The sequence below is a fragment of the Streptomyces sp. DSM 15324 genome, assembly GCF_001514285.1.
Classification (GTDB): Bacteria; Actinomycetota; Actinomycetes; order Streptomycetales; family Streptomycetaceae; genus Streptomyces.
In genome coordinates this window covers 178174-408859 of record NZ_KQ949030.1, presented here as the reverse complement: position 1 = coordinate 408859, position 230686 = coordinate 178174, and the positions used below count along the sequence as shown (strand labels likewise).

Here is a 230686-nt window from a genome sequence, read left to right as displayed (position 1 = left end):
ACCGGGACGGCCAGTGGGTGGTAGTCGACCTTGCGCGGCACGAAGTTGCAGATCACGAAGTTGTGGCCCTCGAAGACCTGGTGCGCCGGCGGCGGCTGGTGGACCCGGCCCGTGATCGGCTCGAAGTCACGGATGTTGAACACGTACGGATAGAGGCAGCCGTCCCAGCCGACCACGTCGAAGGGGTGGTTCGGGAGGGTGTGGACGGTCCCCGCGACGCCACCCGGGCCGCGGTGCTTGATGTACACCTCGACCTTCTCGCCCTCGGCGGGCTTCGGCCCGTCCGGGAGGCGGAGGTCGCGCTCGCAGTACGGCGCGTGCTCAAGGAGCTGACCGTTCCGGGACAGGTAGCGGCGCGCGGGTCCGATGTGCGAGTTCGCCTCAACGGCATACATCCGTACGACCCCGTCCGGCACGATCCGGTATGTGGTCGCCCGGGGGATGATCACATAGTCCCCGTCGCCGACCTCCAGGTCACCGAAGACCGTCTCCACGCGCGCCCGCCCGTCCTCGACGTAGAGGCACTCGTCACCGATCGCGTTGCGGTAGTAGGGGCTGACCGTGTCGGCCACGACATACGCCAGGCGGACGTCGTCGTTGCCCAGCAGCAGCCTGCGGCCGGTCACCGCGTCGATGCCGGACTCGCCTTCCGTGAACAGCTTGTGCGTGGAGAGGTGACGGGGGATCAGGGGGTGGTTGGGCACCAGGGACTGGTCCCCGAGGTCCCACACCCGGTACTCCCGCACCGCCGACGGAATGTGCCGGTGATAGAGCAGCGAGGAGTCGGAGGAGAAGCCCTCCTCGCCCATCAGTTCCTCGTAGTAGAGATTCCCGTCCGGGTCCCGGTACTGGGTGTGACGTTTCGGCGGAACCGCGCCCGCCCGGTGGTAGTACGGCAAGTCCCTCTCCTCGGGAATCGGAGTCGCGGTGCCGCGCTTGAGGACATGTGCGCTCAGCGCACATTTTTGTGCGGTGAAAGCAATATGGCATCAGCTGGTCCTCGCCCACTCGCAACTAGGCAGATTGTATATATGGGGGGCGGTTGCATGGGGCAAACTGAGCAGCTTGAACAGCCTGGAAGGCGACTCTTGTGCAGGTGAGGAGTCCCGGTGTGTTCTACCGCCACGCGTTGGAGACACGCACACCGAAAGGGATGACGTATGAGCATCGAGCAGACCCTCACGAGCCAGGAGCGCCTCGCGGAGCTCGATCTGCAGCAGCTCCGGCAGCTGGTCGGGCTCGTGGAGTACGACGCCGACGGGGATCCCTTCCCGGTGACCGGGTGGGACGCGGTGGTCTGGGCGGTGGGCAACGCGACGCAGGCCGCGCTGTACTTCCAGGTGGTCTTCGGTATGGAGCTGGTCGCCTACTCCGGTCCGGAGACCGGCAACCGCGACCACCACGCGTACGTGCTCCGCTCCGGCGCCATCCGCTTCGTGGTCAAGGGCGGCGTCGACCCGCACAGCCCGCTGCACGACCACCACCGCCGCCACGGCGACGGCGTCATCGACATCGCCCTCGAGGTGCCCGACGTCGACAAGTGCGTCGAGCACGCCCGTGCGCAGGGCGCGACCGTGCTGCAGGAGCCGCAGGACGTCACCGACGAGCATGGCACCGTCCGGATCGGCGCCATCGCCACGTACGGCGACACCCGCCACACCCTGGTCGACCGCTCCCGCTACACCGGCCCCTACCTGCCCGGCTATGTCGCCCGCACCTCCGGCTACGTGAAGCCCGCGGGCGAGCCCAAGCGCGTCTTCCAGGCCCTCGACCACGTCGTGGGCAACGTGGAACTCGGGCACATGGACGAGTGGGTCGACTTCTACAACCGTGTCATGGGCTTCACCAACATGGCCGAGTTCATCGGCGACGACATCGCCACCGAGTACTCGGCGCTGATGAGCAAGGTCGTCGCCAGCGGCAACCACCGGGTGAAGTTCCCGCTCAACGAGCCGGCGGCCGGGAAGAAGCGTTCGCAGATCGACGAGTACCTCGACTTCTACCGCGGCCCGGGCGCCCAGCACCTCGCCCTGGCCACCAACGACATCATCAGGACCGTCGACGTGCTGCGGTCCAAGGGTGTCGAGTTCCTCGACACGCCGGAGAGCTACTACACCGACCCCGACCTGCGTGCCCGGATCGGCGAGGTCCGCGTGCCGATCGAGGAGCTGGCCGCGCGCGGCATCCTCGTCGACCGCGACGAGGACGGCTATCTGCTGCAGATCTTCACCAAGCCGATCGGCGACCGGCCCACGGTGTTCTTCGAGTTCATCGAGCGCCACGGCTCACTCGGCTTCGGCAAGGGCAACTTCCAGGCCCTGTTCGAGGCGATCGAGCGCGAGCAGGCCAAGCGCGGCAACTTCTAGGTCCGCCCAGGTCGTCCAGGGGGCGCCCGGCTCGTGCTGACGGGCCGGGGCGCAGGCCGCGCGACGTGCCCAACGCGCCACGCCTGACGGGGCACGTCAACCGGTTCGGCGTCCGCTCCACCCATGAGAGAGGGGTCACCCCGGACGACTACGACACCCACCTCCCCGTCGACTTCAGCGTGTTGGAGGACGAACAGGTCCCAGCGGCATGACCCCCGTACTCAGCGAGACAAGGTGACGAGCCCCATCTCATAGGCGGTGATGACGAGCTGGACCCGGTCCCGGGCGCCCAGTTTGGTGAGCAGCCGTGACACGTGCGACTTGGCGGTGGCCACCGTGATGAAGAGGTCTTCGGCGATTTCGGTGTTCGACCGGCCGCGTCCGACCAGGGTCAGCACTTCCCGTTCCCGCTCGGTGATGCCCTCGACCGGCCGGGGGAAGCGCTCCGGGACAGCCGCGGGGCGCCCGATGAAGTCCGCGATCAGACGGCGCGTCACACCCGGCGCGATCAGTGCGTCGCCGGCGGCGACCACGCGGATCGCCGCGAGGATGTCGTCCAGCGCCATGTCCTTGACCACGAAGCCGCTCGCCCCGGCCCGGAGCGCGCCGTAGACGTGGTCGTCCTCGTCGAAGGTGGTCAGGACGAGGACGCGTGTGCTTGCCGGACCGGCCGTGATCAGGCGGGTGGCCTCGATCCCGTCCATCCCGGGCATCCGGATGTCCATGACCACGACGTCGGGACTGGTGTCGCTCACCAGTTGGACGGCCTCGGCACCGGTGGCAGCTTCACCGACGACCTCCAGGTCGCTGTGATCGGCCATGAGCACGCGCAGACCGGACCGCGCCAGGGGCTGGTCGTCGGCGAGCACCACCCGGACGGTCACTGTGCCTCCACCGGAACTCCGACGTGTGCGGGCAGCGGCAGCCGGGCCGCCACCCGGAAGCCGCCCTCGGGGCGCGGTCCGGCGCTGAGGTGGCCGCCCAGCAGACCAGCCCGCTCCCGCATCCCGATGATGCCGAAGCCGTGGGCCGAGCCGTTCCCGATGGAGCCGCGCCCGTTGTCGACGACCTCCACGGACAGTTCCCCGTCTCCGTAGTCGATGGCCACCCGGCACCGCCCGGTGTCCGCATGTCGTACCACGTTGGTCAGTGCCTCCTGCACGATGCGGTAGGCGGACAGGTCGATGTCGGCCGGCACGGGACGCCGCTCCCCGGTGCAGCGCACGTCGACGCGTACCCCCGCGCCCGCGGTCGCTGCCGCCAACCGTTCGATGTCCGCCAGCCCCGGCGTGGGTGCGAGCGGTGACTGTTCCGATGCGGTCGCGCCTCGGTCGGCCCGACGGAGCGACACCAGCGTGCGCCGAAGTCCCGACAGGGTCTCTCTGCTGGTGGCCTCGATGGCGCGCAGGGCCTCGCGCGCCTCGGCCGGCTGGGTCTGGATGACCCGGCTGCCCACACCGGCCTGGATCGCGATGATGCCGATGCTGTGCGCGACCATGTCGTGCAACTCCCGTGCAATCCGCAGCCGTTCGGCGGTCACCGCCTCGCCCACCTCCTGTGCCCGCAGCGCCGCTGCGTGCTCGCGGCGCTCGCGGCTCAGCAGACCGGCCATGCAGGATGCGGCCAACGCCAGGAGGGCGATCACCACGTTGACGGCCAGGCCGTCTCCATGTGTGGACAGGCCGATCACCAGGAGTTGCACGGTGAAAGACACGGCCACGGCAACAGCCGAAGCGCGCCGTGCACAAGTGGCGACGATGAAGCCCAGCACGAGGTCCACCGCCAGATACGACAGGAACTGGCCCTGGGACGACGCCGCCCGGCTCTCCTGTGCGGAACTCGGAGGGCCCAGCACCACAACGGTGGATCCGAAGAGCGCCATGACCAGGGCCAGCAGCGGCATCCGTCGCACCACACCGGCGAGCAGGCTCACAGCCAGCAGCGCCCCGACACCGTGGACCGTGCCCGACGCCCGCGGTGCGGCCCCCACCAGCAGACTCACCACGAGGAGGTAGGAGGCACCCCCTGCCCAGGCCACGGCCTTGGTTCTCGTCATCGGCGGTGTCCCCTCCCGGGAACAAGGACGAGGTGCGCGACGCGCGCAGGCAACGAAATCGTCGTCATGGGGTTCACGCCGCGAGCCTAACCGGACATCAGCAGCTCGGCGTCAGCCCGGGGACGTACGCCCACGGTTCAATCAGGCCGCACGATTGCCGCCCACGGCCCCATGCCCGGACGGGGCTCCTCTCGGCAGTGTGGGTGCCGTGATCGAAGTCAGCGAACTCACCAAGCGCTACGGCGGCAAGACGGCCGTCGACCATCTGTCCTTCACCGTGCTGCCGGGCCAGGTCACCGGATTCCTCGGCCCCAACGGAGCCGGCAAGTCCACCACCCTGCGGATGATCCTCGGTCTGGACGCGCCCACCACCGGCGCCGCCACCGTCAGCGGCGTCCCCTTCCACCGCCACCCGCGCGGACTGCGGCACGTCGGTGCCCTCCTCGACGCCGGACAGGTTCACGGCGGACGCAGCGCTGCGGCCCACCTGTCCGCTCTGGCCCGCAGCAACGGCATCCCGCGGCGCCGGGTGGGCGAGGTGCTTCACGAGGTGGGGCTGGCTGAGGTGGCAAACCGCCACATCGGCGGATTCTCCCTCGGTATGAAGCAGCGTCTCGGCATCGCCACCGCCTTGCTCGGCGACCCGCCCGTGCTCATGTTCGACGAGCCGATCAACGGCATGGATCCGGAGGGTGTGCTCTGGGTACGCAGGCTCTTCCGGCGCCTGGCCGCCGAGGGGCGCACGGTCTTCCTCTCCAGCCACCTGATGTCGGAGATGGAGAACACCGCCGACCATTTGGTCGTCATCGGCCGGGGCCGCCTCATAGCCGCCGATACGGTACGGGACTTCGCGGCCCGCAGCACCCGGAGCAGCGTGGTGGTGGGGACACCGCAGGCCGCCGAGCTGGCAGCCGTGCTGACCGCGGCGGGCGCCTCGGTCGAGCCGGAGGGCTCGACCGGCGTGGAGAAACTCGCCGTGACCGGGCTCCCGGCCGACCGGATCGGGGCGCTCGCCTTCGACAACGGTATCCAGCTGAACGAGCTGACCACCCGCACCGCCTCACTGGAGGCGGCCTTCATGGAACTCACCGCCGACAGCACCGAATACCAGGCAGGACAGCCTCGATGACCACGCTCACCTCCGCCCCCCGGACCACCCCCGTCACCGCGCCGCCCGCCCGCTTCCGCGACCTGCTCGCCGCCGAGTGGATCAAGACACGGTCCCTGCGGTCCACACCGTGGACGATCGCACTCACCCTCCTGTTCGTCATCGGGTCCACCGCCGTGGCCACGCTGGCGGACAAGGCCCCGCCCTCCGGCCCCGCTGACTTCCGGCCCTACGACGCCTATCCGCCGGCCGGCTACTGGACGCTGATCCTTGTCGCCAGCAGCATGGGCGCCCTCACGGTCGTGAGCGAGTACACCACCGGGCTGATCCGCACCACCACCGTGGCCGTCCCGGCCCGCGGCTCGATCGTGCTGGCCAAGGCAGCCGTCACCGCCGCACTGTGGACCGCGGTCGGCACGACCGCCTCCACCGGTTCCTTCCTGATCTCCCAGGCCATCCTGAACGGGCACCATGCCGACCTTCCGATCACCCACCCCGGGGTGCTCCGGGCGCTGGTCGCCTCCGCGCTGCTGGCTCCGGTCTGCGCCCTGGTCGGTCTGGGTCTCGGTGTTCTGCTCCGGCATACCGCCGGGACCATGGTCACCAGCATCTTCACCCTGGTGATGCTGCCCCCCATGTTCTCGGACAGCAGCCGCTGGTCGGCGGACATCAAACACGCGCTGGTGTCGGCCGCCTGGAACCGCCTGATCCAAACCTGGGGGCCGGAGCCCGGATCCCTGGGCTACACCGCCACAGTCTCCGGCTCCTGGCTCGTGTACACGCTCTGGCCGCTGATCACGGTCGCACTCGCCGTTCTCGTCGTGAGGCGCCGCGACGTGTGAGTGTCCTCCCAGGAGCGAGGTCCGGGTGGCTCGCGGCAGCCTCGCCGGGGGTCTCTCATAGACGGACCACCCATGAGAGTTCTGCGACAGTGACCGACGCGACTCTGTTTCCGCAGGTCGCCGTTCGCGAAAGCCAGGGCTTCACTCAGCTTGGGCCGCGACACGGGCCCGGCAGACCGCAGCCCCTCGGCGCCGGTGTCGTGCCAGGCCCGGCGCCGGCGCTGCACCGAGCGCACACCACCCGTAAGTCCTTGGCGACCTCGGGGTGGGAGGCACCCGCAGCGAATCGCTCCGCGGCCTCCGGCCGGATCCGCTCGCGCAACGCCTGCCGTTCAGGCGTCAGTAGCGGCTGTACCAAGGTTCCCCGCAGCCGGAGCCCCGTGCGCATGCGTGCGTATGACGGCTCTACGTCACGCTACCGAAGCCCTCACCGGCCGAGATCATCCCGTGGCGGCTTTTGGGCTCTCACCTTGGATGCACCCCCTCCCCGGCCTCGGCATCCGAGCCCTCCCGGCGTCGACCGCCGCGTGAGCAGTCGCAGGGCGTCGGCCCCGGCGGGCCCCAGCCGCAGCGGGAGGAACAGCAGCGGGCTCCGGCGACTGGACCGCGGCCGGACGCCGGTTGCGGGGCTGCCGGGTCCGCAGCCACAGCGTGAAGCCGGACGGCTTGTACGTGAGCGCCTCGTCGACATGCAGCCGGTAGTCGCTCGGGGCGGAGACAGCGAACCTTCGCAGGATGAGCGCGAGGGCGAGCCGGGCCTCGGTCAGCGCGAACTGCCGCCCGATGCAGGCACGTTCACCTGTGCCGAAGGGGCGGTAGGCGTACGGGTGGTGCTGGGCCCTGTTCTCGGGCAGCCACCGGTCGATGTCGAACCGGACGCTCTGCTGGTACGCCCGATGCTCCTCGAGTCGCAGCCGTGTGACCAGCGGTATGTGACGGGTGCGGTTCATCACCTGTGTCAGGGTCCGCAACATCGCCTGGAGGAAGGGGCCCGGCTCCTCGCTGCGGAAGGACTCGAACCGGTGCCCGACCCCGCACAGTCCGATGGTGTCCGGAGTCAGCCGGGTCATGCCGTCGGACACGTAGCGCACCCGGTTTGTGTGGGGTTCCGGTCGAACCGAATCGCTACGGCGCCCACGCCCGCAGCGCCGCATCCACCACCGCGTCCACCATGTCGTGACCGAGCCGGGCGCCCACGAGGAACCGCTGATAGACGAGCGGCCCGACGATCGTCATGGCGAACGTCTCGGCCGTCAGGTCGTCTCGCAGGCGCCCACGGGCGACGGCAGCGGTGACGGCAGGGCGCAGGGAGTCGACGATCTGGGTCAGGACAGTCTGACGGAGGCGCTGCATCCCGTCGTCGTACTGTGCCCCGCCCAGTACGGCGGCGAGAACAGCCCCGGCGTGGGCGTCGTCGAGCCGCTCGCCGAGCTGGCGCAGGTAATGGACCAGCTCGGCGCGCGGCTCGGCACCGGACGCCGCCCGCACGTCCTCGGGCGCCGGTGACAGGGGCGGCATGCCTGCCTCCAGAGCCGCCAGACGGAGACCGAGCAGGTCGGCCCAGTGACGGTAGACCGTGGCCCGGCCGACTCCGGCGTGGGCGGCAACCGCCTGGTGCGTGACGGCCTCCAGGCCGCCCTCGGTGAGCAGCGCGGTGGCTGCGGTCACCATGGCCGCGCGGCTGCGCACCTGGCGTGGATCGGCTCGCTGCTCCGGCATGCGGCACCCTTCGTGTGAGCCAAGTTGCCTCACATGCTAGTCGCAGGGTGTCGCGGTCCAAAGGCGTCATGGGCGAGTCCCCGGCTTGCCTCGCGGGCGCGCTTGACCAGGGCGTACGTGTGGCTGGTCTGGCGCACGACCAGGCTCTGAAGGGCGAGTGGGAGCCCTCTGTCGACATCGCCTCAGGCCATGAGCCAGAAGTCGGCGGTGTTATCGGCGTACGCCTCCGGGTGACGTGCGACCAGCACCTCCCCGTCATGGGGTCCGGCGGGTTCGGGTTGGGGGCCATGAGCTACGGGAAGTCGTGGGTGGCCGGCCGGGTGGCCCGGTCGACGCCGTCGCTGATGCGCGGGCCGTCGACGCCGTTGACCAGGAGTGTGTAGAGGGTGTCCACGATGTCGTCGTTGGGCGCACGGCCGCCGCAGGTCGCGTGGGGGCGTCCGGCGAGCAGCGCGGTCCCGATCTCGAAGCAGCTGTCCTCGGCGAACGGCTTGGAGATGTCGACGACAAGGAAGTCGGCCAGAGGAGTTCCGTCAGGGGGTGGGTGCCCTGGTCGTCCGGCGGCCGGACGAGTTCTCCAGACGGTCGAAGAAGGCCAGGTTGGCGTTGAACCGTGCACGGTAGGCCTCGACGTATTCCGGTCGCAGAGCGAAGGCATTCTCCTCGTTGTAGAGGTCTCGGATCTCCAGATCGCTGTTGACGAGGTCGTGGCTCTTGCTCGCCAGGACGACATACTTGATCTCGGGGCGGCCCATGCGTTCCAGCCGGACCGGGCGCCCGCCGGAGGTCACGGTCTCGCCGACGACGCCGAGCAGGGGGCCGCAGTCCAGGCCGAACACCACTTCGGGGTCCACCTCGACGAGGATGCTCAGCACGTTCATCCCTTGGAGGACGTTGTCCGCGCCGGGACGGAAGGCCGGCTTCTGGGTGGCGTCGGCGGCCGGAACGCCCGCGAGGTCGATGAAGAACGGGTCGAGCCGTGGTCCGGCGAAGATCCTCAGCCCTTCGGCCTCGGCGTGCTTGTCGCCGCCGACCAGGAACACGACCTCCTCACCGCTGGACGTCGTGCAGGTGCCGATCTGAAGAGGGTCGTCGCCGCCAGGGAGCCGACCGGGCGTGGCGAAGGTGAAATCGAGGCCGTACTCGGTGTCGCCGACAGTGAACGCGGCGCGAGCTGCCGCCGGGGCGACCGGCCGGACCCGGAAGCGGTAGGTGATCGCGTCGGAGAACAGCGCGGTGGGAGCTGCGGCCGGAAACACATCGAGGACGAGTACCAGGCAGCCGGGGCGGTCGGGGCTGGGAAAGGAGAAGACGTGAGCGACGGCGGACGCGGGGTCGCAGAGGATGCGCGGTCCGGAGAAGTGATCCGCCACCGGGAACTCCTTCGAGTGATGGGTGGGTCGAGGTGCGCAATCTTTGAGACACAATGACTCACAGAGATGCTGTGGGTCAATCTGTCTCATAGTCCTGTGCGTCATGTCGACTGCTGGCGCGTGGTGCGTTGACAAGCCGGCGCGGTGAACTGATGATGTAATCAGTTATGCGGAGATGGTCAGAAGCGGGTTTCGTCCCGCTTGCCCACCACCCTGCAATGGCCTATTTGTGGCGGTATTGAAGCGTTGCCGCCCACGCCCAAGGAGAGGCGCCATGAGCGAGAACGACCTGCACGCGAAGTTCCAGCAGTTCCCCGATGCGGTCCGCGAGAAGGTCGAGACCGCACTGTCGGACGCCAAGATCGCCCTCAAGCTCAAGGCCGCCGAGATCCTCGCCGACAAGGAGGAGCTGGCCGAACACGCCGTCACCACCGCCGGCCGGATCGGCGCCAAGAGCGGGGAGGTGTCCGAGCTGACGACGATCCTGCCGCTGAAGCCGAACGGCGCAGAGCGGCTGCGGAAATTCTTCGGCCTGCTCGGCGGGAACCTGGCCGGCGCCGGTCAGGTCGGCACCCTGCACAACATGCGGTTCGTCTTCCTCGACAACGACACGAAGCTGCTGTTCGCGACCGCCTTCGACGGCGAGTGGGACCCCTACATCGACGACTTCGCCACCAAGATCCCCGAGATGATGGACTTCCTGTTCGCCAACGTCGAGGGCTGGCCCGGCATCACCTCGCCGGACGTGAAGGACTTCATCGTCAAGTACCAGATCCCGGCGGAGGCGTGGTTCGTCGCCCATCCCAACCTCACCGTCGCTGAAGGCCACCGGCTCAAGCGGCAGGAGGCCGCCGTGCAGCGTTTCCTGTCGGACCTCAACTGAGGGCAAGGACACCATGCCTTCCCCGCTGTTCCGGCGGCTGCGCCGCCCGCCCACCCTGGACCTCGACGACATCCAGGCGACCCTGCTGCGGGCCCGGCCCGAGCCCTACTTCGGCACCCACGCGATCCTGGAGATCACCGAACCGGCCGCGGGCAGGGAACTGCTGCGCCGCCTGGCGCCGAGGGTGACCTCAGCGGCGCGCTGGGACGAACCGCAGCCGTCCTGGCTGGCCCTCGCCCTCAGCTACCAGGGGCTGGTCGCACTGGGGCTCCCGAAGACGTCACTGGCCTCGTTCCCGGCCAACTTCCGCGCCGGAATGGCCGCCCGCGCCGAGCGGCTGCGGGACACCGGCGTGAACGCGCCGGACCGCTGGGAGTTCCCCTTCGGCACGCCGCGGGTACATGTCGCCGTCACGGTGTTTGCCGCGAGCGAGGACGACTGGCGGGCCGAAGTCGTGGCGTACGAAAAGGAACTGGGCGAGGTACCGGGCGTACGGCTGCTGTCGCACCAGGACTTCGCGGCCGACGGGTTCAACGTCTTCGGCTACCGGGACGGCTTCAGCCAGCCGGTGGTCGAGGGCAGTGGTGCCGAACCCCTGCGCGGCGACGGACGGCCCATCAAGGCCGGTGAGTTCGTCCTCGGCTACCCGAGCGAGACCGGTGTGCCGCTGCCCGTGCCGGCTCCGGACGTCCTGGGCCGCAACGGCACGTACGTCGTCTTCCGCAAGTACCACTCCCACGTCGCGGCCTTCAACAAATGGCTGCACGACAACGCCTCTACCGAGGCCGAACGCGAGCTGCTGGCCGCGAAGTTGGTCGGCCGCTGGCGCAGCGGCGCCCCTCTCGCCCTCTCGCCCGACCGCGACACCCCCGCCATCGGCGAAGACCCGAACCGGATCAACGACTTCGACTACTCCGCCGACCCGCGCGGACTGCGCACCCCGCTCGGCTCCCACATCCGCCGGATGAACCCGCGCGACACCAAGCTGACGGTCCTCACCGACGTCAACATCCGCCGCATCATCCGGCGCGGCACCTCCTACGGCACCCCGCTCCCCCCGGATCGCCTCAGGGACGACGGCACACCGCGAGGCCTGGACTTCATCGCCCTCGGCGCCCGAGCCATCGACAACGTCGAGTTCCTCCAGAGCGAATGGGTCGGCTCCGGCAACTTCATGGGCCTGGGCAAGGAGAAGGACCCGATGATCTCGCTCCAGGACAAGGGCGCCTACTTCACCGTGCCCGGGACCCCGCCGCGCCGGGTGCAGAACATCCAGTCCTTCAACACCCTCCTCGGCGGCGAGTACTTCTTCCTGCCGAGCTTGTCCGCCATCCGCTGGCTCAGCGGCAACTGACCCCCATCCTGCGCGAAGGCACTGCCCATGACCTCGTACGTCCGCTACAGCCCCGACCTCGAACAACCCTTTCCGAACGAGGACGAACTCGTCCGCCAGGTCGTCGCGGCCATGGGCAAGGCCAACCAGCAGGTCGCCGACAAACACCGTCACGGCCTGCGCGACGCCCACGCCAAGAGCCACGGCGTCCTCGCCGGTGAGCTGCGCATCCAGCCCGACCTGCCCGCCCACCTCGCCCAGGGTCTCTTCGCCGCAGCGGCCACCTACCCGGTGATCGTCCGCTTCTCCTCCGCCCCCGGCGACCTACGCTCCGACCAGGTACCCGTCCAGCGCGGCCTCGCGATGAAGGTGATCGGCGCCCCCGGGCCCCGCGCCCTCGACGACAGCTTCACCACCCAGGACTTCCTCCTCGTCAACCACCCCACCCTGCCCTTCGGCAACATCGCCGAATACGCCAGACTCCAGGACCTCCTGGAGAAACAGCCCCGCCAGAGCGACCAGCAGCTCCAGCTCACCGGCGCGGCCGCCCGAGTGGCCGCCAAGGCCCTCACGCGCGTCGGACGTCCGCTTCCGCCCGCCGTCGAGACCCTGGCGGCCGCCAACGACCACATCCTCGGCGAGACCTTCCACTCCATGGCCGCGCTGCGCTACGGCGACCATGTGGCGAAGATGTCCGCCGCGCCCCGCTCGGCGAACGTCAAGGCCCTCACCGGCAGCCACGTCGACAAAAAGGCCGGCGAGTCCGCCCTGCGCGACCTCGTCATCGACTTCTTCGCACACAACAGCGCCGAGTACGACATCCGCGCCCAGCTGTGCACTGACATCGACCGGATGCCGGTGGAGGACGCCTCGGTCCCGTGGCCCGAGGACCTGTCACCGCACCAGACCGTGGCCGTGCTGCATCTGCCCGCCCAGGACGCCTACAGCGACGCCCGCCGCCGCTACGCCGACGACGTCCTTTCCTTCAGCCCCTGGCACGCCCTGGAGGCCCACCGCCCGCTGGGCTCGATCATGCGCTCCCGCCGCGCCGCATACCCCGCGTCCAGCGACTTCCGGCACCGCTTCAACGGCATCGAGCCGCAGGAGCCGGCCACCATCCAGGAACTGCCCGCCTGACCAGATCCCGACCGACCCCGGATGCGGCCGGGGTCGGTCGGGACTCGCGTGCCAGAATGGAGAAGTCCATTCTCCTGGCTACTTCGAGGTTCCCCTCGTGTCCCAGCCCGTCGGCCGTGTGCCCCAGCGACGCAACGCCCGGTCCAACCGGGCCCGCATCCTCGCCACCGCCCGCCAGGAGCTCGGCCGGAACCCCGACATCACCCAGGAGGAACTCGCCCGCGCCGCTGGCGTTGTACGGCGCACTCTGTTCGGGCACTTCCCCGGGCGGACGGCACTGCTGGACGCGCTGGCCGAGGAGGCCGCGGAGACGCTCCAGGCCGCCGTTGCGATCGGAGCGGGCACAACGGTACCCGCCGATCGGGCGCTCGCACACTTCACGCTGTCGCTGTGGCCCGTGGGCGATCGCTACCGGATGCTCCTGGCGCTGGCCCGACGGGACCTCGGCACGGACCGGGTCGCCGGGATCCTGGAGCCCGCCCGGGTCAGAGCCACGGCCATCGTGGAGCAGGGACAGCGGGACGGTGTCTTCCACTCCCACCTACCGGCCTCGGTGCTGAGCGCCGGTCTTGAAGCGATGACGGTCGCCCTGCTGGAAGAGGTCAACACCGGGGCGCTGGAGGACGACGGCACCCGGGTGGCCGTCACCACGCTCATCGCGGCCGGTGTGCCGGAGAAGCGTGCGCGGATCGTCGTCGACGAGGTGGCCGCCGCCGAGGGGTGAGGTCGCCCCCACAGTTCGAGTGACCCCGGTGCGATGCACCGGGGACTTTCCCTGTCCGCCTCCGCTTCTTTAGTTACCCCTGAATGTGCAACTATCTTCAGGATGAGCCGCAGGCCCGTGGGTCCGCTGAACGCCACCCCGGCCACCCGGGACGGACAGCAAAAAAGGGGACGGTGCCGGGTGTCCCCTCCCGGCACCGTCCCGGGGCTGTGCGCCGCTCAGGCACAGCCCGTCCTGGGGGTGGAGGAGGCCGGAATCGGGGTTCCGGCCTCCGGTGTACGGGGCTCAGGCGCCCACGGTCGCGGTCTGCTCCTCGGTAGCCGGCGCCGCATCTTCCTCACCGTGCTCGGCGGTGTGCTTGCGGCCGGGCAGGACGGCGATGACGATCAGGGTTCCGGCGGCCATGATGATGCCGCCGATGACGCTGGTGTGGGCGATGGCGTGAGCGAAGGACTCGTGGACCGCTCCCAGCAGGGTGTGGGCCTGCTGGGCGCCGCCCTGGGGGTTCTTGGCGACCTGTTCGGCGACCGCGATGCCGCCGCCGACGGAGTCCTTGGCGGTGTCCATGGCCTCGGCCGGGAGGTGGCCGCCCACCAGGTCGGTCAGCTTGTCCTTGTACGACGTGGCGAGCAGCGAGCCGAGGATGGCGATGCCCAGCGAGGCGCCGAGTTCCAGGGCGGTGTCGTTGGCGCCGCCGCCGACGCCCAGCTCCGACTCGGGGAAGGAGCCCATGATGGTGTCGGTGGCCGGGGACAGGCTCAGGCCGATGGCGAAGCCGAGCAGCAGCAGCGGGGTCACGAAGTCGGTGTAGGTGGAGCCGGAGTCGATGCGGCTGAGTAGGAAGACGCCCACGGTGCCGATCGCCATGCCGGTGCCGACCACCAGCTTCACGCCGAGCTTCGGAGCCAGCTTGCCGGTGACGGCGGCGCCGACGAACACGGATCCGGCCAGCGGCAGCAGGCGGATGCCGGTCTCCAGGGCGTTGTAGCCGAGGACGAACTGCAGGAACTGGGTGGAGTAGTAGATCGAACCGAAGGTGCCGAAGAAGAAGAACAGCACAGCCATCATCGAGCCGCTGAAGGGACGCTCGGTGAACTTGCGCACGTCCAGCATGGGGTTGGGGTGCTTCAACTCCCAGGCCACGAAGGCCAGCAGGCCCACGCCGGCAACGACGGCCGCGGTGATCGGGCCGGCGCCCCAGCCGAAGTGCGGGCCCTCGATGGTCGCGTAGACCAGGGAGCCGACCGACACGATCGACAGCAGACCGCCGACGTAGTCGATGCGGCCCATGCCCTCCGCCTTCGACGGCGGCACGAGCAGCAGCGCGCCGACGACGCCGAGGACGGCGATGGGGACGTTCATCAGGAACGTGGAGCCCCAGGCGTGGTTCTCCAACAGCCAGCCGGCGGCCAGCGGACCGGCGGCGATGGCGAGACCGGAGGTCGCGGACCAGGCGGTGATCGCCTTGGCGCGCTCGGCGCGAGGGAACATCGCGACCAGCAGCGACAGTGTGGCCGGCATGACGACGGCGGCACCGACACCCATGATCGCGCGGGCTGTGATGACCAGGTTCGTCTCGTCGACCAGGCCGCCCATCACCGCACCTCCGGCGAAGATCAGCAGGCCGAGGACGAGGGCACCGCGGCGGCTGTACTTGTCGCCGATCGCGCCCAGCACGAGCATCAGGGCGGCGTAGGGGACGGTGTAGCCGTCGATGACCCACTGCAGGTCACTGCTGCTCAGCCCCAGGTCCTTGGTCATGTCGGGGGCGGCCACGATCAGTGATGTGTTCGCCATGACGACGATCAGCAGGCTCAGGCACAGGACCAGCAGGGCCCACCAGCGCCGGTGGTAGGGCTCCGTCATCTTCTCGACGGGTGTGTTCGGAGAGAGCGGCATGATCAGGCTCCTCGGCAGGAGGGGAAGCGGAGGCTTCGGGGGTGCGGAATCGACGGAAGCGGTGCGGGCGCGGCCAAGAGGGGCCCGACGTGAGGGGCAGCTAATTGCCCGCTGATGTGCAGACTAGTTTGTTGCTCGCTGATGTGCAACTATCGAGTCGCCCTCCCCGTCAATCGGAGGTCCGACATGATCCACGCACCCGTGACAGCCGCCTCGGAACACAGCCGAACCCTGCTCGCGCGCGCCCGCATCCTCGAAGCGGCCCGGCAGGAACTCGGCCGCGACCCCGACAGCGGCCTCGGTGACATCGCCGAGGCCGCAGGGGTGGTGCGCCGCACGGTCCATGGCCACTTCAACGGCCGGGCCGCACTGGTGGAGGGGCTGGTGTCTGGCCCGTCGGAGATCGCTACCGCATCCTGCTCCGCCTCGCTCTCCAGGACCTCGGGGCCGATCGGTTCACCGAAGTCCTGGCCCCCGCGCGGGACATGGCGGAGGCGATCACCGGCCGGGGGCAACGGCACGGCGCCTTCCAGGTCGGCGTCCCCCCCGGTCGTCCTGACCCGGGCGCTGGAGGGGCACCTGCTAGGGCTTCTCGACTGCGTGAACAGCGGGGTCCGGAGCGATGACGGCACCGGCGCCGCGGCCGCCGCCCTGATCGCGATGGGCGTGGCCGGAGACAGCGCTGCGGCCTGCGCCCCATGCTTGTCCGGCCCGAGGGCGACGCCGCGTGGGCGTATTTCCAAGCACCACTTGAAGAGGAGAACGATGTATCAGTCCCACCGCGACGAGGAGCCCCGCTCCGGCGACGGCGACGGCGCCGTGTACGTGAGCCCCCCGACCCGGACCGGACGGCGCCTGATCATCGCCGCCGCGTCCCTGCTGGCCCTGCTGGTCGGCGGACTCTCGGCCGACCGGATCGCCGCAGCTCGCGCGGAGAGCCGTACGGCCAAGGCGTTCCAGGACGGCATGGGAACCGCCGATCGGCCGTCGGTGCACGTCAGGGGTTTTCCTGTACTGAACCAACTGGCTGCGGGCAGCCTGGACCATGTCGACTTGACCGCCCACGACATTCCGGCCGACGGCACCACCCGGCCGCTCCCGGTGACGAGGCTGACGGTCGGGATGGACGGGCTGAAGACCTCGGGGAGCGCCGACGAGGCTCACGCGGACGGCGTCACGGCGACCGCGTTCCTGTCGTCCGCGGACGTGTCGAGCGCGCTCGGCGTGCAGGTGTCCCAGGGGGACGAGCCCGGCCGGGTCGACGCGACCGCGAGTCTGCCGCTCGTCGGCGACGTGACCGTGAGCGCGGCCGTCTCGGCGGCCGGCGGCAACCGCATCGCCTTCACGGACGTACGCGCGGAGCGGGGTGAAGTGCTCCCTCCGCTGACAACACTGCTCGACAAGGCCCTGGACGAGCCCATACCACTGCAGAACGTGCCCGGAGGGCTCCGGCTGAGGTCGGTCACCACCACCGAGGACGGAATCGACGCCCGCTTCACAGGCCGCTCGGTCACGTTCCGCCCGGACTCGTCGTCCGCGTGAGGTCAGGCGGCGTCAGGCAAGGGGCGTCGGGCGACCTCGTGGGCGTCGTCCGCGGGCAGGCCCAGCATCCGTAGGACCATCTCGGCGAGGTTGACCGCGGCCTCGTCGCCGTCCACCTCGGGGCGGGCGAACCGCAGCTCCACCAGGGACAGCAGGGTGCCGCCCAGCGCGGACAGGGCGACCACGGGGTCGAGGGTCGTGAAGCGGCCGGAGGCGATGCCGACCTGGAGATCACGCAGGGCGCGTCGGGCCAGTCCGTTGTCCGAGTGGATGTGCCCGAGGCCGCGGCGGCGCAGGACCTGCATCAGCTCCGGGTGGGAGTCGGCCATGCGGGCACTGAGCCGGAAGCCGGCCGCGAGCAGCTCCGCCGGGTCGTCGATCCCCTTCAGGCGCTCGTCGAAAGCCTGCCCGAACTCCTCGAGGGCGTCGACCACTGCCGTCTCGAACAACTCCGCCTTGGAGTCGAAGTGGTTGTAGAAGGAGCCGAAGCCCACGTCCGCGCGCTCGGCGATCGCCTGGATGCTCGCGCTGGTGTCGCCGCTCTCGGCGAGTATCTGCCGGGCCGCTCGCACAAGAGCCCCACGGGTCTCTGCGCGACGTCGCTCGAACCGGTTGCTGGGCAGGGCTGACGTAGACATGCGCAAAGCCTACCCGTCGGGACGATAGGGATCGCAGTCCTGATGGATTCATCATTTCCTGCGGCGGACGTCTTGACGACAGAACTGTCACAGTTGATGATTTCCTCATTACGGCAATGTTGCTCGGAGGGCACGATGTCTGAAACACACGTCGACGGGGACGTCATCACGGCCCACCAGGACCTCCACAGTGAGCAGGGCGCCCTGCGCGGCGAACACCCCGGCCGCTCCCGGAATCCCGTGATCAAGGTGGCGGACCTGGCCTGGCTGGAGTTCGAGAAGCCCGACCTGGACCGTGCGGAGGTCTTCGCCCGCGACTTCGGCTTCGGCGTCGCCGCCCGCACCGCGAGCGAGCTGTGGCTGCGGGGCACCTTCGCTGGCTCGCCCTGCATGGTGATCCGGCGCGGCCGCACGTCCCGCTTCATCGGTCCCGCGTTTCGCGCCGCCGAGCGGGGCGATCTCGACCGGCTGGCCCGCGCCACCGGATCGTCCGTACGGGACTCCGACGTGCCCGGCGGCGGCAAGGTGGTCGACCTGCTCGACCCGTCCGGCTTCCCGGTCCGAGTCGTGCAGTGCGGCGAACGGCTCCCCGCACTGCCGGAACAGCAACCGCTGCTCCTCAATTCCGGCACGGATCACCGTCGCACCAACGCCACCCAGCGGCCGCCGCGCGAGCCGTCCCGCATCCAGCGGCTCGGCCACGTGGTGCTGGAGACGCGGGTGTTCGGCCGGGCCCTGGACTGGTACCTGGACACCCTCGGGATGATCGTGTCCGACTTCCTGTTCCTGGACGGGCAGCGCGGGCGCGGGCCGACGATGGCGTTCATCCGCTGCGACCTGGGCGGTGTGCCGGCCGACCACCACACCCTCGCGATGCACCTGGGGCCGGGGACGGGGTACGTCCACTCCGCCTACCAGGTCACCGACCTCGACTCCATCGCCGCCGGCGGGGAATACCTCAAGGAGCGCGGATACAAGCGCAGTTGGGGCATCGGCCGGCACATCCAGGGCAGCCAGCTCTTCGACTACTGGCGCGACCCCGACCACTTCATGCTGGAGCACTTCGCCGACGGCGACCTGTTCTCCTGCGACGTGGAACCCGGCTGGGCGCCGATGTCGACCAGCGGCCTCGCCCAGTGGGGCCCGCCGGCCACCCGCGACTTCCTCGGCGCGAGCCCCTCCCCGCAGCGGGTCCGCGATGTCATCGAGGCCCTGCGCGGCGACAACGAGATGGACCCGGCACGACTGTTCGGCCTGCTCAAGGCCGCCAACTCCTGACCCCCGCAAGCGAATCCCCCTCACAAAGGCACTGACATGAGCACCAATGTCCTGCGCACCGCTGACGGCTGGTGGGTCGTCCTCGGCGAACGCGCCGTCCCGGTCGACACCAAGGCCGCCACCACCGCCGAACTGCTCGCCGACCGCGACGTCGTCCGAGAGGCGGCCCTCTCAGGTGAGGCGGGCACACCCGTCGCCGACCTGGCCGCCCTCTCGCCGGTCACCACCCCCTGCCGGGTGGTCGCCCAGATGGTCAACTACCGCAGCCATGCCCGAGATTCGGGTTTCAAGGGCGACATCCCGCCCGCGTTCTTCCGCAAGGCGTCCGGCTCGGTCAGCGGCCCCGGCGACGCCGTCGTCCGCCCCTCCCACGTGAAGTTCCTCGACTACGAGATCGAACTCGGGCTCGTCATGGGCGCGCCCCTGCCCGTCGGCACCGTGGTCGAGGAGCGGGACCTGCCGTCGTACGTCGCCGGACTGGTGATCACCAACGATGTCAGCGCCCGTGAGGTGCAGCTGACCAAGACGCAGTTCTACGAGAGCAAGTCGTACCCCACCTTCACGCCGACCGGTCCGTACCTGTCGTTGCTGGAGCCGGAGGACTTCGCCCATCTCCTGGACCTGCGGCTGAAGTTGAGTGTCAACGGCGAGCTGCGCCAGGACCGCACCCTCGCCGACATGATCGTCCGCCCGGCCCAGGCGCTCACCCTGCTGGCCCGTTTCCAGACCCTGGACGCCGGCGACCTGCTGCTCACCGGCACCCCCGGCGGCACGGCCCTGAAGGCCCCGCCGAAGGCCGTCGAGAAGATCGGCGCGCTGCTGCCGCCCGCCGTGAAATGGAAGGCCTTCTTCAAGAGCCAGGCGAGGAACCCGCACTACCTGAACCCGGGCGACGTGATCACGGCGACGATCGCGACCCCCGACGGCCGTATCGACCTCGGCGAGCAGCGCACGCCCGTCGCGGCCGCGAACTGATACCCGAGGTGAGCCGCACATGACCGTCGATGAAGCCGCACGTGTGCCCGTCGTGATCGTCGGGGCCGGGCCGGTGGGTGTGACCGCCGCCCTTCTCCTGGCCCGGCGCGGAGTCCGCAGTGTCGTCCTCGAACGCCACCGGGACGTCTACCCGTTGCCGCGCGCCGTCGCAGCCGACGACGAGATCCACCGCATCCTTCAGGCTGCGGGCGTCGGTGAGGAGTTCACCGCGATCGCCCGCCCGGCGAAGGGGCTGCGGCTGCTGGACGCCCGGCACCGGGTGATGGCCGAGTTCCGGCGCACCGAGCACGGCCACCACGGCTATCCGCAGACCAGCATGTTCGACCAACCCGAGCTGGAACGCGTACTGCGAGACGCCCTGGCCCGGCGCCCCGAGTGCGAACTGCGCGGTGGCGTGGAGGTCACCGGCGTCGGTCCGGCCTCCACCGGCCCTGTCCGTGTCACCTACCGCGACGACACCGGCTATCACGAGCTGTGGGCCGACGCGGTCCTCGGCTGCGACGGCGCGGGCAGCCGCACCCGCGAAGCCATCGGCGGCGCCTGGGAGGACCTGCGCTTCGAGGAAAGCTGGAAGGTCATCGACGTCGACACGACGGGCGCCGTCCGCTGCTGGGAAGGCGTCGACCAGATCTGCGACCCGGCCCGGCCTGCCACCTTCATGCGCGTGAGCGAGAACCGCTACCGCTGGGAGTTCCGGCTCGGGGAGGGACAAGAGACGGTCCGCGAGCTGGTCGCCCCGTGGCTGACACCCTCGTACGACGGGGACTTCGAGGTGGTCCGCGAGACGCAGTACACCTTCCGGGCCCGCGTCGCCGACCGCTGGCGCAGCGGACGGGTCTTCCTGCTCGGCGACGCCGCCCACCTCACCCCGCCGTTCATCGGACAGGGCCTGTGCTCGGGGCTCCGGGACGCCTACAACCTCACCTGGAAACTCGCCCGTGTCCTCCAGCAGGGCGGCGACGAACGGCTGTTGGACACCTACGAGGGCGAACGCAGGCCGCATGCACGGCATGTGGTCCGCCTCGCGGTCGCCATGGGCTGGGCCATGACCGGCGGCCAGGACCGCGCCGCCGCGATCCGCCGCCGAGCGCTTGCCGCGGCCTGCCGCATACCCGGCCTGACCGAGCTGGCCGGCCGCGACCTCAGCCCGCCCCTGACCGCCGGACCGCTCGTGCGGCGCGGGGTCCGCCGACGCCTGGCGGGCACACACTGCCCCCAGCCATGGGTGAGCGTCGGTGGACGGCACACCCGGCTCGACGAGGCGCTCGGCGACTCCTTCGCCGTACTGACCGCCACCGAGCCCGGCCCTTCCCTGACCGCGCTTGCCCACAGTCTCGGCGTTTCCGCCGTCCCGGTGGCCGACCTCGGCGACGACGGCACCCTCGCCGCCTGGCTGCGTGCCGGACGCGCAGACGCGGTTCTGCTGAGGCCCGACCGGGTCGTCATGGACATCGTCCCGGCAGGCGGCCGCGACTTCACGTCGACCGCCGCCTGGGCAACCCTCCTGCACACCACACGAAGCCCTGTCCCTTCCGAACGGACGGCCCCGAAAAGCCTGTTGAGGAGTACGACGCGATGAGCACGCCCTTCTTCACACCCGATCCGGAGACGGCGGCCGCCAGTCGCATCGCGGACTTCGCCCGGCGTCAGGGCATCGCTCCCGACGACTACGCCGCCCTGCACCGCTGGTCGGTCACCGACCTGGAGGGCTTCTGGGGCGCGGTGTGGGAGTACTTCGACATCGACGCCGACACCCCCTACGAGCAGGTGCTGGCCGAGGAGCGGATGCCGGGCGCCCGCTGGTTCCCCGGCGCCACCCTCAATTACGCCCACCATGCCCTGCGTAACCTGGCCGACGACGACGTGGCGATCACTGCCCTCGACGAGACCGGTGCCGGATACGAGGTGACCGGCGCCCGGCTGCGTGCCCTGGTGGCGTCCGTGGCCGCCACCCTGCGCGAGCTCGGCGTCGGCAAGGGCGACCGGGTCGTCGGCTATCTGCCCAACACCCCGCACGCCATCGTCACGTTCCTCGCCGCCGCGAGCCTGGGCGCCGTGTGGTCGGTGTGCGGTCAGGACTACGCCCCCAAGGCCGCCGCCGACCGCTTCGCCCAGCTCGAACCCACCGTGCTGATCGCCGCCGACGGCTACCTGTTCAACGGCACCACCCACGACCGCCGCGAAGCCGTCCTCGAACTCGCCCACGCCCTCCCCACCTTGAAGGCGACCCTGCTGGTGGACCACATGGGCCTGCCCTGGTCGTCGCAGGCGTACCCGTCGCTGGTGGTCCCCTGGGAGGATGCCGCCACCCGTACCGAGGCACTCGCCCGTGTACCGGTCCCGTTCGACCATCCGCTGTGGGTCGTGTTCTCCTCCGGCACCACCGGCCTGCCCAAGGGCATCGTCCACGGCCACGGCGGCGTGCTCCTGGAGCATCTCAAAACCCTGGGGCTGCACTCGGACTTGGGGCCCGGCGACCGTCTCCTCTGGTTCACCACCACCCACTGGATGATGTGGAACCTGGTCGCCTCCACCCTCCTCACCGGCGCCACTACCTGCACCTACGACGGCAGCCCGGCCCCCTTCGCCAAGCCCGACCGCCTATGGGAACTGGCCGCCCGCCACCGGGTCACCGTCTTCGGCACCAGCCCCCAATACCTGCTGGGCATGGCCAAGTTCGGCATCGACCCGTCCGTCTACGACCTCTCCTCGATCCGCGTCGTCGGCTGCACGGGCTCGGCCCTGCCCGCCTCCGCCTACCCCTGGGTCCGCGAGCACGTCGGCGACCACATTCTCCTGGCCTCCATCAGCGGCGGCACCGACATAGTCTCCGGCTTCGCGGGCAGCGCCCCCAACACTCCGGTCTGGGCGGGGGAGTTGTCCGCGCCACACCTGGGCGTGGCGCTGGCTGCGTACGACGCCGAGGGCTTCCCCGTCATCGACCAGGTCGGCGAACTGGTCGTCACCCGCCCCATGCCCTCGATGCCGCTGTACTTCTGGAACGACCCGGAGGGCACCCGCTACCGCGACGCCTACTTCTCGGCATACCCCGGAGTGTGGCGACACGGCGACTGGATCACGGTCACGGGGCACGGCTCGGTGATCATCCACGGCCGATCCGACTCGACGCTCAACCGCAACGGTGTACGGCTCGGCAGCGCCGACATCCATGACGTCGTCGAACGTCTCCCCGAGATCGCCGAGGCCCTGGTCATCGGCGCGGAGGAGCCGGACGGCGGCTACTGGATGCCGCTGTTCGTGGTCCCGGCGGCCGGGGTGACCCTGGACGACACCCTGCGCGACAAGATCTGCGACGCCGTCCGCACCGGCGCCTCACCCCGCCACGTACCCGACGAGATCCTCGAAGTGCCGGGCATCCCGCACACCCGCACCGGCAAGAAGCTGGAGGTCCCGATCAAGCGACTGCTCCAGGGCGCCGCAGTGGAGCAGGTCGTCAATCCGGCCACTGTGGACAGCCCCGAACTCATCGACCACTACGCCCGGTTGGGCAAGGAGCGCCGTAAGGGCAGGTCCGCCTCATGACCACCGTGCTCGCCGTCGCCCTGTCCCTGGTCTTCCTTCCGCTGGGGCTGGCGAAGCTGGCCGCGGCGCCGTTCATGCGCCAGGCGGCGGCCCATCTCGGCATGTCGGTACGGCTCTATCGCGTCGTCGGCGCGCTGGAGGTGGCCGGGGTTGCCGGTCTGCTGACGGGGCTGACCTGGATGCCGCTGGGCGTGGCCGCCGCGACAGGCCTCGCCCTGCTGATGGCCGCGGCGGCAGTGGTCCACCTGCGCCACGGCGACCCGCCGGTCCGGGCCGTCCCGGCCGCCGTACTGGCCCTCATCGCTGTGACGCACGCGGCGGCGGCCATCGGCTGACGGGTGTCCCGTGCGAGCGGGTCACCATCGCACACCGGCCTCCCCTTTCCCCCTGGGGGCCGAGGTGGCCCGCGCCGGTGTCCGGGGCCTGCGAGACGCTGGTCCCCGCCCGGCGCTGGAGGGCATTCCGGTCTCAACGGCGACGCCTGCGGCCGCTCCTGCGTCCGCTCGCGCAGCTCGGCGGCCACGGGGCCTGGGCACGCCCCGCGGGACGGCGGCGATCGCCGGCAGTCACACCGGGGACGCCTGTCTATGAACACAGCGTCCCGGCCGTCTCGATGAACAGTTCCGCGATGGCCTTGGCTGACGGTGTCGGTGGATTGTCGCGCAGCCGGGTGAGCAGGATGCGGCGAACCGGGGCCGCGGGGCCCAGATCGATGGTGGTGACGTCATCCCGCAGGCCGGCCAGGGCGAACCTGGGGGCGAGCGTGATGCCCAGGCCGACCGCCGCCATGGCCTGGGCCTCCTGGTAGTCGTGTGCCCGGTAGGCGATCTTCGGCTCGAAGCCGGCGGCACGGCAGCTACGGGTGAGCAGCTCGGCGACCGGGTGATCGCCCCGGACGATCCAGTTCTCCTCGGCCAGCTCATCAAAACCGGCGGAGTGCCGGGCGGCGAGCGGGTGGCTGGTGGCGACGACCAGGCAGGTGTGGTCGTCCAGCAGATGGATGACATCGAGGTTGGTCTCGTCCAGGCGCCGCCACGGGTAGTCCCACATCAAGGACAGCTCGATCTCCCGGCTCTCCAGGATGTCCATCAGGCCGGCGTTGCGGGCGCTGTGCACGGCCAGCTCAACCTGCGGGTACCGGGTGCGAAAGGCGCGCACGACGCGGGGCAGCAGGGATGCGGCGATGGTGGGGAAGGTACCGATGTGCAAGGTCCCGCTGTGCAGGCCCGCGATGTCATCGAGGGATCGGCGTGCGGCCCGCAACTGGCGATCGATCCGTGCAGCATGCTCGACCAGAGTGCGGCCGGCCTCGGTGAGCGTGACGCCCCGGGGGTGCCGCACGATCAGCGGCTGCCCGGCCTCCGCTTCCAGCCTGCTGATCTGCTGGGACACCGCCGAGGGCGTATAGCTCAGGGCGATCGAGGCCGCCGTGATGGAGCCCCGGCGAGCCACCTCGGCCAGCACCAGCATGCGGCGTACGTCGAAGCTCATCCTCACCGCCTTAAGTATTCATGAAAGCACCCTCAATTTCTTTCGATTGTACTGATGGCACTGCTGGCGCATCGTCGTGTTGACCTGCAGGCGGGCCGCGCAGCCTTCGCCCCGCTCACCAGGCCCTGGTGAAAGACATCCACGCTGCGGTCGCGTACGCAGCCCCGAACCCATGGGAGTACACATGAGCGAGCAGTGGGACGTCGTCGTGGTCGGCGGCGGGAACGCCGGCTTCAGCGCGGCTCAGTCCGCCCGACAGCAGGGAGCACGGGTGCTGCTGCTGGAGAAGGCCCCCCGCCCATGGGCCGGAGGCAACTCCTACTTCACAGCCGGGGCGATGCGCACCAGCCACGGCGGGCTCACCGACCTCACCTCGCTGGTCGAGCCGCTTCCCGCGGACCGCGCAGGACGCGTCGACCTCGCCCCCTACACCGACGACGACTTCCTCGCCGACCTGTCCCGGGTAACCCAGGGAAGGACCGACCCCGAACTCGCCGGGATCCTGGTCGGTGAATCCCGCGAGACGATGACCTGGCTGCGCAGCCTCGGCCTGCGATTCGAGCTCATGTTCCACCGCCAGGCTTACCAGGTGGACGGGCGCTACCGGTTCTGGGGCGGACTGGCCGTCGGCGTGGTCGGCGGGGGCAAAGGAATGATCGACCAGCACCTTGCCGCCGCCGATCGCAGCGGCATCGACATCCGCTTCGACAGCCCCGTCAGCGGCCTGGCCACCGGACCCGACGGCTCCGTCCGCGGCGTGATGCTCGCCGACGGGCAGCGCATCCAGGCCGACGGCGTGGTACTCACCAGCGGCGGCTTCGAGGCCAACCCGCAGATGCGGGCCGCCTACCTGGGCGCGGGCTGGGACCTGGCCCTGGTGCGCGGAACCCCGTACAACACCGGCGACGGCATCCGCATGGCCCTGGCGGCCGGCGCGCAACCCTACGGCCACTGGAGCGGCTGCCACGCGGTGGCCTGGGACAGCCAGGCACGAGCGACCGGCGACCGGGAGCTGACCAACCAACTCACTCGCGGCGGCTACCCGTTCGGCATCGTAGTCAACACCGAGGGCCGCCGGTTCGTCGACGAGGGAGCGGACTTCCGCAACTACACCTACGCCAAGTACGGTGCCGAGATCCTCAAGCAACCGGCAGGCGTCGCCTACCAGCTCTTCGACGCGACGTCCGCGCCGCTGCTGCGCCCCGAGGAGTACGCCTCGGCGGGCATCACCAGGGTGGAGTCCGCCACCGTGGAGGGCCTGGCCAAGCAACTCGGCATGGACGAGGGCCGGCTGGCGGAGACGGTTGAGCGGTTCAACGCCGCCGTTGTCCCCGGTCGCTTCGACCCGACGGTCAAGGACGGCTGCCGGACCGAGGGCATCACTCCTCCCAAGTCCAACTGGGCCCAGCCGCTGACCACTCCTCCGTACGTCGCCTTCCCGGTGACCTGCGGCATCACCTTCACCTTCGGCGGGCTGCGGATCGACGCCGACGCGCGCGTGCTGGACCTGAGCGGTCGCCCCGTCCCTGGGCTGTACGCGGCCGGCGAACTCGTCGGCGGGCTCTTCTGGTTCAACTACCCCGGTGGCTCCGGCCTCACCGCCGGTTCGGTGCTCGGCAGGCGCGCCGGGCGCTCAGCAGCCGCCGACACGTGTTGAGGGCGACACCGCAACGGGTTGGATCACACGCGTGTGAAGACTGTCACGTGGAGTGGTCGGTTCCCGCCATTGTGATCGCCGACGGAGAGGTGTGGCACCGGCAGCCCCGCGGCAGATGGGACCGGCTGCCGGGTTGGGAACCGTCCTTGCTCAGGTTGTGCTTTATCCCCCGGCCCGTGAGCGTTCTTTGATGCTCTCGGACCGTTTGGCGATGCGGGCGGAGGTTCCTGCACCCCTGGCGGACGCGGGCCGGGGTCAGCCGACCGGGCTCAGCGGGTCGTTCCCAGGGGTGGCGGAGATCAGCGGCAGTCTCACGGAGGAGACGACGTTGGGTGTGGGCAGTGATGATCAGCCAGGTCCAGCGGTCGGCTGCCTCGGGGGTGCGGAGCTTGGGGCGGGTCCAGCCCAGTGTCTGTTTGGCTATCCGGAAGGTGTGTTCCAGGTCGAAGCGGCGGAGGAACGCCTGCCAGCGGATGTCGGTGTCGTCGCCGGTCAGGCCGGTGGCCGAGGACCACAGCCAGAGCGGGAGGGGATCGTTCCCGCCGGGCAGCCGGTCGACCTGGAGGCGGATCTGGGTTCCTTCGATGACGGGGAGTTCGGTGGTGTGGTCGATCCAGGTGGAGCGGGTGGTCAGGCGCGGGTGGATGCGGTCCCAGGCCATCGTGCGGGCGGTGCCGTAGCGGTCGGTTACCTGCACGGTTGCCGCGTCCGCAGTGCCCCAGGTCTCCGGTGTGGCGAAGCGGAACTCCCCGCCGTGCTTCTCCAGCGCGGCTACGAACGAGTAGGGCCAGCCCGGCACGAACTGGTCCGAGGACCGGCCACCGCGGCCGTAGACGTGACAGAACAGACGGTCCGGACGCAGGATCAGCCGAAGGCCGTGTCCACGTCAGGCGAACACCCTACCGAGTGTCCGCGTAGAGAGATTGGTTCACTCCAAATCGCCCCAGTCCCACGAAAGGGCGGCACGCCCGTCAGGTTCGCGGCCAAGTCTGAACTGGGGTGCATTGCCTTGGAGCCTGATGAAATGATGGAAACTCCCTGTGGCGGGGAGCCGCTCGGCCAAGACCTTGGCCTGATCGTCGGCCCCAACCTTCCGCAGGCTGTCCACCAACTTGGTGACGGCGTTTGGGTCGTTGAGGGGTACGTGTGCGGCAGGGTTACGGGCTAATAACACAGTCACCTGGTCGACTGCCCCTGCCTCCCGGAATTTGTACAGCAACCCGGCTACCCCCTCTGGGTCGTCGAAGGGTACGTGGATGGCAGGGTTACGGGCCAGCAGTGCAGCCACCTGCTCCACGGCGCCGGCCTTCTGCAGGCGATTCAGCAATCCGGTCACTCCGCGCGGGTCGTCGAGGGATACGTGCGCGGCGTGGTCACGGGCCAGCAGTGCAGCCACCTGCTCCACGGCCCCGGCCTCTTGTAACTCGCCCAGCAGCGCAGCCACCGCCGCCGGGTCGTTGATAGTCACGTGTGCGGCAGGGTCACGGGCCAACAACGCGTTGGCTTGGTCGACGGCGCCAGCCCACCGCAACTCGTACAGCAGCCGGGACACCCCGTACGGGTCGTCGAAGGTCGCGTGTGCGGCGGGGTCACGAGCCAGCAGCGCAGCGATTTGCTCGTCCGCGCAGACCACTCGCAGGCCGCTCAGCAGCGCAGCCACCGCCGCCGGGTCGTTGATGGTCACGTGTGCGGCGGGGTCACGGGCCAGCAACGCGACGGCCTGCTCGACGCATTCGTTCTCCCGCAGATGCCATAGCAGCCCGGCCAGCTCATTTGAGTCGGTGATGTCTACGTGCGCTGCAAATCGTGTTGCCAGGGCGTCGGCCTGCTCGCCGCCCCCGGCCATCCGCAGAATCCGCAGCAGATTGTCCACCCAGTATGCGGAGCTGACGGCCACGTGTGCGGCGGGGTCACGGGACAGCAGCGCAGCCACCTGGGCAACGGCCCCGGCCTCCCGTAGCTGGTAAAGAAGATGGGCTACCGCGCCCGGGTCGTCGAGGGCCACCTGTGCGGCGGGGTCACGGGACAGCAGCGCAGCCACCTGGGCAACGGCCCCGGCCTCCCGTAGCTGGTAAAGAAGATGGGCTACCGCGCCCGGGTCGTCGAGGGCTACGTGTGCCGCGGGGTCACGGGCCAGCAGCGCAGCCACCTGATCGTCTGCATAGACCACCCGCAACTGTTGCAGCACATGGGCCACCTCCTTCGGGCGGTCGAGGGCCACATGCGCGGCGGCACGTTTGGCCAGGACCATGGCTTGCTCGACAGCCCCGGCCCGTCGCAGGTCGTCCAAAAGCCGGGTCACTTCGCCCGGGTCGTCCAGGGCCATGTGTGTGGCAGCGCGTGTGGCCAGGGTCGTGGCCTGCTCGATGGCCCCGTCCCGTCGCAGCCTGGCCAGCAACCCAAGCACCGTACCCGGGTCGTCGAGGGCCACATGCGCGGCGGCACGTTTGGCAAGGACCATGGCCTGCTCCACGGCCCCGTGCGTCAGGTAGTCGAACAGAAGGGATACCGCACCTGGGTGGTCGATGGCCGCGTGCGCGGCAGCCCAATGGGCAGGGCGGGGGTCGGTGGGATGCAGGTCTCGAAAGTGACTGACGAGGCTTTGCGGGGCGTTGGGATCACCGTGGGCAGTGGCGTTCTTGTGGAGCTGGGCAGCGTCGCGGTATAGGCCGCGACTCCAGGCGGCCTCACCAAGGATGCACAAGTCGGCGGGGCGGGCGCGTTGGGCGGCTGCAGTCCAGAAGTCAATGGGCGGAATGGTCTCGGCTCGGTGTTGGCGGCCGTGCTGGTCGAGGTAATCGGCCAGCAGGTAGTGCGGCCCCTGCGGACTGGGCGTGGGCTCACGGCGGGTGCGCTGGTTGCGGGGGCCGCTGTTGGTGACCAGAGTGAGGATGCCGGGGATGCCGTTGCAGGACGTGGTGACGTAGTCGAGGGCCCGGGTCAGCCAATTGCGGTCGAGAGTGCGGTATTCGTCGTCGTCGAGGTAGCCGGGGGCGGCATCGGCGAGCCAGGCCAGCGGGAGGTGAAGGCCAGCGCCCAGGCGACGGGCGTCCATCGCCGCGTGGATGAAGGCCAGGGTTGCTCGCCGGGCTGCGCCATAGCGGTCCATCAGGTACGGCACGCCGGCCAGGTACTGGGTGACCTGCGCACTCTTTGCGTCCTGCGCGGCCTGCGCAAGCCGGGGGTCGGTGGCATCGAGTGCGGCCAGGTCGGCCGGTGTGAAGGCATCCGGCACGTCTATCTTGTGCCCGCCGAGCAGTTCGCGGGCGCCGGCGTGCCGGTCGCGGGTGGTCAAGGTGTCCCAGTGCTGGGGCCACAGGGTGCCCAGGACCAGCACTGGGCCCCGGGACGGATCGTTCAGCAGCTCCCGCAGGCCCGCCGCGACCTGCTCACCGAGCGGGGTCGGGGTCAGGTAATGCTGGGCCTCGTTGAGCCACACCACGGTCTTCGGGGCGATGTCCGGCAGTGAAGCCAGAACCGCATCAGGCGCGGTGGGGCTCAGGGGATGCCACAGCCTCCAGCTGTCCGGCAACTCGCCGACGGCCTCCCACAAAGCGCGGGTCTTGCCCGTGGACGAACCCCCGACCAGGACCGCGATGCCGCTGTGCCCGGCTTTCGCCGCATCGACCACCGCCTTCACGTGCGCGTCGTGGTCCCGCGGGACGTAGGCGGGCAGGGCCCCGAACCGCTCGCGGGCGCCATCGGTGTCCAGCGCCGGGTGGACCCCTAGACCTCCGTCCAGAACGAGCCGAACATCGCCGCGAAGGTCGCTGATCGGGCGCCCCGCCCCCTGCGCCGTCCCCGCCTGCACCCACAGTTCGCGCACCCGCCCCGCCAGATCCGGTGCATCCCAGCGGGCCCGGCGGGCCAGCACCGTGGCCACGGCCACCACATCGGCCTGCTGGCCGGGCCGTTCGTTGTCGGTGATGAGGCGGTGGACCGTATCCGGACCTGGCGACCCGGGCAGGCCGTCGTCGTCGGCGATGTCCCTGACGATCTCGTCCAGGCTGGGGGCATCCGCTGCCAGATGCACCTCGTACAGCAGCTCCTTGAGCTTGCGCAGCGCGGGCGGCCATCCCACCCGCGCCCGTTTCAGCGGCCGCGGCCGCTTCGGGCCACTCGGGTCCAGTCGGCCGCCCCCCGTGTCGCCACTCATCGCACCATCGTCTCCCCTCCCGCCCCCCGACAGGACGCGAACAGCGCAAATGACCAAATTTGTTGAGGGCACATCGCAACTCGGAGCCGAGTCCTTCGGGGGCCTCGACGTGGACAGCAAGCCGGCCGGCTGCCCCACCTGCCCACCGCCCTTCCTGTGGAGGACTCCATGTCCCGCAAGCGTTTGACCGCCCCGAACGCCTCGCCCACCCTGGACGGTGTTGCGTTTCTTGTACTGCTCCTCGTCGAAGCCGGGTGGCCGCCCGCCGCGTAAGCCTTTGCGCAGGCGGGCGGCCTGGCTGCCGGTCTTCTCCGGGATCGCCGCGACGCTGTCGGGCTTCTTGCGAGGCCTGCCCGGCCCCGACTTCGGGACTCGGATCTTCTCCAGAACCGGTTGGAACTGGGTGCAGTCCGCTCGCTGACCCGGTGTGACGATCAGGGACAGCGGGCGGCAATGACCGTCCGCGCTCAGGTGGAGCTTGGTCGTGAAGCCGCCGCGCGAGCGGCCCAGGCCCTCACCTCCCGCACCACCTCCACCAGGCGGGCGTGCAGGCTCTGCCACGGAGTTTCGTCCTGATGTTCTGACCCTTCGGCCCCCTTTGAAGCGGGCGCCGGCGGCGGGTCGGTGCGGGCACCCGCCGCATGCTGATGCGCCCGCACGATGGTGGAGTCGACCGAGACAGCCCAGTCCTCGCCTACGGCATCCGCCGCGGCCTGGACCTGCTGGAGCAGACGCTCCCACGTCCCGTCGGCCAACCACAGGCGGTGCCGTTCGTAGACCGCCTTCCATGCCCCGAACCGTTCGGGCAGGTCACGCCCCTGCACGCCGGTCCGCACCCGGTGCAGAATCCCGTCGATCACCTGCCGGTGATCCCGCCAACGGCCACAACGCCTACTGCTGACCGGCAGGAACGGCCGCAGCCGTACCCACTCCGCATTCTCGGATAGCCCGGCCTTATGGCCATAGCAACGGTCTCGCCACGCGGCAGTCACACGGTCGACCACGCAAGCCCTAGCCGGACGGTCGGATCGCAGCGAACCGCGCACTCATGGCGGGACCAAGGTGATCAACAAGGCCGTATCCGGGCTGGTCCGGCCATGGCAGATTGAAGAGGAACGAAGTGCTGACCACCTGGCTCACTTCGGGGAGATCAAGTCGAAGCTGCTCTTCCAGGAACCGCAGCGTGACGCGCCAGGTCCCGTCTTCTCCAAGGAACGACGCGACGGTCTCCTGAACGACATCCCAGAAGAACACATGGGGCAGGACACTGCCCTCGTTGAAGACATGCGCGTCAAGTAGGTCCTGGAAGCCAGGCGCGACCGCGATCAAGTCCCGCACCAGCTGAACATCTCGTTCCACGGCACCCCCTCCCCAGGCCCTCACGATAGATCCACACCCGCGTCGGCCTGGAAAGCCGTCCTCGACCGCACCAGGGCGGCAGCACTCTACCCAAGCAGTACGCCAATCCCTCGTCCATGATCGACCGGCAATTCCTGGGTGGAGTCGCTCCTGTCTGCTCCATGCCCGCTGGGAGTTGATCGGTCCCACACTCGTCGCCTGGCGGGCTGAGCGCAGAGGCAAAGGCCTGGAGATCGGCCGCCCGCCCGAGCACGACCTGCGCCGCATCTGGACGCCATCCTCTACGTCGACCGCACCGGGATCCCCTGGCGCTACTTGCCCCACGACTTCGCGCCGTGGGAGACCGTCTACGGCTACTTCGCCGCCTGGCAGAAAGAGGGCATCTTCGACCAGCTCAACGGCGCGCTGCGACGCCTTGTGCGCGAGGCCGAAGGCCGCGACGCCGAGCCGAGCGCAGCGTACTGGACGCCCAGAGCGTCAAGACCTCCGCCAACGTTCCCTCATCCAGCCAAGGAATCGACGCGGGCAAGAAAATCGCAGGTCGCAAGCGTCAGATCGGCGTCGACACCCTCGGCCTGCTTCTGGCCGTCTGGGTGACCGCGGCGAGCGTCTCCGTCAACGCCGGCGGCATCCATCTGCTCTCCCAGATCTCTGCCGCGACCCCTCGCGTGACCAGGGCGTGGGCCGACACCGGCCATTGCACGAAGGCCATCGACCACGGGGCCCGCCTGGGAATCGACGTCGAAGTCGTCCAGCGCGACCCGGGAGTCAAAGGATTCAAGGTGATCCCTCGGCGTTGGGTTGTCGAGCGCACCTTCGGCTGGTTCATGCAACACCGTCGCGACTACGAGACCCACTCCCACCGCTCCGAGGCGGTCAGCAGCACGGTGGCCGAGACGCCCGCGACGGGCTGGCAGCCGAGCAGCAGATGCACGGCCCGCCGGTCGGTCCGCCACACCAGCCGGGGGATTCGGCCCAGGACGGCAGGGATCTGTCCGCACGTCCGCCGGAAAGACGCCTCGGCGAGCGGATTGACGAAGTGCTGACCCCTGTGGGTGATCTCCGTCGGCGGCGGGGGAGGAGGCGCCGGGCGCAGGGGTCTGCTGTGCGTTCGTAGCGGCAGAGGCCAACGTGGATTCCGTTGCAGTCGTTCAGCATGGGCCTGAGCTCAACGACTCGACCGGGATATCGAAAGCCCGTGGTGTGTTGGCCTGCACCGGCTCGCGCCCGACGCCCGAGCGGTGGAGTGAGAACAACTTCGTACGCCACGGACCTTCGCCGGACCTGACGGCGCGGGTGCTCGCCGCCCGTCCCCGAGCGGTCGATTGCTGCGGCTTCGCTCACGTGCCGCCCCCGACCGGCGCGCCATCGTGTGGTTGCCCTCTTGCGCACCGGACGTGAACCCGTAGAGGGCGTCTGGAGCGAGGTCATGCCCGCCGATGCGTTCGCGGCCCTGCCGTCACGCTGTGCCGTCTCTCCGCCGTGTCGGGTGCCGTGTGGACCGGCGAGGGATCAGCGTCGGCTGCACGAGTCGTCGCCGGTCCACGCCGCTGCGGGCGTTGATCAGAGCGATCAGCAGGTCGACCGCTTCGGTGCCCACCCGGTCGGGGCGGAGGCTGAGCGTGGTGACGGGCGGGGTCGTCATCGCGTACTCCGGATCTTCGCTGATGCACGCGACCAGCAGATCCCGCGGAACTCGAAGCCCGTGGCGCCGGGCGGCGGCGAGGATGTTGTGGCCGGAGTCGGAGTAGACACCGATGACGGCGTCCGGCCGTGGTTCGCCCTCGAGGAGCCGGCCGGCGGCGTCCTGTTCGGTAGCGAAGTAGTCGGGCAGCGAGGCGTACTCCTCGACGAGGACGGGCAGGTGGCGTTCGTCGCACCATGACCGGTACGCGTGTGCGATCAGGTGCGGGTACGTGTCGTCGTGAACGGGCAGGCAGAGCCCGATCCGCCGGGCGCCGGACTCCTCGAGGTGGTCGAGCAGGAGGCGCAGGCCCGCTTCGTAGTCGGTGTCGACCCACGTGTCGCACCAGTGCGGCTGGGGCGGCCGGCCGTCGTAGACCATGGGGATGCCCCGCTCGCGCAGGAGGGAACGCACCGGGTCATCGGCGCGCGGATCGACGTGGATGACGCCGTCCATCGGCGTGTTGAGCCACATCAGTGGTGACAGGGAACTCGGCATCACCGTGAGCAGATAGCCGCGCTCGTGCGCCACCGCCATGGCACTCAGCGTCAGCTGCGCGTAGTAGGGGATCTGGGTGTACGGGACGGGAAGGTCGCCGTACGTCGTCATGGTCAGGCCGAGCACTCCGGTGCCGCCGTGGGCCACGGCACGGGCCCCGCTGGCCTGGGAGTGCCCGAGTTCGCGTGCGGCGGCGAGTACGCGCTGCCTGGTCGCCTCGGACAGCCGTCCGGTGCCGTTGAGTGCGTTGGACACCGTGGCCGTGGACACCCCGGCCCGTGCGGCGACTGCGCCGAGTGTGGGACGCCGCCAGACAGGCGAGCTCGTCATCTGCACCCCAACGGCTTTGCGGCGGCTTGTGGTTACGACGTTGAGCACACACCGTACCGGGCGTCGGCGGCCGGTGCGTCCGCCGGGTGAGGAGTGATCAGATGTCAGACGTTCTCGACGGCCCCTCCGCGGGGTCCGCGGGTGGCCCGCTGCTGCGGCGGACGTTCCTGGCCGCGGCCGGGGCGGGCGCTCTCGCGGCGGCCGGTGCCGGTACGGCCGCCCGGGCCGCGACCGGCCGGCCCCCGGTGCGGGTGGCCACCGTCGTCCTGAACGGGCGGGTGTTCACCGGAATCACCGGCGGCGCGCGCGCAGGCGGTGGCCGTCGGCACCGACGGAAAGGTACTCGCGGTCGGCAGCAACGCGGACATACGCCGGCGCATCGGCCCCCGTACCGTCGTCATCGATGCCGACGGCGGTACGGTCATGCCGGGCATCCAGGACGGGCACATGCACCCGCTGGGGGCGGCCGCGCAGTCCCTGAACCCGTCCTTGGGCAACGCGAGCACGACGGTTGCGCAGTTCCGCGCGAGGATCCAGGAGATGCTTGGACGCCACGGCAGCGCAGGAACCGGACGGCTGGCTCCAGGTGACCGACTGGAACCCCGTCGGCCTGCTGCCCGCGGGCACCGTGGCGGACAAGTCGCTGCTCGACTCGTTGAACACCAGACGCCCGATCTACCTGCAGGGTTCCGACTTCCACAACAGCCTCGCCAACACCAGGGCGCTCGCCCTCGCGGGAGTGGACCGCACCACCCCCGACCCGCCGGGCGGGAAGATCGTCCGCGGCGCCGACGGGGAGCCGACCGGTCGGCTGACGGACGACGCCCAAGGGCTCGTCAGCCAGGTGACCCCTCCGCCGAGTCCGGACCTGGTCCTCGCCGCCCAGAAGAAGATGGCCGGCGCGCTCCTGGCCGCGGGCATCACGTCGATCCCCGAGCGGGGGTCGGGGCGCGGCCGGGTTCATACCAGTCACCCTGGTCGCGTCGGCGCCGGTAGTGGGCGTTGGCTCCGGGCGAGGCCTGGAGGGCTGGGAAGGCGGTGTTCGGCCTCGGTGTCTAAGGGCCGGGTGCGCCCGCTGCGTTCGGGCGGCTCGGAGCTGGGCGAGGGTGAGCCGGGCGGCCCTTGCCTGGGTCGAGGCAGGGTGAGGATCACTCGGCCCGGGCATCACATGATCGAACCACACGGATCACCTGAACGAGCCTCTGCGGCTCGATTGCCGGTCGATTGCCGGTTTCCTCACTCCGCCTTGCCGGTCACGATGTGCCACCTCCCTCAATGAGCGGCGTTTTGGCAGGTCAGCAGCTATAGGCAGACCGGTCCGACGGATCCAGAACGGCTCCAGCTTTTTCTGTGGGGCCGCTTCCTAGGCTCTGATCCCGAAAGCGGCCGACCGACGGGGCTTCGGGAGAAGCCCAGAAGAAATCGGCCCGACTCACACGCCGATCACATGCACAGGAGAGCCATGCGTATCCGCACCGTCCTGCCCGTCGCCCTTCTGGCCGTCTCCGGCCTCCTCGCCGGGGCGGGAACCACCTTCGCCGCCGGCACTGACGAAGAGTTCCCGGAGGGCGGCGGTTACCCGGCCTACCAGTGTTTCAAGACGGACCGCGCCGAGTACTGCAGTGACACGAATGTCGAGAATGATGCCGCAGGGGCCGCGTGGATCGGGACCTGTCCCATCGACGTCCAGAAGGGCCTCACCGACAAGCCGTACCTCCGCGACCTTCGCCCGGAGGGCGCCCTCAGCTGCTCTGGTGAAGATACCCCGGAGAGCAGCGGTTACCCGGCCTTCCAGTGCTTCAAGACCGCGGACCGCGTCGAGTACTGCAGTGACAAGAAGGTCAAGAACCATGACGCAGGGGCCGCGTGGATCGCGACCTGTCCGTCCAACGTCCTGAAGGGTCTCACCGGCAAGCCGTACCTCCGCGACCCCCGCCCGAAGGGCGCCTCCAGCTGCTGATGCACAAGACCACGAAGGGGCCGCATCCCGGTGCGGCCCCTTTCGCCATGCCCAACCGACGAACGCCGCCTGGGGCCGTACACCAGGGCCACGTCGTTCAGGTGTGGTGTCTTGGTCCATCCCGTGATGCCGAGGGTGATCAGTGGTCGGTCGGCGTCGCGGGTGTGGTGGCGGAGTCCGGCGGCGGTGTTCGGCCGAACGGTGAGTCTCGGAGAGCGCCGACGGCCAGGTTGCGCAGGGATGCCATGGCACATGGAGCAGTACGGGTGGGGCGCGCAGCATGCCACCGTTCCGTGAGCTTGGCGAGCCAGATGGCATCCAGCTTGTCGGTCTTCGGCCGGCCGGGACGTTCTTCGCTCGAGTTACCCGGTTCGCTGTCGGCGCGGGATCAGATACAGCGAGCGTGCGTACGCGCCGAAGAACCGGAGCGCGGACTGTCCGCGGCGGAGACTTGGGGCCGGTTGAATGCCGGCTGGTCAACTGCCTCAGTGAGTCACGCGTTTCCGGTTACCGGCAAGGAACTGCCGGTGCCGCTGCCTGTGTTCGCGCCGCCGGGTGTGTTTTCGCAGGTCAGGGGGCTGGTGGGTGGTCCAGAATCGGTCCAGCGTTCTGTTGCCCCCGCTTTTCTAGAGTCGAGGAGCGGAGACGCCGCAGCCGATGGATGCGGGCTCCGTGTCATGTGGAAGCCGATGCAGGAAGAGACGAGGAATCATGCGCAAGAGCCAGGGACGTCGGGTCGTGGGGGCGCGGGCGGTGGCGCTCACGGTGGCTGTGGGTGTGGCGGCGGCGACGGGTATCGCGAGTACGTCGTGGGCGTCAGCGGCGCAGCCGACGCACGCGGAGCAGGTGGCCAAGGCGGAGCAGAAGTGCTCGGGATACTCAGCGGCGGAGATCATCCTGGGGTTCATGGGTCAGGGGGTCGTGGCCAAGCAGTATCCGGACCTGGCCCTGGTGCAGGGGAAGGTTGTCGGTGCGACCCCCAGAGATGTGGAGGTCTTTCTGGCGCTGGCCTCGCTGCGGAAGGCGGGGTTCGCCGAGAAGTTCCGCGCGGATGTCACCTCGGGTGACCCGTTCCGAGTCCGTGACGCGCTGGAGCGGCTGGACGCCATGGGCGTGGCCGTCCACAAGGACGGCCTCGAGGGGCCCGTGGACTCGGGCAACGGCGACGATTCAACCGTGGTCTTGATCAACTTCAATGCGGACAAGAAAGCCACCGACGTGCCCGTGGACTCGGGCAAGGGCGACCGTTCAACCGTGATCTTGGTCTCCTTCAATGCGGACTTCGAGGTTGGCAAGAGCGGTCTGACGACCGAGAAGGCCGTATCGATCGTGACCAAGCTGCTGGCCGGCAAGTAGGTCTTCGAAAGGGCGGCTCCGCTGCGTGCGGCGGAGCCGCCTTGGGGGTGAAGAGACATGTCTCGCATAGCTTTCTTCGGCGGAGCCGTTCTGTGGGGAACGGTCGGTGTGACGTCGCTGCTGGTGGCCCTGCCGAGTTCGGCGGTCACTTCGCCGGGAGTCGTCGAATCGCGTCAGTACGTCAGCAAGGTGTGGCCCCAGGGCTGGTCGTTCTTCACGAAGAGCCCGCGGAGCCCGTCGAACGGTGCTTACAGGATTTCGTCCGACGGGCAGCCACGGAGCTTGCTCATCGGACCCAACGCCAGTCCGTCCAACGCGTTCGGGGCCAGCAGAAGAGCGCGGGCGCAGGGCCCGGAGCTGGCAACCCTGATGTATGCCACACCGGGGCGGGCCTGGAAGAAATGTAAGGGGAACACGGTCTCCGACTGCGGCGTCGGCGATTTCGGTAAGGCTCCGAAGATCCGCAACGATTCTCCGATCCCGACGCTGTGCGGGAAGACCGTGCTCACCCTTGAGGAACCGATTCCATGGGCCTGGCGGAAGCTGACAGAAGGCCAGCACCGGGTCACGAAGGCCGCGGAGGTGAACATCCAGTGCTGAGACTCAGGATCCCGGCGGTGCCCGAAGCCGCCGAACGGTTCGACCCGCGCACCAATGTGTACGGTCTGATGCGCACGCTGATGGCCGTGGGCATGTTCGCCACACTGTTCCTCACCCCGGCCGCGGCCCTGTTCCATCCTGTCATCGGCATGAAGGACGCCCCGTACTGCGACGGGCTGTCCGCGATCTCGGGATTCTGCGTCGGCGGGGACGCGCTGAGTCCGGACGCGCGCCGCTATCTGCTGGCAGCCGTTCTGATCCCCGTGATGATCGGTTGGCGGCCGAGGTTCTGGGTGATACCGCACTGGTGGGTCGCGTTCAGCATCGCCTCCTCGCTCAGTCTTCCCGAGGGCGGAGACATGGTGGGTCTGATTCTCACGCTGGCCATTGTTCCCTTCGGGCTGGTGGACGACAGAAGGTGGCACTGGAGCACCGAGGGCGGCTCGAAGCAACTCGGCGGTTCCGCCGCCGCCTTCTGCTACGTCACTCACTGGGCCATCCGGATCCAGGTGGCCGGCATCTATTTCCAGTCCTCCGTGGCGAAGTTCGGCGTGGCGGAGTGGGCCGACGGTACCGCTCTCGCCTACTGGCTCAACGATCCGTCCTTCGGGCTCCTGCCGTTCTGGCAGCCCGTGATGCAGCCCCTGCTGGAGAACGCGTACACGGTCGCCGCCCTCACCTGGGGAGTCCTCGTCATGGAACTCTCCCTGGCGTTCTCGCTCTTCTGGAAGGCCGAGGTGCGCCGCAGGACGCTCTGGCTGGGGATCGCTCTCCACGCGGGGATAGCGCTCTTCATGGGCCTCTTCAGCTTCGCGTTCATGATGTTCGGCGCCCTGGTCATCGCCTACCGGGTTCCGAGCACGAACATCGCCCTTCCCCGGTTCGCGGCGCTACGAGCGCGGCGCGCGGCCCGTGACGACGAGGCGGCCGACACATCACTGCGGGACACGACTCTCGTTCCTGGCTGAGGGACGCTTCGGCGGCCCGAACATGCCGTGGGGCACCGCCCCCTTACGTGCATCGCCCCCGGTCGGTCGTCTCTGGGCGGGGGCGCTCCATGCCGTGTGGAAACCGAATTCGACAAGATATGGGAACTCATCATGCGTAAGAGCCGAGGTCGTCTGGTTGTGGGGGCGCGCGCGGTGGCGCTCGCGGTGGCTGTGGGCGTGGTGGCGTCGACGGGTACGGCGGGTGTGTCGGGGGCGTCGGTGCAGTCGAAGAACGTGGATGAGCAGTGTGCGCGGTACACGGCGGCGGAGATCATCCTGGGGTTCATGGGCAAGGGGGTGGTGGCCGAGCAGTATCCGGATCTGGCGCTGGTGGCCGGGAAGGTCGTCGGTGCGACCCCCAGGGAGGTGGAGGTCTTTCTGGCGCTGGCCACGCTGAAGGAGTCGGGGTTCGCCGAAACGTTCCGCGCGGATGTCACGTCGGGTGACCCGTACCGGGTCCGTGACGGGCTGGAGCGGCTGGACACCATGGCCGCGACTCTCCGCAAGGAAGTCACTGAAACGGGCACCGGTTCCGGTGCGGTGTTCGGGACCGGCAAGAACACCGACGCCGGCGTGGGCGCGGGCACGATCAGTTTCGTGACGACCAACAAGGTCGCGGTCGTGAACGTGGCCGTTGTGGCGAATCTGGCCGTGGCCGTGACGAAGCTGCTGTTCAGGGCGGACTCCGAAGAAGGCGAGAGCGGTCTGACGACCGAAAAGGCCGTAGCGATCGTGACCAAGCTGCTGGCCGGCAAGTAAGTCCTCGAAAGGGCGGCTCCGTCGTGTGCGGCGGAGCCGCCTTGCCGCCCTCGTTCCGGGCAGAGGGGGGCTTCGTCCGCCCAACCGTCCGAATGGGGCAGCGGTCGTCTCGTGCACTGCCCCCGCCCGGCGGCTTCGGACGGGGACAGCGCTGCATTCCCTGCGCAAGGTGCCTGCATATAAAGGAAATTGACGTGATGTTGGCTCAATTCTGCCTGAGACCTTTCAGCCAGTGGTTGGCGGAGAAGGATCTCTCCACGCGACGCTCGCGCACGTACTGTCATCTTCCTGTGGCGGGAGGTTCCGCCTGGTGAGGCCGCCGCCGGTGCCGGGCGGCGGGGATGCGGGGAGAAGCAGGGGTGCATGGCTGAGCAGTTGGGGCCCTGGCTCCGTGGCCGTCGGGCGCAGCTGGGTTTGAGTCAGCCGCAGCTCGCCGAACTCGCCGGGGTCAGCACCCGCACCATCCGCGAGATCGAGCGAGGCCGGGCGCGGTCACCGCACAGCCCGTCGGTGCTCAGGCTCATGGAGGTCCTCGGACCGGACAGCGCGCCGGAACCCGTCGACGAACGGCAGCTCCGGCTCGACGTCCTAGGTCCCCTCCTGTTCCAGGTGGCGGGCCGGCCCGCCGAACCCGGCGCGGCGAAACAGAGCGCGCTGCTGGCCCTGCTCGGTCTGCACCCGGGCACCGCCGTGTCGCAGGACGAGATCGTCGACACTCTGTGGGACGGTCGGCCCCCGGCCAGCGCCCCCAACATGATCCACACCTACGTGGCCCGGCTGCGCCGGCTGCTCACCCCGGCTACACACTCGGAGGACCCGCCCGGCGGCCTACTGCGCCGGACCCGGACCGGCTACGTCATGGACCTGGACGAACAGGACTCGGACGCGGCGCGGTTCACCGCCCTGGCCTCGCGCGCCCTGCCCTCCCTCGCCGACGACGGGGGCGAGCCCACCGACCGGGCCGAGGCGTACGCGCAGGCCGAGGCGGCGCTGCGGCTGTGGCGCGGCCCCGTGCTCCAGGGCATGCCGCCGGGGTTGCGTGAGCACCCCTCCGCCGTGGGCCTGACCCGGCTGCGCCTGTCCCTGGTCCAGGCGTACGCGGACAGCGCACTCGCCGCGGGCACACAGGAGAACGCCGTCCACGAACTGCGCCGGACCGCCGACCTGGAGCCGCTGCACGAAGGGGTCCACGCCCGGCTGATGCTGGCACTCGCCGCCTCGGGCGAGCAGGCCGCCGCCCTGAGCCTGTACACGGCGTTGCGGGACCGGCTGGACGACCAGCTCGGCGTCCGCCCGGGTCCGGAGCTGACCGACGCCCATCGACGGGTCCTGCGCATGGACGTACCGCGCGCCGCCACCTCCCGGCCGTCGGCGGAGGCACCGGCACCGGCCCCCGCCGCCCCGCCGATCGCCCCCGCCCTGCTGCCCTACGACGCCGCGTTCTTCACCGGACGCGACGATCACCTGGCCCGGCTGGACGCCCTGCTGCCCGCCCCCGGGGAGAGACCCGCCGGTGGGAGCGCGGTCTGTGCCCTGACGGGTCCCGGAGGCGCGGGCAAGACCGCCCTCGCCGTGCACTGGGCGCACCGGGTGCGTGACCGCTTCCCCGACGGTCAGCTCTTCGTGGACCTGCGCGGCCACTCACCGGAGGGCCCGGTGCGCCCCGTGGAGGCGCTGACCCGGTTCCTGCTGGCGTTGGGGGTGGCCGCGGAAGTCATTCCGGGGACGCCGGAGACCGCCGCCGACCTGTACCGGACCCTGGCCGCCGAGCGGCGGATGCTGGTCGTCCTGGACAACGCAGCGGACGCGGAGCAGGTCCGGCCGCTGCTGCCCGGAGGGCCCGGCTGTCTGGTGCTGGTCACCAGCCGCGACCGGCTGGCCGGACTCGCCGCCCGCGACGGCGCCCGGCGGATCGGGGTGGACGTGCTCAGCCCCGCCGAATCCCGGCTCCTGCTGCATCGAACCCTCGGCGCGGCGCGAGTCGACGCCGACCCGAGGGCGGCGGCCGAACTGGCCCACGCCTGCGGGCACCTTCCCCTGGCGCTGCGGATCGCCGCCGCCAACCTCGACCACACCCCCTGGCGCACACTGGAGGAACAGGCCGCCGAACTGCGCGACGGCGACCGGCTGACCGCCCTGTCCGTCACCGGCGACGAGACCACCGCCGTACGCGGTGCCTTCGACCTCTCGTACCACGCCCTCGACGCTCCGGCCCGGCGGATGTTCCGTCTGCTGGCCCTGGTGCCCGGCCCGGAGACCGGTCTCGGCGCCGCCGCGGTCGTCGCGGGCCTCGCCCCCGCGGAGGCCGCCGCACTCCTGGAACGACTCACCGCCGCCCATCTGCTGCGGGAACACCGGGTCGGCCGGTACCGCCGCCACGACCTGGTCGCGCTGTACGCGGCCGAGCGACTGCGCCTGGAGGAGACCGCCGAGGACCGCCACGCGGCCTCCGACGCCCTGTACACCTGGCTGCTGAACGCCACGGGCCACTGCGCCCAACTGCTGTACCCCGGCCAGGCCCCCCTGCCCCCCACCGGCACCAGCGGCCCGGACGCCGGCACTCACGGCGACGGCGGCGCCTGCCGCGCCATCGCCGTGCCCCCGCCTCGTATCCCCGACGCCGCCGCGGCGATCCGCTGGCTGGACGACGAACTGCCCAACCTCGCCGCGGCCGTCCAGCAGGCCGCCGCCGAGTGCCACCCTGCCTCCTGGCGGCTCGCGTACACCCTTGTCGGCCACTCCTGGACCCGAAAGAACGCCGTGGACTGGGCGGCCCTCGGCCGGGCCGCCCTGGACGCCGCCCGTGCCGCCGACGAGCCCGTGGCCCAGGCCGCCATGCACAACCTGCTCGGCGCCGCGCACCTTCACCAGAGCCTCCCCTATGCGGCGATCCCTCACTTCGAGCAGACGCTCGAGCTCGCCGAGGCAGGCGGCTGGTTGGAGGGTACGGCTGTGGCGCTCACCAACCTCGCCAGTGTGAACTGGCTCGTCGGCCGGCTGACACGCGGCGCGGAGTACCTGGAACGGGCCACGGAGGTCGACCGGCGCAACGGCATGCCGGACGGTCACCCGGTCGTCCTGCTCACGCTCGGGATCACGCTGCGCGACCTGGGCCGCCTGACCGATTCACTGGACCGTCTGCGGCGGGCCGAGCGTGCTCCGCGCAACCTCGATTCCCAGCACAACCGGATCCTGACCCACGCGAACCTGGGACGCACCCTGTACCTCCTCGGGGATTCCGCGCGGGCGGCGCACCACCTGACGACCGCCCTGACGATGGTCCGGGAGAGCGGCGAACAAGGCAGCGAGGCGTACGTGCTGCGGTTCCAGTCCTCCGTCCACCGCGACGCCGGTGATCTCACCACCGCCCTGGACATGGCGACGACCGCCACCCGTCTCTTCGACCAGGACGGCGAGGAGTACTACCGCGCGGACGCCCGCATCGCCCTCGGCAGCGTCCTGCTCGCCCTCGGCCGCCCCGGCGAGGCGGATTTCGTCTACCGGGAAGCGCTCAAGCTGGCCGAGGAACGCGGCGCGGACGAACTGCGGGCACGTGCCCTGCTCGGCCTGGCCGCCGTGACCGATCCTCCCGACCGGGAGCAGATCTCCCGGGCGCTGGACATCGCCCGGGGCACGGATCACCTGATGGTGCAGGGCGAGGTCCTCACCGCCCTGGCCCGTGCCGAACTGCTGCACGGCGAGGCGGCCACCGCCGCCGCCCGCGCCCGCGAGGCCCTCGCTGTGCACCGCGGCACCGGCTGGCGCAGGTCCCTGGCCGAGGCCCTCGACATCCTCGGCCGCGCCGTCGCCACGACCGGCGAGGAGGACCCGGCCCCGTATCGGAGGGAGGCCCAGGACATCTTCCGCGCCCTGGGCATGACATCTCATCAGGGGCCGGAGTCCCCCCGAACAGTTCTGGATTCGGCCTCGTCAACCTCGCCGGTTCGGTGATCGGCCCGGGGGCCCTCAAGGTGACTCCGGTCTCAGGGGACGGACCCGCCCGGCGCCGCCCTGCAGAACGATCTCGACCGGATCGTTCGAGCCGTCAGCGGTCAGGAGCGCCATGGCAACATGAGACCTCCACGGATTTCGACCGGACCGACAACAAGGTGGAGCAGGTTCACTGGGAGAACGTCCCTCCGGGGATTGTCGACATCATCGTGCGCCCACCGGATCACCCGCTTCCGCAGTCGTACGCCTGCGTCTGGCGGATCTCCTGACCCGGTGGCTGCTTGACCGCGTACAGAAAAACATCGATGCCGACAGAGACACCAGGAAGAAGAACGGGACGGACTACCGGAAGATCTACCGGAACAAACCAAGAGCGCGGGACAGAGCCTCACACCCTCAGTGCGACGCCACCGACACCGCCGAGGATGAGGCATTCGGCGCCGACGGGCCTGTTGGTGGGCGGGACGACGGCGGAGTCGACCGACCCGGTCCAGCCGATGTCATCGACGGCATCGGCTGGGCGAGGACGCGGCGAAGATCTTCTCCCGCGTGCCGTCGACGGCCCACCGGATGAGCGGATGGTGAGCGGTCCGGAACGAGCCGAGCTCGTCCGGGAGGTCCCGCCGGGGCGAGTCGGTGCGGTTCTCCCACGCGATGGCTTCGAGCGTGCGGCGGTGATCGGCCCAGGCCGCCGGCGAACCGGATCGGCCGGCATCGGCGGCGTGATCCGGGCCCCCATCGCATCAGGGATCACTGATCGGACAGACCTGCCCGATCAGCCGACGAGCCCACCCACGACACACGCTCCAGCTCCGACCTGTTGGCCGCCCCCAGTTTCCGGCCTGCCTGCTCGATCAGTCCGATCACGTCGAGCGGGGTCAGGAGCAGGGCCTGGGCGATCTGACGGTCACTGTGACCTGCGCGGACCATCTCGACCAGCCGGTGTTCGGTCAGGGAGAGACTCGGGGGCGCCGGCGGTGCCGGTTTCGGGCGCACTCCCGCCGCGGTGAGCGCTCCGCGTACTCGGCAGGCCAGCAGGAGGCTGCCGCAGGCGTCCGCGAGGTGGAGCGCCCGGGTGAGGGCCCGGCGGGCCTGGTCGGCCTCGCCGGTGCGCATGAGGGCGGTACCCAGCTCGTAGTAGGCGCGGGCCAGTTCCAGTCTGGCAGGAGACCGCTTCAGCAGGGCCACGGCCTCGCGCAGGAGCACCTGTCCTCTGGGGCCGCCGAGGATCACGCCCAGGCAGCGTGAAGCCACCCCGATCGCTCGCTCGGTGCCCCACTGGTGGGCCAGTTCCAGTTCCTCGGTGGCCAGCTGGAGAGCGTCCGTCCGCTGTCCGAGCGTGAAGTGCAGCAAGGCCGCCTGCGACCGCCAGGGCGCCAGGGCCAGGGCCGTGACCTGTGCGCGGTTCTCCTGCGCGCCGTACTCGTGCAGGACGGCGAGGGCGGCGGCCGGGTTGCCCCGCGCCGCGTGCAGACGACTGCGTGCGAGGAACGCCGGGCCTTGCCAGGTCCAGCCCACCCGGTCGAATTCGGCGTCCGCGGTGAGCGCTGCCGTCGCCGAGGTCAGGTCGCACCGCTCGATCAGTGATTCGCCCACGTGGGTCATCAGCGCCAGCCTGATCCGGGGCTCCAGGCCCTGGTCGGCCGTCGTGACGGGGTGTCCGAAGTCAGCGGTGAGCGGGAGCTGCCTGCCGCGGCGGGACTGCACGAGCAGCTGCCAGGTCATCGCGGACGAGACGAGCAGGAAGGAGCCCCATCGGCCGCCCGTGTCGGCGATGCGGTCGAATCGCGCGGCCGCGTCGTCGAGACGGTCGGTGGCCACGAAGGCCAGCCCGGCGAGGGTCACGAGCATCTGGGATGCGTCCGCTGCGACCAGGCCGCCTCGCAGGGCCCGGTCGAGGAGGTCGTTGGTGACCTGGGCGCTGGCCTCCCCGGTGGTGGCCGAGGCGGACAGCGCGGCCAGGACCATGCACTCACCAGGGGTGTCACCGGCCAGCTTGTGGTCCCACAGTCGTCGCGCGTGCCGCCGGGCCGTGGTGAGGGTGGACAGTTGGTCATAGCCGATCAACAGCATCTGCGCCTGCAGGAACCACGACACCTCCCGGGCAAGGCCGGTACCGTCGTCGCTCCGCCGCAGGTCCTCCACCGCACGGGCGAGGACGTCGACGGCGCGCTCGTGCTCATGGCTGAGGAACAGCGCGCTGCCGAGCATGGCGGCCGCCTCGGCCAGCGCATACGGGTCGGTCAACGTCGCCGAGGCCTGCGTCAGATGGTGCCTGGCCGCGCCCACATCGATCTGCATCTCGTCCTTGCCCAACTCCAGCAGCAACGGACCACGCTCTTCGGCAGACACCGGCTCGCGCAGAGCCCGGCGCAGATAGGCCACGGTGATCTCCGGGGCCCCGCGGCCACGAGTCGACCGCGCCGCCTGTCTCAGGGCGTCCACCCACCAGCTCTCACCGCCCGGCTCGGCCAGCAGCAGGTGTGCTGCCACCAGATCATCGGCTGCGCCGTCGTGTCGCAGCAGTTCGGCTGCCCGCGCGTGACCGGCGGCCAGTTCCACCGGCCCCAGGACGGCTTCGGCGACAGCGGCGCGGACCAGGGCATGACCGAACCGTGCCGGCTCACCGGACGCCAGCACACCGATCCGCCGCAGCCGGCCGCCGAGCTCCCGTGCCGTCGACTCGCCCAGTCCTGCCAGCTCGGCCGTGATCCTCCAGGGAGCCCCGTCCCCCAGCACCACCAGGGCCCGCGCCAGACGGAGAACCGGCTCCGGCTCCTCGACCAGCCGCTTGGCCACGGTGCCGGCCAGGATCCGGCCGCGGAACTCCTCCACCAGATGGGCCTGCTCGTCGGAGGCGCTGACCTGGCTGTCGGCCAGGGTCCGCAGCAATGCGCGCAGCAGCAACGGGTTACCCTCGGTAGCCGCGGTGCATGCGGCGACGAACCGCGGTTCGCCGGGCCCCAGGCTCACCCGCACCAGGCGGGTCACGCTGTCGACGTCCAGCCCGGGCAGGCCGACCAGCCGACAGTACGGCTGTCCGGCGATCCGCTCCAGCAGCGGCTCGACCCCGGCCCCGCTGTCCGGCCGCCCCGCCAGCACCAGCAGCAAGGGCAGGCCCCGCACACGCCGGGCCAGGTACTCCAACCACCGTACCGACGGGACATCCGCCCAGTGCACGTCATCAACCACCAAGGCGACCGGTTCCTCGTCGGTGACATGCACCATCAGCCAGTACAGACTGTGCAACAGGCTCAGCGACACCTCGGGCGACAACTCACCGGTCCCCTCCACACGCAGAGCGTGCGACGCCAACTGCGCCGGACCCGACAACAGCCGCGCCCGCCCCGCGTCACCGGCTCGGGCCAGCAACGGCTCGACCAGCTGCCGCAGCACCGCGAAGGCGAAGCCCTGCTCCAGCTCCGCCCCGCTCGCGGACACCACCTGGATCTCCCGCGGGTCCTGGAGGGCCGCCCACGCATGCAGCAGCGCGGTCTTCCCCATCCCCGCGTCCGCCCGGACCAGCACCACGCCGCCCCGGCCCGCCCGGGCCTCACCGGCCGCACGCTCCAGCATCATCAGCTGGTCCTGACGATCGAGCAGGCCGGACTCCGCCGCGTCGTCGTCGACGGGAGGGCTCACCTGCTGGCCGCCCCGGCCCGCCGCGTGCAACGCGGCGGCCTCGGCGTCATTCAGCCCCAGCGCCGACACCAGCATCTGCACCGTGCGGCGTTGCGGCCGCGCCCGCCTGCCCCGCTCCAGATCCCGGATGGACCGGGCCGCCAACCCGGCAGCCTCGGCCAGCTCCTCCTGTGTCAGCTTCGATGCCTGGCGCAAATCCAACAGCATCGCGCCGAACGTCGCCAACTCGCCCCCCACAAACACACCGCCCCGGCCTCAGGGCGCGATCCCGCACTGTTGATCGGATGTTAGCGGGGTGCCTTTGCGGTGCATCGGCTTTCGATCTTGCGGTGTGGCGAGTCTGCCGTCGTGGTGCGGAGCGGCATGTCTCGACCGTGCTGACGCGAACATCCAGATCGCGGCGTCGGCCGACGGGGGCGACCGGCGTGAGGCCGCCGCCCGTTCCGCTGTCAGGAACCGTTCCACAGCCTCCCGGGCGCGGCGGTCATGAACGACTGCTCCACGCCTTGCCGCCCGTATTCGTGATCAACGAGGGCACAGAGGTCTGCGCCTGGCTGGAGGTGGATGCCGCCGACGCCGCGGAGATGATGGCGGGCACGGTGAGCTGCTCGATCGGTGCGGGGTCGGCGTTGAGTGCCTCCACCTCAACGTCGAAACCGGGGTAGGCGGGCGCCAGGACGCGGAAGCCCTTGTTTCACCGGTGGGCCTTTGAGCGGGTCGCGAGGTAGGCGGCCTTGATGACGTCGGCGGCGGCATGCGGGTGGGAGATCATGACGACGTGCGAGGAGCGGACCTCGGTCACCGTGCTGCCGGCGCGGCCGGCCATGAACCGTTGCGCTGCGGGCGGGATGACCCTGTCCTCGGTCGGGATCAGGTACCAGGACGGAATCGTCCTCCAGGCCGGTGTTCCGCTCGGGCCGCCGAGACCCTCGACCGACCCGGGCCGCTGCGTGGCCGCCATCAGACGCGTCTCGGAGGCGGGCAGGTCCGCGGCGAACACCGCCCGGAACTTTTCCGGGTCGATGTAGCCGTCGGTTCCTTGCGCGCCGCCGGGCAACGGGTAGGGGCGCGCGAGGAGAGCGGAACCCAGTTCGCTGCCGGGGAAGCGCTGCGCCAGTTGCAGCGCGCTCTCTCCTTCATCGGGGGCGAACGCCCCGAGGTACACCAGCGCCTTGACGCCCGTGTGTCCGCGTGCGGCATTGGTGATGACGACGCCGCCGTAGGAATGGGCGGCCAGGATCACCGGTCCGGTGATGGTGTCCAGCACGCTGGAGAGGTAGGCGGCGTCGCCCGCGGCGTCCCGCAGTGGGTTGGCCGGGGCGATCACCGGGAAGCCGGCCTTGTGCAGCAGGGTGATGGTGCCGTTGAAGCCGGAGGCGTCGGCGAACGCGCCGTGCACGAGCACGACGGTCGGTTTTCTCCCGTCGAGGTCGGCCGGGCGGGCGGACGCCGCCTCCGCGGGGGCACCGACGAGAGCCGTGGCGCCGGCCGCGAGCACCCCGGCGAGGACGCTCCGGCGCGGATGCTGATCGGGGTTCATCGTGTGACTCCTTCGGATGAGGGCAGGGCGGGCCGGCACGCGAGCGTGCGGGGAACGCGTGCCGGAGCACTCCTCGGCGTGGGCTCAGGAGTTGAGGAACTCGAGCAGGTCGGCGCCGAGTTGCTCCTTGTGGGTGTCGGTGATGCCGTGCGGGGCTCCCGGGTAGACCTTCAGCGCCGCGTTCTTGATGCGGGCGGCCGACGCCTTGCCGCCGACGTCGAACGGCACGACCTGGTCGTCGTCGCCGTGGATGACCAGCGTGGGCACGTCGATGGCGTCCAGGTCGGCGCGGAAGTCGGTCGCGGAGAACGCTTCGATGCACTCGTAGGCGTTCCGGTGCCCGGCCTGCAGACCCTGCCGCCAGAACGCATCCCGGATGCCCTGGGAGACGTCGGCCCCGGGCCGGTTGCTGCCGAAGAACGGCCCGTCAGCCAGGTCGCGGTACAGCTGCGAGCGGTCGGCGAGCGATCCGGCACGGATGGCGTCGAAGGTCTCGACCGGGAGGCCGCCGGGGTTGTCGTCGGTCCTCAGCATGAACGGAGGCACTGCGGAGACGAGTACGACCTGGGCGAGGCGGGCGGTGCCGTGGCGGCCGACGTAGCGGGCGACCTCGCCTCCGCCGGTGGAGAAGCCGACCAGGGTGGCCTCGCGCAGGTCGAGGTGGTCGAGCAGGGCTGCGAGGTCGTCGGCGTAGGTGTTCATCTCGTTGCCGTGCCACGTCTGGGTGGAGCGGCCGTGGCCGCGCCGGTCGTGGGCGATGACGCGGTAGCCGTGGGAGGCCAGGAACAGTTGCTGGGACTCCCAGCTGTCGGAGTTCAGCGGCCAGCCGTGGCTGAGGACGACGGGACGGCCCGTTCCCCAGTCCTTGTAGTGGATGTGGGCGCCGTCGGATGCGGTGACGTAAGGCATGTGCTTCTCCCGACCGAGGGGGTGACTGCGACCGTCCGATGGTCCCCCGACCCGTGGGCCGCCGCATCACGTGCGGCACTTGGGGGGGCGAGGTCATCCTCGTAGGGCCTGGGCGAGCCGGCGCCGGGAGGGAACGTCGAGCTTCCGGAACACCTTGCGCAGGTGATAGTCGACCGTGTTGGCACTGATCGTCATCCGGGAGGCGATCTCGGCGTTGGTGGCGCCCTCCGCCGCGAGGCGGGCGATCTCCCGTTCCTGGGCGGTCAGCTGATCGCGGGCACCCGCGGAAGCAGGGGAAACGTGCTCGCCGGTGGCGGCCAGTTCCCGCGCCGCACGCGTGGCGAAGGCGTCGGCCCGCATCGCGTGGAACATGGCCAGGGACGTCCGCAGCGGCGCCCGCGCGTCCTTGCGGCGCCTTCGTCTGCGCAGCCACTCGCCGTACAGCAGATGGGCGATGGCCAGGTCGGCCTCGGCACCCGTACGGCTCAGCAGCGCGACGGCCCGGCGGTACAGCGGCTCGGCGTCACCCGCCCCGGCCAACAGCGCCTGGGAGCGGGCCAGTACTCCCAGAGCCCATGGCGTACCCGAGGCGCTCGCACGGGCGAGCAACACGCGTAACGCCGTGGTCGCCAGACCGCGGTCCCCGCAGCGGACACCCACTTCCACGATGGAGGGCAGGTGCCGGGAGTGCAGGCCCAGGACATCCTGCCGGAGGAGCTCGTGTGCCACCGGGCGGGCCATGCCGTAGTCGCCGCTTCCAAGAGCCAGGACCAGCACCCCGCTGCTCGCGACGGACTCCCTCACACCGTTGCCGAGAGCCTGCGCAGTGGACCCATCGGGTGGGCGCACCCGAGTTCCATGCCCCGGTCGATGTCGTCCGGTCGTGCCGAGCCGGACTCGACCATCCGTACCGCGCTGAGCAGATAGGGCACGAGGAGGGCGTTGACGACGAAGCCGGAACGGTCGGGTGCCTCGATGGCCCGCTTGCCCAACTGCCCGGCCAAGCCGCGGGTACGCCTCAGGGTGTCCGCGCTCGTGGTGAGGGACGGGATGAGTTCGACCAGCCGCTGCACGGGCACGGGGTTGAAGAAGTGCATGCCGATGACCCGCGCCGGGCGCTCGGTGACGACGGCGAGATCGACGATGGGGATCGAGGAGGTGTTGGTGGCCAGGACCGCCGCCGGGTCCTCGACCGCCCGGTCCAGGGCGCGCAGGACATCGGTCTTGATGTCACGGTTCTCGGCGACTGCCTCGATGACGAACTGACGGTCGGCCATGTCACCGAGGTCCCCGGTGAAGGACAGTCTGGCGAGGGCCCGGTCCCGCTGCTCCTCGCTGAGCTTGTCACTTCGCAGACCTCGGTCGAGGGAAGCGAGGAGCCGGCTGCGGCCGGCCGCGATCGCGTCGGGCGTGGCCTCGGCCACACGGACGTCGATGCCGCTGCGGGCGGCGACCTCGGCGATGCCGGAGCCCATGAGGCCGCAGCCGACGACGCCGAGACGGGTGACGGGGCCGGAGTCCATCCGAGGTCCTCTCTGGTGATGTCTGGTGATGTCCGGTGATGCGCTGTCCGGCCGGAGGCGGCTGCCCTCAGAGATCGAGGACGAGACGAGGCCCGCACGAGCGGGAGACGCAGATGAGCATGGTGTCCCCTGCGGCCCGTTCGTCCTCGGACAGCAGCGAGTCGCGGTGGTCGGGCGTGCCGCCGAGCACGTCGGTCTCGCAGGTGCCGCAGGTTCCTTCCCGGCAGGAGAAGTCGACCGCGACGCCGGCCTCCTCCAGGGTTTCGAGCACCGAGCGGTCCGGCGGCACGCTGAGGGTGAGCCCGGAGCGGGCGAGCTCCAGCTCGAAGGCCTCTGCCGGGCCCGCCTCGGCCGTCGGCACCGGGGCGAAGCGTTCGACGCCCAGCGTGCCGGGCGGCCAGCCCGCGCACCGCTCCTGCACCGCCCGCAGCAGCGGTTCGGGACCGCAGGCGTGTACCAGGGTGCCCTCCTCGGGTGCCCCGAGGTACGCGGTGAGGTCCAGCAGGCCGTGCTCGTCCTGCGGGCGGACGAGCACCCGGTCCCCGTGCGCGGTGAGGCGGTCCAGGAACGCCATGGAGGTCCGGGTGCGGCCGCCGTACAGCAGACGCCAGTCGGCCCCGGCGGCCTCGGCGGCCTCGACCATGGGGAGTATGGGCGTGATACCGACGCCGCCGGCGATGAACAGATGGCGTGCGGCAGGCCGCAGGGGGAAGGTGTTCCGCGGCCCGCGGACCCGCACGGTGGCGCCTTCGCGCAGGTGCTCGTGGACGTACGCGGAACCGCCGCGGCCCGCCGGCTCGCGCAGCACGGCGATCTGCCAGGTGTCGCGTTCGGCCGGGTACCCGCACAGGGAGTACTGACGGACCAGTTCGCCGTCCCCGAGGGGCAGGAGTACGTCGATGTGGGCGCCCGGTGTCCAGGAGGGGAGCGCGCCGCCGTCGGGGTGGCGCAGGGTGAGGGCGACGACGCCGTCGGCGGCCCGGATGCGGGCCGTCACGGTGAGCAGCGCGCCGGCCGGGGGCAGTTGGTCGTTCATGGGGGTTCGGCTCCGGGTTCAGGCGTGGGTGGGCAGGTGCAGCAGCAGCGCGTCGCCCTGGCCGCCGCCCCCGCACAGGGCCGCGGCCCCGCTCGCGGCTCCGCGGCGCCGCAGTTCCGCCACGAGGGTCAGTACCAACCGGGCTCCGGTCATCCCGACCGGGTGCCCGAGCGCGATCGCTCCGCCGTTGACGTTCACCTTGTCCAGCGGGACGCCCAGCTCCCGTACGGACGCCAGGGCCACTCCGGCGAACGCCTCGTTGATCTCGAAAAGGTCCAGGTCGGCGGTTTTCAGCCGGCCGTCCCGGGACAGCGCGTCGCGGACGGCGCCGGCCGGCTGGACGAGCAGCGAGGGATCGGGGCCCGCGACCGTGCCGTAGGCGCCGATCTCGCCGAGCGGCGTCAGGCCCTCCCGCCGGGCGCGCTCGGCGCTCATCACGACGACGGCCGCCGCGCCGTCGGAGAGCTGCGAGGCGTTGCCCGCGGTGATCGTGCCCTCCGGGGAGAAGACCGGCCGCAGGCGCCCCAGGCTCTCGCCGGTGGTCCCCGGCCGTACGCCCTCGTCGGTGTCGACGACCGTCCCGCCCGGCCGCCCGGCCACGGTGACCGGCGTGATCTCCGCGGACAACGCCCCCGACTCCTGTGCGCGGGCGGCCCTTTGGTGGGAGAGCGCGCTGTACTCGTCCTGCTCCTGACGGGTCAGGGCGAACGGCCGCTGGTAGCGCTCGGTCGCCGCGCCCATGGAGACGCCGTCGAAGGCGCAGAGGAGGGCGTCGCGGTCGAGGGCGTCCTCGGTCGCCGCCGAACCGTACCGCCAGCCGGCGCGCGCTCCGCGCAGCAGGTACGGGGCGCCCGACATGGACTCCATGCCGCCCGCGACGACCACCTCGTGACGGCCGGAGGCGACCATGAGGTCGGCCAGGGCGATGGCGTGCAGACCGGAAGGACAGAGTTTGTTGACGGTGCTCGCGGGGACGGAGAACGGGATGCCGGCCCGGATCGCGGCCTGCCGGGCGGGGTTGGGACCGGCTCCGGCCTGGACGACGTGGCCCATGACGACGGCTTCCACGGCTGCCGGCTCCAGAGCGACGGCGGCCAGGGCCGCGCGGACGGCGTGGGCACCGAGATCGACCGCGGACAGGGAGCTCAGGGCGCCCATCAGTTTGCCGATGGGCGTCCTGGCCCCGGCGACGATGACGGATCCGGGCATGACCGGGACCTCCTGGAATGGGGAACGCGAACGCATCAGTGATCCGGGGGACTGACGTCCTCGCCCTGCCGGCGTGCACCGCGGTGTCCTGCCGTACGGTCGCGATGTGCCTCCGCGCGGGGGGACCCGTCGGCACGACGCAGGGGGACGTTCGCATCAGGCGACCGCGGCGGCGTCCGCGGCACGTCCGGCGAGCAGGTGGGCCGTCTCGTTCACCGAGTGCGGCACGATGCGGCCGCCGGGCATCCGCCGCACCCGGCTGACGGACGTGTAGTCGGGGTGGAACCAGAACAGGGTGGGCAGGCCCAGCACGGTCGCCAGGTAGGTGTTGGTGATGCCGCCGTGGCACACGGCCGCGATCCGCCCGCCGGGATGGGCGTCGAGGAGGGTGTCCATGGCCCGTACGGCACGCGCCCGGAAGGCGTCCCGGTCCAGGTCGGGCACGAAGTCCTCGAAGCGTCCCTCGGCGAGCGCCGCCGCCCGGGGATCGTCGGCGCCGATCTGCTCGGGTGGCGTGTAGGGCTGGGACACGTCCGTGTCCCACTCGCGCAGGTCGTCGACGACGGTGGCGGTCATACCGGTGAGCCGTTCCAGGGGCGCCGCGGTCTCCCGGGCCCGCCGGTAGGGGCTGACGTACAGGGCGTCGAGGTCCTCGTGCGCGAGCCAGGCGGCGAGCCGTTCGGCCTGGGTGGTGCCCTCCGGGGACAGCCCCGGGTCGAACACGCCCGCCAGCGGGAGCCCGTGCCGGATGAGGAGGAGTTCGGTCATGGTGATCCTTCACAGGGGTGAGCGGGCTCAGCCGGCGATGGTCCGTTCCGAGGCCCAGTAGGGGCGGCGCATCGCGCGTTTGTCGAGCTTGCCCATCGCGTTGCGCAGCAGTCCGGGGACGAACTCGTACGACTTCGGGCACTTGTAGGCGGCGAGGCGCTCACGGCAGAAACGGTCCAGCTCGTCGGGCGACGGCTCGTCGCCCGCCACCACGACCAGCGCCCGCAGCGACTCGCCGAAGTCAGGGTCGGGCACGCCGACCACCGCGACCTCGGCGACGGCCGGGTGCTGGCGCAGTACGGCCTCGCTCTCGGCCGGGTAGAGGTTGACCCCGCCGGAGACCACGACGTCCGCGGCCCGGTCGGTGATGAAGATGTAGCCGCCGTCGTCGACGTAGCCGATGTCGCCGAGCGTGAAGACGCCGGGGGAGAGGTAGGCGGCCTGCGTCTTGTCCGGGTCCGCGTGGTAGCGGACGCCCCGGCCCTCTGGGGCCCGGAAGGCCAGCAGGCCGCGTTCCCCGGGCGGCAGCCGTCGGCCGTCGTCGTCGGTGACCAGGACCTCGAACGGGGGGTGGACCCGCCCGACCGAGCCCGGGTGCGCCAGCCACTCGGCGCTGCTGATCCGGGCCACGGTGCCCGCCTCGCTGGCGCCGTACGACTCGGTCAGCACCGGTCCGAACCAGTCGATCATGGCGCGCTTCACGTCCGGCGGGCACGCGGAGCCCGTGTGGGAGACCTGCCGCAGGCTGGAGACGTCGTAGCGGGCGCGGACCTCGTCCGGCAGGGCGAGCAGCCGTTGGAAGTGGGTGGGCACCATCACCGTCGAGGAGATCCGCCACTTCTGCACCCGGCTCAGGAACGTCTCCGCGTCGTATCTGCCCAGCACGACCACCGGCTGACCGCCCGCCAGGTGCCGCAACGAGGTCAGCGGCGCGTTGTGCTGGAGGGGACCGCACACCAGGTGCGGTCCCGGCGGGAATCCGGGCCGGGCGGACACCGCGGCGAGGTAGGCGGTGCTGTCGGCGACCGGGCCGCTCACCCAGCGCACCTCGGTGCCGCGTGCGCGTCCGGTGGTTCCGGAGGTGTAGACGAGCGGGGGCCGGGCGGGCCGGCCCGCCGGCAGGGGGCTCCCGGCGGGGGCCGCGGCCAGCCAGCGGTCCCAGTCGAAGGCGTGTCCGGTCGCCGGGGTTCCATGGGTGACGACCGGCAGACCGAGTTCCCGGGCCGCGTCGAGGGCGACGCCCGCGCCGACGGGTCCGGCGATGACCGCGGTCACGCCCGCGTCGGTGATCTGCTCGACGAGCTCGCCCGAGGTGAGGTTCCGGGACGTGGCCACGGTGCCGACTCCGGCGCGCAGGCCGGCCAGATGGGCCACGAGCGTCGGGATCGCGTTGTCGCCGAGGACGGCGACCCGGTCGTCGGGGCCGGGCGCGAATTCCAGCAGCCGGGCCGCCGCCCGCGTCACCTGGTCGGCGAGACCGGACCAGGACAGCACGCCCAGGTCGTCCGCCAGGGCGGGTTCGTCGGGTGTGTCCTGGGCGCGACGGTCGAGTGGCAGCAGCGACATGGCTCCTCCGGCGGCTCATCGGTCCTCTCCCGTTCCCGGGGAGAGGTGATGACGAGACTGTAGCGTTTATCAAGAAAGTGCGGAACACTCTGATCCTGAGCGGAGCCATTCCCGCATGTTTCAGCGGATGGGAGGGTCGCGAACCCGCCCTCCGTTACTGGACGCGTCGTCTCGTAAGTGCCCGAGGAGGAGCCATGTCCCAGCCCGATCCGGACACATGGCGCAGGCAGGTCGGACAGTGGCTGGCCACCGTGCTCGAACCGGCACGGGCACCGGACTCCGCCACCCGGGCCGACGACCTCGCCGTGTTCCACAACCTCCCCGAGGACGAGGAACGCCGGCTGCTGGAGCGCTGCCGCGCCTACCAGCGCGCCCGCTTCGACGCCGGCTACCAGGCGCTGACCCTTCCCGTGGACAAGGGCGGCGCGGGCCTGACCGCCGCCCATGCGGCGGTCTTCGCCGAGGAGGAATCGGCCTTCGAGGTGCCGCCGTCCACCGAGCTGATCAGCGTCACCGTGCGCCTGGTCGCGATGGCCGTCTCCCTGTTCGGGACGTCCGAGCGGCACCGCGACCTCGCCCGTGCCTTCCTGCGCACCGATCTGCTGGCCTGCCAGCTCTTCAGCGAACCCGGCGCCGGATCCGACCTCGCGGCCCTGCGCACCCGCGCCCGCCAGGACGGCGAGACGTGGGTGGTCGACGGGCAGAAGGTGTGGACCTCGGGCGCCCAGTTCGCCGACTACGGTCTGCTGCTCGCCCGCACCGACCCGGACGTCGTCAAACAGGCAGGCATCACCGCCTTCCTGGTACCGATGGACGCCGAGGGGGTTCAGGTGCGCCCCATCCGCCAGATGAGCGGCGGCGCCTCCTTCAACGAGGTCTTCCTCAGCGGCGTACGCGTCCCGGACCGGCTGCGCATCGGGCGACCGGGCCAGGGCTGGGAGGTCGCCACCACCACCCTCGCCTTCGAACGCACCGCCTCCGGCAGCGGCAACCGCCGCAAGGGCGGCACCTTCGCGGACGTCCTCGCGCTCGCCCGCTCCCTGGGCCGCACCGAGGACCCGCTGGTCCGCCAGCGCCTCGCCGACCTGTACGTCCGCGCCGCCCTGCGCACGGCCACCGTCGAGCGGGTCGCGCGCACGAGCGCCGCGGGCGGCCGACCGGGTCCGGAGGCGTCGTTGACCAAACTCATGGCCTCCGACCTGCTCACCCGCACCGGGCAGACCGCGGCCGAACTGATGGGGGCGCGGATCAGCGCCGACACCGGGGAACCGGGCACCTACGCCTGGACCCGGCATCTGCTCGGCGCCCCGGGCTACCGGCTGGCCGGAGGCACCGACCAGATCCAGCGCAACCTGATCGGCGAGCGGGTGCTGCACCTGCCGCCGGAGCCCCGGGCGGACCGCGCGCCCTTCTCACAGCTTCCGGGCAACTGAGGCCCTTCTTCACCGAGGAGTGACATCCATGGATCTGGGACTGACAGGCGCCAAGGCGCTGGTGACCGGTGCGAGCCGGGGCCTCGGCCGGGCGATCGCCGCGACGCTCGCGGCCGAGGGCTGTGCGCTCGCGCTGTGCGCCCGGGGCGAGGAAGGGCTGGCCAAGGCCGCCGCCGAACTGCGCGGCGAGGGGGCCACCGTGTTCGCGGAGCCGGTCGACGTCACCGACCCGGCCGCCCTCGCCGGCTTCGTCGAGCGGGCGGCGGGTGAACTCGGCGGGCTGGACCTGCTGGTGTCGAACGTGTCGGCGGGCAACGTGAAGGGCCCCGAGTCCTGGGAAGCCAGCCTGCGCGGCGACCTGATCCCGTTCGCCGGACTCGTCGAGGCGGCCCTGCCCCATCTGGAGGCCTCCGACCGGGCCGCCGTCGTGGCGATCGGCACCACCAACGCCTCCGACACGGCGCGCCCGGCCGGGGCGAACTCGTACTCCGCGCTCAAGGCGGCCGTCGTCCAGCACGCCTCGGCCCTCGCACACGCCCTCGCGCCGAAGGGCATCCGGGTCAACACCGTCTCCCCAGGCCCCATCGACTTCCCCGGAGGGGCCTGGGAGGCCGTCCGCGCCGGCCGGCCGGAGGTGTACGAGGAGGTGCTCGCCAAGCTGCCGATCGGCCGCTACGGCACGCCGGAGGACGTGGCCGCGGCGGTGGCCTTCCTGCTCGGACGGACGGGCTCCTTCTGCGTCGGGGTCAACCTCGTGGTGGACGGCGGGCTGCTCACCCGCGTCCAGTACTGAGCCGTGGCGGGCCCGGCCGGCCGCCTGGACGCCGTACTCGTCTGCGGCGGACGGTGGCACGACGTCGACTTCGCGCGGCTGCGGCTGCTGCACCTGCTCGCCGAACACCCGCGGGTGCGCACGACGGTGTACCAGGACTACGACTGCCTGGCCGCCCTCGACAAGGCCGACCTGCTGGTCACCTACACCTGTGATGTCCGGCCCCGCCCGGCGCAGCGGGCCGCACTCGCCCGGTTCGTCGAGCGGGGCGGGCGCTGGCTCGCGCTGCACGGCACCAACTCCGTGATCGAGGTGATCGAGCCGTCGGCGCGTGGGGGACCTCGGGTGTTCACGACCCCACGGCTCCTCGGTGACCTCGCGCAGGTGCTCGGCAGCCAGTTCCTGGCCCACCCGCCGATCGCTCCGTACGAGGTGAAGGTGACCCGGCCCGACCATCCGCTGGTCGCCGGGATCGGCCCGTTCACGGTCACCGACGAGCTGTACGTGTGCGAACTGCACGGCGAGCCGGAGGTGTTGCTGCACGCCGAGTACACGGGGCCGTGCCGGGGCTTCGCCGAGGGCGACACCGCGGCCTTCGACGACGCGCCCCGGCCGGTGCTGTACCTCAAGCGGCACGGCCACGGCGAGGTCTGCTACTTCACCCTCGGCCACTGCCGGGGCCGCCACGACATGCAGGACCTCGGCGTGGCCGACACCGGGCGCGTCGACGTGGGGCCCTGGGAGACACCGGAGTTCCTGACGGTGCTGCGGCGCTGTGTGGAGCGGGCGACGGGGACGCGGGAACGGGCCGGCGCCTGAACGAGGGGGCGCCGGCCCGTACGCAGGACGACTCAGCCGTGCGGCAGCACGACCGCGCGGCCGCCGATGTCACCGGCGTGCAGACGCTCGTAGGCCTCGGGGGCCTGCTCCAGCGTGAAGGTCTCCACATGGCAGGAGACGAGCCCCTGCCGGGCGAGGTCGAGGACCTCCATGAGCTCGGTGCGGCTGCCCCAGTAGGGGAAGCAGGCCGACACCTCGAACGGCAGCCCGCCGCCGAAGCCGACGGCCAGCGTGCCGCCGCCCAGGCCGACGACGGTGACGTCGCCCGCCACCGCCACCGCCACCGACGCGGCCGCGACGGCCAGGGTCGCCTCCGCTCCGACGAAGTCCAGGACGACCTCCGCTCCCGTACCGCCGGTGAGTCGCCGGATCCGTGCGGCCGCCCCGCCGTCGGAGAGCAGCGTCTCATGGGCGCCGACCTTGCCCGCCAGCTCCAGCTTCTCCTCGCTCGTGTCGAGGGCGACCACCCTGGCCGGGCTCAGCACACGCAGCAATTGCACCGCGAGGTGCCCCAGCCCGCCGACGCCGATCACCACCGCCGTGCTGCCGGGCAGCAGCTTCGGCAGCGACCTGCGGATCGCGTGGTACGGCGTCAGCCCGGCGTCGGTGAGCGGCGCGGCCAGCACCGGATCGAGTCCGTTCAGCGGCACCAGATGACGGGGCGAGTCCACCAGCACGTACTCCGCCAGAGCCCCGGCTGAGCCGAGCCCCGGCGGCATGACACCGAGTGCGGCGGCGTGCGGACAGCAGTTCTCCCTGCCCTCGGCACACGGGTGGCAGCGCCCGCAGCCCCACGGTCCGTACAGCGCCACCGCCTCGCCCTCCGCCACGGCGGTGACACCCGTGCCGACCGCCGCCACCGTCCCGACCCCCTCGTGGCCGAGCGTCAGGGGCAGAGGGTAGGGGAACTGCTCCGCGGGCCAGCCCATCACCGCCAGGTCGGAGTGGCACAGGCCCGCCGCGCTCACCTTCAACAGCACCTGCCCCGGTGCGGGTTCGGGCACGGGTACCTCGACGACCTCGGGGGCGTGCCCCACCCGACGGTACTGAACGGCCTTCATGCTCCGACCTCCTCGTCGGTGGTGGCAGCCGGCCCGGATCCCGTCCGGCGGCGCAGGACGGCGGGCAGCGAGATCCGGCCCCCCGTGAGGACCAGCGCCACGATGAGGACCGTGCCGGTGAACAGGCTCGCCGCCCACTGCGCGCTGGTGGCGAGTCCGAGTCCCGTGATGCCCGTCCCGAGCAGGAGGACGGCGAGCACGGTGCCCCAGGCGTTGAAGCGGCCCGCGCGCAGCTGGGTCGCCCCGACGAACGCGGCGGCGTAGGCCGACAGCAGGTAGGGGGTGCCCGCGGTCGGTGATCCGGAGCCGACCGAGGACGCGAAGACGACGCCGGCGAGACCGGAGAGCAGCGCGGAGGCCACCAGGGTCCCGAAGCGCAGCCGGTCCGTGCGCACACCCTGCAACCGGGCCGCGTCGGCGTTGAACCCGGTGGCGTACAACCGGCGTCCGGTCGCGGTGTGTTCCAGCACGAACCAGAGGGTGAGCGCGGCCACCATCAGGTACAGCACCGGCAGGGTGAGGCCGCCCGCGTCGAGTTGGGCGATGTCGGCGAACGGCTTGGCGAGCAGCTGCACACCGGTGAGGGAGCTGTCGTTGGTGACCATGGTGATCAGGGACTGGATCAGCGCGCCGGTGGCCAGGGTGGCGATGAACGAGTCGACGCGCAGGACCACGACCACGAGGGCGTTGACGACTCCGACCAGCAGCGCGGCGGTCATCGCGAGGGCGATCGCGGCGCCGGGACCGAACCCGGAGGAGACCAGGAAGTGGGCGGTCAGCACGCTGGTGAGCGACATCGTGTAGGCGACCGAGAGATCGAAGACGCGTGCGGCCAGGGGCGGCACGACGCTGAGTGCCACGAGGCCGGCCACGGCGTTGCCGTTGAGGACCTGCTTGACCGTGGTGGTGGTCGGGAAGGTGTCCGGTGCCCAGACGGAGAAGAGCGCGACGATGACCAGCCACACGTACACGGCGCCGATGTTGCGGAACGACAGTGCGGCAAACGCCCGCCGGCCCGGCGCGCCGGAGGGGAACACCGCGGACCTGCGTGGTGCGGACGGCGGTGGCTCCGCCGCCCGGGTCTGAACGGATGTCATGTCACTCGGTCCCTTCCATGGCGTGCACGAGGGCGCGCTCGGTGATGTCCCCGCCGCTGAGCTCCCGTGCGATGCGGCCGTCCCGTACCACCAGGACGCGGGTGCACAGCGCGAGCAGGTCCTGGGTGTCGGAGGAGCACACGATGACGCCCATGCCGTCGTCTGCCTGACGGGTTATCAGGTCGTACAGCTGCAGGCGGGTGGCGATGTCCACGCCCGCCGTGGGTTCGCACAGCGCCAGCACGGGCGGGCGTTGGGCCAGACAGCGGGCCATGACGACCTTCTGCTGGTTGCCGCCGCTCAGGGTGGTGATCCGGGCCCCCGGGCCGGCCGCGCGGACCCCGACCCGCCGGATCCAGTCCTGCGTCAGGACGGACTCGCGGCGCCGGTGCAGCCGCCCGGCCCGGGTGCGCAGCCGGCGCAGGAGCGGGAGGGTGAGGTTCTCACCGACCGAGAACTCGCCGATCACCCCCTCGGCCGCCCGGTCCCCGGGGACCAGGGGAAGGCCCAGGGCGTCGGCGTCCCGCGCCTCGGTCCACCGCGAGGAACGCCGGGGCAGCCGCAGTCGGCCGCTCACCGGTCCGGCGTGCGCCCCGCACACGGCGTACGGCACGATCTCGTGGCCCGAGCCGACCAGGCCGGTGATGCCTAGGCGCTCGCCCTCGGCCAGATCGAGTCCGATGCCGCGCAGGGGGCCGGCCCGCAGGTCGCGCACCTCCAGGACGGCGGCGGTGGGGCCGCCGGAGCGCGCCGGACGGTGGTCGGCTTCCGTTCTGGTGCCCGTCTCCTCGCCCGTCATCAGTTCCGCGAGCGAACGGGAGGTGAGTCCGGCGATCGGGCGCGTGGCGATCCGGCGTCCGCCGCGGATGACGGTGACCCGGTCGGCGAGCGCGAAGATCTCGTCCATCCGGTGCGAGACGTACAGGATGCCGGCGCCGAGGTCACGGACCTCCCGCACGATGTCGAAGAGACGGGCCACCTCGCCGGGCGGCAGCACGGCGGTGGGCTCGTCGAGCACCAGGACGCCGCGGCCGCCCTCCCAGCCCTGCAGCGCGGCGGCGATGGCCACCACCGCGCGCTGGACGGGGGACGCCTGCGTCAGCGGACGGTGCACGTCGATGCCGAGGCCGAACCGTTCGACGAGGGCGGTCGTGCGCCGTTCCATCTCGGGCCAGTGGATGTTGCCCAGGGCCGTACGGGCGAAGCCGTGCCGCAGGGCGAGGTTGTCGATGGCGCTCAACTCGTGCACCAGCCCCAGCTCCTGGTGGACGAAGCGGAGCCGGTCGTGGCGGGAGGTGGCGGCATGGCCGAGGTCGAAGGGCTCGCCGTCCAGCTCGGCCACGGCCCCCGGCTCCGCGTGGTGGTAGCCGGCGAGGATCTTGATGAGGGTGGACTTGCCGGAGCCGTTGGGTCCGATCAGGGCGTGGATCTCGCCGGGCGCGACCTCGAGGTCGACGTCGTCGAGTGCCCGGGTGCCGCCGAATCTCTTCGACAGGGCGGCGACCCGTAGCACCGGCCCGGTCAACTCAGCCCCCACAGCGCCTTGAACTGCGTCTGGTAGTCCTCCACGAGCGGGAAGTCGCCGAGGGTCTTCGGCAGGTTGTCCTTGGTGATCAGCATGTTCGGCAGCACCGCCTTCTGGTCCACGTCCATGGACTGGCCGGTGAAGTGGCGGGCCAGCGCGTCGACCTGGAGCCAGGCGGCCTCGTGCGAGTTCAGTGCCATCGCGGCGTCGCTGAGGCCGCTCTGGATGTACTGGTAGTTCTGCCCGTCACCGACGTTCACGGCGATGTGCCTGCCGGTGATGCCGGCGGTCTTCAACGCGGCCGGGACGCCCACGTTGAGCAGACCCAGGGAGAAGACGACATGGGTCACCTTCGGGTGCGAGCGGAGATACGACACCACCCGGTCGGGCATGTCCTTGCCGATCGCGGTGATCGGCACGTCGACGGTGTCCAGCCCGCAACCCGCGCACCACTGCCGGTACTTGGCGGCGAACGTGTCCTTGACGGGCTTGAGGATGGTGTAGGCGGGCAGGTCGAAGTAGACGGTGTCCGCGCGGGCGCCGCTGTCGGCCACCACCCACGCGGCGAGCATCTCGCCCTGGACCGCGACGTCCTTCGGCCCGTTCTTGAGCAGGGAGACCCCGTCGCCCACCACGTCGTCGGCGTTGGACTGGATGACCGCGATGCCCGCCGCCTTCAGCTGCGCGAGCTGCTTGGCGTACACCGCGCGCGGGAAGCCGGAGGCGACGACGGCGTCCGGCTTGTCGCGCAGCGCCTGGTCGTAGGCGGCCTGGACGGACTCCGGTGTCCCCTGGGTGGCGATCTGCTTGACCTGCCAGCCGACGGCGTCGGCGCCGGCGGTGAAGAAGTTGGCCAGGTCCTGGCAGGACTGCACGCCGCACAGGATGAAGTCGATCTTCTTGCCCGACGGGATCTTCTGTCCGACCGGCTGGGTGACCGGGATCCTGGCCGGATGCCGGGAGTACTTCGCCACGGCCGCCCGGGCGGCCTTCAGACCGGGGGAGTCCGCCGCCGCGGCCTTGGCGGAGTCGGCGGCCGGAGTCGTGCCGCTGCCGCACGCCGCCAGCGCGAGCAGGGCGGTGACGGGGACGGTCGCGGTGAGGGCGCGGCGGACCGCGCGACGGCGTCTGGAACTCATCGTCGAGTACTCCCGGGGTGTGGCCCGCGCTGCCGCCGCTCGCGTCGGTGTCGTGTCCGCGAGGGTCGGGCTCCGGTCGGGCGGATCGGTTCTGTGTCGCCCCGCGGCGGGCGGCCGCGGGGTGCGGGCCGGGACGGACCGAGATCGTCCCGGTGCGGAGAAACTTTTGAGGAACTACAGCCTCAAGTGGCTCGGAGTGTGACATGCCCCGAGGGCCTTGGGGAGAGGGGCGTCACAAGAATTTCCGGGATTCCCTTGTAAGAGCTGGGTGGCGCACGGGTGGTAGGGGTGTTCGTCGACGTGAGTGTTGCTCCCGGCCATAACCCGTAACTACACTCACTCTAAAGTTTCTGCCGGAGGAGAGATGATGGACGAAACGTCGGAGCTGGGTACCGCACGGTGCCCCGGGCCCAGCGTCCAGGACTACCTCGACCAGGACAGCCGCCCCGTTCCCCCCGCCCTGAGGTTCGAGCGCAACGACCACCTCGGCAGCGAGGACATCGACACCGCCCGCTTCACCTCCCGCGAGTGGGCCGAACGCGAGATGCGCCAGGTCTGGCGCCGCGTCTGGCAGTTCGCCTGCCTGGAGAGCGAGATTCCCGAGGTCGGCGACCACGAGGTCTACGAGATCGGTGACGACTCCCTCATCGTCGTCCGCACGGCCCCCGAGGAGATCCGCGCCTTCGTCAACGTCTGCCTGCACCGCGGACGCAAACTGCGCACCACCGGCGGCAACGTCGGCGAGTTCCGCTGCTCGTTCCACGGCTTCGCCTGGAACCTCGACGGCTCGATGCGGACGCCGCCCTGCGCCTGGGACTTCCCGCACGTCAGCCCGGAGAAGTTCGCCCTGCCCGAGGCCCAGGTGGCCACCTGGCGCGGCTTCGTCTTCGTCAACATGGACCCGTACGCCGAGTCCTTCGACCGCTATCGCGGCACCTTCGACGACTACTACATCTGGCCGCTGGAGACCCGCTACAAGTCGCTCCACATCGCCAAGGTGCTGCCCTGCAACTGGAAGGTCGCACAGGACGCGTTCATCGAGTCCTTCCATGTGATCGCCACCCACCCGCAGATGCTGCCGTGGCTCGCCGACGCCAACTCGCAGTACGACGTCATGGCGGACCAGCCGCACTGGAACCGGATGATCAACATCCAGGGCGCGCCCAGCCCGCACGTGGCGGACTCCGTCACGGAGGAGGACGTCCTGGAGACCTTCTACGACTCACGCGCCTTCTACGCCGCCGCGCAGGGCCGTGACCTGGTACGGCAGGAGGGCGACAACCTCCCGGCGATCCCGCCCGGCGGCACCGCCCGCCAGGTCCTCGCCGAGCGGATGCGCGCGCAGCTCGCGGTCACCTCGCACCAGGACTTCTCCGACACCCCGGACACCGAACTACTCGACGCCATCAACTACTTGCTGTTCCCCAACTTCAACCCCTGGGGCGGCGCCAAGTCGAACATCGTCTACCGATTCCGGCCCCACGGCCTCGACCCCGACTCCTGCATCGCCGAAATCATCTTCATGTCGTCCCCGAAGCGGCCCGGCGAGGTGCCGCCGCCGGCGAAGATCCGCTGGGTGCCGGAGGACATGCTCTTCGCCGACATCCCCGAACTCGGCGTCCTCGGACCGGTCTTCGACCAGGACTGCGAGAACCTGCCCTACGTCCAGCAGGGCCTGAAGGCGATGCGCAAGCCGGGCATCACGCTGGCCAACTACCAGGAGAGCCGTATCCGCCACTTCAACCGGACGCTCGACCGGTGGATGGAGAAGTGACCCATCGGGTGAGGGTCACCCCGTCGGGCGCCGAGCTCGACGTCCTCGACGGCGAGGACCTGTTCACCGCCGCCCAGCGGCTCGGCTACCGGTGGCCCACCGTCTGCGGGGGCCAGGGCACCTGCCGCATCTGCTTCGTCCAGGTGGAGGCGGGCGCCGAGAACTGCTCCCCGGTGGGCCCGCTGGAACGCGAGGGCATCGAGGCCCTGCGCAGGACGGCGGACGGCGTCGTCCGGCTCGCCTGCCGGCTCCGGGTCGAGGGCCCGGTGACCGTGACCAAGCGCGGCGTGCGCCGCCGAGTGCAGGAGTGAGACCCCATGTCCAAGCAAGTGATCCACCCCCTGACCGGGCACGTGTACCGGCTCACCGAGGACGGACTGGTCGAGGTGACCGACCCCGGCACGGGGGCCCGGGGCGTCTTCGACTTCCAGGCCCGGTGGCAGTACGGCGAACTGCGCCACGCCGACCTGCAGATGGCCGGCTGGGTCGGCCGCCTCGCCCGGCGGCGCGTCAGCGGTCAGTCCGGGGAGTGAACCCGGTGACGCCCCGAACCACCCCGGTGGTCTGCCTGGTGCGCCGACCCGACGGGGAACCGGTCCCCGGCGACTTCGCCGTGGAGGAACGCCCGCTGCCGCCCCTGGACGAGGGGCAACTGCTCGTGCGCAACCTCTACCTGAGCGTCGACCCGTCCATGCGCGGGCGCCTGGAGAACACCGAGAAGCACTACACCCACAACTTCACCCCCGGCTCACCGCTCGACGGACGTGCCCTCGGTGTCGTGGAGGAGAGCCGCGCTCCCTCGGTCCCGCCGGGCACGTACGTCCGTCACCAGCTCGGCTGGCGGGAGCGGGCCGTGCTCGACGAGGCGGCCGTCGACGGCGCCGGCCGCATCGACCCCGCACTCGCCCCGCTGCCCACCTGGCTGGGCCTGCTCGGCCAGACGGGCTTCACCGCGTACGTCGGCCTGACCCGGATCGCGGAGCTGCGCAAGGGCGACACGGTCCTCGTCTCGGCGGCCGCCGGCGCCGTCGGCACCGCCGCCGGCCAGTTCGCGCGGCTGCTCGGCGCGGACCGCGTCATCGGGACCGCCGGCGGCCCCGCCAAGTGCGCCCTGCTGGTGGAGGAGTTCGGCTACGACGCGGCCGCGGACTACCGTGCCGAGCCGGTGCGCGACGCGCTGGCCCGGCTGGCGCCCGACGGCATCGACGTGTACGTCGACAACGTCGGCGGCGCGCAGCTCGCCGCCGCGCTGCACGCGCTGCGCCCCGGCGGCCGGGTCGCCCTGTGCGGCATGATGTCGCAGTTCGGCGGCGACCGGCGGTCCTCGGACATCAACCAGCTGATCCAGGCGGTCCTCAAACGGCTCACGCTGCGCGGCTTCATCGTCCGCGACCACGACGACCTGCGGCCGGAGTTCGAACGGCGGGTCGCGGGCTGGCTCGCCGAGGGCCGGATCACCGCCCGCGAGACGGTCGTGGACGGTCTGGAGAACGCCGCGGGTGCGCTGCTGTCGCTGCTGGGCGGCGGCAACGTCGGCAAGATGCTGGTACGGCTGGACGGACCGGCCCCCTCCGCCGGTCGGTCCGCGCGGGGATCAGCGCAGCGCTCGTGACGAGGCCACGGTGTGGGCCGCCAGACTGACCCCGACCCGGGTGAGCCCCTCGACGGCGGCCCGGAAGTCCTTCATGTGGGGTGTGCCGAAGTGCGCGTCGAGGGCCTGCTGGGAGGCCCACCGCTCGTACACCCGGATCCGTCGTGCGTCGCCCGGGTCCGCGGTCATCGCGTAGTCCAGACAGCCCGGCTCCTCCGCGCGGGTCCGGTGTCCGAGGACGGCCAGGTGTTCCAGCATGCGGTCGCGTTCGCCGGGCGCGTAGTCCATCCAGCCGGCGACGATGACTTCCTCTGCCATGGTGTGTGTTCCCTTCGCGGTCATGACCGTGGGCCCGCCGCTCCCCCCGGGGCGGCGGGCCCACGCGTTTCTCACACGCCGGGCGCGGCCGGCACGCCGTCCACGGTGACCGTTCCCCGATCGCCGTCCACCGTGATCACCATGCCGTCCCGCAGCCGTCGCGTGCCGACCTCGACGGAGATCACCGCCGGGATGCCCAGCTCTCGGCAGACCACCACGGCGTGGCTGTTGAGCGCGCCCACGTCCACCACGGCCGCGCCGGCGACCAGGAACAGCGGAGTCCAGGCCGCGTCCGTGATCGGCGCGACCAGCACGTCACCGGGCTCCAGCGCCTCGCACGAGGCCGGGTCGGTGACCACGCGCACCCTGCCGGTGTAGGTGCCGTGACTGCCGGCCACACCCGCGAGCACGTCGCCCTCGACGGCCGCCGGGCTCCGCTCCCCGGCGCGTCGCGGCCAGCGGTCGATCTCGGTCTGCGCGTCGTCGGCCACGAAGAACGGCGGCTCCAGTTCGTGCAGTGCCGCGTACTCCCGGAGCCGCTGTGCGATCACCGGGGCGAAGGACCGCGGGGCGGCGACGTAGTCGTCGAGTTCGCTGTCCAGCAGCATCATCACGTCCTCGGGCCGGCCGAACAGCCCCGCGTCGACACCGCGGCGGCCGAGCTCCCGTACGGCCATGCGGATCTCGTTGACGACGGTGACGCAGTTCGCCTTGGTGCGCTCGCGGGCCGGGATCCACACCCGGGAGGCGTGCATGCCGGCGTCGAACATGGGCCGCGTCTCCTCGGGCAGCAGGGCCCGGATCTCCTGTGCCGTCCGCTCGCGCCCCTCCGTCAGCCGCTTGTTGCGGGCGGCGGGGGAGGCGTCGTCCGGGCTGTGCCGGATCCGGTCGACCAGGGCCAGCGCCTGGACGGGCGCCGCCTCCCAGGACAGCGCGTGGATGTCCCACTCGTTGGGGCCGCGGTCGCCGGACTCCGCCAGGAACTCCTCGAAGGAGTCACGGAACGCCTTCAGGTCCCCGGTCGCCTCGTCCAGTGCCTGTGCCACGGCGGCCGGCCCCCGGTCGAACAGCGCGCTCAGCTCCGCCGAGGCCGCCACCTGGCGCGACAGCGTCCACAGCCCGGTCGAGGGGGAGGCGGAATCGACGTCGCCGAGACCGCCGATCAGGTCGAGCATGGCGCCGGGGCGGTCCACGCTCGCGCACAGCGGGCCGAGGATGGCGGGCCCGACCGACGCGGGCAGCGACGACTCGACGTGCCGCCGGAAGGTCGTCTCCACCTCGTCCAGCAACGAGCGCGCGTGGGCCACCAACGCGGCCTCGGACAACCGCGTCAGGTCAGGGCGCGCGGCGCGCAGGGCGCGCAGCCGCTCCCGGTCGGCGTCGGCCTCGGGGAAACTGGTCTGGCCGAGCATCCGCTGAAGCGTCGCGCCCGCCTTGCCGGTCAGCTCCTCGTCCTCGTCGTCCGGATGCGCCACGTAGACAGGTGTGTCGGAACGCTGACCGACGAAGGCCGCGTCGATCTGGTCCGCCGTCTGCCCCATGCGGATGCCGAACAGCCGCATGTGCGACAGGTTGAGGTAGAAGTGGCCGCCGAACATGCCGACGAACGGCGGTCGCGGCCCGGCCACCTCCTCGTCGCGGTAGATGCCGAACCCGACGAAGCCCTGGCGCCAGCCCTGCAGACCGCGCCCCCAGACCAGGGTCCAGCCCAGCGGGCTGGCGGGGTCCGGCAGGGTCTCGCCCGCGTTGGCCCGGGTGTAGTGCGGCAGTCGCTCACTGCGCCGCCAGTCCGTGATCCAGCTCTTCATGACGGAGATCTCCCGCTGTCCGTACCGGTGCCTGCCGCTGCCCGTCCCGCGCCTACCACTGGGCCGTTCCGCCGTCGACGCTGATCAGCGCGCCGGTGATACCCGCTCCGGCGTCGCTCGCGAGCAGCGAGGCCACGGCCGCGATCTGTTCCACCGTGGTGATCTTCTTGGTGGCGGCATGCTCGGCGAAGCGGCCCAGCCACTCCTCGTAACTGATGCCCTCGGCCTCGGCGGCGGCCGGCCCCGCGGCCCGCATCAGGTCGGTGTCGACGGCGCCGGGGCAGATGGCGTTGCAGGTGACGCCCTGGGTGCCGTACTCGAAGGCGGTCGCCTTCGTCAGTCCGTGGATGGCGTGCTTGTTGGTGATGTAGTGACTGATCGCCGGCTTGTTGGCCTGCTTGCCCTCCACCGAGGAGATGTTGATGATCCGGCCCCAGCCGGCCTCGAGCATCTTCGGCAGCGCCCGGCGGGTGCCGTAGAAGTAGGCGTTGAGGTTGAAGGCCAGGGCGTGGTTCCAGGCCTCGTCGCTGAGCTCGTGCACGGGGGCGAAGCCCTGGGTGCCGCCCGCGTTGTTGACCCAGATGTCGAGCCGGCCGAAGCGCTCGGCGGCGAAGTCGGCGAGGCCCTCGATGTCCTCCTGGCTGCCCGCGTCGCAGGGGTGGAAGACGGCCCGGTCCCCGGCGTCCATCTCCTCCAGGGCCTGCTTGCCCTTGATCTCGCTGCGGCCGCTGACGACGACCGTGGCGCCGTCGGCCAGGAAGGCCTCGGCGATCGCGCGGCCGATGCTGCGCGTGCTGCCCGTGATCACCGCGACACGTCCGTCGAGGCTGCCCGTAGCCACCATGGTGTTCTCCCGCGAGTGTTGTCGGTACGTCACCTGGCGGCTTCGGAGGCCGCTGCGGCGCCTCTGTCCAGGTGCTGGTGAATGGTGCGGTGGAAGTGCTGGAGCCCGGGTTCGTTGCGTCCGAAGACGAAGTCGGTCCCGTCGAGGGCCTTCAGGCCCTGCTGGACTCCGTAGGTGGTCGCGTAGTCCTCGTCGCGGACCACCTCGTGGAACCACTGGCCGAACCGGTCGGCCTCCTGGCGTTCCTCCTCGGTGACGGCCGGTTCCCGCAGCAGGATGATCTGCTGGGTCACCGACTCGGTGGCCGTCCGGGGGAGCACCAGGGAGACGGCGATCTTCTGGCGCCAGCCGCCGGCGATCGCGAGGCCCGGGAAGAGCCAGTAGATGGGCCCGACGCAGTCCCCGGGGTCGCGCTGCTCCGGCGGCAGGTCGGCCGCCTGAGCGATGGGGCGCAGGGCGGGCGCGATGCGCTGGTGGGGGCCCCAGGTGTCGTGGGCCATCATGTTCGAGAGGTTCGTCTCGAACACCGTCTTCGGGTGCAGCGAGGCGAAGTGGTACGTCTCCAGATACCCGTCGAGGGTGACCTTCCAGTTGGGGCTGGTCAGCTCGCTGGTGGAGTAGTGGTGGCACTCCCCGAGCCGCAGGCCCGCCAGCAGCGGCTGCAGATCGCCCAGCCAGCCGTCCAGGTCCGGCTCGGCCGCCGGGTCCAGCGAGACGAAGACGATCCCCGCGCGCTCCCCGGCCGGGAGCCCGATCAGGCCGCGTCCCTCGCGCGGAACCTCGCCGAAGGTCTTCTCCGCGTACACGCCCCGCAACTCACCGGACAGGTCGTAGGACCAGGAGTGGTAGGGGCAGGTGAGCCGCCTGGACACGCCGCACCCGGGTTCGAGGAGCTTGGCGCCCCGGTGCCGGCAGGCGTTGATCATCGCGTGCACGGCGCCGTGCCGGTCGCGGGTGATCAGTACCGGGACGCCGAGCACGTCGATCGCCTTGTAGGTGTGCGGCCCGGGAAGCTCGCAGGACATCGCGAGCGGCAGCGGGACACTGCGGTGGACGGCGTCCGTCTCGCGCTGCCAGCGGTCGGCGTCGAGGTAGTGGGCGACGGGTTCCGTCCACTGGCCGTCCGCCTCGTGCGTCGTGTTGGCGCGGTAGTGCGCCACCACCCGCTCGACGAGTTCGGCCGCCTCCCGCCGCATCGTCTCGGACGCGGCGTCGGTGGACCGGTCCCGGCTGATCCACGACGAGTAGGCGGGGGTGGAGGGGGTGGAGGCCGGTGACCTGAGCGCGGCGGCTGCTTCCCGAATCTCCGGTGAACTGGTCTGGACCACGATGTCCTCACAATCCTCCCAGCCGCGAGCCGGCGACCGGCTCGGGAACGCGACAGCTGGGTTGTGTCCGAAACTGCAACAGGACTTAGTGTGGTCTGTCAATAGAAAGTGGCGAAGTTGCCGCCGGGTGTCCCGTGGGGGTGCGGGTGAGCGTCATGACGCGGCCGTTCGAGGTCGGTGTGGTGGTCCGGGACCTGGAGCTGATGGAGCGCTTCTACAGCGCGGTGATCGGCTGTCGAGCCGGGCACCGCTCGCGCGTGCCGGCCTCCGTCGGCGGACCGGCGGGGCTCGGCGGCGAGCTGGTGGTCGTCTGGCTGAAGGTGCCCTCCGGGGGGCGTCAAGCTGATCCTCCCCCGGTCGGCGCCGGTGTCGCCGGGCGCGGAGCCCGTGCTCGCCGGGCGGCCGGGGCTGTCGTACCTCACCTTCCCTGTCGACGACATGGACCCCTTGGTCGCGGTGCTGCCCGGCGCGGGCGCGCGGCCCCTGTCGGACCCGTGGGTCGTCCGGGCGCGCGGGCGGCGGATCAGCTTCTGGGCTGATCCGGAAGGCGATGCCGTGGAGTTGGCGGACCGGCGCGGCGACCGCCCGCGTCCGGGGCGTAGTAATTAGAGACGCCATTCAGTAAGGTGCCCCTGCTGGTTACTGTAGACCGGCACTAGTAAGTCCGATTGCTTGGCAACCTCCCTCGGGCGAAGGGGCGGACGATGGCTCAACGAGCGTCGACGGCATCGAAGAAATCCCCGCAGGTCAGCACCGCGACCATCAGAGACCTCCATGAACGCATGGTGCGCATCCGGCTGTTCGAGACGGAGGCGGGAAAACTGATGGAGGCGGGCAGGCTGCCCGGCTTCCTGCACCTGTATGTCGGCCAGGAAGCCGTCGCCGCCGGCGTGATGGCGGCCCTGCGCGACGACGACCAGATCACCTCCACGCACCGCGGCCACGGACACGCCGTGGCCAAGGGCGTCGGTTTCCGCGAGATGTACGCCGAGCTGTACGGCCGGGTCACCGGAGCCTGCCTCGGCCGGGGCGGAAGCATGCACATCAACGACCTCACCCGCGGCATGCTGGGGGCGAACGGCATCGTCGGGGCCGGTGTCCCGATCGCGGTGGGCGCCGCCTTCGCCGCCCGGTACAAGGGCGAGGACAGCGTCGCCGTGACCTTCTTCGGGGACGGCGCCACCAACATCGGCGCCTTCCACGAGGGCGCCAACATGGCCGCGATCCTCGGCCTGCCCGTGGTCTTCGTCTGCGAGAACAACGGCTACGCCGAGTTCACCCCGCAGTCCGGGCACATGCTGCTCACCGATGTCGCGGACCGGGCCGCCGCCTACGGCATGCCGAGCGTGATCGTCGACGGCATGGACGCGGTGGCCGTCCATCGCGCCGCCACCGAGGCCGTCGCGCGGGCCCGGTCCGGCGCGGGGCCGATGATGATCGAGGCCAAGACCTACCGCTACTTCGACCACCAGGGCGTCAAGGGCCTGCGGCATCCCTACCGCTCGGACGAGGAGGTCGCCGAGTGGAAGGCGCGCGACCCCATCGACCTGATCGAGGCGCTCGCGCTCGCCGACGGCACCGCGACCCGCGCGGAACTGGACGACGTATGGCAGCGCACGCGCGACGAGATCGCCGACGCCATCGCGTACGCCGAGGCGAGCCCGCCGCCCGACCCCGCCGACCTGCTGCTCAACGTCTACTCGGGATGACCGCCATGACCACCACCGCCGAAGCACCGGCCGTCGCCACGCGCAAACTCACCTACGTCAAGGCCTTCAACGAGGGTCTCGCGCAAGCCATGCGCGAGGACGACAACGTCTTCGTCGCCGGGGAGGACGTGGCCGGATACGGCGGCGTGTTCCGCATGTTCGACAACCTGCTGGAGGAGTTCGGCCCCCGCCGAATGATCGACACCCCGATCTCCGAAGCCGCCCTCGTCGGCCTCGGAGTGGGGGCCGCCGCCCGGGGGCTGCGCCCCGTCGTCGACCTGATGTTCATGGACTTCATCGGCGTCTGCCTCGACCAGATCGTCAACCAGGCGGCGAAGATGAAGTACATGTTCGGCGGCGCGCTGTCCGTGCCGCTCACCATCACCACCGCCTCCGGGGCGGGCCTCGGAGCCGCGGCCCAGCACAGCCAGAGCCTGGAGGCCTGGCTCGCCCATGTGCCCGGCCTCAAGGTGGTGATGCCGTGCGACGCGTACACCGCCAAGGGCCTGACCGTCTCCGCCATCCGGGACGACAACCCGGTCGTCGTCATGCTCAACAAGGTCCTGCTGGGCAGCGCCGGCGAGGTGCCCGAGGAGATCTACGGCATCCCGCTGGGACAGGCGCACACCGCACGGCACGGCTCCGACGTCACCGTGATCGCCCTCGGCCGCATGGTGGGGGAGGCCCTCGCGGCGGCCGACGAACTCGCCGCCGAGGGCGTGGACGTCGAGGTGATCGACCCGCGCACCGTGCAGCCGCTGGACACCGAGACGATGTTCGCCTCCGTCCGCCGTACCAACCGGGCGCTCGTGGTGCACGAGGCCGTCACCTTCGGCGGACTCGGGGCGGAGATCGCCGCCCAGATCCAGGACACCGTCTTCGACCACCTGGACGCGCCGGTCCTGCGCATCGGCGCCCCCTTCTCCCCGGTGCCCTTCTCACCCGTCCTGGAGAAGGCGTACGTGCCCGACCGCGCCCGTATCGCCCAGGGCTGCCGGCGCCTCCTCGAAAGGTCGTGACCGACGTGGCGATCGAGGTTCTGCTGCCGAAGATCGGGCTGACCATGCAGGAAGGCACGATCGACGAATGGCTGGTGCCGGCCGGCACGGCGGTCGCCGAGGGTGAGCCCCTGCTCCGGCTGGCCACCGACAAGGTCGACGTGGACGTCGAGGCGGAGGCCGGGGGACTGTTCCACCCCGTGGTCGCGGCGGGGGCCACCGTGCCGGCGGGGGCCCTGATCGGCTGGCTGCTGGCGCAGGGCGAGCAGCCACCGGAGACCCTGGGCACGCCGGCACCCCCCGGGGCCGCGTCCGCCCCGGAAGCGGCCATCACGGCCGCACCGGGCGGCGGCGCGGGTACGGGCGCCCCGCCTGCCCCGGGTGGCGCCGAGCGTGCCGGGGAAGCCGCCGGGGCGCCCGCGCCCCCAGGCCCCACGGGCCGCCTTCTGTCGTCGCCGAACGCCCGGCGGGTCGCCGCGGCCGCCGGCGTCGACCTGACCGCCGTACACGGCACGGGTCCGGGCGGCCGGATCGTCTCCGAGGACGTGGAGGAGTTCCTCGTCGCGCACCCCGACGCCCCCGTCCCGCCCGGCGGCACGCCCACCTCGCCGCTGGTCCGCAAGCTCGCGAAGGAACGCGGCATCGACCTGTCGGAGGTGAACGGCACGGGTCCGGGCGGCCGGATACGCCGCTCCGACCTCGATGCGACCGCTGCGGCGCCCGCACGGCGGAACACGGACCCCCGGCCCGGGGACGTCCTCCCGCTCACCGGGATGCGCGGCACCATCGCCCGCCGGATGCACGCCAGCCTCCAGGAGATGGCCCAGCTGACGCACGGCTACGAGGTGCGGATGGACGCCGTGGTGTCCCTGCGGGACCGGCTCAAGGAGGAGTGGGCCGACGGCGAACTGCCGGTGCCCAGCCTGGGCGACTTCCTGCTGAAGGCGGCGGCCCTGGCCCTGCGCGAGCACCCCCTGCTCAACGCGACGGTCCGGGAGGACGGGATCCATCTGCTCGACGGCATCCACCTGGGATTCGCGGTGGCCGTGCCGGGCGGCCTCATGGTCCCCGTGATCGAGGACGCGGCGGCGCTGCCGCTGGCCGAGATCACGCGCCGGTCGAAAGCCCTGGCCCAGGCCGCCCGCGAAGGGCGGATCTCGCCCGCGCACCTGGAGGGCGCCACCTTCACCGTCACCTCGCTGGGCGGATACGGCGTCGACTTCTTCACCCCGGTGATCAACCCCGGCAACGTCGCGATCCTCGGGGTGGGCCGGCTCAGGGACGGTGTCGAGTGGGTGGACGACCGGCCGCTGCGGACGCGCGTGCTCACGCTGAGCCTCACCTTCGACCACCGTGCCGTCGACGGGGCGCCCGCCGCGGAGTACCTGCGCACGGTCGGCGGGCTGCTGAGCAGACCCCTGCGCCTGCTGGTGTGACCCGGCCGCCAGGGGCTGTGCCGGCGGATCAAGTCGCAGGAAAGCAGCGGTGACTCATCGGCCCAGGTGAGCGGGGTCTGGTGCGTTCAACTGCAAGGCGGAGGAGGGCGTCGACGCGAGGGGGGTCCCGCCCGCGCGAGCGAAGCCGAGCGTGGGGGAGTCGGCAACCGACGACAACGCCGCAGGTGGGCGTGCCAGACCCCGCGTCTGCGGCATGATCCGCCGGACAGCCCCTAACGGACGGGGCCGGCGATCCGCTCCGCGAGAGCGCCGACCTCGCGGCCGAAGGAGCGGTGCCCGAGCGACCGGTAGACGTCGTCGCTGCGGACCTGCGAGACCGCCGCGGTCTCCAGCAGCGCCAGCAGGCCGAGGCCGATCACCGCCGCCTCGGCGTCGGAGACCGACGCGCGGGCCTTGCGGATCAGTCGCACCAGTTCGTCCAGCACCTCCGTACGGCTCTGGTGGCGCAGCGACTCCGCCTCCTGGCTCATCCCGGCCGACGACACGAAGAACACCGTGGCGGCGGAGCGGTGTTCGCCCATCCAGGCCAGCAGGACGGTGACCGGCGCCCCGATGTCCGAGCCGGGCTCGTGGGCCTCGGTGAGCGCCTGCAGGCGCTCGCGCAGCGCGGCGGCGAACGCCCGCATGGCCTCCGCCAGGATCTGGTCCTTGGACGAGAAGTGGTAGTACACCGCGGCCGAGGTCATCTCCGCACGCGAGGCGATGTCGGCCACCGTCACCTCGTCCGGGGACTGGGTGGCGAACAACTCCGTGGCTGCCTCGATCACCCACTGCTTGCGTGAGGGACGGTGGGCTGCGCGGGGTCCGGATGTCGTCATGCTGTCAAGTATGCCGACGTCCGGGCGCCCCGGAGCCCAAGGTGCAGAAGGAATCGTGCGCACGGCCGGTCGGAGTTACTGGATAGACTGGTCAGTACCAGGGCCCCACGGGGGCCGGGGCCGACGGCAGCGGGCAGGGAGCATGATGGCCACCACGGAGAACGGCAAGCAGCCCGCCCACAGGCCCTCGCGGCGGCAGCACATCATCACCGCGGCCGTGCGGGTGTTCGGCCGCACCGGGTTCGCGGAGACCAGCATCCAGGACATCGCGGACGAGGCCCAGGTGGTCCCGACAGCCGTCTACTACCACTTCGACGGCAAGGAAGAGCTGCTCGAACTGGCCATGCGCCGGGTCTTCGACCAGCTGAACGCGGTCGTGGAGGCGGCCCGGCCGGACTCCGCGCCGGGTGACGCCGAGGGCCTGGTCCGCGTCATCGACGCCGTGTGGGCATGGGTGGAGCACAATCCCGACGAGGCCCGGCTCTACCAGGTCCAGATCGCCTCCGCCAACGGCAGCGTCAAGGCGCTGCGGGACGAGTTCGAGCAGCGGCACATCCAGCGCGGCTACGACTATCTGCCGGTGGGCACCACCCGCAGCCCCCGGGCGGCGAAGGCCCGGCACGCGGCGAACGCGCTCGCGGTCCGCACACTGATCAGTACGACGGTGCTCGTCACCGCGTTGCGGGCGGAAGGCGGACCGCTGGCCCAGCTGCCCTCCCGGGCCGTGCAGGAGGCGGTCAGGGAGCTGGCCCTGCGCATCGTCGCGGCCGAGCCGAAACCGGCGCGGTCGTAGCGACAAAGGCCGGGGCAGGGTCGCTCGGGGTCGCCGGACGACGGTCAGCGGTCGGCGGTGGGCGAGTCCAGGGGCGCCCCTTCACACCGTCAGGACCGCACACGCGCTGATCCCGGGCGCCCCGTACACGTGGGTGAAGCCCACCCGGGGGGCGCCCGGTACCTGCGGACCAGGGGCCCGGCCCTGCAACTGCCGTACGACCTCGTGGAACTGGCGCAGCCCGGAGGCGCCGACGGGCTCGCCGCCGGCCAGACACCCGCCATCGGTGTTGACCGGTATCCGGCCCGTGGGTTCGGTGCCCCCGGAGGCCAGCAACTCCTCCTGCTCGCCGTGGCCGCACAGCCCGGTCTCCGCCAGGTGGACCAGCTCCGAGCCGCTGTCCGTGTCCTGCAGCTGGGCCACCTGTACGTCCGCCGGCCGCAGCCCCGCCGTGCGGAAGGCCGCCTCGGCGGCATCGACGCTGGGGCTGTGGTGCGGTCCCGGCGGCAACCAGGGAGAGAACACCTCGAACGAACCGAACCGCCGGGTCCGGAAAGCCAACGACGCCAGTCTCACGGGTCGTTCGCACAGATCGAAGGCGCGGTCACCGAGCGCCAGCACCAGGGCCGCCGCGCCCTGACCCGGCGAGCAGAACATGTACTGGGTGAGCGGCGGACTGACCTCGGCGGAGTCGAGGATCTCCCGTTCCGTCAGCGGCGTGCGACGCCAGGCCAGCGGATGCCGGGCGCCGTTGCGGAAGGCCCGCGCCGCGACCATCGCCAGCGCCCGCTCGGAGAGGCCGTGCTCGTACAGGTACCGGCGGGTCTTCAGCGCGAAGAACTGGGTGGTCAGCATCAGGCCGGTCTCCGCGTACCAGTCGCCCAGGCCGTAGCGGGCCGCGGAGACGTGGAACGCGCCCCGCTCATGCTTGTCGAACCCCACCGCGAGGCCCAGCTCCGCCTCACCCGCACGGAGCGCGTTGGCCACCGCGAGCACGGTGGAGGCGCCGGTCGCGCAGCCGTTCTGCACGTTGACGAACGGCACCCCGGTCAGTCCCAGCCGGCCCACCAGGGTGTCGGGCTTGCCGGACACGTCGGAGCCGCCGGCCGCGTAGCCGATGTCCTGCCAGGCGACACCGGCGTCGGCCAGCGCCGAGCGCGCCGCCCGCTCGGCCATGTCCATGCCGGTGACGCTCTCGTCGCGGCCGAAGGGATGCATCCCGCAGCCGACCACGTACACGTCGTCGTGCCGGTTCATCGCTCCCCGTCCCGCTCCCCGTCCCGCTCCCCGTCCCGCTCCGCGCGGAACGCGAAGGTCACCACCTCGGTTCCGCCCTCCTCGCGATAGGCCGGCACCGTGGTCAGCCGAACCGGCAGGCCGATCCGGATCTCCTCGCGGGACACCGCCAGCAACGCTTCCACCAGCACCTCGTCCAGGTCCACATAGCCCACGTGGTACGGCCGGTGACCCTCGGAGGGCAGCCGGTACGGCGGTTTCGGCGCGAACGCCTGGCGCGTCCACGACCACACCCGCCCGCTCACCGGCAGCACCCGCTCCGCCATCGTCCCGTCCGGACACCGGGGGCACGAGTCCTGCCGGGGGAAGACGACGGTGCCGCAGCCGGAGCAGCGCGCGCCCACCAGACGAGGCGGTCCCCCGTCGGCGTACTCCCGGATCTCGAACAACGACTCGTCAATGAGCCTGCCGGTCATGTTCCCTCCCTTCGTCCACGTCTCATCCACGTCACCAGCCCAGCAGTGCGGCCAGCCGCTCCCGATGGTGCGCGGCGCCCCCCAGCAGCACCGCGTCGGACTGGGCGCGCCGGAAGTACAGGTGGGCGTCGTGCTCCCAGGTGAAGCCCATCCCGCCGTGCAGCTGCACGCACTCGGCGGCGACGGAGACGAACGCCTCGGCGCACCACGCCTGTGCCACCGCCGCCGCCTCGGCCAGCGCCCGGGGCGAGCCGTCCGCCCGGACCGCGCGCACCACGGCCGACCGGGCGGCCTCGACCTGGAGCAGCATGTCGGCACAGGCGTGCTTGACCGCCTGGAAGCCGCCGATCGCCCTGCCGAACTGGATACGGTCGCGTACGTGGGCCACCGTCATGTCCAAGGCGGCCTGAGCTCCGCCCAGTTGTTCGGCGGCCAGCGCCACCAGGGCCACGTCCAGCGCGCGGGACACGATCTCCGCCCCCTCGCCGCCGGCGGTCGACGCCCGGGCCCGGGCCCGGTGGAACGTGACCACCGCCTGGCCCCGGCTGAGGTCCAGCGTGGGCACCCGGCGCACCGTGACCCCCGGCGCGCGCGGATCGGCCAGGAAGAGGTCGACGCCGTCGGTCCCGGCCGCGGCCACCACCAGCGCCTCGGCGTCCGCGCCGTCGAGGACGAACGGCGCGGTGCCCTCCAGCAACGGGGCGCCGCCCTGCCAGGTGACGGTCACCGGCACGGCGTCGGGCCGCCACGTCCCGTCGGGCGCGACCGCCGCCAGGGCGTGGACGACGCCCTCCGCCAGCCGGGCCAGCGCCTTGTGGGCCGTGCCGCAGCCGGCCAGCACCTGCCCGGCCAGCACGGTGGAGGACAGCAGCGGAACCGGTGCCAGGGTCCTGCCCAGCTCCTCGCAGACGGCGGCGATCCCGGCGAGTCCGCCGACGCCTCCCGCCGACGCGGGCAGGCCGAGCGCCGCGAGGCCGACCTGCCGGCCCAGGGTGTCCCACAGTCCGGCGTCGATGCCCGGGGCCTCCTCGGACAGCCGGCGGACCGCGGTGGTGCCGCCGGCGTCCGCGCACACCGAGCGAACGGTCTCGCGCAGGTCCGCCAGCTCGGTGTCCGACAGGGCCGTGCCGTCGGCGTCGGCCACGGTGCTCGTCATCGGGTGCCCCCGCTCGTGTCGTCGCGTTCGTCCAGGGCGCTGTGCGCGGCCGCCATCCGGGCCACCGGCACCCGGTGCGCCGAACAGGAGACGTAGTCGAGGCCGAGGCGGTCGCAGAACGCGATCGACTCGGGGTCACCGCCGTGCTCACCGCACACGCCCAGTTTGATGCCGGGCCGTACCTCCCGGGCCCGCTCGGCCGCCAGGGCGACCAGGGCGCCCACCCCGTGCGGGTCCAGCCGGGCGAACGGGCTCGCGGTCAGGAACCCGCGTTCCTGGTACGGGGCGAGCACCTGGCGTTCGACGTCGTCCCGGGAGAACCCGTAGGTGAGCTGGGTGAGGTCGTTGGTGCCGAAGGAGAAGAACTCGGCGTGCTCGGCGAGTTCGCCGGCCAGCAGCGCGGCTCGCGGGGTCTCGATCATCGTGCCGAGCCGGTAGGGGACCTCCACCCCGGTGCGGGCGGCGACCGCGGCGGCGGCGTCACGTACGTACTCGGCCGCGGCGGCCAGTTCCTCCGGCAGGCTGACGAGCGGGATCATCACCTCCAGTTCCGGCCGCACCCCGGTGGCGGCGACATCGGCCCAGGCGGCGAAGAGTGCCTCGGCCTGTGCCGGGTAGAGCCGCTCGTGCAGCAGCGCCAGCCGCACCCCGCGCAGCCCGAGCATCGGGTTCGCCTCCCGCAGCGCGTCGGCCCGCAGCGCGTCGGCCGCGTCCAGGGCCTCGCCGGGGGCGGGCAGGAACTCGTGCAGCGGGGCGTCCAGCAGGCGCACGGTCACCGGCCGTCCGCCCACGGCGGCCAGCAGCGCCCGGAAGTCCTCGTACTGTGCGCGCTCCAGCGCCACCAGGGCCTCCGCACGCGCGGCCGGGTCGGCGGCGAGCAGCACCCGGCGGATCAGCGGCAGCCGCTCGCCGAGGAACTGGTGCTCCGTCCGGCACAGCCCGACACCCTCGGCGCCCAGGGCGAGGGCCGTCTCCACCTCGGCCGCCGTGTCGGCGTTGGCCCGCACGCCGAGTCGGCGCACCCCGTCCGCCCAGGCGAGCACGGTGGACAGTTCGGGCGGCGGGCCGGCCACGCCGACGTCGAGCCGTCCGGCGTAGACCGCGCCGGTGCGGCCGTCGAGTGAGACGGGGGCGCCCTCGCGCACCACGCGCTCCCCGAAGCGGACGGTCCCGGTGGCGAGGTCCACGCGCAGTCCCTCGGCGCCGCACACGGCGGGCTTGCCGGCGCCGCGCGCCACCACGGCGGCGTGCGAGGCGATTCCGCCGCTGCCGGTCAGCACGGCCGCGGAGGCCAGCATGCCGGGCACGTCGGCCGGCGTCGTCTCGGCGGCCACCAGGACGACCGGGGTGCCGTCCGCGGCCAGTTCGAGGGCCCGTTCACTGGAGAGCACCACCGCCCCGGACGCGGCACCCGGCGCCGCGGGCAGCCCCTTCACCAGGAGCTCCTCGCCACCGGTCAGCCGCAGTCGGGGGTGCAGCAGTTCCTGTACCTGCGCGGGGGTGATCCGCCGGACGGCCTCCTCCCGGCCGAGTGCCCCGTCCCGGGCCAGGTCCGCGGCCAGACACACCGACGCCCGCAGCGGTGGGCGGAGTTGGGCGGAGGCGGAGAGCAGGGAGATCTCGTCGTCGCGCAGCTCGAAGTCGACCGAGACCGGTGCGCCCAGATGGCGCTCCAGGGTGAGCAGGCAGTGCTCCAGCAGCGCGGTGCCGCCCGCGAGCCGGTCCAGCGGTTCACCGGTGTGCGGCGGCGGGGCGCTGCGGCGGACCCCGCGGAAGAAGGAGCCCTGCGGGCACAGGCGCCCGGTCTCGGGGTCACGGCTGACCGCCGTGCCGTAGCCCGAATGGTCCGCCGGGCCGATGCGCAGGGCCTGCACATGCAGGGCGACGGCCAGGTCGGCGGGGAGGCGCTGGGCCCGGCGGGACCTTCTCGCACGCGGCGAGTCCCATCGGGCGAGGAGGGCACGGGCGGCCAGCGCCACCTGCTGTGCCGGGTCGTCGGGGAAGGGCCGGGAGCCGTGCTCCGCCACCAGGGACAGCAGCACCTTCACCCGGGCCCGCGGCCCCGGGGTGTCCAGGAGGGCGTCGTCGAGCAGCGCACCGGGGACATCGAGGGCGTACTCGGCGATCACGCGCACGGTGGCGGCCCACACGTCGTACAGCGCGTCCTCGCTCCCGATGACGGCGCACAGGCCGTCGGCGCCGGCGGGGGTGACGCCGAGACAGGCGAGGTCGGGCGGCAGTCCCGCGATCCCGGTCGGCGCGCTCGCCGACAGGCGCAGCAGCAGCGGCCGGGCCAGGTCGGCGATCCGCCGCCCCGAGAGCTGCTCGACCAGAGCCACGGCGGCCTCGGCGGTGTCGGACTCCGCCAGGGACGCGGCGGCGCCCGCGGGCACGGTGAGCCCCGGCACGACCGGCAGGCCCAGGCTCACCAGCCGGTCCATCGCCGCGCCGTGCGCGCCCAGGTCGTCGGCGCCGAGGCCCCGGATCCGTCCCTGGCCGTACGGCACCAGGATCCGGCCGGGGGCCCCCGGCGGCGCGGTGGCGCCGGGGGGCACGCCGGGCGCCTCGGAGGGTGCGAGCGGGCCCGCCTCGCGGCCGGTGACGCTCATCCCCGGCCCCTGGTGACCAGCTCCTCTTCCCGGGCCTCGTCCTCGGCCCGGCTGATGCCCAGCACGAGCAGCAGCTCCTGGTGCAGCCGCATCCACACGGTGTGGTACGAGTCGCACAGGGGTGACGCCAGCCACTGCGGGGCGCCGTCGTCGAAGCGGTCGAGGGCGTTCTCCAGGGCCGTCAGATAGCGCCCGCTGCCCGCGAGCACCCGGTCCAGCCTGCGCAGGACGGGCTGGATGGCCTCGTGCACGTCCTCCAGCGACTCGCGTACCTCGGCGTCGTAGACCTCGTCGGAATGGTCGTTGGCGGTGCCGTCGGGGCGGCACTGCCATGCCGTGCACACGTCCCGGATCCTCCGGTTGACCGGCAGGAACGCCTCGTACGCCGCGGTGATCTTCTCCTCCTGCTCGGAGCCCGCGGCAACCCGCAGCAGCTGTGCGACGGCGGCCTTGGCCCGCTCGGTGGGCAGGACCACCGGACCCTTCACCGTCGCCAGCCCGGCGTCGGCCATCGGCCGGTACTCGGAATCCGGCCGACCGCGCCACATGCCACGCAGAACGAGGTCGACGACGGCTTCGGTGAGGGCCTCGTCCGAGGCGTCCGGAAGGTCCACGGCAGCTGCATGCATCGCCACACCTTTTGCTTGGTTCTGTGTTGCCCGGAGGTTACGCCTCGGCGGGCAGGTTAGTGAAGAGGGACTCAAGAAACACTTTTCGCGGAGAGGAACGACGCCATGCGCTCCTGGGCCTCCCGGCCGTCGGCGAGGGCGGCGATCGACCGAGCCTCGTCGGCGAGGTGGCGGCGCAGGTCGTCGCCCGTGCCGACGCGCAGCAGGCCCTTCGCGGCGCGGAGCGCGTCACCGGCGCCGGCGACCAGCGCGGCCGCGGTGCGCCGTGCCGTGTCGTCCAGCTCGCCGTCGTCCACCGACCGGGAGACGAGGCCCCACCGCTCGGCGTCGTCGCCGGTCAGGACCCGGTTGGTCAGGATCAGCTCCGCCGCCCTGCGGGGCCCCACCAGACGGGGCAGGAACCAGGACGCCCCGCAGTCCGGGGTGAGTCCGACCGCCGTGTACGCCAGCCGGAACCGCGCGGACCGCGCCGCGAGGACGATGTCGCCCACGAGGGCGAGGCCGATCCCGCCGCCCGCGGCCGCGCCGCGCACGGCGGTCACCAGGGGCACCGGCAGGTCGTACAGGGCCTGTACCGCGGTGTGCGCGGCACTCGCCACGGCGTGCACATAGGCGCCGGTCCCGGTGCCGCGGCCGGTGAAGGCCCGCAGGTCACCCCCCACGCAGAAGCTGCCGCCCGGCGCCCGCAGCAGGACCGCGCCGCCCGGATCGGCGGCCACCTCCAGGGCCGCGTCCCGCAGGGCCTCGGCCGTCTCGAGATCCAGCGAGTTCCCCCGGTCGGGAGCCGCCAGCCTCAGCTCCACGACCCCCTCGGGGTGGCGGACGGTCCGGACCGGGCCGGTACTCGTGCTCGTGTTCATGGGCGCTTCTCCTGTCGCCTTCCCGCCAGCGGGACTTCCAGGCAAGATACTGAAGACGCTATACAGTTTCTAGGAGGCGGCGGCCGCGATTGCCCGTCCGCCCGTAGGCCCCTCGGCGGGAGGTCCCGTGTCCATCCAGTTCGACGTCGAACCGAAGGTCGCCCAACTGGTCGCAGCCACCGGCGCATTCGTGCGCGAGGTGGTCGTCCCGGCCGAGCGCGCGTGCGGGGGCTCCGTCCACGACGCCCCCGAAGCGGTGCGCGAGACCCTCCAGAAGGCCGCCCGGGACGCGGGAGTGTTCGCCCCGCACGTACCGACCCGCTGGGGCGGACACGGGCTCGACCTGCGGGGCCAGGCGGCCGTGTTCGAAGCGGCGGGCTACTCGCTGCTCGGACCGCTGGCACTGAACTGCGCGGCCCCGGACGAGGGCAACATGCACCTCCTGGAGACGGTGGCCACCGAAGAGCAGAAGCAGACGTACCTGGGGCCGCTCGCCGCGGGCCGGATCCGCTCCTGCTTCGCCATGACCGAACCGGCCCCCGGAGCGGGTGCCGATCCCCGCTCCCTGCGGACCACCGCGATCCGGGTGCGGGGCGGCTGGCGCATCGACGGCCGCAAGTGGTTCATCACCGGTGCGCAGGGGGCCGGCTTCGCCATCGTCATGGCCCGCACCTCCGGCAGCCCCGGCGACCCCGGCGGCGCCACCATGTTCCTGGTCGACGCCGACACCCCCGGCATGCGCCTCGTCCGGACGATCGAGACCCTCGACGAGTCCCTCTTCGCCGGGCACAGCGAGATCGTCTTCGACGGGTGCGTGGTGGGGGAGGAGCAGGTGCTCGGCGAGGTGGACCGCGGTTTCGAGGGTGCCCAGGTCCGGTTGGGCCCCGCCCGGACGACCCACTGCATGCGCTGGCTGGGAGCAGCCCGTCGGGCCCAGGACATCGCGCTGGAGCGGGCCGGGAGCCGGATGGCGTTCGGCTCGGCGCTGGGAGACCTCGGCATGGTCCAGCAGATGCTGGCCGACTCCGAGATCGACATCGAGGCGAGCCGCGCGCTGATCCTGCGTACCGCCTGGGAGTTGGACACCGGCTCCGCCGCGGCCGCACAGCTCACGTCGGTGTCCAAGACCTTCGTGGCGGAGGCGGTGAACCGGGTGGTCGACCGGGCGGTGCAGATCTGCGGGGCCCTCGGTATCTCGGCCGCCGACGCCCCACTGGCCCGCCTCTACCGGGAGGTGCGGCCCTTCCGGATCTACGACGGCCCCTCGGAGACGCACCGGTTCGCCATCGCGCGGCGCGCCGTACGGCCCTACCGGCAGGCGCGCGCGGGTGCCGCCGACGGCTGACGACGCCTGAGGACCCGGCCGAGGTGCGCACGCGACGCGGGTGTCCGCGGCCCGCCCGACCCGCAGCCGGGGGCGGGGCGCGCGGCTTCCCGGGACGGCCCTCCCCGCCCTCCCCGCGGGGGAGCGTTCGCCCGGCGAGGGCCGTGGCCGGGCTATTTCAGGTACCACTTCTGGTTGGAGGTCCCCGCGCACTGCCACAGTTGAAGCCGTGTGCCGTCGGCGGTGCCCGAGTCGACGGCGTCGACGCACTTGCCGGTCCGGGTGTTGACCAGGTCGTGGGAGCCGTTGAGGTTGAACTGCTGCGCCCATCCGCCGTTGCAGGTGGCCAGCTGGACACGGGTGCCGTCCGCCGTGCCGGCGTTCGCGGCGTCCATGCACAGGCCCATCGACCGGACACTGCCGTCGGACTTGAACACCCACTTCTGCCACGAGTCGCCACCGCAGTTCCACAGCCGCAGCGGGGAGCCGTCGGTGCCGCCGCGCGAGGAGATCTCGATGCACCGCGAGGACGCGTAGCCGGCGATCATCCTGCCGGCGGGGGCCGCCGCGGCACTGGGCGCGGCGTCCGCCTTGGCGGTCGGCTTCGGGCCGGGGGAGCCTGTCGTCGACGCGGGTCCGGCGTTCTCGCCGCCCGAAGTGGTGGCTTTACCGGGCGACGACGTGGTGCCCGTGCCGGTGGCGGTGTTCGCCGCGCCGCCCCCGGCCTCGTCCGTCGCACTGCCCGGGGACCCTCCGTCGGCGCCCTGGGCGGGCCGGTGCGACGAGCCGTCCTTGCCGGCCCCATGGGCGCCACCGGGACTGTTCGTCGCACCCGGAGAGGGGTAGCGGACCGTCACGTCGGGGGGCACATCGCCCGCGGAGTCGCTGTGCTTCCCGCCCGACGTGCCGTCACCGGACGACACCAGCAACGGGACGGCGGCCAGGGCACAGACCAGGAGCACGCAACCGGCGACGACCGCTCCCGGCACCCGCGCGGCGGACTCCGTGCCGGATGATCCCGTAGGCGCCGACCCGGACCCCCGGGACGAGGGCGCGTGGTCCTCTTCGGAGGCGTCCCGTGCGGACGCGGCCAGCGCGCGCAGCGAGGCGAGCCGGTCGAGCAGCCGGGACCGCTGATCGCCTGGATCAGCCGGTGCCGGCTCGTCGGGGTCCGCGGCCTCCCCGGCGGGGACGTCGTCCTCCCCGGAGAACGGCGGGACGCCCGCGGTCCGCTCGGGACGGGTCGCGGTGTCGTCGTCGGACGCCCGCCCTGCGGCACCGGTCACTGCCGCCGCCGGTGCCGTCGTGGACGCGGGAAGGGGCTCCGGCCCGTCGGCGGGGCCCTGTTCCGCCTCCGAGGAGGTGGCCGGCCACGGCAGAGGCTGTTCCCAGACGGCCGCCTCGTCGTCGTGGGCATCGCGTTCGGGACGTTCACCGGCCCCGGCCCCGGCCGGGCCCTCGGGGGTCTGCCGTCGTGCTGGCGTCTGTTCCACGTGTTCCTACTTCGTCGTGTGTGCGGATGGTGCGGGTACGGCTGGTACGGCGCGGTGCTCAGGGCAGGGTGAACGGGGGGATGTCGATCTCGATCGTGGCGGTCCGCAGCCAGTCCGCCGGGTCGAACGGGAGGCTCCGCCGCGTCCCGCCCCTGGCCTCGATGTCGGTCGGGAACCTGTTGCCGCCGGTCGCCGTCCGCACGCCGATCTCCTCGGGCGTGATCCTGAGCCCGGGAGGCCGGTACCGCTGCAGATCGTCGAGCGCCTCCCCCAGGAACTGCTGGAACAGCCCGGCGGTGTAGGCCGCTCGTTCGTTGCCCGTGGCGTTCGCGAAATGAGTCCAGGAGTTGCTGCCGTAGCCGGTGATGGTCACGGTCGGCATCACGAGGCCGTGTTTGGCGCTCCACAGGGCGTTGCGGGCCGTTTTCACGGCCAAGTCCTTGATCTGGTTCCTGGCAGCCGTGTCGAGGGTCTTGGCCTTCTCCTCGAACCGCACCGCCGAGAACCGGTTCGGTGTGCGACCGCCGGTCACCACGGCGGTGAACGGCCGCTCCATCACCGCGGTGTCGGTAGCGGGCACCGGCTGCTCCACCGCCCGGTGGATCCCCTCATCAGACCCCCCGTAGATCCGGAAGTGCCACAGGTCCGCGTCGCGGGGCATGAGTCCGTGGTCGCGTGAGAGACGCTGGACCCCCGTGCGATCGGTGCCTTCGGGCTGACGGTTGTATGCGTTGATGGCCGCGGCCTCGTCGGCGACGCGCTGGGTCTCCCCTCTGCGGTTGCGGTTCTCCAGTGTCACGTGGGACGTTCCGTCCTCACTGGCCAGCACTGTCGTGGCGAAGTGGTAGCCGAAGGCGGACGTGGTGGAGAGGTGCAGACTGCCGTTCGGGTCCACATCGCCCGTCGACTGGATCAGGTACCCGTCACCCACACGCGCCAAGGCATGCTCGTTGACCCCGATCGTGCTGCTCAGCTCACGCCACCGGAGTGGCATGGGGGCCGAGGTGACGGACTGGTACAGGGCCCCGACTGCGAGTGGTCCGGCGCTCCTCTGTTCGTCCCGCTTCACGTTCCGGATGATGTCGTTCGCGACCGCCCGCGCATCGAACCAGTGCCCCTGCCGGACCCCGACGCTCATCGAGTGGACCAGTTCATGGGTGCTGGTGATCCGTTGTGATGCGATGTCCTTGGTCCTGACGGGGACGGTGGTGCCCTGCCCGTTCCGCAGCACGATGGCGTCGGGAAGGCCGCCGAGGACCTGGGCCGCGAAATTGTTGCACTCGGCCGGCATGGTCGCACCGGGGGGGAAGGACGGTACGACCCGGAGCAGAGGCTTTTCCTGGAGCGGGAGCTCTATCCGCACGTCCGGGTCGACAGCGAGCGTGACCTTGCTGCCGACCTCGGCGAGTTCGCGGTTGGCGCGGTCGACGGCGAGCTTCGTCGCGTAGACCTCCTGGACACCGGGTCCCGCCGCGTTGATCGCCAGGGTGCGGTCGCCGGAGACGCGGAGCGTGGGATTGCCCTGTTCGCGTACCCTCTCTCGCCCGATCAGGGCCAGCGGCCGTGCCCCGGGCTGCCGCGTGTCGACATGGACCACACTCAGCGGCGCGATCCGGTGGAACGGTACGGCCTCGGGGCTCCTGCGCCAGATGCGGTACTGCGTGACCTGCTCCAGTGGTGCATGACTGGTCTCCCACCGGTCGTCGCCCTCCGCCTCGCTCGTCGGGGTGTCGTGGCCGCCGTGCCCGTCCGGGGCTGCCTGGGCAGGGGCGAAGCCGGGGTTCTCGTGCCGGGTGTCGTCCGGCACACCGTCGGTGAGCCGCCGCGCGCTGTGGACGAAACGGGCGTCGACGCCCCCGGGGAAGAGGACCTCGTGCCGGTCCGGGAAGGGCGAGGCGATGTCGAGGGTGGCGTTGAGATCGATCCCGCCCGGCACCTCGAGGTCGTACCGCCACCGTGCGCCGGCGGACAGCGGGTGGTCGGTCCGCCGGGTGGCGGTGAGGTAGGAGCTGTCGGTGGGCGCGTCGGCTGCCTGCTTGAGCAGGTGCACCGGACGGTCGCCGCCCGGGAGCAGGCCGGTACGGAAGACCTCCTGCGGCGCCAGATCGCTGAAGACGTGCAGCGTGTCGTCGTCCAGCCGCCACCGGGCGCCCTCGGGGAGGGCAGCGGGGTCCGTGCGGCGGGCCGCGGTGACGGCGGGGTCGACCGGGGGACGCGGGCCCACCCGGTGCGGGATGTCCAGCGGGGCCGCGCGCCAGTGCGACGAGGCGACCGCTCCCTCGCCGGGCAGGTACCAGTTCCAGGCGGGAGCCGGTTCCCGGCCGTGCCGAGTGCTCCGGCCGGGGTCGGAGAACGGGCCGGCGTGGGGACGGTCGACGCCGTCGACGTGGGTGCCGCGCAGGCCCAGCGCCGGTATCTCGGCCACCAGGGCCTTGGCGTCCCCGTCGACCCCCCAGACCGTCCAGCGGTCCGTCGCCGCGTGAACGGGGAAGCTGCCGTCGGTCAGGGCGGCGAACTCGTCGTCGAAGCTGTCCGTGGTGGAGTACGGCTCCGGTCCACGGGCCGGCTCCGCCGCGGCCATCGACGGGGCGGTCCGCGACGGTGCGGGCAACGGGTGGTCGCGCAGGACGAGATGGGAGTCGGCGATGCTCTCGATCCGCTCCACGTACTCGTGCGGGAGGGTCCCCGGAACGAGGTCCCAGGTGGCGGTCATCACCCCCTCCTTACGGACGGCCGGCTGGTCCGGCGACTGCCGGAAGAGGGTGTCCGGGTCCACATAGGTGTCGGGCAGCCCCAGGTAGTGGAGCATCTCGTGCAGCTTCACCCCGTCGCTGTGCCGCAGATCCAGGGTCCGCTGACGTGCGCGGGGCAGGGGGGAGCCCCCGGGCGTGTCGGTGAGCGTGATGTGTTCGGCGTGGTCGGGGGCGTCGACCAGCCGGACGCCCACATGCAGCTGGTCGCCCGACTTCGGCAGCGCGTAGCCGGTGTTGACGTGGGTGTCCAGCAGCGCCTGGAGCCGCCCTTGCAGCGCGGTGAGGTCGGACGGGCCGATGGTGCCGGTCCGCCGCACCGGCAGGTTCAGGGTGAAGTCCCGTACCCAGGTGCCGTCCTCCGCCTGCACCCGGCGGGCGCTGTAGCGGATCAGGGTCCGGCTGCCCGCCAGCGTGCCCGCGCTTCGGGAGGCCGCGGCGGGGTCGCGGGCCGGGTCGAAGCGCTCGATGCTCAGGCGCGCCACGGGGGCGTCCGCCCGGCGGTGGGTCCATGCGGCCCGCGTCACGGGGCGTGCCACGGTCCGTGCCGTGCGGTGCCCCCCGCCCGGCACGTTCGGTACCGCCGAGGTCGCCGGTACCGTCGAGGCAGCCGACGGGGCCGACGCGGTGGTGTCGGCGGGCCTCGGCCCCGTGGCCATCCAGTGGTCGACGCCCGCCTCGGTCCGGTCCAGGCGGACCAGCACGACGGGCGCGCCGGGGCCGTCGCCGACCGGGTACGGGCTTCCGTGGCCGATCACCTGGGCGTTGAATCCGTAGATCCGGGTGGCCAGTCCCAGCGCCAGATCCCCGGCGGCCGAATCGTAGACCCCTGGTGTTCCCAAGTCGACCGCGATCCGGCGGAGTTCGTCGTCCGTGGGTCCGGTCGCGGCGAGCAGCAGGCGTTCCGCGTCGACGAACCGGTCGAACTCCGCGCGCCGTTCGGCTTCGGTCCGGGCCGGTCCCTTCGCCCGGTGCGCCGCCGCCTCGTCCTGGCGGCGGCGGGCCCGGTCCGCCGCCAGGCCCTCCCTGACCTGGCCGGCCATGCCGTCCCACAGGGTCCGGTCCGCCGCGGGCAGTTCCAGTTCCCGCAGGAGCTCGGTGGAGATCCGCTGTCGCATGCCCGTGGAGGTGGGGATGCTTCCGTCCGGCTCGACGATCCGGCCCGGAGCGGTGCGCAGCAGCGCGCTGAACAGGCAGTCGCCGTCGTGGGGTACGTCGACGGCTGTGCGGTTCAGCCCGTTCAGGACGTGGATCTGTCCCGGGGCCGGGATCGCGGAGCGGTGGGCAGGAGATCCGGTGGCCCGGTGTCCGCCGGTCGGCCCGGTGCCGCGGTCGGGTGCGGGACGGGAACCGGTGACGGCCGTCGGGCGGGAGGGCGCCTCCGGGGGTGCGGTCGCACGGTCCGGCGACTCCACCACGATCTCGCGCAGCGGGGCCGGTTCGGGGGCGGGTCGGCGGTTTCGCGATCCGGTGTCGGTGGCCGGCCGTCGGGGGGTGCGCGAGGTCAGGGACGCCACCGGCCGCTCGATCCGGCCCTCTCCGCTCGCCCGGCGAGCCTCCCGCAGGGCAGGCGTCGCATCGGCCAACGCCGCGAGCGCCAAGCGCTGTTCATCGGCCCGGCGCAGCTGCTCGCCGAGCGCGGCGATCTCTTCCGCATCGATGACGCGGAGGGCTCCGACCGCCTCGTCCCGGGCCTTCTCGCTCGCCGCCAGCGCCGTCTCGGCCGACCGCAGGTATGCGTCGGCCTGCGCCGATCGCTCCTCGGCCGTCGTCGAGCCGTCAAAGGGGTGCGCGGTCCGTTCGGCCGGGCCGGTGCCGAGCTCCGCGAGCTCCCGGTCGGTCGCCTCGGCGGTGCGGGTGAGCCGCTGTCGCGCGGCCCGCAGCGCCCGTTCGGCCCCGTTGACCTCGAGGGTGGCGGCCAGAGTGTCGCGCAGCGACGGCCGGTCCGCGGTCCCGGGCTCGTCGACGTGTGGTTCCCGTACGGTGTCCAGCGGGTCGGGGGCCCCGGCGGCGGACCCTTCGGCCCGCAGCGACGCCAGTCGCGCCCTGGCCCGTTCAAGGAGCAACTCCGCCGTCACGAGCTCGCGTTCGGCGATCCGCAGCTCCCGCAGGGCCCGGTCGCGGCGTACTGCGACGTCCGCCCGGACCTGCCGCACGGCGGCCTGGCCGCGCCGGTCCCCCCACGCCCGGTGCGCCTGTGCCTGCTCCGCGGCGGCCAGCGCGTGGCGCTCGGCATGACCGGCGAAGGTGTTCCAGGCGTCGACGGTGGCCGGGTCGCCGCTTCGGAGCCGGCCACTGCCGTCGAACGGCCAGTTCTGCGCCCCCTCGTCGGTGCGCAGGACGAGTTCCACGCTCCGTTCCGTCAGGGCCGCGGTCCGCGAGGCCGCGTACAGGGCCCGGCCGAGGAGCGGAACGCCGTCGGTGGCCGGTGGAGCCGCGATGTCGGCCGCCAGCCAGAGCTGTACGGGTCCGTTGCCGCCCTCGAGCCCCGCGGCCAGGGTCGCCGGGAGGTCGGTCAGCTGGTGCCGGGACCAGTCCCGTTGGTCCTCGTCCCTCTGGTCGCGGAGCATCGACCGCAGGTCGTGGACGCCGGGCTGGGGGTTCGGCCCGGTGACGCCGTGGCCGAGCAGATCCTGTTCGGCGAGCCGCACGGTGGTGCTCCCGGCCACATGGCGTTCGATGCCGGACGGAGCGGTCACCGTGATCACCACGTCGACCTCGGTCTCGTAGGTCCGCAGGCCGCCCTCGTCGGGCGCGGTGGTCGTGCCGGCCTTGAGCCATTCGCGGCGGGTGTGGGTCGAGCCGAGGGTCTGCCCCCGCTCGACGGGCTTCGGTGCCGTCAGCGAGGTGCCGAGGCCCACCATGTGGTTCTCGATGCGGCGGTCCGTCGTGAGGGTGGTGCTCAAGGACAGGTTGGGCAGGGTGGCGGTCGACGTCGAGGAGGTGACGGCGGTGGTGTTCTGCCGCAGCCGGTCCAGGATGACGTCACGGCTCTCGGTGACCGGGCGCGGGTGGTAGACCTTGGTGGTCACGGTCGTGGTGGACTGGCGGCCGCCCTCCTGGGGCCAGGCGCCCGGCATGACCTGGGAGTCGGGGCGCACGATGTCGACCCGTCCGAGCCGGATCAGTTCGCCGAGCCGGGTGGCCGCGTGCTCCTGCGAGTCGTCGTCGGGCAGGATGCCCTGTCCGCGCAGGGCCGGGTCCGCCAGCGCCAGGGCCTCACGGAGCTGCTGCCCGCCGTCGAAGTCGTAGACCACCACCGGTTCGCGCGGGGTGAGCGCGGGACCGGAGTACGCGCCGGTGGCGGTGGACCGGTCGGCCGCCGGGTCCTGGTCGTGGAAGGCGAACGGTACGGGCTCCGCGCGCCTTTCAGGCTCTGCCGGGGTCTCGCCCGCCACGAAGCGCAGGGTGTTGCGGACGGTGGTGCGCTCCTCGGTCGGCACCCCGTCGCCGAACGTGGCCGCCAGCCAGCTCGCCATGTCGGGGCTGTCGCCCCAGGAGACGATGCCGCCCCGCAGGTACGCGCCGAGCAGGTTGGGGGGCCACTCGCCGAGCGGTGCCGAGCGCACGGTGCTGGTGTAGTCGTAGTCGACCTCGAAGTCCGCCACGTGGTCGCTGCGGAGCCAGAAGCGGTCCTCCCAGGTCGTCGAGGTGGAGCTGCCCCGGCTCTGGCTGGTGCCGATGCCCAGCGACGGTCCGGTCCGGTCGGCGACCAGGGCGTCCCCGGCCCGGGGGTGGCGGGTGACCAGACCGAGCGAACCGTTGTTCTGCCGGGTGTGGGTCTCCCCGCTTGACGTGGTGGTCGGGGCGTGCGCGGGCGCGTTCTCGATGCCGGTGCCCGCGACCGTGGCCCGCCCCCTGACGGCGCGCAGACCGGCCGTGTCGGCGTGCGGCGTTGCGGTGAGCGCGACCTCCACCAGCCGTGCGCCGCCCGCGACGGTGTGCACGAAGTGGAACCGCTGGGCGTCCGCCGGACCACGCCCCGGCAGGGCGCGCATCGCGGACTGCGACGTGTGGTCGGCGATCCGGGACCGGACCCCCGGCACATACGCGGAGTGACCCGGGACGGTGGCGCCGGGCGCCTCGAGCTCCACCTGCCGCAGCAGTTTCTCGTACAGGGTGTTCCCGGCGGCCGGTACCACGGCGGGCCCGGCACCGGGCCTCCGGCTCGGCACCGCGGTCCCGGCCTCGCTGTCGGCGGACGGCACCGCGGTCCCGGCCTCGCTGCCGGCGGACGGCTCCACGGCGACCGGGCGCTCCGCCAGCGGGACGGAGTCCAGGACGACGCCGAGTCCGAGCCGGCCCGTGCGGGCGAACCGGTCGGGCAGGGCGGGCGGCGGGGCGTCGGCGCCGGGGTGCGGCGACCGCCGGACGGCGTCCAGCGCCGGGATGCCTTCGAAGCGCGACGGATTGCGTCTGACCTGTGCTTCCGTCACGAGAACATCCAGAGCCTGCGGCACGTCCAGCGCGAACGACGCGGTGGCGCCGGCGCCGATCCCGACCAGGTTGCCGAAGGCGTTGCGCCGACCGTGCCGCACCGTGACGACGAAGGTCACGTCCGAGCGCAGCCGGTGTTCCCGGTTGTCCTCGGTCGCGGTGCGGCCGGTGGCGGTCTTCGCACCCAGCGTCTCGGACCGCTCCGACGCCCGCCGGTGGCTCAGCGACAGCGCCGGCGCGACCATCGAGTTCTTGCTGGTGTCGCTGTTGTCCTTGACGTCGCGCCGTGCGCTCAGGCTGACCGCGGCCCGGGCACCCGAGGAGGTCTTCACCTGATGGGACGTCGAACTCGGCGCCGACACGCCGGTCTCCAGATACTGCTCCATGTCCCCGTGGTGTCCCGGGGTACTCGCGTACGCCCGTAGTTCCACCGAGAACTCGTGGTCGCTCGCCATGCCCGGCAGGGTCACCCCCTCGACGACATAGCCGCTGCCGAGGATCTGGTGGGCCCGTCCCAGCAGGTGGGCGGGGCTCAGGGCGGCGCGCAGCGCCTCCGCCGCCAGGGTCCGCTGGTCGTCGGCGGCGGGACCGCCGAGCTGGTCCGCGCCCCAGGTGCCCGCCGCGGACATCGATGCGGGCAGGACCGAGGCGAGGGTGTCCGTGAGCGACTGCCACGCGCCGCGCTGCGCGCCGTCCGCCGCCGGTGGGTCCGTTTTCGTGGGAGCCACGATGTCGCTGAAGGCGTCGATCAGGTCGCGCGAACCGGCGAACACGTCGACCACGGCGTCGCCCGGCACGCGGAACACCCCGCTGCCGACCGAGTCGTCCGCGCCGACCGCCAGCCGGTCCAGGTCGGTCTGCTCGACGGGGCGCTGGACGGCGGCCGGGATCCGCCGGGCGGCCGGGCCGCCCGGCCGGGGGCCCGCTTCGACGGTGCGGTGGTGCGGCACCGCGACCCGCAGTGTCCCGGAGGTGCCCCGGGGACGTCCCTCGGCGGGGGCCGGGTTCTCCACGTCGTGCCCGCTCGGGTCCTCCTCCGGTCCGGCGTCGGTGAACCGGGCCAGCGGGGTACGGGGATCGGCCCCGTACACGTCGAGGCCGAGACGGACCGGGACCTCGAAGACCTCGGCGGCCTGGCCGTGGTTGCTCAGCGTCAACTGGTCGTGGCTCAGACCCGACGCCGCCGACGACACATCGGTCCACCGGTGCTCGCCGATCAGGTCCGCGCCGCCGCCCAGCCAGGCCGGGGCCTTGGGGACGCCGCCGCTCCCGGTGACTCCGCCCCCGCCCGACAGGCTCCAGGCCGTCGACCTCTGCTGGTTGCCCGGTGCGTTCATCGACACCGCGTTGATCATCTGGATGTCGGGCAGTGTCCGGACGTGCCGCGACGGAAGGTCCGTGTCGCGTACGGCGGTCAGCCGTACCTGGACCCGGCCGGCCCCGGTGAGCGACGGCCGGTCGAGCCACAGGGCGTAGCCGCCGTCGACCATGGAGTCGATCGCGGCCCGCCGCCCCACCGACGACCGGGCCTGCTGGAAACGCCGCAGATTCGCGAGCCGGGCGTGGGCGTCGGCCTCCCCCAGCGCGTCGGGCAGCAGGCTCGACGCCGGATCGGCCGGTGGCAGATAGCCCTGCTCCCGCAGCCACGTCTCGGCCCGGGCGAACATCCCGTCGGCGCCGTCCACCCCCAGCGGGGTGGCCGACACACCGATGCTCCGCATCTGCTCCAGCGCCGGGGGCAGTCCCCGGACCTCGTCCGGGGCACGGCCGACGGCGGTCTCGGCCGTCGGCACCCGCAGTCGCAGCCCGTCCTGCCAGCGACCGAAGTCGTGCGACCGTGAACCGCCGCGGGCCCGGACGAACTCCACGGTGTACGTCACGTCCGCCGTGGTCAGCAGGTGGGCGGCCGTGGTCCGGACGGAGTGCTGGAGGGTCGCGCCGCCCCCGGAGCCCAGCGACCGGGACGTCTGGAACGACCCGCCCAACCGTCCCGTGGGGCCTCCGGTGCCGATCGGCGCCGTGCCCTGGTGCGGATGCTCCGACGTCATGGGGAAGGTGACCGAGCCGTCCACCGTGACACCACTGGTCACCTGGGTCGAGACGTCCACCGCCTGGGCGTGTGAGAGATGGCTCTCCAGGGTGAGCTTTCCGGGAACACTGCTGCGCAGGGGCGTGCCCGGCACGACCACGGCCGTGATCTTCAGCATGCCGACCGCGTTGCCCTGCGCGTCCACCAGGACCGGCGAGTACATCCCGTCGCGCAACAGCGTCATGGCGCCCCGGAGTTCGGACTCCGAGAGCATCGTGTCCACCGCCTGCGCGGACTCCGCGGACAGCGTGGAGAGGTCCTGGGAGAAGTGGTCGCGCACCTCGCGCGCCAGGCGCTCCGGATCGCTGAGGGAGTCGACACTCCACAGCGGCAGGTCGTCCAGGTCCGCCGGGCGCCGCTCGGGACCCGCGAGGTGGTCGTCGGAGGCGAGGTGCTGCGGGAACCAGACGTCGATGGTTCCGGCCCGCTCACCCTTCTTCCACCCCAGGTCCCGCAGGGGGACGTCCTCGCCGGTCGGGTCCGGGGCGCCGGGGGCCCGCGCCGGACCGTCACCGGTGTTCCCGGCGTCGTCACCGTCGTCGTCGACCCGCAGCAGCCACGACGTGTCGTAGGCGAACCGCTGTGACGGCTCGTTGCTGCGCTGCGAGGAGATCATCTGCACGGTGTCGGTGACGCTGGTGGTGCCCGACTGCTGATTGTGCGTGAGCGACAGCTGGACAGCGCCCCGGACGGCCGTCAGCGGCAGCCGCGTCACCGGGAAGGTGCCGCTCCAGCCCGCCGGAAGCACCCGGGAAGTGGCGGACCCGCCGGAGTCCGCCATGCTCTGCGACGCCATCGCACGCCGCTCCACACGGTGCTCGGGCGGGGGTGCGCCGTTCTCGCCGATCCGGTCGGAGCGGCCGGCGAAGTCCAGTGACAGCCGGACGTCCACCGTGCGCCGACGGCCGTCGACCGGCACGGTGATCCGGTGCCCGTGCTCGCTCAGCAGGGCGGGGAGGTGTTCCTCCAGCTGTTCCGGCGCCAACTGCCGGTCCAGTACGGCGGTGACCTCGGGGGCGCTGTCGGCGTCGCCCCGCAGGCCCAGGTCCGCGGTGATCCGGGCGCGCAGGTCGGCGATCGTCCCGGCGGGAATCGGCCCGATGCCCGCGAGCCCGGGCGCACCGTCGCGGGTGGAGCCGAACCCGCGCACATACGCACCCGGTTCGGGCTCTTCGAGGCGTGACGGCGCGGTCTTCCAGCGGTCGTCGGCATCGGCCGGGGGGAGCTCGTCGTGAGTCTCCGGCCGCGCGTCCCGCCCCGGGGCCGTGACCGCGGCGTCGGTCTCGCCCGTCGGTGCGCCGTGCAGGCCGGCGGCCTCGGCGGCACGTTGCGCCTCCCGTTCACGCAGCGGTGCCACCTGCTGCCGGATCAAGGTCTCCGCCTCCGCGCGCCGTGCTCTCCGAGCGTCGTCTCCGGCCTGCCGCGCGGCCGTCTCGACCTCCGCGGCGGGCACCACCCGCACGGTGTTGCGCAGCATCGCGTTGAACTCGCGGAGATTGCCGTGCCCGATGCCGATGTTGTGGTGGGTGGCCTGCTCCCGCACCAGGTCGACGTCCCGCTGCGTCCTGAAGTTGGCGGCCGGGCCGGTGCGCAACCGCTCCTGGTGGACCAGCGCGGAGGTGGCGATCCCGTACGCGCCCGCGAGCTGGTTCGGTGTTCCGAAGCGTTGGACGAAACGCCAGTAGTCCTTCCACGGGATCTCAAACTCCAGGACGACGTCGGAGTCCGAGGAGGCGTTCTCGTTGGTGAAGACGCTGGTGTGGGAGAGGGAGGTGGTGAAGTACTTGCGGTACTCGTCACTGCGGTTGTGGTTCATCGCGGCGGTCATCCCGGCCGCGGTGCTGTCCGCGCCGAGGATCTGTGCGGCTTCGGCGGGGGACATCTTCCGGTAGAGCCTGATCGGCTGGTCGCCCGTGTGGGGGATGGGGGTGGCCGCCGAGGAATGCCGGCCACTGAGTTCGGCCAGCTTTCCGTGCAGGATCTCGAGCTGTTTCGTCACCTTCTCGTGGGACGCCACGACGGGGTCCAGCGTCTGCTGGCCGGCGAGGAAGTCGAAGTAGGCGTTGTTGAAGTTGTCGTGCCTCTCCTGGCTGTCGAAGTGATCGAGGTACTCGGTGTAGAACCTCTCCATCGCGTCGGCGGTGATCCTCGTAGCCGGCTGTCGCGCCTCCGCGGGGCCGTGCAGGGGAGGCGCGTGGTTCTCCTCGCCGGCCTTCGCCGGTGCCGCCGGGGCCTTCCCCGTGCGGCGGTCGGCGGCGGGCGAGCCGTCCGCCGTCGACGCCGACGGCCGCGAGCTGTGGCCGGCCGCGGCGTCCGGTTCGATCCCGTCCACGAAGTCCGTGAAGTCGCGGAAGGCCTCGTACCTCGCGTTGTCGGCCGCGGTGGCGGTGACGGGGTTGGCGGGCGAACCGTGGACGGTGTCGGGTTCGGTGCCGTACAGCTTCTCCAGCAGCGGGCTGAGGTCGGGTTCGTGCTCGCGAACCCACGCGGCGCCGTTGTTGCGGGGACGGCCGGTCATGCCGTCCCTGCCGTGGTTGGTGCCGAGATAGGCGTTGGTGGCCTGGGCGAAGTACTCGTAGGCGTCGGTGGAGGAGTAGTTCTCCGCCGGGTCGCCGTCGAGGTCCTGGCGGACGCCGTCGGGCCACTGCGCGGCCGGTCCCCGGTCGAGCTTGTTCCGGTAGGCCCGGTCGATGACCTCGCGGTCGGCGTCGGTCAGCCCCTGCATGTGGATGAGGTGCGCGATCTCGTGCGTCGCGGAGGAGTAGCCGTCGGGCTGGTGGGCGGCCGGCCCGACCGGGGTGTCCTCGCCGAGGAGGTTCTCCTCCGGTATCGCCGCGGTCAGCGGGGTCGCCGCGCCGCGCAGGTCGTCGGCCGACCGGCCGAGGTGCTCGTCGGTGGCCCCGTGCAGGGCCGTGAACGAACTGACGTCGGTCAGCGGGACGTCCTGGGGCAGCACCACGACCGACGCGCCGGACAGCAGCAGCCGGGCCGTCACCTCCGGGTCCCCCAGCATCCGTGTCACCTGCGCGTGCGCCTCGTGCCGCGCGGAGACGGGCCGGGACGCCTCACCGGGCACCACGACCAGCAGACGGGCGGCGACCCCCGCGAACTCCGCCGGGGTCAGCGACGTCCGCAGTCCGTCCACGAACGGCTGGTGGGCGGCCAGCCAGCGCACGTGGTCCGGGCCCATCAGCGTCAGGGCGTCGCTCAGGTGACCGGCCGGCATGTCGAGCAGACCCGCGACCAGCTCGGCCGACGACGGCGGTTCGACGGCACCGGCGACCTGGACCGGGGCACCGGCAGGGAGGGCGGGGTCCGTCCCGAACGGGTCGCTGTCGGCGTCCGCCGCCGGATTCCGGGCCCCGGTCTCCGCATCGCCGCCCGGAGCGGCGTGCGGGCCTTTGGCCGCCTGCGCGGCCTTCTTGGCCGCTCGCGCCTCGGCCTCCTGCCGGATCTGCTCCGCGGCCCGGTCGGCCCGCTGCTGGACGGCCTGCGCGACCCGGGCAGCCCGGGTCGCGGCGGCCGTCGCGCGGGCGTCCCGCACGGACCGGTCGATCTCGGCCTGCCCGACGACCCGTACGGGTCCCAGGTGCCTGACGAACTCGGCCACGTTGCCGGGCGCGATACCGATGTTGTGGTGGGTCCTGTCGGTGTGGACCGCTTCGACCTGCTGACGGACCGTGAAGTTGGCGGCCGGGCCGACGACCAGCTGTTCCTGGTTGAGCAACGCGGAATCCGCCACGGTGTACGCGCCGGACTGCTGGTTGGGTGTGCCGTGCGCCTTCACGAAGTCCCAGTAGCTGTTCTCGGGGAGCTGGAACTCCAGCACGGTCTCGGTGTCCGTGGCCGCGTTGGCGTTGTGGAAGACGCTGGTGTGTGAGAGCGACGTGGTGAAGAACTTCCGGTGCTGCGGCGTGTCGTGGTACGCCATCGCCTTGACCAGCCCGACCTTCGGCTGGTTCCGGTCGAGGATCTGAGCGGCCTCGACCGTCGACATCTTGCGGTACAGCCGGATCGTCGCATCGTCCCTCGGCGGGATGGGCGTCGGCTGCGCGGCCTGGTCGGCGCGGATCTGCGCCAGGTCGGCGTGCAGATCCCTCGCCAGTGCCACGTAGGCCGGTTTCCACGCTTGTGTGCTGTCGAAGAACTCCTGGGCATCGAGGAAGTCGGCGTAGGCGCTGGTGAAGTCCGGCGGGGTGTCGTCGCGTTCGACGTGCGCGGCGAACGCGACGAGGAAGCCCTTGATCCTCTCGCGGGCGGACGTCGGGGCGCCCGGCGCGGCGGTGGGGTTCGACGACGTGGAGGCCGAAGCGGAGGCGGTACCCGTAGCGGAATGGGTACCCGAGGCGGAGGCGGTACCCGAACCGGACGCGGTGCTGCGGGACCCGGATGTGTGGGGTGCCGCGTGCCAGCCGGTTTCCCGGCCGGGGGGAGAGGACTCCGTCGGCCGGACGTCGGGGGAGGGAGTGGTCCGTGCCGTCGGCGCGGCGGGCGCGCCGGACTCCCACCCGTGCCGTCGTACGTCCGGCCCGGAGGCGGCGGGCTCCGCAGGGGTGACGCGGCCCGGGGAGACGGAGGCGGCTGCCGCCGCGATGCGCCCGGTGGCCGCGGCGGTGGGGGCGGACGCGGTGGTCCGAACGGCCGGTGTGCCGGGGTTCTCGGTCACCACGGACGGGCGGCCGGCAGGGCGTCCGCCGGTGGTGGCCTCCGTGCGCACCGGTGCGGCGGCCCGGGACGTACCACGGCCGCTCTGGGCGGAGTCGGCCCCGCCCGCAGGCGTCGCGGACCGGCCGGCGGAGGACGACGAGGCGTCCGACGCGCCGGGCTGTGCCTGCCGCGTACCGGAGGCCGTGGCGGAGCCGGAGCCCGCGCCCGGGCCGGTTCCGGTACCGGGGCCGGCGGACGTCGGCCCCGGTACCGGCGATGCCGTACGGGCCGACGGCGGCGGCATGGCGGAGTCCTGGCCGTCGGATCCGTCGACGCCTCGCCCGGACCCGGTGCCGGACTCGACGCCGGACTCGCCGCGCTGCGTCCCGGAGGCCGTGCCGGAACCCGTCGTGGCCGTGGTGCCGCCCGCCCGTGTCGCCCCGGCCGGGGGCTTGCCGGCCGAGCCGGCGTCGCCGGACGCGGACGTGCTCCTGGAGGAGCCGGCTGTCCCGGTCCGGTCGACGGACGACCCGCCGCGAGCTGGGGATGCCGCCGAGGCGGTGCCGCCCGCGACGCCGACGGCGGTGGCAACCGCCCCGGTCACGGCCCCGTCCCCCGTACCCGTCGAGCCCCGCGACGGCGCGGCGGGACTCGCACCGGCCGAGACGCCGGCGCGCCCGTACGACGACCCACCACCGTCCGGGGTGTCCGCATCCTTGGCCGGGGGACGGTCGGCCACGGCCGGGGCGGGGGCGTCCGCCGACTTGGCGGCGTCCTCCAGGCCGGCGAGGCCGCCTGCGAGACCGTCGAGTTCGGGTACGTCCACCTTCTGCGGACCCTCGCCGTCGGCGCCGCCGATCGCACCGCCGACGAACCCCGACACGAAGTTCATCCACGCTTCGGAGTCGTCGTTGAGGAGGGCGTTGGAGACACCGCCCTCGACCACACCCGTGACGCCCTCGATCATGCCCTGGCCGACGGCCGACTGGGTCGCCCGAGGGGTGAAACGTCCGGCCGCCCCCGCCACCAGGCCACCGACCGCACCGCCGATGACACCGCCCTTGACCGCGTCGAGCGTCATGTTCCTGTCCCACGACGTCCGGTCGCCGCGGAGGATCTGGATCGTCTGGGCGACCGCGTCGAGGCCGACCTCGGCCGCGACCTCGCCCAGGATGCTGAGGAACAGCCGCCGCATGATCTGACGTACGGTCACCCGACCGGCGGCCACGATGCCGGGCACGGCGGCGGGAGCCACGACGAGCCAGTGCGCGATCTCGATCGCCATCAGGATCATCTGCATGATGATCATGAGCTTGGCGTACTCGACCTGGAGCGCCGCGTCCTTGGCGGACTTCCCCAGTTGGTGCGAGGAGGAGGACATCTGCGGCAGCGTCGTCCGCAGCCGCCGCATGAAGCGGGTGAACTCCGAGGCCGCCGACCCCGACATGCTCTCCAGCACCTGGCCGATCACCGGACCCAGCTGGTTGGACAGCTGCGCCAGCCGGATACCGGCCTCCCGCTGCCGGGCGGCCACCTGGCGCATCTTGTCCTCGTCGGCCCTGGGCCAGTTCTCGCCCACCGTGATCTGGGCGAGCCAGTTGAGCCCCGGCGGCAGCATCAGGCTCATGCGGTGCGATGTCCTCCGGCGGACGGCGTGCCCGCGGAGAGGTCACCGTGCAGCCCGCGCAGGCTGTCGATGTTCTCGTCCTCGGTGGCGGTGAAGCCCTTGGCCATGGTCTCGATGCCGTCGGCGGCGCTCTCCAGCACCCGCGCCAGATCGCGGCCCGAGTCCAGCAGGTCGTTCTTCGAAGGCACCCACTGGCCGGCGAACCCCTGGCCGATCTTGTCGTCGCCCCACGGCTGGTGCTGGGCGTCCACGCCGCTGTCGAGCGTGGAGATGATCGACGCCAACTGCGCCGCGGCGGCCCGCAGTCCGGTCGCGCCCGCGCCGACACCGTCGGTGTCGATGGAGAGTCGTCTACTCATCGTGGCTGTCCTCCGCCCGTGCGGGCCGACCGGTCTCGACGTACGAGCGGACCGTGGCCGGCATGCGGGGATCCTCGGGCAGGATGCCCGTCAGATCGGCCTTCCCCCGCAGCAGTTCCTCGGCGTCCAGCCCTTCCGGCAGACCGCCGGCGACCATCGAGGCGACCTCGGCGATCGCCTCGTCACGGGCCTGGCCGAAGGTCGTCATCAGCACCTCGGCCAGTTCGGCCGGGGTCAACCTGCGGTACGCGCCCGTGGGGAACTCCACGGACAGCAGCTGCCCCTGCGGGCCGACCGTCACCCGGACGACCTGCCGGGAGGCCGTCACCGTCACCGCGACCTCGTTGATGCTCCGCTGGAGGTCGCCGAGCCGCGCCCGCTGGTCCTGGTAGTCGCGCAGGAGATCGTCGATCTCGTCGTCGTAGGGCGTGGTCACGGCGTGCTTCCTGATTCCTTCCGCGAGCGGTCGCAGCGGCCCGTCCTCCTGGGGGGCAGGAGGACGGGCCACGGGCCGATTGAATCCCGGCGCTTGCGGGGAACCGCCCGGTGAGCGGCCGGAAATGACCGTGCGTACACCCGCCTCTGCCCCGGCGGGGCACCCGGTGGCTCAGCCCAGCGACGACACGTCGTCCCGCCGGGCCCCCCACAGGTCGCCGTCCTCGATAAGGAGATCCGCCGACGTCCGCTCCGCCTGCCCGGCATCGTCGGGTTCCCCGGACTCCTCGGGTTCCGGCTCCGGCTCGGGCGGGGGCGTGTCGTCGCCGCCGCAGCGCAACGGTTCGTCCTCCGCCGGGGGCGGCTGCGGGCCGGGAGGAGACGTCCGGCGGGAGGCGGCCGGCTGCCGGACGGGGTACCCCGGGTCGGGATCCGCGCCCAGGGGCCCGAAGCTCTGCCCGGGGGGCGGCGAGCCGGGCCCGGGAGGCGTCCACGCCGTCTCCGCCGCCGAGCTGAGACGGTCCCGGTCGCGGTCGTCGGCGCCGTTGTCGCCCGCGAACGGCCAGAGCAGCGGCAGGAACGAGGCCGTGGCCACCTCCCACAGGCTGGTGTCCTCCGTGTCGTCCGCCCGGGGAACCAGCGCGATCCGCTCACTGTGCGCCGAGCCCGGCGCCGGCCCGTCCGTACCCTGCGTCGACCCGTCCGTACCCGTCACCGCCCCGGCCGTGGCCGTCCGGGCCCCGGAGTCCTCGGTGTTCCCCGCCGACGCGGAGGCTCCCGAGGGGGCTGCGGGTCCCGCCGGTTGCGTGGTCCCCTCCGAGGTGGCGGCCGCCGCCGACGCCGTGGCCTCCGCGGTCTGCTCGCGGCGCGGGGCAGGCGCCCCGGAACCCGGTGCCGCCCCCGGTGCCCCCGGTGCCCCACCGGGGGCAACGACGGGTACGACGGCGGGTACGACGGCGGGTGTCCCGGCGGCCGTGAGACCCGGCGGTGCCCCCTCGGGCGAGCCGATCTCCCCGTCCGTGCCGGCCGACGCCGGCCCGGACTCCCAGTCGGCGGCCTCACCACCGACCAGTCCGGCCGCGTCGGGGCGCTCCGGCGCGCCCGAGCCGCCGCCGGAACCGGCACCCGCCGCGCCGGGGAACATCGGCAGGGGCATGGCCGGTACGCCCCCGATACCGGCGGTGGACGTCGTGCCGGCGGACGGCACACCGGCCGGGGTCCCGGAGCCGATGTCGACGCCGTCGACCGGCGGCCCGGACTCCTCGGCATCCTGCCAGGGAGCGGCGTCGCTGCTCAGGAGTCCCGCGGCGTCAGGCCTCTCCGCGCCGTCCTTGGCGCCTGCGCCCCCGCCGGCACCCGGCATCATCGGCATCATGGGCATGCCGCCCAGACCGCTGCCGGAACTCTCGGTGGATCCGTCGCCCAGGACGTCGCCCAGGCCGGTCGCCTCCGACCCGGTGTAGTCGACGGGCAGGCCGAGACCCTCGTCGTCGGCGCCGGTGAGGCCGCTGAGGTCGGAGGCCGGGTCGGTCCACACGGACGGGTCGGCGAGTCCGGCCGTCGACGAGTCCCAGCCCTTCAGGCCGCCTCCGGAACCGAGCGGGGACGTGCCGAGACCGCCGGGGTACGAGCCGATCCCCCCGGTCGACACGTCGCCCAGGCCTCCGGACCCCAGGCCTCCGGACCCCAGGCCTCCGGACCCCAGGCCTCCGGTCCCCAGGTCACCGAGTCCACCGATGCCGGGCGAGTCGCCGTCGAGACCGGGAAACTCCGCGACGCCCCCGGCGCCCGGGTTGAGGACCGAGTCGAGACCGGAGGCGTCCAGGCCGCCGGAGGTGCCCAGATCACCCCCGAAGGGGTCGGGGGACCCGCCGACCGGACCGTCGGCGCCGAGCCCGTCCGTGCCGAGGCCGTCGATCCCGGAGCCGCCGGTGTCCGGCAGACCGGAGCCGCCCGTGTCCGGCAGGCCCGAGCCGCTGATGTCCGGCAGACCGTCACCGCCGCCACCGTCACCGTCGCCGCCCCCTCCGCCCCCGCCCTCCGGCAGGGGCTCGGGGACCGGCGTCTCGGCCGTCGGCGCGATGACGTTCTCGATCGTCATCTTGTACGTCTTCGCGAGGTTCCGGATGACGGTCCGCATGTCCCGGGTCATCAGCGCGACGACCTCGGGCTTCGAACTGACGACGATCAGACCGTTGGACGTCCGTCCGGCCCCGAGCCTGGCGGCCTCCGCCGCGTACCAGATGTCGATGTTGTGGATGGTGGCGCGGGCCCGGGCCAGGCTGTTGCCGTTGTGGACCAGCTGCTGGGGTATCGAGGCCATGCCGGCACCGCGGGACAGCACGGCCGCGTTCGCGCTCACCTGCCGGGAGAACTGCTTGGTCATCAGCAGGAACGCCTCGGCGGACGCGCCCTGCCAGCCACGGTCGTCACCGGCGAGCGCGGCCGACTGCTGCTGGAGGCTGGTCGCGATCATCTCCAGGGTCTTCTGCACGAAGTGGAACGCCCGCGCCGTGGTGCCGAAACTCGCCGGGCTCGAGATCTGCGCCATCTCGTTGGCGTGGTCGGAGCCGGGAGCGACCGTGGTGGCGCCGTTGATGGCCGCCGCGATCTGCTTCCAGCTCCAGGTCTCGTAGTCGTGCTCGTTGCCGCCGCCGTCCGGGTTGCCGAAGAGGGTGCCGTCGTTGTCCTGTGTCAGGCCCGCGGTGGGGTCGTTCTCCGCCATGCTGCTCCGGTTCTGCCTTCCTCGCTCTGTGCGGTCGTTGTGCCGGCGGCGGCCGGTGGGGCCCGTGATCCGCGCCCGGCACGCCGCGGGTCACCTGGACGGCACCGTAGGGGTCAGGTGGCGACGCTGCCGGTGTCCTGGACCGAGCGGTCGAAGTAGCCGGGCACGCTGGTGAGTGCCTCCCTGATGCGTGCGGCGTCGATCGTGTTGTCGGCCTCGGTGTTGTCGTAGAGCTGCGCGAGCGTGTCGATGCCCGTGGCGAGCGCGCTCAGGCCGTACTGAAGGTCCACGAGCACCTTGAGGAACGCGGGCTTGAGCCCCGCGCCGTCGGCGCCGGTGACGTCGAGGCGCATCTGGTGGGCTACGTAGAAGCCCCCGGGCGCCAGCGTCACCGGGTCCAGCGTGTCGTGCGCCGTGCTCGCGGCGGTCTGGAGGGTGCGGATGTTCTTGGCGAAGAGCCGCATGGCCGCCGTGTTGACCTGGGTCTCGCCGGCCTCCGCGTGGGACAGCGTGACAGGCGGCGCCGCGGGGCCGGTGACGGCGTACGTCACCTCGGCGTACGGGGGCGTCTCGTGGTTCCACTCGTGCACACCGTTGGTGGTCGAGGTGTTCGAGGTGGTCGAGTTGTCCTCGTCCGACGGGAGGTATCCCTCGCCGGTGTTCAGCTCGTCGGCGGGCGGATCGCCAGGATCGGTCGACACCGGGTCACACCTCCCACATCTGGCGGCCCTGCACCTCGCTGGTGCCGTAGTTGGCGTTGATGCCGCTCAGCGAGGTGTGCGCCCTGACCGCCTGGTTGACCATGGCGGTGGCGGCGTTGTCCCAGCTCAGCTTGCAGGTGTTGTACGCGTCGCGTGCCTCGCTGGTCCACTCGGCGAGGTTGACGGTGCTGTCCTGGGCCAGGCCGTCGAGCATGGCCTTGATGGTCGTGCTGATGGAGGACATCTCCTCCACCACGGTGTTCACGTTGGACATGTTCACGGAGTAGGTGGCCATGGGATGCCTCTCTTGCTGGTGCTGCTGCTTGCGGTGGTGGGGGAGACGCGGCGGGCGGGGGCTCAGAAGCCCGGGAGCCCGGTCAGGGCGGGCGGCTCGGCGAGTTCCGCCGCGAGGGAGGCGGCCTCCTCCTGGGTGATGTCGTGCGTCTGCGCGTACATCGCGGCGTTGCTGTCGAGGCTGGACTGCATGTTCTCCAGCGCCGTGATCACGGTACGGAAGTTGGCGAGCCAGCTCTCCAGCGCCTTCCCGTAGGTCGACGAGGCGTCACCGCTCCAGTTGGCCGCCAGGGTGGAGACCTGCTCGTACATCGCCGAGTAGGAGCGGATGGCCGTGTCCCGCGCCGCCTCGAAGGTGTTGCTGGCCTTGATCATGCCGTCGACCGATACGGACGTCTCGCCCGCCATGGGCACTCCTTCGTTGGTTCGGTGCCGGCGCGAACAGCGCGTGCGGCGCGTGTTCGGGCACCTGTCGCGTGGTGTTACCCGGCCATGCTGGCGGCCGGGGAAGGCACCCCCGATCCACCACCGGCCTTGTTGCCCCCGCCGCCGTCGTTCTCTGCCCCCGCAGGGCATCCCGGCGCAGGGCCACCGGGCGGGGCCGCCCGACGGATCACACCCTTACCGGGTCGGAAGCCCCTCCGGTGGGTACGGCGGCCACCGCCTCCGCCGGCACCTCACGGCGCCCGGCGGCCGACGACACCCGGTCCGCGAACAGATGGGCGCCGAACGCCCCCAGCGCCACGGGGAGTTCGGCGGCCCGCCTGCCCACCGCCTGCCTGGCCGCGGCATCGAGGACATGGCCCAACCGCAGCAGCCGGCGCGTGGCCAGTTCGGCGAGTTCCTCGGCGCCGTACGGGGTCAGCCGCAGGTACTCCGAGAAGCAGCCGGCCAGTGCGGTGCTCTCCTGCGTCAGCGTCCGCAGGTCGCCGTCCTCGCCGGAGAGCAGCACCACGACCTCGGGCGACCGCGCCACACAGCCGGGCAGCGCCTCCAGAACCGCTGTACGGCCGGCGGGGTGCCGTCCGGAGAAGGAGCGGTCCCACTCCAGCAGCAGGACCCCGCCCGCGGCCTCCTCGAAGAGCGACGACGCATGGGCGGCGGCCTGGCCGGGCCAGCCGTCGGGGACGGCCGACAACGGCACCGGGTGCAGGGACCCGGTCGGCAGCAGTCCCCGCTCGGCCAGCATGCGCGCGTAGAGCGCGGCGACCGCCCGGCGACCGCTGCCCCGGGGGCCCGCCAGCACCACATTGGCCAGTCCCGACGCCGGCTGTCCGTCGGCGCGCAGCCGGGCCAGTCCGGCCACCCGGGCGGGCAGCGACTCGCGGACGCCCTCCAGGCCGACGAGTGAGGAGAGCCTGCGCTCGGCGCTCCTGCCGGGCGCCGAGGCGGCTGCCCCGGACGGGCCGTCCTCGTCGTCACCCGGCGCGAGGTCGACGTCGTCCTCGGAGAGCCGGCTCAGCTCGGTGTCCCGGCTCGGCGGGTTCGCCGCCAGCCGGGACGCCTGCCTGCTGATCATCGACTCGAACACCTTGCGGGCGATCCGGCCGTTGCCGAACGTCGGCCCCTTCGGGACGCGTTCGAAGTACCGGGTCAGTGCCTCCAGCGCCCCGTCGCTCATCTCGTAGTAGTGCTTGTCGCACAACCCCCGCACAATGGTGACCAGTTCCTCCACGCTGTAGTTGGGGAAGGCGACCGTACGCGAGAACCGCGACGCCATACCGGGGTTGGACGACAGGAACTGCTCCATCTGCTCGGAGTAGCCCGCGACGATGACGACGATGGAGTCCCGGTGGTCCTCCATCAGCTTCATCAGCGTCTCGACGGCCTCCTGGCCGAAGTCCGGCCCGGTGCCCTTGTTCTGGTTGGTCAGCGTGTAGGCCTCGTCGATGAACAGCACCCCGCCGACGGCCTTGTTGAAGACCTCGGTGGTCTTGATCGCGGTGCCGCCGATGATCTGCGCCACCAGGTCGGCCCGGGACACCTCCACGATGTGGCCCTGGCTGAGGATGCCCAGCTCGGCGAGGACCGCGCCGTACAGCCGTGCCACGGTGGTCTTGCCGGTCCCCGGTGGACCGGCGAAGACGAGGTGCCGGCTCATGGGCGGCATCGGCAGCCCCATCTCCTGGCGGCGCTTGGCCATCTGGTTGAGGTTGATGAGGCCGGTGACCTCCTGCTTGACGCTTCCCAGCCCCACCAGCGCGTCCAGGTCGGCCAACGGCCCGCTCTCCAGGACCGGACGGCCCTCCGGCGCGGCGGCCGCCCCGCCCGCGTCCGTCCCGCCGTCCCGGGCCTCCTCCGAGACGGAGTGGTGCGGCTGTTGCGGGAACCGTTCGCGGGGGTGGGGCGCGGTACGCGGCGCGGTCGTCCCGTTGTCGCGGATGTCGCAGCCTCGGACGGTGACCCGGTCCTCCGGGTCGAAGCGAAGGCCCTCCCCGGTGTTGCCGGTCACCGTGCAGCCGTCCACCTCGGCACGTGCCGGGGCCCGCAGATCCATCCCGTGTCCGCCGCTGCCCGACACCCGGCAGTCGGACGCCGTGAGCGTGCCGCCCTCCAGCACCCGGATCCCGTCGGTGCCCGCGCCGGTGATGCGGGTACCCCGGATCCCGGCGCCTCCGCCGGTGCCGACCAGCACCCCGGAGCCCTCCAGGACCGCGGACTCCATGACCATCCGCGCCCCGCCGTCCACCGCGACCGCCGTACTGCCGCCGCCCGCCCCCGAGACCCGCAGCCCGGTGAACCGTCCGTCGGCACCGTCGGTGAGGGTGATGCCCGTACCGTCGTCGGCCACCTCGATCCGGCCGCCGTCCAGCACCACCGAGGACTCGCCGTCGGCGCGGACCGGACGGGCACCGCCACCGGAGACGGTGAGGCTGTCGAACGAGGCCGACGACTTCCCCGACACCAGCACCGCGTGCTGCGAGGCACCCCGTACGGTCAGGTTGCGGAACACCGGTGCGCTGCCCGAGTCGACCACCAGGCCCAGCGGCGCCCCGTCGATCTCGCAGTCCTCGATCCGCGGCCGGGCCCCACCGGTGACCTGCAACCCGTTGTGCGCCGCCGCGGTGAGCGCGCAGCCACGGAGAACCGGCCGCGAGCCGCCCGCGATCTGGACCGACTGGGCCGCCGACCCCGCGAACGAGCAGTCGGTGAACTCCGTCGCCGCGGTACTGGTGAGATACGCGTCCAGCGAGGCGCTGCCGGTGACGGTGACCCTGCGGAAGGCCGCCCGGCCGTCCTGCTCGACCACCACGGCGGGCTTCGCGCTCCCGCTGACGGCGGTGTCCTCGACCACCGACTCGCCGCGGCCGTTGACACAGACGCCGTTGCCGCCCGACTCCTCCAGGGTGCAGCCACGGACCGTCAGCCGGCCGTTCTCCGCGACGACCACCGCGGACGACCCGACCCGGGAGACCCGTGACGCCTCCAGCGTGTTGCCCGCCGCGGACGTCACCACCACCCCCGCGCCCCCCGGGTTCCCGACCCGGCAGCCGCGGGCCACCAGCACCCCGGCCTGCCACGCCAGCACCGCCGTCCACCCCGCACCCGACACCGTGCAGCCGTCCAGCACCGCCTCGCCGCGCCGGACCTCGACGACCGGGGCATCGGTGTCCGTTCCGACGATCACGAGCCCGGACAACTGCACCGCCTCCGCGTCGACCACGACGGTGCTGCCGCTCGCCGCGACCACGGTCACGCTTCCCGGGTCGCCCTCGGCGCACAGCGTGACGGTCCGGCTCAGCAGCAGCGACTCCTCGTACCGGCCGGCGGTCACCGAGACCACCGCCCCGTCGACCGCGTGCCGTAGCGCCTCGGTGATCGAACGGTGTGCCCCTGGACGGTTCGGGGACACCACCAGCGTCTGCCTGGTCACTGTGCCGTGTCCTCTCCGGGCCCGTCGGGGCCGTCTGTACCGCTGATGACCAGACCGGGGGCATGACCGAGCGGTTTCCGCTCGGCGGCCTCCGCCGGGGGCCGGGTCCGTCCGGCCGTCTCCAGACTCGCCAGGGCGATCGTGTCGAGAGGCACCGGACGGGTACTGACCCGGCCGTCCTCCGAGATCTCCGAGGCGGACAACTCGCGCAGCAGGACGCTCGGCCGGTCGCCACCGGTGACCCGCAGCACCTTGAAACCGGTGCCGGGCAGGAAGACCACCCGGTCCGCCTCGTCCTGGACGATCAGCGCGGTGCGGCGCGCCGTCATCGACCAGACGAGGAAGTCCACTGGGCCGGGCCCCTGCGGCGGTTCGTCCGCCAGGGCCGGTGCGGCGGCATCCGTGCTCCCGGTCCCGGTGGCCCCGGCCGGCGGGGGATCGGCGTCACCGGAACAGAATCCCCACTCCACGATCAGGCGCCGGCTCCGGTACCACTCCCACTCGGCGGGCGTCAGGGGTGCGCGGAGCCGTACCGGCCCACGGTAGGACGGCAACCTGCGGAGACCGGCGGCCACACAGCGGGCCAGCGGCACGTGCGGACCGGGGAGGCCCGCGCTCACCCCCGCGTCGAGCGAGGGTGCCCCACCGGAGAGGTAGAGCTTGACGGCGACCAGGTCGCTCAGTGCCTCGCGGCCACCCCGGCCGGATTCCGGCCGCAGACCGGGCAACTCCGACATCGCTCGTGAGACGGACCCCGCGATGGCGTCGAAGGGTGCCCCGAGGGTGCGTTGCAGCCAGGCGCGTTCCTGGTCGATGCCGCGCTCCGGGGGCACCGCGCAGGCGGCTGCCGCCGGGACCGGCTGGACACGTACCCCGGACTCCGGCCCGTCGTCCGCGCCGGCCTCGGACACCCGGGGCGGGTCGGCGGCCGACAGCGCCTCCGGCGCGAGTGCGGCCGGGGCCGGGGGTACGGGTGCCGGGTTCTCCTGGGTGTGCACCGGGTCCGGCGGGGGTGGCGGGAGGTGCACGGTGGCAGGTGCCGGGGAGGACTCCAACCGGATCCGTGGCGCCGGCGTCGGCGTCTGCGCCACGGGCGCGGACGGGGACGGGGGAGCGGTCGGTGCCGAGGGGGAGGCGGCGGCCGCCGGTTCCGGGTCCTGCTTCGGCGGAGGAGGGGGCGCCCCCGGCGTGTGCGGGGCGGACTCGTCGGCCGTCCCGGCCGCCGGCTCCGCGTGGTCGAAACGGACCGCTGCCTCCGACCGGATGCCGGACACCGCTCTGGGGGCGGCGGGCGGGATGTCCCGGACGCCGGACGCGGTCGGCTGGGCGCCCGGAGAGGACGGGGTGTGGGGCGGGGTCGATGGGACGGCCGGGGAGTTGGGCGGGGTCGAGGGGACGGCCGGGCTGGCGGGCGGGCTTGAGGGGCCGGCCAGGGTGGCGGGCGCGGTCGGCGGGGCGAGCAGGACGTCCGGCGTGACCGGGACGTCACCCGTGACCCGCGGGTTCGGTACGGCGGTGGGGCCCGGGGCCGTCCGGCCGGTTCGCGGAGCGGGGCCTCCGACGGTCGGCAGGGGCGGGCGTCGGACGCTCGCCCCCGCGGCCGGTGCTCCGCTCGTCGAGGTGGGGGTGTCGGAGTCCGCCGCCCCGGCGCGCTGTGCGGTGGGGTCGGTCGGGCCGGGCGTGGCCATGCCAGGGAGGGACAGCGCCTCGCCGGGCGTGTCCGCCATGGTGGGCACGGGTGTGCCCGGTCCGGTGCGGTGGGCGTCCCGGAGCCCCCACGGCGACGCTTCCGCCCGCACGACCGCGGGAGCCGGTGCGGGCGGCACCGCCGGTACGTGTCGTTGTGCGGGCTCCGGAGCAGTGGCACGGGCCGGTTCCGCGTCGGGCGGGCCCGCGGTGAGGGAGGGTGTCCCGGCGCCGGTCAGCCGGTCGCGTTCCGCCGCGGCACAGGCGTCGGGCACGGAGACCGCCCGGCACATCCGGCTGGTCTCCGCGTCCAGCCGCCGCAGGACCTCCGTGGCGATCCGCCGCATCCGTGCCGCGTCGGGCCCGGCGTCGTGAAGGATCAGCCCGCCCTCCGGCTGGGGCGGGATGCCCCGTACGGCCTCCGCGTCCAGGGGGTCGTCGGCGCGCCGGACCCACAGCCCGCTCTGCACCACCTCCAGCACCGCGTCCTGCCCGTAGCGGAACAGGCCCGGGCCGATGGGCTCCAGTCCGTCCAGCGGCACCCGGTGGGCGAGCAGGACAGGGGGGTCGACCGGATCGCCGGCGTTCAGCCGGGGGCGGTGGCCCATCTCCTGGGCGAAGGGACGCCAGCCGGGAGAGGTCCCGTCGACGGGCACCCGGACGTCGTGCCCCGGGGTACCGGGTGCGCCCGCGCCGGGCAGACCGGTGAACATCGCCACCGGATAGCCCAACCGGTCGGCGAGCGCCTGCCCGACGGTCTCACCGGCGGGAACGGCCGGCTGCCCGAAGGGCGCGAAGCGGACCATGGCCCGGCTGGGGGCGGACAGCGCGTCCCAGAACCGGGCGATGTCGTCCAGCGGCAACCCCGGCATGCCCGGGTTGCCGAGGATCACCGTGAGGAGGTCCGGCCGTGCGGCGTGCACCCCGGCGGCGAGCTGGTGGCGCTGCGCCGCCAGCGTGCCCGGTTCCACGCCGGTGTGCCGCAGCCACACCCCGCCCGGCACGGGCTCCGCCGTACCGGTGTCGCTGGTGGCCCAGGCCCGGTCGGCGGCCGGGGCCTCCCAGGTGGGGCGGGGAAAGCGGCGGGAGTCCACGCGGGGTTCGCGCCCCGGGCGCAGCACGTACCAGCCGGTGCCCCGGTCGGGGGGCACGAAGAGGCCGCCGCCGGCGGCGGGCAGGACCGCCGCGTCGGGCGCGACCACGGTGCGGCCCAGCCGGTCGGCGAGCCACTGGGAGACCCGCATGGTCTCCTCGGGCGAGCCGCGTCCGACGACGATCCGGAGCCCGCCGCCGCTGTCTCCGGCGAGCAGGCCGGCCACCGCCTCCCACTCCGCGCGCGGGGCGGCCGCGTGCACGTCGACCACCACCAGGGTGTGTTCGCGGTCGGCGGCCAGGCCGGCGGCGAACTGCCGCGACCGCGGGTCGAGCCGTCCGGTGGGATGGACGAGCAGCGCGCCGCCTGCCCGCACGGCGTCCATGGACACCGTGCCGGTCCGGCGCCTCCTCGGCGCGAACCGCATCGTCACCGCCCCCCACCGCCTGCCGTACGCGTGGCGGTGAGGGTGTCCAGGACCGGGCCGTCCGGCAGCAGGGCGAGCACGTCCCGCGGGATGTGCCGCACCGTGGCGTCGGCGTAGCCGAGAGCGGAGAGCGCCTTGTCGTCGGCGACCCGGTAGCGCACCCCCTGATCGGTGATCAGGTACAGGTCGCCGCCGCCGTGGCCGGACGCCTGGGGGAGCGGCACCGCCAGCATGCCGCGGCCGCCCGGCACCGTGACGGCCTTCGGCGTGCCGTACGGCGCCGTGCCGGTGACCACGGTGGAGCTGACCGCGCTGCCGGAGGCCCGCTGGCGCAGGCACAGCGGCCGGCTGCCGGGGTCGTACGCGGTGCCGGAGGCCATCAGATCGGGCAGCCGGTCCAGCAGTGAGCGGTCCGTGGACGCCGGGGTGGCGGACACCTCGGCGGCGTCCAGCTCGCGGGGCGCCTCGCCGCCGGGTCTGGCGGCCAGCAGCGCGGCCTCGGTGACGCTGATCGGTGCCAGGCCGTCGGCGCGCAGCAGGTAGGTCTGTTCCACCCCGCCCGCGGCGGAGCGGAACAGGTCGCCTATCCGGCCGTCCCGGCCCCCCACCGAGGGGGCGGCGCCGCCCGCGCCCGGGACGTGGGCGGCGGACAGGGCGCTGCCGGTGGGGAGCTGGGCGAGCCACCGGTCGCCCACGGTGACGGCGGGCCGCACGTCCAGCCCGAGGGCGACGACGACGGACCGGTCGGACACCGGGTAGCGGGTGTTGTTCCACAGCACGTACTGCTTGCCGCCGGGCGCGGCCAGCAGCACCCGGGTGTTCGCGGGCAGCGGGGTGCCCGGGGCGTCGGGACCGAGGGTCAGCGCGCCGGCCGTGGTGTGCGTGGCGCACCAGGTCCAGCGGCCGGGCAGCAGGTCGTCGGCCTGGGGCAGGGAGTCGGGGGCCCCGGTGATACCCACCGGGGCTCCGTGCGGCACCCCGGTGAGCGAGTTGCGCGAGACGCTCACCACCGTCGCGCGGCCCTTGAGGGCGAGCAGGGCGGAGGCGTAGTTCGCGGGGGGACGCAGTGCGCCGCCCAGGAAGAGATACCGGGTGCCGGTCTCCTTCTCGACGACGATCGCGTCGGCCTTGCGCCAGGCGGAGTTGCCACCGGGCGAGATCAGCCCGAACACGGCGGCTCCGCCGCACAGCAGGCCGCCGACGACGACGCCGATGACCATGCCCAGCGAGGCCCGTCGCATCGGCGCCTCGCCGGTACCGGGGTCCCCGCCCACGAGGGCCGCGGACAGCCGGCCGGCGGCGAACCGGTACGCGTGCAGGTGGTCACGTGTGGTCTGCACGACGCCCCTCAGCCGGCCAGCGAGCGGAAGGAGGCGTACGCGCCCAGGAGCTGGAGCAGCAGCGGGACCAGTGCCAGGGCCGTCAGCGTCTCCAGGACGTCGGCGCCGTGGCCCCAGACGGGCAGCAGCCGCTGCTCCGGCATCCGCCGGGCGGCGACGGCCAGCAGTCCGAAGGCGGCCAGCAGGACGACCGCGCAGGCGGCCCGGGCCGGCGGATCGCCGGCCGACGCGGCCGTGAGCAGCGCCAGGCAGGGTCCGAGCGCCCCGCAGACCGCCAGCGCGGTCCGCTGCCGGACGCCGTTCATGCCGCGCGCCCGCAGCAGGAGCCCTGCCCCGAGGACACAGGGCAGAGTCCAGGACAGCCATCCGCTCTGCCGCACGAGCAGGACGCAGGCGACAGCGCCCAGCACCGCGGTGGCGGTGGTGAACACCGTCAGGATGTCGTCGGCGGACCGTACCCGGTGGGCGAGGCGTCCGCCGGGCTCGGGATCGATGTCCTGGCCGAGTTCGGCGGCGTTGTGCGGCAGGTGCGGGACGCGCAGCCGGGCGAGCCGTAGTGCCACCCGCTGGGCGACCGGGCCGAGGGCGAAGGCGGCGACCGCGAGGGTCGTCGCGGCCTCGGCCGCGTTCCAGCCCAGGACGGCACAGAGCACCGCACCGGCCTCGGCGCCGAGGGCCAGAGCGAGGAGGGTGCCGAAGAGCGCGACGGGCAGCCGGGCCGCGACGAGCAGCAGTCCCGTCACGACCGCGGCGGCGGCGGCCCCGGCCATGACCCCGTCGCGGTCGGGCGAGAGCAGCCCCAGGGCGCCGGTGGTGTGCGGGGCGGCGGACACGGCGGGGCCGGTGAGGACGGCGAACACCAGGCTGCCGAGCCCGGCGGCGACGGCGACGTCGCGGTCCGCGGCCGCGCCGCGTCCCGCCACCGTCGCTCCGACGGCCAGCAGCAGTGCGGTCGCCGCGCAGCCCAGCGCACCGGCGGCCCCCGGCCCGGCGGAGGTCACGGCCCCGGCGTACGCCGTGAGCGCCAGACAGGCCAGGCCCAGCAGGAGACGCCGGGTGTGCTCGGGGAGCCAGCGGCCGGGCCGGGAGGCCAGGGTCTGGGCCACGCCGTCGGGCACGTCGTCGAAATCGGGTTCCGGAACCGGGTCCTCGGCCGGACGCAGGTGCAGTACGTCGCCGTGGCGCAGGCGCAGCGTCTCCGGTGTCCCCTCCGGGTCGAGCGGGGCCTCGCCCAGGCGTTGCAGGACCCAGTGGGCGCCCTCCTGGTCCGGGGAGGCGGCGAGATGGCGCAACAGGACCGGCAGCAGCGCGGTCATCGTGGCGGTGACCGGCACGGCCAGGTCCGCTCGGCGGTCACGGCCGACGACGGTGATCCGGCACAGGGCGGCGCCCTCGGGGCCCGGGACGGCGGTCCGGCCGCGCCGGTCCGGTTCGGTACGGGCGGGGGGCAGGGGAGGTGCGGTGGTCACGGGATTCCTCGGCTGGGCCGCGGTGCACGGCGTTCGGGGACGTAAGGGGGCGAGGGGCGGCGCTGGTGCCCGGCGGCGGCCGCGGACTGCGCGAACGCGGCGTCACCGCCCCTCCACCAGCCCGGTCTGGACGAGCCTGATACCCCGTCGGGTGGCGAGTTGGGCGCGCCCGGCCTGGAGCGTCCTGGGTTTGGCCTCGCCGATGAACCGGCCCTCCTCCTTGGGATAGGAGAGCAGCAGCGCCGGGTTGCCCAGCTCCCACACACGGCGCAGCAGCGGGTCCATCATGGAGCGCATCGCGCCGGAGGTGCTCCGCGCGACGACGACGTGCATCGCGACATGGGCGCCCTGCGCCAGCAGCGGCACCAGCGGCGCGAGCGGGCCGGCCATCCCGGGAGAGGCCGCCAGCAGGTCGTAGTCGTCGACGAGGATGAACAGCCGCGGCCCCTGCCACCAGTCGCGCCCGGCGAGTTGCTCCGGGGTGACCTCGGCGCCGGGGAGCCGCTTGCCCATCGACACGGCGGTGCTGGTGGCGAGTTCGTTCAGCGCGTCCCCGCCGACCGCGTAGCCGACGCGGTACTCCGGCGGCACCGACGAGGCCAGGCCCCGGCCGGGGTCGCCGAGGATGATCCGCGCCTGGTCGGGACGGTACCGGGAGGTGACGGCACGGGCCACGAGCCGCAGCGCGTTGGTCTTCCCGGTCTCTCCGTCGCCGAAGACCAGCAGGTGGGGGGTGACGCGGAAGTCGTGCCAGACCGTGTTGAGCCGCTCCTCGTCCAGGCCCAGGCACATCCGCAGGTCGCCGTCGGGCGCGGGCAGCCGCTCGGCGGGCAGCCGGGTCGGCAGCAGCCGTACGACGGGCGCGGGCGGACCGGTCCAGAAGGCGGCCGACTCGGCGGCCGCCGCCCGGGTCGCCTCGGCCAGGCCGGTCACGTCGGACGAACTGTCCAGGCGGGGGAGCGCGGCCAGGAAGTGGTGGCCGGACGAGGTGATGCCGCGCCCCGGCTGGGACGGAACACCGGCGGCGATCCGCGACTTGACCTCGGACTCCATCGAGTCGCCCAGCCGCAGCTCCAGTTTGGTGCCCAGCAGGTCGCGCTGGCGCGGACGGATCTCCGACCAGCGCACCGCGGACGCCACCAGGTGGATGCCGAACGACAGTCCGCGGGCCGCCAGGTCGTTGACCCGGGTCTCCAGCTCCTCGAAGTCCTGCCGCAGGGTCCCCCAGTTGTCGACGACGAGGAACACGTCGCCGAACGGGTCCTCGACCTCGCCGCGGGCCCGCAGCGTCCGGTACGCCGCCATCGACTCCACGCCGAGGTCGGTGAACCGCTGCTCCCGCTGTTCGAGCAGCTGGGTCAGCTGGGCCACGGTCCGGATCACCCGGTCGCGGTCCAGACGCCCGGCCACCGAGCCGACGTGCGGCAGCCCGGAGACCGACGCGAGGCCGCCGCCGCCGAAGTCCAGGCAGTAGAACTGCACTTCGCGCGGAGTGTGGGTGAGCGACAGCGAGAGGACCAGGGTGCGCAGGAGCGTCGACTTGCCGCTCTGCGGGGCGCCGACCACCCCGAGGTGTCCGTCGGCCCCGGACAGGTCGGCCACCAGCATCTCGCGGAGCTGCTCGAAGGGGCGGTCCACCATCCCCAGCGGGATCCGCAGCCGTCCCAGGCCCGGGTGGTCGGCGGCGCTAAGGCCGCGTACCGGGTCCGGCACGATGCCGGGCAGCAGTTGGTCGAGGCTCGGAGCGACGTCCAGCGGCGGCAGCCACACCTGCCTGGCCGGCGGCCCGGCTCCGGCCAGCCGGTCGATCAGGACCTCCAGCAGGCTCTCCGCACCGTCGGGCTCCGCCCGGTCGTCGGCACCGCCGGGCGGCGTGCCGTCCGTCTCGGGTTCGGCGGTGGCCGGCGCAGCCGACCCGGGAGCGTGTCCGAGGGTGAACGGGGCGACCTCGCCGGCCACCCTGATCCGCTCGGCGTGCTCGTCGGGCGGGGCCGCTCCGGACGGGCAGGCACCCGAGACGTAGGCCGACTTGAACCGCACGAGCGTGGTGGTGTCGACCTTGAGGTAGCCGTGGCCGGGGCTGGAGGGCAGCTCGTAGGCGTGGGACGCCCCGATCACACTGCGCGACTCCATGGAGGAGAAGGTGCGCAGGGCGATCCGGTAGGACAGATGGCCCTCGACCCGATGGATGCGACTCTCGTCGAGCCGCTGGGAGGCCAGCAGCAGATGGACGCCGAGGCTCCGGCCGAGCCGCCCGATCGACACGAACAGGTCGACGAACTCCGGCTTGTTGGCGAGGAGTTCGGAGAACTCGTCCACGACGAGGAGGAGTGAGGGCAGCGGGGCCAGCCGGACGCCGGCGGTCCTGGCCTTCTCGTAGTCCAGCAGGGAGGCGTATCCGGCCTCACGGAGCAGTTCCTGACGGCGGATCATCTCGCCGTTGAGGGAGTCCCGCATGCGGTCGACCAGGGGGAGTTCGTCGGCCAGGTTGGTGATCACCGCGGAGGTGTGCGGCAGCCTGTCCATGCCGATGAAGGTCGCGCCTCCCTTGAAGTCCACGAGGACCAGGTTGAGCACCTCCGACGAATGGGTGGCGGCGAGCGCGGCCACCAGGGTCCGCAGCAGCTCGCTCTTGCCGGATCCGGTGGCGCCGATCAGCAGCCCGTGCGGGCCCATGCCGCCCTGGGCCGACTCCTTGAGGTCGAGTTCGACGATCTCGCCGTCCTCGGTGACGCCGACCGGCACCCTCAGCCGCGCCTCCAGAGCCGTCCGGGGCCGCCACTTGGCGGCCACGTCGAAGGTCCGCGCGTTCCGCAGACCGATCAGCGCGGTCAGGTCGAAGTCCGACTCCAGCGGCTTGTCGACGAGGTCGACGGTCCCGCTGGTGCGCAACGGCGCCAGCCGGCGCGCCAGGTCCTCGGCGGCGGTCCGGCCCAGCCCGTCGGCGCGGGCGGTACCGGTGGTCTCACCCGAGGGGAAGGTGACGTCGCCGTCGCCGAGCGTCAGCCGCAGAGTCCTGGGCCCCCCGGGCAGGGCGTCGGTCAGGTCGAGCAGTACGGTCCCGCGCAGCCCCGCACCGAGCAGCCGGCTGGACTCCGGCAGCCGTACCCGGTGGGCGACCACCACGGTGAACGGCTCGGCCGGGCCCGGCACGGACCCCGGGTCGTGGTCGGGCCGGTCGGTGAGCCCGGCGCCGAGCAGCTCCATCAGCTCGTCGTGGTCGCACGCGGCCAGCCGCAGCGGACCCGAGGCGTCCTCCCGCTGCGGGTGCGCGGTATGCGGCAGCCACTTGAGCCAGTCCCACTCCGCGAGCCCGGCCTCGTCGGTGAGCAGCGCGATCCGCAGGTCGTCGGGGGAGTGCAGCACCGCCAGCTGCCCGAGCACCGCCCGCGCCAGCCGCAGCGCCCGCTCCGGATCGCCGGTCAGCTCCACACTGGAGAACCGCCGCAGCCCGACCGGCAGCGGCATGCCCGGCACGTTCTGCACGGCCCGGGAGAAGCGCCGCAGCGAGATGGCCGACAGCGGCTCCAGATCCTCGATCGGTTTCGTCTTCGGCGGCAGGAACTCCAGGCCGGCGGCCCGCGCACCCAGACCGATCCGGACCCGGGCGAAGTCGTCGTGGCCCGGGCGGCGTTCCCACACGCGTGGTCCGCCCGCCAGCGACCACAGCCGTTCGGGGGACGGGTTGTCCCACAGCGCGGCGGTCCGCTGCGCCTCGGCGGCGGTCCGTGCCCTGCGCCGCAACTGGGCCAGATAGCGCAGGTAGTCGCGTCGCTCGGCCTGCATCTGCCGCTTGCGGTCCGCACCCGAGCGGCCCAGCTGCCCGAGGCTCATCCCGACCATCGACAGGCCCATCATGCCGGACATCAGATAGGTCGTCGGCGAGCCGTCGCGCAGCGAGAACATCATGACCATGGCCATGGTGCCCAGAGCCATCGGCAGATAGACGAGGACGGAGGAGAAGTCGGCGGTCGCCGGTTCGGGCAGGACCGGGGGCTCTGCCAGTTCGATCTGCTCGGACGGTTCCTCGGCCCCGTGGACGCGCGGTGCGCGCTTCACGATGACAGTGCTCATGTAAGGGTGTTCTCCACGGTTACGGCGCCCGTGCGCCGCGACAACGGTAGGAGCCGCAGCTCACGGGGCCGGGCGGGGCACTTCGACGTTGCCCTCGAGGACCACCGGCCGTTCCCCTGGGGGGAAGCGGGACGCCGTCCGGCGGTGAGCGGGCCGTGCGGCGGGCTCGTCCGGCGGTTCACAGGGCGCCGCTGCGCAGCGCGTGGGCCACGGCCTGGGTGCGGTTGCGCAGACCGAGCCGGGTCATCATGCCGCTGATGATGTTCTTGATCGTGCGTTCCGAGTAGCTGAGGTGCTCGGCTATCTCGGTGGTGTCCATGCCCTCGGCCAGCAGTCGCAGGACGGCCACCTCACGGGTGTCCAGGCCCGACGCGGTCATTCCCAGCGGTGCCAGCACATCGCGCTGGATCGTCTGGAGCCGGTCCACCAGCCACGCCTGGAGTTGCGGCGGCAGGTGCGCGCCGCCGGCCCCGACCTCGCGCACCGAGTCCACCACCGCGTCGAACCCGCAGACCTGGCGGGACAGCACACCGCGCACACCGCACTGGAGGGCCCGCAGCACATGGTGGTCGCGCAGCCGCTCGGTGACCAGCACGATACCCATGCCGGCATTGGACGAGCGGTCCGCGACCGTCTCCATCACCTGCATCGTGTTCTCGGTGACCTCGTCGGTCAGCATCAGGATCACGTCGGCGCCCGGCCGTTCGTCGGCCGACAGCAGCTTCAGCCCGCTGTAGGTCCGCAGACACGCGATCGTGCCCTCCCCGGTGATCGGGTCGTTGGCGATCACCGAGACGGCCACGGTCCGCGCCGCGACCCGCCGGCCCGCGGCGCTCGCCGCCGGACGCGTCTCGCGGTCGCCCACGGTGTAGTACTGCATGTCGCTTTCACTCCTGGGAGGGATCGGTGCCGGTGGGGTCCCGGGACCGGCCGAGGTCGCTGCCGCGCCACCGCGAAGCCGCGGCCGCCGCGGTTGCGGTGGCCGCCGCCGGCCGGGGGCGTGGGCCCGGCAGGCGGCGATGGCGGCGCGCCGGTCCGCCGGGTCCCCCCGGCGCGAGGCCGGAGGGCGCGACGGAATCCGCCGCACTTCACGCCGTCGGCGCGGCGATGCCCGGGTCCTGGGACGCCGGGCTCGGTGTGGTGCGTGCTCCAGAAAAGCTCACCGTTCGGCGTTCGGCTGTTCCGCCAGCGCACCGCTCAATGCCTGACAGTGCACTGAAAAAACTGTGCCCTGTCGGGCAGGTCTGGGTGTGCGCACGGGCAAGTCGCTCGACGTCGCTGTCCTGCATGCCGCCTTTCGTCGATCTGTGCGCGGGTGGCACTGCCGTCGGAGAACGCCGGGGACGTGCCGACACAGCCCGCGCCGCGTCGGCATCCCCGGGCCTGCGAGGCGGCGCGGCGCGGCGCCGGCCGGGGATGCCGATGATCAGAATCCTCGTCGAATGTCGGGAACCTGTTCCCTTCCTGTCGGGGTCCGATGGCCCTCGCCGACTGCCGCCGCCTGGGCGGGAATCAGCCGTCCGTCGTCCCTACGATGGCCCGCATGTGTGCTTACGTGGTGCTCGCCGACGACGACCCGAAACAGGCCGACCTCATCCGCCTGTACCTGGAGAGGGAAGGCCATTCGGTCGGCGTCGTCCACGACGGGCGCGCGGCGCTGGACGAGATCCGGCGGCGTATGCCGGATCTCGTGGTGCTGGACTGGATGATGCCCCGCGTGGACGGCCTCGACGTGTGCCGGGTGCTGCGCAGGGAGTCCGAAGTCCCCGTCCTGATGCTCACGGCCCGCGCGGAGGAGGACGACCTGTTGCTCGCCCTGGATCTGGGGGCCGACGACTACATGACCAAACCCTGTAGTCCGCGGGAACTCGTCGCCCGGGTGCGCACCCTGCTGCGACGCGCCGGCCAGGCGACGGCGCCCGGCGCAGGGGCCGGGGCCGTTGCCGGTTCCGGGTTCGGGGCGCGGACGGCCGATCCGGTGCACGTCGTCGGCTCGCTGGCGGTCGACCCCGGCCGGTTCGAGGTACGGGTGGAGGGACGGCTGGTCGACTGCACACCCGGTGAGTTCCGCGTGATCGAAGTGCTGGCCTCGGCTCCGGGCAGGGTGTTCACGAGGAAACAGATTCTGGAACACCTGCACGGCATCGACCGCTACGTCACCACGCGCACGGTCGACGGACACGTCATGAACCTGCGCCGCAAGATCGAACGGGACCCTTCGCGCCCGGAACGGCTGCTCACGGTCTACGGCGTCGGCTACAAGGCCGCCGAACCCCGTCCCGCGGCGGAGCCGGACGACACGGCCGGTCTCCGTGCGAGGTGACATATCCCCGCGCAGAAGCCTGCGTTCCCGGCTGCTGGCGGTGTCCGTCCTGGTGTCCCTCTGCTCGATCGTCGCCACCGCCTGGCTCGTCGTCAGTGTCACCGCGGTCGCCATCGGGCGTGAGCGCGGCCAGGCCATCACCGATGACGCCCGGGTGTACGACACACTCGTCGGCTACGCCGCCACCCACCCGGACTGGCGGGGGGTCGAGCCGACGATCCGGGCGCTGGCGCGCGAGACCGGCCGCCGCATCACCCTGACCGACGAGAACCGTCGCCTGCTGGCGGACTCGGGCGGGGGAGGCCGGACGCCGGCCCGGTCGCTGCCTGACACGCCGTCCGCGACCGTCGACGCGCTCGCCGTGGACACCACGCTCGTCCCCCGCCAGGGCAGCGGGCCGTACGCGGGCATCGATCCCCGCGCCGTCGGCCCCTTCCGGTTGCCCGACCGGGAGAAGGCGGCCCTTCAGGTCCTCGCGTCCCGGATCGCGAGCTGTTTCCGTGACGGACCCGTCCCCGCCGACGCCGTTGTCGTGGAGAGTCCGAGCGGCCGGCCCGAGATCCGGCTCGACGGCCGGGTCCTGAACGTGGGTGACCGGTGCGAGGTCGACGACCTGCTCGAGCGCACGCCCACGGAGAACCGGGCCCTCGCTCAGCTGGGCAGGCTCGTCAACAGCTGCCTCGTCGCCCGTCACGCCTCCCCGGTCCAGCTCGCCGACGACCTGACCTGGACCCCGTCCACCGCCGGCGGTGCTCCGAACAGCCGTGCGGTGACGGCCTGTCTCTCCGGGGCACTGCGCGACCAGCTCGACCCCTACGTGGCTCCGGCGGCCCTGCTGTTCGCCACCGCACCCGAGCGGAAGATCGCCACCTTCTTCGATCTGTCCGGCGCCAACCGCATGAGGATCGCGGGGGTCACCGTCGCGGTGCTGCTCACGACGGTGACGGTCACCTTCATCGCCGGCACCCGCATGGTCAGGCCGCTGCGCGCACTGACCGGTGCGGCCCAGCGGATGGCTGAAGGGGACGAGGACGCCCACGTCGAGGTGACCGGCGACGACGAGTTCGGCAGGCTCGCCGCGGCGTTCAACCTCATGTCGAGCCGACGGCGGGAACTGGAGCAACTGCGCCGGGCGCTGGTCAGCGATGTGGCCCATGAGCTGCGCACGCCGCTCAGCAACGTCCGGGGCTGGCTGGAGGCCGTCGAGGACGGTGTCGTCCCGGCGGACGGGAGTCTCATCTCCTCCCTGCTGGAGGAGGCGCTGCTGCTTCAGCACATCATCGACGATCTGCGAGACCTCGCGGCGGCGGACGCCGGTGCGCTCAGAGTGCACCCGGAGGACGTGGACGCCGCCGCCCTGCTGGCCCAGGTCGCGCGCGCCCATCAGGGCAACGCCGGCGCCGCGGGAGTGGAGCTGCGGGTGCGGTCCGAGGAGGTGCGGCCGTACCTGAGGGCGGATTCCGTACGACTGCGTCAGGCGATCGGGAACCTCGTCTCGAACGCCATTCGGCACACGCCCGCCGGCGGCACGGTCACCCTCTCCGTACGTCCCCTGGGCGACCAGGTGGTGTTCGGCGTCGAGGACACCGGCTCCGGTATCGCCGAGGAGGACCTGCCCAAGGTGTTCGACCGTTTCTGGCGGGCGGAGAAGTCGCGCAGCAGACAGGGCGGGGGAAGCGGGCTGGGCCTGTCCATCGTCCGCAAACTCGCCGAGGCGCACGGCGGTACCGTGCACGCGTCGAGTGTGCCCGGCAAGGGATCGGTGTTCACGCTCGGGCTGCCCGGTCCGTCGACCGGGCAGCCCGAGTCGTAGGACGTCCGGCCGCCCCCCCCGCACGGTTCGGGGTGGGTCAGCCCGTCGCCTTGGGCCGGGGAAGGCCCGCCGGGTACAGGTACCGGTCAGGAGGAACCTCTGTGCCGTGCGCCCAGGCGGTGAAGAAGCCCCCCAGATCGTGACGGGAGAGTTCGGCGGCCAGGGCCTCGAACTCGGGCCACGAGGCGTTGCCGTGGCGGTGCCGGGCGGGCCAGGCGCGCAGGAGGTCGAAGAACGCCTTGTCGCCGACCGTGCGTCGCAGCGCGTGCAGCATCAGCGGCCCTCGTGCGTAGAGCGCGCCGTCGAGCTGCCTGCCGGGCCCCGGGTCGTACAGCGGGACGCGCCAGAACGCCGGGTCGGCGCGGTGCTCCTGGACCGTGGCCAGGTAGTAGTCGCGGTCGAGGTCGTCCCCCTGGTGCTCGTACCACAGCCACTGGGCGTACGTGGCGACGCACTCGGCGACGCAGCCGTCACGCCAGTCGGTGAAGGACACGCTGTCGCCGTACCACTGGTGGGCGATCTCGTGCACCATCGCGACGTCGAAGAGTCCCGTGTCGTACGTCGGACGGCTCTGGGTCTCCAGGTCGACCGGGCCGGCACCGGACGGTCCGGTCAGCACGACGGCCCCGGCCGAGGAGAACGGGTACGGGCCGAGGCGGGAGGCCAGGAAGCCGAGGATGTCCTCCTGAAGCCTCTCGGCGTCGGGGTCGATCAGCGCGTCGGGACTGTAGGCGTTGACGACCGGGGTGCCGTCGGGCAGCGCGGAGGTGCGTACGGTGAACCGGTCGACGGCCACCATGCTCGTGTACGTGGTGAGGGGACGGTCCTCGTACCAGCGGAAGGTGCGGTGGCCCGCGCCGTCCCCGGTCACCGGGCCGGGACGACCGTTGCCGACGGCGGTCCACCCGTCGGGGACGGTGGCCGTGAGGCGGAAGGTGGCCTTGTCGGACGGGTGGTCGTTGGCCGGGTACCAGGAGGTGGCGGAGTGCGGCTCGCCGCTGACGGCGACGCCGCCGTCGGCGAGGGGGTGCCAGCCCTCGCCGACCGGCCTGCCCGAGTACCGCACCCGGACGGAGAAGTCGGCGCCTTCCCGCAGCTCGCGCTCCGGAGTGATCACGAGTTCATGCTCCCCCTCGCGTTCCACCGTGCGGGCCTCGCGGCCGTCGACCGTCACGGACGACACGTCGAACCCGGTGAGGTCCAGGTGGAACCGGCCCAGATCCGTCAGGGCCCGCGCGGTGATGGTGGTGTCCCCGGTCAGATGGCCGGGGCGCGCCGGGTCGTAGGCGATGCGGACGTCGTACCGGGCGACGTCGTACCCCGAGTTCCCGTCCGTGGGGAAGTACGGATCCGACAGGCCGGCGCCGCCGTCGGCCGCCGACGCGGGCGCCGGACCGGTGAGCACGCACAGGACGAGCGCCGCGAGCGGAGAGGCCACGAGCCGCCTCACCGGCGGTCCTTCGCCACGGCGAGCTGCCAGGTGACGTCGAGCACGGCGTCGGTGCTGGCGGTCTGCACGGCGGGGTCCACGTTGTCGATGTCGTCGCAGGCGCTGTGCACGCAGTCGGAGATGCCGGTGGTGAAACCGGCAATGGGAATGCCCGCGGCCGCGAAGGAACGGTCGTCCGAGCCCGTGTCGCCGATGTCGAAGGTCGGTATGGAGCGGGCGGCGAAGTGCCTCTCGAACGCCTCGGTCGACTCCACGGCGCCGTCGGAGCCGGAAGGATCGTGGGTGACCAGCCAGGTCGTGGTGTTCCGGGAGCCGGCCTGGTCGAAGTTGAGGTACGTGTGGAGGGAGGAACGCTCGGCGGGGGACAGGGCGTCGACGTAGTGCGCCGAGCCGAACAGACCGCCCTCCTCCGCGCCCCACCAGGCGAACCGCAGGTGCCGGCCGGTCTTCAGGTGGGCCTGGGCGACGGCGACCGCGGTCGCGAGGACGGCGGCCGAGCCGGAACCGTTGTCGTTGATGCCGGGACCGGCCAGGACGCTGTCGAGGTGCGCTCCGACCAGCACCGTGTCGCGTGTGTCCCCGCCCGGCCAGTCGGCGATGACGTTGTAGCCCGTGGCGCCGTCGTGCGTGAACGGCTGCAGGACCGTGCGGTAACCGGCCTCCTCCAGCACCCGTTTCACATACCTCACCGACTCCCGGTAGCCGGGGGTGCCGTGTGCCCGGTTGCCGCCGTTGCGGTCGGCGATCGACTGGAGGTCCTTCAGATACGGCATGACGCGCTGGGCCGTGACCACCGGTGGACCCGGGATCCGGGGGGTCGCGCCGACGGGTGCGGCGCCGAGCAGGCCGGCGCACAGGGCGCCGACGGCGGCGCAGCGCGGGAACGTGCGGGATGCCATGAGCTGGCTCTCCTGTCACTCGGGGAACGGACGGGGGACGACGGTAGGCAGCAGATGTCCCGTTCCCGTCGCCGGGTCGTCGGCGCCCCGTGGGCGTCCGGTGGCCGCACGAGCACCGAACGCGCAACGCTCCCGCACCGGTTGCCGACCGCTTCCCGACACACGGCCCGGACCATGAGGCGCATGGACCACTTCGACATCGCGGGCCGCCGCCGCGTACCCGGCGCCGTCGCCCTCGTCGCCGGCGCCCTCCTGCTCACCGGCTGCGCAGGTTCGGGCGACTCCGACGACGACAGTGCGACGCGGCAGGACGTGGCGTCCCTGCACAGCGACGCCCCCGACGGCAGCACCACCGCCGAGGCCACACCGTCCCCCGACGACGGCCGCCCCCAACTGCGGCTCGACAGCTCGGAGGAGGAGAAGAACCGCTACTGGCACATCTACGCCATGTGCCTCAAGGACCACGGGCACAAGATGCTCACGGCACGCGGCCCGGACTCCGTCGACGACTCCGACCACAGCGCCACGGCCAAGGCCGCCACCAAGGCCTGTGCGAACAGACTCCCCCTCCAGCCGCCGGAGTTGGACGAGGCGAAGAACCCGCACTACGACGACGACTACCGCGCCTACGTGAAGTGCCTGAACCGCGAAGGGCTCAAGGTCACCGCGCTGCCGGACAACTCCGGCTGGACCTACGACGGCAACACCACGATGAGCGCCGCCCAGCAGACGAAGGTGGACAAGAGCTGCACCCTGGAGGCGTTCAGTGCCACGACACGGTAAGGCGCTCGTCGCGGTGAGTGTCGTGCTGGTCGCCGGGGTCGCGGGCGCAGGCGCCCATGTGTGGCGCGACGTCCCTTCCGGACAGGGGACCAGGACCTCCGCCCCCGCCCGGGTGCGGACCGCCACCGTCACGAGAACCGACCTCTCCGACAGCCGCACCCTGCCCGGCACCCTCGGCTTCGGCACGCCGCACGCCCTCAAGGGCACCGGCCAGGGCGTCGTGACGCTGCTGCCCGAGCCCGGCGCCCGAGCGGTCAGGGGCAAGGCGCTGTACCGGATCGACGACCGGCCCGTCCCCGTCCTCTTCGGTGACACGCCGGTCTTCCGCACCCTCGCCAAGACGGGGGTGCGCGGCCACGACGTGAGCGTCCTCGCGGACAACCTGCGAGCGCTCGGCTACGAGACCGGTCCCGCGGTCGGCTCCAGGAACACCGGCGACGGGGGTGACGGCGAGGAGTTCACGCCCGCGCTCGCCGCCGCCCTCAAGCGGTGGCAGAGCGACACCGGGCAGACCGCCACCGGCACCCTCGCCCCCGGTCAGGCCGTGGTCCTGCCCGGCCCGGTGCGCGTCGACACGGTCCAGGCGCAACCGGGCGACCCGGCCGACGGCACGCTGCTCACCTACACCTTGGCCGCCAAGACCGTCACCGTCGCGCTGGAGGCGACCGAGGCGGGGACCGTCAAGGCCGGCGGCAGCGCGGCCGTCACCCTGCCGGACGGCAGGACGATCCGCGGCACCGTCAAGTCACTCGGCCGCACCATACAGGGCGGCTCCGCCGAGGAGTCCGCCCAGCAGACCGGACCGGCCACCATCGACGTCACCGTGGTCCCGGACCGGGCCACGGACGTGCGGAGCCTGGACGCTGCGGCGGTGCAGGTGCGGTTCGACACCACCACGCGCAAGGGCGTGCTCGCCGTGCCCGTGGGCGCTCTGGTCGCCCTGCGGGAGGGCGGGTACGCCCTGCAGCGCCCGGACGGCACGCTGATCGCGGTGACGACGGGCATGTTCGCGGGCGGCCTGGTCGAGGTGAGTGGCACGGGAGTGTCCGCCGGCGTCAAGGTCGTGACGGCATCATGAGCACCCCCTCCACACGATCGACCTCGACCTCGACCTCGACCTCGATCTCGACCTCGACCTCGGCCACCGGCACCGCGGCCCCCGTCCTCCTCGTCGACGAGGTCACCAAGACCCATCCCGGCGGTGTCACGGCGCTGGACCGTGTCTCGCTCCGCGTCGACGAGGGCGAACTCGTCGCCATCGTGGGCCCGTCCGGATCGGGCAAGTCGACGCTGCTGCACATCATGGGCACGCTGGACCGGCCGACGAAGGGCGGCGTCCGTATCGCGGGACACGACGTCCATGCGCTGGGCGACCGTCACCTCTCCGCGCTGCGGGCGCGTCTGCTGGGCTTCGTCTTCCAGCACTTCCACCTCACCGACGGGCTCGACGCCACCGAGAACGTCGCCACCGGCCTGCTCTACGCGGGCGTGCCCCGGCGCAGGCGAGGCCCCCTGGCACGGGAGGCGCTCGCCAGGGTGGGCCTCGAACACCGCCGCTCCCACCTCCCCCAGCAGCTGTCCGGTGGGGAACGCCAACGGGTGGCCATCGCACGCGCCCTGGTCAACGAGCCCGCGCTCGTGCTGGCCGACGAGCCCACGGGCGCGCTCGACGCCGCCACCGGGGAGGCCGTCCTGCGGCTGCTCGTCGAACTCAACACACAGGGCACGACCATCGCCCTCATCACCCACGACCGCGACATCGCGGCGCGCCTCCCGCGCCGGGTGGAACTGCGCGACGGCCGCATCACGGCCGATGTCAGCGCGGTGGGGGGTGCCGCGTGACGCGCCGCCTGAAGGACCCCGGGCCCCGCGCCGTACGACTGTCGTTCACGGACATCCTCCGGCTGGGGCTGCTCGGCATCCGCACCCGCGGTCCACGCGCCGCGCTGTCCGCGCTCGGCATCTCCCTCGGCATCGCGACCCTCGTCGTCGTGACCGCCGTGCCCGCCTCCAGCCAGCGGGCCCTGATGGACCGGCTGTCCGCCCTCGGCACCGACATGCTGCGCGTGGCCCCGCCGGCCACCAGCGATCCCCCGGTCCTCCTGCCCGCGACCGCGGACGCCATGGCCGCCCGCATCGGCCCGGTGACCAGCGCGAGCGCCGTGGCCAACACCCACAGGAGCGTGCTGCGTTCGGACCGCGCCGACCCGTCCGACGCCTCGGGCATCAGTGTCCTCGCCGCGCGGACCGACCTCCTCGCCTCGGTCCACGGGACAGTCCGCTCCGGTTCGTTCCTCACCCCCACGACCCAACGGTTCCCGACCGCGGTCCTGGGTTCCCGGGCCGCTGCCCGGCTCGGGTTCGACCGGGTCCGGCCGGGCCAGGAGACCGGACAGGTCTACATCGACGGTCACTGGTTCACCGTCATCGGCATCCTCGACCCCCTGCCGCTCGCCCCCGACCTCGACGCCTCCGTCCTGGTCGGCTGGGACGCGGCCCGCGCACAGCTCCGGTTCGACGGCCGTCCCACCGTCGTCTACGTCACGGCCCGCGAAGCGCGGATCGAGGCCGTCCGTGCCGTACTGCCCGCCACGGTCTCTCCACAGCTGCCGGGTCTGGTCCAGGTCAGCCGCCCGTCGGACGCCCTGGCCGCCAAGCGCGCCACCCAGCAGACCCTGTCGGTCCTGCTCCTCGGACTCGCGGGCGTGGCGCTCCTCGTCGGCGGCGTGGGCGTGGCCAACACCATGGTCGTCTCCGTGCTGGAGCGGCGCCGCGAGATCGGTCTGCGCCGGGCACTGGGCGCCAGTCGCGCCCAGATCAGAGGGCAGTTCATGGCGGAATCGATCGCCTTGTCCGCGCTGGGCGGCTGCGCGGGGACGATCCTCGGCGCGGCGGTGGCGGCGGGGTACGCCCTGTCGCAGTCCTGGCCCGTGGTGTTCCCCCACCTCGCGCTCGTCGCGGGCGTCCTGGGCGCGATCGTCGTCGGCATGGCCGCCGGCCTGTACCCCGCCGTACGCGCCTCCGCACTGCCCCCGACGGAGGCGCTGGCGGCGGCCTGAGGAAGGTGCGCCCGGGGAAAGGGGGACGCGTCCGGGACCGGTCACCGGACGGACTGCGCGGTCCAGGGCGGTGCACGGGTCGGAGCGCCACCGTGGACCGACGTCCGGTCGCCGAAACCGGCCCGCCGCTCGTGGAGGCCGGGACGGACGCCGCGGCGCTGCTTGACGCCGCCGACCAATGGGACCTCTCGCCGGCTCCCTTCCTGCCCCGCTGATCCCGTTGCTCGACGGTTCAGCGGGGCATGCCGACGGCGCGGGAGATGACGGAGTCGAAGGCACGGTCGGGCAGGATGCGGCGCAGGGCGATGAGAGGGCGGGCGCCGAAGCCGGTGGCGTAGCGGGTCTTCGGGCGGCGGGCGCTGACGGCCTTGCCGATGGCGTCGGCGATGACGGAGGGCGGGGAGTTGCGATCGGCGTTGGCCTCGGAGCGCAGGGATGAGGCCACGGCCTTGGCCTGCGCGGCGTAGGCGCCGTCGGCGGAGGACTTCTCCAGCTTGTCGGCGGCGATGCCGCCCCACTCGGTGGCGATGCCGCCGGGTTCGATCACCACGACGTCGACACCGAAGGGCTTGGCCTCCACCCGCAGGCAGTCGCTGAGGGCTTCCAGGGCGAACTTGGTGCCGTGGTACCAGCCGCCGAGGGGAGTGTAGATCTTGCCGCCCATCGAGGTGATGTTCACGACGGTGCCGGATCGCTGGGCGCGCATGCGGGGCAGGACGAGCTGGGTCAGGCGGATCGCGCCGAAGACGTTGACCTACGAACTGGTGGCGGGCCTCGTCCAACGGGACGTCTTCCAGGGCGCCGTAGGAGCCGTATCCGGCGTTGTTGACCAGGACGTCGACGCGACCGGTCTCGGTGACGATCGTCTCGATGCCGGCGCGCATCGACTCGTCGTCGGTGACGTCCATCACCAGCGGCCGGACGCCGTGGTCGGCCAGCTTCCGCAGCCGATCGGTGCGGCGGGCCGCGCCGTAGACGGTGTAGCCGAGCTCGTGGAGTTTGAGGGCGGTTTCCTCACCGATGCCGGAGGAGGCACCGGTGACGAGGGCGGTCTTGGTGGGCATGGCGGAGTCCTCACTCATAAGATGAACCGTGATTCACCCTCTATGCTGAACCCAGGTTCATGTTGATGCAAGTGGAAGGGCAGCCACCTCCCGTGACCCCAGCCAGGGCACCGCGCGCCGACGCGGTCCGCAACCGCAGGAAGATCCTTGCCGCCGCCGCCCAGCAGATCACCGCGCACGGCCCCGATGCGGGCATGGACGAGATCGCCGCCGCGGCGGGCGTGGCCGTGGGCACCCTGTACCGGCACTTCCCCACCAAGACCGATCTGGTCGCGGCTGTCGTCGCCGCCTCCGTGGCCCGCGTCGCCGACGACGCCGAGGCCGCGCTCGGACGCGTCGAGGCCGGTGCCCGTGCCGTGGGCGAGCTGACCGCCTTCCTCGGCCGGGTCGTCGAGGCGTCTGTGACCGATCGCGCCGTCAAGGCCGCTGCCCAGACCCTGGGCGCGGAACCCGGGCAGCGCACCGATGAGGACCGCGCCGGTGGTGCTGTCGCCGCCCTCATCCGAATCGGCCAGGCCGACGGCGACATCCACCGCGACGTCACCGTCGACGACATCTACCTGCTGTTCTCCACGGCCCCCACCGAGCAGCCACCGGCGGCCCGCGCCCGCTGGCTCGCCCTCGTCACGCCAGGCCTGACCACCCACGCCCGGCCGACGGAGGGCTGACGCGGGGGGAAGTGGGAGGAATCAGACCTGGGGCGTAAGACCGTGATCACGGCTGCTCGAAGATCGTCACCTCGCGGCAGTACAGGGCGAACGAGCGGGACGGGTCGTAGAAGCGGCCGGTTTCGGCGGACGGCTCGCGCAGCGACCGCTCGTACGCCGGGAAGTGGGTCAGCGCCTCGTCCGCGGAGTCGTAGTACAGGACGGTGACCACCTCGTACACCTGCTGGTCCGGACCGCCGAAGTGGCGCAGGGCCTGCTCGGCTCCCGGGACCCGTACGTGGTGGACGTGCGCGCGTACCGCCTTGGTGTGCGGCTCGTCCCGGGAGAGGGCGACCTGGTGGGCGGCAAGCGTCCGTGCGGTGAAGTCGTCCGGGCTCACGCCCTGCGCCCTGCTCGGGAAGTGCAGCACCTTGACCCGTCCGTCGTCCTCGGAGGGCGGTGGCGGTGTGGCCGCCGCGGGCCGGGCCAGCAGGGCCAGGGCGGAGGGCATGTCGTTGAAGTGGGCGCCGTCGGGGCCGATGACCTCGCGCGTGTACGGGTCGGACATCGTGGCGGCCAGTGCGTCCTCGTCGTCGAAGTGCAGCTCGGTGACGGCGTCCCGGCCGAACACGGTCAGGTGGGCCGGGTCGCCCTCGGCGCCGAAGGACGCGTCGAAGACGTGGTTCTGCACGTACCGCCGAACCCCGAGGGGCTTCGCGGCGGACAGGGGTCCGTGCACATGGTGCAGGTAGTGCAGGAACGCCTGCCGGGTCATGCCCGGCTTGCGGCGGACGGCGGCGATCAGGGTCAGCATCCTGTGGTCTCCGTGGGGGGCGAGGTGCGACCGGCATCGCGGGGATGTCCGCGATGCCGGTCTCGACGGGTGGGTGCGAGGTTCCTGGCGGCCGGGGCGTCTGCCGTGCCCCGGGGCCGCGGCGGATCAGCCCGCGATCTGCTGGACCGGTGCCGGGACTGCCCCCGCGCGACGGCGACGGGCGGCGAGGCCGAGTGCGACGCTCGCGACGGCCCCGGAGAGGGCCAGCACACCCATGGAGTTCGCGGTGGAGCCGACGGCGGAGGTCAGCGCGAGCACCACCAGCGGACAGAGGAACTGGCCGAGGAAGAAGGACCCCGTCCACAGGCCGGTCCCCCGGCCGCGGTCGGCGAAGTGCAGCCGGGACATGGCGAGGGTGAGCAGGCTCGGCAGCATGATGCCGCCGCCGAGGCAGTTGATCACGGCGCCCAGGGTGAGCACGAGGGGGTTGGCGGCGAGCCAGACCACGGCGAAGCCGACGGCGCACAGGCCGAACGCGCTGGGCAGCCACGACTGGGGAGTGCGGCCGGTCTTGGCGAAGAGGAGGGCGCCGGCCACGATCGCGGCACTGGAACCGGCGGAGGCCAGTCCGATGACGCCGGTGTCGGTCACGCCCATGTCGTCGAGGAGGAACGACATCTCGACCTGGACGGTGTAGAAGAGGAGGGCGCCGAACACGGTCAGTGCGCACGTGCCGAACAGCGGCCGCCAGGGGAAGGGCCGGTCCGCGGTGTCCGATGCGGTCGCCGGGACCTCGTCCGCGCCGTCCTCCTGACGGGGCTGGGGCAGGAAGGCGGCCACGGCGGGGGCGAGCAGCAGGCTCACGGCGTAGGCCCAGAACGGCGCGCGCCAGCCGGCCGAACCGATCGCGCCGCCCAGGATGAAGAAGGCCGTCGCCGAGATCGAGGCGCACATCGTCTGCATCGCCAGGTAGCGGTCCCGCTGCCGACCGGTGTAGTAGTCGCCGATCAGCGTGGTGGAGCAGGTCATGATGGCGGCTTCGGCGACGCCGACCAGGGCGCGGCTGGCCACGATGGCGCCGAGGGAGTTCAGCCAGAGGGGCGCGGTGCCGAACATCGCGTACACCACCGTCGAGACGATGAGCAGCCGTTTCCGGCCGAGCCGGTCGACGACGACGCCGGCGAACGGGGCCAGCAGCGCCAGCGAGAGAGCGGGGATCGTCAGGGCCATGGGGACGAGTGCGTCGACCCCCGCCACCTGGGCGAAGTGGTCGTGCATCTTCGGGAGGACCGGGGCGATGAGCACGGCGCCCAGGATGGGCAGGCAGGCACCGGCCATCAGCAGCGTGAGGCGAAGCCGGTGGCCCGGCCCGGACACGATCTGCTCGGACGGGGCGTCCGCCACGGCATCGGACGACAGGGGAGGCGGAGGCAGGGGTGCAGGCATGCGGGAACTCCACGTGGCGTGTCGGGAGGGTACGGGTGGTGCGGCCGTCGCGGTCGGGCCGTCCGGCACCCGTGCAGGACGTTCAGGGGACGCCGATGACTGCCGGGCGCCTGCGCGCTCCCGGCAGCGGGGGGATCGTGCGGCGGCGGCGCCGGGTTGAGACGACTATGGGCCCACGGGCGGGCTCTGCCTAGCCCTTGTCCGATCGAGATCAAAGATGTGGATCATCCGAGGCCTGGATACTGGGCGGCGGTACCCGTCCCTCAGATCGATGCCACTGCGGCAATCCGGCCGGGCTCCGACACGGCGAGCTCCGCGCCGACGCGCGCCGTGATCTCGCGCAGCCAGATGTGGGCCGCGTCATGGGTGTGCACCGGATGCCACCACAGTGCCTCCTGGAGCGGAATCGCCGCGTAGGGCGGTTCCAGGAGGCGTACGGGCGCCACACCGCTCAGCAGCTCGGCCAGGCGCTGCTGTACCAACGCGATCCGCCGGGTGCCGGCGACCAGGAAGGGCAGCGCCTGGAAGCTGTCCACGAAGATCTCCACACGGGGATCGACGCCGAGCATGCTGAGCTGCCGGGCGGCCGGGGCGTCGTAGGCGCGCTGGTAGACGACCCAGGGCAGCCGCGCCAGGTCGTCCATGGTCAGCCGGTCGCCGACCTCGTCGTTCGTCTCGGCCACCAGGAAGGCCCAGCGGTCGGTGAACAGGTCGACGGCGGGGAAGCCGCTGATGATGCCGCGCGGCATCAGGAGCCCGTCGGCCGTGCTGAGCAGGTTGGCCGTGTCCTCCGTGACGTCGGCGGGCGTGCGCTGGAAACGCAACCGTACCCCCGGGGCCTCGGCGTGCACGGTCCGGGCGAGCTCGGCGCCGAACACGGTCAGCGCGTAGTCGGACGTGAGTACGGTGAACTCGTACTCCTCGCTGCCCGGAGCGAAGTCGGCCCTGCTGCTGAAGACGCGTTCCAGCAGATCGCAGGCGGTCGAGGTGCGGTCCAGGAGAGCGCGGCCGAGGGCGGTCAGTTCGTACTGCCTGCCGACGCGGGAGAGCAGATCGTCGTCGAAGTGACGACGCAGGCGGGCCAGGGCCGCGCTCATCGCCGGCTGGCTGAGCCCGACACGCCGCCCGGCGCGGGTGACGTTGCGCTCCTCCAGGAGGGCTCGCAGGGACAGGACGAGATTGAGGTCGAGGCCGGAGAGGGACACGACGCCTCCAGAACGCGGCTGCTGATCGCGGCAGCATCAACAGGGTGGATGATCAACATCTAAAGAATCTATTTCCCAGATTACGAGATCGGCGCCACATTGTGGGGACCGCAATCTGGAGGACATCCCCGTGAAACCCGCAGCAGCTTCCCCGTCCTTCTCCGGACCCTTCGCTCTCGGCACCCTCTCCGCCCCTGACCGGCCCTCGTTTCCCGCTCTGGTCGTGCCCGGAGGCCGTGTGCTGGATCTGCGCACCGCCCTCGAAGAACCCGCCCTGACCAGCCGGGAGGTCTTCGAGCGCTGGGACGAGGTGCTCCCTCGCCTGCGCGACCTCGCGGCCGACGCGTCGGCCGACTGGCAGCCCCTGGAGGGCCTGCGGGTGCACGCCCCGGTCGAGCCGCGGCAGATCTTCCAGTCCGGCGCCAACTACCGCCGGCACGTGATCGACCTGGAGGTCGCCCACCGCGCCCCGGACGACCCGCGCACGGTCGAGGAGGCACGGGCGGAGATCGCCGCGGTCATGGACCGGCGGGCGGCCGAGGACCTGCCGTACGCGTTCATCGGACTGCCGAGCACGATCGCAGGCCCCTACGACGATGTCGTCCTCCCCGCGTGGGCCGAACAGCCCGACTGGGAGCTGGAACTGGCGGCCGTCATCGGCAGGCCCGCCCACCGGCTGTCCGTCGAGGAGGCGCTGGAGGCCGTCGCCGGATACACCATCGCCAACGACCTCACCGACCGTGCCACCGTCTTCCGCCGGGACATGAAGGCCATCGGCACGGACTGGCTGCGCTGCAAGAACGCGCCGGGATTCACACCGCTCGGGCCGTGGATCGTCCCCGCCGAGTCGATCGCCGACCCCGGTGACCTTCAGGTCACGCTGAAGCTCAACGGCACCACCATGCAGGACGAGTCGACGAAGGACATGCTCTTCGGCGTCGCGCGCCTGGTGTCGTACATCTCCCAGACCTCCCGGCTCCTGCCGGGCGACCTGGTGCTGACCGGCAGCCCCGCCGGCAACGGCATGCACTGGGGACGGCTGTTGCGCGACGGCGACGTCATGGAGGGCTCCATCACCGGCCTCGGCGTGCAGCGCACCCGATGTGTGGCGGAGGGACCGGCATGAGTGTCGACCGGCGCGATCCCGAGGGCGCGATCGCCGAGGCGGCCAAGCGCTGCTCCAACTGGGGGCGTTGGGGCGAGGACGACGTCCTCGGCACCCTGAACTTCCTCGACGGGGCCAAACGCCGCGAGGGCGCCGCACTGGTCCGCCGGGGCGTCAGCTTCTCGCTGTCGCAGTCCTTCGACATGAACGGCCCGCAGAAGGGCTGGCGCCGGCGCACCAACCCGGTCCACACCATGCTGGACACCGGCACCGACGCGGCCCTCGGCAACCAGGGCTTCCCGCACGGCATCGGCGGCGCCGACGACGTGATCGCGATGCCGCTGCAGTGTTCCACCCAGTGGGACGGCCTCGGGCACATCTTCGACCACGGCAGGGCGTGGAACGGGCGGGCGGCCGAGAAGGTCGTCACCTCCGACGGCGATCTCGTCACCGGCATCGAGCACATGGCGCCGTACGTCGCCGGACGCGCCGTCCTTCTCGACGTCGGTCGGATCGCCGGCGACGAACTCGGTGAGCTGCCCGACGGGTTCGCGATCACCGAGGAGCACCTGACCGCCGCCGCCGAGGCGCACGGCGTGACCGTCGGCCGCGGGGACATCGTCGTCGTCCGCACCGGACGGCTGGCGCGCGCCCGCCGCGAGGGCTGGGGCGACTACGCGGGCGGCGACTCACCCGGCCTGTCCTTCACCACGGTCGACTGGCTGCACACGAGTGAGATCGCCGCCCTCGCCACCGACACCTGGGGCTTCGAGGTCCGCCCGAACGAGTTCGACCATGCCTTCCAGCCGCTGCACCAGGTCGCCATCCCCCACATCGGCCTGCTCATCGGCGAGATGTGGGACCCGGACGCCCTCGCCGCCGACTGCGTACAGGACGGCGTGTACGAGTTCTGGCTCACCGCCGCACCCCTGCCCATCACCGGGGCCGTCGGTTCCCCGGTCAATCCGGTCGCCGTCAAATGACCAGCCCAACGAAGGAGTTGGCCGTGGAAAGCAAGAAAGCGAAGAAGGTCCTGGTCATCGGCGGGGGCACGTCGGGCAACGTCCTGACCGTGCTGCTGCGCCGGGCCGGCATCGACGTCGACCTCGTCGAGATCAAGCCGGACTGGAACGTGCGCGGCTCCGGCATCACCCTCCAGGGCAACGCCCTGCGCGTGCTGCGTGAGGCCGGTGTCTGGGACGAGGTCCGCGAACACGGCTTCGGTTACGACACCCTGGGCATGACGGCACCCGACGGCACCGTGCTCCACGTCGGCGAGGTCGTCCGCACCGGCGGGGACGACCTGCCCGCCACCCTGGGCATGCAGCGCCCGGTGCTCCAGCGCATCCTCATCGACGCCGTCCGGGCCTCCGGCGCGCACGTCCGCCTCGGCACCGGCACCGAGATCGTCACCCAGGACGACACCTCGGTGACCGTCCGCTTCAGCGACGGTACCGAGGGCCGCTACGACCTCGTCGTCGCCGCCGACGGCCTCAACTCCACGACGCGTGCCGCCATCGGCATCGACGACAAGCCCGAGCCGACCGGCATGGCCATCTGGCGCACCCCGGCGCCCCGCCCGGCGGGGGTGGACCGCAGCGACCTCACCTTCGGAGGCCCCTGCTTCATCGCCGGCTACACCCCCACCAGCGAGAACACGATCTACGCCATCCTGGTGGAGCGCTCCCGGGACCGCGCCACGATCCCGCCCGAGACCTACGCGCGGGAGATGCGCCGGCTCGCCGAGGGCTACGGCGGTGTCTGGGAGGAGATCCGCGAGTCGATCACCGACCCGGCCCAGGTCAACTACACCTGGTTCGACCGGCTGCTGGTGACCGGTTCCTGGCACCGCGGCCGGGTCGTCCTCGTGGGCGACGCCGCGCACTGCTGTCCGCCCACCATGGCGCTGGGCGCGGCCATGGCCCTGGAGGACGCCTGGGTGCTGGCCCAGCTGCTGACCGAGGGGTCCCCGTGGGACACCCAGACGCTCACGCGCTACTACGAGCGGCGCATCGACCGGGTACGGATGGTCGTCGACGCGTCCGTGCAGATCGGGCAGTGGCAGCTCGACGGCGTGCGCGGTGACGTGCCCGGGCTGACCGGTCCCATCATGGCCGCGCTCAAGGAGCTGCCGTGACCCTCCACACCCCCGACACCGGCACCCGCCCGGCCCCGACGGTCGACGTCCACGCGCACGTCCTGCTTCCCGAGGTCGAGGCACTGGTGGCCGACAAGCCCGGCCTCGCCGAGGCCCGGGCACTCGACGCCCGCCGCAACGGTCCGGCCGCCCTCGCCGTCAGCGGCCCCATGGTGCGCGAGCGCCTCCCGAAGCTGACCGACGTCACCGTGCGCATCGCCGCGATGGACGCGCAGGGCGTGGACGTCCAGCTGGTCAGCCCTTCGCCCTCGCACTACCACTACTGGGCGGACGAGGACACGGCCGAGAAGCTGTGCCTGCTCGCCAACGAGGCGACGGCCGCGCACTGCGCGCAGGCCCCCGGCCGGCTGCACGGCCTCGGTCTCGTCCCGCTGCAGCACGCCGAGCTGGCGGTGCGCGCGCTCGACCACGCCAGGGGAATCGGCCTGCTGGGCGTCGAGATCTCCTCGCACGCTCCGGGCCGCGAGCTGTCGGACCCGGCGTACGAACCCTTCTGGGCGCGCGCCGAGGAGACGGGCGCGATCCTCTTCCTGCACCCCTTCGGCTGCACGCTCGACGAGCGCCTCGACCAGTGGTACCTCTCCAACACCGTCGGGCAGCCCACGGAGAACGCGGTCGCCCTGTCCCATCTCATCTTCTCCGGCGTGCTCGACCGGCACCCCCGGCTGAAGCTGGTGGCGGCACACGGCGGCGGCTACCTGCCCACACACATCGGCCGCTCCGACCACGCCTGGTCCGCGCGCTCCGACGCGTCGGCGGGCTGCGCCCACCTGCCGAGCAGCTACCTCAGGCGGATCTGGTTCGACTCCCTGGTCCACGACCCGCACGTCCTGCGGGAGTTGATCCGTGCCGTCGGCGCCGACCGGGTTCTGCTCGGCTCCGACTTCCCCTTCGACATGGGCACCGAGGACCCCGTCGGGGCATTGCGCGCCGCACGCCTGCCCGACGCCGACTTCCACGCCGTCCGCGGCCGTAACGCGGCCGCCCTGCTGCGTCTGACCTGAATCTCGACGAGAGAAGGAACCCCCACCATGACCGCACGCCTGCTCACCCACCTCCGGCACGTCGACCTCGCCGTGCCCGACCACGACAAGCAGCTCGACTTCTACTCCGGTGTCTGGGGTCTGACGAAGGTCGCCGAGGACTCCGGCATCTCCTTCCTCGCCGCCGAGGGCTCCCCGGAACAGTACGTCGTGCGGCTGCGCAAGGCCCCGGAGAAGCGCCTCGACCTCGTCTCCTACGGCGCCGCGAGCGCCGCCGACGTGGACACCCTCGCCGAGCAACTCCTCGCGGGAGGAGTGCAGTTGATCTCCCAGCCGGGCAAGCTCGACACCCCCGGCGGCGGCTACGGCTTCCGCTTCTTCGACGTCGACGGCCGCACCCTGGAGGTGTCGGCCGACGTGGAGGTACGGCAGCACCGCAAGATCGAGGAGAAGGAGTCGATCCCGGTCAAGCTGTCCCACGTCGTCCTCAACTCACCCGACCTCAACCGCACCCGGGAGTGGTACGAGCGCCACCTCGGTTTCCGCCTCTCCGACACCCTCATGCACCCGCGCATGGGCGAGGCGATGCACTTCATGCGGATCAGCAACCAGCACCACTCGATGGCCATCGCACAGGGCCCGCACACCGCCCTGCACCACGTCTCCTTCGAGATGCGCGGCATCGACGAGTACATGCGCGGCTCCGGCCGGGTGCTCCGGGCGGGCTTCAAGAAGGTCTGGGGCCCGGGCCGGCACCTGGCGGGCGACAACACCTTCAGCTACTTCCTCGACCCGCACGGCAACACCGTCGAGTACACCACCGAGCTGGAACTGCTCGACGAGGACACCTGGCACCCGCACGTCTACGACTTCTCGCAGCCGGAGGTCTCCGACCAGTGGGGCACCGCCAACCCGATGAACGAGCTGGTCGCCAAGGAATCCTTCAACGACGTCGACCGCGGCGTGTTCGTCGCCCCGCCGGTCTGACCCCCGCGGCCGCTCCGCCCCTCCGACCCCGGGGACGCGCGGCCCTGTCACCTGCCCTCCCCCCTGCCGCGTCCGCGGTCCATTCCCCCCGCCGACTGCCCGAGCCCGGAGCCGTCCATGCGTTTCGCCACCTATGAACACCGAGACCAGCGCCGGGTCGCCGTCGTCGAGGAGGACGGCACCCTCCACCCCGTCCCCGGGGCCCGATCGCTCACGGAACTCATCCGCTCCGGGGACGGACTCGACGCGCTGCTGAGCGTCGGCGCCGACGCGCTCGACGTCCCGCCGGGCCCCCATGTCTCCGAGGTACGGTTGCTGCCGCCGCTCGAACCGCCCACCGTGCGGGACTTCGTCGCCTTCGAGGAGCACGTCGAGGGCGTACGGCGGTCCGTGGACGGCGTCGGCGGTGTGCCCGAGGCCTGGTACGACGCGCCGACCTTCTACTTCACCAATCCCTATGCGCTGATCGGCGCCCACGACGACGTCCCGGTGCCGCCCGGCAGCAGCGTGCTCGACTTCGAACTGGAGGTCGCCGCCGTCGTCGGCCGAGAAGGCCGGGATCTCGACGCCCGGCAGGCACGCGACCACATCATCGGTTACACGATCTTCAACGACTGGTCCGCGCGCGACCTGCAGTCCCGTGAGATGCAGGTCCGCCTCGGCCCGTGCAAGGGCAAGGACACCGCCACCACCCTCGGCCCCTACCTGGTCACCGCCGACGAGTTGGAGTCGTACCGGGACACCGAAGGGTTCCTGCGCCTCGGGCTCACCGCCGCCGTCAACGGCGAGGTCGTCGGCAAGGACCTGCTGTCCAACATGAGCTGGACCTTCGAGGAGATGGTGGCCTACGCCTCCCGCGGCACCGTCGTCCGTCCGGGCGACGTACTCGGCTCGGGCACCTGCGGCAACGGCGGCTGCCTGGCCGAGCTGTGGGGCCTGCGGGGCGAGCAGTCACCGCCTCCACTGAAGCCCGGCGACACGGTCACCCTCACGGTGGACGGCATCGGCAGCGTCTCCAACACCGTGGTCGCCGGCCGCGACCCGGTGCCGCTGCCGACGGCCCGCCGCCGCACCCGGGAGCGGCCGTGACCGGCCCGCACCCCAGACTGCTCGGCAAGGTCGTGGTCGTCACCGGCGCCGCGCGCGGCCAGGGCGCCGCCGAGGCCGAGGCCCTGACGCGCGAGGGTGCCCACGTCATCGCCACCGACGTGACCGAGGCCCCCGGCTGCCGCCTCCTCGACGTCACCGACGGCAAGCAGTGGGCGGAGCTCGCCGCCGAACTGCGCGCGTCGTACGGGCGGGTGGACGGCCTGGTCAACAACGCGGGCATCACCTGGCGGGCCCGCCTCGGCGACGTCACCCCCGACGACCTCGCCCGCGTCCACGCCGTCAACGTCACCGGCCCGCTGCTGGGCATCCAGCATCTCGCGCCGCTGATGCCGCCCGGGGCATCCATCATCAACGTGGGCTCGACCGCCGCGCTCACCGGTCACTACCCGGTCGCCTACACGACCAGCAAATGGGCGCTGCGCGGACTGTCGCAGACGGCCGCCATGGAGCTCGGCCCGCGCGGCATCCGCGTCAACACGGTCCACCCCGGTTTCATCGAGACCGAGATGACCGCCTCCGCGGCGCCCGCCTTCCGCGAGGCGAACATCCGCGAGACCCCGCTCGGCCGCACCGGCACGGTCGACGAGGTCGCCCCGCTCGTCGTCTTCCTCCTGTCCGACGAGTCCTCGTTCATCACGGGCGCCGAGATCCCGGTCGACGGCGGCCTCACCGCCCACGGAGGTGTCAAGTCCATCGCGGACACCATGAGTTCGCCGACGGAGAGTGGCCGGCGCTGACGTACAACCGTGAACGGGCAGGCATCGATCGTTCTGGGCTGGTTCCTCACCGCCACCGGCACGGATCAGACCGAGGCCGGGGGCGGTGGAGCGTGTGATCGGTGGCCGGTTCAAGGTGCGTCCGGGTCATCCCGCGCTCCTCACGCACGTCCGGGCAGCGCAGCCGTACGCCGGGCTGCCCGGATGCGGTGTCGTACGATCCGATGTCGCGGCCGCGCTCCGTCCGCAACGAATCTCACCGGACCCGGACGTGCCGCCAGTGCGGGGCGGAGAGATCTGAACCCGTACCGGGAATCAGGCCGCGACGAGCTCCCGGTCGCGGTCCGGTGTCGTGACCTTGGGCTTCCTGTTCGGCAGTGAGAGCCGGAAGACCTTGCGCCACGCGGAGAACACCTGCTGGGGCAGCGGCCCCGTGACGTACTCCAGCTCGTACTTCTCGAACAGCGCGCGCACCTTCACCGCGACCTCGGCGTAGCGGTTGCTCGGCAGGTCCGGGAAGAGGTGGTGCTCGATCTGGTGCGACAGGTTCCCGGTCATGAAGTGCATGGCCTTGCTGCCGCTGATGTTCGCCGAGCCCATCATCTGGCGCAGGTACCACTGGCCGCGCGTCTCGCCCTTGATCGACCGGCGCTCGAAGACCTGCACGCCTTCGGGGAAGTGACCACACATGATCACCGAGTGGGACCAGATGTTGCGGACCACGTTCGCGGTGAACGTGGCGGCGAGCGTGGTGAGGAACGACGGGCCCGACAGCAGCGGGTGGACCACGTAGTCCTTGAGCACCTGCTTGCGGATCTTGCGGCCCACGGCCCTGGCCCGCGCACGGAACTCCGGGTTCCTGCGGCGGCGCTTGCTCAGGTTCTTGCCCAGCTCCAGGTCGTACGCCGCGATGCCGTACTCGAAGAAGCAGGCGTTGATGAAGTTCCACAGCGGCTGGCCGAGGTGGAACGGGTGCCACTTCTGGTCCTCGTCGACGCGCATGATGCCGTAGCCGAGGTCGTTGTCCTTGCCGATCACGTTGGTGTACGTGTGGTGCAGCTCGTTGTGCGAGTGCTTCCACTGCTCGGACGGCGAGGCGTGGTCCCACTCCCAGGTGGTGGAGTGGATCTTCGGGTCCCGCATCCAGTCCCACTGGCCGTGCAGGACGTTGTGACCGATCTCCATGTTGTCCATGATCTTCGCCACGGACAGGCCGGCGGTGCCGAGCAGCCACGCGGGCGGGAAGAACGAGAACAGCAGCACGCCCCGGCTGACCAGCTCGAGCTTGCGCTGCGCCGAGATGACCTTGCGGATGTAGGCGGCGTCCTTCTCGCCGCGGCCGGCGATCACCTCGTCGCGGATCGCGTCCAGCTCGCGGCCGAGCTCCTCGATCTGCTCCGCGCTCAGGTGGGCGGTGGGGTCGATGGCGGTCAAGGTGCTCCTACCGTTCGATGTCGCAGGCGCCCGCAGCGGCGGACACACAGGTCTGGATGAGGACGCCCGGCTCGGCCTCGGTGATCTCGCCGGTGCGCAGGTCGCGGACGGCGCCCGCCTTCAGGGGCGTGACGCAGCCGAAGCAGATGCCCATCCGGCATCCGGAGGGCATGAGCACGCCGGCCTCCTCACCGATGTCCAGCAGCGGTGTGGCGCCGTCCGCGTCGACACTCTTGCCGGTGACGCTGAACGTGACCTGGCCGCCGCCTCCGCCGTCGCCGGCGACGAGGGCGCTCGGGCGGAAGCGTTCGGTGTGCAGGCGCTCCAGGACGCCGTGCTCGGCCCAGTGCTCTTCGGCGGCGTCGAGCAGGCCCGCCGGCCCGCAAGCCCAGGTCTCGCGCTCGGCCCAGTCGGGCACGAGTTCGCCGAGACGGGCGATGTCGAGCATGCCGTCCGTGTCGGTGTGCACCTCCGTGAGCCGCAGCTTCCTGTCCGCGACCAGGCCGTGCAGTTCGTCGCGGAAGATCACGTCCTGCGGCCGGGGCGCGCTGTGGACCATCACGACGTCGTCGAGCTCGGTGTCGCGCAGCATGCCCATCACGGGCGTGATGCCGCTGCCGGCCGTCAGGTAGAGCACCTTGGCGGGCTTGGCCTCAGGCAGCACGAAGTCGCCGGTCGGCTGGTCGAGCTGGATCAGCGTGCCCGGTCTCGCCCTGCGGACCAGGTGGTTGCTGACCTTGCCGTCCGGGATCGCCTTCACCGTGATCGTGACGCGGCCGTCCTGTCGGTTCGTCGGTGAGGTGAGGGAGTAGGCGCGCCACAGGCGCACCCCGTCGACGTCGACCCCGATCCGCACGTACTGACCGGCACTGTGGCCGCGCCAGCCCCGTCCCGGCCTGATCACGACGGTCGCGGCGTCACCCGTCTCGGGGTGCACGGCCTCGATGCGCCCACGGAGGTCGGCACCGGCACGCAAGGGGCTGATCAGGTCGAGGTAGTCCGACGGCAGCAGCGGCGTTGTGACCATCTCGAGCAGTTTCCACGCCCTGCTGCGGAGGGCTGTACTCGTCATGGCTCCAGCTTGCTGTGTCCCACGGCGTAAAGTCCTGACCGCAGGACGTGAATCTGGTCGACTGAATTATTCGCAAGGAACAAAAGACGTGAGCCATGCCATGCGCAGGGTCAGTGAACCGGCCCTGGACGAGACGACGGTCACCGCGCTTCGGGCCGCGCTGAAGACCACCGCCGACGAGGTCGTCCAGGCGATCATCGACGAGGTGCCGCCCTACGCCAACGCCCTGTCGGGTCACATGGGCGCCACCATCCGCCGAGCCGTCCGCACCGCCCTCGGGCACTACCTGGACCTCGCGAGCGGGAACGCCACAGGCGGCGACGCCGGTGACGCGGCCTACGAGCTGGGCCGCGGCGAGGTGCGCGACGGCCGTTCGATGGACGCCCTCCTCAGCGCCTACCGCGTGGGCGCCCGCGTGGCCTGGCGATGCCTGGCAGCGGGTGCCGTTCCCGCAGGTCTGCCCGCCGCCGAGGTCGCCAAGTTCGCCGAGCTGACCTTCGCCTACATCGACGAGCTCTCCGCAGCGAGCGCCGCGGGCCACGCCGACGAACTGGCCGCCCGGGGCCGGGCCCATGAGCGCCACCTGGAACACCTGGCCCGCGACCTCCTCGCCGGCGCGGGCCCCGACGTGCTGCTGGCGTCCGCGCAACGGGCCGGGTGGCAGCCTCCGGACGCGCTGACCGCGGTCCTGCTGCCCGCCGCCCAGGCCCGGCCCGCCTACCGGGCGCTCGACCCGAGCACCCTCGTCCTCGACGATCTGCCGGACGCCACCGGCGTGCTGCTCGTCCCCGATGCCGACCGATCACATCTGTTGCGGCAGCTGACCGACCGCACCGCCGTGGTCGGCCCGGCCCGGCCCTGGACGCGTGCGTCCGCCTCGTACGCACGAGCCCTGCGCGCCCGCTCGCTGTCCTCTGCTATCCGCGACACCGAGGAGCACCTGCCCGAGCTGGTGCTGAGCGCCGACGCGGACGCGTTCGCGGACCTGCGTGCCCGAGCCCTCGCACCGTTGCGGACCGTGCCGGTCGCGACCGCACGGCGGCTGGAGGAGACGTTGCAGGCGTGGCTGCTGCACCAGGGCAGACGCGACGAGGTGGCGGCGGCGTTGTTCGTCCACCCGCAGACCGTCCGGTACCGGATGGCGCAGCTGCGGGAGCTGTTTCCGGATCTCGCGTCACCACAACGGGTCCTTGAACTGACGCTGGCGGTCGGTCTCCGGGTCGGCTGACGCGTACGTCGACCGTCCACGACCGGGTCCGCGAGCCGTCCGGGAAGATGTTCACGCGCCGGTTCTCCCGCTGCCGCGCTCGACCGGGATCCACAGCTGGGCGTCGGTCTCTTCGCCCGTCTCCACCGGCTGCGTCCGCAGGAGCTCGGGACCCGGCCGACTTGCGTAGGGGTTCGAGGGGAACCACTGCGTGAACACGTCCCGCCACAGCTCCTGGAGCGCGTGCGGATAGGGGCCCCGGCTGTCGAAGACCGCCCAGGTCCCGGCCGGCACGTCGAGGGCGTCGAGCTCCCCGGCGGCCGTCTCGGGACCGGTGGCCACGCCGATCCAGTAGTCGGCCTCGGCGCCCTCCTCCCGGCTGTCGGTCAGGTACACCGCCGCCGACAGGATCCCGGCCGGCTCCCGGCCGGCGAGCTCCTTCATCCGTGCGATCGCCCGCTCGTCAAGGCTGCGCAGGTGCGCCGCGGCAGCCGCGTTGACGCCCTCGTGCACGAGGGGGACCCGGGCCTTCCTGCCGACGACCCGGAACGACTCCTTCTCCACGATCCGGTACCGCATGGCCGTACTGCCCTCGACGACGACACGGAAGGACATCCGCGGCTGTGCGGTGAGCACCGCACCCGCGCGCCGGGCCTCGCCCGGCCCGATGCCGTGCACCGACCGGAATGCCCGGGCGAACGCCTCACCCGAGCCGTACCCGTACCGCACGGCGACATCGAGCAGCGTCAGCTCCCCCGCCAGCACGTCGGCCGCGGCGAGTGTCATCCGCCGGCGCCGCACGTAGACCGGGAGCGGCAGCCCGGCGAGCGCGGAGAACAGCCGCCGGAAGTGGTACTCCGACACAGCGGCGATCCGGGCCACCTCGGCCACGTCGACTTCCCCGTCGAGGCAGGCCTCCAGATGGTCCAGGCCCTGATTCAGCCGCTCCAGCACGCGTATCCGTCCTTCCTGCCGGTCTCTTCCCCCGTGGGAACGTCCGCCCGGCCTCGGCATCCGCAGCGGCCAGGGCCCACGCCCACGCCGGAGTAGTCTGCCGCGAGCGGCGGCCGGGCCGTCCTCAGCGTTCCGATCGCGGGGCCGGCCGGGCCGTCGGCCGCAGGGCTGTCCGGCCGCCTTCAGGCGCGGAGACGATGCTGTCGCGGCCCGCCCGACAGAATCCGTACGGGAACGGTCGGGCGGGAGCCCCCGGCGGTACCGGAGGCTTGCGCCCATGACTGATATCGAGGGGCTGTGCGAGCCCCGGTTCGCCGCGGTCCGTGCGGCCCTTGCAGCTTCGCTCGGCAAGGACGACGTGGGCGCATCGGTCGCCGTCTACCTCGACGGCGAGCCCGTGGTCGACATGTGGGGCGGTTACGCCGATACGGGCCGCTCTGTCCGGTGGGAGCGCGACACCCTCACGGCCGTGAACTCGACGACCAAGAACATGACCGCCCTGTGTGCGCTCATGCTGGCCGACCGGGGACAGCTCGATCTGTCCGCGCCGGTCGCCGCCTACTGGCCCGAGTTCGCCGCGGCCGGCAAGGAGAGCGTGCTGGTACGGCACGTGCTGTCCCACACCGCGGGGCTGCCGGTCCTGTCCGGGCTGAACGCGGTCGAGGACCTCTACGACTGGCAGGGCGTCGGCGCACGACTGGCCGCGCAGGCCCCCGAATGGGAACCCGGAACGGCCGCCGGCTATCACGCGCTCACCTTCGGGTTCCTCATCGGTGAGATCGTCCGCCGCGTCACCGGCCGCAGCCTCGGTGAGTTCTTCGCCGAGGAAGTCGCCAAACCGCTGGGCGCGGACTTCCACATCGGGCTCTCCGCGGAGCACGACCACCGCGTCGCACCGCTCATCGCGCCGCCGTCACTGACCGACGAGTACGCCTCCAGCGCACCGCCCGGACCGGACGGCACACGCAGGGAGCACACCGGACCCGCCATCCGGGTCAAGCACGCCAACTCCGTGGCCTGGCGCCGTGCGGAGATCCCTGCGGTGAACGGCTTCGGCAACGCTCACTCCGTCGCCCTCGTCCAGTCGGTACTGGCGAACCGGGGAACGGCCGGCGGCGTGCGGCTGCTGTCCCCCCAGGGCTGCGAGCCCGCGTGGCAGGAGGTGTTCCGCGGCGAGGACCGTGTTCTGCGGACGCCGATGTCCTGGACCCACGGCTTCGGCAAGTTCGGCAACACCTTCGGGTGGGGCGGGTGGGGCGGCTCGCTGGTCGCGAGCGACCCTGACGCACATATGACGGTGGCCTATGTCATGAACCAGATGATCGACCGAGAGCAGCAGGAGGACGACCGCGGCATGGAGATCATCATGGCCGCCTACAGCGGATTGCAGTGACCCACGCTCGGCCCGCGCCGGTGGACCCGCGTCCGCACGCGCCCGTGGCGCTCACTCAGGACGCCCTGTCAGAGCCGTCCGTCAGCTGCACACCGGGCCCGTTCCTCCGCGGTAGGCGTCGTAGAACCTGCGCAGCCGCGGGGAGCGTACGGCGGGTAGCCGGACGAGAGTGTCCTGGAAGGCGTGACCGTTGGGCGTCAGCGGGTGCCAGGGGCGCGGCGGCTGGGGGTAGTCGTCGCGCAGGACGCCCTCGGGGAGGGCCCCGGTCGCGGGTATCGGCGAGGTCTCGCCCGGGTGCGCGAGGTACGCCCAGACCCCGCTGTCCAGCGGCACGAGGGCCCCCTCGTCGCCCGGTGGCCGCCAGGACGCCCCGGTGAGGGGATGGCGGGGGACGAGGAGGACGTCGGGACGGGGCCGGGGCAGGTGGATCCCCGGGCCGGCCAGCCCCACGGACCGGGTCCCGGGTCCGGCGGGGAGATACCGGCCGACGGCGGGGCCGAGCAGCTCGGCGACGGGGCCGGCGGGGAGGCTCACCGGGCGGTCCTCGGTGACCGCCACGAGATGGGCCAGGGCGACGCCCACCGCCGCCTCCCAGCGACGGCTCCACGACCCGTCGGCCTCGACGGGCGGGACGCGGTGTTCGGCGCGTGCCAGATCGTCCCAGTCGGGCGGCGGAGCGGCCGGGAGCCCCGAGGGCCGGCGTACGACCGCGTCGGGCTCGAGCCACACCGTCTGCCACATTCCGCAGTCGTCCATGCGGGTCGCCACGGCCCGCCCGCACCCCTCGCACGCCAGGTTGGGACCGGCCCGGCCGTCGACACCCTGGCAGTAGCCTTCGCACCTGTCGGGGATCAGGGTCATGGACCGGGAGTCCCCGGGGGCGACGACGATCCGGTTCCGCGCGCCGAAGGACAGCCAGTACACCGGCGCGAACACGCCCCGCCGAGCGGCCTCGTCCGCTCCGACCTCCTCCCACAGCCTCCAGGGCGGTCCGGTGGGCCGGGGGTCGACGGCGTACGTCGCGGGATCCATCAGCGGAGGGTGGAGTTCCTCCCACCTCCCGTGGTGGGTGTGGACGGGGAGGGCGACCCGGGACACCGGCGCCGTCAGTTCCGTACCGCACCCGGCACACACGAACACGTCCAAACAGGCTCCCCCTCGCCCCTGACAGCCGCCGGTGGATCGAAGTCCCGTGGACCTGTCCGAGGAGGCGCCGGTCACCCCGTTCGGCGTCTTCAACCCCCTGGAAGAGGATAGGACACGTCTGCGAACGAAGTCGGCCACGCGACGTCGTCGATCGCGAGCCACGGCGCAGCGGCTACGGCCGTGGGCGTCGCGCCGGTGAACGCCTTGACCTCGCGGTGGAGGTGGGACTGGTCGACGTAGCCGCTTGCAGCCGCCACCCAAGCTGCGGCGTTGCCCGCTGCGAGAAGGTGGGCGGCGTGGTCGAAGCGCACCAGCTGGGCAGCGTGCTTGTATCCACCGCTGGAGTGCGCGACCAGGGTGATCGGACCGAGGTCGAGTTCATCGAGCGCCGCAGCCAGGCTGCCCGCCTGCTCAGGCACGTCATACGAGGAGGCGGGCGGGGACTGGCCGTGACCCGGGAGGTCGATCCGGATGACGTGATACCGGTCGGCGAGGGCCGGCACCACGGGGCTCCAGGAACCGCTTGAAGCCCCCGATCCGTGGATGAGCACCAACGGCGGTGCCTGTCGCGGACCGTCGTGGACCACGTGCATCCCGTCCACCTGCTTGACGTCGTAGTTCCCCATGCGCGGGACGATGCCTGGGCCACCGACCATCAGTCTTGTACAAATGTCGTCGCGAGGCCGATGATCGCCGGACACTTCTGTCTGGCATTCCTGTGGCGGCCGGCAGGGCGGCGGAAATTCGGCCGGGCGGCCACGCACAGCGCGCGGGCCCTCACCTGCCCACGACGCGATCCGAGACCAGGCCGGACGCTGACGCCGCGGGGGCGCCGGCACGGGCGCTCGCGGATGCGGGGGACGAGGAGCGGGCCGACCGCGCCGCCGGGGCCGCAGCCGGACTCGCGCTCGCCCTCGACGACCCCGGGAATCGGTGAGCGGATCACAGGGCACGGAAAGCTCCCGACGCCGCCTTGACTAGGGAGACTTATGGGGCTCCTGGTACTCCCGGGGTGTCTGTGGTCTCATGGGGCCGGCGGGGTGCCAGAGGTGGTGGATTGTCGTCGCGGACAGGACAGTTCGGCGTCGGGCCCGTGACGGGGTGGGGTGACCAGTGCTAGAAAGACCGGATGGATGACCGCTTTGCCCGATTCCGACATATATCGCGATCATGGTCACTGATGCGGAAGAACACGCGAAGTGTCGCGGGGCAGATGTTCCTCATGCAGGTGACGCTGGTGGTGCTGCTCGTGGCATTCGCCGTCTTCGCGCTGGTCATGCAGTCGCAGCGGGACACCAACGCCGAGGCCAAGCGGAGATCCGTAGCCGTGGCGCAGACGTTCGCGCACTCCCCGGGTGTGCTGGCGGCACTGCGAGCGCCTGATCCCTCCAAGGTGCTGCAGCCGCTGACGGAGGCCGGACGCAAGGCCGCGGGCGTCGACTTCGTCGTCGTGATGGACACGAACGGGATCCGCTACACCCACCCCCTTCCGGACCGGATCGGCAAGCGCTTCGTGGGGAAGATCGAGCCGTCGCTGGCGGGAAAGGTCTACACCGAAAGCGTGCACGGCCCTCTCGGTGAGGAGGTCCAGGCGACGGTTCCGATCCGCAACGACCGGAACCAGGTGGTGGCCCTCGTCTCCGCCGGGCTGAAGGTCAAGAACGTGACCGGTCTGGTGGAGCGGCAGATACCGATCATCCTGACTGCCGGTGCGTTCGCCCTCGCCGCGGCCACCGCCGCCACGGTGCTGGTGAGCAGGCGGCTGCGACGGCAGACCCACAGCCTCGCCCCCAACGAGATGACCCGCATGTACGAGCACCACGACGCCGTGCTGCACTCCGTGCGCGAGGGGGTGCTCATCGTCGATGACGAGGGGCGACTGCTGCTGGCGAACGACGAGGCCAGGCGGCTCCTGGAGCTGCCCGCGGACGCGGAGGGACAGCAGGTGTCCCGGATGCCGGCCCTCGAACCGGAGATGATGTCGCTGCTCAGGTCCGGCCGCGAGGCCAGTGACGAGGTGCATGCGGCCGGACCGCGCCTGCTGGTGGTCAACCAGAGGCCCACGGACTACGGCGGAGGCCCCAAGGGCACCGTCGCGACACTGCGCGACTCCACGGAGCTGCGGGCCGCGGCCGGCAGGGCCGCGATCACGGGGGAGCGGCTGAAGCTGCTCTACGACGCCGGACTGGGAATCGGCACCACCCTGGACGTGATCCGGACGGCCGATGAACTCGCCCGCATCGCCGTCCCCCGTTTCGCCGACTTCGTCACCGTGGACCTGGCCGACGCCGTGTTGCGCGGTGAGGAACCGGCGGGCACGGCGAAGGACATGAGACGCGTCGCCGTATGCGGTATCCGCGACGACCAGCCCCTCTACGAGAAGGGCCGGCTGATCGACTTCGTGCCCTCCACGCCCCAGGCGCGCGGCTACGGCACCGGCCGCTCGGAACTGGTGACCGACCTGTCCACCGAGACGGGGTGGCATCTGCAGGACCCGGAGCGCACCGGTCTCGTCGTGGACTACGGCATCCACTCCCTCATCGCGGCTCCGATCCAGGCCCGCGGTGTCGTCCTGGGCATGGTCAACTTCTGGCGCTCCGAGGAGCACGACCCCTTCGACCAGGAGGAGCTCTCGCTGGCGGAGGAACTGGTGGCTCGTGCGGCGGTCAGTATCGACAACGCCCGCCGGTACACACGGGAGCACGCCCTGGCGGTCACTCTCCAGCGCAGCCTGCTGCCGCGAGGCCTGCCCGAGCAGAGTGCCCTCGACGTCGGCTACCGCTACCTCCCGGCCCAGTCGGGTGTGAGCGGGGACTGGTTCGATGTGATCCCCCTGCCGGGCAGCCGTGTGGCCCTCGTCGTCGGGGACGTGGTCGGCCACGGCCTGCACGCCGCCGCGACCATGGGGCGGCTGCGGACCGCCGTGCACAACTTCTCCACGCTCGATCTGCCCCCCGATGAACTGCTGAGTCATCTGGACGACCTGGTCGGGCGCATCGACCAGGACGAGGCGTGCACGGAAAGCCCCGCCGCCGTCGTGGGCGCCAGCTGCCTGTACGCGATCTACGACCCCACGACGCGCCGCTGCACCATGGCACGCGCGGGACACCCGGCTCCCGCGCTGGTCGATCCCGACGGAGAGGTCACCTTTCCCGAGCTGCCTCCGGGGCCACCACTGGGCCTGGGCGGCATGCCCTTCCAGGCCGCGGAGCTGGACATCGCCGAAGGCTCCCAGCTCGTGCTGTACACCGACGGTCTCATCGAGGACCGGACCCGCGACCTCGACGAGGGAATGGAGCTCCTGCGCAAGGCCCTGGCGGGTCACCCCGAGCGCGCGCCGGAGGAGAGCTGCCAGGCGGTGCTCGCGGCGCTGCTGCCCGAACGCCCCGCGGACGACGTCGCTCTGCTCATCGCCCGCACCCATGCGGTGCAGCCGGACCGGATCGCCGAGTGGGACGTGCCCCCCGACCCGGCAGCCGTCGCTCGGGTGCGTGCCGCGGCGACCGAGAAGCTCGACGCATGGGGTCTGACCGAACTGGGCTTCACCATGGAGCTGGTCCTGAGCGAGCTCGTCACCAACGCCGTCCGCTACGGATGCGAGCCGATCCACCTGAGACTGATCCACGACCGCACGCTGATCTGCGAGGTGGCCGACGGCAGCAGCACCTCGCCCCACTTGCGCTACGCCGCCACGACCGACGAAGGCGGCCGAGGCCTGTTCCTGGTGTCGCAGCTGACCGAGCGCTGGGGCACCCGGTACACCCCCCAGGGCAAGGTGATCTGGGCGGAGCAGGCGCTGCCGCAACGCTGAGAGGGCGTCGTCGCCGGTGTGCTGCTGCTCATCGCACCGGTCGTCGCTCCGGGGGCACCACGGGACCCGCGACGGCGTCGAAGGCATGGGTCACCTCCGGCGCGGTGCCCGCCACGAGCAGCCGACGGGCCCGCTCCTCGTCACGGCGGTCGGCGGCCGTGAGCCGGCCGTGGTGTTGCGCGAGATGCTCCGACCACGAGGCGACCAGGTAGCTCTCCACGAACCGCTCCGGATCCCTGCCGTCCTGGTAGAGGCCCCACGTGAGGGCTCCCGTACGCCGGCGTGAACGGGCCACACGGTCCATGCAGTCGGCGAAGGCGGCCCGGTTCCCGGGGGAGACCCGGTATGCGACCTGGACCAGCACGGGGCCGTCGGCCGGTCCGGGCTCGAACACCAGGGGCGGAACGGGCCAGTGGTCGGACGGGGCCGGGTCGATGCCGTCCGGGTCGTGCAGCGGCCAGCGGCGCACACTCACCGCGCCGGCCAGGAGCAGCCCGCTGCCCGCCAGGAGGGCGACGGTGAGCCCCAGCCCGTCGGCCATCACCCCCCAGACGGGCGCTGTCAGCGCCTGCCCGCCCTGGAAGACCAGAAGATAGACGGCTAGTCCTCGGGCCCTGACCCAGCCGGGCAGCTGCGTCTGGAGGGCCGCGTTGAGGGTGGACAGCACGCCGATCCAGGCCAGCCCGGCGGGCAGCAGTACGAGCACCGCGAGCCAGGGCATCCGGGCCGTGGCCAGCACCGCCAGCACCGCGGCGAAGACGAGGGCCCCTGCGGCGAGAACGCCGTTGGCGCCGAGAGCGCTGCGGACGGCGGGCAGCACGAAGGCTCCGCACACGGCGCCGATGCCGACCGCCGCGAGCAGCAGCCCGTACCCTGCCGAGCCCAGGTGCAGGGAACGGCCCGCGACCAGGGGAAGCAGCGACCACAGCGCGGCGCCCCCGGGGATGAACAGCACCGTACGCAGCAGGACTCGACGTACGCCGGGCGCGTACCACACGTAGCGGCGGCCGGCGTGCAGAGCCGTCAGGAGCTTTTCGCCCTGCGCCGTGGGCGCCCGGGTCGCAGGCGGCCTCCAGAGCAGGAGAACGGCCGCGATGCCGAGGTAGGACGCGGCATTGAAGGCGAAGACCCAGCCCGCGCCCGCTGCCGCGACCACCGCTCCGCCCAGTGCCGGGCCGAGGGCGCGCGCCAGGTTCATGTTCACGGCGCCGAGTGCGGCCGCTTGCCCCAAGTGGCGGCGCTCCACGAGCTCCGGCTGGATCGCCTGCCAGGCGGGGCCCATCACAGCGGTGCCGCACCCCAGCAGGAAGGTGAGGCCGAGCAACAGCCGGGGAGTGAGCGCGTCCGCGAAGGCCAGCACCGTCAGCACGGTGGAGACGCCGAGCATGGCGAACTGCGCGGCCAGCAGCACCTTACGGCGGTCGTAACGGTCGGCCAGCACGCCCGAGGGCAGGGCCAGCAGCACGACGGGGAGACTGGAGGCCGTCTGAATGAGCGTCACCAGGGCCGCGTCGTGCCCGATCAGCAGCCACTGGGCGCCCACGGTCTGCATCCAGCTGCCGATGTTGGAGACGAGTTGGGCTGTCCACAGCGCGCGGAAGACACGCGCCGCGAGCGGGGCCCAGGCCGAATCCGGACTCGGATGGTCTTTCGGTGAGAGTGCGCTGCTCATGGTGGTCCATGCCGGAACGAGGACGTGGACGCCCTTGCATCCGGCAATGTCTCAGGCGCCGTGCGGGCACAGCGGTGGCCACGCCAGGGGCCGGTCGCGGGGGCGGGTTGACCGTGAGCGCACGCCCTGTGGCCGCCGTGCGCACCGGGTACGCGCCCGGCGCCGCGTTCAGGACTGCGGCCTGATCCAGGCCGCATCGGTCGACGAGAGGCGACGGGTGGCCAGGGAGGTCACCAGCACCAGCACCAGCGCCAGGCCCAGGGTGAGGGCGAGTCCGGTGCGCAGCAGGAGCCCTGCGCCGACGAGGGCTCCCAGGAACATGGCGAGGACGGACAGCAGCCGCCGGCCGGGCCGGGGCGCCGCCCCGCCGGCCGGGACCGAGTCCGCGGCCAGCCCTGTCAGGGTGAGGGTCAGGACGGTCGTGGTCAGGTCGGGGACGCCGAGGCGGCGGGCCACGGCGTTCTGCAGCCCCATGGCCAGACCGAGGAGCACGATCATCGTGTACTGCACGGTGGCGGTCACGTCGCCGTGCGTGGCCGCGGCCGTGACGACGGCCGTGGCCACGAGCACCGCCTGAAGCGCCGTGGCGACGGTCAGCAGCCGACCGCGGTGTGCCGCGAACCGGGTGCCGAACCGGCCTCCCGCCAGCGCACCGGCGAGGAACGCGGCCATGGAGACCACGGAGGCCTGCGCCGACAGCCCGGCGGCGCCGGCCAGGGCGAACCCGAGGAAGACCACGTTGCCGGTCATGTTGGCGACGAAGACGTGCCCGAGGGACAGATAGCTCACGGCGTCGACCAGGCCGGTGACCACGGTCAGCGTCAGCATCAGCGGGGGCAACGGGCCGTGCAGGTCCTCCCTGGGGGGAGCCAGCGTACGGGCCGCGTCAGTCAGCAGCTTGCGCATGCGGGGTCCTCCTGCCCGAAGGGGCCGGGCGGTGCAGCACCGCGCGTGTGAGCAGTCCGCTGACCGGGCCGATCACGACGGCGGCGACGCAGACCCACAGCGGCCAGGGCGTCACCCCGAGGAGGTGGTCGACCGACCAGCGGCCGGGGCCGGTCAGCGACAGCACGGCGGAGACGACGACGAGGACCATCGGGTACTCGTAACCGTCGTTCTGCACCCAGAGCCCGTTGTGCCACTTGACGGTACTCGCGACCGTCATCACCCCCATGGCGGCCATCGCCGCGGCGGGCGTGAAGAGACCGGCCGCCAGGAACAGGCCGGCGCCGAGCTGGCTGCCGCCGGCGGCGAGCGCGGTGATCCTGCCGCCGCGGAAGCCGTCGTGCCGGAACTCCTCCGTTCCGCCCGCGACGCCGTTGCCTCCCAGCCGGAAACTGACCTTCTGCACTCCGTGCCCGGCGATGAGAAGGCCCGCCATGAGCCGGAGGATCAACAGTCCGGTATCCATCGTGTCCCTGCCTGTTCCTGACGTTGTGCCGTAGACCCTTCGAAGAGGTCAGCCGGCGGCGTGGGCGCCGATGACCGCCTGCGCGTAGACGATGCCGAGGCCGTAGGCGCCGGCGTGCTCCTTCACCAGCTCGGTGACGGGCCCGTACGTCTCGCCACGTGCCCAGTCGCGCTGGAGCTCGAGGAGCACCTGCACCCAGGTCACCGGAACCGTGCCGCCCTGGACCATCCGCTGGACGGCGTGCTCGTGCGCCTGCGGGGTGACGCCGCCGCAGGCGTCCGTGACGACGTAGACCTCGTAGCCCTGGGCGAGGGCGGACAGCGCGGGCAGCACGACGCAGACCTCGGTCCACAGCCCGGCGATGACGAGCTTCTTGCGTCCCGTCGCCTTGACGGCCTCGACGAAGGCGAGGTCCTCCCAGGCATTCATCGTGGTGCGGTCGACGATCTTCTGGTCGGGGAAGACACCGGCCAGCTGCGGCATCAGCGGTCCCGAGAAGGACTCGGCCGCGACCGTGCTCAGCACGACCGGCACGTCGAACAGCTTGGCGGCCTTCGCCAGGCCCACGGTGGAGTTGATGATCGCGGTACGGTCGCTGCTTCCGGTGCCGAAGAACATCTGCGGCTGGTGGTCCACGAACAGCACCGCGCAGTTGTCGGGGGTGAGCAGGTCGGGGCCGGGAGACGCGGTGACCTCGGCGATGTTGACCATGGGAGTGCCTTTCATGAGTGGGTGAGCGCGGACGGACGTCCGCTTCAGAGCGAGAAGCAGGGGTCGAAGACCGTGCTCTCGGTTTCGGCGGCCAGGCCGCGGCGCACGCGCCACTGGCGGTGCTGCTCCGACTCGGCGACGGCCTGGCCGAGCAACTCGGCCTGGCGGGCGCCCGACAGACCGGTGACGGGCGTGGCCCGGTAGCCGCCGAAGTGCGCCACCGGACTCCACGCGGGGCTGACCGGCGGCAGTTCCTCGTCGAGGCCCTCGTACTCGGCGGCGGCGTGGACGATCCGGCCGCCGACGACTGTCAGCAGGGACTCGATGTGCGCGATGTCCTGCTCGGGCACGGTGAAGTAGTCCTCGGACAGGACCGCCAGGTCGCCGAGGAAGCCCGGGCGCAGGACTCCCTTGATCCCCTCCTCGCCGGTCAGCGCGGCACCCGCCTCGGTGAACATCGCCAGCGCCGTACGCCGGTCGACCCGGTTGTGCGGCGGGCGGAGGACCAGGTCGCCGACGGTGCGGCCGGTGACCAGCCAGTGCAGGGCGACCCACGGGTTGTAGGTGGAGACCCGGGTGGCGTCGGTGCCGGCCCCGACGGTCAGGCCGCGCTCCAGCATGGCCCGGACCGGAGGGGCGTCCGCGGCGGCACCGGGGCCGTAGCGGCGCAGGAACGCCTCGCCCTGGAACGACAGCCGGTTCTGCACGGACAGGGCGCCGCCGAGCGCGGCGATGCGGTCCAGGCTGTCCGCGGACACCGTTTCCGCGTGGTCGAACAGCCATCGGTTCCCGGCCGGGAAGAGCCCTTCCGCCGCGAGCTTCTCGAATACGGCGAGGTCGCGGCGGATGGTCTCGTCATAGGTGGCGTGCAGCCGGAATCCCCAGCCGTTCTCCATGAGGAGACGTACGGCCTTCTCGAACTCCGCCTCGTAGTCGGTGAGTTCGGGGCGCGGCTGGGTGAAGTTCTCGAAATCGGCCGCTGCCCAGGTGAGGTTCTCGCCGGCACCGTTGAGGCGCAGCCACTCGTCGCCGTCCTCCGGGCGGGCCATCCCGATCCAGCGGGCGAGGTCGTCGATTTCCTGGCCGGCGGTCTGTGGGAAGAGGTGATAGGCGATACGCAGTGACAGCTGACCCGCCTTGGCCAGTTCTGCCACCGTGCTGTAGTTGTCGGGGAAGTTCTGGAACCCGCCCGCCGCGTCGATCGCCGACGTGAGGCCGAACCTGTTCAGCTCCCGCAGGAAGTGACGGGTGGAGGTCTTCTTGTCCTCGCCGTCCAGTACCGGCGCCTTGGCCAGGGTCGAGTAGAGGATCAGCGCGCTGGGGGCGGCCAGCAGCATGCCCGTGGGCTCACCGCCCCGGCCTCGTACGATCTGGCCCCCCTTGGGGTCAGGGGTGTCCCGGGTGTATCCGGCGGCCCTGAGGGCCGCCCGGTTGAGAACCGCCGACTGGTACAGGTGCAGGACGAATACGGGAGTGTCCGGCGCGGCGGCGTTCAGCTCGGCGACGGTCGGCAGTCGCCGCTCGGCGAACTGCTCGGCCGACCATCCGCCGACCACCCGTACCCACTGGCCCCTGGGGGTACGCGCGGCCTGCTCACGCAGCATCGCCAGGCCCTGGCGCAGTGTGGGCACGCCGTCCCAGCGCAGCTCCAGGACGTAGTTGAGCCCGCCCCGGATGACGTGCAGGTGGGAGTCGTTGAGGCCGGGGACCATCCGGCGGCCGAGGGCGTCGACCACCGTCGTGGCCGGTCCGACCTGGGCGGCCACGTCGTGGTCGTCACCGACGACGGTGATGCGGCCCTCGCGGATGGCAATCGCCCCCGCCTGCGGGCGGACCGGGTCCCCGGTGTGAATCTTCGCGTTGCGGACCACGAGATCCGCCGCGTTGCCCGGGGCGCGGGGGACAAGCCCACCGACCGGCATCGTGGACACCTTTCGACAACCTCCTTCGGCCTGCAGAACATCGATTTTCGAAGCGGAGCCTGCTTCGGTCACCGGGCTCCCGTGCTCGACCGAACCGAATCCTGGGCGGCTCTCCCTGCGGTGCACGGGCCAGGACCGGCGGCCGGCGGCTGCTTCGCCGCGACGCTATGCCGAGCTGAACCGGGCATGTGTCCCGGCAGCGCACCGGAGGCGTTCCGACAGTGCACAGCCTTCCTTTCCGTGACCACGGCGAGGAGCATCGCCGGCGTCACGCCCGCGCACAGGGCGGATGTGTCTTCGGTGCGGCCGAACGATCCCGGACCCGGGCAGTTCCCTGGCCGCCATGCCGTCCGGACCGGCTCACGATCGTGCTGGGCACGCAGGCCAGTACGGACGCTCGCCACCGGAGAGTTCCGCTGCGACACCCACCACCACGCGACCGGCCTCGCGGGCGCGCCCGCGACGTGCTCACCGCCTGCCCCCGGCGCACGGGAACGCGCACGAGAGCGCACTGTGCGCTGGCGGGCACGACCGCATTCACTGCCGGGCAAGCCGTGCCCGGCCACAGCACCTAGCGTCACCCGGGTACACACAGCACGGCACCGCAGGAGGCGGATCATGACCACCAGTTCCCAGCCCGTGAGCAGCAGCCAGCCGTGGTTGCACCAGAAGGGCGAGGTCATCCAGGAGTTCGGGACCGTCAAACAGTTCCCGGTCGGCCTGTCCTATGAGGCGCGGATGTACTCCTGCCAGCGCTTGAACAAGGTCCTGGCGGACACCCAGATCCTCTACGGCCTCTACAAGAAGCACCACTGGCTGATGCGCGGCGCGACCTTCTACCAGCTGCACCTGGTCCTGGACAAGCATGCGGGGGAACAGCTCGACATCGTCGACACCGTCGCCGAACGAGTCCAGTCCCTGGGCGGTGTCGCCGTGGGCGACCCCCGGCACGTCGCCGAGATCACGTCGATTCCGCGGCCTCCGGACGGCGTGGAGGAGGTGCCGGCGATGCTGTCACGGCTGCTGGAGGCCCACGAGACCATCCTCGTCGACGCCCATGACGCCGCCTCACGAGCCGCCGAGCTGGGCGACGACGGCACCAACGACCTGCTGGTGTCCCAGGTGATCAGGACCGGCGAGCTGCAGGCGTGGTTCCTGGCCGAGCATCTGGTCGACACACCACTGGTCCGCGCCTGAACAACGGCCTCGGTCCGCCGCCCTCACGCACGTGAGGAGAACCGCGCGGCTCCGTGGTCGCTTGAGCGCCCCTGTGGCGGGAGGACGTCGTCGACCGCGGTCGCTGTGAGCTCTAATCTCGAGTATTGAGAAAAGCCTCGACGAAAGCGGTCGAACTCCTTTACGGGGGAGCGGCGGCGGCTCTACGGTGGCGGCGCTTGGGAGCGCTCCCACCCGTATCCGCTTCCGAACCAAGGAGTCCGCCACATGTACGCGCGACCCCGTTCCCCCTCTCGGCTGCTCAGAGCCGCTCTTCTCGCGGCGGTGCTCGTGGTGTCGTCCCTGAGCGCCGTCGTCCCCCGGGCCTCCGCCCTGGCCGACACCCGTATCTGCGACCAGTTCGGCGCGACCACCATCCAGGGCAAGTACACGGTGATGAACAACCGCTGGGGCAGCAGCGCCGAGCAGTGCATCAACGTCACCGGCACCGGTTTCCAGCTCGTCTCCCAGAAGGGCTGGACCTCCGGCGGCGCCCCGCTGTCCTACCCGGCGGCCTACATCGGCTGCCACTACGACGGCTGCTCGCCCGGTACCAATCTGCCCCGCCAGGTCGGCCGGATCGGCAGCGCCCCGTCCGCCATCTCCTACAGCTACGCGGGCGGTACCTACGACGCCTCCTACGACATCTGGTTGGACCCGTCGCCGAAGACGACCGGCGTCAACGAGATGGAGATCATGATCTGGTTCAACCGGCAGGGCTCCATCTCACCGGTCGGCAACCGGGTCGGGGAAGCCTCCGTCGGAGGCCGGAACTGGGAGCTCTGGCAGGGCAACAACGGCGGGAACGACGTCGTGTCCTACGTCGCGCCCTCCGCGATCGGCAGCTGGTCGTTCGACGTCATGGACTTCGTCAACGACGTCGACAACCGGACCCGGGTCGACCGCTCCTGGTACCTCACCAGCGTCCAGGCCGGATTCGAACCCTGGCAGGGCGGCGAAGGCCTCGCCGTCAACAGCTTCTCCGCCGACGTCATCCCCGGCGACGGAAGCGGGGGAGGAGGAGGTGGTAGCGGGACGGGCACCGTCAAGGGACAGGGCAGCGGCCGCTGCCTCGACCTCACGGAACTGGGCAGCTACGACGGCACCCCCGTCCAGCTCTGGGACTGCGGAGCCGGCTGGAACCAGCAGTGGACCCGCTCCGGCAGCACCCTCAAGAACCCGCGGAGCAGCAAGTGCCTCGACGTCTCCGGCGGCTCCACCGCCAACGGCGCGGCTGTCCAGCTGTGGACGTGCAACGGCAGCGGTGCCCAGAACTGGCAGTTCAACGGCAACGGAACCGTCACCAACCCGCAGTCGGGCAAGTGCCTCGACGCCGCCGGCTCGGCCAACGGGAGCCGCCTGCAGATCTGGGACTGCTACGGCAACGGAACCCAGCCCAACCAGGTCTGGACCCTGAACTGAAGGGTGTTGCAGAAGGTCTTTCTCGGGCAGCTCGAACTGGTGCTTGACCTGGGATTTTCCCCGGCGAGGGCAAAGTTGTGCCGGGTGGCGACGGCCTGGACCGCGTGGACAGTGTGGTGAAGGCCGTCGCCCTTCTGACGGCAGTAGCGGAGGAAGGGGGCGTCCGGCCCTTTTGCGGTGCGGGACGGTGGGCGCCACGGTGGATCAGACCCGCCGGACGCTCGAGGTCGCCGTCGCTGTGGGCGCCGCGTATGCGGAGTGGACGAAGTGGCCTGGCTACAGCATCAACAGGACAACAGCAGACCCTGGTCAGTCAGTCCGCGCTGAGCGGAACCCGCAGCCGCACCCGGTAGCCGCCCTCCGAGGTCGGGCCCGCATCCAGGGTGCCGTGCAGGATCTCGGCCCGTTCGCGCAGACCGACCAAGCCCTGCTGCGAACCGGGCAGGGGCAGAGAGGGACGCGTGGAAGGGGTGTTGGTGACGGTCACACCGACACCGTCGCCGTCCTGCCACAGCTCCACGCGGGCCGTGGCGCCGGGCGCGTGCTTGCGTACGTTGGTCAGCGCCTCCTGGACCGTGCGGTAGAGGGCGCGTTGGGCGGGTGTGCCCACGGTGGGCGGGAGATCACCCGTCAGCTCGGTGTGGGTGCCACTTGACTCCACCAGTTTGCGCAGGTCGGCCAGGGTGGGCTGCGGCGACAGCTCGGTGGCGTGGCCGCCGGAGGCGCGCAGCAGCGTGACCATGGTGCGCAGTTCGTCGAGCGTGGTGACGCTCAGCGAACGGATCGTGCGGGCCGCCTCCTTGGCGTCCGCGTCCTTGGCGGCGACCTGCAACGCCCCGGCCCGTACCGCGATCAGGCTGACCTGGTGCGAGACCACGTCATGCATCTCGCGGGCCAGTTGGGCGCGCTCGCGGGCGAGCACGGCCTGAGCGTGCAGCACCCGCTCGTGCTCCCTGGCCTCCTCGATCTCGACAAGCCGCCGCGCCAAGTCCCGACGCGCTTGGAGAAGCTGCGCGATGAGGACCGGAGCTGCTGCGGTCGCCAAGCTGTAGACGAAGGTGACCAGCGTCATGGTCCGGCCGACCTCGGTGAGGCCGACCAGGGGCCACGGAGTGCTGTTCGCGATGGCGGTGAGGACGACGCACACCGCGAGGAGAGGGCGGTTACGGGAACGCTCGGCCAGGGTGAACAGCGCCGCGAGCGGAGCCACGGCGACGGGCTGCGTCAGCGAGATGGGCAGGGTGAGCAAGAACACGCCGAGCGGAAACCGGTGCCGGAAAGTCAGCGCGGCGCACCCGAGCGTGGCCAGCGCGACGCCGAGACGCGTGTCGTCCAACAGGTTCAGCCGCACGTCCACGGCCGCTGCCACCACCAGGACGAGGTCGACGAGCGGCGCGGGCACCCGCTCCCACAGCGCGCGCACGCGCTTCATCGCGCGGCCTCCGACTGTGCCTGCTGGTCGAGCAGTCCGGCCCGCTGCGCCAGCAGCGCCGCTTGCACCCGGCTCGTGACGCGCAGCTTGGTGAGGATCGCGCTGACGTGGTCCTTGACCGTGCCGGCACTCAGGTGGATGCGCGCCCCGACGTCGGCGTTCGACAACCCCTCCGCCACCAGGACGAGAACATCGCGCTCGCGGGCGGTGAGCTGCCGGACCCGTGCCGCCCCCTCGTCGACGGCCGCGCCGGTGCCGGGTCGGGCGCGCAGCAGGGTCCGCGACGCCTTGGGCGAGAGCACCACACCGCCCGCGACCAGGGTGCGCACCAGGTGGGCGAGTTGGTCCGGTTCGGTGTCCTTGAGCAGGAAGCCGGCCGCGCCGCAGTGCAGGGCGGTCAGGATGTATTCGTCGGCGTCGAACGTCGTCAGCATCGCCACGACCGGCGGATCCGGCATCGCGCGCACCTCGCGCAGGACGGTGAGCCCGTCGACGTCCGGCATCCGTATGTCCAGCAGCACCACGTCGGGTCGCGCCCGGCGGACGGTATCCACCGCGTCGCCGCCGCACGCGGTCGCGACGACCTCGATGTCCTCCGAGGCGCCCAGAATGAGTTCGAAGCCCGACCGGATCAGTGCCTCGTCGTCCACCACCACTACCCGTATCACGCGCGCTCCGCCCCACCTTTGCTCGTACATGCCGTCCGGCCCGTGCCGCCTCGACCCTAAAGCCTTCCAGAGCTCCGGCGGCCGGACGGACGGCAGCCCCAGCCACACGGCGGGGTGGTGCCCTCCGATCGGCAGGGACACCACACCCTGCTGCCGGTTGGTCCGTGAGCGGCCCGGCCTCCAGCCTCACGATGCCGTGTTCGACGCGGATACGTGGTGAGGAATGCGTTTTGATTGAGGCGGCACCTCGCCGACGGCGCGGGTGACGGTGGAGCGGTCCCTGTCGAACCAGCAGGCGAGCACGTCATGCGTGGCCCCGTGGCGGAGGGCACGAGGGTGGCCGGAAGCGGGTCGACGACCGGTCCCCGCCAGGCGGAGGGGGGCGGCCGGCCGACCGGCGGGGCACCTCCCGAAGCCCGGCGGATGGTCGATCACCCCCGCCTCGGCCAGGTTGACCTGGTGACCGAGATCGAAAGCGCCAAGAAGACGCATCCACGGCCCTTGCCCCCACCCGGGTCCAACCCGGTGACCGAACTCCCCACACCTATGGCGCGGCTGGTCGGGGTCGACCTCGCCCGGGCACTGGCCGTGTTCGGGATGTTCGCCGTGCACGTCGGTCCGGCTCCCACGCCGGGCGGCGGCGTCGGCGACTGGCTTCTGGAGCTGGCGAGCGGCCGGGCGTCGGCGCTGTTCGCCACCCTCGCCGGGTTCTCGCTGATGCTGATCGCCGGCCGCTTCGAACCGAAGACCGGACTTGCTGGTCGGCAGGCGAAGGCCAGGATCGTGGTCCGGGCCGTGATCCTGCTGGTGCTGGGCAGCGCGTTGGCGATGACCAACTTCGGCGGCGCCGGGATCCTCAACTTCTACGCGGTGTACTTCCTGCTCGCCCTGCCTCTGCTGCGGCTGAGGGCCAGGACACTCGCGATCGTCGCGGTCACGCTCGCGGTCGTCACGCCGCAGGTGGCGTACGTGATCCGGGCGCTGCTCACGGAGTCGATCGTGAACGTCGTCGACTCCTGGGACCCGATCGCCCGACTGTGCGGCGTAGGCGTGCTCGATCTCCTGCTGCTGGGCCTCTACCCGGCGATCACCTGGATGACGTTCGTGGTCACCGGTATGGCGTTGGGCCGGCTGGATCTGGCCTCCGGCACGGTCCAGCGGCGGCTGGCCGTCGTCGGTCCCGCGATGATCACGTTCGGATACGGATTCTCGTGGCTGGTGCTCCGGCTGACCGGCGGCGCTCAGAAGATCATGGCGGGGATGCCTGCCATGAAGGTCCCGGATGCCATGAAGGACCCCAGCACGGCATCGCAATCCTTCGACGCGCCGGTCGGTGGAGGGCTGGGGGGCACCGACGCATGGGGGCTGCTGGCAGCCGAGCCGCACAGCGGTTCCACGTTCGACCTCATCGGCAGCCTGGGGATCGCGATCACCGTGCTCCTGTGCCTGACGGTGGCCCTGGACCGGCTGCCGTGGCTGCGTCGGCTCGCAACGCCGATCATCGCCGTCGGCACCATGTCCTTGACCCTCTACGTGGGCCACATCCTGGTGATCCTCGCCCTGCCCGGCGAAGCGGCCACCCCGCCGCAGTCCGCCTCCGCCGCACTGCTGCTCTGCTTCGTCCTCGGGGCCACCGTTTTCGCGGCTCTCTGGTCCCGCTTCTTCCGCCGAGGCCCCCTGGAGTACCTGCTCAACGGCGCCACCGGACTGGCGCATCACGTTCGCTGAGCCTCGGGCGCGCACCCCGGGAAGTCCGAGCGTGAGGTGGCCTCCGGCGTGCGGGCGCCGGAGGCCCTAGCCTGCGGCTCCTGCACCGGCTGCCATGGCCTCCACCGGGAACCAGGCCGCGGGGGCCGCCCGGCTTCGGGCTTCGGCGCGCTGCGACCGCGACGTCGCAACTACCCGCTCCGGAACCTGACTCCGGCGGGACGAACTGGCCACCGCGCAGGACAAGACCACGAGATGGCTCAGCGCGTACGGTGTGCGGAGACCGAGCCCGCATCACCCTGCAGCAGGGCTGCTGAACGCATGGCGCACGGGATGAGTGCACGACCGTGCCCTGCCCCGAGTGCAAGTACGGCGAGTCGGACATGCGCCCACGCGCTCTCCCACCCCCCCCTGTCCCAGCCGGACGTTCAGCGCCCTCCGGAGAACGGGACTCCGGCACGGCAGAGTACGTTGGCGAAGAAGCTGTCCTCACCCGTGCGCACGGCAAAGCGGGCAGCCCTGACTCTCGCTTTGAACTCGTCGTGATCGAGTGGCTCCGGGTCGAGCCCCAGAGAGCGCAGCCCGGTGTGGACACCGGGGTTGACCTCGCGGATCTGGTCGGTCACCCAGCTGTCCTCGACCACGACCTGTGCCAGCACGGCCTCCACGACGTCGAGGAACGGGGGCTGGCCGTAGCGGTAGCCGAGATCCACGACCGGGGTACCCGGTGCCAGAGGCAGTCCCGCGTCGCTGATCACGAAGGTGTCGGTGTGCCGGAGTCCGGCGATGAGGCCGGCCAGCTCCTGGTGGATGATGCCGTTTCGTATCAAGGTTCAGCCCTTCTCTGCAGGGGTGACGGTGGCAAGGGTGGCGCGCAGGGCGTCCAGGTCGGCGCAGTACTGCTGGGCACCGGCGACCCGGACTGCGAGGGAACCGGCGGCTGTCCCCAGCCGGGCGGCCTCCAGAAGTGAGTCACCGGCGGCCAGCCGGGCGGCGAGCACCCCGACGAACGCGTCCCCCGCACCGGTGGTGTCCCGGACCGGGGCGGGGATGGCCGGGATCGCGGTGGTGGTGCCGTCCGTATCGGTGATGATCGCGCCCGCCCCTCCCAACGTGGTGATGACCGCCTTGGCGCCCCGAGCGCGCAGCGCGGCGTGCGCTTTCCGCACGGCGGACGGGTCCGTGGCCCTGTCCGGGGCGGGTTGTCCGGAGACCACCGCCTGTTCGTGCTCGTTCACGATCAGCACGTCACACCGCGAGATCAGGCGATCCGGCAGTCTGACGGCCGGCGCGGCGTTGAGCAGGAACCGGCCCGTGCAGGCGGCCGCCGCACGCTCCACCACGTCCAGCGGTACCTCCAGTTGGGCCAGCACGACGTCCGCGTCCGCGCCGGCACCCTCCAGTGGGTCGCCCTGGGACGGCCACCGGTGATTGGCCCCGGGGATCACGATGATGGTGTTGTCTCCGGCCGCCACGGTGATCCACGCGGTTCCGGTCTCGGCGTCAGACACCGGGACGACCCCGTGTACGTCCACATTTCTGTTGAGGAGCCCTGCACGTGCGAGAGCGGCTTGGGGATCGGTGCCCACCCTGGCGATCATCGCGGTACGCACGCCGGCGGCGGACGACGCCACGGCCTGGTTGGCTCCCTTGCCGCCGAGCGTGACCTGCGTGGACCGGCCGAGGACGGTCTCCCCGGGGGACGGGAAGGCATCGGACACCACGACGTGGTCGATGTTCACCGAGCCGATCACGACCACCAGCGGCGGCCGGGGCTCAGACACGAGCGTCCCCTTCGAGTGCTCCCGTGATCAGGCCGACCAACTCGTCTCCGGTGGTGTCGGCGACCGTCCGCCGCGCGGCGGTCTGCCCACGGCGCAGCACGTACGCGGTGTCCGCCACCCGCAGCACCTGTGCCATGTCGTGGCTGATCAGCAGCACGGTCACCGCCGCCTCGCGCAGCCGGTGGATCAGGGCTTCCACAGCCGCCGTCTCCCGCACGCCCAGTGCGGCGGTCGGCTCATCCATGATGACCAGGGTCTTGCCCCAGTTGGCCGCCCGGGCGATGGCGATGCTCTGCCGTTGGCCTCCGGACATACGGCGAACCGTGGCCCGTACGTTGGGCACGTTGACGTCCAGCCGGTCCAGGATGTCCCGGCTGTTTCCGATCATGGACTTCCTGTCCAGCACCTGGAACGGTCCGAACCCTTGGGTCAGCTCCCGGTTGAGATACAGGTTCTGCCACACCGGGAGGTCCTCGATCAGTCCGAGGGTCTGGTAGACCGTTTCGATGCCCAGCCGACGCGCGTCGTCAGGGGAGTTGAGCCGAATCGGCTCGCCCCGGAACCGGATCTCACCCGAGTCCGGGGGATGCACCCCGGTCAGGCAGCGCACCAGGGTGGACTTGCCCGCCCCGTTGTCTCCCAGCAGTGCCGTGACCTCGCCTTCGGCCAGTGTCAGGTCCACACCCTGGAGTGCGCGCACCGCGTCGAAGGACTTGCACAGTCCGCTGATCGTCACGAGCGGCGGCTCGACGGCGGAGGCATCGCCCGCCGTGCGGGCTGCGGTATCTGTCATGGCTGTCCCTACTTCTGGAACCGGGAGATGAACGCGGCGCCCAGCACCACGGCACCGACCGCGACGGGCTGGTAGTACTGCGAGATGCCGAGCAGGGTGAAGCCGTTGACCAGGGACTGCAGCAGCACCGCGCCGGCCACCGAGCCCAGCACGGAGGCCTTCCCGCCGAACAGGCTGGACCCGCCGAGGACGACGGCGGCGATGGAACCGAGCAGCAGGTCGGTCTGCAGGCTCGGGTCGGCGCCGCCGGTGCGGGCCACGAACAGCACGGCGGCGATTCCGCACGCGAGCCCGGAGCTGGCGTAGGCGATGAGCCGCATGCGGTCGACGTGGATGCCGGCCTCCCTGGCGGCTTCCCTGTTGCCGCCGGTGGACAGCAGATACGTACCCGTGCGCGTACGGAAGAGCAGGAAGCCGATCAGCGCGGCCCCCACGACGGCCACCAACCAGAACCAGCGCACCGGGCCGATCCCGTCCAACGCCAGATCGCGCAGGAAACCGGAGTTCACCGCCACGGTGTTGCCGCTGCTCAGCAGCAGGGTGAGGCCGCTGACCACGGACAGTGAACCGAGTGTGACGATGAAGTCCGTCATGTTCAGCCGGGCCACCATCAGCCCGTTCACCACGCCGACCGCCAGGCCCGCCAGCAGCGCCAGGAGCACCGAGACGGGCAGGCCCCAGCCGTGGGTGTAGGCGTATCCCAGTACCGCCGCCGACCACGGCAGGTTGGACCCCACCGAGAGGTCGATGCCGGCCACGGTGACCACCAGCTGTTGGCCCATGGCGAGCACCAGCAGGATCGAGGTGGACACCAGCAGGTCGCTGATGTTGCTCACAGTGAGGAAGTCGGGCGTGGCGATGAAGAACGCCACGAACACCGCGACGACCCCGATCGGGGCGGCGAGACGCGCCGCCGCCCCGACTGAGAGGCGCCCCGTGAGGTGTCCGGGCGCCTGAACGTCTGTCATCGTCGACTCACTTCCCGTCCGTGGTAAGCGGGTTGGTGAACGGCTCGATCGGCTGCGGGAAGGAGCTGATCGCCTTGTCCACGTTGCTGGAGTCGATCAGCGCCGTCGGCGAGACGATCCGGGTGGGCACGGTCTTGTGCTTGACCAGGTTGATGCACGCCTGCACGGCCATCTGGCCCTCGGCGTAGGGGTACTGCGAGATGGTGCCGCTCAGCGTGCCGGCCTTCACGGCTTGCAGCGCGGCGGTGATGCCGTCCACGGAGATGATGGACACCTTCCCCGTCAGCCCCGCGTTCTTCACCGCCTGTGCGGCGCCCAGACCCATGGAGTCGTTGGCGGCGAAGATCCCGGTGATCCCCGGGTGCGCCTTGAGAATGGCCTCGGTGACCGTCTGCGCCTTGGCCTGGTCGTAGTCGGCCGGCTGGGTGGCCACGATCTTCAGCTTGCCGGTCACCGCCTCGGAGAAGCCCTTCTGGCGGTTGATGCCGTTCTGCTCTCCGGCGATGCCCTGAAGTATGGCCACATCGCCCTGTCCGCCCATGCGCTTCAGCAGCGCCTCCCCGGCCTGCTTGCCCGCGGTCAGGTTGTCGGAGCCGATGAACGACGCGTAGGACACGCCGGCCTGCTTCGAGGCGCTCGGGTCGATCTGGGTGTCCAGGTTGAGGATCGGGATCTTCTTCTGCGCCACCGGGACCAGCGGGGTGATCACGTTGGTGGCGTTCACCGGCACCACGCCGAAGCAGTTGTAGTTCTGCCCGGCCAGGGCCGACAACTTGGCGTTCTCCCCGGTGGAGTCGGTCTCCGACTGACCGGCCTGGACGTTCACCGTGACGCCAAGCTTCTTGCCCTCGGCTATCGCACCGTCGCGCAGGGCCGCCCAGTAGGGGTTGGTGAAGTCACGGGTGACGATGGCGATGCGGGGGGCGTCCTTGCTCTGACCGCTCCCGCTGCCGTCGCTGCCGCCCCGGCCGCAGGCCGCCACTGCGGCGAGCAGGGTGATGGCGACGGTCACGGTGGGCAGCCTGCGTCTTGCGTGGTTGGACATGGCGGTGTGCCTTTCTTCGCGTCATTGCGTCCGGTCAGATCTGTGTCGACCGGTAGAAGGTGACGGGCAGTGGGCCGAGGGCAGGCTCCGTAGGAGCGTGCGGTCGAGAGCGGAAACGGCCTCCGGCCGTTACGTGCCGAAGGTGCGGATGCGACCCGCCGACGGGTCCGGGCTCGGCGTCGCCGACGGGCGGGGCGGGTGCGGTGGTGCAGGGCGGGGTGGCAGCCGACCGGTGCTGATGTCCCGGAGGACCGGGCACGCGGGCTGCCATGCCAAGAATTCAGAAATCGGCGATTCCGACTGCCGTCGATCTTCTATCGGCAGAGGGAACCGACGTGCGGCATGGCGTATTCGGCCTACAAGGCGACGCTTTTTCGGCCGCCGTGCCGCCATCCCTATGCGGCGCCACGGCAACGCAGGCTGAACGCTCAGCGCCGAGTGGCGTTGGCAGACTGACGGTCTGTGGGAATCACGTGGCCTGGCCTCGGCCGCCTAGTGGATCAAAGGCGGAAGGAGGGTAAGCCGCGCCGTTGGGACGTCAATTGTCCCGGAGTGAGCGAAGTTCCGGGTCCGGGCCGTCCCCGACCGGCATCTCGACGCGGCAACGCCCACGGCCCCTGGCTGGCAGCGCGCGACAAGCCGATTATTTTGCAAGGCTGCATCACGCACATCCCTTCCAGGAATAGTCAGCCCAGAGGCTGTAAAGCGTTACGTAATCGATTACGTTGCTGATGGCGAGTTATTTAAGCCATGGGCCGTAAGGGGTGTCAAGGGTGGAATGTCATCGCATTGAGTTGATGTCTGACCCTTGACGGCGCGGGGCGTAATCGATTACAAGGGGGTGCTAGGTCTAGGTCTGGGAGGTGGCGATGGGGGTGACCGTCGCAGACGTCGCTCGGCGCGCCGGGGTCTCGACGGCCTCGGTGTCACGAGCCCTGTCGGGTGCGGACGGCGTGAGCGCGGCAGTACGGGAACGCGTCATCGCGGCAGCCCAGGCGCTGGGGTACCGGCCGAACACCGTCGCTCGTTCGCTGCGGACCACGCGGACGCAGACGATCGGACTGATCATCCCCGACATGGTGAACCCTTTCTTCAGCGAACTCGCCTGGGCCATCGAGGAGGCGGCACACGAGCACGGCTACAGCGTGATCCTGTGCAACGCCAACGAGGAGACCGACCGCCAGGACGGGTACGTAGAGCTGCTGCTGGCCCGGCGGGTCGACGGTCTGCTGCTGACGCCGGTGCTGGAGGAGTCGGAGGCCCTGCGTGCCGTGGCACGCCAGGGCGTGCCGATGGTGTTCGTCGACCGGGCGCTGGCCAGCATGGACGCCCCGGTGGTGCGTGCGGACGGGAGCCTGGCGATCTCGCAACTGGTCGATCACCTGGTGGATCTGGGGCATGAACGGATCGCGGTGATCACCGGCCCTCAAGCGACGGTCACCGGCCGCGAACGGCTGGCCGCCTTCCGCACCGCGATGCGGGCACGTTCGCTGGACCTTCCGGATGAACTCGTCCGTTTCGGAAACTTCCAGGCGGACAGCGGCCGGCGGGCCGCTGCCGAGTTGCTTGATCTGGACGATCCGATCACGGCGGTGTTCGCCATCGACAACCTGATGACCTTGGGAGTTTTTCAGGAAACGCGTCGGCGCGGCCTGCGGATCGGCAGCGACATAGCGGTGGCCGGGTTCGATGATCCGCCCTGGTTTCAGCTGCTGGATCCGCCGCTGACCACGGTGTCGCAGCCGGTGGCCAGAATGGGGGCGCTGGCGGTGGACATGCTGATCGAGGCGATCAGTGCTGGATCGGTGGAATCCCATTTGCTCGACTGTTCATTGGTGATCAGGGAATCGTGCGGAGAGACAGCGGCCTCTCGGGAAACATTCCGGTCGCCGGCTGACAATCCCGTGAATGATGACGGAGGCGACTGAATCTGCTACCAGGCTCGGACCTTCGATAAATCTTCAATGAATACGGACGCGGGGCGGGGTGCTGGGCCCGGCCGGGTCCTTGACCGACAGCATGTGATGGTCCGCCGGCGCCCATGGCCTGCGAGCAGTACGGCCAGTCGTTGCGGACTACATGCGGGACCTTGAGGCCACGGGCAGCCCATGGCAGGCTCATGCAGCATGATCGATGAGTTCGCTAAGGACAACCTGCACAGGAGACTGCGGCGGGACCGTGAGACGCTGCTGTGGAAGCTCGATGGTTTGTCCGAATACGACGCCCGCCGGCCTTTGACAGCGAGTGGGACCAACCTTCTCGGCCTGGTCAAACACGTGGCCAGCGTCGAGGCCAGGTACTTCGGCGAGGTCTTCGACCGCCCTTCCCCGGAACCGCTGCCCCGGTGGCAGGACCACGACGGCAGCGATCTGTGGGCCACCGAGGACGAGACCCGCGATCACATCATCGGGTTCTACCGGCGCACGTGGGAACACTCGGACGCGACGATCAACGAGCTTCCCCTCGACGCCCCCGGCCACGTGCCGTGGTGGGCGGAGCCTTATCCCAACACAAACCTGTTCGCCGTCATGGTCCATGTCCTCAGCGAGTCCGTCCGGCATGCCGGTCACGCCGACATCCTGCGTGAGGGCCTCGACGGCCGGACCGGCCTGCGCGCCGAACACGAGGAGCGGATCGACGAGGAAGCCCGTGCGGCGCACTGCGCGAAGATCGAGCAGGCCGCCAGGTCGGCCTCATCGGTCAAGGCTCAGCCGTGAGTCCACTTCGGTTGCTGGTGTCCGGACGTGCCCCTGACTGACCTCAACAACGGCTTTCGTGATGATGAGCAGCGGCGGCGCGAGCAGAGGGTCATTCATGATCGCCTCGCAGACGACCGTGCAAGTCGTCCCGGTGGTCCAAGGTCGCGGCTTCATAGCCGCCCAGGACTACGACAGTGGCGCCCCGCGCTGCTGACAACGAGTCCGTGGCCCAGGCGAAGGCGGCCCCTCGCGAGGACGCGGCCGTGCACGAGATGGCCAGGGTGAGGGAGAAGTCTCCCGCGAGGAAGACGGCCGCGAAGAAGCAGCCGGCCAAGAAGACGAGGTGGAAGAAGACCGCGGCCCGCAAGTCCCGCGGCGCGAACTCCGACGACCCGACGGATGGAACCTGCGCCCGCGCCTGGCCATGGACACCGAGACCCTGCACCAGGCGCGGGCCGACCTCATCACCGCCTTCCTGCGCCACTGCCGGCCGGAAGTCCTGATGAGCAACCACATTCCCCGTGGCACCGATGACGATCGGGGTCCTGGTTGACCCGACGGAATACACCGGTGGCACCGCCAGGGCCAGGCCCGCGGGTCGGAGTCACGTTCCCCCTCGGTGTCCCTTCGAGTCGGCGACCGCCAGGTGGCGCAAGGCTCGCGCGGCGGCATGGGCACCGCACATTCCGTGCGCTCCGGGGCCGGGCGGGGTGGCTGCCGAGCACAGGTAATGGCCGGGGACTCCGGTGTCGTAGGGCCGGAGGGCCGGGCGGGCGCCGAGGAGGAGTTGGGGGATGTCCTTGGCTCCGGTCATGATGTTGCCGCCGACGTAGTTGGGGTTGTACGCGGCGAATTCCGGTGTCGTGCGGACCAGGGTGCCGACGATCCGATCGCGGAAACCGGGGGCGAACCGTTCGATCTGCGCGATGATCGCCTCGGTGGCGTCACCGGTGTAACCGTGGGGGACGTGGGCGTAGGACCACACGGGGTGAATGTCGCCGACCGATCGCGAGGGGTCGGCCAGATACTGCTGTCCGACGAGGACGAAGGGGCGCTCGGGCATCCGCCCGGCGTGGATGTCCCGCTCCGTGGCGGCGATCTCGGCGTAGGTCCCGCCGAGGTGCACGGTACCGGCCCGTCGCGCCGGCTCGGCCAGCCACGGCACTCCGCCGTCGACGGCGAAGTCGACCTTGAACGCGCCCGGACCGTACCGGAAGCGCCGGTAGGCACGGGCGATCCGCGTCGGCAGCAACTCGCCGAGGATGTCCGCCAGGTCCGTGGGCGCCACGTCCCACACGGTCACGTCCGTGGGGGGAAGCTCGGTGACCGAGCGCACGCGTATCCCCGTCTCGATCTTCCCGCCGAGGTCCAGCAGCAGGGCCGCCAGGGCGTCGGAGATGCGGCGTGAGCCTCCTTCCGCCACCGCCCAGCCGTAGCGGTGCCCGGCGGTGAGGATGCCCAGACCGATGCTCGCGCTGAGCGGCCGCTCCAGGGGGTGAAAGGCATGGGCCGCGACTCCGCCCCACAGCCCCCTCGCCTCCTCGGTCCGGAACACCTTCGCCAGCAGTGACGCGGAGGCGAGTGCCGGGATGCCGAAGCGGGCGAGGCGGACGGGATGCCGGGGGAGGCGCAGGAGCGGGCCCATGATGTCGTCGCCGTAGATGCCGTATGCCGCGGAGGGCCCCTCGAACAGCCGGCGCCAGACTTTTCCGTCGGCGCCGAGACCGGCACCGGTCTCGGTCACCGAGCGGTGCAGCACCCCGGCCGACCCCCCGTCCAGCGGATGCACGCAGTCGATCTCCGGCCACGCCCACCGCAGTCCGTAGCGGTCGAGACGGAGCTCGCTCAGGAACGACGAGCCGACGGCCATGGGGTGGATGGCGGAGCAGTGGTCGTGCAGCAGTCCCGGCACGATCGCCTCACCGGATCGGGTGCCGCCGCCGATCTCGTCGGCAGCCTCCAGCAGCGTGACCTGGACGCCGGCCCGGGCCAGGGCGACAGCCGCCGCCAGACCATTGGGTCCGGCGCCCACCACGGTCGCTGTGCTCATGAGGCCCTGCCCTTCCGGAGAGTGTCTTCTGTCCGCCCGTTGTCGGTCCTTGTCCTACGGTGCCAGTTCCTCCGCGACCTGCGGGCGTACCGGTGCCGCGGCCGCCCGGTCGCGGGTCCAGGTGACGTGCAGCGGAATCGGGCCGTCCGGCAGCCACGGCTGCTCCTTCACCGCGTCCGCGACCTTCCAGGTACCCCGCTCGATCACTCCGAGCGCGGCGTCGATCACCTGGTAGTGCTGGATGCCGCGGTGGATGGCCTGTGACTCCACCCAGACGGTGATCCACTCTCCGGGAGCGAACCCGATCCTGGCCTGCACGGCGTTGATCAGGTCGATGTTGTGCAGATGGCCGTCGCCGAAGTTGAACCCGATCAGCGAGTTGCAGCCGAACTCGGCCTCCCGCACGGTCCGTCGGTCGAGGTCGGGAAGGTTCTTCAGCAGCACCGAGAACAGGCCGCGGCCCTGGCTGTGCATCGACCGCCAGGCGATCGTCTGCTGCATGGTGATCTCCGCGACGGCCGGCGGGTAGCCCATCGCCTGGAGCTGGTCGACCTGGTTCCTCGTCGGGCGGTGCGGCAGCGCGTTCAGCTTCTCCTCCGCTCCCGGCGCGAAGGCCCACAGCGCCGAGGCCCAGTTACCCGCGTACTGCCGCATCGAGGGCAGGAACGACACCAGGTCCGGGCGCAGGTTGCCGAGGACCGGGAAGAACAGCAGACCGGCTGCGAGGGCGGCGGTCAGCCAGGGAGAGGACATGTCGCCGACGCCGTAGCCGTCCGCAGCCGGGAAACCGAGGAACAGGAAGACCGCGAGGTACGCGAACAGCAGGTTCCACTCCAGCGGCACGGCCAGCGGGAACGTGGAGACGATGAAGAAGTGGAAGACGACCATCAGCAGCACCGCCGCGAGCGTGAGCCGGTGGTCCGTGGAGAACAGCAGCACCAGCGGTGTGACGATCTCGACCGTCGAACCGCCCACGTGCGCCATGAAGGTCGCGACCTTCGACGGCCGGATGTCATGGGGGAAGTCGCGGTAGTGCAGCCGCTTGACCCACTTCGCCGGGACGCACGGGCTGTTGGAGACCATCGGTGACACGACGTTGGTGAAGTGCCGCCCGAACTTCGACACCCCGGCACCGACCCAGACCACGCAGATCAGCAGCTTGGCCGCGATGATCATGTCGGTGAACGGCAGGACGGCGAAGAAGAGCAGAGCGGGCAGATACTGCTCGCCCCGGGCGGCGAGGAAGATCGTCTTGTCCCGCAGGCCGTTCAGCACGTACAGGACGATCGGCGCCGCCAGCAGGGCCGGGCTCACCAGCCCGGAGGTGTTGTGCGGCAGTGCCTCGGTGAGGGAGGCGCTCGAGGTGCCGGGCAGCAGGACGGCTGCCAGCACAGCCGCCAGGAAGGCCAGGTAGAGCAGGACGTCGCCCACCGTGCGGCGGTCCCCGCGGGTGAACGGCACCCGCTTCCAGGGCCGCAGCCGGATGGTGCCCGGTCTGGCCCAGAAGAGGATCCCGCCGGTCATCGGCTTGAACTTGCCGGCGATCGGGCCCCAGGAGCCCGCGACCCCGACGCTCTCCAGGAACACCGTCCACAGCACCAGCTTCTGGTAGACGACCGGCTCGTCCCACCAGTGCGTGACGCTCCAGAACGGGCCGACGTCCGAGGTCCATGTCGCCAGGGCCGTCCCGCCGAGGACGTAGAGCACGAGGACCTTGACGACGTAGGTCGCCGGAATCATCTTCGGGGTGCCGAAGCCGTATTCCACCCAGTGCAGGGAAAGGGCCCGAAGGCGCTCCCTAAGGGGTTTTTCCAGGAAGGTTTCTTGGTCGACGGGCGGGAAGTCGCCTGTTTTGAATCCCATTGTTCCGCCTTTCCTGATCTTTCACGGTGACGTTGTGTGGTGATGCATTCGGGCGCGCTGAACCACACCCCGAAAGCGCTCGGGGATCCGGTACGGCTTTCCTAGGGCCTGTCTGACAATTCGCGTCGTCGCCCGAAGGGCGGCCCGGCGGCGTCAGGTGCGTGCTCTCGGTGTGCCGGCCCCAGGCCTGCGTACTGGTGTACTCGGGTCTGGGGCCGGTGCGGCGAGAGGGCGTGCATGGCGTCGCCGGGCAGACGGGAATTGTCAGACAGGCCCTAGTGGTGAAGGGGCGCTGTGCGGAGGCGGCGTTTGTCGATCTTGCCCACCGGATTTCTCGGCAGCGCCTCGGTGACGGTGAGCACCACCGGCACCTTGATCCGGGCCAGCGAGCCGCGGCAGTGCGCGAGCAGCTCGTCGGCGGTGACCGTCGTCCCCGGCAGGAGGACGACGTACGCGACCGGGACCTCGCCGAGGGTCGGATCGGGCGCCCCGACCACCGCTGCCTCCAGCACCGCCGGGTGGGTGTGCAGGGCGTTCTCGATCTCCTTGGGGTAGATGTTCTCCCCACCTCGGATGATCATGTCCTTGATCCGGTCCACCAGCACGAGATAGCCGTCGGCGTCGAATCGCCCCACGTCACCGGTGTGCAGCCAGCCGTCGATGACCGTTCGCGCGGTCTCCTCCGGCAGTCCGAGGTAGCCGCGCATGACGTTCGGGCCCCGGACCACGACCTCGCCCACGGCCCCGGCCGGCAGGAGGCTGCCCTCCCCGTCCATCACCGCGACGGTCTGCCCGGGCAGCGGCAGCCCGACCGTGCCGGGCTTGCGCGGCCCGGCCGGCGGGTTCAGCGTCGAGGCGCAGGTGCCCTCGGAGAGCCCGTACCCCTCGATGATCGGCACCGCGTACCGCCGCTCGAACCGGGCGATCAGCTCTGCGGGCATCGGTGCCGCCCCGCAGACGACACGGCGCAGCGAGGAGGTGTCCGGCCGCACGTCGTCCGGCAGCGCGGCCAGCATCGCGTAGATCGCCGGCACCGCCGAGAAATAGGTGGGCCGGACGCGCTCGACCGAGTCGAAGAAGGCCGAGGCGCTGAACCGGCCGGTGATCGTGGTGCGCCCGCCCGCCAGCAGGGGCGACAGCACACTCACCACGATCCCGTTGACGTGGAACAGCGGCAGGACCAGCAAGCTGTGATCGGTACCGTCCAGGCCCAGACCACCGATGATCATCGCGCACATCGCGGCGAGGTTGGCGTGGTCCAGCATCACGCCCTTCGGCCGTCCGGTGGTTCCGCTCGTGTAGATGATCAGGGCGAGGGAGTCCGAGGTGAAGGGGCCCGCCTCCGTCGAGTCGGCGTCGCCCGGGGCGGCAGGGCGCACCACCTCGGAGACCTCCAGCGTCCCGGCGGGGTGCGAGGCCTCGGTGATCACCGCCTTCGCACCGGAATCCTCGATCTGATGGCGTGCCTCGGCGTCGGTGAGTCCGGGGTTCACGGGGGTGACCGCGGCGCCGAGCCGCCAGGCCGCGAACATGACGGCGACGAGGTCCAGACGGTTGGGCAGAATCAGGGCCACCACGTCGCCCGCACCGATTCCGCCTGCGCGCAGTGCGGCCGCCGCACTCCGCACCCGGTTCAGGAATTCCCGGTTGTCCAGTTGCTCGTCGTCGTCCGCGATGCAGGGTCCTGTGGGATTCCGGGCGGCCCTGGCGTCCGGTAGTTCGGCGATGTGCAGCACGTTTCCTCACCATCGAGTAGCGCTGTGACGGGGTGAGAAAAAGGTAGGCAGGGCCCACCCGGCGGGCCATGGGCCTGCGTCCCAGCGCGGAACCCCGGGTTTGTGCCGCCGGCACAAAGCGGCCGCGACGCCGGGTACGGCGGACGGACGGCGTGGGGAAACCGGCGACGGGTCCTGTCGCCGGCCGCGGGCGTCCGATTACTGTCCAGCCATGAGCACCGACGTGGACGGGACCGTGCGGGATGTCGCCATGCACATCCAGGCCGATCTGGAGAACCTCACCACCGAGATGACCTCGATGTTCGTCCACGTCATCCCCGAGTTCCGGCACGACGACGCCGTACGACGGCTGATGGTCGCCAGCACCTCGTCCAACCTGGCGGCGATCGTCGACATGCTGAGGCTGAGCATCTCGCTCGACGACATCACCGTCCCGCCCGCCGCCGCCGAGTACGCACGTCGTTTCGCCCAGCGCGACCTGTCACTGGAGGCGCTGCTGCGCGCCTACCGCCTCGGTGAGCACATGTTCGTGCAGTGGGCCATGACGTCCCTGCGCGGCCGCGAACTCCCCGCGGACGACGCGCTGGCGACGACCAGCCGGATCGCGCTCCTGGTCAACAGCTACATCGACCAGGTGATCGAGGGGCTCGTCGACATCTACGAGAACGAACGCAGCCGGTGGGACACGCGCTCCGACGCGGCCCGCGCCGCCCAGGTCCGCGCCGTGCTCGACACCGAAGGGCTCGACCTCGCCTCCGCCGAGAAGATGCTCTCGACATCGCTGCGCGGATGGCACCTGGCCGCCGTCATCTGGACCGAGCCCGGGACCGCCGCTCCGGATACGGCACAACTCCTCTCGAGCGCCGCGGTGCTGGGCGTTGCCACCGGCAAGACTCCGCAGACGATCTCCGCGGACGAACAGACCTGCTGGGCGTGGATCTCCTCCGCCGGGAAACCGGCCCTGGACGCCCGTCGACTCGAGGAGGAACTGGGCAGGCACCCGGGGCTCCGGGTCGCCGTCGGTGACCCGTCGGTCGGCCTCGAAGGATTCCGGCAGACCTTCCGGGACGCGCAGCGCGCCCGGGACGTCGCCGCCACCGGGGCCGACCCCGAACGCGCCCTCTTTTTGCATGCCCAGGTCGGACTCGCCGGCCTCCTCGTCGACCGACTCACCGATGTCAGAGCCTGGGCCGGCGGCGTGCTCGGTGACCTCATGCGCGACGACGAGGCCACGGCCCGGCTGCGCGACACCGTGCAGGTCTTCCTCGAGGCACGAGGCAGCTTCACCGACGCCGCCGCGCTCATGCACGTGCACAAGAACACGGTCCACTACCGCGTGCGCAAGGCGGAGGAGATCCTCGGTCATCCCCTCACCGAGCGCCGCCTGGACATCGAGGTGGCCCTCATGGCCTGCGCCCGGCTCGGGCTCACGCGGGGTGCGTATCCGCACGACCACCCGTGAGGTCTCGCCCGTCGCGCGACCCGCCGCCGCAGCGCGTCGCGCGACGGCGAACCGGGTTCGGCGATCCACACGACGGGTCGTGCACGACCGTGACCCGGCCGATCGCCGGAGCCGCGATGCAGCGGGGCGGGCTGGGCCGCGGACGGCCGGCCGACGCGCTCAGGGGGTGGGGTCGGGGATCAGGTGGACGAGAGTCGACGCGTAGTCGTCCGCGCTTTTTACGGACACCGGAGATTTTTACGGACACCGGAGACACGAGGGACACGAAGGCCCTGGTGGGACGGTCAGGCGGTCCGGTGGGGCGCCGGGCCGGTGCTCTCACGGACGATCAGTTCCGGTTCGGCCCCCAGCGGGGCCGCGGGGGCGTTCTCCGGCTTGAGCAGCCGGTGCAGCATTCCGAAGGCGCCGCGGCCCAGCCCTTCGAGGTCCAGCCGGACGGTGGTCAGGGTGGGGTGGGTGTACGCCGCGTACGGCGCGTCGTCGAAGCCCATGACGCTCAGGTCGCCCGGCACGTCCCGGCCCGCCTCCCGGGCCGCCCGCAGCACACCGAGCGCGAGGTCGTCGTTGCCGCAGAGCACGGCGGTGACCTGCGGGTCGGCGACCACGGCGCGGGCGGCCAGATACCCGGATCGCGGGCTCCAGCCGCCGTCCAGCGGCTCGGGGACGGGACGACCGGCGGCGGTGAGCGCGTCCCGCCATCCCTCGGCGCGCTGCCCAACCCGGGCCGTGGAGGACGGGATGGTCACGTGGAGGATGAACTGCTCTTGCCGCGCGGTACGTTGAGCCCCGACAGGGGCGTTTGCCCCTACCGGCCCGGCGGCTGTGGAAACGCGGCTCGCGACCTTTACAAAGCTCGAATGTTTGTACCGGTGCGGCAGTAGCATCGTGCTCCGGTCCCGCTTCATCGAGGGCCTGTGAGTCCCCGATGAGCAGGAGGCCAACAGACATGACGACCACCTACCAGGTGTCGAGCCGGATCGTCGGCAACAGCGGCGCCCCCGTCGGGCCGTACCTCATCCCGCCGTCGTTCCCGCAGGACAGGCCCGACAGACCCCTCGTCATAGACGTGCCCTACGTGCGGGGCAGCGCGCCGGCCCCGGTGGCGTGCGCCGTCGCGCGCGGCGGTGACAACACGGACTTCTCGCTCGCGTGGGCGCCGTCCAACGCCCCGTCGGTCGCCAAGGTGACCGTGCAGCCCGCGCGCCTCTACTCCGACAAGTCCGAGGACCGCGCGGCGCTGTTCGCCTCGTTCAACGCGTTCCGGGTCGCGCTGGAGCAGATGGAGCTGGGCTCGCAGCAGTGTCTGGCCCCCGGCGGCGCCGACACCGTCGTGCGGGCCGTCGCCGCCTCGATTCCGCTGCGCTTGGACGAGGTCCTCGCCTACCACTACGGTCTCGCGCGCGGCGGCAACGTCGTCGACCTCACCCCCGGGATGCGGCTGCGCATCGACACCGGCGGCTACGACTTCGTCGCACCGTCGTCGGCGTGGAACGGGTTCGGCGCCGCAGGCGGTTCGACGTGCACCGTTGCGCGCTCCAGTGCCCAGGACGTCTGCTTCGACGCGTTCCTCAATACCATGGCGACGAGCGTGACGCTCGGTACACCGGCCTGGATCGGTGGACTCGCCGACCTCGCCGCCCTCGGACCGCGCCGCCACTTCCGGCTCGTCTACCCGCGTACGGCGACCGGGCCGAGGCAGACGTCGGCGGCCCCGGCGTTCGGCCGGACTCCCGCGTTGCTCGGCGCCGACACGCTCACCGACCTGGCCGCCGCGACCACCGCCTACTTCAAGGACGGCACGTGCGTCACCGCGACGTCGGGCCGGCCGGTCGTGTCCGCCGCGTTCGCCGGCCGTACCAGTATCGTCCCCGAGATCCCCGTCAAGGTCCTCGGGGAGTGGCGGTATCTGCCGGTCGGCTCGACGATCCAGCAACTGCTGGATTTCTACAGCCCGTTGTGGCGCTGGCAGATGGCCTCTGCCGACTTCTCGCAGAAAACCAGGCTCAACCGGGTGACCATCGCCGGGCTCCAGGGCAACGAGACCCCGTTCGGGCCCATGGCCGTGGTCTTCTCGCAGACGACGCAGTACATCGCACAGCCCAATGGCGGGCAACTCTCGCAGTGGGACCTCCCCTTGCTCCAGGGCGACACGTTCACCTCGCCGTGGGTGGGGGTCTGACGTGGCGGTCGCGTCGGCGGGCCCGGCCGTCCCGCCGCCCGGTGCCCCGCCGGTGCTGAGACGGCTGGCCGGGAGCCCGCTCTACCTCGCCGACCCGGGCAACCCGGCCGCCGCCAGGTGCGCCTTCCTCGCCACGTCGGCACCGTCCGCCCTGCCGCCGACCCTGACCGCGGCCGACGCTCTCACGTCCCAGCCGGGCGTGTTCCTGTTCGTGCCCGCCCTGCCGTACGACGCGCTCGACCCACAGGTGACCGGCCGTTTCGTCGAGGCCGTGCTCGCCTTCCTCGCCGCGCCCGCGCAGGGGCTCACCCGCTTCGTCTGGATCGCCGATCCCGCGGGTGCCGCGCACGGGCCCGCGGGCCTGGCCACCATGACGCTCGCGGCGACGAGCCGCGGCTCGCTGGTGACCGTGCCGTGGGCCGGCTACGTGTCGCTCGCGCCCAATGTCGTCCTGCGGGTGGCCGGCGGCACCGTCATCACGGTCTCACCCGACGGTACGGGGCTCGTCCTGACCGGCTCACCGGGGCCCAACGCGCTGCTCGTCACCCCACGCGGGCAGTCACCCGCGACCGAGGTCGCCCTCACCTCGGACGTCGCGCTGTCGCTGCTCGGGCCGGCGGCGACCGCCGGGTGCCTGAGCCTGGCGGCAGCGCCCGACGAACCGGCCCTCGACGCGCTCGGCGTCGGCCTGCGCTACTTCGTCACCGACCTCTCCTTCGGCCCGCCGCCGGACGGCGCACCGGCGTTCGTCGACGCCCTGCGCTACCCCGTCTTCGCACTGAAGGGCACCCGACTGCCGCTGACCGCCGTGGTCGACCCGCTCGCACCGCTCGACCAGGCGCGCAGCTCCTTCTCCTTCGGTACGGCCTCCGCGCCGGTCGGCGCGCCGATCGCCACGTACTTCCGCAGCTCGCTGAACGCGCCGATCACGCTGCTCCCCCGGGCAGGGGCCCGGCTCGTCTTCGCGGTCGACGTACGTGCCGAGACCACCGACGGCCGCCCCGACCCGACCGACCCCTACTACCTCACACCGGCCGGCGACTTCTCGCTCGCGATCGACGACAGCGCAGGCCGAAGCGGCGACTTCGCCGACCATCTGATGGCCGGCACATCGACTCAGGAGTACTTCGCCGTACCCGGCGGCACCACCGGCATGACGTTCAAGCCCGGCAACCCCGCCTTCGCGCCCGCCCGGCCGGCGCCGCCCGGACCGAGCGCCGCGTTGTACGGACCGCTGACCGCTCAGGCGTCGACGTCCTGGGTCTACCTCACCGGGCAGGAGACCTACTACGCGCAGCCCGACAGCGCGGTGGTGCACCAGCCCAATCCCGATCCGGCACACCCGGGGTTCCTCACCTACCTACCCCTGGAAGCCGGCACGCTGCCTGCCCTCACGGCCGACCCGGCCCAGGCCTTCCCGGTGGCGCCCTACGCGGGGGTCGTCGCGGACGCCGCCGACTACGCGGGGGTGGAGGCGCAGGTGTTGAGCCCGGCGCGCCGGGCCGCTGTCTACCGGCTGACCAGCGCGGCGACCACGACGCGCGGCGCCGGGACGGCCGCGCCCGGCCTCGCGGCCGGCGGCACGGCCGGCGGCGCGGCCCACGGCACGACACCGCAGGGCCTCCTCCTCGACGTCGAGGCCGGCGACTGGCGACGGCTGACACTGGCCCAGACGCCCGCCGGCCCGGACGCCGGAGACGAGCCGATGCTGTTGCAGTTCTCCGACGTGACAGGACCGCTGCGCGGCGCCCTGCAGAGCGGGCACCTGTTCATGGTGGCGTCGAGCTGCCGGCGGCTGCTCGGCTGCGCCGGCATCCCGACGTACATGCTCACGGTGCAGTCGTTCACCGATCTGGAGCAGTCGAACGCCCCGGTGGTGCCCGCCGAAGTCCTCGGCAGGCTCAGGCCGCTCCAGCAGCAGCGCTACGGCTCGCTGCCCGAGTACCGCGCGGCGCTGCAGCAAGCACTCGGCCCCGACTACCCGACGTACGCCGACCTCCTGGTACAGGTCGGCGCCAGCGCCGACGTGAGCATCGACTCCTGGCACTTCGACCTGTCCCCGTACTTCTGGGCGGGGCACGGCACGATGATGCTGTTCAAGTTCACCGACGTCCCGTTGGCCTCACTCATCGACGACACGGCGTCCTGGGCGATGGCCGAGGAGCTCAACGACGACGCGCTCGCGACCCAGCAGGCGTTACGGGCGTACTGCCGCGCGGCAGCCGACGACAAAGACCCCCACCTCGCCTACTTCCGCGAGACGGTACTGAAGGACCCGTCGTGGAACGGCATCCTGTTCCTCAACGCCCGGGTGCCGCTGAGCTCGCTGCCCCCGCAGATCGAGGGCATCGCCGCGGGCGTCGATCCCGACCGGTTCATGGCGCACCACGTCGGCGTGAGCGTGACGCCCGTCGAGGCCGGGACAACGCTCTCGCCGCACAACTCGACCCTGTTCGGCCTGATCCGCTACTCGGACCCCGGCGACCTCGACGACACCACCGCCGACTACCAGTTCAAGGTGCAGCAGCTCAACGTACTGTTCGCCAACTCCGAGGTGACCAGCTTCGCGAGCACGATCGAGCTGATGGCCAACCAGTTCTTCGGCGAACCCGTACAGCTGGTGGTGGAGCCGGAAAACGGTGGCCCCGGCGGCCCCGGTGGGCTCGTGCCCTCGCCGGCCGGCAACAACCTCAAGCTGCGCGGGGTCTACCAGAAGCACGGAGGCCGCGGATCCTACGTCTTCACCAACCAGGACACGAACCACTTCCGGTGCGCGAGCCGGGTGCTCGACCACATCATCGTCGAGAGCGCGGAGTTCGTCACGATCGTGCCGCCGAGCGGAGCGGCACGGAGCGGGACCGTCCAGACCCGCTTCACTCTCGCCGGAAGCATCGGATTCAAGGCGCTGCCGGGGTTCGACGCGTTCTCGTACGGAGCGCCGGGCGGTGCCGGCGGCCTGGCCTACCGCGGCCTGTCGGTCGACATGAGCTTCGCGCCCGACACCCCCACGCAGAAGACGTTCGCGTTCGACGCCCGGCAGGTCGGCTTCGACCCGTCGTCGAGCGCGACCCGGCCCGACAGCCTTCACCCCCACTTCCCGCTGCGGCTCGCGGGCCTGGTGCAGGCGACCGGCACCCAGACACCGGGCAGCCTCGGCTACATGCCGGTCGGCTCCCCGCTCACGGGCAGCCCACTCAGCGGCGCCTGGTACGGCCTAGTCTTCGACCTCGACCTCGGCACCCTGGGCGCCCTCGCACCACCGGGCGGCTTCGTGGCGTCGCTGCTGCTCGGCTGGCAGCCCGACCCCGCGCGGTACCGGGTCCACGTCGGCCTGCGGATCCCGGGCGCCACCGGCGGCAAGCGCGAGATCAGCCTCCAGGGCGTGCTGAAACTGACCTTCGGTGACCTGCGGTTCGTGGTCACCGGCCCGGGCGCCTACGTCCTCCAGCTGCGCGGCATCGCGCTGAACCTGCTGAGCATCAGCTTCCCGCCGGGGCAGACCGACCTGCTGCTGTTCGGCGACCCGAGCGGCCAGGACAACTCGACGCTCGGCTGGTACGCGGCCTACGCCGCCCCGGGCGGTTCCGGCACCGGCGGCACGGGCGGCGGCCAACCGGTCGCGGCGTCGCCGCCGACGCTCGTCGACCCGGAGCCGCGCAGACGGCGGGGAGATCTGCGGTGACCGTAACGCACGTCAGGGGGGATCGGACATGGCAGTGACCGTCGTGGTGTGGAACGTCCAGACGTTCGGCGACGCGAGGCCCGCCGCCCGGGGCGCCAACTACGCGCCGATCTGCCGCTTCATGGCGCAGGCGCTCTACGAGGTGTCGGCGGACGTCTTGATCATGATGGAGTTGCGTAGGGGTGGGGCGCAGTACCTGCCCACTCTCCAGGCCGCACTGATGGCGCAGTCGGGCGCGGCAGCCGATGTCTGGGACTACGACTACATACCCGGCTCAGTGACGACCCGCGGCTACCCGAACGACCCGGACGACCTCGACTTCACGCAGACGGGGCACAGCGAAGGCTACGCGGTGCTGTGGCGGGACAACCATCCCGAGTTCACCGTGCTCGACACCCCGGACGCCCTCTCCCACAACATCGTCAACGGGCAGTCCAAGATCGGTCTGGTGCTCGAGGGGCGTTCGGCGCAGCCCAACGTCCCCAACCCCTACTGGTTCGCCGCGCCGAACTTCGTCCCGCCACCGCCGCCTTGGCGACGTCTCGAGTTCCCCGAGCCCAATCCCATCCACGCGGGCGACACCCGCTGGAACCTTTGCCGCCGACCGTGCTGCGTGGTGCTCGACCTCAACCGGCCGGGCGCGGGCGTCCCGCGGGAGCAAGAGCTGCTGCCGATCGTGGTCCATCACGCCACCAACAATCCGCGTCGCAGCACCCCGTGGAGCGTGCAGTCGGCGGCCTACTCGGCGCAGCTCTACCAGGTCGACGACACCACTCAAGCGGCCCCCACCATGGTCGATGTCGCGCAGGCGCTCGCCGCCGGCGACTTCAACATCGACCGCAATGTCGATGCAGAAGCGTACGGCTACTTCACGAGAGGTTTCACCGCCGGAGGGGCAAACAACGGCGGCGCCAACTTGCCGACCACATGGGCCGACTCCGCCAACGCGCCGGACAACCACACCGCCATACGGCTGAGCCGTTGGCGTGGACCGCATCAGCCGCCCGTGCCGATCACCGATGCCAACGTCGACGCCTACCGCTGGCTCGCCATCGACAACCTGTTCATCCGCAATCTGGCGACCGTGAACCCACCGGCCAATTACCACGGCCCCGTCTACAACATCCTGAGCGGCCTCCTGCACCATGGCTTCCTGGTCAATCCGCTCGCGAAGCGAGCCGCCATCCGGGCGTTCCGCACGGCGATCCTCACAGCGCTCGGCCCCCCGCTCGTGGGCGGCGGTTACACCAACTACCCGTTCATCGACCCGGCGAACAACACACCGTGCAGAACGCGCAGACGCAAAAGGGGCGGAGGCTTTAGCTACTACTCGCCGGTCATCAGCAACCTGAGGAATTTCACCTACTACATGGCCGACCTCCAGCGCGGCTATTTCAGAACTCCGCGCCGGGCCGCGGAGTTCTACGTCAACTCGATCAGCGACCACCTGCCCCTGGTCTACCGCTTCACCGTCTGACGACGCGTATCCCGTCACCCGCCCGCGACATCGAGTAGGACAGCACATGGAGATCACCGGCCTCGTAACCGCGCTGAAGGCCCTTGAGCGCGGCACGACGCTGCCCGTCTCGGCCGCGCAGGCAGAGAGCAGCCTGTCGGGCGGCATCGCGAGCCTGATCTCGACGTACCTCGCCGGCAACCTGCTCGTCACCGGCATCGCACCCCAGGACGTACGCCCGACGTCCGTCGTCTACACCGGCTCGGTGGAGTTCCTGGGGCGGACCCTGCCCGCCACCGCGACGTTCTGGCTGGCCCCCGGCCCCGCCTCGGGAACGCCGGAGCTCACGCTCGCCCTCGCCCTGCCCGCCGGCTGGACGTTCGCGGCGACGTACCCGCCGCTCGCCGGCACCGATGTCGGAACGCTCGCCTTCACCTCCCCCACCTGGGTACTGGAGTCGGCGGACTCGGACGGGTCGGGCGGGTACGCCGGCATGACGCAGGGGCTGAACTTCAGCGGCACACTGGTCGCCGGTGACTCGCCTGCGCTCTCCGAGGTCGCCTGGCTGCTCAGCGCCGACCTGCACGTGTACGGCGCCCTCACCAACTGGTCCGATCCGCAGGCCACCGCGCCGACGACGACACTGCGGACCGCGTTCGGCGACACCGAGACCACGCTCGGCTCGGTCACGCTGGCCACCCGGCTTCGCGCCACGGTCGGGTACCTGACCTTCCCCCCGGAACCGCCCGAGGTGACCGCCGAGGACACGGCGGAGCCGGGCGACGACGGCGGCGACGACGGGCCGGTCCTCGTCACCGAGGTCGCGCTGCTCGGCCAGGTGGGCATCGGCAGTGGCGCCGACTCCGTCACGCTGTCGCTGACGATGCCGGTGACGCCCGACCCGGCGCTGCTCACCTTCTCCCTGGACGGCCACCAAGCCCTCGACTCGCTCGCCGCCCTCGCGGGCGTGGCGGGCGGGACGGCGCTCGGCAACCTGGTGCCGGACCGGTTCCCTCTGACCCGGCTGCTGCGCCTCGACGGCTTCGAGCTCGTCGTGGCGCCGCGCACCCGGCGGCTCGTGAGCCTGTCCATCGGCGTCAGCCTGCTGCCCTCGCAACCGGCGCCGACGGCCGGACCGGCCACGAAGATGATCGAGGGCGAGGTCGTCGGCCGTGCCGCGGAGCACATCGACTCGGTCGACGAGCCGGCGCCGCTCACACCCTTCCCGACCCGGCTGGTCCACGAACCGTCCGCCGTCCCCGCGCCGCACGCGCTGACCGCGGACGACGACCCGCCACCCCCGGTGACATGGCTGATCATCCCGCCGGACCTGCTGGCGATCAGCGACGTCCAGGTCCGGTTCCAGATCAACGACCCCGCGCACCCGAGCGCGAGCACGATCGCCGCCCGGCTCGGCGGGACGTTCTGGATCGCCGATCTGTACCCGATCTCGCTGGAGGTGCTGCTGCCCGAGGTCACGGTCAACGGGTACCTGCTGCCCGGGTACACGGTCCCGGTGCCGGAGCTGCTGGAGCACTACGGCTTCGACCTGCCGCCCGGCTTCGACCTCGAGATCACCGACCTCTTGATGAGCGCGAACCCCGGCTACCGGACGTTCGACCTCAGCACCACGATCGACGGCGACGTCAAGCTGATCAGTCTCAACGAGGGCGCGATCTCGCTCACCCTCACCGGTATCAGCGCCGAACTCTCCCTCAGCCAGACGGGCTTCACCTGCCAGTTCATCGGCGACGCCGATTTCGCCGGCGTGGTCGACTTCTCCCTGCTGGCCCGCAAGGAGGCCGACAGCGCGTCCGGCTGGACGTTCGGAGGGGCGATCACCCACCCGTTCTCGGTCGGCGAGCTGATCGGCAAGGTGACCGGCTGGACCTCGGTGCCCGGCTTCCTCAACGACATGCACGTCACCGAGTTCGAGGTGGCGTACCACACGGGCAGCAAGGAGTTCAGCCTCGAAACCGGCCTGCGCTGGCTGTTCGCCGACGCCGACGTGGAGATCGACCTGGGCTTCTCGCTTGCCTCGACGGCCGCCGAGGGCACGCCGTCGCAGGCCCGCTACCACGGCTCGCTCACCGGCGGTTTCGCGTTCCTCGGCATGGAGCTGGAACTCGTCTACACCTTCGACCAGCTGCGCAAGACCAATACGTACGAGCTGAAGTTCGGGGATCTGGGGGTCAGTTACGCCAACCCGGACGCGCGGGGCAAGCGTGTCCTGCACATCGACTTCGGTAACGTGACACTCGGCGACATCCTGTCGTACCTGGTCCGGCTGGCCGACCCCGCGGCGAGCCCGTCGCTCGACGGACCGTGGAGCGCTCTCGGCTCCATCAACCTGTCGAACCTGTCGGTACAGGTCAACTTCACCGACAACGTCATCGAGGTCGACTACGCGGCGAAGGTCGACCTCGGCTTCATCTCCCTGGACAACATCGGCCTGCGCTACTACCGCGACTTCGGGCAGGGCCGCGTCGATGTGCTCCTCCAGGGTGAGTTCCTCGGCCAGAAGTACGGCCAGGGCCAGCCACTGGCCTGGAACGCCGTCGGCGGTCAACCGCCGGCCGTACCCGGAGCCGGCAGCAAGGTGCTCGACCTGCGCTACCTCGGGATCGGCCAGCACGTCACGCTCGACGCCACCGGTCTCAGCATGGTGAAGGCCGTCATCGACGCGATGCGCAAGACGGTGGTGCCGCTGGGCGACAGCTCGAAGAACCCGCTCGAACAGGTCGGCGGGCTGCGCTTCGACAGCGGTGCCAACTGGTTGTTCGGCGCGAGCTTCACCCTGCTGGAAACCTTCACGGTCAACGCGGTGTTCCTCGACCCGGTCGTGTACGGGCTGCGTATCGACGTCGCCGGGCCGCAGGCCGAGATCTTCCAGGGCCTCTCGTTCGAGATCCTCTACCGGAAGGTCACCGACAGCGTCGGTGTCTACCACATCGAGCTGCAACTGCCCGACGCCATGCGCCACCTCGAGTTCGGCGAGGTCTCGGTCACCCTGCCGGTCGTCGTCCTCGACATCTACACCAACGGGAACTTCCGCATCGACTTCGGCTTCCCGCCCAATCTCCTGGACTGGTCGCGGTCGTCGGCGGTCGAGGTGTTCCCCTTCGTCGGTTACGGCGGGTTCTACTTCGCCCTCCTCGACGGCTCGACCTCGACGCGGCTGCCGGCCATCGACAACGGCCGCTTCGCCCCCGACATCGAGTTCGGGTTCGCGTTGTCGGTCGGCGTCGGCAAGACGCTGAGCATCGGCCCGCTCTCCGCCGGGGTGAGCGTGACCGTCGCCGGCATGGTGCAGGGCGCGCTCGCCTGGTTCCACCCCGACGACGCGTCGACGCCCCAGGCGCTCTACTACTGGCTCCAGGGCACGGTCGCGGTCGTCGGCCACGTCTACGGGACGGTCGACTTCGCGATCGTCAAGGCGTCGCTCGACCTGACCGTCTACGCCAGCATCACGCTGACGGTCGAGGCCTACCAGCCGATCGTCATCCACATGCAGGCCGGCGTCGAGGTGCGCCTCAACGTCAAAATCCTCTTCATCACGCTGCACTTCAGCTTCTCGGCCACCATCAGCCTGACGTTCACGCTGGGATCGGCGAGCACACCGCCGTGGCACATCGCCCTCGCAGGCTCCCGTGACGCCCGGATGCGGGCCCAGCTCGGCCTGCACCGGCCGACGCCGTCACTCGCCCAACGCGGCGTACGGCACGCCGCCCTGCCACTGCTGCGGCCGGCGCCGCGCTTCGACGCCGCCCTGTTGCGGGTCCCCGCCGCACGGGCGGCCGCGGTCCCGGCGGAGCCGCCGATCACCTTGTGGCTCACACCCGTCGTATCGCAGGCGGAGCCCACCGACTTCCTCCCCGCCGCCCCGGGCCGGACGCCGGTCGTGGCCGTGAACTTCCTGCTGTTCATCGAGAACGCGATCGACCCGGGCGCCACCGACGCCGCGGCGGTCGCCGCACCGGTCGGTGACGCGGCCGGCAAGCCGTACAACCGGCTGGCGGGCAAGCTCCTGCGCTGGGCGCTCGGGGCGCTCGGCGGCGACTTCGGCACGGTCACCGCCGACGAACTCGCCCACCTCCACGCGCAGTTGGACGACCCCGACGTGTTCGCGCAGTGGTTCTCGTACCCGAGTGTCACCGCGTTCTTCGCCGATCAGCAGGTGGTCTTCGAGATCCAGCCCCGCCCCGCCGACTCCAGCGGCGGCGACAGAAGCGGCAGCTTCTTCCCGATGTTCCCCGACCTCTCTCTCGCGCTCGGCACCGGTCCGGCCGTCTCCTTCTGGGACACCCACCCCGTCGACGCCGACTACGTCCACGCCCTCACCGCGTACTTCCAGCAGCTGATGGTCGACTACGAGAACTCGGTCCAGAGCGACCCGGCGGGCACCGGCACCGGCGCGCGCTCACCGCGAACGCTCCTGACCGACGGCGACGCCCCGGAATCGATGGCGGGGTGGCTGTTCGGCGCGTACTTCGGGATGCTGACCAAGTCGGTCGTGCAGAACGCGATCGATCACCTCAGGGCGGCCCCCTACCAGGTCACCGGCAGCGCCACCACGAGCCTCGCCTCCATCGCCGCGTCGTTCCCGACCGTGTCGGCGGAGTACGTCGTGCGGGCCGCGGACACACCGGCCTCCGTCCAGGCCCTGCTCAACCGGTTCGGCGCCGGCCTCGCCGGTGGGCCGGCCGACGCGGACGCCACGCCGGTGCCCGGCACCCGGCTGGCCGCCGAGATCGCGGTCTCGCCGGTGGCCGTCGTCACCGCGAACCAGTCGGTGCAGGGCCTCCTCGGCGGCGGCCGGCCGCTGCTGCTCTCCGAGGTCACCTACCAGGTGGCGGCCGGCGACGGGCGACCGGGCCAGAGCATCGACGACGTGGCACGGGCGTTCTCCTTCCCCGGCACGCCCGCGACGACGGCACTGGCGGTGATGGCGGCCAACGCCGACCGCGCGGACATCCTGCTCACCGGAGCCACGTTCGCGCTGCCCACCCTCACCTACCAGGGACGCGGCGGCGACACCGCCGACAGCGTGGCGCAGTACTTCCAGGTACCGGCATCGGCCGTCACCCAGTCGGCCATGACGTTCACGGTCACGGGCGTGACGCACACCGTGCGCGGCGGCTTCGTCATCAGCTACACCTGGAAGCAGGGCGACACCCTCGACGGTGTCATCGATGCCTTCTTCGCGCCGTCCGCCGACGACCTGCCCGGGTACGAGGCGATGATGCGGACCTGGAACGCCACAGCCGACCTCACCGCACTCACACCCGGCGCGGTGCTCCGGATCCCCCTCACCGAGTCCCTCGCGAGCCTCGCCCGCTACTACTTCCCCGGCACGGCGGCCGACCATCGGCTCGCCGCTCTTCAGCCTGCCGTGTCACCGGCGCCCGTGCTCGCACCGCTGGCGACGCTGACCCTGGCCGACGTCGTCTACCCGCCGCAGCCGGCCGACACGTTCGCCGGCGTCGCGCAGCGCTTCAACCTGACGCTCGACGAGCTGACCGGCCAGATCGCCTCGCAGACCGGCATCCTGACCGACGGGGCGACGGTGACGGTACCCGACGTGCCGGCGATGACGGTCGACGCCCTCGTCGCGGCCGTACAGGCGAGTCCGGCGGTCAACACCGGCGCCGCGAGCACCTCGCACTTCCTGCTGCACGGCCTGCGCGTGCCGTACCCGACCCCGACCACATCACCCGCCTACCCGTTGTACAGCCTGACCGGGCAGCAGGTGGCCCTCGGCAGCGGCCCCGCGCCGTCGGCGACGCTCGGGTTCGCCGCCGGGCACGAGGGCGCGACGTGGATCACCTTCGCGGGCGGCAGCACCTCCCTGCCGTTCACCTTCACCGCCGAAGAACAGCGGCTGATCTCGGCGTTCGCCACCCGCAGGCCCGACCCCGCGGTCTCGTGGCTCGGCCCGCTGCCGCTCTCCTCGTACCAGCCGGCCCGGTTCCCGGTGCAGAACCCGACGCACTGGCAGGCGGCGGCACTGCCCGCCGGCTGTTTCCACCCCGGCCAGTCGGTCGCCGAGCCCACGCTGTGGTCGCTGCCGCACGCGCTGCTCGAGCACACGGCGTCCGCCACCGGGCCCGCCCTCCGCTACGACCTGGCCACCGCGACCCACCTCGACGCGGCGTCGGGACTCAGGATCGCGCCGGTCGCCTGCCACACCTGGGCGACCACCGTGCCCCTGACGCTCCAGCAGCTGACCGGGCCGGACGGCTCACCGCTGACGGGCAGTTACCTGGTGGCCGGCACCGACGACGTCGGCAAGCAGAGGCTCTTCGACCTGCTCGCCCACCTCGGCGGCGACGGCAGGGCCGACACCGCCACCGTACTCGTCCTCTACCCGCCCGACCCCACCTCGGGCCGGGGCGGCAAGGGACTCGCGTCCGACCAGCTCGACACCGCCGGCACCCGGGTGCTCAAGACGAACCTCTCGACCCTCAGCCACAGCGGGCCGGCCGCACCGCGCACCGCCGCGCTCGCCGCCACCGCCGCGCCCTCGGCCGGGTCGCCCGCCTGCCTCGCCACCATCGACCGGGCCGCCGACTTCCTCACGCTCATCTGGGAGGCGAGCGTGGTGCGCACCGGTGGGTTCTACCTGGAGTACGCCGACACCGGCAGGATCGGCCTGCCCGGCCACCTGTTCGGGCAGGGCCCGACCGCCGAGGTGACCCTGCTCGTCCTGCTCGGATCGCAGCTCGAGTCGACGATGACCGGCCTGCTGCCGTTCAACAACGTGGTCGTCGTCGGCGACAACATCGACGCCTCCCACACGGACCTCTTCGTCCAGCCGTCCGTGCACACCGTCGTTCCCGGCGACACGCTCACCACGGCCGGCACGGCGAGCCCGGCCGCGCTCGCCCTCGCCAACCAGTCGGTGCCCGGCCTGCTCTTCCCCGGCCGCACGCTCCTGCTCGCCCACGGCAGGCCGTACGAGATCCAGGCCGGCGACACCTTCGCGGGCATCGCGCGCGCCCACCCGGGCACCTCGGTCATCGGCATCGCGACGGCCAGCGCGAGGCTCGACCTCTTCGTCCCGGGTGTCACCGTCCGCTTCTTCGGCACCGGGGGCCACCTCACCCGGGCCGGCGACACCCTCACCGGCATCGCGCGGGCGCTGGCGCCGTACACCATGAGCCCGGCCGCGCTCGCGCTCGCCAACCAGACCCTGCCCGGCCTCCTCCAGCCCGGCCGGACACTGTCCCTCGACGGCTCGGCCGACTACCGCATCGGCCACGGCGACACCTTCGCGAGCATCGCGCGCGCCCACCCCGGTACCTCGGTCACCGGTATCGCGACGGCGAGCGCGGACCGGCCCGTCCTGACCCCCGGCGCCCCGATGCAGCTCGCCGGTCGGCAGGTGTACGTGACCGGTGACGACGACACCCTCGCCCACGCCGCCGACGTCATCGGCGTACCCGGCGTCGGCGCCGCCGCCCTCGGCACCGCCAACCAGCACAACCTCGCGCTGCTCCAGCCCGGGCGCACGCTCCGGATCAATGCCGGTGTCACCTACCGGATCCAGGCGGGCGACACGCTCGCGGGCATCGCCGGGCAGTTCTCGCCGGCGACCCCCGGCAGCATCGCGGAGGCCAGCGCCGCCCTTGCGGTGCTCGCGTCGGACGCGTTCGTCCACTACGGCACCGACCAGCTCCAGGCACAGGCCGCCGTGCCGCCCGGCAACACCGGCTTCCAGCTGTGGCGCGGCGCCCCCGGCGCCGGCGACCCCGATCAGCAGCGGCTCGACGAGTTGTTCGGCCTCATCGGCTTCGGCATCGAGGGCGGCACGTACTTCGGGGCCGGCAACCAGGGACTGCCGACCGGGCCGACGCGGCACCCCGGCGCGCTGCCCGCCCCTGGCGCCGACGCACCGGCATCCCCGTCCGCCGACGACGGGGCCCGCTACTACCGGCAGGTGGTGTCGCTGTACCAGGCGGCCGAGCCCGCCTACAACCCGGTACCGGCCACGCCGGCGCTGCCCGCACCGAGCGGCAACCCCTACGCCGGCATCCACGCCGACCCCGCGTCGGGCACCTACTCGCAGGTGCGGCTCGGTCTCGGCCTGCACGACCTGTCGGGCAACCTGACCGGCGGCGCCACCCTCCACCTGGACCCGATCCGGGTCGGCCACACCGACCGCCTCGTCGGCCTCTCCCAGTGGCCGAGCGTCACCACCCGGTTCGACGTGCCCTCCGACGCGGCGGAGCTCCGCGTCACCGCCGAGTTCAGGGCGGCCAGGTACGTACCCGGCTTCGGACAGTCCTACCGCAGCAGCCATGACAGCGCCCGCAGCCACCTCGCCCGCTACACCACGGTCTACTACCAGCTCCAGGAGCCGGGGCTGCTGCAGTTCGCGGTCACCAGCTCGATCGGCCGGGTCGACTCGTCGGTCACCACGCGGCAGGAGGTCCAGCTGTGCCTGCTCGGGCTGGTCGAGCAGATCCTCCTCTTCCTCGGCGCCGCCGAGAACCTCGCCCCCGTCTGCCCGCCGATCGCGGCCGGTACCCCGCTCGCCACCGTCGCGAGCACCTACGCCGTGACGGTCGGCGATATCGTCGTGGCCAACAAGGATGCCGAGCTCGCCGACCAGCTGGTCGCCGCGGGGACGACCCTCGCGATCCCGACGTACCACGTGTTCACCACCGGCACGACCGTCAGTGACCTGCTGACGCACGTCACCCTGGCGCAGCTCGGCGACCGGGCCAACCTCGCGCTCCCGCTCGAAGCCGGCACCGAACTCACCGTCCCCGTCCAGCACGCCACCGTCGACGCCCTGCGTGACGACGCGCTCCACCAGATCGCCCGACTGCTCCGCACCACGGTCGCCGACCTCGCGTCGAGCAACGGGGCCGTCGCGCTCAACCCGGGCGGTAGGGCGATGACGTTCGCGCTCGGCCCGGCGCGCCTGCCCGTCGGCCCGTCCGACACGCTGACCACGATGGCGTCCGCGTTCAACGCCCTGGATCCGTCGCTCGCGGCCACACCGGTCTCGGTGGCCCTCGCCAATGACACGGTGAACGGGGTCTTCGCGGGCCTGCCGATCACCTGGGACCACTACGTCGTCCAACCCGGCGACACGCTCGGCGGCGTCGCGGCCCGCTTCACCGGCGGCCGGCTGGACAGCCTGCTGGGGGCGGCCGGCGGCGTCGTCGACCTGCTCCCCGCAGGTACGGCCGTCTACCTCAGCGGCCAGGACGCCTCGTACCCGCTGCGGTCGGGCGACACCTTCGCGACGGTGGCCGCCACCTACGGCATGTCGCTCGACGCGCTGGCCGGCCGCAACACCGGCCTGCGCCTCCTCGCGGTCAACCAGGGCAGCGACGACGCCCCCTTCGCGATCCCTGACCTCGTCGAGTTCCCGGTGGCACAGCAGCCGCGCCATGCGGTCCACCTCGCGCGCGGCGGGTCCGAGACGATCGCCGACGTCATCGCGCGTTTCCCCGGGTGGGACGCCGCCGGATTCCTCGCCCTCGACGCCGAGCTGCCGGGCCTGTTCGCCCCCGCCCGACTGCCCGGCACATCGGTCCTTCCCACCCTCACCGACACGGTGACCAGCCTGGCGGCCAGGCTCGGCGTCACCCCGTCGGCCTTCATCACCACCTTCCAGGCCCAGCCAGGCGTGCTGCGGGCCGGCGCGGCCGTACTCGTGCCCGCGGCCCGCACCGGCCAGGGCACGACGATCACGACCGCCGCACAGCCGTACCCGGGCGTCACACCGGCCGCCCTGGCCGAGGCCAACGCCGCGCTGCGGGGGGTTCTGGCCGCCCGGCAGCGGCTCACCTATGCCTACCAGCCGGACAACGGCAACCCGGTCACCCGCACCTACGACACGGACGTCAACGACACCTTCCTCACGGTCACCGCCGCGTTCAACGCCCTGTTCGGCCTCTCGACGCTCACCGTCGCCGATGTCGTCGCACAGAACCCGCACGCCGCGCTGGCCGCCGGGCAACCGCTGCTGGTGCCACCCGCGCCGGCCGCGTTGCCGCCGCTCGCCACGACGCTGCTCGCCGACTACCCGGACCCGGTCTTCCCGCTGACGGTCGAGCTGCGGATGCTGCGCGACCCGAACCGGGTCGCTCCCGACCTCCTCTCCGACAGCGCGACCTTCGTCGACGTCACGCCGGTGCCGCCGAGCCCGCTCGCCGACGGTTCGACGGCGTCGCTCGACGGCTTCGCGGAGCGGTTCGAGAAGACGTTCGCCGGGCTGAAGCTCGGCACCGGCGAGGACGCGGACTCCGCGCCGACCACCACGGCGAAGTCGCGCCTGTGGGTCGTGAACTTCGACGCGGCCAGGGGCGGCATCGAGTACCGCGTCGACGCCCCCGCCCCGGGCGGGTTCTTCGCCGTACGACCGCTGTCGACCGAGCCATGGACGCGAGTGAACGTCCCCGTACCCGCCTACACGCCGGGTCAGCCGCTGGAGTGGACCGCGCACAAAAGCTTCACCGGTGCCGACCTCGACGCCTGGCTCGCGGCGTTGCTCGCCTCTGTCGACCGGCTCCTCTCACCACAGTTCGCGCTGCCCGCGAGCGGGCTCGGCGCGGCCGCCCAGGCGCTGCTGGCCGACGTGATCACCAGCAAGGGCGTCATCGCCGACGGGCTCGCCGGCCTCGTCGAGCACCTGCTCGGCACGCCGTCGGGAGACCGGGCCCAGGCGGCACAGACCCTCCGCCAGCAGCTGCTCACCACACTGTCGTCGCTGTACGACACCACGCTGCTCGTACAGTTCCCGGTGACGGTGACATCGCCGTACACCGACGCCGACACCGCGCCTTCCCTGTCCGGGAAACCGATCGTGAAGCCGGTGGTGACGCCGTCCGGCAGCGCCGCAGCACCCACGTCGGGCAGCGCGACCAGGGCGACCCACACGCTCTCCGCCGGTGACACGCTCACTTCCGTCGCGGCCCGGCTCGGCGTCACGGTCGTCGACCTGGTGGCGGCCAACGACAACGTCGCCGACGTCTTCGCCCCCACCACGGTCGCCGTCGTCATCGGTTCCACGCTGACCTCGGTGCCGGTCGTCGCGGGCGACACGCCGCGCACGGTGGCGGGCAAGATCTTCCACACCCAGGACCCCACGCCCGCCCAGCTCGCCGAATTCGCGGCAGCACTGTGGAGCTGCGATGTCACCGGTGGCTCCGGCGGCGCCCACTACCGGCTCCACACCGATCCACCCGCGCCCGCGCGGCCGGCGGTGCTCTCGTACGTCGAACTCCTGCCGGTGACGAGCTTCAGCACCGGGAAGGTGCCCCTCGTCGGCGGCTCGTCCTCGGTGACGGTGCTGGTCGACGTCCGCGATCCGCTGCGACGGCGGATGGCCTACCTCGACCTCGCCTTCTCGATGACCCAGCTCGAGTACGACGTACAGCTGCCGGAACCGTTCGGCGCGACGTCGGTCGTCGGCGACTACCGGGAGTCGTCGTGGCTGAGTTTCCTCCGCCCGGTCGACGCCGTCCCGCTGGGGCAGGTGCAGATCCCGATCCCGCTGCGCGCCCACCCGGGCGTCCCCGTGCTGTCGACGCAGTCGGCCACCCCGAGCCACCCGGGCGACCCCGATCTCGCCAAGGCCAAGGAGTGGGACTACGCGTTCACGCTCGACTACCAGGCCGCCGCCCAGGACAGCATCGAGCTGGGCATGTTCTTCAACCGGCTGACGGACGCCCCGCCCGCGCCGCCGACCGGCGTCGGCACCGGTGAGGCCGGCCTGTCGGCGGTCCACGTGGCCCTGGCCCAGTTCAACGAGGTCGCCGCAGCGGTCGAGGACGACCTGCGGCTGCTGCTCACCGACCCGGCCGATCCCCGCGTGCTGCCGGCGCTCCAGGCCTTCCGCGACCTCGTACAGCGCGTCAGCCACGCCTGGTCCGGCCGGTCCGCCTTCGCCGCGGCCGCCCTCGGCGACGAGGGCGAGGCGCACTGGTACCGCGTCGACCCGCTGGTCGACGAGCAACAGCCGGACGAGTTCTCGTACCTCGCCCTCACCGCCGCCGACGCCGACCCGCTGTGGCCGACCATCGACGGCGCGGCCCCCGGACTGCGTGTCGGAGCGCAGGCGTTGTACACCCACCGGCAGCCGATCAGCGCGCCGCTCGACCTCAAGGTGGCGCTGCGCGAGCTTGACGCGGTCGCCTACCAGAACGGCTGGTCGGGTGTGTCCGTCGTCCGCAACGAGAACCTGCTCGGCAGCACCGGACCGGCCGACGCGACGAACCCGCTGTTCGTCTACCGCACGCCGCTCAGCCTGTTCAGCAGCAAGGTGACCCCGTCACTGCTGGCCGACACGCCCGCGCCCCTGACGACTCGCGGCGGCGTCGACCTGGCGACGGCGCTCGGTGACTTCTTCGGTGTGCTGTTCGACCTGGGATCGGCGCCACCATCGGCGACGTTCCAGGTGAAGGTGACAGCCCGCTACGCCTACTCACTGACAACGGCGGCGCAGCCCGGCGGCACGATCACACCGGCCGTGCCGCTCGTGCTCGTACCGCTGTACGCCTTCGACACGGCCACCGACGCCAACCCGGCCTCGCCCACCAGCTTCGTCTCCCGGCTGGCGGCGGCGGTCACCTCGGCGGCGGCCACGACGGGTGCGGCCACCGTGCCGGGCACTTACCTGTTCGACGTCGGCGTGTACTCGTCGCTGCACCCGGAAGGTACGCAAGCGACGCTGCCCAGCAAGCCGCTGCTCGACATCCGCAACCGCTCCTACCCGGGTGCCACCTGAGTGGCCTGGTGGCCGCCGTCGCCCGGCACCGGGAGAACACACCACGTCCGGGAGATCTCTCCCTCCCGGGGGAAGTGCACGACCTTGTCCGCCGTGGACTGGTTGACGAACCCGTCGGCCCGTTCTGCGGTGGCGGGCTCGACGGGACTCGCCCGGGCAGGGCTCATCGCCCGGGCAGGCTCGGGGTGCCGGGCAGCGCGGTGAGTGCCGGGTGGCCGTCCAGGACCGCTTCGATGTTGCGGGCGGCGAGTGCCGCCATGCCCGCGCGGGTCGCCTCGGTCGCCGAGCCCACGTGGGGCAGCACCACCAGGTGCGGTTCGTTGAGCAGGGGGTCGCTCGGGTCGGTGCGCGGCTCGTTGGTCATGACGTCCAGTCCTGCCGAGTGAAGAGCGCCGCAGCGCAGCGCCGCCAGGAGGGCCTCCTCGTCGACGACCCCTCCGCGGCCGGTGTTGACCAGGGTCGCGGTCGGTTTCATCAGGGCGATTTCAGCCTTGCCGATCAGGCCCTTGGTCTCCTGCGTCAGCGGCGTGTGCACGGACACCACGTCGCTGGTTTGCAGCAGTTCGTCGAACGGCACCCAGCGGGACAGCGCGTCGTCCTCCCTGCGCACCGGATGGTGGTGCTGTACGCGCATCTGGAATCCGGCGGCCCTGCGGGCCACGGCGCGGGCGATCTGGCCGTAGCCGATGAGCCCCAGGGTGGCGCCGTGCACGTCGAGACCGAGGAAGGCGTCCATGCGGAAGGCGCCCCATTCGCCGCGGCGCAGCGCGTCCATGCTCGCGGGAAGGCGGCGCCTGGCCATGAGGATCAGGGCCATCGCAACGTCGGCCGTGGTGTCTGCCAGCACGTTGGGGGTGTGCGTGACGACGATGCCGCGCTCGACGGCGGCCGCGACGTCCACGCCGTCGTAGCCCATCGACGCCAGGGCCACGACCCGCAGATCCGGCCCCGCCGCGTCGAGCAGCGCGGCGTCGACGCGGTCGCTGCCGAGGACGAGCAGGCCCTGGCAGCCGTGCACGAGTCCGGCCAGTTCGGCCGGCGTCGGGGGCTGCGGGGCCGTCCATGCGGTGACGTCGAAGCGGGTGGCGAGGTGACTGACGCTGTCTCCCGGGAGGGCGGTGCGGCTGACGGCCACGCGGGGGCGGCGGACGGAAGTGCCGGACAATCGTGAACTCCTTGCTGCAAGGCGAGGGGACGGCGCGCAGGTGAGGGGCCGGGGTGCTGGGTCAGGCCTCTCCCGGCCCGCCGAAGTCGAGCAGCACCTTGCAGGACCGGGCGGGGTCGGCCGCGAGTTCGAACGCCTCCAGTGCACGGTCCACCGGCACCGCCGAGGTGACCACCGGAGCAGCCGGGAGGCGGCCGTCAGCCAGGGCCGTGAGTACCTCGGTGAGTTCGTCGTCGAAGCGGAAGGAGCCGATGAGCCGCAGTTCGCGCGTGATGAGTGCGTTGGCGGCCACCGGCGTGTCCCCGGGCGGCAGCAGGCCCAGACCCACCACCAGTCCGCCCCGGTCGACGCCGTACAGGCAGGTGTGCAGTCCGGCCGGGTTGCCCGACGACTCGATCGCCAGGTCCGCCGCCAGGTCACCCAGTGCTTCGTCGGTGCCGGCGACGACCCGTACGGTCGATGTGGCACCCACCCGCTGGGCGACGGCCAGGGGAGCCTCGTGCACATCGGTCACGGTGATCTCGCCCGCACCGGCGGCCCGCAGCGCTGCGACCACCAGGCACCCGATGGGGCCCGCGCCGGTGACCAGGACCCGCTTGCCGCGTACGTCGCCGGCCTGCCCTACGGCGTGCCACGCGACCGCGGCCGGTTCGGCCACCGCGGCCAGCCGCAGATCCAGGCCCCCGGGCAGGGCGAGCACCCGCTCGGCGGGGACGACGAGGACGTCGGCGAAGCCGCCCTGGACGTGGGGGTTGCGGGCGGCACTGCCGAGGTAACCGGTGTCGAGGCAGGTGTTGCGCCGGCCGGCGAGGCACTGCCGGCACCTCCCGCAGGACGCCAGCGGGTGCACGGCCACGGGCGTGCCCGGCGGTGGTGCCTGCGTGCCGGGGCCGGCCTCGCGGACCCGGCCCACGATCTCGTGGCCCAGCACCAGCGGTTCGCGCAGCCGGAACTCGCCGACCGCCCCGTGCCGCCAGTAGTGCAGATCGGAGCCGCAGATGCCGCCGTACCGCACGTCGACGGCCACTTCCCCGGGCCCCGGCACGGGTACCGGCCGCGTCTCCAGGCGCAGGTCGCCCGCGCCGTGCGCCACCACGGCCCGCATGGTCGCCGATGTCCTGTCGTTCATGTCATTGTCCCGCTCTCTGCCGAACGGCTCGGCTGCTTGGGCTGGTTGCGCGCGGTGGAGGAGGCCGCAGGTCAGACCACCGCGGTCAGCCCTCCGTCGACGGCGATCACCTGGCCGTTGACGAAGTCCGACGCCGGTGCCGCGAGCCACACGAGGGTGCCGACCAGGTCCTCGACCCCGGCCCAGCGGCCGGCGGGGGTACGGCCCCGGATCCACGAGTCGAAGGCGGGGTCCTCGACGAGTGGGCGGGTCAGCTCGGTGACCACATAGCCGGGGGCCAGCGCGTTGACCGTGATCCCCGATCCCGCCCACTCCGCGCACATGCCGCGGGTCAGCATCGCCAGCCCTCCCTTGGAGGCCGCGTAGGCGGCGATACCGGGCCGCGCCAGCCAGGTCTGGACCGAACAGATGTTGACGATCTTTCCGTGGCCGCGCTCGACCATCCCGGCCGCGACGGCGCGGCCGACGAGGAAGGCGCTGGTGAGGTTGGTGTGCAGCACCCGCTCGAAATTCGCCGCCGAGACCTTCAGCAGCGGCTCGCGGTGCTGCACGCCGGTGTTGTTGACCAGGATGTCCACCGGGCCGACCCCGTCCTCGATCTTGCGGACCGCTCGCAGTACGGCCACCTCGTCGGTGACGTCGAAGGCCGCCGTGTGGACCTTGGCCCCGGTGCGTTCGGCCAGCTCCTCACGGGCGCGCTCCAGCGCCGCGGCGTCGCGGCCGTTGAGGACGAGTTCGGCGCCCGCCTCGGCCAGACCGACGGCCAGGGCGGCTCCGATGCCCTTGCTGGAGCCGGTCACCAGGGCGCGTCGGCCCGAGAGGTCGAACAGGGCGTGCGTCTTCACGGCTGTATCTCCAGGGGAGCGTAGTAGTGCATCAGCGCGGCGTTGTCGGCGTCGCCGTGCCCGGCCGCCGAGAGCCAGCGGTGCAGTTCGGCGACGGCGGTGGTGACAGGGAGCGGTATGCCGGCGGAGCGCGCGTAGTCGCGGGCGGCCTCAAGGTCCTTGACCATGTTGCTGACCCGCCCGGTGGGGGAGAGGTCGGCCTCGGCGAACTTGACGAAGAACTCCTGCAGAAGAGCGGAGTCGGCTCTGCCTCCGCTGAGCGCGGTGAGCACTTGGCCGGGCGGCAGACCTGCCGCCCGCACCAGAGCGGCGGCCTCGGCGAGCGCGGCGAAGCCGCAGCCGACCAGCACCTGGTTGACGGACTTCACCAGCTGTCCGGAGCCGGCCGGGCCGAGGTGCGTCAGCCTGGAGGCCAGGGTGCCGAGCAGGGGCAGCGCACGGGCGACGTCCCCCTCCTGACCCCCGAGCATCAGGGTCAGCTCGCCGCGCTCGGCGCCCGGTGCGCCGCCCGAGAGGGGGGCGTCGACCCAGCCGGCGCCCAGTGCGGCCGCGCGTGCGGCGAACGCCCGGGTGCGTCCGGGGTCGATGCTCGACATGTCGATCACCAGCACGCCGTCCGGGGCTGTGCTCAACACTCCGCCCGGTCCGAAGACCACGCGCTCCACGATGTCCGCGCTGTTGAGGGAGAGCACCACCACGCCTGTCGTGGCGAGCAGGGCGGGCGACCCGGCCGCGGCAGCGCCCTGCCGGGCGAGTTCGGCGACCGCCTCCGGACGGATGTCGTAGACGCACACGGCGTGTTCGCGTGCGAGCAGTCGGCGGGCGATCGCGGAGCCCATGACCCCGAGCCCGGCGACGCCCACGTCCGCGTGTCCCGCCACCTGACCTCCTGGACTAAATGCTGTCACAAGAACAGCATATTGGACTAGTAAAGTGCGGGGAGGCAACCTTCGTGACGAAACGAGCAACCTGATCGCCTGTTCCGTACAGCATATTGGCATCGTTTCCACATGCTGTTACGGTCGCGCCGTCCGTAGCGCAGGCGTCACCGGTCGGGTCGCCCGCCAGGGAGCGTCAGCGTGCGGGCGCGGTGCGCAGCAGTTCCAGGACGACGCTGTTGTCGTAGTCGCCCAGCCCCTGCGCCTCGACGGCCGCGTACAACCGGGTGACGGTGTCGGCCAGTGGGAGCGAGACCCGCTCGTCGGTGGCGCTGTGCTGCACGAATCCGAGGTCCTTCAGCAGGTAGCGTGCGGGACCGGAGGGGGTGAAGTCGCTCCGGGCGAGGTGGTGGTGCTTCTGGGCGAGCACCTCGGAGCGGGCGAGGCCGCCGGCCAGCACCTCCAGAACCGACTCGGCGTCCAGCCCGCCGCGTTCGGCGAGCAGCACCGCCTCGGCGAGGGAGACGAGCGTCCCCGCGACGACGAGCTGGTTGCACGCCTTGGTGAGCGAACCGGCGCCGACATCGCCCATCCGGCGCACCGTCCCGCCCATGGCCCTCAGATACGGCAGAACCCTCTCGTAGGCGGCCGGGTCGGCGCCCGCCATGATCGACAGCGTGCCCTGCACGGCGCCGGTCACGCCGCCGCTGACAGGGGCGTCGACGACCGTGACGCCGTGAGCGGCGATGTCGTCGGCGAGGGCCCGGACCCGGACGGGGGAGACGGTGCCCATCACGACGAGGGTGCTCATGGTCCGCTCGCGCGCGGCGAGGAGACCGTCGTGGGCCCGGAGCAGTGCCTCGACCTGGGGGAGGTCGGGGAGCATGGTGACGACCACGGACGCTGCGGCGCCCACCGCCGCCGGGTCGGTGGCGCCACGGCAGCCGGCGGCGACGGCCGTTTCCAGCGCCCGGCTGCTGCGGTTCCACGCGACGACGTCGAAACCGGCCCGGGCGAGGTTCGTCGCCATCGGCAGGCCCATCGCGCCGAGCCCCAGGAAGCCGACGGTCTTCGGCGCCGACGTCATGACGAGGCTTGCGAGGCCGGGCGGTGGGCCGCCAGTGCCTGCAGCCGCTCCTTCACGGCGGCCAGGTCGAGGGCGTCGCGGTTGACGACGAAACGCGGGGCGCGTCCCTCGGCTATGTCGAGGATCGCCCGCACGGCGCTCCCGCCGTTGCCGGCCGACATCTCGTCCGTCCAGGCCAGCGAGTGCGGGCTCAGAACGACGTTCTCCATGGCCAGCAGTGGGTTGTCCGCGGCGGGCGGCTCGTTTTCGAACACGTCCAGCCCCGCGGCACGGATCCGGCCGGAGCGCAGGGCCTCGACCAGCGCCGTCTCGTCGACGATGGGGCCGCGGGCGACGTTGAGCAGGACGGCCGAGGGCTTCATCAGGGCAAGCCGGCGGGCGTCGACCAGATGCCGGGTCTCCTCCGTGAGCGCGGCCATCACGATGACCGCGTCCGCTTCGGCCATCACTGTGTCGGCGTCGGTCAGCCGGGCGCCGAGCCGCTCGGCGGTGGCCGGTGGGCAGTACGGGTCGTAGGCGATGATCTCGACCTCGAACGGGCGAAGGAGTTCTACCAGGTCGCCGGCGGTGTTGCCGAGGCCGAGGAGGCCGATGCGGCGGCCGGTCAGGCCCTGGCCCATCCACCGCTCCTTCTCGGACCAGCGTCCCTCGCGCACCAGCCGGTCCTTGGCGACCAGGTTGTGCAGGACGGACAGCAGCAGGGTGAGTGCGGCGGTGGCGACGGGACGGCGGGCGCCGTCGGGGGTGATGGTGACCAGGGCTCCGTTTCGGGTGCAGGCGTCCAGGTCGACGGTGTCGTAACCGACGCCGAACCGGGCGAAGAGCAGCGGCGGCCGGGTGGCTCCCGCGAAGGTGCGCTCGGTGACGGCGGGCGCGGCGAACAGGACGGCGTCGAGTCCGTCGACGTCGTCGGCGAGGAGTTCGCCGGTGGCGCGCGGCAGGTACTGCCAGTCCACGCCGGCGGCGTCGAGTTCGCCGAGACGGATGTCGCCCCAGACATTGCGTCCGTCGGAGTCGAGGAAGTCCCTGCTGACGCCGACGCGGATGGCGCCGTGCCCCATCACAGCACCGCCACCGGGCTGACGGGCGAGCCGGTGCCGCCGGGAACGTTCAGAGGCGCCACGGTGAGCATGAACTCGTAGCGGCCGGCCTCCGCGCAGGCCACGGAGAGCGCCTCGAGGTCGAGGTTGTCCAGCAGCGGCACACCCATCGCGGTGATGGCGAGCGCGTGCACGGGGGAGGACACCCCCTCGACCGGGGAGGGCCGTACATCGCTGTCACCGTCGCCGCCGAGCAGGGCGATTCCCCGCTCGGCCAGCAGCGGCATGACGTCCACGTGGAGGCCGGCACTGGCGTTGTCCGGGTTCCAGGCACCGAGCTCCCTGCGGCGCCGGAAGTGGCCGGAGCGCAGCAGCACCGCGTCACCCTCGTCGATCGTCACGCCGAGCGCCTTCTCGGCGGCGAGGAGGTCGCCGGCGTGCACAGCCCTGCCGGGCTCCAGCCAGTCGGTGCCGAGGACGGCGGGCATGTCGATGAGCACGCCCCTGGTCACCAGAGGGCCGAGCGAGGAGACGGCGCCGAAGCGCGCGCCCCCGGCATCGACCACCTCGGCGGCGGTGCGCCCGTCGTAGAGCTGCCCCCGATAGGCGATGTGAGACAGCGCGTCGAGGTGGCTGACGCCCTTGCCGTGGTAGTCCACGGCGATGAAGTCCTTGTGGCAGGTGGGCTCCGGGGCCTCGATGTCGCCCAGCTCGGACATGTAGTGCAGGGCCGGCTTCCCGTTGTCCGGGCCCGGCACGGTGTTCCACGGCAGGGCCATCGGAACGACGGTCCCGGTGCGCACCAGCGCGGTGGCCCGCCGGACGTGCTCGGGGGTCACCCGGTTCCAGGCGCCCCGGTCCGCGGGAGTCCAGCGCCCCCACGTCCTGAGGGTGCCGAAGAGGGAGTCGAACTCCTCGCGCGAGACGGGAGGTCCGTTGTCGGGCACGGAGGGGAGAGGCGGGGAGTCGGTCATGAGGTGCTCAGCGCTCCATGGCTCGCAGGGTGTCGTCGGCCGGCCCAGACGGCGCGCTATGGTCGGAAATCTCGGGAGACTCGGACGGCAAAGCATGCGCCGACGGCATTGTCGTTCGGGACGATACGAGGGACAATAACAACATGCTGAACGACGAACAGAATGATGGGTGGAGTTGACGGTGAGCGCAAGCGACCCGGGAAGTCTCGTCCCGGCGGTGACCCGAGCCGTGGCGATTCTGGACACGCTCGGTGAGGCGGATGGCCGCCCGCTGTCGGTCAGTGAGATCGCGCGCGCCCTGGACCTGCCGAAGTCCTCCACGGGGAACCTCTGCGCCTCCCTGGAGGCGGCGGGCATGATCACACGCAATGGCACGGGCTTCACCCTGGGGCGCAAGCTGGTGGAACTGGGTGGCCGCTACCTGTCCACCGTGGACCAGTTGCGCGACTTCTACGAGTTGTGCCGGCGCAGCGTGCACATTTCCCGGGAGACCGCCCGGGTCGCCGTCCTCGACGGCCTCGACGTTCTCTACCTGGCCAGGTACGACGGGACCCAGCCGCTGCGGCTCACCGCCAACATCGGCGACCGCTTCCCGGCCAACTGCACGGCGACCGGAAAGGCGATCCTGTCGACGCTGGACCCGGCGGTGGTCGAGGACAGGCTGCGCGGTCGCACCCTGCCCGCCCTCAGTGAGCGGTCCGTCACCTCCGCGCCCGCGCTGCTGCGGGACCTGGCGGCGACCCGGGAGCGGGGGTACGCGATCGACGACGAGGAGGCCACGGCGGGCATCGTCTGCCTGGCCGTGCCGGTCACGGGCTTCCGCACCGACTCGTCACCCTTTGCGATCAGCGTCACCGTGCTCAAGGCGCGGCTCGACGACGAGTTCCGCACGGCGCTCCTCAAGGACCTGCGGGCCATCGCGGTCGGGCTGGAGAACCCGATGATCCCCCAGGGAGTGGCCCCGGGCGGCGGATGAGGTGAGCCGGCCTCCCGGGGGAGGGCCCCCGCAGGCCGACCGGTGGTCGACGACGGCCGTACGGAAGCTTCCGTACGGCCGTTCGTCATGTCGGGGCAACAAATGCCAGCCGGAGTATTGACCAATATGCTGGGATGAGTTCAGGATTCTGGGCGAGCCGATGAAGTGGTCCTCGGCCTGTAGCGAGATACCCCGGAGAAGTCCGTGAACGACGCTCCCGATGACACAGCTCCCCTCCGTCCGCCTGCCGGTGCTCACGCCGCCTCCGAGCCCCTGGTGGCGATCCGCGGGCTGCGTAAGCGGTTCGGCGGAACCCTGGCCCTCGCCGACGTCGACCTCGACATCCACGCAGGCAGCGTCCTCGCCCTATTGGGACACAATGGTGCCGGAAAATCCACGATCATCAAGGTCCTGGCCGGCGTCTACCGCGCCGACGAAGGCCGTATCACCGTGGCAGGACACCCCCTCGGCACCGATGCCGCCTCCGCCGAGATGTCCTTCATCCACCAGGACCTGGGTCTGGTCGAGTGGATGTCGGTGGCCGAGAACGTCGCCCTGGGCACCGGCTACCCGCGCCGCGGCGGCCTCGTCTCCTGGCGGCAGGTACGCAGGCGCTGCACCGAGGCCCTGGAGCTCGTCGCCGGCCACATCGACCCCGAGGCGCCCATCGCCGACCTCACCCGCGCGGAACGCTCGCTCGTCGCGATCGCCCGCGCCCTGTCCACCCAGGCCCGTGTCATCGTCCTGGACGAGCCCACCGCCAGCCTGCCCGCCGCGGACTGCGCCCGTCTCCTGGACGTGCTCCACACCCTGCGCGACCGCGGCCACGCCATCGTCTACGTCAGCCACCGCCTCGACGAGGTCTACCAGGTCGCCGACCGCTTCGCCGTCCTGCGCGACGGCCACCTCATCAGCGAGGGCCTCCTCGCCGACCACGGTCCCGACCGCATCGTGCGCGACATCGTCGGCCACGAACCGGAGGATCACCGGCCGCCGGCCGCTCGCACCACCGGCGCTCCCGCCCCCACCGTGCTGCGCCTGAGCGACGTCACAGCCGAGGGCGTCGGCCCTGTCGACCTGGAGCTGCGCGCCGGAGAGGTCCTCGGCATGGTCGGCCTCACGGGCGCCGGACACATGGACCTCGGCCGCGCCCTTGCCGGAGCCCGGCCCCTCACCGGCGGCGAAGCGCTTCTCGACGGCAGGCCGTACCGCCCCCGGTCGGTCGCCGCCGCCGTCGACGCGGGAGTCGGCTTCGTCACCAGCAACCGCCAGGAGGAGGGCTGTGCCCTCGAACTCTCGGTGCGGGAGAACTTCATGGCCAACCCACGTGCCGACGCCCGTTCCCCCTGGCGCTGGATCAGCCCGGGACGCGAACGCGCCGCAGCCAGGTCTCTCGTCGAGCGGTTCCACGTGCGCCCGGCCGACCCCGAGGCGCCGATCGCCACCCTGTCCGGCGGCAACCAGCAGAAGATCATGATCGGTCGCTGGCTGCGGCTGAGCCGCCGGGTGGTGATCCTCGAGGAGCCCACCGGGGGAGTCGACGTCGGTGCCAAGGCGGAAATCTACCGGCTCCTCGACGACGCCCTCGCCGAAGGGCTCGCCGTCCTGCTCATCTCCACCGACTTCGAGGAGGTCGCCGACGTGTGCCACCGCGCCCTGGTCTTCTTCCGGGGCGGCGTCACGGCGGAACTGTCCGGCGAAGCCCTCACCGTCACCGAACTCACCAATGCCGCGTCGGCCATGCCGGCGCTGAGCGGAACGGGCAACCACTGATGGCCACCGAGACCGACTCCACCCACTCTGCCCAGCGGTCCACGCCCGGCAGCGACCCGGGCGCGACCCCCCGCCCGGCCGGGAACCCGGCCACCGGCACCTCCCGCAAGGGCACCGGCGGCCGACCGCGCGGCCACCTGATCGGCACATACGGCCTGCTCACCCTTACCGTCCTGCTGTTCCTGGTCTTCTCCCTCGCCCTGCCGGACACCTTCCCCACCCTGGACAACGCCTCCTCCATCCTGTCCAACCAGTCGATCCCGGCGATGCTCGCCCTGGGCGCGATGATCCCCATCGTCACCGGCAAGTTCGACCTGTCCGTCGGGTACGGACTCGGCTTCGCCCATGTGCTGGCCATGCAGCTCATCGTCCACGGCGGCTGGCCCTGGCCACTGGCCTGCCTCGTGGTCGTCGTCGGCGGCGGCGTCGTCGGCGTACTCAACGGCCTGCTGGTCGAGTTCGCCAAGATCGACTCCTTCATCGCCACCCTCGGCACCGGCAGCCTGCTGTACGCCTTCACCGGCTGGATCACCGACGGCGCCCGCATCGTCCCCGGTCCCCAGGGACTGCCACCGGCCTTCACCGACCTCTACGACTCGAAGTTCCTCGGCCTGCCCGTGCCCGCCTTCTACGTCCTCGGCCTCGCCGTGGTGCTCTGGCTGCTGCTGGAACGGCTGCCGCTGGGCCGCTACCTGTACGTCATCGGCTCCAACGCCCGGGCCGCCGACCTCGTCGGCATCCCCACCCGGCGCTACGGCATCTACGCCTTCGCCGGCTCCGGGATCGTCGTCGGCTTCGCCGGAGTCCTGCTCGCTGCCCAGCAGCAGATCGGCAACCCCAGCGTCGGCATGGACTATCTGCTCCCCGCCTTCGTCGGCGCGCTGCTCGGCTCCACCGCCATCAAACCCGGTCGCGCCAACGCCGCCGGCACTGTCGTCGCCGTCGCTGTCCTCGCCATCGGCCTCGCCGGCATCCAACAGCTCGGGGCTGAGTTCTGGGCCACGTCCCTGTTCAACGGCGGCACCCTCCTGCTCGCGGTGGGCCTGGCCGGCTACTCCGCCCGCCGCAGGCTGCGCGCCGGGGCCACCGCCACCCGCAAGTCGATGTCCGAGCCGCCGGCGTCCCCCCGGCCGGCAGCCGCCTCCACTTCCGAAGGGGACTCCGAGTCCCGGTAGCAGCCCGGTGAGTCCCGGTAGCAGCCCGGTCCCGCCTCCCCTCTCCTCCCTTACATCAGCAAGGAGCCCGCACGTGTTCCAGCACCGCACCCGCAAGGCGTCCCTGAGAGCCATGACCCTCCTCGCCCTGGTCACCGCCTCCGCCGTCGGCTGTACCCGCGGCTCGCAGAGCGACGCCGCCGCCACCGCCGGTTCCGGCAAGGCCGGCTGCCCCGCCGCCCTCGCCAGTGCCAAGACGGCCGTCAAGGCCGCCGAAGACGTCAACGCCCCCTGGGACGGACCGACCACCGGCCCCAAGGCGGTCCCTGGCAAGACCATCGTCTACGTCGCCCAGAGCATGACCAACCCCGGAGTCTCCGGCGCCGCCGAAGGCGTCAAGGAAGCCGCCAAGGCCATCGGCTGGACCATGCGGATCATCGACGGCCAAGGCACCCCGGCCGGCATCCAGGCGGCCCTCAGCCAGGCCGTTGCCGTCAAGCCCGACGGCATCGTCCTGTCCGGTTTCGACCCCAAGTCGACCGCGCAGCAGGTCGCCCAGGCCAACGCCGCCGGCATCCCCCTGATCGGCTGGCACGCCGTGGGCACTCCCGGCCCGAGTACGGACCCCAAGCTCTTCACCAACATCACGACGAAGGTCGAGGACGTGGCGAAGATCAGCGCCGACTGGATCATCAGCCAGTCCAACGGCCGGGCCGGCGTGGTGGTCTTCACCGACGCCTCCATCCCGTTCGCCAAGGGCAAGTCGGACCTGATCGAGAAGGAGCTGGCCACCTGCTCCGACGCCAAGGTCCTGACGACGTCCAACATCCCCATAGCCGACGCCAGCAACCGCACCCCGCAGGAAGTGTCCGCCCTGCTGTCCCGCTTCGGCACCAAGTGGACGCACTCCATCGCCATCAACGACCTCTACTTCGCCGACGCCGCCCCGTCGCTGCGGGGGGCGGGCAAGCACGGCAACGGAGCACCGTTCAACATCGGCGCCGGCGACGGTGACCCGTCCGCCTTCCAGCGCATCAACAGCAAGCAGTTTCAGGCGGCGACGGCTCCCGAGCCGCTGTCCGAACAGGGCTGGCAGATGGTCGACGAGTTCAACCGTGCCTTCGCCGGCAAGCCCGCGAGCGGCTACGTCGCTCCCGTCCACATCACCACGGCGGACAACAGCGGCGGCAAGTCCTCCTGGGACCCGAAGGGATACCGCGAGGCATATCGCAAGCTCTGGGGGAAGTGATAGGTCCCCAAGTGGCGGGCAACTCGCTCGCCCCACGTCGGCCCGGACTGTGCCCAAGCTGAAGACCCCCAAGGTGAATACGCGGTTCTGCTCAACCGCATGCCGATCGCGCGCATGGCGAGGCCAGCGGAACGACCGCGCACTCCGCGATGGGGCTGGAGCGCCGTTCTGACGCTCGCTTCTGCCCGGGACGCTGCAAGCGGGCCGAGCACCGCCGACGGTCAGCCCTCGGCCCGCATGACCCATGCTGATGCCGTCCACAAGAACAAGCGCGACAAGCGTCACGACAGGGGGCGGCCTCGGGGGCTGGACCGCGCGGGGGCCGGGCAGTCGGTGCTGCCCCGCCGGTGGAGCGTGGAGCGCCACCGGGGCCTGTGTGGTTCCGGCGCCCGCGCCCTGGCCCTGGGCGTCGAAGACCCGCTGCGCGTATGCGGCGGGGAGGTGGACGGTGAGGCGGCGGAAGCGGCCGTCGTCGGTGGACCCTTCGGCGGCGGTGCGGCCGAACCGGCCGCGCAGTTCCACCGTGATCCCACCGGTGGCGGCCGCCTGCTTCCGGGCGGGCTGGCGTACGCAGGGCACCAACGCGGTGACCTTCTGGCGCACGAGGTGGTTCGATTCCCGAGCTTCGTCGATTCTGCGCCGAGTTCTCCGGTCCCGCAGAGGCAGTAGCTGGTTACAGCCGTGCGGCTGTACGGACCAGGGCGGCCAGGGTGAGGGAGCGGTTGTGCGCAGGCCAGGCGATGTGGGTCACGACGGAAGGTGCGTCGGTCAAGGGGACGGCCGCGTGCTCGGCCCACAGCCAGGAGCGGGCGGAGTCGGGGACGACTGCCACGGTGCGTCCGAGGGCGATCAGCTGGGCCAGTTGCGTCTGGTTGTGGATCTCGGGGCCAGGGCCGGGTGCGTAGGTGCCGTGAGTGGGCCAGCGGGCGAGCGGCAGATCGGGGACGTCCCTGACATCGGCCAGGGACAAGGTCGCGCGGGCGGCGAGGGGGTGCCCGGCCGGCAGGACGGCGACCTGTCCCTCGGTCGTCAGTGCCTCGCTGTCGAAGCCGGCGAGGGAGTTCCACGGCGTGTGCATGAGCGCGACATCGGCGCGTCCGTCGCGCAGCAGCTCTTCCTGCTCGCAGATGCCACACGGCAGCACCTCGATCTCGGCACTGTCGGGCTCGGCCGCGTAGGCGTCGAGAAGCTTCCGCAGCAGTTCGTGGGACGCGGCGGCCTTCACCGCGAGGACCAGCCGACCGCGGCGGCCGCCAGGGCCGTCGGCACCGCCGGCGCGCCGGGTTCGGCGAGCGGCGGCCACGGTCGCGTCGAGGGCCGCCCGGCCCTCGTGCAGCAGCACCTCTCCCGCGCCGGTCAGGCGGACACCACGGCGGTTGCGCTGCAGCAGGCAGACCCCGAGCCGCCGTTCGAGCTGCTGGATCGCCCGCGACAGCGGCGGCTGGGCCATGCCGAGGCGCTCGGCGGCGCGCCCGAAGTGCAGTTCCTCGGCGACGGCCACGAAGTACCTCAACTCGCGCGTTTCCAGGGTGTCCACGGCGACAGCCTACGTGGTGATACCTGGCGGGTATCAGAGGGCACCGTATCGGTGTTGGCCGCGCCACCCGTCCGTGAGCCAACATCATCTGCATGAGCGAAACGATGATCGCGCTGGTGACCGGCGCGAACAAGGGCATCGGGTACGAGATCGCGGCCGGGCTGGGCAGCCTCGGGTACCGCGTGGGCGTGGGAGCCCGCGACGAGACCCGACGCGAAACCGCCGTCGGAAAACTGCGCGCCCTCGGCGTGGACGCGTTCGGGGTACCGCTGGACGTGACCGACGACCGGAGCGTCACCGATGCCGCGGCACTGGTCGAACGGCTGGCCGGGCGCCTGGACGCCCTGGTGAACAATGCCGGCATCTCCGGCGAGATGGGCCCGGGATGGGAGCAGGACCCGACCGCGCTCGACCTGGAGGTGCTCCGCACGGTCGTGGACACCAACGTCATAGGTGTCGTCCGGGTGACCAACGCGATGCTGCCGCTGCTGCGGCGCTCGGCCTCGCCACGCATCGTCAACGTCTCCAGCAGCGTCGGCTCCCTGACCCGGCAGGCGGACCCCGACACCGAGATCGGCCCGATCATGGCGGCCTACGCGCCGTCGAAGTCGTTCCTCAACGCCCTGACGGTGCAGTACGCCCGGCAATTCACCGGAACGAACATCTTGATCAACGCGGCCTGCCCGGGGCTGGTCGCCACCGACTTCAACGGCTTCTACGGACCCCGCACCCCCGAACAGGGCGCGGTCACAGCGGTCCGGCTCGCCACACTGCCCGACGGCGGCCCGAGCGGCTCGTTCTTCGAGGACGACGGCGTCGTCCCCTGGTAAGCACGAACTCCCGGCCTCCTCCTTCGCGCGCTGTAGGGCATGGGGATCTCCGTTCGGGCTGGGCGGCGGGAGGTGCCCCCAGCGCCCGCTCGGCACGCTGCTCAGAGGTGGCCGGGACGAGGTCGACGACGGTGACCGCACCCGAGAGGAGGTCCACGGCGACGCCCGTACGCGTATCGGCGTACTGCGCGTTCCGCCGCCCGGACGGCATAGACCACCGCCCGGTCGGCCTGCGCCGGATCCGCCGAGCGTCTGAAGTGCAACGCCAGAGCGTCGAGGGCGACCGATGGGGCGAGTTCTCGGGCGTGCTGACCAACGAAGGACAGCTGTTCTCCCTCACCTTCCGGGGACACCGCTTCGAGGGAAGCAGCCCTGACTCCCCGGAACTGGTGGCCGCGCCCGAGGACTCCCCGCCAGCTGCACGCCCCGGAACTTGCAACCGCCCTGGCGTATGACCGCTCCCACAGCAATGCAAAATCAGCCAACACGGCCATAATTGCACTCACCGTAAATACCGTTTTCGGGCACCAGGTCCACCGTGACATGCATCACACGCCTTGAAGGGAACTTCCTTCCCTTTTCCCTTCTCATACAGTCCGCAAGGGAAGAGAAAGCGAAAGAAGGTATTCTTCATGAATCGCGCACTCAAGAGAATGAACGTGGTCGCGGCCGCAGCCGTCGGAATTGCTCTCGCCACCGCAACCCAGGCATCCGCGATCAACTATGTCGACCCGAGTCAGTGCCTCAGCCGCGACGACCTCCTCATGATCACGCACCACGGCGGCGGCTCCCCGAGTAACATTAGCTGCCTCGCAAATGCCGGCAGCCTGAGCGGCATCACCATACAGCAGGTCAACCAGGTCCGAACTGGTAACAACGTGGTCCAGATCTGGTGGAGTGACGGCACCAGTCAGATCCACCAGAGGTGGTCCACCTACAACTACAACAACAGGACCATCACCGGAATTACCATCCGCTGACCCCGGGGAATTACAGCCCTTTTCCCCACCTATTTGAAGGGCACGTTCACGCAGGCCAGCCGTGCGCCAGCCGTTCCGGCGTGCCCTTCATCACGGCGGCTTCAAGTTCCGTGGTTGCCGACAGCCTCGGCGGCATCGCCTTCCCCCACGCCAAGCTCGCCCTGCGCGTGCACCGCCGCCGTCAGCAGAACGGCAAGAAACAGACCCGTGAGACAGGGCGACCTTTTCGCGCTGTGGGACGCTCACGCCGGGTATGTCCAGGAAACCTATTCTGCCCGCGGCGAAGGCGACCGTCTCGAGGCTCCCGGCGGATGTCGGCCCGGTCGCCGACCTCGTGCCCGTGTCCGGCGCAAGGCGCTCGCAGTGGCTGCTGCTGACGACGCCAGGCGACCTGGTGTGGTTCGACGCCGACAGCGGTACGAAACGGACGGTCGGCGCCACCACGGTCCCGGCGGAGCCACAGCCCGGCGTGTGGCGAGAAAATGTGGTGTGCCGGCGCCTGCACGCCTCACGCGACGGCCGGTTCGCCGGAGTCGTCAACGACTACGGCCGCTGCGGCGAGGTGATCGACCTGGAGGCCCGGCGGGTCACCCTGGCCCTGGACGGCGGCGACTACCATCCGTACACCGATCCCTTCTCGTTCGCCTTCACGGAACACGAAGGCCGGACTCTGGTCGTGCACCGCACGGCCTGGAACAGGCTGGATGTGTCCGACGCGCTGACCGGGGAGCTGCTGACCCTCCGCGACCCCGGTATCGACACCGCCTGGACTACTTCCACGGTGCGCTCGCCGTGTCCCGCCCCGAGGCACTCGGATCGCCGATGACGGCTGGTTCTTGCAGCCGTACGGCATTCCCAAGGTGTGGATCCCACGCTCCTGGATCGACGAGCGCCGTATCACTGTGGGACCCCGTGAGCGGGGAGCTGAGGGGCGCCGTCCCGGGCTTCGTCCCCACCCACCGTCACCTGGGCGCGGCCGAGTTGGTGGCGTTCGACGGAGAGGCGCTCAACTGTCTGCACCTGGGCGGCCTCGTCCGACCCGTCGTGTCGGCCGGGGACGTCCGACGCGGCAGGGGCTGTGGCCGGGCCCCCGCGGGGATCGCCCGGCCACCTCGGGTACGGGCACCGTCGGACGAGCAGGGCCACCGGGGTGGTCGAGGCCACTGGCGGGCTGCAGAGAGGCAGCCGTCGAAGGCGACGCGACGGAAGCAAGGTCGTCCTCGGCGAGGGCGTGCAGGGGCAGACTGGCCGGTGCGTGCGGGGGCCCCTGCGTGGGCCTGCCCGCCGCCGGCCGGGAACCGGGCGTGGGAGCGGTGGACAGGCTGCTGGCCTGCGGAGCGATTCGCCCACCGGCGCCGGCACGCCACGCGCACCGTACCGCCGGCGCCGCGGTAGCCCTTGTCGGCCCAGCCGGGGACGTCGGCGGCGGTCAGCGCCTCGATATTCCGCGCCCGCGGCCGGCCTTGATGTCGTGCACGGAGCCATGCAGGACGGGCGGGGCCGGCGGGGCCGTGCCCACGCCCTACCTGCAGGAGCCGACAGCCACGTCAACCGCGGAGCGAACGGAACCTTGCAGCGGCGCCGACCGGATGAATCCACGCAGGTTCCGTCACCGGCTCTTTCCGTCGTGGCCGTCTGAAGGGGTGCGACGCCGCCCGATGGAGCCGACGGGACGGCGGTCGTGGACGGCGGTCTCAGCCGATGGCGTACGCCCAGCCCGCTGGAGCGACAACCGCTCTGTATGGGCCGCTGACAACGAATTAGGTTGGCCGGTTTGGTGATCGCGGCGGTTGGATGGATGGTGACGTCCGTTCCAACCGCTGGAGGTGCGGTGGCCGAGCCTGTCCGTGTGCGCAGACTGACCGACCAGGAAGGGCAGAAACTGCAGCAGATCGTGCGCCGGGGCAGCACCAGCTCGGTGCGCTACCGGCGCGCGATGATGCTGCTGGCCTCGGCCGGCGGGAACCGGGTGCCCGTGATCGCCCAGCTGGTGCAGGCCGACGAGGACACCGTCCGGGACGTGAGCCACCGCTTCAACGAGATCGGCCTGGCCTGCCTGGACCCTCGGTGGGCGGGAGGCCGTCCCCGCCAGCTCAGCACTGACGACGAAGACTTCGTCATCCAGACGGCCACCACTCGCCCGACCAAACTCGGCCAGCCCTTCACCCGCTGGTCCCTGCGCAAGCTCGTCGCCTACCTGCGCAAAGTCCACGGCCACATGATCCGCATCGGCCGCGAGGCGTTACGCGGCCTGCTCGCCCGCCGCGGCGTGACCTTCCAGCGCACCAAGACGTGGAAGGAATCCCCGGACCCCGACCGTGAGGCGAAGCTGGACAGGATCGAGGAGGTCCTCGACCGTTTCCCCGACCGGGTCTTCGCCTTCGACGAGTTCGGCCCGCTCGGGATCCGTTCCACCGCGGGCTGGGGCTGGGCCGCCCAGAAGCACCCCGACCGGCTGCCCGCCACCTACCACCGCACCCACGGCGTGCGGTACTTCCACGGCTGCTACTCGGTCGGCGACGACAGCCTGTGGGGCGTCAACCGCCGCAAAAAGGGTGCCACCGACACGCTGGCCGCGCCGAAGTCGATCCGTGCCGCCCGGCCCGACGGCGCCCCGATCTACGTGATCCTGGACAACCTGTCCTCCCACAAGGGCGCCGACATCCGCCGCTGGGCGGGGAAGAACAAGGTCGAGCTGTGCTTCACCCCGACCTACGCATCCTGGGCGAATCCGATCGAGGCCCACTTCGGACCGCTACGGCGGTTCACCATCGCCAACTCCCACCACTCCAACCACGCCGTCCAGACACGGGCCCTGCACGCCTACCTGCGCTGGCGCAACGCCAACGCCCGGAACGCGCCCGCATCCGCAGCGAGAAAGGCATCCGCTGGGGCGTACGTCCCCTCAAGACCGCAGCGTGAGCACACTTCATACCCAGTGCGCAACTCCTCGTGAAAGGCTGCGAGCATGATGGGTGGACCGTCCGAGAGCCCAGAACTCTGGGCATTCCTGGAGTCACTGCACCGCGGCGAGTTCCTTTCCGGCACCGTCACAGCGATCGAGCGGTTCGGTGTGTTCGTGGCGCTGGACGACGGACCCGACCATCCGGTCTTCCCCGGCGTCGGGTTCATTTCCTTTGCTGAACTGTCCTGGCGACACTTCGAGGCAGCCACCGACGTCGTGCAGGTCGGACAGCGCGTCTCATGCGAGTTCCTCCAGTTCGACACCTGGAACCTGGAGGCCAGACTGTCCTTGAAAGCCACACAGCCGGACCCCTTTCAGGTATTCGCCGACACCATCGCGGTGGGGCAGCAACTGCCTGGCCAGGTCACCAAGCTGATCCCGTTCGGCGTCTTCGTCCAGGTTGCCGACGGTATCGAGGGCCTGGTTCACCTGCGCGAGCTCGCCTGGACACCGGTGGAGACTGCATCAGATGTCGTCCAGGTCGGCGACGAGATCACGGTGGTCGTCACCGAGATCGACCGAGAGCGACGCAGACTATCCCTCTCCCGACGACAAAGCTCATCCACCGACGTGTGACGCGCTGCGTTCCTGCGACGGTTCCCCTGCGTGAGTGCTCCTGAACGTCTGCTCAGCCAAAGGAAGACACACGCGCCCCAGGCCGGTGAACCTTTGCGGTCACAGCACTAGCCGTGTCACGGACATGGCAGACCGGGGGAGGCACGCTCCAGTCGTCCGCTCCTCGGTGGTCGTGGTGATGGTGATGGTGGGGGTGGCCGTCAGGTGTTGGCGGTGCCCGTCGTCGAGTCCTGGCCGGGCAGGAATTCGGCGGAGGCCAGGTAGTCACGCAGCCCCTCTTCGGTGCTGCTCACATGCAGCAGAGCGGCGGCCTGACTGAGAGAGACGTCCCGTATGGACAACGCCCGGTAGATCGCCTCGTGTTCGGCGAGGGTGCGCCCCCCTGCCTGGGCGTCGACCAGGCCACGCCAGATACGGGCGCGCAGCGTACGACCGGAGATGGCCTCCAGCAGAGTCAGCAGCGTGTCGTTGCCCGTCGCCGCCACCACGGCACGGTGGAAGGCCGCGTCGTGGACGCTGAGCCGCTTGATGTCGTCGCGCGCCTCGCGCATGGCGTCCAGGTGTTCCTTGACCTCGGCGAGCTGCTCGTCGGAGATCCGGGTGGCGGCCAGCGCGGTCGCCATCGGCTCGAGGAGCCGGCGTACCTCCATGAGGTCCTGCAGGGCCGCGGAGTCCCCCTGGAGCAGCTCCACCGCCCCGCCGAGACCCTCGAAGAGCAACCGGGGCTCCAGGCTGGTCACATAGGTGCCGTCGCCTCGGCGGACCTCCAGGATCCGGGCGACGGCGAGTGCCTTGACCGCCTCGCGGGCGAGGTTGCGGGACAGCCCCAGCTGGGCCGCCAGATCGGGTTCCGGCGGGAGCTTCGATCCCGGGGGCAGGGCTCCGGTGCGGATCAGTTCACGGATCTGTTCAATGGCCTTGTCTGTCAGTGACAACGTGAACTCCTTTCGTGACCGCTCTCCGCGGGCACGTCCGACCTGATCAGTTCCTGGGTACGAAGATCGTCCCAAAGACCTTCGGGGATGTGCCGACGATGGAGTTCGGCGTTGCGTACCACCTGCTCGGGGCTCCGCATGCCAAGGGTGACATTGATGATACTGGGATGGCTGAACGGGAAGGCGATCGCTGCGGCGGGGAGTGTGGTGCCGTGCTGTTCGCAGACGTCGGCGATGGCCCGTGCGCGGGTCACCAATTCCGCTGAGGCGTCCTGGTAGTCGTACTTCATGCCTTCGGCGGGGCGGTCGCGGGAGAGGAGGCCGGAGTTGAAGACGCCGACGGCGACGACACTCTTGTGCAGTTCGTGGGCGGCGGGCAGGACGTCGTCGAGGGCGGTCTGGTCGAGGAGGGTGTAGCGGCCGGCGAGCATGACGACGTCGGCGGGGGTCTCGCGCAGGAAGCGGGCGAGCATGACGGACTGGTTCATGCCGGCGCCGATGGCGCCGATGACGCCCTGGTCGCGGAGTTCGGCGAGGGCGGGCATGGCTTCGTCGGCGGCCTGTTGCCAGTGGTCGTCGGGGTCGTGGAGGTAGACGATGTCGAGGCGGTCGAGGCCGGTGCGCCGCAGGGTGTCCTCGATGGAGCGCAGGACGCCGTCGCGGCTGAAGTCCCATTGTCTGCGCAGGTCGTCGGGGACGGCGAAGCCCTCGCTGTCTACGCCTTGCGGGTCCTCGTTGGGGACGAGGAGCCGACCGACCTTGGAGGAGACGACGTACTCGTCGCGTGGGTGTTCGCGCAGGGCTTTGCCGAGGCGGCGTTCGGAGAGGCCGAGTCCGTAGTGGGGTGCGGTGTCGTAGTAGCGGATGCCCGCTTCCCAGGCGGCGTCCATCGCTGCGGTGGCGTCCTCGTCGGGGGTGACCCGGTAGAGGTTGCCGATGACGGAGGCGCCGAAGCCGAGTTCGGTGAGCTCGACCGTCGTGTTCGTGATCTGTCGGTGTCGCAAGGCGGATCTCCTGGGAAGCGGTTCGGTCGGGTCAGGTGGCTGTCATCGGCCGAGCCATCCGCCGTCGACGGGGAGGGTGGTGCCGTGGATGTAGTGGGAGGCGTCGGAGGCGAGGAAGACGGTGGCGCCTGCGAGGTCGTCGGGGTTGCCCCAGCGTCCGGCGGGGATGCGTTCGAGGATGGCTTTGCTGCGGTTGTGGTCGTCCTGGAGGGCTTGGGTGTTGTCGGTGGCGATGTAGCCAGGGGCGATGGCGTTGACGTTGACGCCGTGGGGGGCCCATTCGTTGGCGAGGGCTTTGGTCAGGCCGGTGATGCCGTGTTTGGCGGCGGTGTAGCCGGGGACGGTGATGCCGCCCTGGTAGCTGAGGAGGGAGGCGGTGAAGACGATCTTGCCCTGGCCGCGGGTGATCATGGCGGCGCCGACGGCGCGGGTGAGGGTGAACTGGGCGGTGAGGTTGACCTGGAGGACGTGGTCCCAGTCGGTGTCGGCGTGCTGGGCTGCGGGGGCGCGGCGGATGGTGCCGGCGTTGTTGATGAGGATGTCGACGGGGCGTTCGCGTGCGGCGAGGTCGGCGCCGAGGGCGCGGACTGCCTGCGGGTCGGCGAAGTCGGTGCGGATGGCTTCGAAGGTGCGTCCGGCGGCGTGGACGTCTTTTTCGATGTCGCTGCCGGTTTCCTCGAGGGCGGCGCTGACGCCGATGATGTCGGCCCCGGCTTCGGCGAGGGCGCGGGCCATGGCGCGGCCGATGCCGCGTCGGGCGCCGGTGACGACGGCGAGTTTCCCGGTGAGGTCGAACAGGCTCATGCGGTGGCCCCCTGAACAGCTTCGGCTTCGGCGCCGGTGGTGGTGCAGTCGACGAGGATCTTCATGACGTTGCCGCCGCCTTCGAGGGCTTCGAACGCGGCGGGTGCCTCGGTCAGGGGGACGACTTTGCTGATGAGTTTGTCGGCGGGGATGGTTTCGTCGGCGACGAGGTCCACGGCGCGTTCGAAGTCGGTGCGGGTGTAGAGGCGGGCGCCGACGAGGGTGAGTTCGCGCCAGAAGAAGCGGTGGAGGTTGATCTCGCGAGGGCGGGGGTGGATGGCGACCAGGCAGAGTCTGCCGCGCACGCCCAGCACGTCGACGGCGGTGTCGACCCCGCCGGCGGCGCCGGAGACCTCGAAGGCGACATCGGCGCCGGCGTCCTCGGTCCAGTCGGCGACGCGTTGCGTGATGTCACCGGTGGAGGGGTCCCAGGTGGTGAGGCCGAGTTCTTCGGCGAGGAGCCGGCGGTGGGGGCTGAGTTCGATGACGCGGACGTCGGCTCCGGCGGCGCGGGCGACGAGGGCGATGAGGATGCCGACGGGTCCGCCGCCGACCACCACGGCCTTTTCTCCGGGGGTGAGGCCCGCGCGGCCGACGTCGTGGACGGCGACGGCGGTGGGCTCGACGAGGGCGGCGCGGTCGAGGGGGAGGGTGTCGGGCAGGCGCACGAGGGTGCCGGCGGGGACGGTCCAGCGCTGTTGCATGGCGCCGGGGGAGTCGATGCCGATGAAGTCGAGGTGCTGGCAGATGTGCTGGTTGCCGGCCTGGCAGGCGGGGCAGGAGTCGTCCCAGCGCAGCGGCATCACGGTCACGCTGTCGCCGGGGGCCCAGCCCTCGACGCCGTCGCCGACGCGGGTGATGCGGCCGGACATCTCGTGGCCCAGGACGGCGGGTGTCTGGACGCGGGCGTCCATGTCGCCGTGGAAGATGTGCAGGTCGGTGCCGCAGATCCCGACGTAGGCGGGTGCCACCTCCACCTCACCGGGGCCGGGGGCAGGAGTCTCGGCGGGAGCGGTGTCCAGCGTACGGGCGGACAGATAACGGACAGCGAGCGTCATCGTGAAATCAGGGTCCCTTCAGCGCGGACGCCGATGGTCAGCAGCAGGTTGGCGTAGGTGCGGGTGTCGGCGGTGACGATCGCCAGCGCGAGGTCGGGGGAGCCGGCGGCGTCGTAGAACTCGAAGCGGCCGAGCGTCTCCACCTCGACGGGCCCCAGGCGGGCGCGGTACTCGGCGATGGCGGGCGGCTCCGGCTCACCCTCGGGCGGCACCATCACGTGCGCGGACTCGATGGGGATCGCCTTCAGCAGGACGTCCAGGACGGTGGTGACGTCCAGCAGACCGGGGGCCAGATTGAGGTGCACGGTCCGGGCGCGTGCGCCGGTCGCGGTGCTCGCCGGGTAGTGGCCGTCGGCGAGCAGCACGCGGGCGCCGTGGCCGGCGCCGGCCAGGGCTGCCAGGATCCCGGGGTGCAGCAGGTCGGTCAGGAGCACGAAGTGCCCTCCTTCCTCGTCAGGGGGTCGTCGAAGGGGTTTTCAGGGCAGGGGGTTCAGCCGGTAGAAGGCGGTCGCGGTGTCGGAGAGCACCGCCGACGTCTCGGTGGCGGAGCAGCCGTCCAGCAACTCCTCGACGGCGGCCGCCCAGCGGTTCCAGCCGCCCGCGAGCACACAGACCGGCCAGTCGGAGCCGAACATCAGCCGGTCCGGGCCGAAGGCGGACAGCAGGACGTCCCACACCGGGCGGATGTCGTCGATCGTCCACCTGTGCGGGTCGGCCTCGGTGACCAGGCCCGAGACCTTGCAGCGCACCTGAGGACGCGCGGCCAGGCTCCGTACCTGCCTCTCCCAGTCGCCCAGGTCGCCCTCGGCGATGGGCGGCTTGCCCGCGTGGTCGAGGACGAGCGGAAGCTCGGGAAAGCGATCGGCCAGTTCGACGGCCTGGTCGAACTGGTGGCTGCGGATCAGTGCGTCGTACGCCAGTCCGCGCTCCCCGGCCGCCCGCAACCCCCGTTCCACGGCGGGCTGTTGCAGCCACCCCGGGTCCGTTTCGCCCTGGACGAGATGACGCAGGGAACGCAGGTACCGGCCACCGGGACCGGCGAGCAGTTCGTCGAGCACGTCCGCGACCGACGGGGAGGTGAGGTCCACCCAGCCGACGACCGCGCCGATCAGCGGTTCGGTGTCGGCGAGGGCGAGCAGCTCCCGTGTCTCGGGCACGGAGGTCACACACTGGACGACCACCGTGCTCGCCAGCCCCCGCCCCGCGATCGGCCGGGTCGCGGCCGATCGCAGGTCGTCCACACCGAAGGTGCGGCGGATGGTCTCGAGGCCGGGCTCGTCCAGCCAGGGCTGCGGCCGGTGGTCCAGGTCCCACAGATGGTGGTGGGCGTCCACCAGCCGCTCAGTGCCGGACACGGGCCGCCCAGACCGGGCCGTCGGGGTACGTGTACTCCTTGAGGGACTCCTGGTGCATCTGCGCGCTCAGCCCGGGAAGGGCGGGCGCCAGGTAGTGGCCGTCGGCGATGCGCACCGGGTCGACGAAGTGCTCGTGCAGGTGGTCGACGAACTCGATGACGCGGTCCTCGGTCGTGCCGGAGACGGCGACGTAGTCGAACATCGACAGGTGCTGGACCATCTCGCACAGGCCGACACCACCGGCGTGCGGGCAGACCGGGACGCCGAACTTCGCGGCGAGCAGCAGGATCGCGATGTTCTCGTTGACACCGCCGACCCGGGCGGAGTCGATCTGGACGATGTCCACCGCGCCGGCCTGGAGGAGCTGCTTGAAGACGACCCGGTTGGCGATGTGCTCCCCGGTGGCGACCTTGATGGGGCTGACCGCCTTGCGGACCGCCGCGTGGCCGAGGATGTCGTCCGGGGAGGTGGGCTCCTCGATCCAGTACGGGTTGTAGGGGGCCAGCTCGCGCATCCAGTCGATCGCGGGCTGGACGTCCCAGCGCTGGTTGGCGTCCACGGCGATACGGATGTCGTCCCCGACCGTCTCACGGGCCGTGCGCATGCGCCGCACGTCGTCCGCCAGGTCCGCGCCGACCTTCAGCTTGATCTGGGTGAAGCCGTCCGCGACCGCCTCGCGGGCGAGACGGGAGAGCTTCTCGTCGGAGTAGCCGAGCCAGCCCGGCGTGGTGGTGTAGGCGGGGTAGCCGCGCTCCAGCAGGTGGGCGATGCGCTCCTGGCGGCCCGGTTCGGCGCGCCGGAGGATCTCCAGGGCCTCCTCGGGGGTGAGGGCGTCGGACAGCCAGCGGAAGTCGACCTGGGCGACCAGCTCCTCGGGCGACATCTCGCCGAGGAAGCGCCAGACGGGCTTGCCGGCGCGCTTCGCGGCGAGGTCCCAGGCGGCGTTGACGACGGCGCCCGTCGCCATGTGGATGGCGCCCTTCTCCGGGCCGAGCCAGCGCAGCTGGGGGTCGTGGACGAGGGAGTTGGAGAAGGCGCCGAGGTTGCCGCAGACCTCCTCGACCGACAGGCCCACCACGTGCGGGGCCAGGGCCGCGATCGCCGCCGCCTGGACATCGTTGCCGCGACCGGTGGTGAACGCCAGGGCGTGGCCCTCGAGTCCGTCCCCGGCGTCGGTGCGCAGGACGACGTAGGCGGCCGAATAGTCGGGTTCGGGGTTCATCGCGTCCGAGCCGTCCAGGTGCTCCGACGTCGGGAATCGTACGTCGAGGACGTCCAGGGCGGTGATACGGGCGGATGCCGACGGAGCGGACTCAGTGGAGGACATAACTACTCCTAGGGGGCAGGGGACCAAGGACGTCGGCCCTGCGACGAGACGGGGAACAGCGGTGGGGTCCGGCAGCCGCGCGGTCATCGTCGACCTGGTGACTGCCGCCTGTTCATTCCTGGACCTTGCCGCCCGTGATGCGGGAGATCATCAGGGCGACCAGGATGATCAGGCCGTTGAGGGCGCCGATCCACTGCGCGGGGACACCGCCCAGCGTCAGCACGTTCTGGATCATGAAGAGCAGCAGGATGCCGCAGAAGGCCCCGAACATGGTGCCCTTGCCGCCGTTGAGGCTGATTCCGCCGATGACGGCGGCGGCGAAGACGGTGAAGATGTAGCCGTTGCCCTGAGCGGAGGCCACCGAGGCCAGGCGGCCCGACAGCATCAGCCCGGCGAGGGCGGCCAGCACGCTGCCGGTGACCAGGACGATCCACAGCACCCGGTCGGTACGGATACCGGCCGCCTTCGCCGCGTCGACGTTGCCGCCGATCGCGTACAGGGAGCGGCCGAAGCTGGTCCAGCCGAGGACCACGATGGCGACGGCGAACAGCAGCAGGCAGAGCCAGATGGAGGCGGGCATCCCGAACCACTCCGCCGTGCCCAGGTAGAGCATCGACTCGGGCAGCTGGAAGAAGGTCTGGCCGCCCGAGATGCCCGTGAGGGTACCGCGCACGACGATCAGCATGCCGAGGGTGACGATGAAGCCGTTGAGACCGAAGCGGATGATCAGCAGAGAGTTGATCACACCGATCAGCGCGCCCACGGCGAGGGTGACCGGGACCGCCCAGGCGCCCGGGAGGAGACCGAGGCCGTGCGTCGCGCCGGTCGGGACCACCAGCCAGGCGGCCACACCGGGCGCGAGGCCCATGGTCGACTCCAGCGAGAGGTCCATCTTCTTGACGATGAGGATCATCGTCTGGGCGAGGACCAGCACCGCGATCTCGGCCATCTGCTGCAGCACGTTGATGAGGTTGTCGGGCTGCAGGAAGATCGGGCTGACGATCTGCCCGATGATCGCGATCACCACGATCGCGGGGACGAGCGCGAGGTCACGCAGCTTCGCCAGCGGGATCTTGCCGCCGAACAGCGCGGTTCGCTTGGCCCCTGCCTCGGCGGCCTTCGGCGCGGGCGTGTGCGCGACGACGGTTTCAGGCATCGAGGTCCACTCCTTCCATCGCGGCCACGAGGTCGTGGTCGTGCCAGCCGCGGCTTATCTCTGAGGTCACACGGCCCTGGAACATCACCAGGATCCGGTCGCACATACGCAGGTCGTCGAGTTCGTCGGAGGCGATGAGCACCCCGGTGCCGGTCTCCGCGGTCTCCTCGACCTTGCCGAGGAGGAACTCCTTGGAGCGCACGTCCACACCCGCGGTCGGGTTGATCAGCACCAGCAGCTTGGGGTCGTCGGCCAGCGCACGGGCCATGACGACCTTCTGCTGATTGCCGCCGGACAGCGCCGACACGGGCAGCTCGGGACCTGGCGTCTTGATCGCCAGGTTCTCGATCATGTCCGCGGCGAGCCGGTCCCGGGTGCGATTGCTGACGAAGCCGTTCCTGCCGAGCCGGTGGGGCACCGACAGGGTGGCGTTGTCCGCGATCGACATGTCGGGGACGAAGCCCTGGTGGTGGCGGTCCTGGGGCACGAACCCGGCGCCCGCCTTGAGCGCCGCCGGGACGCTGCCCGACCGGGGACGCGTGCCGGCGATCCGCACCTCGCCCGCTGCCGCCGCCCGCAGTCCTACGACGGTCTCGGCGACCTCCGTACGGCCGCTGCTGGCCGCCCCCGCGAGCCCGACGATCTCCCCGGCGCCCACCGTGAAGCTGACGTCCTGGTAGGTCTCGCCGTGCAGGCCGCTGATGTCCAGGGCCGCGGTGGCGGCGGAGTCCAGCGAACTCGCCCGCACCTCCGTGCTGTCGGCCGCCGCCTCGCCCGTCATGGCGGCGACGAGGTCCGCGTGGGGGAGTTCGGCGACCGGCGCGGTCAGGATGTGCCGGGCGTCCCGGAACACCGTCACCATGTCGCAGATCTCGTAGATCTCCTGGAGGTGGTGACTGATGAACAGGAAGGTCACGCCCTGCTGCTGCAGATCGCGGATGCGGTCGAAGAGACGGTTGATCGCCGCGCCGTCGAGTTGGGCGGTCGGCTCGTCGAGAATGATGAACCGGGCGCCGAAGGACAGCGCTCGGGCGATCTCGACGAACTGACGCTGCTCCACGTTCAGTTCCCCGGCCAGGGTCTGCGGATCCACGTCGACCGAGTAGGTCGTCAGCAGTTCCTGCGCCCGGCGCCGGACCCCCGGCCAGGTGATGAGCCGGCCGCGGCCGTGTTCGTGCCGGTTGAGGAAGAGGTTCTCGGCGACGGTCAGCGTAGGGATGATCGTCGACTTCTGGTAGACACAGGCCACCTGGCTGCGCCAGGCGTCGCGGTCCGCGAGCCGGGGAGCGGCGGCGCCGCCGAAGGTGACCGTGCCCTCGTCCGGGGACTGGAGTCCGGTGAGGACGGAGACCAGCGTCGATTTGCCGGCTCCGTTGCGGCCCACGAGCGCGTGTGTCTCGCCGGGCCTGATGGTGATCCGGGCGCCGTTCAGCGCGACCGTCTGACCGAATCGTTTGACAATGCCCGTCGCCTCGACGACGGGCGGGCCCGCCTGGGCCCGTCCGTCGTCCGCCGGGGCGGGCGCGGGGGTGACTGCTCGCTCCCCGTCGCTCATCTCAACCGCCTTGTGTTCGTTGGCCTTGAAGTCCTGGCGATCCGTCAGCCGAGGTTGTTGCCCCACAGGGACTTGTCGTCGCTCTTGAGGCTGGGCACACCGCCGTAGGAGCCGCCGTCGGAGGTGACGAGCGGAGCGGAGAGCTGGTCCTCGAGGACGCCGTCACGGACCTGGATGATGTTGCTGTCGTGGTCCGTCTTGCCCGGCTTGAAGGTCTTCCCGTCGATCGCGGCCTTCAGGTAGTACAGGGCGTACTTGGCGTAGAGGTCGGCCGGCTGCGAGACGGTGGCGTCGATCTTGCCCTCGGCTATCGACTTGAGCTCCTCGGGGATGCCGTCGTTGGAGACGACGAACACGTGCTTCTTGTCCGAGGGCGGGACCAGCAGGCCCTTCTGCTTGAGCACCTGGAGGGTGCCGGACAGGGCGAAGCTGGCCTCCATGTAGACACCCTTGATGTCCGGGTTGGCGGTCAGGTCCGTCTGCAGCTTCTGGGCCGCGACGGCGCCGTCCCAGTTGGTGGCCTCGCCGAACACCTTGATGTTCGGGTAGTTCTTCTTCATGCAGTCGTTGAAGGCCTCGGTGCGGTCACGGCCGTTGATGGAGTCCAGGCCGCCCTCGAGCATGACGACCTTGCCCTTGCCGCCGAGCTTCGTGCCCA

Annotated in this window: 166 protein-coding genes and 12 pseudogenes (2 of these 178 running past the window's edge); 73 read left to right on the top strand and 105 right to left on the bottom strand. The window is 71.6% G+C overall.

Going from position 1 to position 230686, the window contains the following annotated elements:
• Positions 1–899 carry the 5' portion of a homogentisate 1,2-dioxygenase gene (locus AQJ58_RS25910; RefSeq protein ID WP_067254103.1) on the bottom strand. It extends 283 nt beyond the left edge of the window, so the window shows 899 of its 1182 coding nt (coding positions 1–899); its start codon is at positions 897–899; its stop codon lies off the left edge, out of view.
• Between the two features lie 261 nt (positions 900–1160).
• Here AQJ58_RS25910 and hppD point away from each other — a divergent pair, with 261 nt between their 5' ends.
• Positions 1161–2366 (top strand): 4-hydroxyphenylpyruvate dioxygenase, encoded by a 1206-nt coding sequence (gene hppD, locus AQJ58_RS25905; RefSeq protein ID WP_067254101.1) that lies wholly within the window; start codon positions 1161–1163, stop codon positions 2364–2366.
• A 65-nt stretch (positions 2367–2431) separates the two neighbouring features.
• The gene (locus AQJ58_RS43490) at positions 2432–2578 is read left to right on the top strand and encodes a hypothetical protein (protein WP_159056335.1); all 147 of its coding nucleotides are present in this window, start codon (positions 2432–2434) and stop codon (positions 2576–2578) included.
• 9 nt (positions 2579–2587) lie between these two features.
• Here the strand turns inward: AQJ58_RS43490 and AQJ58_RS25900 are convergent, their stop codons facing one another.
• Both AQJ58_RS25900 and AQJ58_RS25895 read right to left on the bottom strand, forming a co-directional pair.
• Positions 2588–3250: a response regulator gene (locus AQJ58_RS25900; RefSeq protein ID WP_067254099.1), complete on the bottom strand. Its 663-nt coding sequence runs from the start codon at positions 3248–3250 to the stop codon at positions 2588–2590.
• On the bottom strand, positions 3247–4422 hold the full coding sequence (locus AQJ58_RS25895) for a sensor histidine kinase (protein WP_067254096.1): 1176 nt from the start codon (positions 4420–4422) through the stop codon (positions 3247–3249). Before AQJ58_RS25895 ends, AQJ58_RS25900 begins: the two co-directional genes overlap by 4 nt.
• A 208-nt stretch (positions 4423–4630) precedes the next feature.
• Here AQJ58_RS25895 and AQJ58_RS25890 point away from each other — a divergent pair, with 208 nt between their 5' ends.
• Positions 4631–5551, top strand: coding sequence for an ABC transporter ATP-binding protein (locus tag AQJ58_RS25890; RefSeq protein ID WP_199844679.1), 921 nt, complete (start codon positions 4631–4633; stop codon positions 5549–5551).
• Positions 5548–6372, top strand: coding sequence for an ABC transporter permease (locus tag AQJ58_RS25885; protein ID WP_067254090.1), 825 nt, complete (start codon positions 5548–5550; stop codon positions 6370–6372). Before AQJ58_RS25890 ends, AQJ58_RS25885 begins: the two co-directional genes overlap by 4 nt.
• A gap of 134 nt (positions 6373–6506) precedes the next feature.
• On the opposite strand, the pseudogene AQJ58_RS46015 reads toward AQJ58_RS25885, so the two are convergent.
• From AQJ58_RS46015 to AQJ58_RS25870, 4 genes and pseudogenes are all read right to left on the bottom strand, one after another.
• A pseudogene (locus AQJ58_RS46015) lies at positions 6507–6760 on the bottom strand (helix-turn-helix domain-containing protein); the annotation flags it as partial.
• A 52-nt stretch (positions 6761–6812) separates the two neighbouring features.
• Positions 6813–7463: a cytochrome P450 gene (locus AQJ58_RS25880; RefSeq protein ID WP_067254087.1), complete on the bottom strand. Its 651-nt coding sequence runs from the start codon at positions 7461–7463 to the stop codon at positions 6813–6815.
• Between the two features lie 34 nt (positions 7464–7497).
• Positions 7498–8091, bottom strand: a complete 594-nt coding sequence (locus AQJ58_RS25875) for a TetR/AcrR family transcriptional regulator (RefSeq protein WP_067254084.1) — start codon at positions 8089–8091, stop codon at positions 7498–7500.
• Between the two features lie 533 nt (positions 8092–8624).
• Entirely contained in the window at positions 8625–9464 is an 840-nt protein-coding gene (locus tag AQJ58_RS25870) for a DUF4331 family protein (RefSeq protein ID WP_067254081.1), read from the bottom strand.
• Between the two features lie 274 nt (positions 9465–9738).
• Here AQJ58_RS25870 and AQJ58_RS25865 point away from each other — a divergent pair, with 274 nt between their 5' ends.
• From AQJ58_RS25865 to AQJ58_RS25850, 4 genes are all read left to right on the top strand, one after another.
• Positions 9739–10347, top strand: coding sequence for a hypothetical protein (locus AQJ58_RS25865; protein ID WP_067254078.1), 609 nt, complete (start codon positions 9739–9741; stop codon positions 10345–10347).
• Positions 10348–10360: 13 nt separating this feature from the next.
• Positions 10361–11701: a Dyp-type peroxidase gene (locus AQJ58_RS25860; RefSeq protein WP_067254075.1), complete on the top strand. Its 1341-nt coding sequence runs from the start codon at positions 10361–10363 to the stop codon at positions 11699–11701.
• Between the two features lie 27 nt (positions 11702–11728).
• Positions 11729–12817 (top strand): catalase family protein, encoded by a 1089-nt coding sequence (locus AQJ58_RS25855; protein WP_067254074.1) that lies wholly within the window; start codon positions 11729–11731, stop codon positions 12815–12817.
• A 97-nt stretch (positions 12818–12914) separates the two neighbouring features.
• Positions 12915–13541, top strand: a complete 627-nt coding sequence (locus AQJ58_RS25850; RefSeq protein ID WP_067254071.1) for a TetR/AcrR family transcriptional regulator — start codon at positions 12915–12917, stop codon at positions 13539–13541.
• A gap of 285 nt (positions 13542–13826) precedes the next feature.
• Here AQJ58_RS25850 and AQJ58_RS25845 read toward each other — a convergent pair whose 3' ends face one another.
• Positions 13827–15440: an MFS transporter gene (locus AQJ58_RS25845; protein ID WP_067254069.1), complete on the bottom strand. Its 1614-nt coding sequence runs from the start codon at positions 15438–15440 to the stop codon at positions 13827–13829.
• A 114-nt stretch (positions 15441–15554) separates the two neighbouring features.
• On the opposite strand from AQJ58_RS25845, the pseudogene AQJ58_RS45720 reads away from it, so the two are divergent.
• Positions 15555–15758: pseudogene (locus AQJ58_RS45720) on the top strand (TetR/AcrR family transcriptional regulator); the annotation flags it as partial.
• Between the two features lie 447 nt (positions 15759–16205).
• Positions 16206–16982 (top strand): LmeA family phospholipid-binding protein, encoded by a 777-nt coding sequence (locus tag AQJ58_RS25840; RefSeq protein WP_067254066.1) that lies wholly within the window; start codon positions 16206–16208, stop codon positions 16980–16982.
• A gap of 2 nt (positions 16983–16984) precedes the next feature.
• Here the strand turns inward: AQJ58_RS25840 and AQJ58_RS25835 are convergent, their stop codons facing one another.
• Positions 16985–17620: a TetR/AcrR family transcriptional regulator gene (locus AQJ58_RS25835; RefSeq protein WP_199844678.1), complete on the bottom strand. Its 636-nt coding sequence runs from the start codon at positions 17618–17620 to the stop codon at positions 16985–16987.
• Positions 17621–17755: 135 nt separating this feature from the next.
• On the opposite strand from AQJ58_RS25835, the gene AQJ58_RS25830 reads away from it, so the two are divergent.
• Genes AQJ58_RS25830 through AQJ58_RS25810 form a run of 5 tightly spaced genes read left to right on the top strand, consistent with a single transcriptional unit; the run spans position 17756 to position 23772 of the window.
• The gene (locus tag AQJ58_RS25830) at positions 17756–18898 is read left to right on the top strand and encodes a VOC family protein (protein ID WP_067254062.1); all 1143 of its coding nucleotides are present in this window, start codon (positions 17756–17758) and stop codon (positions 18896–18898) included.
• 36 nt (positions 18899–18934) lie between these two features.
• Positions 18935–19873 carry a fumarylacetoacetate hydrolase family protein gene (locus tag AQJ58_RS25825; protein ID WP_067254059.1) on the top strand — a complete coding sequence of 313 codons (939 nt, stop codon included), beginning with the start codon at positions 18935–18937 and terminating at the stop codon, positions 19871–19873.
• A gap of 19 nt (positions 19874–19892) precedes the next feature.
• Positions 19893–21473 (top strand): bifunctional 3-(3-hydroxy-phenyl)propionate/3-hydroxycinnamic acid hydroxylase MhpA, encoded by a 1581-nt coding sequence (locus AQJ58_RS25820; RefSeq protein ID WP_067254057.1) that lies wholly within the window; start codon positions 19893–19895, stop codon positions 21471–21473.
• Positions 21470–23437 (top strand): acetoacetate--CoA ligase, encoded by a 1968-nt coding sequence (locus tag AQJ58_RS25815; protein ID WP_067254054.1) that lies wholly within the window; start codon positions 21470–21472, stop codon positions 23435–23437. Before AQJ58_RS25820 ends, AQJ58_RS25815 begins: the two co-directional genes overlap by 4 nt.
• The gene (locus AQJ58_RS25810; protein WP_067254052.1) at positions 23434–23772 is read left to right on the top strand and encodes a DoxX family protein; all 339 of its coding nucleotides are present in this window, start codon (positions 23434–23436) and stop codon (positions 23770–23772) included. The genes AQJ58_RS25815 and AQJ58_RS25810 overlap by 4 nt, the downstream gene beginning before the upstream one ends.
• 250 nt (positions 23773–24022) lie before the next feature.
• Here the strand turns inward: AQJ58_RS25810 and AQJ58_RS25805 are convergent, their stop codons facing one another.
• Entirely contained in the window at positions 24023–24928 is a 906-nt protein-coding gene (locus AQJ58_RS25805) for a LysR family transcriptional regulator (protein ID WP_067254051.1), read from the bottom strand.
• A 184-nt stretch (positions 24929–25112) separates the two neighbouring features.
• Between AQJ58_RS25805 and tcuA the strand changes: the two genes are divergently transcribed.
• Positions 25113–26585, top strand: coding sequence for an FAD-dependent tricarballylate dehydrogenase TcuA (tcuA, locus tag AQJ58_RS25800; RefSeq protein WP_067254048.1), 1473 nt, complete (start codon positions 25113–25115; stop codon positions 26583–26585).
• Positions 26586–26796: 211 nt separating this feature from the next.
• Here the strand turns inward: tcuA and AQJ58_RS25795 are convergent.
• The 4 genes and pseudogenes from AQJ58_RS25795 to AQJ58_RS25780 all read right to left on the bottom strand — a co-directional run.
• A pseudogene (locus AQJ58_RS25795) lies at positions 26797–27438 on the bottom strand (hypothetical protein); the annotation flags it as partial.
• Positions 27439–27513: 75 nt separating this feature from the next.
• Positions 27514–30741 carry a hypothetical protein gene (locus AQJ58_RS25790; protein ID WP_159056334.1) on the bottom strand — a complete coding sequence of 1076 codons (3228 nt, stop codon included), beginning with the start codon at positions 30739–30741 and terminating at the stop codon, positions 27514–27516.
• A gap of 467 nt (positions 30742–31208) precedes the next feature.
• Positions 31209–31733 carry an IS5 family transposase gene (locus AQJ58_RS45480; protein ID WP_079079233.1) on the bottom strand — a complete coding sequence of 175 codons (525 nt, stop codon included), beginning with the start codon at positions 31731–31733 and terminating at the stop codon, positions 31209–31211.
• A gap of 19 nt (positions 31734–31752) precedes the next feature.
• Positions 31753–32100 (bottom strand): hypothetical protein, encoded by a 348-nt coding sequence (locus AQJ58_RS25780; protein ID WP_067254042.1) that lies wholly within the window; start codon positions 32098–32100, stop codon positions 31753–31755.
• A gap of 130 nt (positions 32101–32230) precedes the next feature.
• Here AQJ58_RS25780 and AQJ58_RS41495 point away from each other — a divergent pair.
• Positions 32231–32978, top strand: a pseudogene (locus AQJ58_RS41495) (IS5 family transposase); the annotation flags it as partial.
• A gap of 581 nt (positions 32979–33559) precedes the next feature.
• On the opposite strand, the gene AQJ58_RS25775 reads toward AQJ58_RS41495, so the two are convergent.
• Both AQJ58_RS25775 and AQJ58_RS43950 read right to left on the bottom strand, forming a co-directional pair.
• A complete protein-coding gene (locus AQJ58_RS25775) occupies positions 33560–34612 on the bottom strand; it encodes a LacI family DNA-binding transcriptional regulator (RefSeq protein ID WP_067254040.1) in 1053 nt (350 codons plus the stop codon).
• Between the two features lie 291 nt (positions 34613–34903).
• The gene (locus tag AQJ58_RS43950; protein ID WP_199844686.1) at positions 34904–35275 is read right to left on the bottom strand and encodes a hypothetical protein; all 372 of its coding nucleotides are present in this window, start codon (positions 35273–35275) and stop codon (positions 34904–34906) included.
• Between AQJ58_RS43950 and AQJ58_RS44810 the strand changes: the two are divergent.
• Positions 35199–35492: pseudogene (locus AQJ58_RS44810) on the top strand (amidohydrolase family protein); the annotation flags it as partial. The gene AQJ58_RS43950 and the pseudogene AQJ58_RS44810 sit on opposite strands and share 77 nt — an antisense overlap.
• A 107-nt stretch (positions 35493–35599) precedes the next feature.
• Here the strand turns inward: AQJ58_RS44810 and AQJ58_RS46010 are convergent.
• Positions 35600–35750, bottom strand: a pseudogene (locus tag AQJ58_RS46010) (IS110 family transposase); the annotation flags it as partial.
• 324 nt (positions 35751–36074) lie between these two features.
• Between AQJ58_RS46010 and AQJ58_RS25760 the strand changes: the two are divergent.
• From AQJ58_RS25760 to AQJ58_RS25735, 6 genes are all read left to right on the top strand, one after another.
• Positions 36075–36572 carry a hypothetical protein gene (locus AQJ58_RS25760; RefSeq protein ID WP_234360295.1) on the top strand — a complete coding sequence of 166 codons (498 nt, stop codon included), beginning with the start codon at positions 36075–36077 and terminating at the stop codon, positions 36570–36572.
• Positions 36573–37283: 711 nt separating this feature from the next.
• Positions 37284–37928: a sporulation delaying protein family toxin gene (locus AQJ58_RS25755; protein WP_067254034.1), complete on the top strand. Its 645-nt coding sequence runs from the start codon at positions 37284–37286 to the stop codon at positions 37926–37928.
• Positions 37929–38036: 108 nt separating this feature from the next.
• Positions 38037–38528: an SdpA family antimicrobial peptide system protein gene (locus AQJ58_RS41485; RefSeq protein ID WP_159056333.1), complete on the top strand. Its 492-nt coding sequence runs from the start codon at positions 38037–38039 to the stop codon at positions 38526–38528.
• The gene (locus tag AQJ58_RS25745; RefSeq protein ID WP_234360294.1) at positions 38522–39496 is read left to right on the top strand and encodes a sporulation-delaying protein SdpB family protein; all 975 of its coding nucleotides are present in this window, start codon (positions 38522–38524) and stop codon (positions 39494–39496) included. Before AQJ58_RS41485 ends, AQJ58_RS25745 begins: the two co-directional genes overlap by 7 nt.
• 96 nt (positions 39497–39592) lie before the next feature.
• A complete protein-coding gene (locus AQJ58_RS45475) occupies positions 39593–40276 on the top strand; it encodes a sporulation delaying protein family toxin (RefSeq protein WP_159056332.1) in 684 nt (227 codons plus the stop codon).
• 363 nt (positions 40277–40639) lie between these two features.
• The gene (locus tag AQJ58_RS25735; protein ID WP_067254025.1) at positions 40640–44227 is read left to right on the top strand and encodes a BTAD domain-containing putative transcriptional regulator; all 3588 of its coding nucleotides are present in this window, start codon (positions 40640–40642) and stop codon (positions 44225–44227) included.
• 436 nt (positions 44228–44663) lie between these two features.
• On the opposite strand, the pseudogene AQJ58_RS44805 reads toward AQJ58_RS25735, so the two are convergent.
• The 10 genes and pseudogenes from AQJ58_RS44805 to AQJ58_RS25690 all read right to left on the bottom strand — a co-directional run.
• Positions 44664–44966: pseudogene (locus tag AQJ58_RS44805) on the bottom strand (transposase); the annotation flags it as partial.
• Positions 44967–44977: 11 nt separating this feature from the next.
• Positions 44978–48076, bottom strand: coding sequence for an ATP-binding protein (locus AQJ58_RS25730; protein ID WP_159056331.1), 3099 nt, complete (start codon positions 48074–48076; stop codon positions 44978–44980).
• Positions 48077–48563: 487 nt separating this feature from the next.
• A complete protein-coding gene (locus AQJ58_RS25725; protein ID WP_067254022.1) occupies positions 48564–49409 on the bottom strand; it encodes an alpha/beta fold hydrolase in 846 nt (281 codons plus the stop codon).
• Between the two features lie 84 nt (positions 49410–49493).
• Entirely contained in the window at positions 49494–50318 is an 825-nt protein-coding gene (locus AQJ58_RS25720) for an alpha/beta fold hydrolase (RefSeq protein WP_067254019.1), read from the bottom strand.
• 93 nt (positions 50319–50411) lie between these two features.
• Positions 50412–51122, bottom strand: coding sequence for a helix-turn-helix transcriptional regulator (locus tag AQJ58_RS25715; RefSeq protein ID WP_234360293.1), 711 nt, complete (start codon positions 51120–51122; stop codon positions 50412–50414).
• 11 nt (positions 51123–51133) lie between these two features.
• Positions 51134–51841, bottom strand: a pseudogene (locus AQJ58_RS25710) (3-hydroxybutyryl-CoA dehydrogenase); the annotation flags it as partial.
• Between the two features lie 67 nt (positions 51842–51908).
• The gene (locus AQJ58_RS25705; RefSeq protein ID WP_067254015.1) at positions 51909–52877 is read right to left on the bottom strand and encodes a PDR/VanB family oxidoreductase; all 969 of its coding nucleotides are present in this window, start codon (positions 52875–52877) and stop codon (positions 51909–51911) included.
• An 18-nt stretch (positions 52878–52895) separates the two neighbouring features.
• Positions 52896–54086, bottom strand: coding sequence for an acetyl-CoA C-acyltransferase (locus AQJ58_RS25700; RefSeq protein WP_067254012.1), 1191 nt, complete (start codon positions 54084–54086; stop codon positions 52896–52898).
• Positions 54087–54242: 156 nt separating this feature from the next.
• Positions 54243–54854 carry a histidine phosphatase family protein gene (locus tag AQJ58_RS25695; RefSeq protein ID WP_067254008.1) on the bottom strand — a complete coding sequence of 204 codons (612 nt, stop codon included), beginning with the start codon at positions 54852–54854 and terminating at the stop codon, positions 54243–54245.
• Positions 54855–54881: 27 nt separating this feature from the next.
• Positions 54882–56420 carry an AMP-binding protein gene (locus AQJ58_RS25690; RefSeq protein ID WP_067254006.1) on the bottom strand — a complete coding sequence of 513 codons (1539 nt, stop codon included), beginning with the start codon at positions 56418–56420 and terminating at the stop codon, positions 54882–54884.
• Between the two features lie 194 nt (positions 56421–56614).
• Here AQJ58_RS25690 and AQJ58_RS25685 point away from each other — a divergent pair, with 194 nt between their 5' ends.
• From AQJ58_RS25685 to AQJ58_RS25675, 3 genes are read left to right on the top strand one after another with little or no spacing between them, the layout of a single operon-like run.
• Complete coding sequence (locus tag AQJ58_RS25685) at positions 56615–57853, top strand: acyl-CoA dehydrogenase family protein (RefSeq protein WP_067254003.1); 1239 nt, start codon at positions 56615–56617, stop codon at positions 57851–57853.
• A gap of 28 nt (positions 57854–57881) precedes the next feature.
• On the top strand, positions 57882–58646 hold the full coding sequence (locus tag AQJ58_RS25680; RefSeq protein WP_067254001.1) for an SDR family NAD(P)-dependent oxidoreductase: 765 nt from the start codon (positions 57882–57884) through the stop codon (positions 58644–58646).
• A 3-nt stretch (positions 58647–58649) separates the two neighbouring features.
• On the top strand, positions 58650–59444 hold the full coding sequence (locus AQJ58_RS25675; RefSeq protein ID WP_067253998.1) for a ThuA domain-containing protein: 795 nt from the start codon (positions 58650–58652) through the stop codon (positions 59442–59444).
• A gap of 32 nt (positions 59445–59476) precedes the next feature.
• Here the strand turns inward: AQJ58_RS25675 and AQJ58_RS25670 are convergent, their stop codons facing one another.
• Genes AQJ58_RS25670 through AQJ58_RS25655 form a run of 4 tightly spaced genes read right to left on the bottom strand, consistent with a single transcriptional unit; the run spans position 59477 to position 64287 of the window.
• Positions 59477–60526, bottom strand: a complete 1050-nt coding sequence (locus AQJ58_RS25670) for an NAD(P)-dependent alcohol dehydrogenase (protein ID WP_067253995.1) — start codon at positions 60524–60526, stop codon at positions 59477–59479.
• Positions 60523–61623 (bottom strand): ABC transporter permease, encoded by a 1101-nt coding sequence (locus tag AQJ58_RS25665; protein ID WP_079079225.1) that lies wholly within the window; start codon positions 61621–61623, stop codon positions 60523–60525. Before AQJ58_RS25665 ends, AQJ58_RS25670 begins: the two co-directional genes overlap by 4 nt.
• 1 nt (position 61624) lies before the next feature.
• A complete protein-coding gene (locus AQJ58_RS25660; protein ID WP_067253991.1) occupies positions 61625–63160 on the bottom strand; it encodes a sugar ABC transporter ATP-binding protein in 1536 nt (511 codons plus the stop codon).
• Entirely contained in the window at positions 63145–64287 is a 1143-nt protein-coding gene (locus tag AQJ58_RS25655) for a substrate-binding domain-containing protein (protein ID WP_067253989.1), read from the bottom strand. The genes AQJ58_RS25660 and AQJ58_RS25655 overlap by 16 nt, the downstream gene beginning before the upstream one ends.
• Before the next feature lie 367 nt (positions 64288–64654).
• Here AQJ58_RS25655 and AQJ58_RS25650 point away from each other — a divergent pair, with 367 nt between their 5' ends.
• Genes AQJ58_RS25650 through AQJ58_RS25635 form a run of 4 tightly spaced genes read left to right on the top strand, consistent with a single transcriptional unit; the run spans position 64655 to position 67673 of the window.
• On the top strand, positions 64655–66061 hold the full coding sequence (locus tag AQJ58_RS25650) for an aromatic ring-hydroxylating oxygenase subunit alpha (RefSeq protein WP_234360292.1): 1407 nt from the start codon (positions 64655–64657) through the stop codon (positions 66059–66061).
• The gene (locus tag AQJ58_RS25645) at positions 66058–66372 is read left to right on the top strand and encodes a 2Fe-2S iron-sulfur cluster-binding protein (RefSeq protein WP_067253983.1); all 315 of its coding nucleotides are present in this window, start codon (positions 66058–66060) and stop codon (positions 66370–66372) included. The genes AQJ58_RS25650 and AQJ58_RS25645 overlap by 4 nt, the downstream gene beginning before the upstream one ends.
• 6 nt (positions 66373–66378) lie before the next feature.
• On the top strand, positions 66379–66594 hold the full coding sequence (locus AQJ58_RS25640) for a transposase (protein WP_067253981.1): 216 nt from the start codon (positions 66379–66381) through the stop codon (positions 66592–66594).
• A gap of 5 nt (positions 66595–66599) precedes the next feature.
• The gene (locus AQJ58_RS25635; RefSeq protein ID WP_079079224.1) at positions 66600–67673 is read left to right on the top strand and encodes an NADP-dependent oxidoreductase; all 1074 of its coding nucleotides are present in this window, start codon (positions 66600–66602) and stop codon (positions 67671–67673) included.
• Here AQJ58_RS25635 and AQJ58_RS25630 read toward each other — a convergent pair.
• The 4 genes from AQJ58_RS25630 to AQJ58_RS25615 form a co-directional block, all read right to left on the bottom strand.
• A complete protein-coding gene (locus AQJ58_RS25630; protein ID WP_067254286.1) occupies positions 67656–67970 on the bottom strand; it encodes a putative quinol monooxygenase in 315 nt (104 codons plus the stop codon). The genes AQJ58_RS25635 and AQJ58_RS25630 overlap by 18 nt on opposite strands.
• Positions 67971–68041: 71 nt before the next feature.
• Positions 68042–69778, bottom strand: a complete 1737-nt coding sequence (locus AQJ58_RS25625; protein WP_067253979.1) for a PEP-utilizing enzyme — start codon at positions 69776–69778, stop codon at positions 68042–68044.
• Positions 69779–69830: 52 nt separating this feature from the next.
• Positions 69831–70622: an SDR family NAD(P)-dependent oxidoreductase gene (locus tag AQJ58_RS25620; RefSeq protein ID WP_067253976.1), complete on the bottom strand. Its 792-nt coding sequence runs from the start codon at positions 70620–70622 to the stop codon at positions 69831–69833.
• A gap of 29 nt (positions 70623–70651) precedes the next feature.
• Positions 70652–71950 (bottom strand): aromatic ring-hydroxylating oxygenase subunit alpha, encoded by a 1299-nt coding sequence (locus AQJ58_RS25615; RefSeq protein WP_067253974.1) that lies wholly within the window; start codon positions 71948–71950, stop codon positions 70652–70654.
• A 704-nt stretch (positions 71951–72654) separates the two neighbouring features.
• On the opposite strand from AQJ58_RS25615, the gene AQJ58_RS25605 reads away from it, so the two are divergent.
• Genes AQJ58_RS25605 through AQJ58_RS25595 form a run of 3 tightly spaced genes read left to right on the top strand, consistent with a single transcriptional unit; the run spans position 72655 to position 76093 of the window.
• Positions 72655–73659, top strand: coding sequence for a thiamine pyrophosphate-dependent dehydrogenase E1 component subunit alpha (locus AQJ58_RS25605; RefSeq protein WP_324613825.1), 1005 nt, complete (start codon positions 72655–72657; stop codon positions 73657–73659).
• A 5-nt stretch (positions 73660–73664) separates the two neighbouring features.
• Positions 73665–74678: an alpha-ketoacid dehydrogenase subunit beta gene (locus tag AQJ58_RS25600; protein WP_067253970.1), complete on the top strand. Its 1014-nt coding sequence runs from the start codon at positions 73665–73667 to the stop codon at positions 74676–74678.
• Between the two features lie 5 nt (positions 74679–74683).
• Complete coding sequence (locus AQJ58_RS25595; protein WP_067254283.1) at positions 74684–76093, top strand: 2-oxo acid dehydrogenase subunit E2; 1410 nt, start codon at positions 74684–74686, stop codon at positions 76091–76093.
• A gap of 233 nt (positions 76094–76326) precedes the next feature.
• Here the strand turns inward: AQJ58_RS25595 and AQJ58_RS25590 are convergent, their stop codons facing one another.
• Positions 76327–76932: a TetR/AcrR family transcriptional regulator gene (locus AQJ58_RS25590; RefSeq protein WP_067253967.1), complete on the bottom strand. Its 606-nt coding sequence runs from the start codon at positions 76930–76932 to the stop codon at positions 76327–76329.
• 145 nt (positions 76933–77077) lie between these two features.
• Here AQJ58_RS25590 and AQJ58_RS25585 point away from each other — a divergent pair, with 145 nt between their 5' ends.
• Entirely contained in the window at positions 77078–77725 is a 648-nt protein-coding gene (locus tag AQJ58_RS25585) for a TetR/AcrR family transcriptional regulator (protein ID WP_234360291.1), read from the top strand.
• Positions 77726–77806: 81 nt separating this feature from the next.
• On the opposite strand, the gene AQJ58_RS25580 is transcribed toward AQJ58_RS25585, so the two are convergent.
• From AQJ58_RS25580 to AQJ58_RS25555, 6 genes are all read right to left on the bottom strand, one after another.
• Positions 77807–78961, bottom strand: coding sequence for a thiolase family protein (locus AQJ58_RS25580; RefSeq protein WP_067253961.1), 1155 nt, complete (start codon positions 78959–78961; stop codon positions 77807–77809).
• Positions 78958–79416, bottom strand: coding sequence for a Zn-ribbon domain-containing OB-fold protein (locus AQJ58_RS25575; protein WP_067254280.1), 459 nt, complete (start codon positions 79414–79416; stop codon positions 78958–78960). Before AQJ58_RS25575 ends, AQJ58_RS25580 begins: the two co-directional genes overlap by 4 nt.
• Before the next feature lie 31 nt (positions 79417–79447).
• Positions 79448–80572: an acyl-CoA dehydrogenase family protein gene (locus tag AQJ58_RS25570; RefSeq protein ID WP_067253959.1), complete on the bottom strand. Its 1125-nt coding sequence runs from the start codon at positions 80570–80572 to the stop codon at positions 79448–79450.
• Entirely contained in the window at positions 80569–83181 is a 2613-nt protein-coding gene (locus AQJ58_RS25565) for a putative PEP-binding protein (protein WP_067253956.1), read from the bottom strand. Before AQJ58_RS25565 ends, AQJ58_RS25570 begins: the two co-directional genes overlap by 4 nt.
• On the bottom strand, positions 83178–83810 hold the full coding sequence (locus tag AQJ58_RS25560) for a hypothetical protein (RefSeq protein ID WP_234360290.1): 633 nt from the start codon (positions 83808–83810) through the stop codon (positions 83178–83180). Before AQJ58_RS25560 ends, AQJ58_RS25565 begins: the two co-directional genes overlap by 4 nt.
• Positions 83811–83881: 71 nt before the next feature.
• Positions 83882–84670, bottom strand: coding sequence for an enoyl-CoA hydratase/isomerase family protein (locus tag AQJ58_RS25555; RefSeq protein ID WP_067253951.1), 789 nt, complete (start codon positions 84668–84670; stop codon positions 83882–83884).
• A gap of 127 nt (positions 84671–84797) precedes the next feature.
• On the opposite strand from AQJ58_RS25555, the gene AQJ58_RS25550 reads away from it, so the two are divergent.
• Positions 84798–86015 (top strand): acyl-CoA dehydrogenase family protein, encoded by a 1218-nt coding sequence (locus AQJ58_RS25550; RefSeq protein ID WP_067253948.1) that lies wholly within the window; start codon positions 84798–84800, stop codon positions 86013–86015.
• 152 nt (positions 86016–86167) lie between these two features.
• Here the strand turns inward: AQJ58_RS25550 and AQJ58_RS25545 are convergent, their stop codons facing one another.
• The 14 genes from AQJ58_RS25545 to AQJ58_RS25480 form a co-directional block, all read right to left on the bottom strand.
• Positions 86168–87487 carry a ricin-type beta-trefoil lectin domain protein gene (locus AQJ58_RS25545; protein ID WP_067253946.1) on the bottom strand — a complete coding sequence of 440 codons (1320 nt, stop codon included), beginning with the start codon at positions 87485–87487 and terminating at the stop codon, positions 86168–86170.
• Between the two features lie 58 nt (positions 87488–87545).
• Positions 87546–103037, bottom strand: a complete 15492-nt coding sequence (locus AQJ58_RS25540) for a WXG100-like domain-containing protein (protein WP_067253943.1) — start codon at positions 103035–103037, stop codon at positions 87546–87548.
• Positions 103034–103396, bottom strand: coding sequence for a hypothetical protein (locus AQJ58_RS25535; protein ID WP_067253942.1), 363 nt, complete (start codon positions 103394–103396; stop codon positions 103034–103036). The genes AQJ58_RS25540 and AQJ58_RS25535 overlap by 4 nt, the downstream gene beginning before the upstream one ends.
• On the bottom strand, positions 103389–103832 hold the full coding sequence (locus AQJ58_RS25530) for a YbaB/EbfC family nucleoid-associated protein (RefSeq protein WP_067253939.1): 444 nt from the start codon (positions 103830–103832) through the stop codon (positions 103389–103391). The genes AQJ58_RS25535 and AQJ58_RS25530 overlap by 8 nt, the downstream gene beginning before the upstream one ends.
• A gap of 171 nt (positions 103833–104003) precedes the next feature.
• Entirely contained in the window at positions 104004–106556 is a 2553-nt protein-coding gene (locus tag AQJ58_RS25525) for a hypothetical protein (RefSeq protein ID WP_067253937.1), read from the bottom strand.
• Positions 106557–106669: 113 nt separating this feature from the next.
• Positions 106670–107257, bottom strand: a complete 588-nt coding sequence (locus tag AQJ58_RS25520; RefSeq protein WP_067253935.1) for a hypothetical protein — start codon at positions 107255–107257, stop codon at positions 106670–106672.
• 4 nt (positions 107258–107261) lie between these two features.
• A complete protein-coding gene (locus AQJ58_RS25515; protein WP_067253933.1) occupies positions 107262–107552 on the bottom strand; it encodes a WXG100 family type VII secretion target in 291 nt (96 codons plus the stop codon).
• Between the two features lie 62 nt (positions 107553–107614).
• Positions 107615–107959: a WXG100 family type VII secretion target gene (locus AQJ58_RS25510; RefSeq protein ID WP_067253931.1), complete on the bottom strand. Its 345-nt coding sequence runs from the start codon at positions 107957–107959 to the stop codon at positions 107615–107617.
• Between the two features lie 205 nt (positions 107960–108164).
• Positions 108165–111425, bottom strand: coding sequence for a right-handed parallel beta-helix repeat-containing protein (locus AQJ58_RS25505; protein ID WP_067253928.1), 3261 nt, complete (start codon positions 111423–111425; stop codon positions 108165–108167).
• Positions 111422–114589: a hypothetical protein gene (locus AQJ58_RS25500; protein WP_067253926.1), complete on the bottom strand. Its 3168-nt coding sequence runs from the start codon at positions 114587–114589 to the stop codon at positions 111422–111424. The genes AQJ58_RS25505 and AQJ58_RS25500 overlap by 4 nt, the downstream gene beginning before the upstream one ends.
• 44 nt (positions 114590–114633) lie before the next feature.
• Positions 114634–115971, bottom strand: coding sequence for a type VII secretion protein EccB (eccB, locus tag AQJ58_RS25495; protein WP_067253924.1), 1338 nt, complete (start codon positions 115969–115971; stop codon positions 114634–114636).
• An 8-nt stretch (positions 115972–115979) separates the two neighbouring features.
• Positions 115980–117440 (bottom strand): type VII secretion integral membrane protein EccD, encoded by a 1461-nt coding sequence (gene eccD / locus AQJ58_RS25490; RefSeq protein ID WP_079079216.1) that lies wholly within the window; start codon positions 117438–117440, stop codon positions 115980–115982.
• A gap of 102 nt (positions 117441–117542) precedes the next feature.
• Positions 117543–121514, bottom strand: a complete 3972-nt coding sequence (eccCa, locus tag AQJ58_RS25485; protein ID WP_067253922.1) for a type VII secretion protein EccCa — start codon at positions 121512–121514, stop codon at positions 117543–117545.
• A 178-nt stretch (positions 121515–121692) separates the two neighbouring features.
• Positions 121693–122394: a response regulator transcription factor gene (locus AQJ58_RS25480; RefSeq protein WP_079079215.1), complete on the bottom strand. Its 702-nt coding sequence runs from the start codon at positions 122392–122394 to the stop codon at positions 121693–121695.
• A gap of 663 nt (positions 122395–123057) precedes the next feature.
• On the opposite strand from AQJ58_RS25480, the gene AQJ58_RS25475 reads away from it, so the two are divergent.
• Both AQJ58_RS25475 and AQJ58_RS25470 read left to right on the top strand, forming a co-directional pair.
• A complete protein-coding gene (locus AQJ58_RS25475) occupies positions 123058–123837 on the top strand; it encodes a response regulator transcription factor (RefSeq protein WP_067254273.1) in 780 nt (259 codons plus the stop codon).
• On the top strand, positions 123827–125650 hold the full coding sequence (locus tag AQJ58_RS25470) for a HAMP domain-containing sensor histidine kinase (protein WP_067253920.1): 1824 nt from the start codon (positions 123827–123829) through the stop codon (positions 125648–125650). Before AQJ58_RS25475 ends, AQJ58_RS25470 begins: the two co-directional genes overlap by 11 nt.
• A gap of 37 nt (positions 125651–125687) precedes the next feature.
• Here AQJ58_RS25470 and AQJ58_RS25465 read toward each other — a convergent pair whose 3' ends face one another.
• A complete protein-coding gene (locus AQJ58_RS25465) occupies positions 125688–127100 on the bottom strand; it encodes a M1 family metallopeptidase (protein ID WP_067253917.1) in 1413 nt (470 codons plus the stop codon).
• Positions 127097–127999, bottom strand: a complete 903-nt coding sequence (locus AQJ58_RS25460) for a M20/M25/M40 family metallo-hydrolase (protein WP_067253914.1) — start codon at positions 127997–127999, stop codon at positions 127097–127099. The genes AQJ58_RS25465 and AQJ58_RS25460 overlap by 4 nt, the downstream gene beginning before the upstream one ends.
• Positions 128000–128182: 183 nt before the next feature.
• On the opposite strand from AQJ58_RS25460, the gene AQJ58_RS25455 reads away from it, so the two are divergent.
• The 5 genes from AQJ58_RS25455 (at position 128183) to AQJ58_RS45470 (ending at position 132056) form a co-directional block, all read left to right on the top strand.
• Positions 128183–128782 (top strand): hypothetical protein, encoded by a 600-nt coding sequence (locus AQJ58_RS25455; protein ID WP_067253913.1) that lies wholly within the window; start codon positions 128183–128185, stop codon positions 128780–128782.
• Positions 128766–129860 (top strand): efflux RND transporter periplasmic adaptor subunit, encoded by a 1095-nt coding sequence (locus tag AQJ58_RS25450; RefSeq protein WP_067253910.1) that lies wholly within the window; start codon positions 128766–128768, stop codon positions 129858–129860. Before AQJ58_RS25455 ends, AQJ58_RS25450 begins: the two co-directional genes overlap by 17 nt.
• Positions 129857–130624 carry an ABC transporter ATP-binding protein gene (locus AQJ58_RS25445; protein ID WP_079079213.1) on the top strand — a complete coding sequence of 256 codons (768 nt, stop codon included), beginning with the start codon at positions 129857–129859 and terminating at the stop codon, positions 130622–130624. Before AQJ58_RS25450 ends, AQJ58_RS25445 begins: the two co-directional genes overlap by 4 nt.
• Positions 130621–131841, top strand: a complete 1221-nt coding sequence (locus tag AQJ58_RS25440; RefSeq protein WP_199844677.1) for an ABC transporter permease — start codon at positions 130621–130623, stop codon at positions 131839–131841. Before AQJ58_RS25445 ends, AQJ58_RS25440 begins: the two co-directional genes overlap by 4 nt.
• A gap of 92 nt (positions 131842–131933) precedes the next feature.
• Positions 131934–132056, top strand: a complete 123-nt coding sequence (locus AQJ58_RS45470) for a hypothetical protein (protein ID WP_267892091.1) — start codon at positions 131934–131936, stop codon at positions 132054–132056.
• A gap of 17 nt (positions 132057–132073) precedes the next feature.
• On the opposite strand, the gene AQJ58_RS45715 is transcribed toward AQJ58_RS45470, so the two are convergent.
• Both AQJ58_RS45715 and AQJ58_RS45710 read right to left on the bottom strand, forming a co-directional pair.
• Positions 132074–132547 carry an SDR family NAD(P)-dependent oxidoreductase gene (locus tag AQJ58_RS45715; RefSeq protein WP_324613823.1) on the bottom strand — a complete coding sequence of 158 codons (474 nt, stop codon included), beginning with the start codon at positions 132545–132547 and terminating at the stop codon, positions 132074–132076.
• Between the two features lie 103 nt (positions 132548–132650).
• Positions 132651–132905, bottom strand: a pseudogene (locus tag AQJ58_RS45710) (SDR family NAD(P)-dependent oxidoreductase); the annotation flags it as partial.
• Positions 132906–132997: 92 nt separating this feature from the next.
• Here AQJ58_RS45710 and AQJ58_RS25430 point away from each other — a divergent pair.
• A complete protein-coding gene (locus AQJ58_RS25430) occupies positions 132998–133573 on the top strand; it encodes a TetR/AcrR family transcriptional regulator (protein WP_107122153.1) in 576 nt (191 codons plus the stop codon).
• A gap of 46 nt (positions 133574–133619) precedes the next feature.
• On the opposite strand, the gene AQJ58_RS25425 is transcribed toward AQJ58_RS25430, so the two are convergent.
• The 3 genes from AQJ58_RS25425 to AQJ58_RS25415 form a co-directional block, all read right to left on the bottom strand.
• On the bottom strand, positions 133620–134366 hold the full coding sequence (locus AQJ58_RS25425; RefSeq protein WP_067253907.1) for an EthD domain-containing protein: 747 nt from the start codon (positions 134364–134366) through the stop codon (positions 133620–133622).
• A gap of 126 nt (positions 134367–134492) precedes the next feature.
• The gene (locus tag AQJ58_RS25420; RefSeq protein WP_067253906.1) at positions 134493–135773 is read right to left on the bottom strand and encodes an MFS transporter; all 1281 of its coding nucleotides are present in this window, start codon (positions 135771–135773) and stop codon (positions 134493–134495) included.
• 263 nt (positions 135774–136036) lie between these two features.
• Positions 136037–136978, bottom strand: a complete 942-nt coding sequence (locus AQJ58_RS25415) for a LysR family transcriptional regulator (RefSeq protein WP_067253903.1) — start codon at positions 136976–136978, stop codon at positions 136037–136039.
• A 130-nt stretch (positions 136979–137108) separates the two neighbouring features.
• Between AQJ58_RS25415 and AQJ58_RS25410 the strand changes: the two genes are divergently transcribed.
• The 7 genes from AQJ58_RS25410 to AQJ58_RS25380 all read left to right on the top strand — a co-directional run bounded on the left by AQJ58_RS25410 (position 137109) and on the right by AQJ58_RS25380 (position 144058).
• Entirely contained in the window at positions 137109–138104 is a 996-nt protein-coding gene (locus tag AQJ58_RS25410; RefSeq protein WP_199844676.1) for a fumarylacetoacetate hydrolase family protein, read from the top strand.
• Positions 138101–139066: a cyclase family protein gene (locus tag AQJ58_RS25405; protein WP_067253899.1), complete on the top strand. Its 966-nt coding sequence runs from the start codon at positions 138101–138103 to the stop codon at positions 139064–139066. Before AQJ58_RS25410 ends, AQJ58_RS25405 begins: the two co-directional genes overlap by 4 nt.
• Before the next feature lie 23 nt (positions 139067–139089).
• A complete protein-coding gene (locus tag AQJ58_RS25400; protein ID WP_234360289.1) occupies positions 139090–140220 on the top strand; it encodes an FAD-dependent oxidoreductase in 1131 nt (376 codons plus the stop codon).
• Complete coding sequence (locus tag AQJ58_RS25395; protein WP_067253895.1) at positions 140217–141245, top strand: amidohydrolase family protein; 1029 nt, start codon at positions 140217–140219, stop codon at positions 141243–141245. The genes AQJ58_RS25400 and AQJ58_RS25395 overlap by 4 nt, the downstream gene beginning before the upstream one ends.
• 27 nt (positions 141246–141272) lie before the next feature.
• Positions 141273–142211 carry a VOC family protein gene (locus tag AQJ58_RS25390; protein ID WP_067253892.1) on the top strand — a complete coding sequence of 313 codons (939 nt, stop codon included), beginning with the start codon at positions 141273–141275 and terminating at the stop codon, positions 142209–142211.
• Between the two features lie 117 nt (positions 142212–142328).
• A complete protein-coding gene (locus AQJ58_RS25385) occupies positions 142329–143300 on the top strand; it encodes a fumarylacetoacetate hydrolase family protein (protein ID WP_067253891.1) in 972 nt (323 codons plus the stop codon).
• Positions 143297–144058 carry an SDR family NAD(P)-dependent oxidoreductase gene (locus AQJ58_RS25380; RefSeq protein WP_067253888.1) on the top strand — a complete coding sequence of 254 codons (762 nt, stop codon included), beginning with the start codon at positions 143297–143299 and terminating at the stop codon, positions 144056–144058. The genes AQJ58_RS25385 and AQJ58_RS25380 overlap by 4 nt, the downstream gene beginning before the upstream one ends.
• A gap of 294 nt (positions 144059–144352) precedes the next feature.
• On the opposite strand, the gene AQJ58_RS25375 is transcribed toward AQJ58_RS25380, so the two are convergent.
• Complete coding sequence (locus AQJ58_RS25375) at positions 144353–145471, bottom strand: fatty acid desaturase family protein (protein WP_067253886.1); 1119 nt, start codon at positions 145469–145471, stop codon at positions 144353–144355.
• A gap of 7 nt (positions 145472–145478) precedes the next feature.
• The gene (locus AQJ58_RS25370; RefSeq protein WP_067253884.1) at positions 145479–146543 is read right to left on the bottom strand and encodes a ferredoxin reductase; all 1065 of its coding nucleotides are present in this window, start codon (positions 146541–146543) and stop codon (positions 145479–145481) included.
• A gap of 88 nt (positions 146544–146631) precedes the next feature.
• Here AQJ58_RS25370 and AQJ58_RS25365 point away from each other — a divergent pair, with 88 nt between their 5' ends.
• Positions 146632–147771, top strand: a complete 1140-nt coding sequence (locus tag AQJ58_RS25365) for a PucR family transcriptional regulator (RefSeq protein WP_067253881.1) — start codon at positions 146632–146634, stop codon at positions 147769–147771.
• 51 nt (positions 147772–147822) lie between these two features.
• Here the strand turns inward: AQJ58_RS25365 and AQJ58_RS25360 are convergent, their stop codons facing one another.
• On the bottom strand, positions 147823–148704 hold the full coding sequence (locus AQJ58_RS25360; protein ID WP_067253878.1) for an AraC family transcriptional regulator: 882 nt from the start codon (positions 148702–148704) through the stop codon (positions 147823–147825).
• Between the two features lie 277 nt (positions 148705–148981).
• Here AQJ58_RS25360 and AQJ58_RS25355 point away from each other — a divergent pair, with 277 nt between their 5' ends.
• The gene (locus tag AQJ58_RS25355; RefSeq protein ID WP_067253877.1) at positions 148982–150097 is read left to right on the top strand and encodes a serine hydrolase domain-containing protein; all 1116 of its coding nucleotides are present in this window, start codon (positions 148982–148984) and stop codon (positions 150095–150097) included.
• A gap of 81 nt (positions 150098–150178) precedes the next feature.
• Here the strand turns inward: AQJ58_RS25355 and AQJ58_RS25350 are convergent, their stop codons facing one another.
• Positions 150179–151129, bottom strand: coding sequence for a hypothetical protein (locus AQJ58_RS25350; protein ID WP_420712183.1), 951 nt, complete (start codon positions 151127–151129; stop codon positions 150179–150181).
• Positions 151130–151332: 203 nt separating this feature from the next.
• Positions 151333–151836 (bottom strand): alpha/beta fold hydrolase, encoded by a 504-nt coding sequence (locus tag AQJ58_RS41475; RefSeq protein ID WP_234360304.1) that lies wholly within the window; start codon positions 151834–151836, stop codon positions 151333–151335.
• A 587-nt stretch (positions 151837–152423) separates the two neighbouring features.
• Here AQJ58_RS41475 and AQJ58_RS25335 point away from each other — a divergent pair.
• A complete protein-coding gene (locus AQJ58_RS25335; protein ID WP_234360288.1) occupies positions 152424–155054 on the top strand; it encodes a SpoIIE family protein phosphatase in 2631 nt (876 codons plus the stop codon).
• Positions 155055–155082: 28 nt separating this feature from the next.
• On the opposite strand, the gene AQJ58_RS25330 is transcribed toward AQJ58_RS25335, so the two are convergent.
• The 5 genes from AQJ58_RS25330 to AQJ58_RS25310 all read right to left on the bottom strand — a co-directional run bounded on the left by AQJ58_RS25330 (position 155083) and on the right by AQJ58_RS25310 (position 160770).
• Entirely contained in the window at positions 155083–156726 is a 1644-nt protein-coding gene (locus AQJ58_RS25330) for an MFS transporter (RefSeq protein WP_067253870.1), read from the bottom strand.
• 168 nt (positions 156727–156894) lie between these two features.
• Positions 156895–157632, bottom strand: a complete 738-nt coding sequence (locus AQJ58_RS25325) for a YoaK family protein (RefSeq protein WP_067253867.1) — start codon at positions 157630–157632, stop codon at positions 156895–156897.
• On the bottom strand, positions 157613–158137 hold the full coding sequence (locus tag AQJ58_RS25320; RefSeq protein WP_067254261.1) for a DoxX family protein: 525 nt from the start codon (positions 158135–158137) through the stop codon (positions 157613–157615). Before AQJ58_RS25320 ends, AQJ58_RS25325 begins: the two co-directional genes overlap by 20 nt.
• A 48-nt stretch (positions 158138–158185) precedes the next feature.
• A complete protein-coding gene (locus AQJ58_RS25315; RefSeq protein ID WP_067253865.1) occupies positions 158186–158848 on the bottom strand; it encodes a hydrolase in 663 nt (220 codons plus the stop codon).
• A gap of 44 nt (positions 158849–158892) precedes the next feature.
• Positions 158893–160770 (bottom strand): amidohydrolase, encoded by a 1878-nt coding sequence (locus tag AQJ58_RS25310; protein WP_199844683.1) that lies wholly within the window; start codon positions 160768–160770, stop codon positions 158893–158895.
• 618 nt (positions 160771–161388) lie between these two features.
• Between AQJ58_RS25310 and AQJ58_RS25305 the strand changes: the two genes are divergently transcribed.
• On the top strand, positions 161389–161967 hold the full coding sequence (locus AQJ58_RS25305; protein ID WP_067253861.1) for a Dps family protein: 579 nt from the start codon (positions 161389–161391) through the stop codon (positions 161965–161967).
• Between the two features lie 246 nt (positions 161968–162213).
• The gene (locus AQJ58_RS25300) at positions 162214–163407 is read left to right on the top strand and encodes a GH12 family glycosyl hydrolase domain-containing protein (RefSeq protein ID WP_067253860.1); all 1194 of its coding nucleotides are present in this window, start codon (positions 162214–162216) and stop codon (positions 163405–163407) included.
• 62 nt (positions 163408–163469) lie between these two features.
• On the opposite strand, the pseudogene AQJ58_RS44800 reads toward AQJ58_RS25300, so the two are convergent.
• From AQJ58_RS44800 to AQJ58_RS25290, 3 genes and pseudogenes are all read right to left on the bottom strand, one after another.
• A pseudogene (locus AQJ58_RS44800) lies at positions 163470–163559 on the bottom strand (IS5/IS1182 family transposase); the annotation flags it as partial.
• Positions 163560–163720: 161 nt separating this feature from the next.
• Positions 163721–164839: a sensor histidine kinase gene (locus tag AQJ58_RS25295; RefSeq protein ID WP_067253857.1), complete on the bottom strand. Its 1119-nt coding sequence runs from the start codon at positions 164837–164839 to the stop codon at positions 163721–163723.
• The gene (locus AQJ58_RS25290) at positions 164836–165537 is read right to left on the bottom strand and encodes a response regulator (RefSeq protein ID WP_067253856.1); all 702 of its coding nucleotides are present in this window, start codon (positions 165535–165537) and stop codon (positions 164836–164838) included. The genes AQJ58_RS25295 and AQJ58_RS25290 overlap by 4 nt, the downstream gene beginning before the upstream one ends.
• A gap of 429 nt (positions 165538–165966) precedes the next feature.
• Between AQJ58_RS25290 and AQJ58_RS25285 the strand changes: the two genes are divergently transcribed.
• The gene (locus tag AQJ58_RS25285) at positions 165967–167235 is read left to right on the top strand and encodes a DUF418 domain-containing protein (protein WP_067254259.1); all 1269 of its coding nucleotides are present in this window, start codon (positions 165967–165969) and stop codon (positions 167233–167235) included.
• A 407-nt stretch (positions 167236–167642) separates the two neighbouring features.
• Here the strand turns inward: AQJ58_RS25285 and rbsD are convergent, their stop codons facing one another.
• From rbsD to AQJ58_RS25260, 5 genes are read right to left on the bottom strand one after another with little or no spacing between them, the layout of a single operon-like run.
• On the bottom strand, positions 167643–168044 hold the full coding sequence (gene rbsD / locus AQJ58_RS25280; RefSeq protein WP_067253853.1) for a D-ribose pyranase: 402 nt from the start codon (positions 168042–168044) through the stop codon (positions 167643–167645).
• Between the two features lie 3 nt (positions 168045–168047).
• Positions 168048–168998, bottom strand: coding sequence for a ribokinase (locus tag AQJ58_RS25275; RefSeq protein WP_079079211.1), 951 nt, complete (start codon positions 168996–168998; stop codon positions 168048–168050).
• Positions 168991–169791, bottom strand: a complete 801-nt coding sequence (locus tag AQJ58_RS25270) for an ATP-binding cassette domain-containing protein (protein ID WP_079079209.1) — start codon at positions 169789–169791, stop codon at positions 168991–168993. The genes AQJ58_RS25275 and AQJ58_RS25270 overlap by 8 nt, the downstream gene beginning before the upstream one ends.
• Positions 169792–169799: 8 nt before the next feature.
• Positions 169800–170759, bottom strand: a complete 960-nt coding sequence (locus AQJ58_RS25265; protein ID WP_067253852.1) for an ABC transporter permease — start codon at positions 170757–170759, stop codon at positions 169800–169802.
• A gap of 7 nt (positions 170760–170766) precedes the next feature.
• Positions 170767–171804 (bottom strand): sugar ABC transporter substrate-binding protein, encoded by a 1038-nt coding sequence (locus AQJ58_RS25260; RefSeq protein ID WP_067253849.1) that lies wholly within the window; start codon positions 171802–171804, stop codon positions 170767–170769.
• 869 nt (positions 171805–172673) lie between these two features.
• On the opposite strand from AQJ58_RS25260, the gene AQJ58_RS25255 reads away from it, so the two are divergent.
• Both AQJ58_RS25255 and AQJ58_RS25250 read left to right on the top strand, forming a co-directional pair.
• The gene (locus AQJ58_RS25255) at positions 172674–173732 is read left to right on the top strand and encodes a LacI family DNA-binding transcriptional regulator (RefSeq protein WP_067253848.1); all 1059 of its coding nucleotides are present in this window, start codon (positions 172674–172676) and stop codon (positions 173730–173732) included.
• Between the two features lie 198 nt (positions 173733–173930).
• Entirely contained in the window at positions 173931–174521 is a 591-nt protein-coding gene (locus AQJ58_RS25250) for a DinB family protein (protein WP_067253846.1), read from the top strand.
• 91 nt (positions 174522–174612) lie between these two features.
• Here the strand turns inward: AQJ58_RS25250 and AQJ58_RS25245 are convergent, their stop codons facing one another.
• The 4 genes from AQJ58_RS25245 to AQJ58_RS25230 form a co-directional block, all read right to left on the bottom strand.
• Complete coding sequence (locus AQJ58_RS25245; protein ID WP_159056330.1) at positions 174613–175071, bottom strand: hypothetical protein; 459 nt, start codon at positions 175069–175071, stop codon at positions 174613–174615.
• Between the two features lie 36 nt (positions 175072–175107).
• Positions 175108–176553 carry a phytoene desaturase family protein gene (locus tag AQJ58_RS25240; RefSeq protein WP_067253842.1) on the bottom strand — a complete coding sequence of 482 codons (1446 nt, stop codon included), beginning with the start codon at positions 176551–176553 and terminating at the stop codon, positions 175108–175110.
• A gap of 54 nt (positions 176554–176607) precedes the next feature.
• Positions 176608–178416 carry a DUF3556 domain-containing protein gene (locus AQJ58_RS25235; RefSeq protein WP_067253839.1) on the bottom strand — a complete coding sequence of 603 codons (1809 nt, stop codon included), beginning with the start codon at positions 178414–178416 and terminating at the stop codon, positions 176608–176610.
• Positions 178417–178691: 275 nt separating this feature from the next.
• On the bottom strand, positions 178692–180152 hold the full coding sequence (locus AQJ58_RS25230) for a class I adenylate-forming enzyme family protein (RefSeq protein ID WP_234360287.1): 1461 nt from the start codon (positions 180150–180152) through the stop codon (positions 178692–178694).
• A 211-nt stretch (positions 180153–180363) separates the two neighbouring features.
• On the opposite strand from AQJ58_RS25230, the gene AQJ58_RS25225 reads away from it, so the two are divergent.
• A complete protein-coding gene (locus AQJ58_RS25225; RefSeq protein ID WP_067253837.1) occupies positions 180364–181614 on the top strand; it encodes an RsbRD N-terminal domain-containing protein in 1251 nt (416 codons plus the stop codon).
• A gap of 284 nt (positions 181615–181898) precedes the next feature.
• Here AQJ58_RS25225 and AQJ58_RS25220 read toward each other — a convergent pair whose 3' ends face one another.
• Positions 181899–182498: a substrate-binding domain-containing protein gene (locus tag AQJ58_RS25220; protein WP_267892090.1), complete on the bottom strand. Its 600-nt coding sequence runs from the start codon at positions 182496–182498 to the stop codon at positions 181899–181901.
• Between the two features lie 62 nt (positions 182499–182560).
• Between AQJ58_RS25220 and AQJ58_RS25215 the strand changes: the two genes are divergently transcribed.
• From AQJ58_RS25215 to AQJ58_RS25200, 4 genes are read left to right on the top strand one after another with little or no spacing between them, the layout of a single operon-like run.
• A complete protein-coding gene (locus AQJ58_RS25215) occupies positions 182561–183793 on the top strand; it encodes a hypothetical protein (protein ID WP_067253834.1) in 1233 nt (410 codons plus the stop codon).
• Between the two features lies 1 nt (position 183794).
• Positions 183795–187475 carry a thioesterase domain-containing protein gene (locus tag AQJ58_RS25210; RefSeq protein WP_067253831.1) on the top strand — a complete coding sequence of 1227 codons (3681 nt, stop codon included), beginning with the start codon at positions 183795–183797 and terminating at the stop codon, positions 187473–187475.
• Positions 187476–187503: 28 nt separating this feature from the next.
• Entirely contained in the window at positions 187504–188952 is a 1449-nt protein-coding gene (locus AQJ58_RS25205) for a hypothetical protein (RefSeq protein WP_159056329.1), read from the top strand.
• 46 nt (positions 188953–188998) lie between these two features.
• Entirely contained in the window at positions 188999–201676 is a 12678-nt protein-coding gene (locus AQJ58_RS25200) for a lytic transglycosylase (RefSeq protein WP_067253828.1), read from the top strand.
• A gap of 163 nt (positions 201677–201839) precedes the next feature.
• On the opposite strand, the gene AQJ58_RS25195 is transcribed toward AQJ58_RS25200, so the two are convergent.
• The 7 genes from AQJ58_RS25195 to AQJ58_RS25165 all read right to left on the bottom strand — a co-directional run bounded on the left by AQJ58_RS25195 (position 201840) and on the right by AQJ58_RS25165 (position 208794).
• Complete coding sequence (locus tag AQJ58_RS25195; protein ID WP_067253825.1) at positions 201840–202841, bottom strand: 2-hydroxyacid dehydrogenase; 1002 nt, start codon at positions 202839–202841, stop codon at positions 201840–201842.
• A 61-nt stretch (positions 202842–202902) separates the two neighbouring features.
• On the bottom strand, positions 202903–203970 hold the full coding sequence (locus tag AQJ58_RS25190; protein WP_234360285.1) for an L-idonate 5-dehydrogenase: 1068 nt from the start codon (positions 203968–203970) through the stop codon (positions 202903–202905).
• 71 nt (positions 203971–204041) lie between these two features.
• On the bottom strand, positions 204042–204815 hold the full coding sequence (locus AQJ58_RS25185; protein ID WP_067253820.1) for an SDR family NAD(P)-dependent oxidoreductase: 774 nt from the start codon (positions 204813–204815) through the stop codon (positions 204042–204044).
• A complete protein-coding gene (locus AQJ58_RS25180; protein WP_234360284.1) occupies positions 204812–205696 on the bottom strand; it encodes an NAD(P)-dependent oxidoreductase in 885 nt (294 codons plus the stop codon). The genes AQJ58_RS25185 and AQJ58_RS25180 overlap by 4 nt, the downstream gene beginning before the upstream one ends.
• A 193-nt stretch (positions 205697–205889) precedes the next feature.
• A complete protein-coding gene (locus AQJ58_RS25175) occupies positions 205890–206780 on the bottom strand; it encodes an NAD(P)-dependent oxidoreductase (protein ID WP_067253818.1) in 891 nt (296 codons plus the stop codon).
• Positions 206777–207841 carry an NAD(P)-dependent oxidoreductase gene (locus AQJ58_RS25170; RefSeq protein ID WP_067253816.1) on the bottom strand — a complete coding sequence of 355 codons (1065 nt, stop codon included), beginning with the start codon at positions 207839–207841 and terminating at the stop codon, positions 206777–206779. Before AQJ58_RS25170 ends, AQJ58_RS25175 begins: the two co-directional genes overlap by 4 nt.
• Entirely contained in the window at positions 207841–208794 is a 954-nt protein-coding gene (locus AQJ58_RS25165) for a cyclase family protein (protein WP_067253813.1), read from the bottom strand. The genes AQJ58_RS25170 and AQJ58_RS25165 overlap by 1 nt, the downstream gene beginning before the upstream one ends.
• A 181-nt stretch (positions 208795–208975) precedes the next feature.
• On the opposite strand from AQJ58_RS25165, the gene AQJ58_RS25160 reads away from it, so the two are divergent.
• From AQJ58_RS25160 to AQJ58_RS25145, 4 genes are all read left to right on the top strand, one after another.
• Positions 208976–209770 (top strand): IclR family transcriptional regulator, encoded by a 795-nt coding sequence (locus AQJ58_RS25160; RefSeq protein WP_234360283.1) that lies wholly within the window; start codon positions 208976–208978, stop codon positions 209768–209770.
• 204 nt (positions 209771–209974) lie between these two features.
• The gene (locus tag AQJ58_RS25155) at positions 209975–211543 is read left to right on the top strand and encodes a sugar ABC transporter ATP-binding protein (protein WP_067253809.1); all 1569 of its coding nucleotides are present in this window, start codon (positions 209975–209977) and stop codon (positions 211541–211543) included.
• Positions 211543–212718, top strand: a complete 1176-nt coding sequence (locus AQJ58_RS25150) for an ABC transporter permease (protein ID WP_067253806.1) — start codon at positions 211543–211545, stop codon at positions 212716–212718. The genes AQJ58_RS25155 and AQJ58_RS25150 overlap by 1 nt, the downstream gene beginning before the upstream one ends.
• Positions 212719–212830: 112 nt before the next feature.
• Complete coding sequence (locus tag AQJ58_RS25145; protein WP_067254249.1) at positions 212831–213946, top strand: substrate-binding domain-containing protein; 1116 nt, start codon at positions 212831–212833, stop codon at positions 213944–213946.
• Positions 213947–214619: 673 nt separating this feature from the next.
• Here AQJ58_RS25145 and AQJ58_RS25135 read toward each other — a convergent pair.
• Positions 214620–215483 (bottom strand): LysR family transcriptional regulator, encoded by an 864-nt coding sequence (locus AQJ58_RS25135; RefSeq protein ID WP_067253801.1) that lies wholly within the window; start codon positions 215481–215483, stop codon positions 214620–214622.
• Positions 215484–215575: 92 nt separating this feature from the next.
• On the opposite strand from AQJ58_RS25135, the gene AQJ58_RS25130 reads away from it, so the two are divergent.
• From AQJ58_RS25130 to AQJ58_RS25120, 3 genes are all read left to right on the top strand, one after another.
• Positions 215576–216313, top strand: a complete 738-nt coding sequence (locus AQJ58_RS25130) for an SDR family oxidoreductase (RefSeq protein WP_067253799.1) — start codon at positions 215576–215578, stop codon at positions 216311–216313.
• A gap of 632 nt (positions 216314–216945) precedes the next feature.
• Positions 216946–217293: a beta/gamma crystallin domain-containing protein gene (locus AQJ58_RS25125; protein WP_079079205.1), complete on the top strand. Its 348-nt coding sequence runs from the start codon at positions 216946–216948 to the stop codon at positions 217291–217293.
• A 340-nt stretch (positions 217294–217633) separates the two neighbouring features.
• Complete coding sequence (locus AQJ58_RS25120; protein WP_107122150.1) at positions 217634–218119, top strand: hypothetical protein; 486 nt, start codon at positions 217634–217636, stop codon at positions 218117–218119.
• Positions 218120–218561: 442 nt separating this feature from the next.
• Here the strand turns inward: AQJ58_RS25120 and AQJ58_RS44790 are convergent.
• Positions 218562–218794, bottom strand: a pseudogene (locus AQJ58_RS44790) (IS5/IS1182 family transposase); the annotation flags it as partial.
• Between the two features lie 330 nt (positions 218795–219124).
• Between AQJ58_RS44790 and AQJ58_RS25115 the strand changes: the two are divergent.
• Positions 219125–220215: pseudogene (locus AQJ58_RS25115) on the top strand (IS630 family transposase).
• Between the two features lie 46 nt (positions 220216–220261).
• Positions 220262–220834: a S1 RNA-binding domain-containing protein gene (locus AQJ58_RS25110; protein ID WP_067253790.1), complete on the top strand. Its 573-nt coding sequence runs from the start codon at positions 220262–220264 to the stop codon at positions 220832–220834.
• Between the two features lie 200 nt (positions 220835–221034).
• On the opposite strand, the gene AQJ58_RS25105 is transcribed toward AQJ58_RS25110, so the two are convergent.
• The 10 genes from AQJ58_RS25105 to AQJ58_RS25060 all read right to left on the bottom strand — a co-directional run.
• Positions 221035–221769, bottom strand: coding sequence for a FadR/GntR family transcriptional regulator (locus AQJ58_RS25105; RefSeq protein WP_067253787.1), 735 nt, complete (start codon positions 221767–221769; stop codon positions 221035–221037).
• Positions 221760–222773, bottom strand: a complete 1014-nt coding sequence (locus AQJ58_RS25100) for an aldo/keto reductase (protein WP_067253784.1) — start codon at positions 222771–222773, stop codon at positions 221760–221762. The genes AQJ58_RS25105 and AQJ58_RS25100 overlap by 10 nt, the downstream gene beginning before the upstream one ends.
• A 42-nt stretch (positions 222774–222815) precedes the next feature.
• A complete protein-coding gene (gene kduD, locus AQJ58_RS25095; RefSeq protein WP_067253781.1) occupies positions 222816–223577 on the bottom strand; it encodes a 2-dehydro-3-deoxy-D-gluconate 5-dehydrogenase KduD in 762 nt (253 codons plus the stop codon).
• A complete protein-coding gene (locus AQJ58_RS25090; protein WP_067253780.1) occupies positions 223574–224635 on the bottom strand; it encodes a zinc-dependent alcohol dehydrogenase in 1062 nt (353 codons plus the stop codon). Before AQJ58_RS25090 ends, kduD begins: the two co-directional genes overlap by 4 nt.
• Positions 224632–225069 (bottom strand): RbsD/FucU domain-containing protein, encoded by a 438-nt coding sequence (locus tag AQJ58_RS25085; RefSeq protein ID WP_067253777.1) that lies wholly within the window; start codon positions 225067–225069, stop codon positions 224632–224634. Before AQJ58_RS25085 ends, AQJ58_RS25090 begins: the two co-directional genes overlap by 4 nt.
• Before the next feature lie 42 nt (positions 225070–225111).
• Positions 225112–225990: an amidohydrolase family protein gene (locus AQJ58_RS25080; protein WP_067253774.1), complete on the bottom strand. Its 879-nt coding sequence runs from the start codon at positions 225988–225990 to the stop codon at positions 225112–225114.
• Entirely contained in the window at positions 225977–227317 is a 1341-nt protein-coding gene (locus tag AQJ58_RS25075) for an L-fuconate dehydratase (protein ID WP_067253771.1), read from the bottom strand. The genes AQJ58_RS25080 and AQJ58_RS25075 overlap by 14 nt, the downstream gene beginning before the upstream one ends.
• Before the next feature lie 112 nt (positions 227318–227429).
• Positions 227430–228473, bottom strand: coding sequence for an ABC transporter permease (locus AQJ58_RS25070; protein WP_067253768.1), 1044 nt, complete (start codon positions 228471–228473; stop codon positions 227430–227432).
• Positions 228466–230028, bottom strand: coding sequence for a sugar ABC transporter ATP-binding protein (locus AQJ58_RS25065; RefSeq protein WP_067253765.1), 1563 nt, complete (start codon positions 230026–230028; stop codon positions 228466–228468). Before AQJ58_RS25065 ends, AQJ58_RS25070 begins: the two co-directional genes overlap by 8 nt.
• 44 nt (positions 230029–230072) lie before the next feature.
• Positions 230073–230686, bottom strand: partial view of a sugar ABC transporter substrate-binding protein gene (locus AQJ58_RS25060; protein ID WP_067253762.1) — the 3' portion only. Its footprint extends 451 nt past the window's final position; the window shows 614 of its 1065 coding nt (coding positions 452–1065); the start codon falls outside the window, past its right edge — the gene reads right to left on this strand; the stop codon is at positions 230073–230075.

Coding starts and splice junctions, on each gene's coding strand:
- AQJ58_RS25220 (WP_267892090.1), bottom strand. CDS start 182,498: ATGCTACTGCCGCACCGGTACAAACATTCGAGCTTTGTAAAGGTCGCG.
- AQJ58_RS25145 (WP_067254249.1), top strand. CDS start 212,831: ATGACCCTCCTCGCCCTGGTCACCGCCTCCGCCGTCGGCTGTACCCGC.
- AQJ58_RS25575 (WP_067254280.1), bottom strand. CDS start 79,416: ATGACCGGCAGGCTCATTGACGAGTCGTTGTTCGAGATCCGGGAGTAC.
- AQJ58_RS25300 (WP_067253860.1), top strand. CDS start 162,214: ATGTACGCGCGACCCCGTTCCCCCTCTCGGCTGCTCAGAGCCGCTCTT.
- AQJ58_RS25630 (WP_067254286.1), bottom strand. CDS start 67,970: ATGGCAGAGGAAGTCATCGTCGCCGGCTGGATGGACTACGCGCCCGGC.
- AQJ58_RS25325 (WP_067253867.1), bottom strand. CDS start 157,632: ATGCGCAAGCTGCTGACTGACGCGGCCCGTACGCTGGCTCCCCCCAGG.
- AQJ58_RS25475 (WP_067254273.1), top strand. CDS start 123,058: ATGTGTGCTTACGTGGTGCTCGCCGACGACGACCCGAAACAGGCCGAC.
- AQJ58_RS25625 (WP_067253979.1), bottom strand. CDS start 69,778: ATGAAGAGCTGGATCACGGACTGGCGGCGCAGTGAGCGACTGCCGCAC.
- AQJ58_RS25130 (WP_067253799.1), top strand. CDS start 215,576: ATGAGCGAAACGATGATCGCGCTGGTGACCGGCGCGAACAAGGGCATC.
- AQJ58_RS25225 (WP_067253837.1), top strand. CDS start 180,364: ATGAGCACCGACGTGGACGGGACCGTGCGGGATGTCGCCATGCACATC.
- AQJ58_RS25790 (WP_159056334.1), bottom strand. CDS start 30,741: ATGAGTGGCGACACGGGGGGCGGCCGACTGGACCCGAGTGGCCCGAAG.
- AQJ58_RS25620 (WP_067253976.1), bottom strand. CDS start 70,622: ATGGTGGCTACGGGCAGCCTCGACGGACGTGTCGCGGTGATCACGGGC.
- AQJ58_RS25065 (WP_067253765.1), bottom strand. CDS start 230,028: ATGAGCGACGGGGAGCGAGCAGTCACCCCCGCGCCCGCCCCGGCGGAC.
- AQJ58_RS25355 (WP_067253877.1), top strand. CDS start 148,982: ATGACTGATATCGAGGGGCTGTGCGAGCCCCGGTTCGCCGCGGTCCGT.
- AQJ58_RS25655 (WP_067253989.1), bottom strand. CDS start 64,287: ATGAGTTCCAGACGCCGTCGCGCGGTCCGCCGCGCCCTCACCGCGACC.
- AQJ58_RS25150 (WP_067253806.1), top strand. CDS start 211,543: ATGGCCACCGAGACCGACTCCACCCACTCTGCCCAGCGGTCCACGCCC.
- AQJ58_RS25590 (WP_067253967.1), bottom strand. CDS start 76,932: ATGACGACATCCGGACCCCGCGCAGCCCACCGTCCCTCACGCAAGCAG.
- AQJ58_RS25320 (WP_067254261.1), bottom strand. CDS start 158,137: ATGGATACCGGACTGTTGATCCTCCGGCTCATGGCGGGCCTTCTCATC.
- AQJ58_RS25305 (WP_067253861.1), top strand. CDS start 161,389: ATGACCACCAGTTCCCAGCCCGTGAGCAGCAGCCAGCCGTGGTTGCAC.
- AQJ58_RS25600 (WP_067253970.1), top strand. CDS start 73,665: ATGACCACCACCGCCGAAGCACCGGCCGTCGCCACGCGCAAACTCACC.
- eccCa (WP_067253922.1), bottom strand. CDS start 121,514: ATGAGCACTGTCATCGTGAAGCGCGCACCGCGCGTCCACGGGGCCGAG.
- AQJ58_RS25810 (WP_067254052.1), top strand. CDS start 23,434: ATGACCACCGTGCTCGCCGTCGCCCTGTCCCTGGTCTTCCTTCCGCTG.
- AQJ58_RS25190 (WP_234360285.1), bottom strand. CDS start 203,970: ATGAACGACAGGACATCGGCGACCATGCGGGCCGTGGTGGCGCACGGC.
- AQJ58_RS25720 (WP_067254019.1), bottom strand. CDS start 50,318: ATGCCTTACGTCACCGCATCCGACGGCGCCCACATCCACTACAAGGAC.
- AQJ58_RS25690 (WP_067254006.1), bottom strand. CDS start 56,420: ATGTCGCTGCTGCCACTCGACCGTCGCGCCCAGGACACACCCGACGAA.
- AQJ58_RS25315 (WP_067253865.1), bottom strand. CDS start 158,848: ATGGTCAACATCGCCGAGGTCACCGCGTCTCCCGGCCCCGACCTGCTC.
- AQJ58_RS25295 (WP_067253857.1), bottom strand. CDS start 164,839: ATGAAGCGCGTGCGCGCGCTGTGGGAGCGGGTGCCCGCGCCGCTCGTC.
- AQJ58_RS25270 (WP_079079209.1), bottom strand. CDS start 169,791: ATGACAGATACCGCAGCCCGCACGGCGGGCGATGCCTCCGCCGTCGAG.
- AQJ58_RS25265 (WP_067253852.1), bottom strand. CDS start 170,759: ATGACAGACGTTCAGGCGCCCGGACACCTCACGGGGCGCCTCTCAGTC.
- AQJ58_RS25775 (WP_067254040.1), bottom strand. CDS start 34,612: ATGACGAGCTCGCCTGTCTGGCGGCGTCCCACACTCGGCGCAGTCGCC.
- AQJ58_RS25875 (WP_067254084.1), bottom strand. CDS start 8,091: ATGCCGGAGCAGCGAGCCGATCCACGCCAGGTGCGCAGCCGCGCGGCC.
- kduD (WP_067253781.1), bottom strand. CDS start 223,577: ATGAGCCTGTTCGACCTCACCGGGAAACTCGCCGTCGTCACCGGCGCC.
- AQJ58_RS25805 (WP_067254051.1), bottom strand. CDS start 24,928: ATGAGCTTCGACGTACGCCGCATGCTGGTGCTGGCCGAGGTGGCTCGC.
- AQJ58_RS25480 (WP_079079215.1), bottom strand. CDS start 122,394: ATGCAGTACTACACCGTGGGCGACCGCGAGACGCGTCCGGCGGCGAGC.
- AQJ58_RS25335 (WP_234360288.1), top strand. CDS start 152,424: ATGCGGAAGAACACGCGAAGTGTCGCGGGGCAGATGTTCCTCATGCAG.
- AQJ58_RS25110 (WP_067253790.1), top strand. CDS start 220,262: ATGATGGGTGGACCGTCCGAGAGCCCAGAACTCTGGGCATTCCTGGAG.
- AQJ58_RS25725 (WP_067254022.1), bottom strand. CDS start 49,409: ATGAACCCCGATCAGCATCCGCGCCGGAGCGTCCTCGCCGGGGTGCTC.
- AQJ58_RS25525 (WP_067253937.1), bottom strand. CDS start 106,556: ATGGCGGAGAACGACCCCACCGCGGGCCTGACACAGGACAACGACGGC.
- AQJ58_RS25585 (WP_234360291.1), top strand. CDS start 77,078: ATGGCCACCACGGAGAACGGCAAGCAGCCCGCCCACAGGCCCTCGCGG.
- AQJ58_RS25650 (WP_234360292.1), top strand. CDS start 64,655: ATGGACGAAACGTCGGAGCTGGGTACCGCACGGTGCCCCGGGCCCAGC.
- AQJ58_RS25560 (WP_234360290.1), bottom strand. CDS start 83,810: ATGCATGCAGCTGCCGTGGACCTTCCGGACGCCTCGGACGAGGCCCTC.
- AQJ58_RS25735 (WP_067254025.1), top strand. CDS start 40,640: ATGGCTGAGCAGTTGGGGCCCTGGCTCCGTGGCCGTCGGGCGCAGCTG.
- AQJ58_RS25445 (WP_079079213.1), top strand. CDS start 129,857: ATGAGCACCCCCTCCACACGATCGACCTCGACCTCGACCTCGACCTCG.
- AQJ58_RS25205 (WP_159056329.1), top strand. CDS start 187,504: ATGGCAGTGACCGTCGTGGTGTGGAACGTCCAGACGTTCGGCGACGCG.
- AQJ58_RS25605 (WP_324613825.1), top strand. CDS start 72,655: ATGGCTCAACGAGCGTCGACGGCATCGAAGAAATCCCCGCAGGTCAGC.
- AQJ58_RS25865 (WP_067254078.1), top strand. CDS start 9,739: ATGAGCGAGAACGACCTGCACGCGAAGTTCCAGCAGTTCCCCGATGCG.
- AQJ58_RS25760 (WP_234360295.1), top strand. CDS start 36,075: ATGCGTATCCGCACCGTCCTGCCCGTCGCCCTTCTGGCCGTCTCCGGC.
- AQJ58_RS25370 (WP_067253884.1), bottom strand. CDS start 146,543: ATGACGAGTACAGCCCTCCGCAGCAGGGCGTGGAAACTGCTCGAGATG.
- AQJ58_RS25835 (WP_199844678.1), bottom strand. CDS start 17,620: ATGTCTACGTCAGCCCTGCCCAGCAACCGGTTCGAGCGACGTCGCGCA.
- AQJ58_RS25535 (WP_067253942.1), bottom strand. CDS start 103,396: ATGAGTAGACGACTCTCCATCGACACCGACGGTGTCGGCGCGGGCGCG.
- AQJ58_RS25510 (WP_067253931.1), bottom strand. CDS start 107,959: ATGGCGGGCGAGACGTCCGTATCGGTCGACGGCATGATCAAGGCCAGC.
- AQJ58_RS25290 (WP_067253856.1), bottom strand. CDS start 165,537: ATGTACGAGCAAAGGTGGGGCGGAGCGCGCGTGATACGGGTAGTGGTG.
- AQJ58_RS25070 (WP_067253768.1), bottom strand. CDS start 228,473: ATGCCTGAAACCGTCGTCGCGCACACGCCCGCGCCGAAGGCCGCCGAG.
- AQJ58_RS25895 (WP_067254096.1), bottom strand. CDS start 4,422: ATGACGAGAACCAAGGCCGTGGCCTGGGCAGGGGGTGCCTCCTACCTC.
- AQJ58_RS25165 (WP_067253813.1), bottom strand. CDS start 208,794: ATGACCGACTCCCCGCCTCTCCCCTCCGTGCCCGACAACGGACCTCCC.
- AQJ58_RS25175 (WP_067253818.1), bottom strand. CDS start 206,780: ATGACGTCGGCGCCGAAGACCGTCGGCTTCCTGGGGCTCGGCGCGATG.
- AQJ58_RS25460 (WP_067253914.1), bottom strand. CDS start 127,999: ATGGCATCCCGCACGTTCCCGCGCTGCGCCGCCGTCGGCGCCCTGTGC.
- AQJ58_RS25350 (WP_420712183.1), bottom strand. CDS start 151,129: ATGGATCCCGCGACGTACGCCGTCGACCCCCGGCCCACCGGACCGCCC.
- AQJ58_RS25565 (WP_067253956.1), bottom strand. CDS start 83,181: ATGAGCGTCACCGGCCGCGAGGCGGGCCCGCTCGCACCCTCCGAGGCG.
- AQJ58_RS25385 (WP_067253891.1), top strand. CDS start 142,329: ATGCGTTTCGCCACCTATGAACACCGAGACCAGCGCCGGGTCGCCGTC.
- AQJ58_RS25705 (WP_067254015.1), bottom strand. CDS start 52,877: ATGAACGACCAACTGCCCCCGGCCGGCGCGCTGCTCACCGTGACGGCC.
- AQJ58_RS25860 (WP_067254075.1), top strand. CDS start 10,361: ATGCCTTCCCCGCTGTTCCGGCGGCTGCGCCGCCCGCCCACCCTGGAC.
- AQJ58_RS25540 (WP_067253943.1), bottom strand. CDS start 103,037: ATGAGCCTGATGCTGCCGCCGGGGCTCAACTGGCTCGCCCAGATCACG.
- AQJ58_RS25235 (WP_067253839.1), bottom strand. CDS start 178,416: ATGGGATTCAAAACAGGCGACTTCCCGCCCGTCGACCAAGAAACCTTC.
- AQJ58_RS25425 (WP_067253907.1), bottom strand. CDS start 134,366: ATGCTGACCCTGATCGCCGCCGTCCGCCGCAAGCCGGGCATGACCCGG.
- AQJ58_RS25665 (WP_079079225.1), bottom strand. CDS start 61,623: ATGACATCCGTTCAGACCCGGGCGGCGGAGCCACCGCCGTCCGCACCA.
- AQJ58_RS41475 (WP_234360304.1), bottom strand. CDS start 151,836: ATGCACGTGGTCCACGACGGTCCGCGACAGGCACCGCCGTTGGTGCTC.
- AQJ58_RS25580 (WP_067253961.1), bottom strand. CDS start 78,961: ATGAACCGGCACGACGACGTGTACGTGGTCGGCTGCGGGATGCATCCC.
- AQJ58_RS25830 (WP_067254062.1), top strand. CDS start 17,756: ATGTCTGAAACACACGTCGACGGGGACGTCATCACGGCCCACCAGGAC.
- AQJ58_RS25685 (WP_067254003.1), top strand. CDS start 56,615: ATGTCCCAGCCCGATCCGGACACATGGCGCAGGCAGGTCGGACAGTGG.
- tcuA (WP_067254048.1), top strand. CDS start 25,113: ATGAGCGAGCAGTGGGACGTCGTCGTGGTCGGCGGCGGGAACGCCGGC.
- AQJ58_RS25075 (WP_067253771.1), bottom strand. CDS start 227,317: ATGTCCTCCACTGAGTCCGCTCCGTCGGCATCCGCCCGTATCACCGCC.
- AQJ58_RS25330 (WP_067253870.1), bottom strand. CDS start 156,726: ATGAGCAGCGCACTCTCACCGAAAGACCATCCGAGTCCGGATTCGGCC.
- AQJ58_RS25090 (WP_067253780.1), bottom strand. CDS start 224,635: ATGACGCTCGCTGTCCGTTATCTGTCCGCCCGTACGCTGGACACCGCT.
- AQJ58_RS25730 (WP_159056331.1), bottom strand. CDS start 48,076: ATGCTGTTGGATTTGCGCCAGGCATCGAAGCTGACACAGGAGGAGCTG.
- AQJ58_RS25420 (WP_067253906.1), bottom strand. CDS start 135,773: ATGCCTGCACCCCTGCCTCCGCCTCCCCTGTCGTCCGATGCCGTGGCG.
- AQJ58_RS25515 (WP_067253933.1), bottom strand. CDS start 107,552: ATGGCCACCTACTCCGTGAACATGTCCAACGTGAACACCGTGGTGGAG.
- AQJ58_RS25825 (WP_067254059.1), top strand. CDS start 18,935: ATGAGCACCAATGTCCTGCGCACCGCTGACGGCTGGTGGGTCGTCCTC.
- AQJ58_RS25170 (WP_067253816.1), bottom strand. CDS start 207,841: ATGGGGCACGGCGCCATCCGCGTCGGCGTCAGCAGGGACTTCCTCGAC.
- AQJ58_RS25640 (WP_067253981.1), top strand. CDS start 66,379: ATGTCCAAGCAAGTGATCCACCCCCTGACCGGGCACGTGTACCGGCTC.
- AQJ58_RS25390 (WP_067253892.1), top strand. CDS start 141,273: ATGACCGCACGCCTGCTCACCCACCTCCGGCACGTCGACCTCGCCGTG.
- AQJ58_RS25555 (WP_067253951.1), bottom strand. CDS start 84,670: ATGAACACGAGCACGAGTACCGGCCCGGTCCGGACCGTCCGCCACCCC.
- AQJ58_RS25845 (WP_067254069.1), bottom strand. CDS start 15,440: ATGCCGCTCTCTCCGAACACACCCGTCGAGAAGATGACGGAGCCCTAC.
- AQJ58_RS45715 (WP_324613823.1), bottom strand. CDS start 132,547: ATGCGCGCCCAGCGATCCGGCACCGTCGTGAACATCACCTCGATGGGC.
- AQJ58_RS25240 (WP_067253842.1), bottom strand. CDS start 176,553: ATGAGCACAGCGACCGTGGTGGGCGCCGGACCCAATGGTCTGGCGGCG.
- AQJ58_RS25310 (WP_199844683.1), bottom strand. CDS start 160,770: ATGCCGGTCGGTGGGCTTGTCCCCCGCGCCCCGGGCAACGCGGCGGAT.
- AQJ58_RS25260 (WP_067253849.1), bottom strand. CDS start 171,804: ATGTCCAACCACGCAAGACGCAGGCTGCCCACCGTGACCGTCGCCATC.
- AQJ58_RS25670 (WP_067253995.1), bottom strand. CDS start 60,526: ATGAAGGCCGTTCAGTACCGTCGGGTGGGGCACGCCCCCGAGGTCGTC.
- AQJ58_RS25695 (WP_067254008.1), bottom strand. CDS start 54,854: ATGACCGAACTCCTCCTCATCCGGCACGGGCTCCCGCTGGCGGGCGTG.
- AQJ58_RS25215 (WP_067253834.1), top strand. CDS start 182,561: ATGACGACCACCTACCAGGTGTCGAGCCGGATCGTCGGCAACAGCGGC.
- AQJ58_RS25405 (WP_067253899.1), top strand. CDS start 138,101: ATGAGTGTCGACCGGCGCGATCCCGAGGGCGCGATCGCCGAGGCGGCC.
- AQJ58_RS25755 (WP_067254034.1), top strand. CDS start 37,284: ATGCGCAAGAGCCAGGGACGTCGGGTCGTGGGGGCGCGGGCGGTGGCG.
- AQJ58_RS25855 (WP_067254074.1), top strand. CDS start 11,729: ATGACCTCGTACGTCCGCTACAGCCCCGACCTCGAACAACCCTTTCCG.
- AQJ58_RS25815 (WP_067254054.1), top strand. CDS start 21,470: ATGAGCACGCCCTTCTTCACACCCGATCCGGAGACGGCGGCCGCCAGT.
- AQJ58_RS25125 (WP_079079205.1), top strand. CDS start 216,946: ATGAATCGCGCACTCAAGAGAATGAACGTGGTCGCGGCCGCAGCCGTC.
- AQJ58_RS25455 (WP_067253913.1), top strand. CDS start 128,183: ATGGACCACTTCGACATCGCGGGCCGCCGCCGCGTACCCGGCGCCGTC.
- AQJ58_RS25200 (WP_067253828.1), top strand. CDS start 188,999: ATGGAGATCACCGGCCTCGTAACCGCGCTGAAGGCCCTTGAGCGCGGC.
- AQJ58_RS25680 (WP_067254001.1), top strand. CDS start 57,882: ATGGATCTGGGACTGACAGGCGCCAAGGCGCTGGTGACCGGTGCGAGC.
- hppD (WP_067254101.1), top strand. CDS start 1,161: ATGAGCATCGAGCAGACCCTCACGAGCCAGGAGCGCCTCGCGGAGCTC.
- AQJ58_RS25255 (WP_067253848.1), top strand. CDS start 172,674: ATGGGGGTGACCGTCGCAGACGTCGCTCGGCGCGCCGGGGTCTCGACG.
- AQJ58_RS25840 (WP_067254066.1), top strand. CDS start 16,206: ATGTATCAGTCCCACCGCGACGAGGAGCCCCGCTCCGGCGACGGCGAC.
- AQJ58_RS25500 (WP_067253926.1), bottom strand. CDS start 114,589: ATGGACGCCGTGCGGGCAGGCGGCGCGCTGCTCGTCCATCCCACCGGA.
- AQJ58_RS25885 (WP_067254090.1), top strand. CDS start 5,548: ATGACCACGCTCACCTCCGCCCCCCGGACCACCCCCGTCACCGCGCCG.
- AQJ58_RS25250 (WP_067253846.1), top strand. CDS start 173,931: ATGATCGATGAGTTCGCTAAGGACAACCTGCACAGGAGACTGCGGCGG.
- AQJ58_RS25820 (WP_067254057.1), top strand. CDS start 19,893: ATGACCGTCGATGAAGCCGCACGTGTGCCCGTCGTGATCGTCGGGGCC.
- AQJ58_RS25570 (WP_067253959.1), bottom strand. CDS start 80,572: ATGACGAGCACCGTGGCCGACGCCGACGGCACGGCCCTGTCGGACACC.
- AQJ58_RS25700 (WP_067254012.1), bottom strand. CDS start 54,086: ATGCCCGGATCCGTCATCGTCGCCGGGGCCAGGACGCCCATCGGCAAA.